This is a genomic window from Neobacillus niacini, assembly GCF_023715415.1.
GTDB classification, from domain to species: Bacteria; Bacillota; Bacilli; order Bacillales; family Cytobacillaceae; genus Neobacillus; species Neobacillus niacini_C.
Map to the genome: position 1 here is coordinate 1 of NZ_JAMBOB010000003.1, position 230,686 is coordinate 230,686.

Here is a 230,686-nt window from a genome sequence, read left to right on the forward strand (position 1 = left end):
TCTTGCATCTTAAACTTCATATTAGGTTCCTCCTTAGGGTTTGAGTTAGAGTGGTGTCTAGACTCATATCTTACTGAGGAGCCTTTTTATTTTCAAAGGTGAAAATTAACCATCTACAGGAATTCTAACGATTAATTATAATATTCTCTCTACTAATTCTCCCAACTGTTCTGCCATAACACGAGGAGGGTGAGGCATTCCTTCCTTCAGCCACCATTCCACTATTTCAACGTAAGCTGCTGCAACAAATTGAAGAATGATATCTTTATGTAATCCTTTATTTTTCCCTTCGGTGACATTGACTTCAGTTTTTAACAACTCAACGGATAATTCAAGGTATTGAGCACGAAAATGTGGCGCACCTCCACCGACCATCATCGTAGAAAAGAATAAATAATTGATCTCGAAATATTCGAAAAATGCCTGTCCCGCAGATATAATGTCCGTTTCTAATAATGATTCAAACATATTTCGTAGATGGATAATATGTTCCTCTATCATTTTATCCAAAAGATCAAATTTATCTAAGTAATGAAGATAAACAGTCCTTCTATTAACATTTGCCCGGTCGGAAATATCCTGTATGGTCATTTTATCAAAACCTTTTTCATTCAGTAGTTCAATAAATGCTTTTTTAATCGCTTCTTGTGATTTAAGAATTCTTCTATCCACTTTTGTCATATGCCTGACCTCCAAAAATTCACAATTTCTTTTAATGTGTGTATTAATGCACGAAACGCATGAAATTGGTTATAGGGTTCATTCTATTTTTATTATATATTATACACAGATGAGTATTAAACCATCAATATGAATTAAATAAATTGGAGGGTTTAACATGCAAAAAGTGATTTTAAACAATAGTGTTGAGATGCCGATACTTGGATTTGGTGTTTTCCAAATTAATGATGCAAAAGAATGTGAACAATGCGTCTACGACGCTCTAATGGAAGGCTATCGCCTGATTGATACAGCTGCTGCTTATCAAAATGAAGAAGCTGTCGGCAGAGCCATTAAACGAAGTGGTGTACCGAGAGAAGAGGTTTTTGTTACGACAAAACTCTGGATTCAGGATTCAGGCTATGAAAGTACCAAGAGGGCATTTGAAAAATCATTGCAAAGACTTCAACTTGATTATTTGGATTTGTATTTAATTCATCAGCCGTATGGTGATGTATATGGTTCCTGGCGTGCGATGGAGGAATTGTATCGAGAGGGAAAAATCAGGGCAATTGGAGTCAGCAACTTCCAAAACGACCGCCTGTTAGATTTAATGGTGCATAATGAAGTTGTTCCTGCTGTAAATCAGGTGGAAGTTCATCCTTTTTTTCAACAAACGGAAAGTGCTGAATTTATGAAAGAGAACAATGTCCAGATAGAATCTTGGGGACCTCTTGCCGAAGGCAAAAATAACATCTTCCAAGACGAAGTATTACTTTCGATTGCCAAAAAATACAACAAATCTGTAGCGCAAGTCATCTTGAGATGGTTGACACAAAGAGGAGTCGTTGCCATTCCAAAGTCTGTACGTAAAGAAAGAATCATCGAAAACTTTAAGATCTTTGATTTTGAATTAAGCCAAGAAGATATGAAGATGGTCGCTTCATTAGAAACGAAAAAAAGCTTATTCCATAAGGTTGGCGATGTTGAACGAGTAAAGATGCTAAACAACATTAAATTTAATATTTAATATGGCGCCAAACCGAGTATATCAATTGGCGCGAAATTTCTGACAACATAAATATTGAATAAGTAAAACGGTTGATTAGGGAAAAATAAATTGTCATGAAGAAAATTAGGAGGAAGAAAAATGACACAAAATAACAAATCATTGGAAGAAAGAATTAACGAATTAGAGAACGTAAGAGCTCTTAGAGAACTTGTCGATAATTTTTCCATACTGGCGGACAAAAAAGAAGTTTGGAAGCAAATAGAACTTTTTACTAAAGATGCCACTGTGGATTCCTATGTAAACGGTGATTTAACTTCAAGTTTCAAAGGGACACAAGAAATAGGAAATGCTTTTGAAGGTTTCTTAGCAAATTTTGAAACGGTTTATCATAGCAATGGTCAACATGTGGTGTCGATAAACGGAAATAAAGCTGAAGGAACTCTCTATTGTCGTGTAGACCTTATTACTAATGAAAATGGAAAAAAGATAAATAATGCATCGGCAGTTTCCTATAAAGATGAGTACGTTTATGAAAACGGAAAATGGTTGATCGCTAAAAGAACATCAAATTTTGTGTGGAATGATAGAAGAGAATTAAATCAGTAATTTTATAATGAAAGGAAATTTGCAATTCTAGATAATTAATGGGGAAGAATGAACCCCAGACAAAAGATGGGTTAGCCATGCCAATGTGTTGACCCATCTTTTCTTTCTAGGTCTAGAGTAGAAAAATCTAAGGGAGATTGAGATGGAAAAAAATAAACAATACAATACGCGTGGAATTATGGCATCTTTGCTCATTTGCGGCTTCGTCGGTATACTCAGCGAAAATGCCCTCAATATTGCACTCAGTAATTTAATGGAGGTTTTCCAAATTTCGGCTGCAACCGCACAGTGGTTGACGACGGGATTTTTGCTCACTCTAGGAATTTTGAGTCCGATAAGCGGTTTGTTACTGCAGAGGTTTACGACTAGACAGTTATTTATCGGCGCACTCTCAAGCTCAATCGTCGGTACATTGATTGCCGCCATTGGGTTGAATTTCGAGATGTTGATGGTGGCAAGAGTTCTACAGGCAATCGGTATAGGGTTGTTGATGCCTCTTATTTTCAATACAGTTCTCGTTGTGTATCCGCAGGAAAAGCGTGGTGCGGCGATGGGGTCAGTCGGACTTGTCTATATGTTCGCTCCAGCACTCGGTCCGACCGTGGCAGGTGTAATCATACAATATTTATCATGGCATTATATCTTCTGGATCTCGCTGCCGTTTTTGATTATCGGGTTGTTGGTAGGTCTGAAGTATGTGGAAAATGTCACCGAAGTTACAAAGATACGTATCGATCCTCTGTCCGTCATGTTTTCAACGATTGGATTCGGAGGAATCGTTTTTGGTTTCAGTCATGCGGGTGAAGGCTCTGTAGGCTGGACAGGTCCAGTTGTGATGTCATCAATTATCGTTGGGTTAGTTGCAATCGTACTATTCATACTACGTCAAATTTTTATGAAACAACCATTGTTGAATCTACGTGTCTTTAAGTATCCAATGTACATTGTTGGGGTCATTTTGGTTGTAATGTGCATGATGATATTTATGTCTACCATGATTATTCTGCCAATGTATTTGCTAAATCAAAACGGTTTGGACCTTTCTACATTGGTCGCTGGGCTCATGTTGTTGCCGGGTAGTGCGTTGAACGGAATCCTATCGCCGCGCATGGGAAGCTGGTATGACAAATATGGTCCGAAGTGGCTTGTGATTCCAGGAATCGTTATCATGGCGGTCATGTTATGGCTTTTCTCCAGTATTTCCACCGCTTCTACATTGACTTTGATCGTAGTGTTGCATGTCGGGCTCATGATTGGCTCAGCCATGGTGCTTATGCCCGCTCAAACCAATGGCTTAAACCAATTGCCGCCTGAGTTATACCCGCACGGTACAGCTGTTATGAGCACTGTGCAGCAGGTGGCGGGTGCAATCGGTACGGCATTCTCAATTAGTATCCTTACGAGCGGTATGAATCATTACTTGCAGGACTCCACTGCGCCGACTCTACCGACCGAATTGGCAAAAGCGATGACGTTCGGGTCACATAACGTGTTCTTGTTCACGATGATTATAGCATTGGGTGGATTGGTCACAGCATTCTTCATACGCCGTGCGGGAGTAAATCAAGTAGAGATGCCTTCTACGAATTGATGTTTAGATGGGATGAATGTATATGAAAAAGGAGGTTGCAAGTACAAATATGATAAAAGATAAACAACAAATCCTAGCAGTTTATGAACGGATTAATGATGCAATTGTTAATAAAGATGCTAGAACATTAGATACCATCTTTGAAGACAATCATAAATTTGTACACATGAGCGGCTATCAACAAAGTAAGCAAGAATGGCTGGAACAAATAGAAAATGAAAAAATGAGATACTTTAAAACCATACCTCAAAAGACAACCATCACGATTAACGGTCATACAGCTATTCTCATATGTGATACAAAAATTGATGCTAGAATTTATGGCACCAGAAACACTTGGAGTATGAGAGTTAAAATGTATTTTGAGAAACGTGGAGACAATTGGTATCCAGTAAATGCTTCGGAATCAAAAAGTAATTAACTGACCGAAAGGTTGTTTTAGAGATGACTAATGTTTTAATTCTTGGAGCAAACGGGTCAATAGCTCGTGAGAGATGACAGTTATTCAAATCTTATAGTTTTGCATGAAGTCGTTCACCATCTCGTACATCCTCACTTTCATTTGTATCTTTTTTTTCGTAAAAAATTAACGCATCAAATCCATAAATTCGATGCGTTTGTTTTTTACAATTATTTAGTTGCATTTTCGTATACTTCGTCTGAAACAGGTTCTAACCATTCTGGTGTACCTGAAGTGATTGCAATATGTTCAAACCAGCTGTCTTTTGCGGCACCATGCCAGTGTTTCACACCATCGTGAGTGACAATAACATCGCCAGCTTTTAAGAATTGAGCAGGTTTTCCTTCTTCTTGGTACCAACCTTCTCCACCAGTTACTAATAAAATTTGAAATCCATCACGATGGATATGCCAGTTATTTCGGCATCCTGGTTCAAAAGTCACATTCCCAACGCCAACACTCACTTTAGGATCAGCAACTAAAGATTTAAGATAACTTTGTCCTACAAAAAATTGTGCATAAGCTTCATTTTTCTCGCCAACTGGGAAAATTACGCCATTTTTTACTTCTTCATGTTTTGTCATTTTAATTCCTCCAATAAACTTTAGTATTAACCAACTTGAACAGTTGGACGAATGATTATCTCATTAATGGCTACATCAGAAGGTTGCTCAATGGCAAATGCGATGGCACGAGCAACGCTGTTTGCATCAATCGCAATTTTATAAAATTCATCTAATCCTGCTTTCAGCGTTGGGTCTGTTGTCGTTTCTAGCAATTCACTGAAGTATATGTAACCCAAGGGATAAATCAAGGATTAAGTAAGGATTTAATTCTTAAATTTTTTGGAGCTGCCATCGTAGAGACAGTAATAGCGTGGATCACTAACGGATTATCAGAACCCTCGAAAGTTGTGGCAGAACAAATAGGGATTTTATTGGATAGGAATTTATAGTTAGAGAATAGTTCTACAAATATGAAAAAGCAAAAATGAAGAAAATGTTAATTAAAGCTGGAATAAGGGATTAGTTTCTTGTACTGGGAAAAAGTGTACTAAAAGGATCGTAAAGGTTTTAAATAATTAAAGAATAAAAAGATCTTTCGGTAGAAAAATACTTCTATTAAATTCTATTTAGGAGTGTACATATGGAACAAAACCTTTATGAAAAAGTTGGTGGAGAAGAAGCTATTACAAAAGTGGTGGACTATTTTTACTCCGAGTTGGTCCTTAAGGATGATACAGTTAATCATTTTTTTAAAGAAACGGATATGGAAAAACAACGAAGTCATCAGTCAAAATTTATTAGTTTTGCATTAGGCGGTCCAAATCAATATTCTGGACAATCTATGGAAAAAGCCCACGAAGGGATGAATCTTCAACCAGTTCATTTTAATGCAATTGAAAAACATCTTCACGACGCACTTGCTCACTTTGGAGTAAATGAAACAGATATAGATACAGCATTAACTAAAGTGGCATCTCTTAGAGACGACATATTGTATAAATAACTCTAGTTCTGCTTAGGAATATTAGAAGAGAAGATCGTGCTGCCAATATGGTGGCATTTTCTTTTGGAATTCTTTCACGCTTTAGTTGTCTGCCTATCGTATATTTTTTGTTTACAATAACTAACTCCGAGTATTGTCACTACTTTACGTTGTAATTTGATCTAACTATACAATCCGCTCAATTAATATCCCGACTTGCTCCGCCATAAATTTAGGTGGATAAGGCATTCCATTTGTGAACCACCATTCCACGATTTCTACATAAGCCCCTGCGATAAATCGAAGAATGAGCTCTTCATTTATTCCGTGATTTTTTCCTTCATTTATATTTACTTCACCTTTTAACCCGTCCATCACAAACTCAAGGAACTGCCTACGGAAAGAAGGAGCTCCTTTACTGGTTAACATAGTTGAAAAGAATAAATAATTATGTTCAAAGTATTCAAACCAAATCAAATTCCCGTCTATAAAATCCATATCAGATGATGATTCGGCCAATTCTCTTAGTAAGTTGATATGTTCTTTAATGAGTTTATCTAGCAAATCAAATTTATCCATGTAATGAAGATAGATGGTTCTTCGGCTAACATTTGCTCGATCGGAAATTTCTTGTAGCGTAATCTGATCAAAATTTTTTTCAGACATCAGTTCAATAACAGCTTTTTTTATCGCTTCTTGTGATTTTAGTATTCTTCTATCCACTTTAGACATTGAGAGAGTCACCAACTTTTTTAATAATAATTACACAATTATTGTTGATTCGTGCACTAATTCACGAATCGAGGATATTTGGAAATTGTAGACTTAATGTTTCTGTTTATAATTATATACAGATGTCACATAATTCATCAGTGCGAATTATTAAAGCATCAATTTAGGAAGATGGGTAAAATAATTTGTTATTTTTATTACTCAAAAACGCCCTATCATTTTGCTTGGGAATTCTCAAAGCAATAAAAAATATGAAGGACAACAAAAGAATGAAAGGAAGTTATTGAATATGACTAATGTATTAATCCTTGGAGCAAGCGGATCACTTGCTCGTGTAGCTTTTGATATGTTCCTTAAAGAAACCGATACACAGTTGACGCTTTATTTGCGAAACTCACGTAGACTAGGAAACCTTGATTCAAATCGTGTCAGAGTAGTCGAAGGCGATGTTATGGATTTTGAAAACTAAAAGAAACTATGATTGGACAGGATGTTGTGTATGCCAATTTTGCTGGTAATCTAGAACAAATGTCAAAGACTATTGTGGAGGCAATGGAGGCTACTGGCCTTAGACGTCTGATTTGGATAAGCTCAATGGGCATTTATGATGAAGTCCCTGGAGAAAGCCATGGTAGTATTTTAAATCCCTACCGAAAATCGGCTGCGGTCATTGAAGCCTCGAACCTTGACTATACGATTTTGAGACCAGGATGGTTTACTAATATAGATGAAGTTGACTATGAAATAACTCATAAAGGTGAACCATTTAAAGGGCTGAAGTATCACGAAAGAGCATTGCAGATTTGATTGTTAAATTGACTGTAACACCGGAATTGGAAGTTCGTCGCAGTTTGGGTGTAAACAAGCCCTAATAAGAAAGGTATAGATAGCGCTTAAGTTAGAAAATGTACTTTTTACAGAGATTCAAAGTTGTCTTCGGGGGCTACAATGTTCTCTCAATTATTCAAACGAAAATAACACTTCGGGATACTTTTGAGGAGGTTGCAAGTGAAAAAATGAGTGAAGATAAACAAAAAGTCCTAGCAGTTTATCAACGAATTGATGATGCAATGGTTAAAAAAGACACTGAAACATTAGAAAACATCCTTGATAACAATTATGTGTTAGTACACATTACTGGTTATCATCAAGGTAAGCAAGAATGGCTTGAACAAATAGAAAATGAAGAAATGAAATACTTCAAAACCATGCCTCAAAAAACAACAATCACAATAGATGAGACAACAGCAATTCTCATTTGTGATACTAGAATTGATGCTAGAATTTATGGTTTTAGAAACACTTGGTGTATGAAGATGGAAATGCATTTTGAGAAACGTGGAGACAATTGGTATCCAGTCAATGCAATAGCAACTAGTAATTAAATACAGAAATAATTAAAACAAAAGTAGTGCTACCTTTCTGGTTATAATAGGAAATGGGTATCAATATTTTGGAAAGTGAGGACAAATCATATGGAATATGTGAAACTTGGAAATACGGGTTTGGATGTATCTCGGCTTTGCCTTGGTTGTATGGGGTTTGGTGTAGCGGAACGATGGGTCCATCCATGGGTGATTGATGAAGAGAGCAGCCGTCCGATTATTAAAAAAGCCCTTGAGTTAGGAATTAATTTTTTTGACACAGCGAATGTATATGCAGACGGAACAAGCGAAGAAATTGTTGGACGAGCTCTGAAGGATTTTGCTAATCGGGATGAAATTGTCCTTGCAACGAAGGTTTATTTCCCTATGCATGAAGGTCCAAATGGTAAAGGGCTTTCCCGAAAGCATATTATGAGTGAAATTGACAAGAGTCTTAAACGACTGGGAACAGAATATGTTGATCTGTACCAAATTCACCGCTGGGATTATAACACTCCTATCGAAGAGACAATGGAAGCATTGCATGATGTTGTGAAGGCTGGAAAGGTAAGATACATTGGTGCGTCTGCTATGTTGGCATGGCAGTTCCTAAAAGCGAACCATGTTGCAGAAAAAAATGGGTGGACACGGTTTGTATCGATGCAAAATCACTTAAACCTTTTGTATCGTGAAGAGGAACGTGAAATGCTGCCGTTATGTAAGGAAGAAAATATTGGTGTGATTCCGTATAGCCCGCTTGCGTCTGGAAGACTAACACGAGATTGGTCGGAAGCAACGTATCGCTCTGAAACTGACCAAGTTCAGAGGTCTAAATATGATGCTACTGCTGATACGGACAGATTGATTGCAAAACAGGTTGCTACTATTGCTGAAAAACGTGGCGTACCTCGCGCCCAAATAGCACTTGCTTGGTTGCTGCAAAAGCAACCGGTAACAGCACCTATTATAGGAGCTACAAAAATATCACATCTTGAAGATGCCGTACCAGCACTTTCAATTAAGTTAACACCTGAAGAAGTTACATCACTAGAGGAACCATACGTACCGCACCCAGTAGTTGGCCCTATAGTTTAAGACAATATGATCTATACAAATAGGTTGTGGAAAGACAAAAAAGGAACCGAGCGAATTAAGGAGTCATTACCTTTCATTTGCTCGGTTCTAATACATACCTTATTATTTTGAGTTATTAATGTATTTTTTAAAATTATCTAAAATGGCCTGCCAGCCGGCTTCTTGCATTTCAATAGGATTGGTGTTTTCAGCGTCAAAAGTTTCAATTACCTTTGTTTCATCTCCTTGAGGAATAAACTTGATTGTAACTGTTCTTCCATCCTCTAAGGTATAAGCAATACCCTCATTTAATCTAACATCATCATAAACCCCACCAAAATCGAATCCAAAACTGCCATCTTTAGCTTCCATTCTTGAAAGAAATTTCCCGCCAACTTGCAAATCATTCTCTGCAATTGGGGTGTGCCAGTCTTCTGAAGCCGAGTTCCATTTTGTAATATGAGTTGGCTCTGTCCAATATTCCCAGACCTTTTCTACTGGTGCTTGAACCGTTGTTTCTACAACTATTTTTTTTGATGTTTCCATTTTACTTCCCGCCTCTCTTAATACCATTAATTTTTAAGCGATTTGTCTACAAAGAAGTCTGATAATATTGTAATTGAATTTAGTTGATTGCGCTATTCTAGTATGTTCAAAATTACTGATTTTTTGCGTTGAATGAGGCAAGAATCTCAAAAAAATTCGTTGGAAATCTTGGGATATACCGAGGATTTTATTGTAAATAATAAGAGGGTTATACAAAACTTGAGGAGGACTAGGATGAAACCGGATCAACAAACTAAACAGAGGTTAGGTTCTATTATGAAACCAGAATTTGCAGGAACTGATCCACAAAAGGTAAAACAAGAAATTCAAAAAGATGTAAGCCTGGGACAAGGTGCAATGACTTCCCGAGAGGCAGGAGCTATGCAAGATTAAAAAATCCACGCTGAGTGGTATACTTTTGCTTTCAAAAAAATTATGACCTAAGAAAAGTTACCCGACTTTTCTTAGGTCGTTTATTATTTATCACAGATTTTTAGAAATTGAGTAATTTTGTGTAGATATCTTGAAAAAGTGTGTAGATATCTCAAATAAGGAAGGCCGCCGCTAAATAGAAAATGATTGAAATGATTCCTCCAATGACGGAAACCTTCAATTTATATCGCGCATACTCAACGATTGGCAAATCCATGATAGATGCGGTCGTAATGGTGGTATCTCCTAATGGTGAGGCCAATGCCCCAAAGGCTCCACTGGCAAATACAGCACCTATGGTTAATGGGATGGACGCACCGGTTGAAACCGCTAAACTTACGCCCAATGGCATAAATAATCCCCATGTTCCCCACGAGGAACCAATAAAATAGCCGACCACAGAACCGAGCAGGAAAATAGTGGCCGGAGTTAACCAGGCTGGTAAGAATGCACCTAAGGTTGAGCTAATAAAGGTAGAAAAACCCAAATCCTCTGCTGAAAGGGTTAATGACCAAATTAGCACGAGCAGGCTTATTGCCTCTATCATCTGATTCCCGCCATCATAGAAATGGTACAGAAGCTCACTAAGATGTTGACGTCTAAGTATATAAAAAATGAACGATAGAATTAGTGTAATAAAGACGGCTAAAAGCATGACAAAGGTAGCATCTGCGATAGAAAAGGCATCAAATACGGTTTTTGCTCCCTTACTCTTGCCATCCTGCCACAATAAAACCAATGATAATCCTAAAAGTAAAAAGACAGGTACAATCAAGTTCCACGGCTGAGCTTTTACCATTGAAAGTTCCTTTTTTATGCCAATCCGGTGAAATTCATGCTCTTCTTCTTCCAGCTGCTCTTGAACACCCATTACATTAGAATCCCTCTTGCTACGATTCCAAAAGGTTTGGATTAATCCAATGATGAGCGTGGTAATGGCAAAAAAGTTAAACAAAATACTTAGTAAAAATACTTCATAGGGCGACATCCCAAAATCCAAATCCCGAATACTGCCTTCCACTAAAGACACCATGAAACCAACAAATGCAGTCGCAACTGGTAAAAGGACGATGACGGATTCAGTAGAGATGTCCATAGTTAGTCCAACTTTTTGTTTGGAGACATTCATTTTTTTCGCCAGGGATTTGACGACAGGTCCAATCATCATGATACGAAACATTGGCATCATAAAGGTAAAAGGGAGGGTAAGCCAGATTAAACCAAGCAGACCTCGTTCATTCTTTATCTTCGTCCCAACCCATTCGGAAAAACCTTTAATCCCTCCAGAAATGTTCATCATTCCCACCAGACCACCAAATAAGTAGAGAAATCCGATAATTTTAATATTCGTTTCATCCGAGAGGGTGGTGACCATATAGGAAACACTTTGAATCGTACCATCTACTATATCCGATGTGAATATTAAAGAACCAACCACAAGTCCAACGACTAGACCGGGTAAGATATTTTTTAACCAAATGGACATGGCAATTACAATAATAAAAGGCAAAAGAGAAAGCCAAGTATGTTCCAAAACATCTTCCTCCTTCTCGATATCGTCATTCTACATATTCATTTATTGTTACCATAAAATAACGAGTCATGTACTTTCTACTTTTTTGTTTGTTTTTGCAAAAAATAACACTATGATTTATAATGTATATAAATCATATACATTATAAATCATAGTTAATTGGAGGCGCACATGGATGTAGTTGATTTTAAAAATATCCTGTGGAATTACACAAGGAAGATTAATGAAAGAACGAATAATTTAATTATCAACTTATGTGAACATCATGGGATAACTACATTGCAAGGTAGAATACTATTAGAAATACAGCAGCACGGTTCTCATACGATTGGAAGCTTAGCCACCCGATTGCATATTGCCGGTACCAATATATCCACAATGTGCAAAAAGCTTGAAGGTAAAGGATTTATTGAGCGGGTAAGAGATGTAGCCGATGAGAGAGTGGTAAAGGTAGCTCTTTCTCAAAAGGGAATAAGGGTAGTAGAAGAGATCAATAAAGAATTAATTGAGAAAATATCGAATGCTATTGAAGGGGAAACAGACCAGTCGCTAAAGGATATTATTAATGGTCTTAAGAAATTGAATCATTTGTTGGGAAAAATGGACTGAGTAGTTTGAATAGTAAAGGGGAAATGAAAAATGTGGGAAGGAATTGTATCAACCTATGCGGCAATGTTAGATTGGCATATGTGGGCGGAAGTGTTAACTTCACCAAAAGCTTGGGGGTTAATCCTTTCTTTAGCCGTACTTGAATGTATATTATCCGCAGATAATGCGTTGGTATTGTCTGCATTTGTTAAGCCACTACCGAAAGAGCAGCAAAAGAAAGCCCTTGTATATGGGCTTTGGGGAGCTTATCTATTCCGTTTTATCTTCATCGGCTTAGGAACCTTTTTAATTAAACTGTGGTGGATCAAATTAATCGGGGCACTTTACTTGTTGTGGCTTGCAGTTAAATTCTTTAAAGACAAGCTACTTCACAAGGAATCAGGAGAAGGCGAAGGACAAGTTCAACCAAAAGGCTGGTTAGTGAAAACATTTGGTTTCTTCTGGGCAACGGTTATCTCAGTAGAGCTTATGGACTTAGCCTTTTCAGTGGATAGTATCTTAACAGCACTCGCTGTATCTGAAGAAGTATGGGTCATCTTGCTTGGCGGGATGATTGGGATACTTCTCATGAGGGGTGTGGCAACATTCTTCATCGCCTTAATGGATAGGGTACCTGAACTTGAAACTACAGCCTACATTTTGATTACCTTTATTGCATTTAAAATGGGTTTAACGCTAGTGGATATTCACATTGCAAACGAAATTTTTATTGGTTTCTTGGTTTTATCATTTGTTGTGACATTCATTATCCACTATATTCGCAAATCGAGAGCAGAAAAATACTCACATTAAAGATAAAGTGTCAACGTAAAAATGCTGAAGCTAATTTTTACGAGAAAAAACATATGAAATGTTCTCTAAGGGTTACTTATAAAGAATTATTGAACGGAGCTTGAGAATTTCAAGCTCTTTTTTTTGCTTCTAAAGAGGGCGTTCGTATTGGTGTGAAAAATCTTTAATAATATTTGTAAAAAGTGACATAAATGTTCCACTGATTCGACTAATTTATGAGTATAAAAAATTGGAGGAAAAATGGAGTTGACCAGCGGATGAATAGCAACATAATTTCGGAGTGGTATTACTTGTACAACAAAGATATATACCATTTTTTAGTTTATTACATCGGGTCAAGTGATGTAGAAGATCTGGTGCAGGAAGTTTTTATCCGAGCTATTAAAAGCTTTGATACTTATCAGCATAGAGCAAGCCCTAAAACCTGGCTTATTTCAATTGCACGTCATGTGGGGATTGATGAAATGAGAAAAAGGAAGCGCATAAGGATGAAACAAATGATTTGGTTCCGGGATGAGCAAAGTGATAAGGAGACACCGGAGAAGATTCTCCAACTCAATGAAAATAACGAAATGCTTTATCAGGCAATACAATCACTAAAAGCAAATTATCGAGATGTGATTATCCTTAGAGGCATTAAAGAACTCTCTGTATCTGAAACAGCCTCCATACTAAATTGGAATGAAAATAAGGTTCGATCTACCTATCATCGTGCGTTAAAGTCACTTCAAAAAAGTACAGGAGGATTTTCTCATGAAAAAGAATGAGAGGTTTTATGATTTAGAGAAAAGAATTCGATCATTTCCAGAACCTGATAACGATAAAAAGTTTACGAAAGAAACCCAAGATATCATCCACGAAAATCTAATGAAATTTGCAAGTTCATACGATAAGAAGAAAAAGAGAATTGTAATATTGAAAAAGATTTCATTAGGTTTATCAGGTATTGCTGCATTGGTGTTATTTGCTATCCTTACGATTCCGATAGTAGGTCTCGATTCAAATCAACAAGGGCAACAAGGTAAAGGAGAAACTACAGTTGATAATAACAATGATAAAGAGGACATAGATCAAAATGAAACGGTAGAAAACCTTTATGAAAATGCAGAATATGGGTTTACCTTTACGTTACCAAAAAGTTGGGAGGGCTATCAGATTGTATTGGATTCCTGGGATGGTATAGCTACAGATCAACAACAAATGGAAAGTGGTCCAATCCTATCAATAAGACATCCTGAATGGAAGGAAGCTAAACCAAGACAAGATATTCCGATTATGATTTTTACTCTTGAACAATGGTCCTCACTTGAAAAGGGGGAATTTCATATTGGTGCTGCACCCGTTGGTCCAACAATGCTCGGTCAAAATAACGAATATGTTTTCGCACTTCCAGCTAGATATAACTTTGCTTTTTTAGAGGGGTATGAAGAAGTAGAAACAATTTTAGAAAACAATCCACTTCAACCGAGGGATGTAGTGAAAGATACATCCAAAAAGGATTAATGAATAAATCAAGGAAATTCAAACAAATAAATGGTAAAAAAGAATTCACCAAACTAAAGTAAAGGGGCGTTCCTACATAAAGCAGGAACGCTCTTTTGATTAAAAGGGGAAATATTGAATTAACAATCCAATTACAGCTTTTATTTATTGTACAAATTATTTATTTAATGGTAAAAAACATACTTATAAAGTTTTACATGAAGATACTTCCTGTTAATGAGTCATTTGTAATAGTAAATTTACAGTAATTGAGAAGTGTATATTCCTGGCTTAAAAAGAATAGTGTGATATAATTACATGTGTTTTTTAGAGAGTGTTTACAAACTACGATGATACAGAAACTAGGTGAAAAAAAGGAATGGAACGTGAAAATACAAAAGGGATTTACTATACTGCAGGAGCGTATATATTTTGGGGCGTTTTACCGATCTATTGGAAATTTATAGACCAAGTTGCGGCGCTTGAAATTTTAGCGCATCGAGTCGTTTGGTCATTTATCTTTGTCCTACTCATAGTAGGCATTATGAAGCGAAAGCTATTAAAAAACTTTTTTCAAGTTCAAATGAAACAGAAAAAAACATGGCTTGGACTTTTCCTTGCTTCTCTATTAATTAGTATTAACTGGTTTGTTTATATATTTGCTGTGAATACGAACCATATAGTGGAGGCAAGTTTAGGCTACTTTATTAATCCTCTTGTCGCCGTACTGTTAGGGGTTTTTGTATTAGGTGAGAAGATGAATAGGTGGCAGGCAGTCTCATTTTTGGTGGCCGGGATCGGTGTAGTCTATATGACGCTATCGCTTGGGACTTTCCCTTGGATTGCGCTGATATTAGCCTTATCCTTTGGTTTTTATGGATTGTCAAAAAAACTAATAAAAGTAGATTCAATTTTAGGATTGCTGCTGGAAACTTTATTTATTGTACCGTTTGCTTTATTGTTTTTAGCCTATTTAGGTGTAAATGGTCAGCATAGCTTTGCAACGGGCTCTCTTAAAAATGATTTATTTTTACTAGGCTCAGGTATCGCCACAGCATTGCCGCTTCTTTGGTTTGGTATAGGGGCACAAAAGATTCCACTTTACCTAGTGGGCTTCTTACAATATATTGCACCAACTATTAGTTTACTGCTTGGAGTACTTATTTACGGAGAGTCGTTTACGAAGGACCATGCTGTTACTTTTTCATTCATCTGGTTCGCTTTAGTAATCTTCAGCATTTCTAATATTCGTCAGATGATAAAGAAAAGAAAAATTTCAGCAGTAGTCACTAATGCAAAGAGCGTTTAGGATACGAAACAGTATAAATGGAAATGTCAAAATTGAACAATCAGAAGTATATATAGCTATTTATAGTTAGTATAAGCGCAAATTTCACAACAGAAAAATGAGTAGGGACATCCGTCCTTACTCATTTTTTTTACTTAAACTCTGTTTGGGTAAATTATTAGGAAAGCTCAGTTTCCGGTGTTACCCAAAGCTGAGACCAGCTTTCTATTTCTCGTAAGATGGGTTCAAGTGAATATCCTTTTTTCGTTAATGAGTACTCAATAATCACTGGTGTTTCAGGTATAACGTCACGTTTAACGACTCCTTGATGTTCTAAATCCTTTAAACGATCGGATAATACTTTACCACTTATGCCAATAGCGGACTGAATTTCAGTAAACCGTTGTGAACCTGATAATAGCTGATAAATAACTAATGCGGTCCACCTTTGACTGAGTAGTGATATGGCTTTTTCAAATTTTGGACATATAGTAGGTTGTTTCATACTACATTACACCTCTCTTATTTTTAGTATACCACAAAATATTATTTGTTAACAAAAGTAAAACTAGTTACTTGACAATATATAATAACATTAATATACTTACTTACATAAAGTAACTATCTATACAATTGAACATAAACATTATTTCTATCCGCCGGAAAGTACCACCACCATTTTGGGCTCAATACATGGAATGGGGTAGGGGCACCAAGACCTTCCATAAATAGTGTAGGTATAGAATCTTTTACACTCATTTTGCCTAATGAAGAAGCCCGAATTCAAATAGTTTCTAATTTGAAAAAGATTGGTGCCGATGTGGTTGACTTAAATATACTTTTATTACTCATGACCCATCTGGAAACAAAGTCGAGTTAGCAGTTTAGATTAGGAGGAATCCCATTGGCTACTAGTAATCATAACGGCATTGAAATAGGAATTTATACACTTGCTGATATCGGTCCCGATCCCTTGACGAACAAAACGATAACCCCCAAACAACGAATGGAGGAAATGATTCAAGCGGCAATGCTTGCGGATGAAGCTGGTTTAGATGTTTTTGGGGTAGGGGAACATCATCGGTTGGATTATGCTTCCTCCTCACCTGCAGTCATTTTAGCTGTTGTTGCACAAGCAACAAAACACATTAAACTAACTAGTACTACGAGTGTGTTAAGTACGCTTGACCCAGTTCGGTTATTCGAGGATTTTGCCACATTGGATTTGCTTTCAGATGGTCGTGCAGAAATCTTGGCTGGCCGAGGAGCATTTATAGAGTCTTTCCCGCTGTTTGGATACAGTACCAACGACTATGATGAGCTTTTTACTGAACATATGGAATTGCTATTGCAACTAAATAAAAATGAAAGAGTCACTTGGTCGGGAAATTTTCGTTCCCCCTTAAGGAATGCAGAAATATCACCACGCCCTATACAAGAGCAAATACCGATTTGGATTGGTGTTGGCGGGACACCTGATAGTGCCGTCCGTGCTGGGAAATTTGGGGTTGGAATGGCGCTTGCCATTTTAGGCGGGGATCCATTGCGTTTCAAACCACTTGTAGATCTTTACCGGAAGGCGGGAATGGAAGCAGGTCATTCAAATGATGTTTTAAAAGTAGGTGTAACAGGCCATGCTTTCATTGCTGAAACTGCGCAGCAAGCCAAAGACGAGTTCTTTCCGTATTATTCAAACTATTGGTCCTATGTCAATCGCCAAAGAGGAATGGGATCAAGGATGTCAAGGGTTGACTTTGAGCATATGGCAAGTCCTAATACTGCCTTGTTCGTAGGAAGTCCCCAGCAAATTGTCGAAAAGATTCTTCACCAGCATGAGCTTTTTGGCCATAATCGTTTTCTAGCGCAAGTGGATATAGGCGGGTTACCTTTTAATAAAGTAGCCAAAAACATTGAATTATTGGCAACTGAGGTTGTTCCATCGATAAAAAAGGCAACAAGCTACTAAATTATTTAATTGGAGGAAATCATTATGAACATCGCAGTTATTGGAGCAAGTGGAAAAGCAGGTAACCTGATATTGAAAGAAGCATTAAATCGGGGATACAACGTTACAGCTATCGTAAGAGATGCATCTAAAATTCAAGATAAAGATGTTGCAGTGATGGAGAAAAATGTATTCGATTTAACATCTGATGATTTAAAAGCATTTGATGTTGTTATTAATGCCTTTGGAGCGCCGCTTGGAGAAGAACAAGCACATGTGGATGCGGGTCACGCTTTAATTGAGGCGTTAAAAGGAACACGTACAAGATTAATGGTTGTCGGTGGAGCAGGAAGTCTTTTTGTCGACGTGAACAAAACAGTAAGAGTAATTGATACTCCTGAATTTCCCGATTTCGTTAAACCAACGGCTAAAGGACAAGGAAGGAACTTGCAAGAATTACAGGATACAACTGACTTAACATGGACATTTGTAAGTCCTTCAGCTATATTTGATGCGGAAGGACTTAGAACAGGATCTTATCAGTCAGGGAAAGATCACCTTCTTGTTAATTCCAAAGGGGTAAGTTATATCAGCTATGCGGATTTTGCCATTGCATTAATCGATGAAGTTGAAAATCCTAAGCATCTTAATGAAAGATTTACAGTTGTTGGTGAATAATAAAGTGATTGGGAATAGAAATTAAATTTACCTATGTATAGAGTCCTAAGACTTTCATGTCTTTGGACTCTTATTTTTTACCTTCATCATCGGGGTCCATTTGATCCCAGCGAGGTTTTCCTTCACGTTCAAGTTGGTCATTCAGCGCTTGCCACGATTTTTCAATTTCTCGTTCAAGTTCTATTCTGGAATAAATTCTGGAATAAATCAAATCAAATATAATAGTAGCTACTAAACTTCCAATAATTGCCCATATATACATCATAGTAGTATTCTCCTAGGAATTAATATCTACTAGATTTTAACATATTTTTAGGCATTAGTCTGATGTTTAATAAATATGGTTGAATTTTACATTCATGCTAAGACTAGCACAATGTACTCCAGATTCTAGTGGTGTTGGCGACGGAGTGTTGTTCAATGATGGAATAGGCTGCATTGGTGATGGCTTGTGCTAATGTTTCACCTTTCGCACGGATGTTATTGAAGCTAACTTCAGATTCTCCAGCTGTTGAAAAAGTAAATCCGAATTCCTCTAGTCTTTTAACAATTAGCATGGCATGTTCAAGGTTTTGCTCAGGTTGAAATTCATAATCATGAATGAAAATGCCCTTTTCATAATCAAACCAGCGATCCCATCTGTTTAATTTCCAACCTAAAATTCTACGTGCGATTGAATCCGTTTTGTTCATTTTCACTACCCCAATCCTCAATGTTATATAACAGTTATTTTATTATTAATTATTATATAACACGATGAATAAAACGACCACAATTTTTTAAAAAATTTTTAGATAATTTTTTCTATGAGTTACCTGCTTTTTACGAAAAATTGTCAAAAGTAACCAATCGCTTGAAATCATTTTTTGGTAAAATTAGTTTAAGGGAAACGTAATATATTTTTTCACTCAATCGTTATTCATGCTTGTGAGGGAGGGGTTTGTTTTTGCCAAGTGTAAGCAGTTATTTTATTAAAAAGGGTATTAAAGCAGGTGCAAAAAAACTAAAATTGGAAGAAAAGAAAATTGAGGAAAGTAGACAGATAATTGATTCGTTTGCACGGAAATTCTCCAAGTTGCCGAAGAATTGTAAAGTTGAAAAAACTCAAATTGAAGGAATTTACGCTGAGTGGATTTTAAATAATCAAACAAAAGAAGATAAGGTGATTCTATATTTGCACGGAGGTGGGTATGGTTATTGCTCAGCTGATACCCATCGAACATTGGCTGCAAGAATCATGATTGAATCAGGTGTAAAAATTCTTCTTCCTGAATATCGACTTGCACCTGAACACCCATTTCCTGCTGCAATTGAAGATACTCTCACTATCTATCGATGGCTTCTAAAGCAAGGGTATGAATCTTCAAATATCATTTTTGCGGGTGATTCAGCAGGAGGGGGCTTATCGGTAGCAACTACTTTGACGCTTAGAAATCAATCTGAAACACTACCTGCAGCCCTAGTATGTCTGTCTCCCTGGGTTGATTTAACAAGTTCGGGTGAAAGCTATAGGAAAAACAGCGATAAAGATCCATATTTAAGGTCTGATCTTGTACGATTAACTGCACAAGCATACGCAGCAGGTGAATCTCTTGATAATACATTGATTTCTCCCGTTTTTGCTGATCTAAGTGGGTTTCCACCAATGTTTATCCAGGTGGGAAGTATTGAAATTTTGTTGAGTGATGCCCAATTGCTAGCGGATAGTGCTCGTCAGGCAGGGGTGGAGGTACACCTAAATGTCTGGGAAGGCATGTGGCATGTATGGCAAATAAGCAACAGATTACCTGAAGCTAAAAAGGCAGTGAAAGAAATAGGTAACTTTGTAAGGCAGTTTTCTCTCTATTAAATCATTTTAAAATTGTTCTCAGAATCTTCGAATTGCCCTATTGTAAGTTACTATTATTCAATGTAAAATACAGGTAAATAGGAATGAATGAGTGTTCATTCATACGGGGAGGAATGATGAAAAAACAACTAGAAAGAGTGAGTTGAAGTAAACAATATAATAACAGAGGTGAGAGTGCATGACCGAAAATAATCCACTTAATTCAATTAAACAAGTAAGTGAAATGTGGGAAAAGGGTTTAAATGGATTACTATTTCAAACCCTTGATAACAACCCATTGATTCAAATAACAAAGGTTGGCATTGAGGCGAATTCTAGATATATAGAGATGTTGAAAAGAAATCGGCATTTAATGGCAAGTTATATGAATCTACCAACCAAAAATGATGTAGCCAATGCAGTCAAACAAACCGTCCAAGCAGAAGAAAAAATTGATATTCTGGAAGAGCAAATCTGGAATTTGCAAGATAGCTTTGCTCAAGCTACTGAGGAACAAAATAAAATGCTAGCTGAAATTATTGAATACACCAAACACCTCCATTTTGAATGGCAAAAAGCAACACAGGAGCTTACAAAATTATCTGAAATGCAGAATGAAATTGAGACAATGAAGAAGCTTTTGCAGATAAAAAAAGAAGAACCTGTTCTATCGGGAAAATAAGGGTGAAGGTGGAGTAAATGATGGCGGTTAAATCACTAGTAAGTATGCCTGTTCTCAATCTTGAAACTGAGAAGCAGCGGTGGAACACTATTTATAAAGTCTTGAGTGAACCAAAGCCTGATATTAAGTCTACATCAAGAAAAGCAGTCTGGAAAAAAAACAAATCCGTTTTGTGGTATCACCCTGCATCAGAGAAAAAGTTTAAAACCCCTTTGTTTTTAGTGTATTCTCTTTTAAATAAAGCGTATATTCTCGATATCTCTGAAGAAGGAAGTGTAGTGGGCAACCTTACAAAAATGGGGTACGATGTCTATTTGCTAGATTGGGGTTCTCCTGGCTTGGAAGACAAGGACCTCACTTTGGATAACTACCTTATTGACTATCTTGAAGTTGCGGTAAAGCGCGCCTTAAGACATTCAGGTGCAAAAGATATATCTTTGGTGGGTTATTGTATTGGTGGAATGCTTTCTGCCATGCTGACATCACTAACAGATTTGCCAATCAAAAATCTCGTTCTAGCAGCAGTTCCAATTGACTACAGCAACGCCATAGTCCCTAATAAATGGGTAAAAGCACTTCAAAACGGAACGCTCAATTTTGATCGGTTTGCAGATGCTTACGAAGTTATCCCATCAGAGTTTTTATATGCAATCTTTATGGCCCTACAAGGATTTAACATCGGACCAACCATTAACCTGGTTACCCGTGCTCACGACCAAAAGTATGTGGATAAGTGGCGAAATATGGATAAATGGATGAAAGATGCCGTTACATTTTCGGGTGCTGCATTTAAGCAAATGATGAATGAATTATATAAAGATAACAAGCTAGTAAAAGGTGAAATGGAGATTGGCGGTCAGAAGGTGGATTTAACCAAAATTAAATGCAGTACGTTGGTGATAACCTCCACAAGGGATGAATTAGTGTTAGAATCACAAAGTCTTCCAATCATGGATCTTATTTCAAGTGAAGATAAAACCTATCAGCATGTAGAGGCAGGGCATGTATCTCTTTGCTTAACCGGCCAGTTTGCCTTTGCGATTGACCCTTGGCTGTCGGCCCGTTCTAGGGAAGTAGATTAAATTAATATGGGGGTAAAGAAACCAAAGCCTGACCATTTATTTGAATGGATTAAGGCTTTGGTTTTGTAAAAGCCTACGAACAGTTAAAGACAATCCAGTTCCAAAGGCATAAAAGCATATTCCCCGTCTCTAATAATCTCACATTTCCGAACTGGAATAGGATGTTTAAAAATCGGTCCATCTAATACCGTGGTGTGAAACTCTCCACCTTCTCCGCAGGGGTCAATCCCGCGAGCTACAAGTTCTTTCACGTATTCATGGGTTAACGTCCGACCTAAATCGTCTTCTATCATACCAAGCGAGAGATTAACAGTAACAAGGATGGTTTCAAATTCTAGATTTATAAACTCTTCGACTGCTTCACGATGATTCATTTCCCATAAGGGCATCCCAAGCTTTAACCCAGCATTCTTCGTAACCTTATCATGCCAGCATCCATGTTCAGGCATATCTAGGTCTCCCGTTACTAGCACTTCGGCTCCTTGATTTTTAGCTTTTTCTAAAAGTTGCATAAATACTTTTTCATAATCTGTCCAGCTGGCTGCTGCAGTATATACAGGTAAACCTATAGAATTAGCCTGGGCTTGTATAAGCTCCGGAGGCATTCCGTGAGATCTGGAACGTTTCCCTTCTTCCTCCAGCATGACAATCAGCCCAACCGCTTCTCCAACCCTCATTGCTTTATATAAAGCTAAGACACTATCTTTCCCCCCGCTAAAAGAAGCTATAAATTTATGTCCATGAGCCCCATCTTTCCAATCCTTTGATTCTGTCATTCCTATCTATCCCCTTTATTTAAATGATTTTTAACAATGAGTTTCAAAGAGTTATTAGTTTAATTCTATCAAGAATGGACCTTACAGAGAAAATAATATTGAATTTAGGTATAGAAAACGACCTGGATTTTTAAATAATATTAAGATAAAACCTAACTGTAATCATCAAATGAGATTATCTTGGATTTTTGAGATAAAACTCACTCCTTATTAAATAAGTTTTATTCGAGTGAGTCATCAGCAAAAGTAAAATAAACGGAGATTTTCCGGTTATATGCAGAATAGAGCTCATTTCGGAGTATTTAAGGGGAGATTTTCCGATTATGCAAAGCAAAATCTCTTATTTTCAAATTTTTCGAGCCAATAGGCGGAATCTCTCCGTTTATTTAGACTTTTTTTAACAATAATTAATAAATAAGCGGAATTTTTCCGTCTAATTATCAGCTCAGGTGCTTAGTCTTTATAGGGAATGCACTTTATCTTGGTCGAAAATAAAAGGACCTCAGTATAACGATAAGATAGTGTTTGAAAATGATAATAATTTATTGCAAAACGATAAATACCATGTTAATATCAAATAGAAAATAAATTAGTGAGGTGCTTTTTATGAAACGAGGGTCAACATTATTTTTAAGGATGGCTGTTTTTCTAATTGGAACTCCAGTTCTTGCTTTGGCTATATTTGGGTTAACGTGGTTACCTAAAAATCCAGCAAATCCAGATTATGCATATATGCTATATCCTATTGTAATCGGTATGTATGTATCAGCAATCCCGTTTTTTGTTGCATTGTATCAGGCTTTTAAACTTTTAAGCCATATAGACAAGAACCAAGCCTTTTCTGAATTGTCTGTTATAGCTCTCAAGAATATCAAAATCTGTGCCATGACAATCAGTGGATTGTATTTGGTAATATTGCCATTTGTTTTTCTAATAGCTGAGCTAGACGATGCACCAGGTCTCGTTATTATCGGAATGGTTCCCGTTTTTGCTTCAATGGTAATCGCCGTCTTTGCAGCTGTCCTTCAAAGACTTTTAAAAGAAGCGATTGATATAAAATCTGAAAATGACTTAACGGTCTGAGGTGATAATTATGGCGATTATAATCAATATTGATGTGATGCTAGCTAAAAGGAAAATGAGCGTAACTGAACTTTCGGAGAGAGTTGGAATAACGATGGCCAACCTATCTATATTGAAAAATGGAAAGGCAAAGGCGATTCGATTATCTACATTAGAGGCGATTTGTAAAGCCTTAGATTGCCAACCTGGAGATATTCTAGAATACCGAAGCGACGAGGACACCCCATAAGCAGGACTTCAAATATTCAAAAAAAACTATGGAGGCAAAAGTCATGAGAGCACTAAAACAATTGTTTCGTTTTGGTTGGGAGCAGGCCCTTTCATGTTTGTTTCCTGTCGTTATTTTTGCCTCTTTGGCATTTACACAAATCGTATCACTTCCTTTCCTGCCACGGTATGATTGGCTTCTTATCATCTGCCTTCTCATGCAGTGGGGGATGGTGCGTTCGGGGCTGGAAACTCGTGATGAACTAAAGGTTATCACCTTGTTCCATTTAATTGGACTCGCGCTTGAAGTTTTCAAGACACACATGGGTTCCTGGTCTTATCCAGAAGAAGGATATTTCAAAATCTTAACTGTGCCTTTGTATAGTGGGTTTATGTATGCAAGTGTAGCCAGTTATCTTTGCCAGGCGTGGAGGAGATTAAAGGTTGAACTGGTAAAGTGGCCGCCGTTTTTGGTGGTGGTGCCTCTTGCGGCTGCGATTTATTTTAATTTTTTTACCCACCATTTTTGGATTGATGTTCGTTGGTGGCTATCTGGCCTGGTATTGATTGTTTTCTGGCAATCATGGGTCACATACGAGGTTAATGGAACTCGTTACCGAATGCCACTCGCATTTTCTTTTGTGCTCATCGGATTTTTTATATGGATAGCAGAAAATATCGCAACCTTCTTTGGCGCTTGGGAATATCCAAACCAAACCGATGTATGGAGTCTCGTCCATCTCGGAAAGGTGAGTTCATGGCTCTTATTAGTAATTGTGAGCTTTCTTATCGTAGCGTCGTTGAAGCAGGTTAAGGGAAATTCCAATAAGGTGGATACTTATCAATTTTTTAAATCGTAAATAAATACTATTCATAAGTCGGATCCTAGAAAAAAGGAATTCGACTTTTTTAGGTTATTGTTCTCTTAACTTCATAATAGAGAAGCAAAAATTGAATGATATTAAGTATCCCTTTCGGCTTAACGAAAAGGGCTTTTTGATGTGGATTTTATTATATAGAAGGAATACGGTTTTATAGATTGGAATATTCATAAAACAGATAGATAAGGTTTTCTATTAAAGGGGGAGTTCTTTTTGAAAAATTATTTATCGATGATAGGAAATTATTTGCTCTATTTGGCTGTTATGATTGTGGTCATCCTTCTATACAATTTTATATTGAACCCTATCTTAGGATGGGGACAGTTCGGAACAGGCGATAACATAGCAATCCAGTTGTTTATAGTTTTGACAGCGACCATTGGTCTATCCGCTCTTGTTTATACAATTAAGTACAGGTTACTGAAACAAAAGACAGTAAGATTTTGGAGGATATTTGCGTTCTCAAAGATAAGTTTAGGCAGTTTGATTTATATGGTTGCAATTGGACTTGCATTTACATTATTAAATGCAGCTGTAATGCAATTGTTGCTCTATCATAACATTTCATCATTAAATGATTTTACCGAAACCTATTTTAACTCTGTATCTTTTACAACTTTAGTTGTTTCTTCAGTGATAACAACTGCACTAGAATTAATTGTATTTATTGGAATTATGTTTAACGAAGCAAGAAAAGGTGTACCGGTTTTTTGGCCAATTTTAGGTATCGCCTTAATCATTGCAGCTGTTCAGTCTCCAGGTGGAATCTGGATGCAGCTTCTAGGAGCTGCTTTAGGTCTTATTTATGGCTTTATATATGTACGTACTTCCTCCATATGGTCAGTTATTTCAATCGGGGTTGTATTTAACGTAAGTCTGTTCAGTATGAAAAAAATTGGATGGCTTGATTCTATGGAAAATATGTCGGAATTCAGCCTAATCGTACTTGCAGTCATAATGGCAGCTTTTCTACTTTTTAGTCTCCTTTGGTATTGGAAAAAACAAAAGTAACCTATTTAAGCTTTAAACATTTAATTTACCATACAATGAAATAGCATTGATTCCCTTTAGAGATGATTACCTAAAGGGTCTTTTTATGATTTTAGCTTTAAGTAAGAGAGGATGGTACCAAAAATACATGAATGCATCGACTATTAGGGAAAATAAATGTAGAATGAGTGTTTGGATAGTGAATTTAACGTATTGACTACGACATGAAGCCATACAAGGGGGAAGAATATGGAGCTTATTCACAATCGACTGCTTGAATTTGGTTTGGACCCAATCCTTACCGATTATCTTGCTGCTATTATTATGATTATTTTTATTGGGGTTCTCTGTATAGCTGCGAATTTTGTTACGAAGAAGATTGTGTTGAGAATCATTACTCATATTATTACGAATAACAAATTCGAGTGGGATAATATCCTTTTAGAAAGGAAAGTATTTCACAGGTTATCTCACATTGTTCCGGCAATTATTATTTACTATTTTTCATCTACCTTTCCTGACTATCAGGATTTAATAGAAAAAGGAGCCATAACCTATATAATTATTGTCGGGCTAATGGTCATTAATAGCTTTTTAAAAGCATTTAATGATATTTATTTAACCTTTGAAATCTCCAAGACTAAGCCAATCAAAGGATATATTCAGGTTGTTCAAATTATTGTTTTCATTCTCGGTGGAATCGTTATTATCGCTAATTTGATGGGGGAGAGTCCTTTTATTCTTCTCAGCGGGATTGGTGCATTATCAGCTGTTCTTCTAATTGTGTTTAAAGATTCGCTATTAGGACTTGTAGCTGGTATTCAATTAGCGGCCAATGATATGGTGCGGGTAGGAGATTGGATTGAAATGCCTAAATATGAAGCGGATGGCGATATCATTGATATCTCTTTGAATACGGTAAAAGTCCAGAACTTTGATAAAACGATTACCACTATTCCAAGCTATGCACTCATTTCCGACTCTTTCAAAAATTGGAGAGGGATGCAGGTTTCTGGGGGACGCCGTATTAAGCGATCTTTATTTATTGACACCAACACTATCGCGTTTTGCACCGATGAAATGATAGAGAAATTTAAAACGATTCAATTTCTTTCTGATTACATAACTATTAAGGAACTTGAAATTGCTGAATACAATGCCAAGAATGAAATTAATCGAAATAATCCAGTCAATGGCCGTGCGCTTACCAATATTGGGGTTTTCAGAGCGTATATTAACCAATATCTTCAACATCACCCAGGAATTAGTCAGGAAATGACATTACTCGTAAGACAACTGGCGCCAACTGAAATGGGGTTGCCACTAGAAATTTATGCATTTACCAATGATATTCGCTGGGATGTATATGAAACCATACAATCCGATATCTTTGATCACCTTTTTGCAGTAGCACCGGAATTTGGACTTCATTTATTCCAGAATCCATCTGGGAATGACTTAAAAAATATGATGGGACAAATTGGAGGGAAGATAAGGAATAGAGAAACAGATTACTCCTCATAGAAAAAACAAGTAATGGAGTAATTTTGCTTATTCAAGATTTGTATTTTAGAAAGGGGTCGACATGACCCTGTTCAATTGGGAGGTAAAAGGATGTTGGTAGACATAGTTATCCGGGAATCTAAAGAGTCTGACATTTTCTGCATACAGGAAATATACAATCAAGGAATTGAGGATAGAATAGCTACATTAGAAGTTGAATTAAAGGATAATTCTTACATGAAGGATTGGTATGAAAAACACAAAGGCCGTTTTAAAGTAATTGTAGCTGAACAAGAGGGGAAAATTGTTGGCTGGGCTTCACTAAACCAATACAGTAAACGAGCTGCCTATGATGGAGTTGCTGATATTTCTGTTTACATTTCTAGGGAGTATAGAGGAAGGGGAATAGGAAAGAAACTACTCGTTCATCTAGTAACCATCGCTAAAGAAAATGCTTTTCATAAAATGGTGCTTTTTACATTTCCTTTTAATCTATTGGGTCAAGCATTGTATAGAAAAATGGGTTTTCGTGAAGTAGGGGTGTTTAAAAACCAAGGTATTTTAGATGGGAATTTTGTCGATGTAATGGCAATGGAGAAATTATTATAGATTCACATATTCGATTGATGACCACTGTTATCAATCTTTTTTTTACATTATCTTTACATTCGGCTACTTGAAATTTATTTATAAGTAAATTATTATATAAGCGGATAGTTATATATCGATTGATAAATGAAGTTAGTTTCGTAAGGGTTAACTTGCATAGAAAGTACATCCTTGCAAAAAATAAATCAAATGCTTCATTCAATCTCTTTATAAGGATATTATTATTTGCTTATGTCGAGGAGGGCCAAAAATGTTAGAGTCGAGCAAAGCAGCAATTGATTTAGATCGTGCTGCCAATGTTCTAAAGTTATTAGGGGATAAAACCCGATTAACCATGATTAAAATTCTGGATAATCATGATGCTTGCGTCTGCGAATTTGTAGAAATATTTAAAACTAGTCAGCCAGCCATAAGTCAACATGTTCGTAAGTTAAAAGATGCTGGGCTGGTGAGGGAAACAAGAAGAGGGCAATGGATAATCTATTCTTTAAATAAAGATAGTGAGTATTTTCCATTGGTTAAAGATTTATTACTTCACCTTCCAAACCAAGATTTTAGGTTAAAGGAATTAGAAGAGCAAGGTTTACGAATTTCATGTGAATAATTGGAGGTTTCAACATTGGTATCCACGATACTCGCATCATTGATTTTTTTAATTACGCTTATTCTGGTTATATGGCAACCAAGAAATTTATCCATTGGTTGGTCCGCTTGTGGGGGTGCAATTCTCGCACTAATCGTTGGAGTGGTTGACTTCCAGGATGTTCTTGAAGTAACCAAAATTGTATGGAATGCGACCTTTTCATTTATTGCTATCATCATTATTTCCTTAATATTAGATGAAATTGGGTTCTTTGAATGGTCAGCACTCCACATGGCAAGAGCAGCTAAAGGCAACGGAATTAAAATGTTTGTTTATGTGAGCATTCTGGGTGCTCTCGTGGCAGCATTCTTCGCTAATGATGGGGCTGCACTTATCCTTACGCCGATTGTCTTAGCAATGGTGCGAAATTTAATGTTTGAAGAAAAAATGGTATTTCCATTCATTATTGCGAGTGGATTTATAGCTGATACAACTTCACTACCACTTGTCGTAAGTAATCTTGTAAATATCGTTTCTGCTGACTTTTTTGGAATAGGATTTGCAGAGTTTGCCTCAAGAATGTTTGTTCCAAATTTATTTTCTCTTGTGGCAAGTATTTTAGTCTTATACATCTACTTCAGAAGGAACATACCTAAGAAATATGATTTAGTTCATTTAAAGAAACCTGTCGAAGCTATTAGAGATCAAAAGATGTTTCGTTTGTCTTGGGTAGTCCTTGCAATTTTATTAGCAGGTTATTTTATTAGTGAATTTCTAAATATTCCTGTATCTATTATTGCAGGTATAGTGGCAATATTCTTCTTATTTATGGGGCGAAGAAGCCATGCAGTCGAAACAAAAAAAGTTATTAAAGGAGCACCATGGGCGATTGTATTTTTTTCAATCGGTATGTATGTAGTGGTTTATGGTTTACGAAACGTGGGATTAACCAATGTGTTAGCTGACCTTATTCAAGTAACAGCTGACCAAGGATTATTTGCAGCAACCATTGGAATGGGTTTTATCGCTGCAATTCTATCATCAATTATGAATAATATGCCAACTGTTATGATTGATGCATTAGCAATTGCAGATACCAATACAACTGGTGTAATTAGAGAAGCTCTTATATACGCTAATGTGATTGGCTCTGATTTAGGTCCTAAAATAACCCCTATCGGTTCTCTTGCCACTTTATTATGGTTACATGTTTTATCGCAAAAAGGAGTTAAGATTTCTTGGGGAACCTATTTTAAAACGGGTATTGTTTTAACTATACCAACTTTGTTCATTACATTGGTTGGTCTCTATATATGGTTATTACTCATTTAAATAAAATTTTAAAGACAAAAAGGAGAATACATCATGACAAAGAAAAAACTTTATTTTTTATGTACAGGTAATTCGTGCCGCAGTCAAATGGCAGAAGGATGGGCAAAACAACACTTAGGTGATGAGTGGGAAGTACGAAGTGCAGGAATTGAAGCACACGGATTGAACCCAAATGCTGTAAAGGCTATGAAAGAAGCTGGAATTGATATTTCAACTCATACTTCTGATATTATCGATCCTGAGTATTTGAACAATGCTGATTTAGTAGTAACTCTTTGTGGAGACGCTGCTGATAAGTGTCCAATCACACCACCAAAGGTAAAGCGAGTTCATTGGGGGTTTGATGATCCAGCTAAAGCTCAAGGAACAGACGAAGAAAAATGGGCATTCTTCCAACGTGTACGTGATGAAATCAGTGGACGCATTAAACGTTTTGCTGACACTGGTGAGTAAGAATGAAATTAATAGCCAAGAGCTTTTTGACTCTGGGCTTAATTAATAATAATGATATAAGCAATTACTTATATCATTTTCAATAGGAAGCAATCAAGGAATAGAAGCACGATTTGTTAAATTTAATGAATTACCTGAAGAAATCAATCCTTTTATCAAAAACAAGTTAGTCGAATTAAATGGGCGATTTTAATGTTAAAAAGGAGCTGCTTTTTTGCAGTTCCTTTTTCATAAATCCTACACAGTGTTTTATTCATGGTTGTTTACCTTAGTCAATTGGTGATAGGCATCCAAAAATCGTTCGTAAGTCTGGTTACCGTAACGTCTTGGGTCATTTTGGAAAAATAAGTTCATGGTTATATCCTTAGCCTGTTGCAAGGAACAATTTCGAGAAATCATTACTAAATTTATATAGGAGAGGAAATACTCTTTTTTCAAGGTACCAGCATGATTAACAGTCAAAATAAAAACCTCCCTAAAAGACAAATTGCTAAAAACAGCACACACAATCACAATTTGTTTTTACGGTAGTTAATTGTCGTTTTGATGTAAATTTTTTAACTACCTTTTGAAATAATGTGTCCCTACAGAAATCTTCCATTTTCAAGGCATTTTGCGCTTTACTTTCAACGTCCTCTTGGCGTAATTTTATCAATTGATATGCTTCATACTCATTAAACATGTTAATTTCCTCCTATTAATCAAATAATATTGATATATTAATCAAAAAAAATTGATTTAAAACCTAAAAAAATTAACAACTAGGTGGCTTAAAGATACAGCAAAGTTCATGGGACAATAAACGATTTAGTTCATTTTGATTTAGTTCATAATAACTCCAGGTGCCTCTTGTCTCTTTTTTGATTATGTTAGCGTCTAATAAAATCTTTAAATGATAAGATAATTTTGATTGAGCCATATCCATCATGGGAGCCAAATCGCACACACACATAGAGCCATTTTGAGTTAAAATATTCATGATTTGAAGTCTCTTTTTATCAGCCATAGCTTTGAATTTTGATTCATATTTTTCAAACTCTTCATCTAAGGATATATCTTGTAATTGAATTTCTTCTTTCACTTTTATCACCTGCTTCTTTAATCAATTAAACTTGATGCATTTATATTATATCCATTATTTTCATGTGTCAACTGTTTTAATCAAAAAAAATTGATTTAAACTTATGTTTTATTATATTTTTGATGAGATAAAATGATACATATAAAAAAATCAATTTTTTTTGATGAAAGGGTTGTAATTAGAAAAAACTGCTAATATACTGTAATTATAAATCAAAAAAAGTTGATTTACGTATTATAAATCAAAAATATTTGATTTATAAAATGGTCATGAGGGAGTTGTTACGAATGAAAATGCATGTTGGAGTGAATGTTACTGATTTAGAAAAATCCATTCAATTTTACAAAAAGGTGTTAAATGCGGAGCCCGTTAAGGTAAAAGCAGACTATGCAAAATTTTTACTTGATGACCCTGCTCTTAATTTTACTTTAAACTTGAAAGACGCAGTTTCAGGGAACCAGGTTGGACATTTTGGTTTTCAAATGGAAAATTTAGAAGAAGTCCTTCAACAAAAAGAGCGTTTAGAAAAATTAGGCTTTTTTGCAAGGGAAGAGATGGATGTTACCTGTTGCTATGCAACTCAAGATAAATTCTGGGTAACAGATCCAGATGGTAACGAGTGGGAGTTCTTCTATACTAAGGGCGATGCAGAAATCATGAAAACTGAATCAACATGCTGTTCAACAGAACCAGTATAAGTTGAATTCAAACCTCTTTACAATTTGCTCCATTTGCACCAAGAATAAAATAATTCAGATGAGTTATTTCGAATATGAAAAAATTAAGGAGCAAATATTCAATTGAATTTTGCTCCTTAATTTTTTTTCTAGGTAAGAGAATTAATAGGGTGTTATAAGCAGAAAAAGAGGAAATGAAAGAAGTATTTGCTTCTAAAGGAAACAATGCATGTATGTTCGTTATCAAGGATATGCAGATATCCATTCAGTAATAAGAAACATAGAAGAGAAGATTAAGATAAAACATGTGAAGAAAGGGTAGGTTGTAAACCTGTAAAATAATTGTATAATTATTACACTGGTATTAAAAAATTATTACTTTACTAAGATAGTGATTTCCTTGATTAGTATAAAGGCAGGACTATCTAGAAATAAAAGATGTTTATTCAGGCGGTGTTAATATGAATCTAAATCAATTTTTGATTTCACTTAATTTAGAAAAGTACATAGAAAAATTTGAAGAAGAAGAGGTAACGTTTGAAGATTTAATTTCATTTAGTGAAGAAGTTTTAGATAGTCTTAAAATTAAGAATGGTCCTAGAATAAGGATCATTAATGCTTTAAAAAATCATAATTTTCAACTTGAAAAGGAATCATCTTCTACTGATTCTAATGGAGATCATTTCTTTCGTAAGTTATGTGACGATGAGCAACTTTGGTTTAATCCAGCATTTCAGAACAGCACTTCCGTTATTGCCCATGAATACGCACGTTTATACAAATTACTTAAGGAAGGTCAATCTTTTGGTGCGATGTTGCAGATTAAGGACCTTATGGAAGTATTGCTTAAATTTCCTGTCTTAATTTGTGTCAGTAATATTTATTCTCTTAGAGAAAGGTCAGATGCTGAAATAAAGGTTCTGGTCGCGATGTTAGAGAAGCCTCTCTCTCTGGGTGATTGGGAGAAAATTGGAGGTAAGTTAATCAAATTACCTTCTACTCATCCTACTCTGAAGCAAGTGTTAAAAAGAACATTAAAATTATTTAGTGAGGAGAAAATCGTAAACTGGCGAAATAATAAATTAGGCCATGGTGCCTTATCATTTGATATCGATGAAGACTTTCGTCAGGATCTCGTGAAAAAACTGAAAGCCCTAAGACTTTATTTTATAGAAACGTTGGAATTAGATAAGCAAATCCACCTTTATCTTAAGCAGCACGGGAATGCACATCGACTCTCTGGTGAAGAGGCCATGTCCCATATTGAAAATGACACTTCTGATATTTCAGTAAGGTTAAATGCGGATCTAACAGTTCCTTTATTCCCTTTTATTTTAAGCAGCGATAACAGCATCTATTTTTTTGATACCTATTATTCTAATAAAGACAAAACAATGGTGCTTGATTATACAAAGGGTAAAAAGAAAACCCATCAGGAAGTCAATGAATTGATAAAAGGAACACGCCGGGATTTAGATTTCATTATCCCCAAAAGGTCAACAGTGGACGATCGAACGTATTCCATGATTGAAGCAGAGATTCTTAATAAAATTGGTGAAGTAAAGGATTTTCAAAGTCCAAGGTATCTCATTGATGACCTTTCCACAGCTATTAATAAACATCCGAAAGGTCTTTTCTTGATTCAAATGGAGCGAGGAACAGGTAAAACAACCTTTACCAGAGCATTAGATGAAATGTCATTAAATAAGTATCAGGAGCAATTAAACTGTTCGGTTCGGGCCTATTACATTAACGATTCGTTCAGTTATAAAATGAATTATTTTTCCGAAAGGGTTCATGATATTTTACGTCAAGATAAGGACGGAAAAAACCGGATTGTTGGAATAGAGGGAGTCCATTCAAATAGTAAGAATAAAAAGGGCGAATTTGCCCGAATGATTAATGAATTTTCAGAGGAACATCGAACACACTTTGAGCATGATAAATTACTTCTTGTTATTGATGGTTTGGATGAGATTCCAGGACAAGTGAAGGAATCGATTTTTGATTTTATACCGGATGAAACCATGTTGGATGATGGGGTGTACATTCTATTAACGAGCAGAATGAATGAAGAACTCACACCTTTTACTCAGTTTAATTTGGATCAGTTCACTTTTACAGAGCAATTTAAGTACAAACGAGATTATGAACAAAACCGTGATGTCTTGGTCTCATATTTAAAGAAGGAGTTATTGTCTAACAGTACAATGACGAAAGAACATGAACAACTGTTTGATGAATTAATCATAAAGGCAGAAAATCGTTTTTTATATTTAAAAGCGATTAAAGAGCTGCATATTACATATAAAGGGAAACTTGATGTAAAGGATCTTCCAAAAGGATCTGAGTTGTTTAGCTTTTATTTAAACAAGCTGCATGACATGTATGGGAATAAATTTTATGAGAATCTTAGACGGATTCTCTTGATTGTTTCAGGAGCTTTTGAAGGCCTTACGTTTAGAGAAATTTCCTATTTATCTGGAGAGGATAAGCCAACCTTTACCTTTTTGGCCTATTTATTAGATTTACGTATTTTCCTTAAAGTGGATCGGTCCTATCGGGGGAACCTCATTACCATATCTCACGACGAATGGAAAAAATTGATTTTTGAAAAATATGAAACAGAATTAGATCAGCTAACCAAAGGTTGGTTAGAGGATATCCTCTATTTAAAAGAAAACCCTCGGCAAATGAATTGGGCGAGTGTGGAATGCGATGGAGAGGTTTATCTTATAACCAACACCTTAAACTATCTAGAATTTATAAATGATGAAAATATAACGAATCAGATCTATAATCAATCGTTCGTGGAATTTAGTCATCAATTGGCAAACTATCTTAAGGAATATTCCGTAGTAGAATACCTGAGAGTACGTCGCATTCAGTTACTGAATCAACAATTAACGATATTAGAGGCCGTGCAAGGTAAGGAAACGGACATTGCTGATCGCTATATGCTGCGTGGTGAGGCCTATTATTTATTAATGAAGTATAAAGAAGCTTTTCAAGATTATAATGAAGCGATTAAAAGGCAAGAAAACTTGTTTAAAAGGCAAATGTTACCTGATCCGGATTCATTACCATTAAGTTATGCGAAACGAGGAGCAGCTTATCGTCGTGCCGGGTATTTTAATCAAGCAGTTGAGGATTTAACGAAATCTATTAATCTGAGAAACAATCTTCTAAATCAAGAAGTACCTGTCGACCTTATCAGTCAGGCGGAACACTTGGAACAAAGAGGATATACCTACAGATGGCAAGGACGGTTCCAGGAGGCTTTAGAAGATATTAACGAGGCTATTAAGCTATTACAATCACTCGAAGAAAATCAAATTGACGTCTCAAGCGAGTTGATTCTTAATATTATTATGAGTAGAGGAACCATTTCGTTGGATTTAGGTGACTACGAATCTGGAATAGAGGAATTTGAAGCTACGACCACTCTTGGAAGAAAGTCACTTATGGAAGGAAAATTAATCGATATTAGTCAATTGGCCAGCACTATCATGATGTTGGGAAATGCTTATAATCTAAATAAGCAATATGATATAGGTTTAAAATATTGTACTGAGGCGATTGACCTTTGCAGAACATTAGATCAGAACGGCCAATTACCAAATAGAGATTATTTTTCATCTGCTTTAAAGTATCGTGGTGAAGGTCGGTGTGCATCGGGCGATGTTAGTGGGGGACTGGATGATTTAGATGAAGCTATTAATAATAGAAGGAATTTGTTAAAAGAGGGCATTTTACCAAAATTCCATACCTTGATTGAGACATTGCATGCAAGGATGAAGGTACACATAAGTCACGGTAATAAACGAGAAGCAATTCAAGACGGCGAAGAAATATTGGATTATATAGATCAATTAAGACAAACAGGAAAATGGGTTGATGAAATCCTAGTAAATACAATTAAGCAAGATTTGGACAAATTGTCAATGAGTTAGCGAACAGAAATAGTAAATATCCACTTTTTAGGGGGAGAAGCATTCGAAGATAAATATCAAATGTTTCTCTTTTTTTAGTTTTCTTCGAAAATAAGTAATGGAAGATAGTGAGATATTTTACGTTTGGACATATTTAATTGTGAATTGGAAATTTTAGTAGTAATGTGTTTCTGAATATGAAAGGGGTGTGGGGATATGACCGGTAGGCAAATAACCGTAATTGGAAGTATTAATATGGATTTAGTGACAAGTACTTTTCAGATACCTAAGGTTGGAGAAACTGTGTTGGGTCAATCTTTTCATACGATTCCGGGTGGGAAGGGTGCAAATCAAGCTGTGGCTGCGGCCCGTCTTGGTGGTGATGTAACGATGATTGGCGCTGTGGGAGACGATTCCTTTGGTAAAACACTCGTTGATCATTTAACTAATCAGGGAATAAATATGAAAAATATTTTAGAAGTTAAGGGTGTTTCTACTGGAATTGCTTCTATTATAGTATCGGAAGCAGACAATAGTATTATTGTTGTTCCCGGAGCAAATAACTATATAACACCGGAGATTATCGAAAAACATGAAGAAAGAATCAAAGCTAGCAGTATTCTTTTATTGCAATTAGAGATTCCCATTGAAAGTGTTATTAGAGCCGCAGAGCTTGCGAAAAAGCATGGAGTTCTGACGATATTAAATCCGGCACCGATTCAAAAGCTTCCACAGGAATTATTAGAGATGGTGGATTATGTAACACCGAATGAACATGAGCAGACACTGCTGTTTGCTTCCATAGACGAAAGTAATCAAATAGTAGGAAAGTTAATGGAAAAGTGTATCGTCACAAAAGGATCTAAAGGGGTTATGGTATATAAAAATGGCGAAAAAATAGAAATTCCAAGTATCAAGGTGGACGCTGTAGATACTACTGGTGCAGGCGATTCATTTAACGGTGCATTAGCCTATGCTTTATGTGAAGGGCTAGAAATTGAAGAGGCTTGTCGATTTGCCAATGTGGTTGGGGCCATTTCCGTTACAAAGCTAGGTGCGCAAACGGGAATGCCAACCAAAAAGGAAGTCGAAGAATTTTTGCAAGTACATAAATAAACATAAATGGAGTGAGGTTTCATGAAGTCAGTCATATTGGATGTCGACACGGGGATTGATGATGCTTTGGCGATTGCCTATGCTTTAAATTCTCCAGAGTTAGAGGTAATTGGTCTTACAACATGCTTTGGAAATGGCCCTATTGAATATACCACCCGCAATACATTAGTGATTTTAGAACAGTTAGGAAAGCGTGTTCCAGTGTATATGGGAGCTGATAAACCACTCTGTAGGCCAGCTAAGAAATTTCCTACACATGTTCATGGCGATGATGGGCTGGGTAACCAGGTTGGAAGAGCTCCTTTCATGGAAGCAGAAAATATAGGTGCAGTGGATTATATCATTAGCGAAGTGAAAAAACGTCCACACGAAATTACAATCATTGCGGTCGGACCACTGACGAATCTAGCACTTGCGGTGAAAAAGAACCCTGAAATCGTCTCTCTTGTAAAAGAGGTAGTCATTATGGGTGGTGCTGTTTTTGTGAAGGGGAACGTCACTCCATATAGTGAAGCAAATGTAATAACCGATCCTGAAGCAGCAGAATGTGTGTTTTCATCAGGGTTACCCGTAACCGTTGTAGGTCTTGATGTCACGATGCAGACACTATTACCAAATTCCACATTAGAAGATTGGCGAGCCTCGGGTACGGATGTGGGGCAATTTTTTGCGGATATGACCAGTTTTTATATGCAGGCATATGAAACGTTTAACCCGGGAATTGGCGGATGTGCCCTTCATGACCCACTTGCAGTAGGAGTTGTGATAGACTCTGGTTTTGTAAAGAAGGAAAAATGGAATGTAAAGGTTGTTTTAGAGGGGGAAGAAACAGGGAGAACGGTAGCACATGCTGAAGGTGAGCCGAAAATTCAGGTTTGTACTCAGGTTGAAGCAGAAACCTTTTTAAACCATTTTCTAGGCAGGCTATTTTAGAAGGTGGGCTAATCTAGGATGTTGCAAAAGTGGTATTCATAAAATGTTCCTACATATCAACACACCCTATTTTGGGTGCTTTTTTGTTTAAAAAGTAGAATTAATTACAGAATTAACCGTTCTACTGTTAATATGAGAGAATGAAACGTATATGGAAGTATGGTGAAAGGAGCTCTTTATGAAATGAAATTGATTGATGAGTATTTCGAAACAGCAATTGAGGCGTGGAATATGATGCAAAAGACTTCCGGTGATGACGGGGCAGAATGGGCAGAAAGATTTGAACGCTACTTTTATGAATTTATCGACGAATTAAAGAAATGGTGGGCAACTCTTGATCCAAAACCAACAAATCTAGATGAAGCTGAGGAGTTACCTGAAATAAAAAAGTGGATGGAGCAAATCCCTGCTCCTGTACAACTAAACTTTCTTACAGAATTAGAGGATATTTTGGATGGAGTTGAAACAGAACGGTTTGATTAAGAAATGGAGCATTGTGGAGTAATAACGAAGAAATAGATTGAAGTTTAGAGGATTGATGGCAATACAATAATAGAGAAATAAAGGAGGAATACCTATGATAAATACAAATCAAAAAATTGTTCCGCATTTATGGTATGACAAGGAGGCAAAAGAAGCAGTTGAGTTTTACACATCCATATTCCCGGAATCAAAAATTACGAATGTAACCACCATCCATGACACACCATCAGGAAACTCTGATATCGTCTCCTTTGAGCTTTGGGGACAAAAGTTTATGGCAATCAGCGCAGGTCCATATTTCAAAATCAATCCATCGGTGTCCTTTATCGTTAATTTTGACCCATCACGAGAAAAAGACGCAAGCGAAAAAATAAATGAGGTATGGAACAAATTATCAGATGGCGGCACAGCGTTAATGCCATTTGATAAGTATCCCTTCAGCGAGAAGTACGGATGGATTCAGGATAAATATGGATTGTCCTGGCAGTTAATGCTTACTAATCCAGCAGGTGAAGAGCGACCTGAAATTGTACCGTCACTTTTGTTTGTAGGAGATCAATGCGGCAACGCAGAAGAAGCGATTAACTTTTATTTATCAGTTTTTAAGAATGGAAAGCAGGGTCATATCGCTCGTTACCCTAATGGCATGGAACCGGATAAAGAAGGAACTATCATGTTCGGTGATTTTAGCTTGGAAAATAGATGGTTTGCCGCAATGGATAGTGCGCACAAGCATAATTTCAATTTCAACGAGGCTATCTCTTTTATGGTGTATTGTGAAACACAAGAAGAGATTGATTACTACTGGGATAGGCTCTCTGCAGTTCCTGAAGCTGAGCAATGCGGCTGGCTGAAGGATAAGTTTGGCGTGTCCTGGCAGATCGTGCCAAGTGAGATGGACGAGATGTTGAGCAAAGGAACGCCTGAGCAACGTGAGCGCCTAACGAAAGCATTTCTTAAAATGAAGAAATTTGATCTTGTGGAATTACAAAATGCATACAAGGGATAATGAGAATTAGTGCCAAGAAAATAAGGATTTATACGGAGTAGAAAAAAAGATAGCCCTTAGAAATCCTGATTTTGGGGCTTCTAAGGGCATTTTATGGTCTTTTGAATCTATAGTATTTATTAAAATTTAAATGTTAATTCCCAGCCCCACGATATTTCTTGACCCCAGCATTCCATAGAACTATCGAAATTCCTAGGAAAAGAATTCCCATAACAGGTGTGAAAAAGGCGTAGCCATACCATTCTTCACGATTTAAAAAATAGGAAGCTGGATACACACCGACGAAGGCGAAAGGTAGAATCCAGGTTAACACAAATTGAATTACCTTGTTGTAAATGTTAATCGGGTAGCGGCCGTAATTACTGATATTATACATCATAGGCATAATATCGGTACGACTGTCTGACCAGAATCCTATCGTTGCAATCGAAATAAAAATCCCCGCATAAATAAAGGTCCCGCCAATTACCATGACAATAAAGAGCAAAACATCGTACCATGCAAACGTTAAGTCTAGGTTCGCCATCGCATAACTCATAACCACTAAGCCTGTAATCGCACCGAATAACGACTCCAGCTCGATTCGTTCTAAGATAATTTGGAAAAGACTGTGTACCGGGCGTGTCAAGATACGGTCCATTTCTCCTTTGACAATATAGCGTTCATTAAAGTCCCATATGTTAAAAAAGGACGAAAATATCGCATAAGGAACAAGGAAAAATCCATAAATAAAAATAATTTCATCGCGGTTCCAGCCGCCTAAAAAGGCTGTATGGCGGAAAACGATTAAGATGAAAATTAAATTGACACCCTGAGATAATAGGTCAGAAAGGATTTCCAGAATCGTATCAACACGATAAGTAAGCCTGGTTTTTAAATATTGAGAGGCGTATTGAAAGAACAATGATAGATAAAACATTGGTCAGCCCCCTTGTACAATTAAATGTTTTTTTGCTAATGACCATAAAAGACGAATTGGAATAAGTAAAATGACCACCCAGAATACTTGTGAAAGCAACGCATTATACATCTCTTGACCAACCAAGCCTTCTGTAAAAATCATACTTGGGATATAGCTTATGGCTTGAAAGGGCAAATAGGACATCACTTCCTGAGCCCATCCGGGATAAAAAGAGATTGGGAGGAGTAATCCTGAAAACAAATCAATCACGACACGTTTTGCTCGAATCAATCCTGTGTTATTAAATAAAAAGAACGTCATCATACCGGTTAATAAGTTGATATACGTATTAACAATAAAACTAAAAACGAGCGAGACAAAGAAAAATAACCATGTGTTCAAACTAGCATTGAAGGTGACTGGAAAAATTAATGCCACGATAATCATACCTGGTACTGAGAAAAACAGTAAGCGAAAGACGCCTTCCCCAAGTGCCTGCATGGTTTTCATCCCTAAATAATTATAGGGGCGGATCATTTCAATTGCGACTTTTCCGTCTTTGATTTCGGCTGCAATTTCACGATCAATGTTGTTATAGTAGAAGGCTCTTGCCATCCAGGCGACTGCCACATAGGTAGTCATTTGAGCAACGGACAATCCCTGAATCTCTTCTTTCCCTCCATAAATCGCTGACCATAAAAAATAGTAGGCACCGATATTAATGCTATAGATTAATATCCCGCTATAATAGTTTGTTCGATAAGCGAGCATCATTAAAAAACGAACCCGAATCATTTCTAAATACATACTCATGTGAGGGCCATACCTTCTTCGTAAATCTTCCGGACAATCTCTTCTGTAGAAACTTCATTGATTCGAACATTTTTAATCGGATTCCTTTGGACGACATCACTAATTAATTGAGAAATCATTTGTTCATCGCCATTAATTAACCCGAGCCAGGTGGTCGCATCCTTTTGTTCCCATTGAATATTTTCGATACGAGGCAGGGAACTGCGAGGGACTTCTGACAAAAATTCAAATTCGATTTGTTTTCCCTCAACTGCATGTTCTTGAAGCTGATTCAGCTTGCCATCATAGATGATTTTCCCTTCATCTAATAACACTACTCGTTCACAAAGTGCTTCAATATCCGTTAAGTCATGTGTTGTCAAGAGAATGGTGGTTTTATATTGCTCGTTAATTTCCTGTAGAAATTTTCGAATTTTTAATTTTACTAGTACATCTAGGCCAATCGTTGGCTCGTCCAAAAAGAGGAGAGGAGGATTGTGTACGAGAGCAGCGGCTAACTCACAGCGCATCCGTTGTCCAAGAGACAGCTTTCGGACCGGTTTATCTAGTAAAGGACCAATGTCTAACGTTTCTATCACATGGCCCATATGATGGTTATAGTCTTCATCCGAAACCCGGTAAACCTTTTTTAATAACCGGAAGGACTCCTGAACTGCGATATCCCACCAAAGCTGTGACCGCTGACCAAATACCACGCCAATGGTTCGCACGAATTCTTCTCGCTGCTTATGGGGATTCATCCCATTTACGATAATCGAACCGGATGTTGGCGTCAAAATGCCGGTTAACATCTTTATGGTTGTTGATTTACCAGCACCGTTCTCTCCAATATACCCAACCATTTCCCCTTGTTTAATGGTTAAGGAGATATTATCAACAGCTGCATGGACTTTATAGTTTCTTGTAAATAAATCTCGAAACGCTCCAGCCAAACCGGGCCGGCTAGTATAGGAATTAAATTCTTTCCGTAAATTTTTGACCTCAATGACATTCATTTCGTTTCCTCCTAGGAGTTTAAAAAGAAAAACATGATGTTCCAAAAGTGTCTTACCAATCTTATATAATAACGTTAGCTAGTTTTTCATGCAAGTAAGGTGCACTTTAATTCAGGTTGTAACACTATTATTCACAAAAATAGAAATTTGTAAAATATAACCAGTAGAATATAAGATAAAAGCTTCCGGCCAGATTTGGACGGAAGCTTTTATCTTTTTAGGGTATATATTAGATGGTAAGTTGTATGGTCTCAGCATCTTTATCTAAGGTAAAGTTTACTTTTTTATCTCCACAAACAAGATCATACTCACCAAGGATTCCTTCAAATGAAACGATACCGTAGCTATCTGTCTTACATTTCACATTTGTAGACCAGTCACTTTTAATCAGTTTCTTTAATACTTCATAAGATAGTTTTGGGCTATTATCTTTTCTGACAAATCCAGCAGGAGCACCGAGCCATGCACCATCATCACTGAAGGACCAGGTGGTAATGGCTTCTACCAGTGGATGTTTAAACAGAATCGAATACATTTCCTCTACTTCTTTTGCCTGACGTTCTTCAAACTCTGGTGTAGATGGCCATTCAGGAATCTGATAATCATTCAGGTCTTCAATGTCAGGCGGCATAAGATGTCCCGACGTCAATGTGTTTTCTGTAAAGTGAATAGGAAGACCAAAGTGTGAGAAACGGTCTAATACTTCTTCTAATTTCTCACGTCCCCAATATCCCTGATGCTGATGTGACTGAATGCCAATCGCATCGATTGAGATACCAGCCTGTAAACATCCATCTATTAAGATTTCGTAGTTAATAGAAGTATTAAAGTCATTTAATAATAGGGTTGCACCTGGATTGAATTCGCGTGTTTTTGCAAACATTTCTTTAATAATCCCAACACGGCCAAGATCTTTAGAGATTCTTGTAATACCATTGTCATACTTATCAAAGATTGGCATGATCACCACTTCGTTGATTACATCCCACATATCGATTAATCCTTTGAAATCTGATACTTCCCGTTCAATTCTAGCAAACTGTGCTTTAAGAATTTCTTCATTGCTCATATCCATAAGCCATGGGGCGGTAACAGTGTGCCAGCAAAGAGGATGTCCTTTTACGGTTACATTTCTTTCTTTTAACCACTGAGCCGCAGTCTTAAGTTCGTTAGTCCGAGGTTTTCCTTTTTCAGGCTCGAATGTTCCCCAATAGAAAGGTAGTGTTGCAGAGTTAAATACATCTAAGAACATCTCTAGTTTGTTTTCCTGAAATGCAAGTCTGTCTGCTGGTACATTTCTGTTGGCCACCTCTATGGCATCGAAAATACCACAGCCAAATAAGAACTTATGGTTTACCAGATTAAGTGCGATTTCCTTTCCTGCAACAGGATATCCTGATTCATCGACAAGTTTGATTGTCTTCCTCGCCATACGGTGTGCAAATTCATTTGTCTGTGCCAATATACTACCTCCATTTTCATACCGTTCCTCACAGTTCTATTAAAGGAAAACGTTTTCTTGATTCAAAAAAATTTTACCAAACTTTGTATATCCAGTAAACCAACTATTATGCTCTTCTATAGTTTTTTAAGTAAGTAGTTTAATAATTATGGTAGTTATAGAGACGATTCGTTACCAATTGGATTGTTAACGAATTAAAGTTGTGAGTGTTTTTTTAATGCTGTTCCGATGGAAGAAATTCCTAATAAGATGATTGCGGTTTTGTTTTGGGATAAAAAAACCATTTTTTACAACAATAGAAATAGTATGTTTTGAAATGGGTGTGTTTTGACCATGAGGAAAATATGGTGGATCTATACTACTGATTGGAAAAATATCTTTAGTGTTCCAACAGTGGCATTATTGGTGGTTGGACTTATGCTGCTTCCTTCCGCATATGCATGGTTTAACATCAAGTCGATGTGGGACCCGTATGGGAATACTTCAGGAATCATCGTTGCAGTTGCCAATGAAGATGAAGGTGCTGTAGTTCGTTTAACACGGCAGAATATTAATGTTGGAGAAGAAACAATAAAATCTCTAAAGAAGAATAAAAAGCTTGGCTGGGTGTTTGTCAACGAGAAAGAAGCTAAACGTGGTGTAAAACATGGAGATTATTATGCTTATCTCATTATTCCAAAAGAATTCTCTAGAAAAATAACAAGTATTCTAGAAGAAAATCCAGAAAAACCGCAAATCATTTTTGGGGTAAATGAAAAAATTAATGCTGTGGCACCTAAAATTGCTGCTACAGGTGCTACAGGTGTAACCGCCCAAATTAGTGAAGCTTTTATTAAAACAGTAGGAGATGCAATTTTCTTTTCTTTTTATAAAGCAGGAGTAGAGCTTGAAAAGGATTTGCCGTCGATTTTTTCTGTAGAAAACCAACTCTTTGAGCTTGAAAAGGCACTCCCTCAAATTGAAGAAATGGGTCGTAAAGCAATTGAACTGGAAGGAAAACTACCTGAAATTCATGAGAAAGGACAACAAATTATTGCCTTGGAACAGAGGATTCCTGAGCTTGACCGGGTGGGAGAGAGTATCCTGAAAGTGGAGGAAAGCCTGCCACTAATCAATGATGCGGGTGAACAAGTGTTATCTATGCTGGAAAGGCTTAATGATATTGCTAGAACCACCGCCATTATTAATGATGTTGTTACTCAAATCACCGAAATAGAAACACAATTAAAACAAGCCATGGATAGAGTCAATGAGGCTAATCAATCAGGTACAAGCACCAATTCGGAGCAGTTAACTCCCTTATACAATGAATTAATGAATATACACGGAATCATCGAAAATAGCCGGACGGATTTACAACAAAAGGTAGACCGGGTTACCGGTGGGATTAATACAGCAGCAGATTTTGTTAAAAATGTAATGCCCACGGTTGAACAAAAAATCCATAAAGCAGCAGATTTTGTACGGAACGACTTACCTAAAGTGGAGTCCGATATTCGCGAAGCCGCAGATCTTATACGGACTAAGCTTCCAGCAGCGGAACAAGCGATTCATAAGGCTGCTAGTTTTGCCAGAAATGATTTGCCTGGATTTGAAGAAAAAGTAAGGAATGCAGCAAGTCGACTGAGACAATTTAAGAGCAGTGTCAACATAAATGATTTGATTGAATACTTAAAGCATGATCCGAATAAGGAAAGCAGTTTTTTAGCAAAACCGATTCTGTTAAAAACAGAACGGATTTTTCCAATTCCGAACTATGGTTCCGCTATGACACCCTTTTATACCATGCTGGCATTATGGGTAGGCGGCACACTTCTAGTGTCTTCGCTACGAGTCGATGTAGAAGATGTGGAAAGTCAATATAAGCACTACCAGATCTATTTTGGAAGACTCCTAACGTTTTTAACCATTAGTATTCTCCAAGCAGTCATTGTATCAATAGGAGATTTGTATGTAATCCATGCATATGTTGCGGACAAACTATGGTTTGTGCTATTAAGTATTTTTATCAGCATTGTATTTACGATTATTATTTATACGCTTTGTTCAGTGTTTGGCAATATTGGGAAGGGGTTATCCATCATATTATTGGTTTTGCAAATATCCAGTTCAGGTGCAACTTTTCCTGTTAGCTTAACGCCTTCCTTTTTTCAAACATTGCACCCGTTCATGCCATTCACTTATGCCGTCAGCATACTGCGTGAATCGGTAGGCGGAATGATAAAGGCAGTAGTGATAAGAGACACCCTTTATCTGCTCATTTTTGTTGGCATCAGCTTCCTTTTGGCACTAGCTCTAAAACGGCCTTTGGGAGGTTGGATACACAGGACAGCAGAAAGGGCTAAATCAACCAAAATTGTCCCATAAACAACACTCATTAAAACACCCCGTAATGTTAGTAAAGTGACTAACATTACGGGGTGTTAAGGAAATAGTACTAACAGCAGGATGGACTTTATCTACACAGTTGATTACCGGTTTATTAATTCTTTTGTCATCAAATAATGGGGAATTCCATCTTCTATAAACACACTTGATGAAGTCTGATAACCTAGTTTTTTATAAAAACCCTCTGCATGTGTTTGACCGTGTAATTTGGCGTGTGTTGCTCCTTTATCTTGTGCAATTTCCTCCAAAGCTGTAATAATTACTTTACCAAGGCCAAATTTTCGATAGGGTTCTAGAATACAAATTCTCTCTAATTTTCCAAACTCATCAACCCATCGTATCCTTCCTGTTCCGACAGGTTGTTCTTCGAAATAGACTAAGATATGTTCACATTGGCCATTGAGATTGTCAAACTCATCAAATTCATCCTCTAAGGGAACGCCTTGTTCCTCAACAAATACCTCTTTCCTAATTTGAAATGCCTTTCTTAAATCTTCTTCAATCGTTATCCTTTTTGCCTTCATTTTTTTCACTCCTTTAATTTATTTATTGTATTTACAACAATATTAGGTTAAATTAAATTTATAGTAAATATGTTGTAATTGCAACAAAAAACTTCGACTAAGGAGAAAATATGAAGGAAATTTTACGCGAAATTGGAATGATTGCTAGAGCATTAGATTCTATAAGTAATATTGAATTTAAAGAATTAGATCTTACTAAGGGTCAGTATTTGTACCTGGTACGAATATGTGAAAACCCTGGAATCATTCAAGAAAAGGTAGCTGAAATGATTAAAGTAGACCGGACAACAGCAGCACGTGCTATAAAAAAACTTGAAATGAATGGCTTTATTGAAAAGAAAGACGATCAACATAACAAAAAAATTAAAAAACTCTTTCCAACAGAGAAAGGGAAAAATGTTTATCCGTTCATAAAAAGAGAAAATGATTATTCAAATACCGTTGCATTAGAGGGATTTACTGAAAGAGAAGTAGACGACACTTTCAACCTGCTTCAAAGGGTAAGAAAAAATATAGAAAAAGACTGGGAACACGTAAAAAAGGGGAACAAGAGAAATTATTGATTTGATAAAGGAGAGACATATACGAATGAATATAAATATAAAACCGTGTACCATTGAAGACTTAAACACGCTTCAAGAAATAAGTTATGAAACTTTTAATGAGACATTTAAGGACCAGAACTCACCCGAAAGCATGAATGATTATTTGGAGAGGGCATTTAACGTAAAACAACTAGAAAAAGAATTATCCAACATCTCTTCGCAATTCTTTTTTGTTTATTTTAATAATGAAGTGGCTGGATATTTAAAGGTGAATACACAGGATGCTCAGTCAGAAAATATGGGTGAGGATTCACTTGAAATCGAGAGGATTTATATAAGGGGCAAATTTCAAAAACTAGGGCTTGGTAAATATCTCATTAATAAGGCGATAGAAATAGCGGTAGAAGAGAAAAAAAGCAAAATTTGGCTTGGTGTTTGGGAAAAAAACGAGAACGCGATTGCTTTTTACAAGAAAAAAGGCTTCGTGCAAGCTGGTACTCACTCCTTTTATATGGGCGATGAAGAACAAATCGACTTTATCATGATCAAATCACTTGTCTTATAAAATTAGTATTAATGGTCTAATCTTTTTTCGAGAACAAATAAATCATTTGAAGAGGGAAATCAAATCGCAATGATTTTGTTTCCCTTTTTTTGTTTTTATTTCCTATTTTTGTATATTATCCTTGACTTCGTGTATGATTTACTTTACATTAAGTATAACAATTTTTACATTTTGTAAAATTAATCATACAAGGAGGTGTAATCATGACGTATCAAGAAAAGAAAAGTATCGTATCGATCATCAGCAGTATTGTTATTTTCATCTCGTATTGTTTGTTCATGTATCCGCGGTACCCAGGAGTGGATGCGGAGTCGAGTGAGGTTTTTCATTATTGGGGTTCCTTTGTCCTTTTCCTGACTTTGTTTTCAATCATTGCCCATATTATCATTAGTATTATTTTTAACATTGTATTTCGAATGACCACTAAGGAAAAAGAACCGGGATTTGCCGATGAATTAGATAAGTTAATTGACTTAAAAGCGAACAGAATTTCATTTTTTGTGTTTATAATTGGTTTTGTTTTTGCAATGGGATCGCTGGTTTTCTATCAACCTTCACATGTAATGTTCATAATTCTGATTGCTTCAGGTTTCATTTCTGATGTGACCGGCTCGGTTACGAAACTTTATCATTATCGGAGAGGAGTGTAAAAATGGGTAAAAATCTTGTCGGCAATCACATTCGAAAATTAAGGTTCAACCATGATGAAATGACGCAGCAGCAGTTGGCTGACAAGGTGGGAGTAACAAGGCAAACCATCGTAGCTCTTGAAAAGGGAAACTACTCCCCATCTCTGGAACTCGCTTTTCGCATAGCACGTGCCTTCAACTTACCGTTGGAAGAAGTCTTCTTTTATGGGGATCTCAAGAACGATTAGTGTGTTACACTCTTTGAATTTATATAAGTGAGGGGATTAATGATGAATTCAAAAAAATCGGCAAGAATTGTAGGTGTACTGTTTATACTCGCAGCTGTTACAGCTGTGATCGGGTTAAATTTATACGATCCTATCTTAAAAGGTCCCGAATATCTTATTACAGGTTCTGAACACGCCAACCAAGTGATAGTAGGGGCATTAATGGAATTATTGCTTGTTGTTTCAGCGGTTGGAACAGCAACTACCCTGTTTCCATTGTTAAGACAGTATAATGAAACAATCGCCCTTTGGCATGTTTGTTTCAGGTTTCTTGAAGCGATTATTATTATCGTTGGTGTCATCAGTGTCTTATCCCTCTTAACTCTAAGCCAGGAATTTGTCGCAGCAGGAGCCCCAGATTCTTCATCCTTTCACTCTTCAGGAATAATCCTTAAAGCAATCCATGACTGGACATTTATGCTTGGTCCACTTTTCATGCTTGGCATCAATACGATGATGTATAGTTATATCTTTTATAAAACCAAGCTTGTGCCTAGGTTTATCTCAATCCTTGGTATAACAGGAGCCTCTTGTGTTTTCATTTGTTCCCTTTTTGTCATGTTTGGTGTATTTTCACAAATTTCTTTTTGGGGCGCCGTTTTGGCTGTGCCCGTAGCAGCGAATGAAATGATTTTAGCAGTGTGGCTCATTGTGAAAGGATTTAATGGTAATGCAATTGCTTCCCTTGCTGCAAAAAGTAAAGGGAAAGTGGTCATTTGAGTCATGATATGCACTAATTAGGATAACCGGATGTTGTTCAACTTCAATGGATAGAAACGCGAATCCCAAAAGATCAGTAAGTCCGAGGGGCAGAAGTCACAGGGGTTTGCAGTTAAATGTATTAGTCAAAAGACTATCAGGAATTCATCTGATAGTTTTTTGACTTCCATGAAAAGCGATATGAAATATAGGTGATTTTTTGTTAATTCTTAATCTCTATTTTTTTGTTTTTATGGATATCTTCCGTTCCGGCATCCAATGCAGTCTTGTAATACAAACATTTATGTTCGATGACTTCCATTGTTTTTCTTAATTCTTCCAACTGTGCTTCTACAATAGCTTTTCGTTCCAAAAACATGTTATATCTCTGTTGTAACGTGGAATCCCCATTAGAACACCAATCAATGAAACTTTTAATTTCCTTAATAGGCATCCCTGTGGATTTCAGACATTCAATTATTTTTAAAGCATCGATATCGGATTCTTTAAACAAGCGTGTTCCGCTGGAGGTTCGTTCTACAAAAGGCAGAATCCCCTCTTTGTCATAGTAGCGCAAGGTGTATACTGTAAGATTTAATTTATTTGCAACTTCGCTGATCGAATATGTTTTCATCCTTAACTCCTTTATTTATGATAAATAGACTTCGGATTCACTCTAAGAATTGAGTGGATTTTATCACGGCATTTGCTGAAATGTCAAAGTCACCAAATAGAATAGTAGAAATCAATTCTGTATAAGTCATGTTCAAATATTTTTATAAAAATATAGTTTCAATTCACTTGACCTAGAGTTAACTCTAAGGTTTAACATTGTTTTTGCAAGTGAAAGAAGCTGGCTAAAATTTCCCCAGTACATACTTGTTTTCTTGAAAATGATAAATTATTGGAGGTTTTTCTATGATAACTGCTAAAGCACGAGCTGTCGACGGTCCAGACAAATCCTTTCGAGCTACTGAAATTAAACGCCGCGATCTTGATTTACATGATGTTCTAATCGAAATTAAATATGCAGGAATATGCCATTCTGATATCCATACTGCACACGGAGAATGGGGTCCAGTAAATTATCCGCTCGTACCTGGCCACGAGATTGCGGGAATTGTCACGGATGTAGGAGCCAAGGTTACAAAGTACAAGGTTGGTGACCGAGTAGGGGTCGGATGTATGGTAGATTCCTGTGGGGAATGTGAGAACTGCCGTAATGGAGAAGAACAATACTGTCTAAAAGGAAATATACCTACCTACGCTGGTGTTGACAAGTATGGAGAGCCTACCCAAGGCGGCTATTCTACTCACATTGTCGTAACAGAGAACTTCGTTGTTAGAATACCTGATAACATTGAACTTGACGTTGCAGCACCATTACTTTGTGCAGGGATTACCACCTATTCTCCATTAAACCATTGGGGAGCTGGACCAGGTAAGAAAGTCGCTGTTGTTGGGCTGGGCGGTCTTGGTCATATGGCTGTAAAGATTGCACACGCCATGGGTGCAGAAGTTACGGTTCTGTCACAAACATTGAGTAAAAAGGAAGATGGCTTGCAATTCGGTGCCGACAACTACTATGCAACAAATAACCCTGAAACATTTAAGAAACTTGCCGGTACATTTGATTTAATCATTAATACAGTAAGTGCAAAAATCGATATTTGTGCGTATCTCTCACTTTTAGCTCTTGATGGAACTCTAGTAAATGTTGGTGCACCTGCAGAGCCATTGTCATTAAATGTGTTCTCTCTCATCGGTCACCGCCGTTCCTTTGCTGGTTCAATGATTGGAGGCATCCGTGAGACTCAGGAAATGTTGAATTTCTGTGCGGAACATAACATTGCTACTACTATTGAAGTAATTTCAGCTGATCAAATTGACGAAGCCTATAAACGAGTGTTAGCTTCAGATGTAAAGTATCGTTTCGTGATTGACATTAGTACAATGTAAGTAACGAATCTAGTAAAGAGGGCTGCAAATAGAATAGGGTACCATTAATTGAGACATGAAAAAACAGACAGAAAATATATTCTGTCTGTTTTCTCTTTTTTTAGCATACATAAAACATAATACATAATAAACTTCTGTTGGTTATTTCAAATCTTTTAAATACCATGCATTCATAGCAGAATGATCAGAACCCGGTAGTGGTCCATTTAAAAGTGTAAAGCCAAATTTTTCATATAATTTACATGCAGTTTTTAAATCAAGCGTTGTTTCTAAGTAGCACTTTGTATAATGTTTAGAGGCAAATGACAAAGCGGTTTCCATTAGTTTTTTTCCAAGTCCTTGGCCTTGTGTTTTTGGACTTAAATAAAGCTTTTGCAATTCGCAAACCTTCTCATGTTCGTTAAACGGCGCTATACCAATTCCTCCAACTACCTCACCTTCCACTTCTACTACCCAATAGTTCGCATGAGTTAAATTAGTATAATAGTGGTGAAGGTCGTTAAGTTGAGGGTCAAAATAAGCGGTTCCAGGAATCGCTAATCCAAGTGATTTTAATGAATTTTGTATTATTCCTTTTACTTTTGTATTGTCTTCTTTTTTAATTTCTCGGATAATCATGTAAATCTCCTTCAATTATATGTTAATAAGATTGCGATAGATTTCATATAGTCTTATATAATAGATTTTACCTAAATTAAATAGTAACATAACTCAATTTGCTGGTGCGTTTCAGTTAGAAAATTATTAAATAATATATTGTCAGAAGGCATTAATACGTTTCTAATCAATAGAGATTATGCTACTATAACAATTAATTAATACATCTACTATTACTATTTTACTGTTTTTTCGGGGGAGTAAAATGAGACATTACAAATTTCTTCTGCCGCTGACTGCGGTGTTCATTCCATATCTAGTTTTTGAAGCCTTTAATCTAGGGTTATTTAAGGATGTATTAATTAATATACCAATTGGCCACTTCTATATTGTTAGCCTTGTTTCCTTTCTAGCAAGTTTAATTTCTATTGCAGTTGGGATAGCAGGGAGAAGAATCCGGAATATTAAAATAAGCTTTCTATCATTATCGTTCGTGTCTCTCGGGTTAATGTTTTCGGTACATGGTCTATCTACTCCTAATTTCTTGCATGGTTTTACCCATTTACCTGGAATTTCTGCACAAATAAGCATGTTATTGGCAACCTTCTGGATTTGGCTGTCATCGTTGGCAACTGATCAACCTATTGTTCAATATTTTTCAAAATTCCAGCGTTTGTTGTTACCTTTATGGACAGTGGTTTTAATCATCTTTTGCCTAATTGGCCTAATCAATCCGAATATAGTGGATATTATTCCATTGAACGTAAAACCTTTGAATATTATAGTGACGACAGTAATCCTTTTGTTAAATGGTATTACGATTTACAACTATTATCAATCCTACCGATATACACAATTTCCATTACAGATAGCTATTGTGTATAGTGCGGGCTGGATTGGTGTCTCTCAGTTGATTATGGTGAGAGGTGTAATTTGGAATTTAAGTTGGTGGATTTATCATTTCCTATTATTAGCTTCGATGATTGTGATGATTATCGGTCTGGTTAGACAGTATGCGGTAAAAGGGACACTAACTGAATCCATCCGTTCCTTGTTTACCGATGATCCCTTTGAACGGATAACGAACAGTATCGCTCCTAGTGTTAAAGCATTGGTTACAGCTACTGAAAAAAAAGATACCTACACTGCCGGACATACCTTCAGAGTTACGATGTATGCTCTAAAACTTGCAGAAGAACTAAGTTTGGAACCCGAACAGCTTCGTGCTATCGTTCATGGAGGACTTGTCCATGATGTAGGGAAAATTCGTGTTCCTGATGAAGTTCTAAATAAGCCAGGAAAACTCCTTCATGACGAAAGAGTCTTAATCGAGCAGCATCCTGTCTTTGGCTATGATATTTGCAGGAATCTTGGATTCATGCAAGAAGAATTGAGTATCATTCGATTCCATCATGAAAAATGGGATGGAAGTGGCTATCCGGATGGACTAAAGGGGAATGACATCCCTTACTTTGCAAGAATAATGGCAGTTGCAGATGTATATGATGCACTGACATCTGAGCGCTCTTACCGAAAAGCATGGACCCATTTAGAAGCGATGAAGTATCTAAAAGAAAACAAGGGAATCCATTTCGATCCTCATTGTGTTGATGCATGGGAGCAGCTTTGTTTAAGGAATCCCTCCGTTTACCAATACCCTTCACAGTCGATTAAGGAAGCAACAACCATACAGAAGCTTTCTCTATTTTAAATGGCACTCAATCAGTCTTATGCGATTTTAAGCTAACCGGCAATTTATCGGTTAGCTTTTTTTACATTGAGTGTATGAATATATGGAAAATCTTAGTTTGTTGATGTTATTTATTTAAAAAAATAATTTCATAAAGTGTTGACATCTTAAATGAATATATGATAAATTTATCTCAGGTTAAAGATAAGTGAATTCGAGATAGTTATCTAAAAGATAATATTGGATTTGAAGATTTCAGCTGGTTTGTTAAAAAGGTAAGAAGGTAAACAATTTTTTTTGGATTTATATCTCGATTTCGAGATAACAACAAAACACATAATGGGGGAATTTTAAAATGGCAAAATGGACAGTAGATCAATCACACTCAAGCATTGGATTTGAAGTAAAACACATGATGGTATCTAAAGTGAAAGGTCAATTTGAATCGTATACAGCAGAAGTAGAAGCAGCAGATTTAACAGATTTAACTTCAGCATCTATTGCATTCAAGATGGATGTTGCAAGTATCAACACACGCAGCGAAGATCGTGATAACCACTTACGATCTGCAGATTTCTTTGATGTAGAAAATAACCCAACGATTGAATTTACATCAACAAGCATTACAAAAGACGGAGATGACTATAGCGTAACTGGTGACTTAACCATTAAAGATGTAACGAAACCAGTAACGTTTTCTGTTGAATTTAATGGTAAGGGTACAAACCCATGGGGCGTAGAAGTTTACGGCTTTGAAGCTGAAGCCAAAATTAACCGTGAAGAATTCGGTCTTACTTGGAACGCAGCACTTGAAACAGGCGGCGTACTTGTAGGGAAAGATATCAAAATTAAAGTAGAATTAGAAGTTAACCCAGCAGCGTAATTTATTCAAAATGGACCGGGCAGAAATAATCTGCCCGGTTTTTCTTATTTAGTTAGACGATACGTGGACTTGTTACACTGACTTCAGTCCAATGGTTGCACCTAAAATGAATGCAATACATGCGATCCTTCTCCAATCTTTTGATTCGCCGTAAACCATAATGCCTAATAATGCACCACCAGCAGAGCCAATTCCTGTCCAAATTGCATAAGCGGTCCCCATAGGTAGTGTTTTCATTGCGTAGGCAAGAAAAAGAAAACTAGCTCCAAATCCAAGAATTAATAGTAATAAGGATTGCAAATTACGACTGTTATTCAATTTATTTATTGTAACAACACCAAATGCTTCACATAATCCTGCTAAAATTAATGATACCCACGCCATTAGGACTCTGCTCCTTCTTGAGTATTGTCTCTAGTTAATAACTTCAATCCAAGAACACCGGTTAGTAAAAGTAAAATCAACATCAATTTTTCTAACTTGATTGGTTCACCGAAAAATATAATTTCAGATATGACTGTTCCTGCTGTCCCCAATCCTACAAAAACGGCATATACCGTACCGACGGGAAGTTTTCGCCCAGCCATTATGATTAAATAAAAACTCACCATAATCGAGATCACTGTTCCAGTCCAAGTCCAAAAGCCATTTGCGTGTTTTAGACCAATCACCCAAAACACTTCAAAGAATGCTCCAACAAACACTTTCATCCAATTCGCATTCATTACCTATTACCCCCATTAATAATTTTTTAAAACAAAAAAAGCCCGAGAGAAAACTGTTAAACAGTATCTCCCAGGCTTTTATCCTTCCGTGACACAGCAGAGCTGTGAGTTTCCTCTCGGTCCAGACCAACTCAATGGTTGCGGAACCCTAGAAAACATTTACGTATACAATTACCATAGATTATATACATATTAAAAATTAATTCAATAGTAAAATATGTAATTTATCAACCTATTTAAGGAAACCATTACAAGAATGTAATCCAAACTATTTTCCAGCTGACTTTTTATCATCATGATAAAAAATCAGCTGGATTTCCATTAGGAGACACGTTCCTGTAAAAATGTTTGAACATGATGTTTGGATTCTTTCCTGTGTAACTTTCGTACAAAAATATTATTAGCCAAAAGTGAAACGATGATTAATACCGTACCAAGGAGATCGAACATGGTGACAGGATTCCCTTGAAAGATTGATATTGTGAGTGTTGTAACCGGAACAAAGTTAATAAACAACAGTCCATTTAATGGTGATAGTATACTCACGCCAATATTCCAACCAACTAGTGCAATGACGCCTGGGAAAATAATCATAAACAATAAATGCGGGCTTACTGCTTTTATGTTACTTTCTGATGGAATTGTTATATATCCAAACAGCGTTGCCCCCACTACAAGAACAATGGCCGTAATCGTTCCTAGTAAACAGCTTAATGTTGAATACCGTAAAACGGACCAACCGCTAAACTCACTACCCCCCATCGTGTAAATGACCCATCCAATAACAGCCATTAATATGAGTATGAAAGGTATAAAGTGATCTGTTGCCCCAAGAAATGCCTGAAAATTACCTTTTGTAATCACGAACATGGCTCCTATAAATGACACGAGCACACATAGTAATGTGAATAAATGTGGGCGTTTTTTGAAGAGTATCCATATAATCACAATGGAAATCATAGGCATAAGAGACTCCATAATGGAGGCCACCATCACTCCTGATTCACCTAATAAATCTTCTCCCCAGAAGATGAATAAATTATAGACTGTAAACGCCATTGTCCCGAAAAACCACAACTTAAGACCTTTACCTTCAAATCGAAAAGCCGTCTTTCCTTCTTTCCATAGTAAAATAGGTAGTAGGATAAGTGTTACAGCTCCATACCGAATGATTGTAAAATAAAAGGGGTCCATATATCTGAAAGCTGAATGTGCCACAGGAAACATAGCCCCCCATGAGGCTGCAGCAATAAAACATAAAATCGCCCCTAACAGTACATTGTTTTTCAATTTTCTTTTTCTCCTCTCTTTCAGCTAAATTAACTGAATTTATCATCTATCTTTTTGATAATCTTGTAAAATGAATGTTTATAATGTTTTCCATCATTTTTTTTGATATCATAAAATGAATATCAATACGGGAAAAGGGTTGGGGAATAGTGGAATTTAAGGACTTAGAGATTTTTCAGATGGTGGCCGAAAAGGGAACGATTACAGAAGTGGCAAAAGAGTTTAAATATGTGCAATCCAATATTACGTCGAGAATTCAAAAACTAGAAACCGAATTGAATACCCCTTTGTTTAACCGACATCGTCGTGGTATGAGTTTGACACCTGAAGGAAAAAAACTCTTAACTTATAGTAAACAAATACTATTGTTAACAGAAGAAATGAAAAAAGCCGTTCAAAGTAAAGAGGAACCGCATGGGAAATTAGAAATTGGAACCATTGAAACAGTCATTCATTTACCCGAAATATTATCAAAGTACATTAAGAAATATAAGAATGTTGATTTATCACTATATACTGGTGTCACTGAAACATTAGAGAAAGATGTATTAAACCATAAGTTGGACGGAGCGTTTGTGACAGAATCAGAATTTCATCCCGATCTCATATCGCATGAAGTGTTTCAAGAGGAGCTTGTCTTAATCTCCGATATGCGCGGCTCCACATTAGAAGAGTTGAATGGACAGCCTATTTTATGTTTTGGAGAAGGTTGTGGATACCGAGCACGTCTTAAAGCGTGGTATAAAGACCAAAATATAACACCTCAAAAAATAATGGAATTCGGTACATTAGAAACGATCTTGCGTAGTGTTGCGATGGGACTTGGTATTACATTTGTTCCAAAGTCAACTGTTATCCAAATGGAAAAAGGCGGACTTATCCAATGTCATTCACTTCCGGATCAATACAGTAAGATTAAAACCGTTTTTATTCGAAGAGCAGATACGTACTTAACTTCAACCATTGAAAAATTCATCGAAACAATTGAAACGAATAAATAAGGATAGATAGTTTTAATTCTTATCAGATTTATCAGGTGTCTTTTATACAATAAGGGCTGAAATTAATAAGCTGAAAATATGCAGGTTTTTATTTCTTGCATATTTTCAGTTTTTTTTATTGGTTTAGTTTCACATATCACGCTAATATGCCTACATATAAATAGTACGATAACGCTTACTTGTTTAAACACGAACGAAATGATTTATTTAACTAATATCATTCGTCTTTTGATGAAAAGATTTGCTTGTAATCATTAAAATTATAGGATATTATAATCAAAAGACAAACGATAGGGGTTGTGTTAGGTGTTTGGTACCCAAACAAAAAAGGTGATGTTACTAGGATCAGGTGAACTTGGAAAAGAGACAATCATTGAGGCTCAGCGTCTTGGGCTGGAGACGATTGCGGTTGATCGTTATGAAAATGCTCCTGCTATGCAGGTGGCCCATCGTTCTTATGTAGCGGACATGCTTGACGGAGAAGCACTTCGCAGAGTGATAGAAAAAGAGAAACCAGATTTGGTCGTTCCCGAAATCGAGGCGATTGCTACAGAAACATTGATGGACCTTGAAAATGAAGGTTTTCGTATCGTACCGACAGCTAAGGCTGTGAACCTAACTATGGATAGGGAAGGTATTCGTCGATTGGCAAGCGAAGAATTAGGGCTGCCAACAGCAAAGTACGAGTTTGCGGATACACTTTATGAACTTAGAAATGCTGTTCTATCAATCGGGACTCCCTGCGTCATTAAACCAATCATGAGTTCTTCTGGAAAAGGGCAAACGGTTTGCCGTTCAATCGAGGATATAGAATGGTCTTGGAATGAGGCAATTGGAGGTGGAAGAGGTAAAAAGGCACGAATGATTGTGGAGGAATATATCCATTTTGATTCTGAAATTACCCTTTTAACTGTCCGCTCCACTTCCGGAACAACTTTTTGTGCTCCTATTGGGCATATACAAAAAGAGGGTGACTATATAGAATCTTGGCAGCCGCATAACATGTCGGAGGAACAAATTCTTGAGGCGCAGGCAATTGCGAAAAAAATCACCGATGCACTTGGCGGGTACGGAGTTTTTGGAGTGGAATTATTTCTTTCTTCACAAGGTGTCTATTTTAGTGAAGTGTCACCACGGCCACATGATACAGGGATGGTTACCATGGTTACCCAGGATTTATCCGAATTTGCCTTACATGTAAGGGCAATACTAGGCTATCCAATTCCGGATGTTCAGCTTTTGAAATCAGGTGCAAGTCATACGATTAAGGCAACAAAAGAAAGTAAGAATTTCCAAATATCTGGTGTAGCTGAAAGTTTATCCGTTCCTCAAACACAGGTTAGAGTATTTGGAAAACCAGAAACAAAAGTGGGAAGACGAATGGCGGTAGTGTTAAGTAACGGGGAATCTGTAAATGGGGCTAGGGAACGAGCGGAATTAGCAGCTTCTAAAATGATGGTAACGTATGAGGAATAACTCTTTGGAATCAACAAGACCATACTATGTGGAAAGAGGGATGGATGGATGCATACAAAAAATCGTTGGTTAATCGCTTTGTCTGCGGTTGGAATACATATTTCGATTGGTTCGGTTTACGCATGGAGTGTTTTCACAAAACCACTTCAACAAGAAATGGGCTGGGGATTGAAGCAGATATCCTTTACATTTAGCTTAGCTATACTTTTCTTAGGATTATCAGCAGCCTTTTTAGGGCATTTTGTAGAGAAATTTGGTCCGAGAGCAGCTGGAACACTAAGCGCTGCGTTTTTTGGAGTTGGAGTGGCAGGGGCAGGTTTTGCCATTCAAGTAGAATCATTGCTATTACTCTATCTATTTTATGGAATGATCGCTGGAATTGGGTTGGGAGTTGGATATATTACACCGGTTTCGACGCTGGTAAAGTGGTTCCCTGACAGAAGAGGTCTTGCTACAGGGCTTGCGATTATGGGATTTGGATTTGCTGCCTTAATCAGCAGTCCAATTATGAATTATTTAATCGTAAACTATGGGATATCCAACACCTTCTATCTACTAGGAGCGGCCTATTTTATAATCATATTTTGTTCTGCTCAATATCTTGCTCCGCCAAAAGCGGGCTGGGTACCTAAAGGTATTGAGGAAGCTGGCCATAAATTAGGCGGTATAAAAATAAAACAGGACCTTCGTCAGTTAACCGCAAATGAAGCAGTCAAAACAAGACAGTTTTGGGCTTTGTGGCTGATGTTATTTATCAATGTTACCTGTGGAATTGCGATTCTTTCTGTCGCATCGCCAATGGCGCAAGAGTTAGTAGGAATGTCAGCAGCTGGGGCAGCAACAATGGTTGGAATCATGGGGTTATTTAACGGAGGTGGAAGGATTGTCTGGGCAACTATCTCTGATTACATCGGAAGACCAAACGTGTACACACTATTCTTTGCTTTTCAAATTGTTGCCTTTTTTATGCTTCCAAATATAACAGTGGGAATACTATTTTCTATAATCGTTTATATGATTATGACTTGTTACGGGGGAGGTTTTTCCTCCATACCTGCTTATATCGGAGATTTGTTTGGAACGAAGCAGCTTGGAGCTATTCATGGATATATTTTGACTGCATGGGCAGCAGCAGGTCTAGCGGGACCAATCTTTGTATCCTGGGTCAGAGAAACAACTGGAAGCTATCAGGGGACATTAGTTATCTTTTCAGGAATATTTATAGTAGCTCTAACGGTTTCACTCATCATTCGTCTTGATATCAAGAAAATAAGGACCATGAGTGAAAATCAAATAATGAAAAATGCGGGAAATTTTTAGATTTTGAAATATGTTCTAAAGCATAAATCATCGAAAAGCTGCCAATTTGGCGGCTTTTTCTGTAGAAATAGAAAAACGAATCAACCAGACTCCGAATCAAATTGCGTGTAAAATACAAGCTTAACTCTTATACTATTTGAGAATAATGAAATGGAGGGACAGGTATGCATATTGAAATGTGGACTGACTTTGCTTGACCATTTTGCTATATTGGCAAAAGGCGTCTGGAGGACGCCATTAAACAAATCGACCATTCCATTGAAGTGACATATCGATGCTACGAATTGGATCCGACAATGGGTCGTGATAGTAAAGAAAACATGCATGAAGCATTAGCCAGGAAATACGGCATGAGTATCGCTCAAGCCAAAGCAAACACGGAAAGAGTTGTACAAATGGCAAAGGAAGTTGGATTGGATTATCAAATGAATACTTTAATCTTAACCAACACCTTCGATGCGCATCGTTTAACCATGTATGCTAAACATAAGGGGCTAATGAAAGAGATGACGGAAAGGATACTACAAGCGTATTTTACCGAATCCAAACATATTGGAGACCATGAAACCTTAACGGAGCTTGCGGTTGAGGTGGGATTGAACAGGGAAAGTGTGGCCAAAATGCTCGCAAGTGATGAAATGACGGACGTTGTTCGTGCTGATGAGCAAACAGCCAAACAATATGGGGTTACAGGTGTTCCATTCTTCCTTATTAATAAAAAATATGCTCTTACAGGTGCCCAGCCTACTGATACGTTTGTTCAGGCATTGAAAAAAGTGATTGCAGAGAATGAAATCACCGTTTTGAAGAGTGAAGATGGTCTAAATTGTGATGATGATGGCTGTGAAATCCCTAATAAGTAACAAAGTCAATAAGTGAATTTGGAAAGGTGTTGTATTTGATTACAGCACCTTTCTATTTTTTGTGCATTTTCTATACTAATTTTAATTTTCCTTTATTATGATGATTTTTAATTAATAATTACAAAATCACCTGCTCTGATTTGTTTCTTTTCAAACCATCCAAGATTTACTTCGAGAGCATAATGATAAGAAATCTCCGGATCATAGGTTGGACATATATCCTCTTTACATGGCGCCATATCAAGTATTTTTAGAATTTTTCCATCAGCATTAAGAAATGCAATAGATAAAGGAATTAACGTGTTTTTCATCCAGAAACCGCCATATGTTTCCGCGGAAAACACAAACAGCATCCCCTCGTTTTCGGGTAATCTATTTACAAACATTAAACCTTTGTCTCTTATTTTTGGAGTATCTGCAACTTGAACGATTAATTTGATTATCCTTTTTCCACTGATCACTTTAATCATTTTTGTTTTAATATTTGTTTGTTTTTTGGGACGAAAAAGTAACCTAATTAATTTTATTCTATTTTTCAACATTTGCACTCACCTTGTCATATCACATTCATTACCTATGATATGGTTTTAATGTTAACTTTGATATGGAATACAACGTGTACTTACGTCTTGATTTTCCCCCCGCCTAATTTCATGATATCCTAATGAAGTATAAAGATAGCAGGAGGTAGAAGAATGGCGATTGTAGATATTACAGTTATTCCAGTTGGGACAGGCACACCTAGTGTTAGTGAGTATGTAGCGGAAATCCAAAAAGTACTCCAACAGTATGAAGGAAGAGTGAAGTATCAGTTAACCCCAATGAGTACGCTAATTGAAGGTGATTTAAAATTATTGCTTGAAATTGTTCAAGAACTACATGAGGTACCGTTTCAGAAAGGCTTGCAAAGAGTATGTACGAATGTTCGAATTGATGATCGGCGCGACAAAGAAAATACAATGGAACGTAAGTTACAATCGGTTCAGGAAAAATTATAGCCTAACGAAGGGTTTATTAAATTTAACAATATAAAATACATAATAATATTATGTCAACTAGATATATTTTTATTTTTTCCCATCAAATAGATGATGAAATGGGGGGAGTGTAAGAAATGGATTTTGAAACGGTAATGCAGGAACTGGAAGCTCTTAGCAATGAAAGATTGAAAAAGATGTACATAGGCAATGGCGCACAGGAACCGCTTTTTGGTGTAGCTACAGGCAAAATGAAGCCGATTTCAAAAAAAATTAAGATAAATCAACCATTGGCTGAGAAGCTTTACGCCACTGGGAACTACGATGCCATGTATTTTGCCGGCATCATTGCGGACCCAATGGCAATGACGGAAGCTGATTTTGATCGATGGATTAATGGTGCGTATTTTTATATGCTGTCCGATTATGTAGTCGCCGTCACTTTGGCAGAAGCGGGTATTGCACAAGTTATTGCCGATAAATGGATCGCAAGTGGTGAAGAACTTAGAATGTCGGCAGGCTGGAGCTGTTACTGTTGGCTTTTGGGTAATCGTCCAGATAGTGAATTTAGTACAAGCAAGCTTTCCAGTATGCTTGACCAGGTGGAAAAAACGATTCACGATTCACCTGATCGAACGAAATCTGCTATGAATAATTTTATTTACACAGTGGCAATTTCCTATCTGCCGCTCCATGAAAAGGCAATTGAAACCGCAAAGGCAGTAGGCCCAGTTGAGATGAATCGGGGTAAGAAAAAAAACAGCATCCTGCAAGTTTCCGAAAATATTCAAAAGGAACTAGATCGAGGGAAGCTTGGTTTCAAACGCAAATATGTAAGGTGTTAGGGGTGTTTGTAGTTTTTTGGCAGTAAGTTAGTGTTAATAGTGTAATCCTATTGATTTTTTTGATATTGTGAGGTAATATTTAACTTGGTAAAAGTAAACATAATAATTAAATATTCCCATTTGGAAGATGATAAAGACAATATTTTTATTGAGCTCAAACATAAGCCAAAATAGATACACCCTGCGAGGGGGTACTCTATTTTGGCTTTTTTTATTTTCAAATGTGGAACTGGGAAATGGGTGCAGGAAAAAATAGCTACAAGGATACATAAAACTGGTAATCCATCATTACAACAGAATCAATTCAAATTAACAAAAAAAGGAGAATTAGTAATATGATAAAAATCGGAATAATTGATGATAATGTACAATTCACAGAAATACTTATAGATTTTCTCTCGACATTCAATGACATGGAGGTGATTGGAGTTGCGCATGATGGAATGAAGGGGATGGAGTTAATAAAGAATCAGAAACCAGACTTAATCATATTAGATTTGATAATGCCCTTTTCCGATGGTCTTTCTTTATTAAAAAACATATATGAAGAAAACATAACCATAAAGGTGATAATACTTACCTCTTTAGGGACAGAGGATACCATAATACGAGCAAAGGAGTTAGGTGCATCCTATTTTTTGATGAAACCTATTGATCTAAGTCATTTACCAAAAATGATCATGTCTATTTGTTCAGAAAGTGTTTCAATGAAGAAAACATTAAAAAAGGAAAAAGAAAACACAAATGATGATGGAAAATTAGAATTAATAATAACCGAAATTTTACGTTCTATAGGTATTCCAGCCAATCTAAAAGGATATCATTTTATAAGAGATGCTATTCAAATAATAAATAATGGCTGTGAAACTAGTTTTTCAAAAGTAATATATCCGGCAATTGCATCCAAATACCATACCACTCCAAGCCGTGTAGAAAGAGCCATAAGACATGCCATTGAAGTTGGGTGGAACCGAGGAAGTCTTGAGCAGTTAGATTTTGTATTTGGAAACACAGTAAGTCCATTAAAAGGGAGACCAACTAACGGTGAATTCATTGCTTTAATTGCTGAGCATTTAAGGCTGCAAAAAGAGATGAAAATCGAAAGTTCCTCCTCTGTATAATACATATTTAACTTCTCCTTCTAATAAAACAAGGCACCATTTAATGAAAAATTCTCTCAGGGGTAAGCTGAGGGGATTTTTTTTTGGTTTTATTGAAGGTGTCAGAGAAACTTTCATTAATCATTCGATATTTTCAACTTTCAAAAAATTAATTCACAAAAAATTCTAGAATCATTGAAACCTTTTAAATCAAATTCCGTCTAAATCACCGCAAACGAAGAGAAAGAGAATTTCATTCTAATGGAATGCAGCACATTTCTCGTATCGGATTGGGATTGCGCGTTCTTTAGCGCTTAATCCTAAATTCATCGTATGTGATGAACCGATTTCTGCATTGGATGTCTCGATTCAAGGCAAGTTGTCAACTTACTAAAACAGCTGCAGCAGGAACTAGGCCTTACATATTTATTCATTGCCCATGATTTATCGATGGTTAAATATATATCGGACCGAATTCTTGTGATGTATTTAGGAAACATGATGGAACTCGCTGACAGTGAATCCCTATCAAGAGAGCCATTACATCCGTATACACAAGCTCTTATGTCAGCTGTTTTAATTCCAGACCCCGCAATAAAAAGGGAACGAATCGTTTTAGAGGGAGAAGTCCCGAGTCCGCTAAATCCACCAAGTGGCTGTGTCTTTCGAACACGATGCATCCATGCGATGGATATCTGTTCGAATCAAGTCCCAACCTGGAAAGAGGTTAAAATCGGCCATTTTACTGCGTGTCATTTATATAGTTAATTGACCGAAAGCCGAAATCCCATCTGATTTCGGCTGTTATTTTTATTGTTTAATAAACTTATGTTCTTGAATAATCGAGTTCACAATGTGCACAGATTCCCATTCGCCTTTAGAAAGAAAAGTAATGGGATATTTTTTTGGAAAAAGAGTTTTGCTAATTTGATTAGACGACAAACCATCTTTGTGGAGTTTAATAATTTTACCTTGGAGTTCTAACAAATAATCTAGTTTTCTCTGTAAAGTAGCACGCCCATCCTTTAAATAGCCTGCATGGCAGCAAAATAGCTCCCCAAAATCAAAGGTTAATACTCTCTGTAAGGAATCAATAATGGTTGGAATGCTTTCTTCACGTAAAATAACCTTTGTCTTTTCCTGGCAATACAAATCCCCCGTAAATAGTTGACCAGTTCCCCGATTTAAAAAAGCTAAATGATCGATTGCATGACCAGGTGTATCAATTACGTCCCATATAGCATTGCGGGATGAAAAAGTTTTACTAATAGTGTGTGCCTGAAATGGTTGGCGTTTGCCCCAGAAAACCTTACGATATAATGGATAATCTGGCTTCTTTTTACAGTACTCTATCATCATGTCATTCATATAAATAGGTAGATTCAGTTCCTTTTGTAAAAAAGCAGCACAGCCTGTATGGTCTTCGTGAAAATGTGTGATGACCACTTGGTCGATATCTAGTTGTTTGAAAAATGGTTGAAACTCCTTTTCTAATGAAGCTGATCCTGTATCAATGAGAACACCGTCTACGGCGAAGCTATGAACATTTAATTTTACCCCTTGAAATGCTACCGTACCGTTTCCAGCTTGAACACCATTTATCGTCTGCTGGCTAAAATTCTTCTTTAACAACATTTAATCAAACCTCCCCAAACCTTCCCTTTGTAAAATTTTAACACAAAATGAATAACTACTCATTAAAAGAATTATCAAACTATTTGCTTTTAGAGGTACAAACATATTATTAACACATTTTAGGCATTTTTCATTCAAAAGGAGGGGGTACAATTCCTCACGCTTCTGTACGACTGTCCGAATAAATTGATTATGAAGTCAGAAGTATGGAGGAGAAAAATGAAAACAGGTAAAATGTTTTGGGTCATATTGCTAAGTTCTTTCCTCGTTCTCTCAATACTCCTTGTTTTTTTAAATCAAAACAGCATGCCAACAACTACAGAACCGATGAAAGAGACTCAAACTGTTACAGAGGCCAGTAAAAAAGGCGAGTCGCCTGATAATCCACCTCAGACAGAACCAGAACCTGAACAAGAACCTCAGTCTGCGCCTCCACCACAAGAGCCGCCCCAAATTTTATGGGGAGTCGATACCGCTAGTCCGCTAGATCAAGCTTTTTTACAGTGTGTTGTGGATAATTATGGGAAGCCTTTAGTCTTTGGAAGGTACCTTGAGACGAAAGAAGGGGTATCGGCTGGTCTTACACCAGAAGAGGTGGAGCTTCTTCATAATCAAGGAATTAAAATTATCCCCATTTACAACCACTTTACAGACGCAACAACCTATGAAAATGGCGCTCAAGAGGCACAAGCGGCGATTGCCTATGCGCAACAAATAGGAATTCCGGAGGGAAAAGCGATTTTCGCAGATATTGAACCGACTTACCCAGTGGATGAAAACTTTATCCGTGGTTGGGTCGAGACCTTACTTGGCTCGCCTTTTATGCCTGGTATCTACGGAGTTTTTACCAACGATAGTGCACTAACTGCTGCATACGAAGCAGCAATTGCATCCAATCAGAATGTTCAATCCCAAACGATTATCTGGAGTAGTAATCCGGATCCTGGTGTAACTCCCCAGGCCAATGCACCAGAATTCCAGCCAGGCTCACCTGAAAATGTACCCGTTTCGATTTGGCAATATGGAATTGATGGAGAAAACTGTAACATTGATACGAATCTAATACAATCAAATATTTTAGATTTTTTATGGTAGTGATAGGTTGAAAAAGAGAGTCTATTTTAAGGCTCTCTTTAATCTATTAAAATAGTTTGAATTTTACGGAGAATCTAGTAGTATAATGTTAAAATCTAGTAAAATAAAAAAGAGTTATTTAAGGAAAAAATAAGAGGAGGTTTTAGAATGAACACGAAAGACAAATGGAATCTGAAACATATGGATCGATTAACTCAGCTAAAGGAACCTCAACCCAACCCACGATTAAAGAAGCTTGCTTCCTATTTTAAGGAAGGCGGTACGGCTTTGGATATCGCTTGTGGTCTTGGTGGAAACAGTTTGTTCCTTGCAGGAATGAATAATAAAGTCGAAGCAATTGATATTTCAGACGTAGCTATCAATTATGTCCAAGAACAGGCAGCCAAAGATAATCTAAGTGTGCAGCCTCGAGTAACCGATTTAACAGATTTGGATACTTTGAATTGGCCGAATAACCCCTTTGACTTTATCGTGATGTCCTATTACTTAGATCGCTCACTGTTTCCAATTGTAAAGAACGTTTTAAAAGATGGAGGTTATTTCTTTATGGAAACCTACTATCAGTCACCATACATAAAGGAACAAGGAGTATCCGACCAATATAAACTAAATTCAAATGAGCTGTTAGCAGAATTTGGGGATTGGAAGGTTCTATATTTTGAAGAGAACGAACAAGAGGGTTGGCAATCAATCTTTTGTCAGAAACGATAAAAATTGATATTCAAATGGTTATTCTAAAATTGTAAAAGAAGATGACGTGGATTCTAGCCGTCATTTTCTTTATTTCATGGGCAAATACACAAACTGCCAATCATTTTCATATTTTAATATATAAATTTTGATGGACAGAGGGGATGGACCAATGTGAAAACCTCACTTCGGGAGCGAATCTTAAAAAAAGAAGGTATAACTTTTCCTTCTAAAACCTATTCATCCATGGTACTTGAACCATCCTATGATGAGGCGAAGCAACAGTTTATTGACTCAATGGTGGAAATTCATTATGCCCATTTAATCATGCTTCTAGAACAAGGACTTGTTGGAAAAGAAGAAGCAGAAAAAATTGCGAAAGCAGTTTCTAACTTAAATATGGAAGATATTAAAAGAAGAAGCTATACAGGTGAGTTTGAGGATTTATTTTTTGAAGTGGAGCATTCTTTAATCGAAGATGCAGGCGATATTGCAGGTAACCTCCATATAGCAAGAAGCCGAAATGATATGGGGATTGCGATTTACCGCATGACACTACGGAAGAAGATTTTACTTTTGATAGAAAAGGCGTTAGAACTTCGAGAGGCTCTGATTGAATTGACCGACGAGCATAAAGAAACGGTGATGATTGGATATACTCACACCCAGCAGGCGCAGCCAACAACATTGAGCCATTATCTAAATGCAATGACCGATATGCTTACCCGTGATATCTATCGATTCCAAGCAGCCTATAAAACGGTAAATCGCAGCAGTATGGGAGCAGCCGCCTTAACAACGTCGGGATTTCCGATTAACCGGGAACGAATGAAAGAACTTCTTGGTTTCGAGGAGATGATTGATAATGCTTGGGATGCGGTTGCAGGTGCAGATTATATAGCCGAGACAGCGAATGCTGTTCAGTTGGCCGCACTAAATTTAGGAAGGTCTATGCAAGACTTCTTACTATGGGGTACACAGGAGTATGGAGCATTTCTTCTTTCAGCACCCTACGTGCAAATTAGTTCCATCATGCCGCAAAAACGAAACCCTGTTTCCATTGAGCATATGAGGTCCCTTTTATCTAGTGTTGCCGGAGATTGCCAAACCGTCTTACTAATGGTCCATAATACACCTTTTGGAGATATTGTTGATACGGAAGATGATCTGCAGCCGTATATCTGGAATGCCATTGAAAGACTGGGCGGCATTTATGATTTGTTAACAGCTGTTTTACTCACAATGGAAGTCAATAAAGAAACCCTTCTGAAAAGAGCAAAAGAAAGCTTTGCGAACGTGACTGAATTAGCGGATACCATTGTCCGAAAAGATGGTCTATCCTTCCGACAGGCCCACCATGTTGTAAGTTCAACAGTTAAAGAATTAATGAAAAATGGAAAAACATCATTAGGATCCTTAACATTAGAACTCTTGAATGAGCAATTTTACAAGGTTGTAGGAAAGAAATCTGTTCTAACAGAAGAAGAATTAAATCAATGCTTAAGCCCTGAATACTTTATTCAAATCCGTGATTTACAAGGTGGACCTAGCCCAAGCAGAATGGAAAAAACAATCCAAGTGCGAGTAAAGGAACAGGAAGAATTAACAAGATGGTTAAATGAAAGACAAGATTACCTAACGACATCAACTTTAAAGGTTAAGGAGATCATTACAAAATGGACTGGAGCACATAAATAAGGACACTTCAGACTACTTTCGGTCAATGGTGGGGGTAAGAAATCATTCACTGTCCTTGTTCATTGGTTTGGTATGTGGAAAAAGCATATTTACACTAGCTATGAAAAATGAGTGCTTCATCGGTGTCAAGAAAACCGTGAAACACTCTTTTTTTATTCTAAGGTCGAACATTAGAAAATCGCTGAGATTTATTATCCCTGCACTTCCAATATTGCTTATTTTTCCCTCGTCATTTTTACAAGTGTAATAATATCTTGTGAAACAGTATCATATGGAACGGAGTCAGCCTTTAAGTTGTTTTTAATCTTTTCAATAAGCACCACTGCTTCCGGATTTGTTACGGTAAGTGTCTGGACATTGCCATTGAAGACCTTGTTCATATAACTTTTTGCTTTCTCAAGGTTATCATCTACATCTTGTGCAGCTGTATTGTTCGTATTAGCAGGGTCTTTTTTGTTTTGGTCTTTTCTAGACATTCCATCGACGCCCTTTAGGACATGTTCCTGCATGGAATCGTATTGATTGGAAGTCACTTCAGGGGTTGCGCGCGCAAGGATGACCGTGTCGTCTAATACAAACACCTTTATACCATTGATCCCTTCACCGCCTAACCTTGATTCAAGATGAGAAGAAATCCCGCCATCATTTAAACCTGAGCTCCCAATCAAGCTGTAAACATTTGTTCCCGCTCCATGGGAGGTCCCCCCATGTTCATCTGTTGTTTGTCTTTTTTCCCCGTTTTCACTAGGAATAATTAATCCATCATTCATATTTCTTGCTGAAATACTTTTATCATAGACGCTTGTTTGGTGTGCCCCATGATTGTCATGCTGGCTTTCTTCGGCTTTAACGGAATCATCAAGTACATTTTGTTGACCTGAGCAAGCTGTGAGGAATAAGGATGCACTTAAAATAGCCGCATTTTTCCAAATAATTTTCATTTTTTACCACCTCAAAAAATTAGATTTAAGGTTATCATGCCCAAATTATTTTTACGTATGAATGGATTTTTTTGGGGTAATCTATCCTTAAAATGTAGGAGGTGGATTTTATGGCAGAAAACTCCAAGCAACAAGAAAAGAATGAATCACTTTCTCGTCGAAAATTCCTCAAGAGTTCTGGTATTGCTGTAGGTGGTTTGGCTGTTGGCGGTGCATTAGGCCGTTTACTTCCATTTAAGGACAAAACGAATACAGATAAACTAGATGTTAAAAACCCACGTGTGGCTGAAACCTATACTCAGGCATTAATGTATTTTTCTCAACAGCAATTTAAAATGGTGGAGGCCGCAACGGAGCGTATTTTTCCGGCTGATGATAATGGACCAGGTGCGAAGGATTTAGGTGTTGCCTATTTTATTGATCACCAATTAAGCGGGGACTGGGGCTTTAATTCAAGGGAATACATGCAGCCGCCATTCTTCAAAGGAGAAAAAGTCCAAGGGTATCAAGGTCGGCTTAACCGACGTGAAATTTTCGATATCGGTTTAAGAGAATTGCAAAATCACAGTTTAACGAAGTATAAAAAGAATTTTGTAGAACTAAGCGAAGAGGAACAAAACGATATCTTAACAGATTTTGCAGAGAACAAGGTCAACATTACAACGATTTCTCCAAGTGGTTTTTTTAACATGCTAAGGAGCAGTACTTTAGAAGGGGCTTATAGCGATCCATTGTACAGCGGGAATCGAAATATGGATGGATGGAAAATGAGAAATTATCCAGGTAGTCAAATGACCTATACCCAAGTCATTGATAAAGAATTTACTGTTATTCCACCCAAAAGTCTTAAGGACCACCTTGGCCAATAATAGAATTAAGTATTTGCACTAATTGACTACAAATGAGGTGTTAGAAGTGGCAAAGAAATTACCCAAAGTGGATGTTGTTATAGTCGGCGTTGGCTGGGCAGGCGGGATTATCGCTGCTGAGCTAACGAAACAAGGCTTGAATTGTGTCGGTTTGGAAAGAGGAAAGGAACGAAAAACAGAGGATTATTTTATGGTACACGATGAACTTCGCTATGCTCTTAGGTACGATCTGATGCAGAATCTTTCAAAAGAGACAATTACCTTCAGAGGAAATGAAAAACTTCGAGCTCTGCCCATGCGGCAATACGGTTCGTTTATTTTAGGGGATGGCCTAGGGGGCTCGGGTGTTCATTGGAACGGACAAACCTACCGCTTCCTCCCTTACGATTTTGAAATTCGCAGCAAAACCATTGAAAGATACGGTGAAAAAAAGATTCCAGCGGATATGACCATTCAAGATTGGGGTATTACATATGATGAATTGGAGCCCTATTTCGATAAATTTGAAAAAATGGCTGGGATTTCAGGGGAAGAAAACCCTCTGGCTGGGAAAAGGTCCAGTCCATATCCAACCCCACCGATGAAAACAACACCAGCACTTGAAAAATTTAAGAAGGCGGCTATCAACCTAAAGCTACATCCCTATAATCGCCCTTCCGCAAACCTTTCAGAGGCGTACACAAATCCAGATGGGGTAGCGCGTGCAGCTTGTCAATATTGTGCTTATTGTGAAAGGTTCGGCTGTGAATATGGGGCAAAAGCAGACCCTGTTGTTACCGTTATTCCAGTCGCAAAAAAGACTGGGAAATTTGAGATTCGCACGCATTCCAATGTTAGACGCGTGTTGAAATCCGGCAATAAAGCAACCGGAGTCATGTATGTGGATACAACAACGGGGGAAGAAATTGAGCAGCCTGCAGATATTGTGGTGTTAACAAGCTATGTTTTTAATAATGTACGGTTATTATTACAATCGGGTATTGGGCGTCCATATGACCCGACAACGGGAGCGGGCGTGATAGGGAAAAATTACGCCTACCAAGTTCAAAAAGGAAATGCAACCGGCTTCTTTGAAAAGGAAGAATTTAATACTTTTGCTGGTGCAGGTGCACTTGGAATGACGGTGGATGATTTTAATGGTGATAACTTTGATCACTCCAATCTTAATTTTATTCATGGTGGCTCAATTGCCATTTCCCAAACCGGTCTTCGGCCAATTTCAAATAACAAGGTCCCAAAAGGTACTCCGACATGGGGTAAAGAATTTAAAGCCAATTCGGTTAAATATGCTAATCGGGTTTTATCCGTTGGCGGTCAAGGAGCCAGCATGCCATTTAAGCATCATTATCTTGACCTTGATCCGACTTACAAGGATGAATTTGGCGATCCGTTAATTCGAATTACCTATGATTTTGAAGAGCAAGACCGCCAACTAGCCAAGTATTTATCGGACCGATGCAAAGAAATCATGAAAGAAATGGGTGCGGATCATATCGATACGATGGAGGAACTGGGGCCTTATGATATTACCACCTATCAATCCACTCATAACACTGGCGGTATCATCATGGGGGCAGACCCAAATACATCTGCCGTAAATAATTATTCGCAAATGTGGGAAGCTGAAAATGTGTTTGTAGTTGGTGCCTCAGCATTTGCACATAATAGCGGCTATAATCCAACCGGAACTGTCGGGGCACTTTCTTACCGGGCAGCAGAAGGGATTTTATCCTATAAACAAAAAGGTGGAATTTTAGCTTAAATCCTGAAATGAGGAGGAAACAATGTTATCGAATATAGGCATCCCAGGATTAATTCTCATATTAATCATTGCTTTAATTATTTTTGGGCCTAAAAAGCTTCCTGAGATCGGGTCAGCGATTGGAAAGACATTATCCGAATTTAGACGAACAGCCACTTCGATCATCGATGAAGAAGAGGAAATACTCGAAAATAGTAAAAATCAGCAGCCATAACGATAGGGAGACCAAAGACTTGACCATTGCAAAAACTTGGTTTAGGCTTTGGTTTTTTTGTGTTCTTAGAACTTGTTGAGAACTTCTTACTTTTTATAAGCTTTTAAATAATTTATAATTATCATATAATAGTATATAATTAATTAATAAATAATATATTAGACTTTGATATGGTAATAATAAATACAAAATAGGTGTGTGACTTGGTAACGCTTAACCAGGTGTCCGCCTACATCTTTTTTCAAATTTTTAATAGAAAAGGTTGGTAAAAATGAGCAACGGAGAAACGAATACAGACGTCATATTAATTGGCGCCGGAATCATGAGTGCCACTTTAGGGACCATCTTAAAAGAATTAGTACCAGAATGGGAAATAAAAGTGTTTGAAAAGCTTGACAATGCGGGAGAAGAAAGCTCAAACGAATGGAATAATGCGGGTACCGGACATGCGGCGCTGTGTGAGCTTAACTATACGACCGAAAAACCGGACGGATCTATAGATATTGGTAAAGCGATTAGTATTAATGAGCAGTTCCAGGTCTCTATGCAGTTTTGGTCTTATCTTGTTAACAGCGGGCTTGTACAGAATCCGCAGGAATTCATCAGACAATTGCCACATATGAGTTTGGTACAGGGTGAACAAAACGTAAGTTTTTTGAAGAAACGTTTTGAAGCGCTCACAAAAAATCCACTTTTCCAAGGAATGGAGTTTTCGGAGGATCCGGAAAAACTGATGGACTGGGTTCCGCTTATTATGGAAGGCCGAAAATGGAATGAGCCAATTGCTGCAACTAAAATTGACACTGGAACGGACGTCAACTTTGGTGCTTTAACGCGTATGTTGTTTACTCATTTAGAAAATAAAAATGTCGATATTAAGTACAATCATAGTGTTACGGATCTTAAACGAACCAGCGATGGATTATGGGAGCTGAAAGTACAAAATCAGTTTAGCGGTACTATCAAACGCCATACTGCAAAATTCGTCTTTATCGGAGGCGGAGGGGGAAGTCTGCATTTACTGCAAAAGTCCGGCATTCCTGAAGGGAAAAATATTGGCGGATTCCCAGTAAGCGGAATATTTATGGTATGTAATAATCCTGAGATTGTAGAGCAGCATCATGCAAAAGTATACGGAAAAGCGAAGGTTGGCGCTCCACCAATGTCTGTTCCACATCTTGACACAAGATTTATCGACAATAAGAAATCATTGTTATTTGGACCATTTGCCGGCTTCTCACCAAAATTCCTAAAAACAGGATCCATGCTCGATTTAGTAACCTCTGTAAAGCCGAATAATGTTTTAACGATGTTAGCTGCAGGCGCAAAAGAAATACCATTGACCAAATACTTGATTCAGCAAGTAATGTTATCAAAGGAACAGCGTATGGAGGAGTTACGTGAATTTATCCCGAGCGCTAACAGTGAGGATTGGGATTTAGTGGTAGCGGGCCAGCGTGTACAGGTAATTAAAGATACTGAGGCAGGAAAAGGAACGCTTCAATTTGGTACGGAAGTCATTACTGATTCTGATGGCTCTATCGCAGCATTACTAGGTGCTTCTCCGGGTGCTTCTACTGCGGTTCAGGTAATGCTTGAAGTAATCAAAAAATGCTTTCCGCAACATATCAATGAGTGGGAACCCAAAATCAAAGAAATGATTCCTTCTTATGGCGTGTCACTAATGAAAAACCCAGATTTGCTACGTAAAGTTCATTCATCGACTGAGCAGTCGCTCGGTCTGACAGAAAAAGAACTAGCATACAGTTAGTTCATTAACTTCTGATAACAATATGCAAAATAATAAAAGAGCAGAAAATTTGCAAGTATTTATTAAAAATTTGTAAATTTTCTGCTCTTTTATTTCCATACGAAATCTCGTCAAACTGTTGTTCTAATAAGAAGTAGATATTTATATTGTATCAATTCAATAAAATTAAAGAGTTTAGTTATTCGAATTTCCGTTGCGAAGGAGGAATTTCATTTGAAACCAACAGATAAATTCAGTGGGAAGGCAGATGTGTATTCGAAATCTCGACCTAGTTACCCAACTGAGTATATCGATTATGTACTAGCAGCCAATAACCTGAATGAGACGAGCAGGGTTGCAGATATAGGTTCAGGCACGGGCATTCTAACCTGGCAGCTACTGGAGAGAGGAATCAACGTTGTAGCAGTGGAACCAAATGATGATATGAGACTAAAAGCAGAACAAAACCTACAACAGTTTGAACACTTTACTTCTAATAAAGGTTCAGCTGAGGAAACATCTTTACCTGACAATAGTTTGAATCTGGTGATAGCAGCTCAAGCATTTCATTGGTTTGATCAAGAAAGCTTCAAATTAGAATGTAAACGGATTTTGAAGCAGAACGCAAAGGTAGCACTGGTTTGGAATAGTAGAGATTTCAAAAGTCCGCTAATTAAGGAAAATGCTGAAATCTTTAAAAAATATTGCCCGAATTTTTATGGGTTTAGTGGTGGAATCGGGGAGCGGGAGGAAGTATTTAATCAATTTTTTCGGAATGGAGAATTTGAATTTAAAAGGTTTCCCAATGAATTAGTCTTGGATTTTGAAGGGTTCTTGGGCAGGAACCTCTCAGCTTCCTATGCACTAAAAGAGTCTGACAAAAAATACGAATTCTTTGTGGAAGCCATTACAAATCTATTTGAAAAATACAGACATAATGGAAAAATCGTAATGCCGAATTACACCCGAAGTTATTTAGGTAACGTGTAGGGACCCAATTATCACCCATAACCATATAGAGGCAGAGTAATTCATATCTGAATTCGCTCTGCTTTTTTATTGAATGCAGGATATTGTTGAAAATAGGATAAAGATTCTTTTTTAATCAAACCTTCAAGTAAAGACAGATTTTCCCTTATACAAGTTTGTTTAGTTTATAATGTTATTAACAGCTAGATAGAGTGGAAAATACAAACGAAAGAGGACACTAAAAATGAACAAACAGGAAAGTAGTTATAGATGGGACGTTTTTAGTACCGTCTTATTGGCTTACTTTATCATAATAAGCCAGAGAACTGCTCCAGGACTTATAACGGATCAGTTAATGAAGGATTTTCATGTTTCAGCTGCCGTCATCGGTCTAATGAGCAGTCTTCAATTTTTTGCATATGCGGGACTTCAAATACCGATAGGTTTATTATCGGATAGGTATGGTCCCAATCGATTTCTTATTTTAGGTACCATTCTTACGGGAATAGGGTGCCTTATTTATAGTTTTTCACCGAATGAATATGTTTTAATTTTCTCTCGTTTTATTGTTGGAACGGGAGATTCGATGATTTTTCTTAACTTGGTCATTATATTAAGCCAATGGTTCAAGGCGCAGGAATTTGTAAAATTGCTGGGTGTGATTTCACTGGTTTCGAGCATTGGTTCATTAACATCTATGCTTCCTTTTTCGATGTGGATTTCATTCTCAGGGTGGCGAACACCATTTTTTATTATAGGTATCATTTTAGCGTTATTCTCTTATCTTCTATATACTGTGTTAGTTTTGAAACCTAACAAAATCGTTAAAGATGATTTCAATCTGAAAAAGGTTAAGAACAAAAATCGAGAAAGTATTTGGAGAATTTTCCGCCGGACCATCACCGCACGTCAAGCTTGGGCAACTTTTCTATGTCATTTTGGATTAGTTGGTGCGTATGTGGGATTTATCGGTTCATGGGGAGTACCGTATGGAATCCAAGTAATGGATTTATCTCGTTCAGAAGCTAGTCAGTTATTGATGTATGGACTTTTCGGTGCCATGCTAGGAGGACCACTAATTAGCTGGATTACAAGCAGACTAGAATCTATGAAAAGAGTCTATACATACGTACACATCATTGCCTTTTTAAGTTGGGGAGGGTTATTTTTATCAGGTGTTAATCCTTCATTTATACTTGTAGTTGTTTTGTTTTTTCTGATAGGTTTTGGAACTGGTGCAAGTACATTGACGTTCGCGGTAGTACGGAAATCTTTCCCTATAGAAGAAGTAGGGGTGGTTACAGGATTCTCGAATATGGGTGGCTTTATAAGTGCTGTTTTATTACCGATTATTTTCGGAAAGGTTCTAGATTTATTTCCTCTAGAAACAATCAATGTTGGTTATCATTATGGTTTTATCATTCCTGTTCTGTTTTCTTTGTTGGGATTGGTAGGGGTCATCATGATCAAAGAAGAAAAAACGAAGGAAAAAATGGTGTTAAATGCTTTATAATGAATGACAGTATTCTTTACTTTTTACAAAGCAAGAGGGGTACTAGGGGGGGATGATGATGATGATGATGAAAATTGTTGAACTTCAAAAAGGGAATGAATTTTTGGAGGAAGGTATTGAGGTATTTTGGAACGTTTGGGGGACAGAAGATAATTTGAAATTTTACGAGGATTGTATTCTTCATTCCGCTGAAACATCAGATGGCCTTCCAAGATTCTATGTCGCAGTAGATAATAGAAAGATTATAGGTACATATGCCATATTGAGGAATGATATTAATAGTCGCCAGGATTTATGTCCGTGGCTTGCGTGCTTATTTGTCGATAAAGAATATCGGGGTCAAGAAATTGGTGCAAAGCTTTTAGAGTATGGATTGAGTGAGGCTGCTAAGGTAGGGTATAAAAAGCTATATTTGACTACAGAACTTGAAAATTATTATGAAAAATACGGATGGGACCATAACGGGATTGCTTATGGACCAAGTGGTGGACATTTGAAAATTTATGAAAAAAGCACAGGTATATAAAATGATTAAAGGAGGGTTCATCGGTGCCAGGCACCAGTGAACCTCTCCTTTTTTATTATTTTATTAAATCGAATCCCATTGGGAGTGTAAATCCTAGAGCAAAGAGGATAACAAGGACGATTGAGAAGGCAATCCAGATTATGTCTGTTTTCTTTCCTTTTTGTTTCCGGACAATCACCATTTCAAATAGACCAATCATGATGATACCGAGTATTGCCTTCAAATAATAGGATAACGGAATAGAATAGGCTGCAAAAAAGAGCATTCCACCCGTTACGATTATAAGAATGTATGTAGCTCGCAAAACCATATGCCATATTTTAATATTTTTACCTTTGTTTTGAAGAACCGCAATGATGATTAGAAAAATCAGCGACAAGATTAGTGTTGTTAAGTGTGCATGTGTCATTTAATATTACTCCTTTTATTATGTAATGATTTGTTCTACAAACACTAGTCTAATAGGGAAATATAAAAGGAATCTAAACTAAGTATTAAATTTTTCTTAAATTGATAAGCGCAAACAAGGATTTTGATAAATTCAAAAAGTTGAACAATAGGTCTTGGAAATTATCAGAATTTAGTATAGAATAGAGAAAATATAAAATTCCAATGATGAAAACACATTGATTGGGAGTATTAAGGAATATTTATTGCTAAGAGAGCTGTCGGTAGGTGAAAGACAGTCAATAAATTCCCCAACTCGCCCAGGAGTGGTAAGGCTGATATGTAGGTCTTAACGGTTGACCACCGTCATTAAGTCTTAAAGTGGGTTCGTTTGTTTCTGAGCGAACCAAAAAGAGTGGTACCACGAAGGCAAAGCCTATCGTCTCTTATGAGATGATAGGCTTTTTTATGTTTATAAAATTATCTGAAAAGGTGGTTGTTTTGAATGAGAAATATTAATAAGTACTCTAGAGGATATTTTATGCCCCCAGTCAAAAGTTTGAAATGGACAGAGAAGGAATACATAACGGAGGCTCCTACTTGGTGCAGTGTCGATTTGCGAGATGGAAATCAAGCTTTAGTGGTACCGATGAGCTTAGAGGAAAAATTAGAATACTTTCAGTTGCTGTTGGAAGTAGGTTTCAAAGAAATCGAAGTTGGCTTTCCCGCTTCATCGGAAACAGAATTTCAGTTTTTACGTACGTTAATTGAACAAAATTTGATTCCAGATGATGTTACGGTCCAAGTGTTAACACAGTCTAGAGAAGGTATTATTAAAAAGACTTTTGAGGCACTTGAAGGTGTGAACAAAGCGGTGGTGCACCTATATAATTCTACATCAGTAGCACAACGTGAGCAGGTGTTTAAAAAGTCTAATGAAGAAATTATCGATATTGCGGTAAGCGGTGCTAAAATGCTTAAAAAATATGCGGCTGAGACAGAAGGTAACTTCCAGTTCCAGTATTCACCGGAAAGCTTTACAGGTACAGAGATTGAATTTGCGCTTGATATTTGTAACTCGGTACTTGAAATTTGGCAGCCGACTGCTGAGAAAAAGGTGATTATTAATCTGCCAGCTACAGTATCTATGTCAATGCCTCACGTTTACGCAAGCCAAATTGAGTTTATGGGAGATCATCTACATTACCGTGACAATGTCATCCTTTCACTCCATCCACATAATGACAGAGGAACAGGAGTTGCTGATGCGGAGCTAGGAATGCTTGCAGGAGCGCAGAGAGTCGAAGGTACACTTTTTGGAAATGGTGAAAGAACAGGTAATGTTGATATCGTTACACTTGCATTGAACTTGTTTTCACATGGAGTGAACCCACACCTTAATTTTGAGAATATCCGTGAAATCAGAGAAAAGTATGAAGAACTGACAAAAATGAGCGTTCATGAAAGACATCCATATGGCGGAGACCTCGTCTTTACTGCCTTCTCAGGCTCCCATCAGGATGCGATTGCTAAGGGAATGAAATGGCGTGAGGAAGAAGAACGTCAGTACTGGACAGTACCTTATCTATTAATTGATCCAATGGATATTGGCAGAGAGTATGAAGGAGATATCATCCGAATTAACAGCCAATCAGGTAAAGGGGGTATTGGCTATATCCTTGAACAACATTATGGGCTAGATATGCCTGCAAAAATGCGTGAAAACTTCGGGTATAAGGTGAAAGATGAATCTGACCGGATGCACAAGGAAATTAAGCCAGATGAAATTTATGAAATTTTTACTCAAGAATATGTGAATATTAGTGCTCCGTTCACGTTTATCAATTACCGCCCTACCCAAGGCAATCATTACGAAACGATTCTATCTATCAGTATAGATAACGAAGTGCATGAATTTACTGGTGACGGGAATGGAAGACTAGACGCAATCAGCAACATTCTTCAAACTCAACTCGATATCCAATACAAAGATTTAGTTTATAAGGAGCATGCGCTAGAAATTGGGTCACGATCTAATGCTGTTTCTTATGTGGGTATTACTTCTATGAATGGTGTTGAATATTGGGGCTGTGGGATTGACGCTGATATTATGACTTCTTCTATAAAAGCTTTGTTTAGTGCTGTTAACAACATGGTAACTAATCTCAATGCACCAATTGGAATCGGATTTTCTCTTAATAAGAGGAGTTAAAATCCCAATGATAAAAAAACCAACAGCAAGAAATAGCACGCTGTTGGTTTTTTTAGTGCAGTTTATTTGTATAAGAAGAAACATTAGTCCTGCAGCTGAATACCATGTAGGCAAAAGGGATTGCCCATGTTGTTCATTTAGAGAAACTGGAATTGAGTGCAGTCCGTCATAATGTACATGATAGATTGGAGGTATGTTGATGCAGCTATTTTACACAGTCCGTCCCGGGGATACACTTTACCAGATTGCGAAACGCTGGGAGCTACCGGTAGAGTCGCTAATTGCAGCGAATAATATTACCTCGCCAAACTCAATTTTTGTGGGGCAGCAGCTTTCCGTCCCGCCTGGTGTAGATGTCATTCGTGTGAAACCAGGAGATACAATCTATCAAATTTCTCAAAACTTTGGGGTCCCAGCTTCGGTAATAATTCAAGCCAACGAGGTTCAACCGCCTTACGTAATTCAAGCAGGTCAGTTGTTGAAAGTACCACCTGGTGTTCCGTATTATGTGGTTCAGCAAGGAGATAATTTATTCCAAATTGCAAGCAGATTTAACGTACTTACAGGAGGCCGCAGTAATTTCGAGTTAATCATGAAGGTAAATAATCTGTCATCTACCGTTATTTCACCAGGTATGCAGCTCATGATTCCATACGCTCCTCCAGGTGTTAGAGGTTTACTCGCTTATACCTCCAATCGAAGTGGAAGCTATGATATTTGGGTCTATAATCCCAACAATGGACTGAACCAACAACTCACGAATGGATTAGCAGAATCTTATTCGATACCATTTTGGTCACCTGATAGCACAAAAATCGCCTTTGTTGGAAAAAATGGAATCCTCTACATCATTAGTTTAATTGATGGCAGTATTGCGCAAATTGATCAGTTTGCAGATGGACTAGGGGTTTTCCTAGATTGGTCTCCGAGAAGCCAAGAGATTGTTTATACAAAACCAAATGGGTTGGTCTTTTACAATGTGAATACTCATCGAGCCCGAATCCTAAATGCACCTGGTGCAACAGACGCACAATGGTTTCCAAACGGGACGGAACTCCTTTTTCAACAAGCAAATATCAAGGGAGTAAGTCAGCTTTTTCGCATCAAAATGAATGGAACGGGGAAGGTCCAAGTCACTAGAAATACAGGGGGACGACTTAATCATGTTCGACTATCTCCTGACGGAACCTATGCTTTATATACGACCCCAGGTGCTAGTATCTCGATTATTTACAGTGTAAATCTTGCAACTGGAAATGTAATAGAAGCTAAAGGAGGTCCATTAGCGAAAAATTACTTCCCAACCTGGTCACCTGATTCTTCAAGCATCGCCTATAGTGCAACTGCATTCGAAAACATTGGATATTTCTCATTGATAAGAACAGCGGGGAGACAAGGAATGAACGAAGTAACGAGAGCGATATCCGATTGCTTTGCCACCCCTGTGACCTGGTCGCCGGATAGCAGGAAAATTGCCTATCTTTCTGGATGTAAGCAACAAAGCAGTTCCAGTGAAATCTGGTTGTTGGATTTAACTCATCCCGTTCCAATACAACTAGTAGAAGGTGGGGCAATTACAGCCTTGCAATGGTCACCTTTACCAATTACTTCTCTCAAAAAAACATTCTCCAATTCAATCTATAAAGTTCGGTTCCAATATCCTTCCCATTGGCAGCGAGTGAACGATGAAAGATATGAGGGAGGAGATGGTTTCTTTCAAATCGCAGCGATAGCCTCTGACCAATCAATTGACGTTGTCTGTCAAAATGAAGCCTTCCACCAACTCAACCCATACGGCACCCAACCAAGTATCCAACACACACAAATCCAATATCATCCAGCCTGCTTCATTTATCCGTCACAAGACCAGCCAGTCGAAATGAAAAATCAAGCAGCCCTTATTATTAAGTATCCATCACCGGTTTTAATTAATGGAACAGAGTATAATTACTTTATTCTCTGGGCAGATCAGAACCATATAAGGGAAATGAGTACATCACTTACATTTCTGTAAAAGGTATCGAATTACAACTGGAGTTGCTCTTTCTTTTGAGCAACTTTTTTAAAAAAATAGTCCCCTTGTCTTAAGACAGGAGGACTATTTTTTTATGTAATATTTTGCTTAGCCTTCATATAAACCTCTTCAAATGGCTGGATGACAACAAAACCGTCGCCCTCGAATTTCATTTGAATCGATTCTCCACTGCCTCTTCCTAAAAATGTTTTTAATGTAATATCCGTTTGGAAGCTTGGCATGAGATTACCAGACCATGCTACGGTTGCATTTGGATCAGTAATCACTGGGTTTCCCGGAGTGACCCGTAATGTGATTGGCTCATAATGCGCAGTAAAGGCAATCATTCCAGTTCCTTCGCAGCGAACATTAAATAATCCGCCAGCAAGCATCCCGGCAATTCGCTTCATTAATTTAATTTCCCATTTAATACTAGGTTCAAAGGCTAATAGGTCATTCCCGTTTATGAAGATGGAATCGTTTTGTAAGTTAAGGATAATAATTTTCTTTCCACTATCAGCAAGATATAATTTCCCTCTTCCGTTCGCTTTCATCAAAGAGGCGCCTTCACCTGTAAATGCCTTTTTTAATGCAGTTCTGAGTCCATGCTCTAATATTCCTTCACGGACAAACTTCATTTCTCCATGATAAGCAACCATGGACCCCGCTTTTGCCCAAACCTGCCCGTCTAAGTTGACCTCCAACATCCGAGGTGTCTCTAATTCAAAAAAACCTTCGCCTTTATCCTTTTGCTCAGTCTGTTTGATAAATTCTTCAATTGAGTATCTGCTCAATGCTCCCACATCCTTCCATACTATTTACTACGAGTACCAAGTGTTTATGTTTCAATATTTTAAAAAAAGAATCCACTGCGATAGTGGGCTCTAATAAAGGTTAATTTCTGCTGCTAAACTTTTACAATTGGGTCATGCATAATAAATGTTTTGAATAGGATAGGAGTAAATATTCAAAAAGGGTTACTTTACCTAGTGCGCTCGTTAGTGAAAGGAGTTCAAAGAATGATAGGTAAGTATAAACTTCTTGTTATCATGCAAACTCTTTTAATTTTTTCCATTTGCATTTTCGCTTCAGCTGCGGAAGCGAAAAGTGATTCTAATATTCCTAAAAATAAAATAGTCGCTCTTGTGTATGATGATTCAGGCAGTATGTGGGAACAGTCTGGAAATGTTCCTATTGATAATTGGAAATATGCAAATTACGCTCTACAAAGCTTTGTTGCCCTCTTAGAAAAACAGGACCATTTAAAGGTTGTTTCGATGAGCGCACCAACTGTACCGGAGCCGATTGAATTGGAAGAAAGACTCCGGCAGCATGAAATTAATCAGATTCGAGCATGGACGGGGAAAAGAAGTACTCCACTAGAATCCTTACATACAGCGATAAATGAATTAAAAAAAGCGGTTGATAGCAATAAAAACTCTGATTTCTGGTTAATCGTTCTGACGGATGGAATTTTTAATGAACTGAACCATCATGAACAAAAACTTACAATGGGACAAATTGAAGAGAACAAGAGTGGCCTTTTTAAAAGCTTGAGAGAGTTAAAAGAGAAAATGGATCAAACAGGTGCTAGTTTTAACAGCACCTTGATTCCCATTGAGTCCTATTTGAGCAGTGATGAGTTAGAAATTATGGCTGATTTTAAAAGACAATGGACAGAAAGTTCAGCAGGGAATGTGTTAGTGAGCAATGGTGAGCAAGATATCATCCAACGCATTAATGAGGTCGCAGCTCTTATGACCAATCGAGATCCAAGTGAACAGGAAAAGTTTGATCTACATCCTGTTTGGGACGGGAGCCAGCTAGTCTTAGAGTCTCCATTCCCGTTAAGGAGAATAACTCTCATTGAACAGTCGGCTGTTGAGAATGCTTCCTTTAAGGAATTCTATATGAACAACCAACGAATTGAACAAGGAATGGAGGGTCCATACAAAGTTATTACCCCCGATGACCCAGCAAAACTACATCCACCCATACAAGGAACATTCACGCATTTCAAAAACGTGATTGGTGACGGCGTTATCGAAAGAGGCACATACAAAATCATTTTTGATAAACCACTACTAGAAGAGCAGCAAAAATCAATCAAGATCTTAGCAGAACCCGCAATTGATTTTAAAGTGGACTTTAAAAAGAAAAATGGGGATGGGAAACTGACGAGTGATCCTGAAGTTTTCTTTGCAGGCAGTAAGATGAGGCTAGAAGCGACTCTATTAAAAAGTGAGAGTAATGATGAAGAAATCGATTTACGCGATATTGATGTGAAAAGTTTGTTTGAAGTAGAAGCTGAAATTGATGAGGTAAAACTCCGCCTTAAATATGATTCTAAGGTTAATAAATTCATCGGGGATTTCACGTCACCACAAAAGCAAGAAATTCCAATAAACGTAAAAGTTAATATTAAAGGATTCTATCAAAAAGTAAAGGAATCGAGCCTTCAAGTAAACCCCACTCGAAAGCTTAGCCTTGTGGCCAATACCGATACTTGGAGTACACCGTTAGATGAATTAAATGAAGCAGATCCCTTTGTGATTACACCGATGGTGAATGGAGAGGAAATGACTTCGGAAGAACTCAAAAAGGTTTTCAATAAACTAAAAATAGAAACCTCCAGTTATATAAAAATTGAAAAAGAACAAAAAGGTAACCAAATTTACATCTATCCTAAGAGTTTAACGCCGATTTTCCGAACATCGGTAGGTGACATTCCCCTTCATGTTACCCTTCCCGGCCAGTATCCTAATGAAATCGCCAAAGAGTCATTTACTCTGAAGATTGTAGATATCTCCTTTCTGGATAAATATGGGGTATACGTCCTAAAAGCATTACTCTGGCTGGCTCTGCTTGTATATATCATTGGAATTATCATAAAACCAAGGTTTGACAAAAACCGCATTTCAATTGAATTCAAGCAAAGTAGGAAAAGGGAGAGGCTCCGAGATGCTCGCGGGATGACAGAAGACTTCCATACCAATTGGGTTAATAGATGGCTAGTTCCCTATTTGGCGGAGAAAAAGTCGATTGGCGATTTAACATTTAAGGCAGATCGAAAAAAGGACCGTGTTTTACTGGTGAAAGAATCTCAGGACTCAAACCTCGTTGTGAGACATGAAAAGCTGGAAGGAAGAAGTAAAAAGGCAGATATACCAATCTATCATAACGATGAGATTCAAATCGAGAGAAGTAACGACCATTCAATTTATATATTTAAATCCCATTAAAAGTACTTTAAGAGGTGGTAACCAAATGAGCTTTAATGTCCCAACAATATTAATTGGTTTAGGTGGAATAGGGAGTAATATTGCCAATATGGTCTATGGCCGTGTTCCCCCCGAGCAGCGGGGAAGAGTTGCTATTCATGCGTTTGATACGGATGCCAATAGCATTTCAAAATTAGAGCACTTAAGAAATAGTGCTACCCAAACAAGCACAAGCCATTCTGTTAATGAATATCTTCAAGCGAATAAAGAGGTACTAAAATGGTTTCCGAATAATCCCCAGATCAAACGGAAAACGATGACAGATGGAGCCGGCCAAGTTCGGGCGGTATCAAGACTTGCTTTTCGTTCAGCGATGTCACAAGGGAAATTAAATGCCATGTGGGATGGGATTGAACGAATTTTCCCTGTCGACAGCTATGCGCAATCCTATAATGTCCGAGTCATTATTATTAGTTCTTTAGTGGGCGGTACCGGGTCAGGGATTTTTCTTCAAATCGCTCTCTATCTGCGGGAAATGCTGGAGCGTAAGTTAAACTCGGAAAGTGTACTCATTCGCGGCGTTTTTTTACTTCCTGATATTTTGGTAAGAAGTAATACGGTGGACCAAACGGAGTGGGAAGCTGTCCAAGGTAACGGATACGCAAGCCTAAAAGAGCTGAATGCCATTACACTAAGCGCCTCGGGAAATCACAAACAAAATGTGACGATTGAACTCGAATATAGACCGAATCAAATAGATTTAGAAGGTAGAACCGCACATGCGATTACAGATAAACATCTTCCGTATGATTTTTGTTTTCTTTTTGATTACGAAAATACAAAAGGACAGCATTTAACAAATGTCTCGGAGTATATGGACCAGGTTGCACGTTCTGTGTATCTCCAGCTCTTTAGCCCGATTTCAGCAAGAAGCTTTTCACAAGAGGATAACCAAATAAGAAGTTTGGTCGAATCAAACGGTCAAGCACGGTACTGTGGTGCGGGTGTTGCTTCCTTAACCTATCCTTATGAAGAGATTGTTGACTATTGTGGTTTAAAATGGTCAGTTAGTGGATTAGATGATTCTTGGCTTCGATTAGATAAGTTATTTAATGATGAAAAGAAGCGGCATGACGATGACTTAAGAAATGGAATTAATAATGATAAACCAAAAATAAGAGAGCTTTATGTTAAGTACTTTGAGCAGATTGTGAATGACCGAGAAAAACCGAACCCGTTTTTCCGTCAGCTTGATTTCCAGGTTCATGAAATTGAGGATAAAGGTAAAAAAGGGGCTTCGAAAGCCGATATTTTCTTGGATGAGGTAGAGGAATATGCAAAAAAAGTGCTGAAAGATGATGTGGAATTAAAAGAAGATTATGAAGATCATTGTGTGCTTGATGAAGGAAAACTTAAAATAAAGGATCGGGCAAAACAAGAAATTAATCGAATGGAATCCGCCCTAGAAGACTATGCCAAAGAAATTAATAAAAAAATCAATGAATATAGTCATTTTATTGTCTACCAGACTATTGACTCAGATTATCATGCGCCAAATGGCGGGAATGGAAGCAGGTACCAACTGAATACATGGATTCTAAAAAAAGATTCACCGATACATCCGGTCGGGGTCCGATATCTTCTCTACAGTATTCACAATAAACTTATCAAGAAGATTTCTCAATTAAAAGAGGAGAATCGCAGATTTAAAGAACAGATTGACCGCTATCAATATATTTATGATTTAGACCGCAATGATGGTGACGTAGATGATGCGGTTCGACGTGTGGATAAAGCGTTAAAACAGGGCTTTATTTCCAGTGTATTTCGAAATCAATTTAAAGATTTTATTGATGAGTATACGGAAAAGGCGACTCATCAACTAAGTACCCTTAATCGCTATAAATATTCCATGTTGTTAGAACTAGTATTCTCAGCTCTCAATCAATCTATAAAGGAAATGATAGAGGATTGGCAAAGATTTTTTGATCATTTAGTTGAAACAAGAGAAACGCTACTAATGGAAATAAATCAATTAGCAAGGAAGTTTGATGGTGTGAGCGATCCAACAAAAATGTATGTGCTAGCAAGTAAGGAAATGCTTGAGCAAACGTGGGAGCGGATTCGGCAGTCAGTTGATCATGGATTTTTGCCAGACAGTATCTCTCAGAAAATTTATCAGAGTCTCTACAACCGTTTTATTGAACGGAAAACCAATCGAGGGGCTGAGGAGTTTTATAAAGAACCAAAGGTGGAAGTATTTTTTAAAGAGAATGTTTTAATTTTTTGCCGAAATGAATTAGCAAGTAAACACCATGATAAATTAGATTTAACCATCACACAGGCACTCAAAATTGAGGCTTGTCGATTAGGGCTGGACCCAGATGAGTATCTTTATAAAAGAATGAAGGCAATAGAGGAACTTGCACAACCTTATATTCCGATTACAAATGATTATCGAAGTTTGAAATATTGGGGACTTCATACGGAAAGTTTTAACCTGTTCTCGGAGCAGCTGCAAAATGAGTTATTTAACGAAAAGCAAATTGTTGATGATGCCTTTAAGCGGAATGAAATTGTGTGTTATCGTGCCCATTATGGCTTATCTGTCAGTGACTTTACCAAATTTTCTGCCGGAAAAAATGGAAAACCTCCAGGTGTTTATTATGAGGCTTATCACCGTTTAGTGAGTAAGTTGAATGAGGATGAAAATCGAACAATTACGCCTCATTTGGACCGAAATTGGCATCTTCCTGCCTATATGCCAGACTTAAATCCGGAACGCGCTGAGCTTGAAACCAATCGTACGGACCGTGCTTTGTTACTAGGGGTGATCTATGGCTGGCTCCAGTTAGTCAATTCTGACGGGAAAAGAGTCTATCAATATAGTGGAAATCAAGGCACAAAATTATTATTGAAATTTGGAGAAAAGGTAGAAGAAGATACCTACTTACTTCATGAAGCATTACCACATAATCCGGTTATCTATGATGAAATCCTAGAAAGATTCCAAGAAACACAAGAAACTCAGATCAGAAATAACCGAAACATCGAGGAACACTTGTTTTTTAGGGGAGCAATAGAAATTTCGAAAGTAAGAAAAGATGGAATAGGTAATATCCTAGATTTAGTGTTGGCGTATGACCAAGAATTTATCTCCAATCCTTCCTTAATGGAGCGAGCCGACCGCCTGCGACAATGTCTGTTAACGGAAATCTGTGAGTACTTCAAAAGGGTTAAGAGAACAGAGTCTGCCAAACGGGGCGCTGCGAATTTGATTTACCAGCTATGGAAGGAATCCCAGGTCAGACAAAGAACGCCGCAGGATTCAGAAGAATATCAAAAGTGGTTAAATGATATTAATAATAAACTAAACGCACTAAATCAAGAACGTGTTTTAGTATAGCCTTTTTAAAAAGGAGTGATATTTGATGCACTCAATTGTTGTACATTTTGGGAAAAAATATGAGGACTGGCATTTAGTAGAGCCATTCTTTTATAAGTTGCAGAATAGTGAAGTATTAACCTTTTACTGGGAGGAGGAGGCACCAGCCTCTAATCCTCTTTTTTTATCGTTAGTTGATCGATTGATTGAACATTTGGATCGGCATCGAATTAAGGATTGGCAGTTGATTATTCTATTAAACTTAGATGATGAGTTAAATAGGGTGTTACGACTGACCACGCATCTATCGAAAATAAGGAAAGACCTGCTTGAACCTTTAAAGGACAAGGGATTCTATCCGACTCAAAGCATTTTACATTTGATTGACATGATCAAGCGAACTTCTAATTATGCACCAATAGAGGAAAGTTTAAAACGCTATTGGGAACTTGACCATTATGGCTATCTGCTAAAAAGCACTGAGTGGCCAATAGTGGGAAACGCCTTTTGCGAGGAGGAAATTAATCAGCTCGATGAAGAATGGGGGGAATCCATTCAACTTCAAGATATTATCTTAGATCAGCCTGGTGCAGAATTCATGGAGGCTTTAGAGCTTAAATGTGAGCGGGTCACGACCTGCCTAGCTAAAAAGATAGACAAAAAGAAAGATCTTTTGTTGTTACGCCGCGAGAAGATGAGTAATGATGAATGGATGACCAAATATCAGCTCGATATCATCATGGAAGATTTTGAGAAAAAGATTAAGCAAATACTCACGCTGCCATTGACTCCTTCTTTAACGTATTTTACTCCTTCAAAAGAACTTTCAAGCAGTTTGAAGTTTCATGTGGGTATCCAAAGTGAAATCGGTGATATTCGTTTGGTTCGTCAGGAAATCGTTCAAAGTTCTCATCGGGAAAGAATGAAAGGTTATATGGAACTGGTCTATTTTCTTCTTACAATCAGCCACCATCCGAAACTAATTGAACGGTTGGATAAGGGAAGTACAAGTGTGATTCAGATTGCATTGAAAAATGAGAGGCTGGAAACGTTACTTAATCATTATTTTTTGAGTTTGTTAAAAGCAAAGAGGCAATTAGAGGATCAATTAATACTTCAAAACCTATTTCATACCAATCGATTTCGAGATGATGATTTTTCCCCAAATACAGCAGCAAGTATTGAAAAGAGAAGAGATGCACCTCAACCACTGTCAAAGAGTTCAAAAATTACCTATCAATTCTATGATCAATGGGAGAATCAGCTTTATAAAGCTGAGACTATTCTCATTAACCGTGAAAATGAGCTGCTAGAAAATTCAAGAGAAGCTATAAGAAAAATGAATGTGTTAAAAAGAAGGAATAACTTTCAGGAAGAGGAAGAATTAATCGAAATCAATGACTATAAAAAGGACATCCTCCAAAAAATTGGTGTCGTGCAAAGAGATGTCCTCCATTCAAATCCTGGCATATCTGAAGCTCTTTCGAAATGGAATAGTTTTGTGACACAAGCGAAAAACCAAATGCATTTTCTCCTGCAGTTACTACCAAATCAGCGTCAGTTCCTGATGATGAGTATCCTGATTTTTATCATCCTATTCATTCCTTTCCTGCATATGTTGGGGTCAATTGAATCTCCTGTGGTACCAGCCTATTTTTACGGTACTGGTTTTGTTGTCACGCTTCTTGTTACTTATTGCGGGTATTTTTTTACTCAACGAAAATCCTATTTTCACATATACAAGTTTCAAGAAAAAACCTATGAATATACAGAAAACATTTATCAAATGCAAGTCGATGCTCAGCACAAATATAATGACTACTTAAACCATTTATTCAAGCTTTTTTCGTTACGAAAAAAGCTTGAAAAACTATCACTAATCGGTGAAGAAAAGAAGATACAGAATCTACTTTACCGCTACCACCTTATTAAATTGGACGAATTCGTTCAGATGACGAATCGATTGCTTCATATCCTGCAAATGAATAAAGAACCGTTTTCTACGAATCAAAGAGTACCTGCTATTAAATTTGAAAAAAGTATCATCGAGAATCCTATCTATACTCCTTTTCAACAGCAAGGAGTACAGGGGTTAAATGGACATGGGATTGATGTGTATCTCGGCAGTGCCATCGAACAATATCAATCAACCTATTTTCATGAACTTGACCAAATTCGAATCCAAGAAGATAAGGTGTATAAACTATGAACTTATACCTTGAAGTGTTAGGAAGTTTTCTGGTTTTTTGTCTAAGTTTCACACTTCTCTATAAGGCCAATTTTTCTCAGGAGCATCGCTATAAACAACTTGTCTTTCCGCTTGTAGCTTTATTTATTTGTTTATCCTGGCTTTTATTGGATAAGTGGCTTACGGGTATATACGAAGCATTTCTTAAGGAAAAAATGCCTTTTCTATTAACGAATATCCAACTGTTGATAAATTTAACGATTTTGTTCTCGGTCTTGAGTGTTAAATGGTGTTGGAAAATTGCCGGAAGTTTGCCGTATACGACTCTTGGAAATATGCGCATATTGAACCACTTTGTGAAATTAGTGAAAAAGGCTGGATCTATTTTTTATCCGCATGAACTTGTTGACAGGTCGAAAACGAAGCGATTGGAGCAGGGCTCCGTTTCGCTTGTTTATTTTAAAAGCCGGGGAAAGATCTATTTAAAAAAGGAGTGGACCTATCTATCTGCCTTTTTCAAGTTTGCAGCCATTTTCCCACTACTTCTTATGTTGCTTCTTATTATTGCCAATGTATATGAGCTTTCAATGATTCATTATTTACCTGCCTACCCGATTATCTCCTTTGTTCTATTAATGGAGATTGCTTGGTTTTTAAATGGTCAAAAGGTTCCTTATAGTGAAGGGTCCATTGCTGGTAATGATGCCGTCTCCAGAAGACTTACAACCTTTGAGGAATTATATCATCAATACAAGGAATTATGGGAAGACCGATTGCTGTCTGCTGGGATAATAAGAGAAAATGAACATTTCCATCATCGGAAAAATCATTTCGCCTATGAAATTATCTCGCTGGACCTGGAACATCAGTTAATTATTCATTCTATTTGTGAAGGATTAAAGAAAAAGAACATCCTTATCGATGAAAGCTATACGACGATGATGTCAGAAATCATTCAAGAACATGATGTGATGATTGAGGATGTCAATTACAACGATTTCTCTTCCTATTTCTTTCCGGCTTTGTATCATTTGCTGGCCAAAAACAAGAAGATATTGATTATTACCCACAGCCAAGGTGCTGCAGAGGAAGCGGTAGAATGGGTGTCAAAGGGAATGAGAGAAGTGTCAGGGGTGGACCAGTTATGGAAGGTCGGCACCTACTTAAATGCCCTCGAACAAAACATGAATTCCGATGTATTAATTGTTTCACCTGATACCTTAAAGGAGAAACGATTCTTGCACTACCTACGCCAGTTAGAATCAACAAAAACATTAGAAGGCGTATTGTTGTTACAGGCAGAAAAACTGCTTCCAAACTATTCCACCATCATTCATGCTTTTAACCTAAATGTTAGGAACATCATTGGAAAAAAACCACAATATATCATTTTAACAGAGTGGTATGAAGGATTAGAACATACTGTCCGATCACTCCTGCAATGTGAGCCTAGAGGTATCGTTGCTTCGTCCAGCACAAGTCAATACTTACACTATATGGTATGGAAAAATGAAGGTGAAAAATGGTTTCAGCATAAGATCCTGCCAAAAATTTCGCATCGTAAATTAGAAGCGGAAGTAGTCTTATCCATGCCTGCTTTAAAGGCAAACATTGAACCAATACACTTCATTAATCAACAAAACACCAATGTTTATGAAAGTATTCAAGAAATCATGGATATGAAGCAGCTGTTATTTGATCTTGGTTTTGACTTGGAAACGTTGGATCAAATGGTAAAAATGATTCAGATTCAGGATAGTAACCTTTCGATTCCCATTGGTGATTTTACACTTCTTCTCATTCGAGATGATTACTACAATTTAGTGAGGCTTTTAAATTTGTGGAAAGGAACCGGTAAAGTGTCTTCCTTCGTTCACATCATCAGTCCTCCTTATTTAATTCGGGATTACCTTGCAGATCAGTTGGATTTCTTTATGAGTACTAATCGGACCATTGCTCCCTTAGCTCCTCGCTTATCTCAATCACGTTGGAGCATTGCTTATTCTCTTTTGGAGCGATTATGTCATTTTTATATCATGGAAGAGGAAGTTGAGAGCTACTTAAGAAGAGCGAAAATTGATTCTTACCGCTCGATTGTCGAAGGTGTTCACGAGTTGTTCTCAAACGCTTTTGGTCCTAAATTAGTATACCGATTTACGATTGAATCTGAGGAACTAATAACCTTTAATCGATCCGAAAAGGATTTTGTAAAGAAGAAACGATATAGGATCCCCTATTCAGCTAAGGAAAAGATTTTACCAAAAGGGTTTCGGTTCATTCAGATTAAGCAACACAACAAGTGTCTTTCTGAGATTTTTGAAGGACATATCTATCAACAATACCTGCCTGGCCAATACCATTCCTTTAATGGCGAACATTATAAAATTCAAAATGTGGATGTCGAGCATGGAGTTGTTGAAGTCACCTTTGAACACATTTTTGAGAAGAAATATTACCGTCCTATAACGGAGTATAAAATAAGTCAGATGTCAGAAGAACACAATTTTGAGAGTAAAAATATTTCATTTGAACAGTTTGACGTCTTTATTGGAGCGCTGAAGGCGGATGTAAGGATTAACACAAGCGGCTATGTAGAATTTAGTGAAATGGTAAACTTAAAATCGATGAAGGTCCATTCGTATCATCAAGATGAACAGGTAAAAAGACATTATGAGAACGGTCATATTTTATGTATGGAGATACGTTCAAACCTGGGGGGAATTGAAAATTCTGCAAAAATTGAATTTACATTAGCGCTATTACTTAATGAGTTGTTTTTATCCTTATTCCCAGAAACACACCATTTTGTGAAGGCATGTGCCCGTTTGGATGAATCATTCTTTGACCAGACAGATTCCCAGTCCAAGAAATTACAGTTGATATCACCTTCCTTGCAAGTCGATGATGACCCTGAGGAAGAGGGGAAAATCAGACTATACATTATTGAAGATTCTCCTATACATCTGGGTATTTTAGAAGCAATTTCTCATAATTGGGAAAAAATCTTTGATATTTTAAATGACTATTTGTTTTGGTTAGTAAATGAAAGTAACGGGAATAGCGATTATCTCTATTTTGGTTACGACCAATATCCTAAGGAACTTGCCTTATACGAAACGTTTTCGATAGTAGATACGTTGTTAACGAGGAAAAAAATGAGAGAAGTTCGAATAGAATATCTAGGACGAATGGTAGATGGAGATATCGTAAAAATCACCAGCAAAGAAACACAATGTGTGTTTTGTGGCAGGACAGTTTCTGCGGCCCAAATCCATCAGCTCAGTGATGGCAGACAAAGGTGCTTTACTTGTAACGAGTCTGCAATCGATCATGTATTACGTGTTGAGCCACTTTATAGAGAAGTTCGTCAATTTTTTAAAGATGTATATTTAGTAAACTTACCTGAAGATATAGCACTATCCGTGATAAGTGCAGCGGATATTCACAAGAGTAGCGGTTTGCCATTTATTCCGAAAGCAGGTAATCCTCGTTTAACTGGTAAAGCCAGCATGGATGGTGATGGAAAACTCAGGGTTTTAGTTGAAAACGGGTCACCGAGGATCCATACACTTTCCACCTTAGCGCATGAATTAACCCATATTTGGCAATATGAGAATTTACAAGTGAATCAGCTGGAAATTGAGGAGCTTGAGGGATTTGCCTCATGGGTAGAAGTCCACATGATGACCCAAATGGGAGAAGTTCCGTATGCCAACATGCTCAAAGAACAACTCGAAAATAGACAAGACCCATATGGCAGAGGCTACCGACTCATAGAAGAGAAATTATCCATACTCCCATACAACGCGACTCCATTTGACTTCTATGTACCTGATGAAGTTGGGATGTAATCTTAGACAATCACCAAATAGCGTAGTGTAAGAGAGTTCACACTACGCTATTTTTTTTATTGGAAAAAATTATTTTGTTAAGATGCCTTAAGTTTGAAGGTTCCAATATGAAATATTGTTCTAATGACTGCATTTCATGTAAAATAGGTAATTGAGACGTTAAGGAATTGTAAATAAACAAAGCATGGGGGACATAAAGTGTCGTATCAATTACAAAAAGGTTTTAAATTGTTTGCACTAAATTCAAACCAAAGCTTGGCGAAGGAAATGGCCGAGCATTTAGGCTGTGAGGTTGGGAAGAGCTCGGTCACCCAATTTAGTGATGGAGAAATTCAAGTGAATATAGAAGAAAGCGTGCGTGGCTGTGACGTTTATGTTGTACAATCTACTTCACACCCGAATAATGACCATATCATGGAGCTGCTCATTATGATTGATGCTTTAAAAAGAGCTTCAGCGAAAATGATCAATGTTGTTATTCCTTACTATAGCTACGCACGCCAGGATCGAAAAGCTAGATCCCGCGAGCCGATTACAGCTAAATTAATTGCGAACCTACTTGAAAAATCAGGTGCTACCAGGGTACTGACAATGGATTTTCATTCACCGCAGGTCCAGGGCTTTTTTGATATTCCAGTGGATCAATTAGTTGGAATTCCGATTCTATCACAGTATTTTGAGAAAAAGGGACTTGAGGATGTGGTTGTTGTTGCACCACATAATGGTGCTGTTGGGAGAGCAAGGAAAATGGCCAATATTTTAAATGCCCCAATTGCCCTCATTGATCGACGACGTCCTGAACCCAATGTTTCCGAAATATTTGAGATTATTGGGAATGTTGAAGGGAAAAATACAATCATTGTTGATGATTTAATTAATACTGCTACAACGCAGACTTTAGCTGCCAATGCCTTAGTAGAGCATGGGGCAAAAGCAGTTTACGCTTGTTGTACACATGCTGTTCTCTCACAATCTGCTGTTGAAAAAATTGAATCATCGGCGATTCAAGAATTAGTGATCACGAACACGATTGAGCAGAGCGAAGAAAAGTTAATTAATAAAATTACGATGTTGTCTGTAGCTCCATTACTAGCAGACGCTATTGACCGAATTCATAATGAGAGAGCAGTAAGTCCTTTATTTGAATAAATGAAAGGAAAGAGAGCCGTGATACCCACGGCTCTCTTTTTTGTGAAGATTTATAATCCAATCTTTTTGTCAAAGATTCCAGTCTTTTTAGCCCCTTCAATGACAGTGTATTCATTCTTTTTGTAAGCAAACCAATACGCCATACCGATGAACAGTGCTCCGCCAACGGCATTTCCTAAGAAGACAGGAATGAAATTATTTAGATAATCCATCCACGTAAGGTGACCGGCGAATATTGCTGCTGGGATGACAAACATATTGGCAACGACGTGTTGAAATCCAATTGCGACAAATGCCATAGTCGGAAACCAAATGCCTGCAATTTTTCCAATCATATCTTCACTCCCATAGGATAACCACACAGCAGCAGCTACAAGCCAGTTACAGCCGATACCTGAGACAAAAGCCTGTAGAAAGGTTGCATTTACTTTGTGTTCAGCAATATGAATGGTACTTTCCAAATAGACACCTGTTTCAGTTAAACCTACAATATGTCCAAAAAAGTAGGCCACGAATATGGCGCCTAGAAAATTGCTGACCGTGATTAGAAACCAATTTTGCAGAACCTGTTTCGTATTAATTTTATTTGAAAATCTCGCCAGTGGAACCACCATCATATTCCCAGTAAGCAGCTCTCCGCCTGCAATTAACGTAAGGATTAGTCCGATTGGGAAAACGGAGGCACCTAAAATGGCGCTAAGCCCTGATAAACCCTCGGATAGCGGTGCTGTCACACGTATATATAGCAGGAATCCTAATGAAATAAATGCACCTGCTTGGAATCCTAATAGTAAGGTAGTTAATAAGGGGTAACTGGTCTTTTTAACCCCATTTTTTATGGATATTTCTAGTATTTGATCGGGTTTGTATAGTGACATGATCGTATTTCCTTTCTAACTGCGTATATTGTGAAGTTTATCACATATTTATTTATCTTTATTTTAACGCAATAGTGCACAATATGCTGTGAACATTTCTTTAACATTATTACAATCAGTGCTAAGTTATTTTTTCAGCAGGGGTTATTCACTGGTGAGATTTTTATTGAGTTAACAAGTTTCCTTTTTTGGTATAAAATTAGATTATTATTGTTACTGCTTTTTGGAGGAATGGGTAATGGCTGTTGTTAAATCGGTAAAAATTGATGGGGAGAATATACATATCTTTAATAGTGCGATTTATATCTTTGAATCACATTCGGGCTACACCCTTGAATTGGATTTGGTTGTAAGTGAAGTGACAGAAAGAAAATATAAAAAAGAGCAAAATCTAATTATTGAGATAGAACTAGAAAACGGTAGATTGATTGATTCCATCATGCATGTAAAAACCTTATCTGGAGGATTACCTCAGCTTAATTTATTCTGTGATCTTGAGGAAATTGACGAGTTCGATGACCTTGATCGGGTGAGTGAGAGTAGTTCATGGTTTCCCAATGTAGAAGAGGGAATAACCTTAGCAGAAATTAGAAAAGTAGAAATGCCTAATGAAAACATTAGTCTAAAATTAAATCTACCCATCGACCAGGTCGAATGGTTAAAAAAGCAAAAAAAGGCAAGTTTAAATGAAATGCTGCAAGAGTTTATTTCTGAATATTTGAAAAAACAGGAATGAAGTGAGTGTTTTTTTTTAAAGAGGAGGGAACTAAGATGGCTGTTTCGCCAAAACCTGCTTCAACCGTTGTATTGATGGACGAATCATCAAGGATTTATTTAACAAAACGGCCAGCCACGATGAGGTTTATGGGGGGATTTCACGTTTTTCCCGGAGGAGCCGTAGAAAAACATGATGCTTTTGTTGCAAAAGATACCGTGAATAGTGATGAGACGCAGCTTTCTATTAGTCTCTCACATTATATTGCTGCGGCAAGAGAATTATTTGAAGAAGTCGGGATTTTGTTGGGTTACAAGAGAGACGGTTCACTCGTTCAATTGCCAGAGGGAAAGGTAGAAAAATACCGAAAAGGTCTTCTAGAAGGAGAAATACCTTTTAATACAGTGTTAGAACAAGAAAATCTTTATTTTGATCCTCAATGTTTAAGATATTTCGGCCAAATTATCACACCCGAGGAAAGTCCGATTCGTTTTGATACCCGTTTTTTTCTAGCAAAGCTCCCAGAAGGTCAAATCCCTGAGCCAGATCAAAACGAAATTGATGAAGCGGTCTGGATTAAGCCAGAAGAAGCATTAGCTGCATTTCAAAATAAAGAAATTAAACTCGCACCACCAACGATACTTACACTTCAAGCAATCATTGACTTTCAAGAAAGCGGTATCTTAAAGATGTCCGTATCAAAAGACGATTTGATGCGTTTAATTCATTTGATAAAAAATCTATAGAGTATTATTTATTCTTCATGTAGAAGGGGAACTGGTTCATGCAAATTACATTTGAAAATATCTTTATTCATAGTCATGTAGTGGCTGAAAATCATCTATACAAACATTTTCATTTTCCAGAAATGTTATCTAGATATGATAGTAATTATATTGAGTTTAAAGCATTTACTTCATTGGATGAGTTTAAGCAAGCAGAAAGTTATTTACGTGAATACCATCAACGAAATGGTCAAAAACACGTGAAGTTCAAATTTCCTGTAGATGAAAATATCCCAGCTGAGTTAGTGAATTACTTAAATCAAGAAAATTATGATATTGGTTTTCTCGAACTTTATGCGATTGAACCAAGTCAATTTCCAAAGGTGAAAAATCACCCCGAAATTGAGGTTCAAATCGTAACTGAAAAAAACCTGAGGGATTTTCTTTCCTTACAATATCAGCAGGATATTGTCTTTGGCAGTAATTTTGCTAATCAAAAGGTTGAATTAAATAAACGTATTTTTCAAGACCCTACTATCATGCAGCTGCTAGCTTTCTATAAAGGTACACCTGCTGGAGCAGTGGATGTAATTATTTCGAAGGATACAGCTGAAATTGATAATCTAGGTGTCGATGAAGCCTTTCAAAAGAAAGGAATCGGAAGCAGAATACAAAAATTTGTGATGGATACCTTTCAAGATAAAACCGTCATCCTCGTCGCGGATGGTCAGGACACCCCAAAAGAAATGTATAAGAGGCAAAACTATCAATATCTTGGATATCAATATTACACCCAAAAAGTTGAGGAATAATAAAGAAAAGGATTGTTACCTTAACTGGTTCCGTTTCGTATCACAAGACATTAATTCACAGCAAGAAATGTAAACTAAAATGCATATCAAAATGCACCGCTATGCGGTGTTTTTTGATGTGTTTTTAATAATAGCTTAGTTGGATTTGATAAGAACCAAGAAGGCTCTTCTCTGTATTTATTTTCTGCCTCTAAATCTAACTGTGTTCCCGTTCGATGATATTTAATGCGAAATCATTTTTAAGGACACGTCCCGGTGCTCATAATCCAGGGAGAATAAGACTACAAATTTATAAAGATTAAAGGTAAAACTTAAATATAGAATTTTCAGATTTTTTATTGACAAAATTTTTTTTGTAATATAAAATTAATTTCAAGTTCATATATAGTTTCCAGTATTAACCGGAACTTTGTAAAGTGGGTAAAGAAAGCGCTTTCCTAATATGTATTCATGATAGATTTTTACATTATTTAGGTTGCTTCTTTACTAATAAGTAACGATATAAAAACGTAAAAACGGGGAGGAAAAATTCTATTTAAAAATTCTCAATCTTATAAGGATGGTTATTAAATGCAATATATATAATAGCCTAAAACGGGTTACTCTTTTTTGCTAATTTTTTATCTGAATGGAGGGATACCATGAAATTAGTAAACATTATTTTAGATAAAATTGATTATGTTTGTACTTATGTAGCAGGAATAACAATGTTAGTGCTTACAGTATGGATTTTTATGGACTCTATTTTAAGAACCACGCTTAATAGTCCAATTGTTGGGACAATTGAGGTTACCGGTGAGTATTTACTGGTCTTGATTGTATACCTATCAATAAGTTATACATTTAAACACGATGGACATGTTAGTGTGGACTTCTTAGAAAGCAAGTTCTCAAAACCAATGAAAAAATATGTGCGAGTATTGAATAATTTGATAGCCTTTTTTGCGTTCCTAGTTTTAGGTATATATAATTTTCTAAAAGGGATAGAGTATTTCGAAAAAAATATAAGATCAGCCGGTATGCTGGACTATCCGTTGGCACCAGCTATGATGGTCATTTCCTTTGGAATATTTTTATTATCTGTTCGATTATTAGTCGATACTATTAATATACTAAGAGGTACAAAAGAGGTATAGGACTTTATTCCTTTAATGCCTTCTCGTAAATTCGATAAGAAGGGGGATTCATATGGTTGCATTAACAATTGTTTTATTACTTGTTCTGTTATTTATCGGGATGCCGATTGGTTTTGTACTACTCGTAGTTGGATCTATCGGATTATACTTAACTGCAGGATTTGATAGTTTACAAGGTATTTTGGCTACCACAGCTTATAGAGGTGTAAATAATTATACGTATAGTGCTATCCCATTATTTATATTAATGGCCCATTTACTATCAAAAAGTAAAATAGCAGATGATTTATTTGAATCTGTATTGAAATGGATGGGTCATTTGCCTGGGGGAGCAGGTGTGGCAACAGTTATCGGAAGTGCTGGTTTCGGAGCTCTATCTGGTTCGAGCACCGCAGCAACTTCTGTAATGTCACAAATTGCTATTCCTCAAATGGTAAAAGCAAAATCTTCTCCTGCATTTGCTGCAGGATTAGTTGCAACAACTACAGGAACTCTTGCAGCGCTGATTCCTCCAAGTATCCCATTAATTTTATATGGTATTCAAACTGAGACCTCGGTTGGTCAATTATTCATAGCAGGAATTTTGCCAGGAATATTGCTTACGGTACTGTTAGTCATTACTGTTGTTATCGTAGGTATAAAACAGAAAAGTATATCCGAGAAATTTTCTTGGAATGAAAGATTAAAATCTTTAAAGTCCATTTGGCCAGCGGTACTTTTAATATTAATCGTTATTTCTGTAGTATATTTTGGTGTTGCCACTCCCACTGAAGCAGCCGCATTTGGTGTTATTGGGGCATTAGTTATTGGTTTGTCTTTGAAAAGATTAAAATATAAACAAATTGTGGATTCGTTATTTTCTACGGTGAAGTCTACAGCTATGATTTTCGTTATAATTGTTGGTGCGAATGTTTTTGCTTACTATATTACTTTAACCAGAGTAGGGTTTAAAATTATCAGTTCAATAGAAGCTTCCGGTTTTTCCCCATGGATGATTTTCTTCTTGATTGTTATTATGTATTTAATTCTTGGAATGTTTATGGATATGTTTGGTTCCATGTTGTTAACATTACCACTTGTGTATCCTTTGATGGTGTCTCTGGGATTTGACACCATTTGGTTTGGCATCATATTAGTACTGCTTCTTGAAATTGGTTTGGTCACTCCACCTGTAGGCATAAACTTATATATAACGAGTGACAATTCGGGTGTTCCAGTTAAGGATGTATTAAAAGGATCTTTACCATTTATAGGTGTCTTATTACTTACTATACTAATTTTAGTATTTTTCCCACAAATTGCATTATTCTTACCATCAAAAATGTAAGATTAATAGAGTTTAAAGTATAATAATCTTCCGAAATAAAAAATTGTGTACCATATAAGTCAGGGCTAAAGAATGAATTTCTTAAAGTTTACTTTGTCATGCTTGATTCCTGCCCTTTTATATCATTTAATTATAATAAAGCTACAGTAAAATTACGATAAATGGAGGACAAGTTAAGTATGGCAAATGAGGATAAGTCTTTAAATAAAGAAAAAAGAAAATACCATGTTCCAGCAGTTGAAATCGCTTTTAGAATTTTAAAATTATTAAGTAGAACTAAGAATAGTAAAAGTAATCTAACAGAAATTGCTACTTCATTATCGCTAACACCAACTACCTGTTATCGTATATTACAGCAATTACAAGAGCTAGCAGCAGTCAGATATGATTCAAAATCAAAGCGTTACAGTCTTGGCCCTTATTTGTTAGTTCTTGGGGAAAGAGCGAAAGAAAACTTATTTGATATTTCCTTAATAATCCCCTATTTAGAAACTCTAGCAGAAAAAACGGGTCTTACCAGTGCACTTATAACTAGAATTGGAAGGGATCGTTCCGTAGTAGTTGCGAAGGCAGAGGGTACTGGATTTTCAATTAATGTAACTGTGGGTAAACACTTCCACGTAGTAGATGGTGTTTATGGGAAGTGTTTTCTAGCCTATATGGATGAAGAAGATGTTGATGAACTGTTAACTACTGATAAAGGGTTGAGAAAATTCACAGAAAAAGAAATAATTGAATTAAAAGAAGAATTAATTGAAATAAGAGATAAAGGATATGCAACAACTTTTGGAGAGTATTCGAAAGGTATGTATGGTGTCGCATCCCCCATTTTTAACCATGATAAGAGAGTGGAGATGGCAGTATGTATATTTGGTTTAACTGCCCAAGCCAACAAAGAAGATATGATAAGTTTAGGGGAAATAGTAAGAGGCATAGGTGATGAAATAACCACAAAACTAATTGGAAATGAATGATAAATGAAAAAGGGGGAAATGGGATGAAATCTACAATAAATGTTGAGGAACGAGTATCAAGAGTGGCGCCAGACATTTATCAGATTATTTTACCTACCCCTTTTCCCATTGGAGATATAAATGTATATCTAATAGAAGGAAGTAGTTTAACTTTAGTGGATACTGGTGCCAAAACAGATGAAGCATGGGAAGTACTTGTTAATGCAATAAAAAAATGTGGTTATAGAATGAATGATATAGACCAGGTAGTGCTTACTCATCAGCATCCTGATCATTGTGGATTGGTGGAAAGAATTAGAGAGGTATCTAATGCTAGAGTTCTAGGGCATCCGCTTATTGCTCCTTTCATTAAACAGGATCAGGAGTTTTTTAACTATTATCTAGATTTCTATAAATCATTTTATAGGAACAACGGTGTTCCTTCAGAACTTATTCAGACTCTTGTTGAGAACAGTGAAAGAAATTATGGCAGATACACAGAACAAAGTGAAGTTCATACATTTCTATTTCATAAGCAGATGGTACCTAATCTAAATGATTGGCAAGTACTATACACACCTGGTCACGCTCAAGGCCATCTTTCATTGTTACGGAAAAGTGACGGAATTATGATAGGAGGTGACCTTATTTTTACTCATATAGCAACAAACCCCCTTATTGAACCACCATATCCCAGCTCAGGTAAAAGACCTATGACTCTGATACAATATCAAAATAGTTTACAAATGTGTTGTAAAGAGAAAATCAGAATCGTTTTTTCAGGACATGGAAAAGCTGTTGTGAATTTCAAGGAACTGGCTCAATTCCGTCTGAATAGAAACTGGATAAAAGCTGAAAGAATTCGCAAACTTTTAAATAAAGAAAGAAAAACTGCGTTTCAACTGGTAAAACTATTATTTCCAAATCGTGACAACAAGGAGCTTCTATCTACCTTATCTGATACATTAGGGCATCTTGATTTGTTAGTAATGCTTCATCAAGTTAAGGCAGCACCTATATGTGGTGTCACCTATTATTATTTGGACACCTGAAATCTTCATATTTACTTGTAGTAGTATGGATGGAAATCTGTACTACTTTATTTATTTCCTCAATATTAAGGACCCTACAAACTAAAGTTTTTAACTTTATTGATTATTCAGAATTTTATTTGACAAAAACTTTTTTGTTATATAAAATAATAATCAAGCAATAAAGTTTTTTAATTGAATAAATGTAGTAGTAAATTACTAGTCTTTTTGTTTAATACTTCTTATTTAATAGTATATAAGAGTAATTATTATGGTGAAACATTAAACAAAATTTGGGGGTAAGATGATGGAACTTACAGGTCGTATTGCATTAGTTACAGGTGCTGCTAAAGGTATTGGTGCTGAAATCACAAACGGATTATTAAAAAAAGGTGCAAAGGTAATCCTTACGGATATAAATATGGAGAATCTAATAAGTAAGACAAATGAGTTCCGAGAAGAAGGTTATGATGTTGATTCAAAACTATTAGATGTTAGGGAAGAACAACAAGTCATAGAGGCCTTTAAATGGATAGATGAAAAGTATGGTCGCCTTGATATTCTTGTGAATAATGCAGGATTATCACCGAAAGTAAATGGTATCCGTAGAAATACTCATGATATACCAACATCAGAATGGGATACGGTTTTAGATATTAATTTAAAGGGTACATTTCTATGTACTAGAGAGGCACTTCCATTAATGCAAAAGGGTAAATGGGGAAGGGTAATAAGTATTGCTTCTCAAGCTGGAAGAACTGGAAGCCGTGTTTCTGGCACACATTATTCTGCTTCTAAGGCTGGAATCATTGGCTTCATGAGAACTCTTGCAACTGAATATGGGACATTTGGGATCACCGCTAACAGTATTGCACCAGGGCCAATTGAGACAGATTTGCTTTATATTAACGATTCCGGAAAAATAGATACATATATTAAAAATATTCCTGTAGGGCGTCTTGGTAAAGCACAAGAAGTTGCCTCGGCTGTTACATATCTTTGTTCAGTTGATGCTGGATTCATCAATGGGGCGACAATTGATGTTAATGGTGGTTTATTTATGTTATAACCTTTAAATTTTTTGTTTGAGGTTAATTGAAAATTAGGGAAATACTCCGAATACTAAAAGGAGCTGAAAAAAATATGGGTATTCTTGATGGGAAACAGGTACTTGTTACAGGAGGAGCAAGGGGGATAGGATTTGAAATTGCTAAAAAGATGGCTGGTGAGGGTGCAAAAGTTTTCGTAAACGATGTTAAAGATGAAATTTTAGACATTGCTGTGACGGAACTATTAAAAGCAGGGTTTAACGCAGAAGGGTATAAAGCAGATATCACTGATGAAGAAGCTGTTGCGAAAATGTTCCATATCATTGAAAAAAAAGGTGGATTAGATGTACTCGTCAATAATGCTGGACTTAGTATAAGAGGTGTGCATGCTCTTCGGACCGGAACAGTCGAACATGATGTAAAGAAAGTAACGGAAATAGGATTAATGGATTGGAATGGTGTACTAAATATTAATTTAACAGGCACCTTTTTATGTACACGCGCTGCAGTTCCTTTATTAAAAAAGTCAAACAACGGCCGGATTATTAATATGTCTTCAAGGGCAGGGAGAGCTGGAGGAAGCGTATCTGATATAGCCTATGTTACTACCAAGGCCGGTATAATTGGTTTCACTAAACAATGTGCAATTGAACTTGGGGCATATGGAATAACAGCTAATGCAATTGCTCCTGGTGTTATTATGTCTGAATGGCTAAAAGATCATTGGGAAAATTTGAGCAATGAACGTCAAGAAACTCTATTGAACAGCATTCCATTAAAACGAACAGGCGAACCACAGGAAATTGCCAATATTTGTGTATTCTTGGCATCAGATTCCAGTTCTTATATAACAGGTACAACACTTGATGCAAATGGTGGATCATATCTATCGTAACAATACTTCTAGATTCTTCTTTTCTACTAAAATTTTATTCCTCCATTTTTTTACACTATAAAAGTATTTTTGAAACCGCTTACCGGTTTTTAATAAGTCTGCTAAAGGACGGATTTAATTCGTTTATTTTTTAGCAGAATAATTGGGAATACCAACATAAACAAGGAGGTATAGAATGTCATTAACAACGAAATTGGCGGAATATGTAAGCTTTCTAGAATATGAACACCTACCAGAAGAAGTAATAGAGTTTACAAAGTTATGTATTCTCGATTGGTATGGTTCGGCAATCGCTGGAAAAGATGAAGCCCCGATACAATCCATAAAGGAATTGGCAGATGAATGGGGTGGTCGTGAACAGGCTAGCCTTATTACCGGTGGCATGTCGTCAATTGGAAATGCTTGTTTAGTAAATGCAGCAGCAAGTCATATCGTTGAATTAGATGACATCCATAAGGGCTCGATTATTCATGCAGGAACAGTCGTTATCCCTGCAGCTGTAGCAGTAGCAGAGGCGTATAATTTAAGCGGAAAAGAACTAATTACTTCTATTGTAGCGGGATATGAAGTTTGTTATCGAATTGGAGAAGCTGTTTCACCGTCTCATTATTATTTTTGGCATAATACTGCCACCTGTGGAACTTTTGGTTCAGCAGCAGCTGTAGCGAAACTGCTTAACTTGAATGTAGAACAAATCACTCATACATTGGGCAGTGCAGGAACCCAGGCTGCAGGCTTATGGGAATTTATCGAAAATGGTGCCAACTCGAAACAGCTTCATACTGCAAAAGCTGCTTTTAACGGAACATTTGCCGCACAGCTTGCAAAAAAGAACTTTACTTCTGCCAGAAAAATTCTTGAAGGGAAAAGAGGATTTTTTAATGCAATGTCTGACCAATATGATACCGAGAAAATAACGAATAACTTAGGGAAGATATTCAAAATTCTTGAGAACAGCTTTAAAATCCATGCTTCTTGTCGGCATACTCACCCCGCCATTGATTGTGTCATTGAAATTATGAAGGAGAACTCCATTTCTAGTCAGGAAATTAACAAAATATCAATAAAAACATACAAAACAGCATTAGAAATTACAGACAATCCTACACCAGAATCCCTTTATGCTGCAAAATTCAGCAGTCAATATTGCGCTGCTTTAGCTGCAATAAATGGATCAGCCTCTCTTCTTGATTTTAGCGAAGAAAACTTAAAATCCACAGAAATTAGAAAGTTAATGAAAAGTATTTCAATTGAAGTAGATCCATCTTATGAAAATGCCTATCCGGAAAAGTGGGGGGCAAGCGTAGAGATAGAACTGAAAAATTGCAATACGTTCCATAAATTTACTGATTATCCCAAAGGTGATCCTGAACGGGCAGCAAATAAGGAAGAACTTATTCAAAAGTTCAAACAAATGACTGCAAATAAATTAGCGAATCCAGATGAAAAGGTACAAGCAATTCTCCAAATTGAAAAAATTAAAATCAAGTCATGGCTACCCATACTAGAAGGTTTGCCCAACTTTAGGGGATGATTCTTTTCATTATCAAATATCGGTTTATCCATTTATGATAAATAATTTAATGCATAGGAGGTACATACAATGACTTCAATTAATTCAGTAACTGGGGTAATCGATAGTTCAGAGCTTGGGTTAACACTCATCCATGAACATTTAGTAATCCGCTCCGAATCAGTCTATGTTCAGTTCCCACACCTTTATAATGAAGAGATAGAATTACAGAGGGCAATTGAAAAAGTGAATCAAGCGAAAAGCCTTGGAGTGAAAACGATTTGTGACCCAACCATTATGGAATTAGGCAGAGATATTCGATTAATGGAGAAAGTCTCACTTGAAACTGGTGTACAGGTTATTGCTGGTACTGGTATTTATACGTATCATTATCTACCACCACATTTTAAAAATAGAAGTATCGATTATATGGCTGATTTATTTGTAAGGGATATCGAGGTGGGTATCCAAAATACTTCAATTAAAGCTGGTTTTCTTAAATGTGCGACGGATGAACAAGGAATTACACCAGATGTAGAAAAAGTCATCCGTGCAGTAGCGAGAGCACATCTTAAGACAGGAGCACCTATCATGACTCATTCCCATTCAGCAAGTGGTACAGGTTTAATGCAGCTTGATATTTTAGAAGAAGAAGGAGTAAATCCTAGTAGCATTCTCATTGGTCATGTAGGAGATACAGATAGTCTTAATTATATCTTTAAGGTATTAGATAGAGGGGCTTTTATTGGGATGGATCGTTATGGCATCACAAGGTTAATTGGGCCGGAACGTAGAAATGCAACGGTCATTGACCTTGTTAAAAGAGGTTTTGCAAATCGAATGTTCCTCTCACAAGATTCCTGCTGTACATTTGATTGGTATGAACCTGATTTTATTGAAAAAGTATATCCAAAATGGAATATGACATATATTCTCGAAGAAATTATACCTGAACTCAAAAAAGCAGGTGTAACAGAGGATCATATTCAGACAATGATGGTGAATAACGCAAGAAGCTGGTTTGAAGGTTCTACCAAATAAATACCAAATTAATTTAATAGGGGGATTTATCGTGAGAAATTACAAGAATTCAATGTTAGTAGCATGTTTTATGATTTTTGTTCTAATTTTGGTGGGCTGTAGTTCTAATACAAAGGAAGTAGATTCATCAAGTGAAGGTGAAAAATCAGGTGAGGAGTCAAAGGAAAAAATTGTTCTAAAGTTTGCAACCGCTTTACCAAAAACTCATCCATTCTCAGTAGCTGGTGAACAACCATTCATGGAAAGAGTAACAGAATTAACAGATGGTCAAGTAGAGTGGGATTGGTATCCAGCTGAGCAATTAGGAAAAACTGCTGATGCGTTAAGTCTGACAAAGGATGGCGTAACAGATCTTGCTTATTATTCCCCAAATTACACACCAAGTGAAATGCCAATAGCTTCAGCATTAATGGGTATGCCAGCATTGTTTGAAACAGCAGATGAAGGCTCATTTGCTTACTATAATGTTAGTCAAAAAAGTCCTATGTTAGAAACTGATTATCTTAATAATGGAGTAAGACCGGTCTTTAATATGGCTACGCCTACTTATGACATCTTAACTAATGGTAAAGAAGTTAAAGTACCAGGTGATTTAAAAGGATTTACTATCAGGTCTTCGGGTGGAGTAATTAGTGAAGCTTTAAAGTTTGCTGGTGCAAATCCAGTTCAATTGACAACACCAGATATTTTTGGTGCATTTGATAAAGGAATGATTGATGGAGTCCACCTATATCCAACAGTTATTAATGCGTTTGGAATGAAAGATTTAATTACCTATACCACTAGAGGATTAAACTTTACGGGAGGGGTAGTAGGATTTATTATTAATGAAGAAAAATTCCAAAGCTTACCAAAAAATGTACAGGATGCAATTATCCAAGCTGGGAAAGAAGTTTCAATAAGTGCTGGTTTGGCGGATGAGCGTGTCAATAATGAATTCTTTGAAGAATGGGCAAAAGAAGGGAAAATTAAAATTTATGAATTAAATGAAGATGAGAAATCACAATGGGAGAAGGTTTATAAAGAATTTAATGAATCTTGGTTGAAAAAGCAAAACGATGACTTTAAAAAGTCATATGAACAAGTCATTGAGGAAGTTGAAAGTTATAGGAAATCAAACTAGTTTTTTATGGAATTAATTATCAAAAAATTCATGGTATTCAGTCTTTCGTTTATGTAGAGAGGCTGAATATCATTTGTTTTAAAAATAGTAATTAATAGATTGAGTTTAAGAAGGGTAGTGATGATTAGTGAAGGAATATTCATCAGAGTGGTTCTCGAAGGGTATCTCTCTTATTAATGAAGATGAAAATGCACTTAAGTATTTTCAACATATTAATAGTATTTTTCAGTTTAAAGTGGATGGAAGTACTTTTACATTTTATGGGTTTGATCATAAGGTTCAAAACGTCACTGACAAAAAAGTCTACCATAATGTAGATTTTACCCTCGAAGGAAGTAAAGAAGCATGGCAAAAGCTGCTTAAAGGTGAAATAGGAATTACACAAGGGTTAAGCCCTCTTTATCAAAAATTATCTCTAACGGGGAGTCCGATATTATTTCAAGCTAATTTATACTTTGTCATTCACTTAATAAAACTATTAAACCAGAAGTTATCCTAAAAGGAGGGATCTGAATGAGTATTATCGGCAAATATATTTATGTGAACAACGTTAAAACTTATTATGAAGAATTAGGTGATAAGCAAAAACAAGCTATAGTTTGTATACATACTGCAGGTCGCGATAATAGGCAATGGCATGATTTAATGGAAAAGCTGGCAGGTAAATACTATCTAGTAGCACTTGACATGCCAGGTCATTCAAAGTCATGGCCATTACCAGATAACACATGCATTGATAACGCAGATGATTTTAGTCATTTTATATGGTCCTTTATAGAAAGGTTGGAAATTAATAATCCTATCATTATTGGCTGTTCTATGGGTGGTAATATTACCTTCCAACTTGCAGCTGATTATCCAGATCAAATAAAGTCCATCATTGCCTTGCAGGGTGCTGATTACACTCCCACTATTTCTCAACAATCATTGGATATGATTACGCATCCTTACGTCAATTATCCTTTCAGTAATATTGATTTCAGTGAAACATTAATCGGGAGCAATTGTACTAAAAAAAATAAAGATTTTCTCATGTATACAGTTTTTCAATTTCAACCATTTGCGAACAAAGGTGATTTAACCGCCTACACAAATTATGACGTGCGTGAAAAAATGAAAAACATTACATGCCCAGTTTTAATGGTAAGAGGAAAAGATGATTGGATCGTACCCTCAAAAACTGTAAATGAAACATTTAGTAGATTGGTAAACAGTAGAAAGAAAAAGTTAATGGAAGTAGAAGGACTTGGGCATTTTCCGCATGTGGAAGATCCAGAGTTAGTAGCGGAATTGATCAATGGTTTTTTCGAAGAGTTTAATCTTTAATAATAGAAAATTACTAGGAGGCAAGAGTATGATTCAGCATATCGTTTTGTTTAAGTTAAAAGAAAATTTATCTAATGATGTGGTAGAAAATACGATTCAAAAGTTAAGAGACCTTGAACATATTGTAAGTGGGATTCGAAATTTTAGTGTAGGCATTGATTATACTGGGAAATCCAAAGGCTACACGATTGGGTTATCCGGTATCTATGAGAGTAAGGAACATCTTCAGGAGTATTATGTGCACCCTCAGCATTTACAGTTAGTAAAGGAATTAAAGGATGGAATTGCAGAAGACTGGATTGCTAACGACTATGAACTCTAATTGAAACATAAGTATTAAGCGTCGTAAGACTCTATAAAAATAGTAAGGGGATGTGGTTTTATGGCGAAAAATTATACAGTAGAAAAAGGGGAAAAGTGGAAGATAGGAGATATAACGATTGAATCGATTTTAGAACAGGAAGTAATTTACACGGATGAAGTTAGAAAGAAAGTTTTTCCTAATGCAATACTTCGCCGAGAAGAACTTGCATGGATGATTCCTGACTTTGCTACTGAAGAGTTAAACTTAAAATTTGTAGTCCAGTCTTACTTAATAAAATGTAATGGAAAAAACATACTTATTGATACCGGAAAAAATGTCCCCGGTCCTTTTGAGGATAATTTACGTGCTGCCGGATGTGGAGTAGAAGATATCGATTATGTATTATTTACTCACCTACACCTTGATCATGTTGCTAGAAACACGAAAATGAGTATTAATGGAACATTAGTACCTACTTTTCCAAATGCAAGGTACTTGTTTGGAAGAGAGCAGTATCAACATTATAAGGAACTTTATGAGAATCCTGGAAAGAGATCGATTGATCCAATAGCCGACCAACAGATTTGGCCATATTTGCTTCATATGTTGTCTCTTGTCGAAATGGATAAAGTTGATTTTATAGATGATGATTACAGGCTTTTTGATCAAATAAGTGTCTACCCCGTACCAGGGCACAGTGTTGGCCAATATGCAATAGTAATAGAATCAAAAGGTGATTCGGCGTTTATCGGTGGAGATGTAGCACATGGACCACTTCAAATGGTGCACACAGAGGTAGCAGCTTCCTTTGATATTGATCCTGTTCTTTCCTCTAAAACAAGAGAACATGTTTTCAGTAAATTAGCAGGAACAGACACATTATATCTAGGAATGCACTTTGCAGGTGATCATGGTGGATTTATTGTAAAGGCGGACCAGGGGTATAAGCTAGTACAAGAATTTATCGATTAATAAATGTCAAAAGAAAATCTCCTAGGATAATTCTAGTAGGAGGAAATATGAAAAAAATCGAACCGGATAAGTTATCTATGGTAGAAAATTATAAAATGTTAATTGGTTCAATTTTGCCCCGACCGATTGCGTTGGTTTCAACATTTGGTTCTGCAGGGAGTAATGTTGCACCTTTTAGTTTCTTTACATCAGTCTCTATTATTCCCCCGATTTGGCAGAATGAGCGGCGATAACTATATAAAAGGCGATAAATTATTTGCATTAAAAAGGAAGAAATTTGAAATTTGAAAAAGGAGAAGAATTTCATTTAGCTAATTGCCTCATTTTACTCTAAATGAAACTCTCCTTCCCTAAGGAGTGATATATATGACGACAAGACCGTGGCATTTTTATTATGAAAATGGAGTACCTCACGAGTTAGACTTGCCCCTCTTATCCCTTTACGATTTACTAGAAACTGCAACAAATGCTTATCCTTCTAATATCGCATTAGTAGATAAAGATAAACAACTAACTTATGAAGAATTAAAGAATTCCGTTGATTTCTTTGCTGGGGCATTACATTACCGTTCGTTTAACAAAGGTGATCGTGTCGCTTTAATGCTCCCAAATTGCATTGAATATATTATAGCTTTTTATGCTGTACAACGTTTGGGTGGAATAGTAGTTCAAGTTAATCCACAGTATAAATCCTTTGAACTTGAACATATTTTAGCTGACGCAAATCCTAAATGGTTTATTCATAATAAGGATCAAAAGGAAAAGCTAGATAAAATAAACGGTACTGAACGGTTAAACCTTATTGTTGTTGATGATGAACGTGAGAATAGTATGCAAACTTACATAAATGAGAGAAGAGGTGAACTGCCAGCACTTTCGATTAATCCAATGAAAGATATAGCAATCCTACAATACACAGGTGGTACAACGGGTAAATCTAAAGGGGTAATGCTTTCTCATTTTAACATTGTGGGAAATATACACCAATCTTTAGCCTTTTTTTCAGACAATATTAAAAAGTCGGAAGAATGTTTTCTAGGTATTGCTCCCATGACACATGCATTAGCGGTTGTAAACATGAATTTCAGTATTTTATTGGCTGCTAAACATGTGATTTTGGAGAAGTTTGATAAAACGAAAGTACTAGAAGCTATCAGGTTATACAGACCAACAATGTTCTTTGGTACTCCAACAATGTATATTGGTATTCTTCATCATCCTGACTTGAAAGAGGGAGACCTCAGCAGTCTTAAAATTTGTGCAAGTGGATCTGCCCCAATGCCAGTAGAAGTGATAAAAGAGCTTGAGATAAAAGCCGGTGCTAAAATTACAGAAGGATATGGTTTATCAGAAGCAACGAATGCTACACACCGGACACCAGTTGGGGGACTTAGAAAAGTTGGTAGTATTGGTGTTCCAATTCCAAATACAGATGCTAAAATTGTTGATTTGGCGACAGGTAACACAGAGATGCCTGTTGGGCAGCCGGGCGAGTTGATTATTAACGGACCACAGGTAATGCAGGGATATTTGAACAATTCAGAAGAGACACATAATGTATTACGGAATGGCTGGTTATACACTGGTGATATTGCTGTACAAGATGAGGACGGATATTTCTATATTGTTGGTCGCAAAAAAGATATGATTGTATCCGGTGGATTTAATATTTATCCATCAGAAGTTGAAGAGGTTCTTTATCAGCATCCTGCCGTAATGGAGGCAGTCGTTTTTGGTGTTCCTGATTCTTATTTAGGAGAAAAGGTTAAAGCGGTTGTAGTACTAAATAACCTAAGTCGTAAAACAACTGTTGAGGAGCTATTAGAATTTTGCAATGACAAATTGGCAAGATATAAAGTTCCTAGGTTAATGGAATTTAGAGAGTCTCTTCCCAAGACTTATGTTGGAAAAATACTTAGACGTACCTTAAAAGAAGAATATATGAAAGAGGTACAACAAGAAAATCGCTAAATATTTCCAGAAAGTTTTTGCTGTCTAGATTTCCCCTTCGATGAAAAAATAGAATATTTTGAGCCACTGTGTGGCGGGTATTAAAGTCTGAGTGCAACTTGTGTTCCTGTCTTATTTATCCGCTTTCAGCGACTCTTTTTTTTGTTGAAATGAACTTTAACTTAACTCTTTTCATTCCGTAAATACACCTGCCTATTAGTTAATATTTGTAAAATCAAACTTATTTGTGGTTAACATGTTTTACTTTTACACAGTAGACATTTAAAAATTCTAAATATTCTTTTTTTAATTGACAAAAAACTTTTTTATATATAAAATTATTATAATGAAACAAATTGATAATGTACCTTTATAGGGAAGTGGTTGGTTTGTATGAACATAGAAAATAGAGTAGCTATCATTACTGGTTCAGGAAGTGGGATTGGAAAAGGGATTGCAGAAAAGCTTGCAGAGAATCGAGCAATAGTAATAATCAATGATATTGATAAGGAAAAGGCTGAAATGGCTGCAAATGAATTACAGGCTAAAGGCTATAAAGCTTATCCGGAGGTTGCCGATATAACGAGTTCAGAACAAATTAATAGAATGATTGCAAACGTAGTGAATAAATTTGGCAGGATAGATGTCCTTGTTAATAATTCTGGCATTGTTAAAAACAATCTAATATTAAAAATGCCTGAAGAAGATTTTGATGAGGTTATCAATGTTAATTTAAAAGGAGCTTGGCTTATTTCAAAGGCCGTTCTAAAACACATGAGGGAGAAAATGTTTGGCCGAATCGTAAATATTTCTTCTCGTGCGTGGCTTGGTGAGGTTGCGGTGAGCAATTATGCAGCTTCTAAAGGTGGATTAGTAAGTTTAACACGAGCTTTGGCCATAGAGTTTGCTAGATATGGTGTAACAGTGAATTGTATTGCTCCGGGGTTAATCAATACTCCTCTTATACAAAAACAAAGTGAAGAAGTGAAAAAGCATCTCCTAAATGGGCAGTTAACTCCAAGAATTGGAACCCCAGAGGATATTGGTAATACCGTTCTCTTTTTTGCATCAGAAGAATCTAGTTACATAACTGGACAGGTATTGCATGTTGATGGAGGAAAGAGTCTGGGAGCCAGAAATATTTAAAAACTTAATATTACAAAGAATGCAGGAGGGGAAAATATGAGATACGTAGATTACCATAATGCTGATAGACCGTTCTTTACGGATGACCATTTAATATTTCGTGAAACACTACAAAAGTTTCTAGAAAAAGATGCAGTACCTAATTATGAGAAGTGGGAAGAAGAACAAAGTATTCCCCGAAGTTTTTGGAGGAAAATGGGTGAGTACGGCTTTCTTTGCTCTTATGTAGAGGAAAAGTATGGGGGCATTAACGGTGACTTTGGTTTTTCAATCGTTCTCCATGAAGAATTGGCTCGAGTGGGTGCAGGATTATTTGGGATTGGTACTCATTGTAATGTTATTGTACCGTATATACACAAAATAGCTTCAGAGCAGCAAAAAAGTGAATATTTGCCTAAATGTGTATCAGGAGAAATTATCACAGCGATTGCTATGACCGAACCAGGTGCAGGTTCAGATTTAGCAAGTATAAAAACGACTGCCGTTCGAGATGGCGATGATTATATTATTAATGGACAAAAAACCTTTATTTCTAATGGTATTTATGCGGACTTAATTATTGTAGCTTGTAAAACAGATACGGAGGTCAGGCCAGGTCATAAAGGAATTAGTTTATTCTTTGTTGAAAGCGCTACCGAGGGATTCTCTAGGGGTAGGAAATTAAAAAAAATAGGGATTCATAGCCAAGATACGGCTGAAATGTATTTTGATAATGTAAGGGTGCCAGCAAAGAATATGTTGGGCGAGGAAGGAAAAGGTTTCTACTATTTAATGGAAAAGCTCCAACAAGAAAGGCTATTATGTTCTGTTGGTGCGCAAGTCGCTGCAGAGGATATGCTGAAATTAACAATTGATTATGTTAAGGAAAGGGAAGTTTTTGGTAAGCCAGTTAGCAAATTCCAAAATACACAGTTTAAAATTGCAGAGATGGCAACCCAAATTCAAATAGGGCGTCAATATTTAGATAATTTAATCATTAAACATATTCAAGAACAAGATATTGTCACTGAAGTATCGATGGGTAAATGGTGGATTACAGATATGGCGAAAAGGGTAGCTTCCGAATGCATTCAACTTCACGGTGGTTATGGGTATATGGAAGAATATAAAATTGCTCGTCGTTATCGAGATATTCCCGTGTTTTCCATTTTTGCAGGAACCAATGAAATTATGAAAGTAATTATCGCAAAGAATCTTGGCCTATAGTCCTTTCAGACAGTTTAAAAAACATAATAAGATAAATTTAGGTGATGTAAATTTAATAGAATAAAGGAGGTTCATCATAAATTGAATTTTGAGACGATTTTATATAAAAAAGAAGATGGAATTGCCACTGTAACAATGAATAGACCGAATAAGAGGAATGCTCAAAACGGTAGAATGATAGAGGAAATGGATATTGCTTTTGTGGATGCGGAGAGAGATAAAACAGTCAAAGTAGTGATCTTAGCAGCCGCTGGATCAACCTTTTCATCTGGGCATGATCTAAACTTATATCCAGTAGAAGAAGGAGCTTTATATAGAGCCCCTGACGTGGAAGGTAAGTGGGAATACGAAAGAGACTACTTTTTCGATAAAATATTTAGGACTTGGAACATGAAAAAACCTGTTATTGCACAGGTACAAGGTCATTGTGTTGCAGCTGGTTTTATGGTGGCAAACATGTGTGATTTAATTGTTGCTGCCGATAATGCACTATTTGGAGATCCTGTTGTAAGAATGGGTGCAGCATCCACGGAAGTCTTTTGTCATCCGTGGGTAGTGCCAGCAAGGATTGCAAAAGAAATGTTAATTACAGGAAATACGATTGATGCTGAAAGAGCTTATCAATTTGGAATGGTAAATAAAGTTGTACCGTTAGAAAAGCTTGAAGAAGAAACATTGGCATTAGCACAGCATATTGCTAAAATGCCGGCCTTCACGGTAAGCATGATTAAGAGGTCAGTTAATCGTACGTTGGATAGGATGGGTTTTACAGATTCTATCAACTCTCATTTTGAAACACATGTACTTTCACATTGGACGAATGAAGCCAAAACGTTGTTAGATGATAGTCGTAAGCAGAGCAGTAATATTAAAGAATTTATTAGTAATAGAGATGGAAAATTTTAACTTGTTCATTTCCTAGCATAATGAATTGTGAGGAGGTGTATACACTTTTGGAGTAAAACTGGCTATGAGGAAGGGATTTATAGCATCATTCCCTAGACCATCCGATTACTCGAGAAGTAATGGATACATTACACCTCCTGATATTTATTAACTAGGTATAGAGACAATGGGAGGCTTTAATTTATGCCTAATAGAGGGAGAATTTTATTTGGTTTGTCCATCACTACTATCTTAGCCCCATTGACGCAAACTATTTATACTCCAAGTCTTCTTCAAATCGGTGAATTTTTTAAAATTAATGTTATTCTGGTAAATTCAAGTATTTCAATTTTTTCATTGTTTTTAGCAATTGGGCAGCTTTTCGTGGGTCCAATAAGTGATACACGCGGGCGTAAAGCTGTGCTTTTACCAGGTTTAATATTATTTATCATAGGTTCAGGTATATGTTTTTTTACTGCTAATATTTATTTTTTTCTTATCGGTAGAACTATTCAGGCAATTGGAATTAGTACTGGATCAGTAATCGCAGCTGCTGTAATTGGTGATATTTATCCTGAAAAGGAAAGAGGATCTGCGCTAAGTATTTACCAAACCATGGTTTTTCTAGGTCCAGTATTTGGTCCAGTGATTGGCAGCGCTATTACAGGTTTAATTGGTTGGAAATGGGTATTTATGTTTGTTATTTTAGTTGGTGCCTTCAGTCTTTTTTATAACAAAATAACCTTATATGAAACACTGCCAAAAGAAATTGTCCCTAGAAAATTTTGTGTAAATACATATAAAAAATTTATTATTCAACCATCTTCATTTGCTATTATGTTATATGGTTTTATGCAATTTTATAGTTTTTATGTTTTTATCGTTTTTATCCCATCCCTGTTAGATCGACTATTTTCCCTCTCAATAGAAATTAAGGGGTTATTTTTTTTACCATTAACAATTGGTATTGTAATGGGTGTGTTTTTTGGTGGAAGAATGGAAAAGTATTTTTCAAGAAGGCAATTACTCATTACCAGTTCGTATAGTAGTAGTTTTATTGTTTTCCTATTTCTGATTTCTTTACAATTAAACATAATAAATGAATGGGTAATTATTATTCTCTTATTATTATATGGAGTTCTACATGGTTTAAGTCTGCCTTCACAATCAGCCGCTATTTTAAAACTATTTCCAGAAGAAAAAGGAACATCCATCGGCTTTTTTAATTTCATCCGTTTTACTGGAAGTGCAGTAGGACCCTTGTTAGGAGCAGTTATTTATAAACTTGGCGGTGAATTCCCTTTATATCTCACATTAAGTACTCTCTTATTGATAACTGCGATAGTCATTCATAAAAATATGTTCGAAGAATCAATTACTATAAAGACTGATACTGTTTCCAAGGCCAAGTAATAACAATCATTATTTTTTAGGAGGAGGGCTTATGCTAAAAGGTGTTCGAATCATTGATTTTTCTCAATATTTACCTGGTCCTTATGCAACTTTACGTTTGGCAGATAAGGGGGCTGAGGTGATTAAAGTAGAATCGCCTAGTGGTGATCCTGCACGTTTTCCACAAGAAGCAGATGGTAAAGATAGATATATTTTCCGTGCAAATAATAGAAATAAAAAAAGTATTATCTTAAATTTAAAGGATCCTTCTGATCAAGAAGTTGCAAGATTATTAATTAAGAAGTCAGATGTTGTTATGGAAAGCTTTCGTCCTGGGGTAGTAAAACGATTAGGAATTTCATATGATGAGATTGTAAGAGAAAAACCTGACATTATCTATTGTTCCTTATCTGGGTATGGTCAAACGGGTCCACTGTCACACCTTGGTAGCCATGATTTAAATTACTTGGCTCTAAGTGGAGTACTTGCTCAATTAAAGGATAAAGCTGGAACACCAATACACCCAAGCATTACACTAGCAGATTTAATAGGTGGAATGGCAGCAAGCGAAGCTATATCTGCGGCACTTTTCCAAAAAGAGAGGACTGGAAAGGGACAATATATAGACCTTGCCCTTGCGGATGTCATGCTCACGCTTATGACAAATCATGAAATCATTGAATCTGCTACAGGTGACCGACATGGAATTTCTAGGTTAAATAAATCTTTAATTTGTTATTATTTATATGAAACAAAAGATGGCCGTTTTATAAGTCTAGGTGCGTTGGAAGTGAAGTTTTGGGAAAATTTTTGTCGTGCTGTTGATCGGAAAGATTGGATACTTGCCCATCTGAGTTCACCAGATGAAAATAATCGAATATTTACAGAGGTAAAGAAATTGTTCATTAGTCGTACTTTTGAGGAATGGACTGAATTTGCTGAAACTGTTGATTGTTGTATGGCTCCGGTCTTAGAAGTAGGGGAAGTTCATCAACATTCATACCATAAGGGAAGAATGCTAATTGAGGATAGAGAAGGGCTTCGGTATGTTTCTACTCTATTTAAGAATGGATTAGTCAATTTTTCACCTTCACCAAGACAGGGAGAACACACTGATGAATTGTTAGAAAATTCACAAGGTGTATAATTCTATTGTGGAGTTTGTTAATCTTTGAGACAATTACTGGAAGAGGTGAAAAACGCCAAACCTTTGCTATAGGATTGGCGTTCTTGTTTAGCGAGATAGTATGGTTTGGTGGTTGTTTTGGTTTGGCGGTACCATTGGATAGACGTTTTCTTCTTCGATAATATTGAACTCCATTAGTACAGGTCCAGTACGCTGAAAGCTCAGCGCAATTATATCCCTAGCTTCCTCCGCCGTCTTGGCTTTAAAACCTTCTATACCATAGGCATCCGCAAGTTGGGCGAATTCTGGAGAAATCATTTTGACCTCTGAATATCGTCCCTGATAAAACAGTTCCTGCCATTGGCGCACCATGCCAAGATAGCCATTATTTAATATGGCAATTTTAATTGGTAGCTGATACTTCACTATCGTAATTAATTCCTGTAGGTTCATTTGGAAGCTTCCATCTCCAGAGACACAAATAATGGATTTATCAGGATGCGCAGCAACTGCTCCAATGGCTGCCGGCAATCCATAGCCCATCGTTCCTAATCCGCCGGATGTAATGAGAGTTCTAGGCTGTGTAAATGCATAATGATGAGCGGTCCATATTTGATGCTGACCCACATCCGTAACTACTACGGTATCTTTATTGGAATACTTACTTAAAAGTTGGATTACCGTCTGTGGTTTAAGCAGACTTTTCGATTTATCAAAACGAGGGACTGTACGTTTCCATTCCACCACTTCGTTTGTCCAGATTTCAGTATTTCTATTAATTTGTTGATAATTTAAATGTCTTTTTATGGTTTGAAGAAACTCTTTTGCGTCGCTGACAACCGGTAAATCTACAGAAATGATCTTATTGATTTCAGCGGGATCGATATCGACATGAATCTTCTTCGACTTTGGGGAGAAACCGCTGATTCTTCCTGTCACACGGTCACTGAAACGTACTCCGATACAAATTAAAAGGTCGGCATGATGTACAGCTTTATTGGCAGCGAATGTCCCATGCATCCCTAACATCCCTAAGAATAATGGGTTTCCTGCTTCCAATGACCCTATTCCCAGAAGGGAACTTACAACAGGGATTCGAGACTGCTCTACAAACTTTCTTAGGTCATGAGCCGCTCCCGAAGCAATGACACCCCCACCGATAAAGAGAACGGGTTTTCTAGCATTTTCAATTAAGTCTTTAGCGGCTTTTATTGATTTTTCTAGAATGGTCTTGTTGACTTTTGCCGGAGCCTGACGTTGAGTTGGAATATCCTTTACTGTTTGATCTGTGGTGAGTTCAATTAAAACAGGACCTGGTCTGCCATCGGCTGCTATTTTTATTGCTTTTTTAAGAACATTGATAAGTCCATTCAAGGGGTTAATTGTAAAGGCGTGCTTGGTAATGGCCATTGTGAGTCCTGGTATATTTAATTCTTGAAATGCTTCTTTTTTCATTAAATCATGCCCAAGGTGACCTGCTATAATGATTAACGGTACGGAGTCACTAAAGGCAGTTGCAATCCCTGTAACTCCGTTGGTGATTCCGGAAGCAGATGTAAGTAGGACTACTCCAGGTCTGCCAGTTGCTCGTGCGTAACCATCAGCAGCATGAACGGCAGCTTGCTCATGCATCATCTGAAAGTATCGGACACTGGTATCTTTCGAGACCATAATTTCTTGGGCATCACTGCCAAAGAAACAGTCCACCCCAAGGTTACTAAAAGAGTTTACTATTATATCCACATCAGAATATTCTTTTACTAATGACATTCCTTCACCTGATTTCTATTTTTAAAGAATATTCTAAATTATTAACAATAAGTTGTATGTGAAATAAATCATGGTTTCAAAGTTTTTTGAGTATTTCTACGTTTTCATATGAAATGAATTGTGTAAAGGTTCAGATTGGTCATTATTTTCATAGCATTCCTTTGCTGTTCTTCCATAAAAGGCCTATTCGCCTTTTTTCATTTCCTCATCTGTCTGCCCAGGGCTTTCGTCATGAGGGAATCGACTGTCCTCAAGGTTTTTATAATCATTATTACTCTCATTTACATTTGGTTTAGGGTCGTAGCGTACAGGACGAAAATTCACATTATTATCCTGATTTAATGCATCTCGCTTTTCTGCAGCGTTGCATCCTGCTAAAAGACCGATTGAAAGGAAAGTTAGAATCGTGATTTTCCATATCGTTTTCATATGGTAACTCCTCGCATCATTTTATTGGGAATGTTTTTACTATGCACGTATGTGACGTTTTTAATCGGAAAACTAATTGTGTAAATATTTACAAGTAAATAACCATTTGCCTTCCAAAAAATAAAGAAAGCAAATGGTTTAATTGGAGAGAATATTAAACATTAGATAAAAATGAAACCACCCGCTACTTTACAATAGTGGGTGGTTGATAAATCTAATAAAAGAATGAATTAGAAGATATTTAGGATTTTTAAGATTACGTATGGAATCAACGTTAAAAAAGCTAAAAAAGAAAAGTTATATAAGCTAAACTTTAGTAAATATTTTTTACCTTCGGATGGATTGGATTGAATATACAATTTATAGGAAATTACACTTGCCATCGAAGCAATAATGGTACCTAATCCCCCGATATTTACTCCCAATAATAATGGTTTCCAATGAGGTGTGAATTCTGCCAAAAGAATGGAGGCAGGGACATTACTAATAAATTGGCTTAAAAGGATAGAATTGAAATAAACCGATGCAGAATCTTTCAAACTAGCATTTGCCAATATATGGACGGCGTTAGTATTGGATATATTTCCTACAAAAATAAAAAAGCAGATAAAGGTTAATAGTAGCAAATAATCAATTTTATACAAAAGCTGACGATTCAAAATCACCGCAGTCATTAATGTAAAAATAAATGCAGCTTCGTAAGGGACTACACCAAAAATGGAGGTGATGATGATCGTTAATATCACCGTCCAAGCTAACGTTTTCTTTGGATCACTCATCTGAACCTGTGCCATTTCTACCTTCAATTCTACTTTTTTAAGTCTTCGTATGAAGAAAAATAAAGAGATAAAACCTAGAATCGCTACTGAAAGAACTGTCATGAAAAAGGGCACTGGCTTAATTCCATAAAAAGTATAAATAAACAAATTTTGCGGATTTCCCATTGGCGTTAGACTGCTGCCGATATTTGCAGCAATGGTTTGAAGGATAACGGTTTCTAACATGGGCATTTTCGTTTTCCTGCTAATAACAAGGGTCAGTGGTACAAATGTTAATAACGCCACATCATTTGTGACAAGCATGGAGCTGAAAAAACATAAAAAGATAAGAATGGCTGATAAATATTTACTATTATTGCATTTATTTATTATTGAAATAGCAAATTTGTCTAATACTCTTAATTCTTCGAAAGCCTTAATTGCCAGCATGAGGTTAAACAAACTAATTAAAACGGGGAAATTTAGATAATTAATTTTAGGAGGGTGAAACAAACAGCTTCCTATTGCTAATACAAGTGAAACGGTAAAAACTATGTCTTTTTTCAGAAAACTTACGTTTAGCTTGATTCTCTTTTTATTTTGAATTAATACTGACTCTTTCACAGGACACCACCGTTAAATCTATGTTTGATTTATTTGTCGAACATTCACAACGTTATGATTCTATCACGGGGTTTTGTTTTTGGAAATCAATAGTATTGATTGCAGGGGAACTTTGTATTAAAGGATGATGTGGTATATTATGGTACTGTGTTCAAAAACAAAATCGTAATGGAGGAACTCCGAATGTATACTTCAATCTCACATTTTATCAATGAATGGAATCAAGAAGCAGCTTCAACTCAAAAGGTGTTAGATGCCTTAACAGATGAGTCACTACAACAAAAAGTTTCAGCAGACGACCGCACATTAGGTGCAATTGCTTGGCATATAGTTTCAAGTACACCAGGAATGCTTATTGAGTTTGGTGTAACGGTAGAATCGGTTCAAAATGAAAACAGTATTCCAACCTCCGCAAGAGAAATCGCTGAGACTTTTAGAAATGTTAGTGCAAACACAAGTAAAGCAATCGGCGAACAATGGACAGATCAGACCTTATCCGAAATGAAAAATGTATTTGGCATGGAATTGCCAAGGGCTGCAATGCTTAATATGCTTATCAAGCACATCGTTCACCATCGCGGTCAAATGACAGTCCTAATGCGTCAAGCGGGTTTACAGGTTCCTGGAATTTATGGTCCTTCAAGAGAAGAATGGAGCCTGATGGGAATGGAAGCACCGTCAATCTAAGAATTACATAGTCCTAATTCATTTAAGCGCCCAGTTTGGGTGCTTTTTTTTTGTCCTATCTGCTTGCAAAATAAATAAATCAAATGAATTCCTTATTCTCCTCTTTTTGACAATTGACTCAGACTTTTGATGTATTTTGTAGAATAAAATCGAAATTTATTTATTTTGGATGTATAATAGACTCTTGTGTTGTTCTATTAAAAACAAGGAGGTAATATTTTGATGGAATGGACTTTATTTGGATTGTTTCTGCTTTCTGCACTATTGCTGGGATTTTCATTATTTAAGTCATATCGTGACGCAAAAGTAGAAAAAAAGCAAATTGATTTAGTACATGTATCAATAATGAAAGAAATCAATAGCATTCAAGACTCAATCCGAGATATCGAGCTTGATATAGAAGTGGTCATTAAAGAAGCTGGAATTCAGCTTTCTGCAGAAGAAAAGCTTTTTATGCGAGAAGTCATAGACTTATATAGACGTAATTACTCAATTGAAAGCATCGCTGAGAAAAAAGAAGTACCAGAAACGAAAATCGAGCAGCTGCTAGCCCCTTATCTAAAAATTAAAGATGAAGGGGGACTTGTTGCTAATGCGAATTAACTTATTGAGCAGCTTTGCAGCAGGAATTCTTATTGCGACAACAATCTGTGGTGTCGTTTACTTCACCGATGATACGACCTCACAAAAAGTATCAGCGAAATCTTCTGAAAAAGTGCAGCTAACAGCAGTACAGATGAAGGATAAACTTGAATCTGAAGGTTATGTTGTACAAACAAAGGAAGAACTTGAAAAGACTTTGCAAGCTGCAAAGAGTAGTGAAATACAACCGGATGATTCAAAAGAAGAGGAAAAAGCTGTCACCCAAGTGGTAGTTAATGTTGCGGATGGGATGACTAGTATCGATGTTGCGAACGTGCTTCTTCAGGCACAATTAATTCCAGATGCTTTTAAATTCACGCAGGATATAGAAGCTAGGGGACTGCAAAACGCATTACGACCAGGTTCATTTACCGTCAACAGCAACATGTCCTACGACGAAATCATTGCTACCATTTTCACAAATTAATAACACCAATATTAAGCCGCTCACTAGTTGAGGCGGCTTTTCTTTATAGATATATCTACTAATATATTCCAAGGATACTTTGATATGATAAAATAAAATTATTAATTCAACGAAGGAGCAAGCTTATGGAACAACAATCCTATTTCTATCAATTTATTGAGCCTATTTCCAAGGAACTAGCTCTAGTTGCAAGAGAATTAGAAAATAGTATTTTTTCGAGCCCCAGAACCATGCTGACGCATGCACGGGTTTTTGTGGAGAATATTTTGCAGCAGGTCATTCATATAGAACAGCTGCCCACTGATCCTCGTGCTAATTTAAAAGATCAACTTGATATGCTAAGCGATAAAGGTTATTTAATGAGAGAAGTACAAGATGCACTCCATTTAATTCGGCAAAGTGGAAATCAAGCCGCCCATAACTCGAGAATGTTCCGTTTTTCTGAAGCGCTTCTATCGTGGGAGGCATTGTACAAAATCGTTAAATGGTATGTGGAGGTGTATGGTCCAGTAGATATTATCGTTCCTGATTATCAAGATCCATCACCGATTTTAGAAAAAAGATATGATATGTCTGAGCTCGAAATTAGACTTAAATCACTTGAAGAGCTTCTTTCTCATTCCGTTCAAAAACTCACCACTGAGACTGCACTTGCGGAAACAGCGGTTAGTGTTGAGGCGCCTCCCGAAATACGCGAAGAGGTCAACCCAGGATTCACCCCTATTCGAACGCTTTCGTTTAATGGCAGACAGCTAGAGATTCCATACTTTCTTAGGGATGCTTTCTTACTTCCGCAAAGATTTGAAAAATCCGAAACTTTCCTCATTAGACTAGGTGCAGAGCAGCAAGCACGGATTATGAGCGAGCTGCCAAGTAATCTGGCTGGTCTTCATAAACATGTGAAACGGTACAGTGAAAAAAATGATGAAATACTCTTTGAGGAGTTAAAGACCTTTATTGAGGAAGAAAAAATCAGAAGGTTGCTTTCACTCGAACGTTCAGGGGAACTGTTTTTCTTTTACCGTGCTGACCATATTGTTGTTACGGAGGAACTTTCAAAGGTGCTGCTTACCTCAGCAGAATTCACTGGCATTCCAAGCTTATTAAGACAATTAAATGAAGACCAAATTGAATGTGTTGGGCAGCTTCCAAAGGAACTTGTGATTCTTGCAAAATACGAAAATGTTGGAATTGGAACCGTTGAAAAGCTTTTTGAGCAGCTTAAGAAAAAGGTAAATGAAAAAAATATAACACTAGAAGTTGAAGAGTCAAATCAGAAAAGTAATAAGAAATGGGAATCCTTGTATATCAATGTAAAGCTTGGAAAAGGAAATACAGTAATTCGTGGTGAAAGTGTACCTGCACTTTGGAAAGAAGGATTAAATTGGATTGAAGATCACCATCTTCCCCTTCATCAACTAGTAGAAGAAGGTGTTGTCCTTGGCGCAACGGATAATGGTAAACGCTATGCCGTAGCGCTTAAACCCATTCATAAAGATCAGAGACCCTTTACACAAATGCATATCTATCAATCTAAACTAACTGAGACTACCTATTACCTTGAAACCAAAATCAATCCTAAATCCGGATTAGAAACCCTTGCGAAACTTCTTACACGTTTAGGTGTCGAGGTAAAAATTCCATTATTAGAAAATAACAATTGATAATTAAGTAAACACCGGCATTCTACGAATGAATGTTGGTGTTTTTTTATTTTTCTAAAAATTTACGTATACGCTTGAAATCAGAAGAGGTATAATTAGTTGGTATAAATTTAGAGTATCGAAATAAATTTGGAAAGAAATTCTAACTAGAAGGTGGAAAGAATGAGTAAAACAAAAGAAGAGTTGAGTATGAAATCTTTGTTCATCTTCTTTATTCCCTTAGGATTATCTGCTAGTCTTATGACCCTATCCCATATTATCATCAATAGTACATTGGTTAGGGCCGATAATTCTGAATTTATTTTGGCAAGTTATGCGATTGCAATGAGTTTATTTGGAATTACTGAACGGCTGGGAAACTTGCTTCGGCAAACTTGTTCTTCGCTTGTCAGGGATAAAAATTCGTATAAATTAATGTCTCACTTTTCCTTTTACCTAATAGTTGGATTAATGTTGGTTGCCATTTCTGTTGCTTATACTCCGGCGGGAGATTTTATTTTTGCGAAAATTTTCGGAGCTAAAGCTAATATGGTGGAGGATATTAAGGGGATCTACCAAGTTCTTATTTTTGTTACGATTTTTTCGGCATCACGTTGTTTAGCCCAGGGAGTTATTATTTATAACCGGCAAACGAAATGGTTAACGATTGGCATGGTGATAAGGCTTGCTGCCATGTATTTGATGTCCTTATATTTCATACATACTGATAACATCACGGGAGTATCAGGTGCGATTATTTTCTTAATTGGTATGATGATTGAGTTTTTAATTAGTTTCATTGAAGCGAAGAGCTTAGTTCGTAAAATGCCCGAAAAGCACGAACTGCAAATAGAGTCTAAGAAAAGTATCTTAAAGTTTTATAGTCCGCTTATGTTATCTTCTGTGATTGTCGTTATGATTGGTCCTGCTATCAATGTCTATTTAGGTAAAACAGCTGATATTGAACTCGCTATTGCGAGTTACGCCATAGCCATGAGTGTGACTCAATTGATATTAAGTTTTTTCCTATTTTTCCATCAAATTGTTATTAACTTTTATGGTGAGCATAACGCCATTTTGAAAAAGTTTTTATTTTTAATTGGTTTTACCCCATTTATTTTGGTCGGGATATTATCCTATACACCGCTTGGAGGACTATTTTTAGAGCATGTGATCGGTGTAAACGGCAGATTATTGGATGCCAGCGTCCAGGTGCTAAAAGTTACGATGTTAATGGCACTTGTTTTTCCATTTGTAGATTACTTTAACGGATTATTGATGTTCTATAAACGAACAAAAATAACAATCTATTCTCAATCCGCTAATTTTGTAGTTACATTAATTGCTTTAATCATCGGCGTGAAGTATGCAGCTCAATGGAACGGGGCGATTGGAGCGATAGGGCTTTCGCTCGGATTATTAGCTGAGTTAATTGTAGTAAGCTTCTTCGTTCATGCCATAGAAGCTAAAGAAGATAAATTAAATAGGTTTCGAATTAAAGGATTATTTAGAGCAGGGAAAAATCGGTAGTTCTTCTGCCTATCTAAAAAAGTAAATCACCTAATCAGCACTTGGTGGTTTCTTTTTTTTTAGTGTGGGTTTGTCCAATACATTGAGCTGTAATTTACATAGTATAGTAGCAATTAATGATTGGTGGTGAACACACATGCTTACGATATACCAACCTGAAAAAGTTAACATCAATGGAAATGTGCGCTTGCAGGCAAAGTTTGAGATTGCCGGGGTTGAGGATGTACTTTGGTATGAGACGAATGAGAAGTTTGGACGTTATATGACTACAGAACGGGTGGATGCTTTTTTAGTTGGCCTGCTTTGGCTTGGTATTAGGAAAGGGGAAAATATTAAGGTAAAGGGTCCTTTATCTGCAAAATTGTTTTATGGATTAAATTATCATTTACTCCCATTAATTTCACAAATATATAAGTACAAGCCGATTCAGGTTCAATGTGACCAACTTGTTTCATCAGCTTTGCCAAATGAGGGAGCAGTTGGCACTGGGCTTTCCTGCGGTATTGATTCATTGAGTACGGCCATTGAGCATCAAGGCAAGGATATTCCTGAAAATTACCAAATTACCCATTTTACCTTTTTTAATAATGGCTCTAGCAATTTTTGGGGGACGAGGCAGAGGCAGGACAAGCTTTTTCATGCTAGGGTAGCATGGGCGAAAGCGTGCGCTGAAGAACTAGGGAAAGAACTGATAGTGGTAGATAGTAATATTAATGATGTATTAAAGATGAGTTTTGTAAGAACACATACCATGCGGAATGTATCGACGTTGTTAGTTTTTCAGAAGCTGTTTCGTATATATTACTATTCTTCTACCTTCCAAACCTTGTATACAAAATTCAACAATGATTCTGCTTCCTATGAAGTCATAAGTCTCCCGTTGTTGTCTACAGAAAACGTGACCTTTTACTCGTCTGGCAATAACTACACCCGTGTGCAAAAAACCCAAATGGTTTCTAATTTTGAACTCTCCTATAAATATTTAAATGTTTGTCTTACTAGAATTCACAACTGCGGACGGTGTCTGAAATGTAAAAGAACCTTACTGACCATGGACATTCAAGGATCTATTGAAAATTATAAAAATATTTTTAACCTGGTGGCTTTTAATAAAGTAAAGGACGATTATATAAAAGAGGTCATAGCGTCTAGAAAAAGAGATCCGTGGTTTAGAGAAATCTATGAAGAAATGGTGAGAAAAAACTATCTTAAGAAACGGGATGGATCATAAAGCTAAGTCTTCATTGAGGTCAATTTTTTACGTTAGGATACGAATGGGGACCTCATGAACAATTCATGAGGTGTATTTTTATATTCATATATTGTTGTATCTGTCATTGGATATTATTCAGATATAGAATCTACTATTTCCTTAATGTAGTGAGAGGGAATTGCGATACCTACAATTTCTTTTGTTTCTAATTCAGGGTTTTGCAGCGTAGCAAAGATAACACCAACGACTTCACCATTTTGATTCAGTACTGGGCTGCCACTGTTTCCTTTATAAATAGGGGCTTCAATCATCATAACCGGTACTTCCCAGTCGGTTAAGTGAGCTTTTCCTATGATTTTACCTTGATTGGCGATTTGGGTAAAAGCTAACGGATTTCCAATAAAGATGATTTCCTCGCCAATCCATTTTTCCCAATACTGGTTGAAAGCTAGTGGAAGAAAAGGGAGGTTTTCTCCGTCAATTTTTACAATTGCAACATCTATTTCTGGATGTTTGGCGACGACCTTACCAATATATGCATCTCCAGATTTGAAATGGACATTTACTCTATTTGTACGGTCGACAACGTGTTCATTGGTAACAATTAATCCATCAGCTGTGACTGTAAAACCCGTTCCTTTTGTTCCATCCCATTCAATCGTCACAACGGACTTTTTGTATTCTTTCACTTCTGGCTGCTTTGATAATTGATTTGACACTTTAACAAAGTTAATGGCAGGGAGGTTGAATATATTAATCCACACCTCTAAACCACTTATCAAAAGCGCTAGGACGAGCAGGGAACTAACGATTTTAACCATAAACCTTTTCCGCTTCTTCTTTTGAAGTTTTTCTTTTTCCCATTCCTTCTTATCTTCCGGATTAAAAAAAGCCTCCCAGTCGATTTCGTCATCTGTAAGTTGTTTTGGTTCGTTATTTTCGTTATCCAAGTTTTATCCCTCATTACGGATTTTATATATCCCTATTATATCGATATTAATGGAAAAACGAATTATTATTATCCCTACAATTTTCATGATAAAATTAAAAAAAGCGGAGGGGACTTATAAGATGGAAATTAATAAAGTATCGATTATTGGATTAGGAGCATTAGGAATATTAATTGGAAGTCATTTAGCCAAGAGAATGCCAAAGGAAGATGTAAGAATTATTGCCGACCGTAAGCGTATTGATAAATATAAAAATGAACATGTTTATTGTAATGGTGAACGTTGTGACTTCCACTACGTAGCACCTGAAGAACCCTGTGAACCAGCAGATTTACTTATTTTTACAGTGAAATACCAAGGCTTCCATGATGCCATCCAAGCTGTTAAACATCATGTAGGAAAGGACACAATCATTTTATCCGCCTTAAATGGCATTACCAGTGAGGGAATTATTGGTCAAGTTTATGGTATGGATAAGATTCTTTATAGCGTGGCCCAAGGGATGGACGCGGTAAAAGAAGGAAACAAACTTACATATGAGCATATGGGAATGCTTTGCTTTGGAGATCAGAAGCCTGGAATGATTTCTGACAAGGCTAAGAGTGTTGCGGCTTTTTTTGATAACATTGATTTTCCTTATGAGGTAGACACCAATATGAATAAGCGCCTATGGGGAAAATTTATGCTAAATGTTGGAGTCAATCAAACCGTTGCGGTTTATAAAAGTAATTACGGTGAAGTTCAACAGGAAGGTGTAGCGAGGGAATCCATGATTGCAGCGATGAGAGAGGTAATTACCTTATCTGAATACGAGGGGGTCAACCTTACTGAGGATGACCTGAACTATTGGTTAAGCGTGTTAGATACTTTAAGCCCAGAGGGGAAACCTTCCATGGCGCAGGATTTGGAAGCTCGGCGTTATAGCGAAGTGGCTTTGTTTGCGGGAGCAGTATTGGAGAAGGGTGAAAAACATCAAGTACCAACCCCTGTTAACCAAAAACTATATAACACCATAAAATCCATTGAAAGTACATATTGAAGAAGAACCAACATTATCTGCGGAGCACCAAATAGTTAAATTCAATTTTCAAAAAAGCTGTCCTCTAAATTGGAGGACTGCTTTTTTATTCATTGGTTTTTAAGATTTACGAAATTTTGAAAAAGTAAATTTCAATACACTTTTAATGATACTTGGCTTCATTAAAGATGTTATGGGTCGAACTAGATTCATTACTTTGATAAACGAGTCGTAAACCCCTTGATTTTGCGAGGATAAAAGAAAAATGTTTTTTGCATACCATTGCTGAACAGAAAGACCAAATGGCTTTTTTCCTTTAGTGGCAGGATATCGGAAATCTTCTGTAATGACCATATTCCAAATAGGGGAAATAATTTTCGCTGCTCTTTTGTGAAATGCCATCGGAACTTTATGTAGATCTCCCTTATGTTTCTTCAATAGCTTTTGTAGTTCAAGTGCCTCTAAAACAGCAATACTCATTCCTTGTCCAAATACAGGATCGATTCTGCAGAACGTGTCACCAATCAGCAATAGGCCTTTTGGCAAATTTACCTTATCAAACCGTTTCCAAATAATTTGAGGAATACGGTATATGAACGTCTTGGATAAAGGAGTCGCATTTTTTATTTCCTGATAGATATCTTGTTTTGGAAGTGTTTTAGCTAATTCTAAGAAACTCTCATCACTTTTTAGTACTTCTTTATCATTAATAGCATTATGATATCCCATCAGTGTGACAATGTAACGATTATCCTCAACTTTTGAAAGAGTCCCGCCCACTTTTTCATGTGGCGGGTTAGGATACACCAACTTAATTTTCCAGTCTCTATCTATATTTTCGGACAGCTGAAATTGTTTACTAATATAACTTAGATTGATTTCCACTTTTTCATTTGGTACTAAGATCTCTCGTTTGTTCAGCCAACTTGACGTTAGACTACTAAATCCACTGGCATCGACCACAAGATCTGCTAAGATTGATTCATCTTTTAGTTGAACACCAATAATTTGATTTAGTTTCTCATTATAGATAAATTCCTGGACTACTTTATTGTAATAAAATACAACATTAGGAATTCTTTTAATATACTTGTCAATATGCCATTCTAAATGTGGGCGCGTCTGTAGGGTGGTACTATATCCACCATCATAACGAACCTTCCACGCACCATGGTGATACCAAGCGAGATCATTGGTAGAGTTGATTTTAACTGCACCACTTTGATAAAAATCCTCTGTTATTCCAGGAAATAATTCTTCTAGACCATACTCACCAGCATGAAGAAGGGCATGTAAATGCTCTCCCTGAGGGGCACCTTTTCTGGGTGAAGGTCCTGCTGGTTCTTGATCTCTCTCAAGTATGAACACTTCTTTATAATGATCTGATAATACACGTGCAGCTAATTTTCCTGAAATACCCCCGCCAATAATAATTGCAGTATTTTTTGAAGACATAAAATTTACCACCTGCCGTAATAATTAATAAAAAAAGACAATAGAAAAAGCAACCCCAAGGAGTTACTTAAGTTAGGCACCAAGTTTTTTTGATGTGTATAACGAGTTAGTTTCATCCCAGTGAAATATACCTTCTTGGAGTTGTATAGTTGTATCAAAAGGACGAGGTATCGGTAAATCTCCCAGCTGCTCCATCAACTGTTCTCTTAATTGAAGGAGTTCATTTCTCGAAGCAATCCGAATAACTTGTTTTATGGAGAGCTCATTTAAGTTGATACTTTTACTGGTACAGATGCTATCCTGAAAAGGCTTGTTAAACTGGATCATCATTTGTAAATCATTGAGGCAGGCAACTCCAAAAACATCTTTAATAATGTCATCATATTTAAGTTGGTAGCCAGTTGCAAATTTAATAATACTCTTTTCAGGATTTTCTAAAATATAAATTGTATCAATTTGATTTTTCATTTATAAGCACCCTTTTGTTCTAAACAGTAGTCTCATTACTTACACCACTGCGTTAGTTAATTAAAACATTATTATTTTATTATAGCACAGATTTGAGTTTTTGGGGTAAGGGACAATCTGTATGTGACATTTGTCATACTCTGCACATGACACCTGGTACTTACTGTAATGATTTTATTTCCCTATAATAGATTTAACGACACAAACCGAAGGGAATTAAAAATATGTCAGTACAAGAAAATACTAAAAATTTACGAAAACAAGTTGCTCCTTATGAAAAATCAACAACTAAAGAAAGTGTATGGCAAATCATAAACACGGTCGGACCGTTTATCTTATTATGGTTCCTTGCTTATCAAAGTTTAGCTGTTTCTTATTGGTTAGCATTGGTTCCAATAATTGCTGCAGCAGGGTTTTTAGTACGAATTTTTATCATCTTTCATGATTGTACCCATCATTCGTTTTTTAAGAACAGAAAGGCGAATCGTGCAGTTGGTACAGCAATGGGAGTTTTAACATTGTTCCCGTTTGATCAATGGGGTCACGAACACTCTGTTCATCACGCAACTAGTGGTAACTTAGATAAGCGTGGTACAGGAGATATTTGGACACTAACAGTGGATGAATATTTGGCAGCACCGCTTAAACTTCGTTTAGCTTACCGTTTTTATCGTAATCCTATCGTTATGTTTGGCTTAGGACCAATCTATGTTTTCATGCTGAAAAATCGTTTTAACCGAAAAGATGCACGTAAAAAAGAGCGTATGAACACCTATTTAACGAATGTCATTCTAGTGGCTTTGATAACATTGCTTTGCATGACAATCGGATGGCAGTCATTTCTGCTCGTACAAGGTACAATTTTCATGATTTCAGGTTCAGCAGGTATTTGGTTGTTTTATGTGCAGCATACCTTTGAGGATTCATATTTTGAAGAAGATAAAGACTGGGAATATGTAAAAGCCGCGGTTGAAGGAAGCTCTTTTTATAAGCTTCCAAAACTTCTGCAATTTTTAACTGGTAATATTGGTTTCCACCATGTTCACCACTTAAGCCCAAGGGTTCCTAATTATAAACTAGAAGAGGCTCATAATGAGACGACTCCATTACAAAACGTACCAACGATTTCACTTGCAACAAGCTTAAAGTCGCTTCGTTTCCGTTTATGGGATGAAAAGGCGAAGAACTTTGTTGCTTTCAAGGACGTCAAAGCCCTAGCTAAAAAACGTATTTCTGTTCAAGCAAAACCAGAATTGTAATGTCACCCAACTTGGCAGACTCTCCTTATGGGGAGTCTCTGCATATATTGCAGCAGCAGCCTGATAAGGAGAGATAGGAAAATGATTCGAATTGTTATCGCAGAGGATCAGGAACTGCTGTTAGAGGCCATGGGAAATCTGCTGAATCTTGAAGATGATATCGAAGTTGTTGGAACTGCAGTGAACGGGGAAGAGGCCATCTTGCTTGTGAACCAATTACAGCCGGATGTTTGTATTATGGATATAGAAATGCCTGAAAAGAGTGGACTAGAGGCTGCAGAGTCTTTACTGCTCGATAGCTGCAAGGTGATTATTCTAACTACCTTTGCGAGAACAGGATATTTTCAACGAGCATTGAAAGCAGATGTGAGAGGATATTTACTTAAAGACAATCCAAGTGAGGAGTTAGCTTCTTCTATTCGGAGCATTATGGATGGAAGGCGGATTTATTCGAAGGAACTCATGGACGAGGATATCAGTGAAACTGACTCGCTTTCGCCGAGCGCTACTCCTACTATCAATAAAGGATCTGTTAAAAATTATCTTTCCTCTATTATGGATAAAATAAAGTTGCCGACAGGCTAAAAAAGCATCCAATTCCATGGATGCTTTTTATGCTTACGAGGGGTAAATTAATAAACATCGAACCACATTGGCTCATCATCCTCAGGGTCCCCATTGTAATTGATTAGAATTTCATCACCATTTTTTATATTCTTATAAGCAAAAATGTCGATGGTCTGATTTTTTAAATTGAGTTTATATAAAGCATTCGGGGTGAAGGAATGGTTAAACAGCGAACCATAACCTAACGCTAACGCACATTCTTCATAATCCTCGCCCCACCAGAACACATATTCAATCATGATGGTTTTTTTCAAATACTTATACTCATCCTTAGGAGATATAATCACTGGTGCTTCGTGAATTAGTTCACCCTTCTTAATATTACGGGTTGCAAATATCCCTCTGCCATACTTTGATTTCTTCACTTCAAACATAAAGTTGTCACCACCATTTTTGAATCAATCATTTTAGTATCAATCTATGACAGAATGGGTAAATTTGATTTAGATATTCTTTTTTTGATGGATTTTTGAGGAGGTAACGAAATGAATGAAACACCAAAGGTCAATCATAAAACCTACTGTGCAAATGAGTATGATTTATTAAGGCGAGTGATTCTTTGTGCGCCACAATATATGACCATTCGAGAAGTCATCAATGAAACACAGAAGGAATTTGAAGATGAAGGCATACATATAAAAACAGCACTAAAACAACATCGGGAATTCGTAAGAATCTTAGAAGAACAAGGGATTGAGGTTATTTTATTACCCTATCATAAAAAATACCCGGAACAGGTGTTTACCAGAGATATTGGCTTTACGTTAGGACAGACTATTTTCGTCGCTAAGATGGCACATGATGTTCGTATTGGTGAAGAAGATGTATTAAAACGATGGTTAGAGGATGAGGAAATGTCTTATTACAGTTTGGCTGAGGACAGGATTGAAGGTGGAGATGTAGTTATCGATGGTAAGACCATATACGTTGGCTTAAGTAACCGGACCCATCAGCAAGCAGTAGACCATTTACAGGGTCTCCTTAATCAATTTGAAGTGAAAGCCATTCCGTTTAAGGAAAAATATCTCCATTTAGATTGTGTTTTTAATGTCATATCTCCGGAGGTTGCCCTGATTTATCCGCCAGCTTTGACTAAGGAAGATATCGACCTTTTTTCATCGCGCTATGATTTGATAGATGTATCAGAGGAAGAACAATTTACATTAGGAACCAATGTATTAAATATCGGTAACAAGAAAATTTTAAGTTTACCCGTTAATAAACAGGTAAATGAAAAGCTGCGTGATCGAGGATTTGAAGTGATTGAAGTGGATATTACAGAAATCATTAAATCCGGTGGTTCCTTCCGTTGCTGTACGCTTCCTATCTTGAGAGGATAAGAAAAAAGGCTGTCCGAGTATCTCGGGCAGCCTTTTTATAGAAATCAATCGGTTATTGGCCTTGTTGATTTCGTAATGATTGTTCAGCGTAGGCAACAAGCCGTTTGGTCATTTCGCCTCCGACTGAACCGTTTGCTCGTGCGGTAGTATCAGCACCAAGTTGAACTCCAAACTCGCTGGCGATTTCTTCTTTCATTTGATTCAGCACGTTTTCTGAACCAGGAACCACTAGTTTGTTTCTAGCCATGATACATCACTCCCGACGAAGTTATTTGAGCAATTAGAAATTGCTCGTGATTATTTTACCCTAATTCATTTGTATTAATTAGCATAATAATTTTGCGTGTAATAAGGCTGTGATTTTTCATTAAAAGCGACCCCAACGCCTAGGTATTCGTAATCTTGGCGTAGAATATTTTCCCGATGTCCCAATGAATTCATTAAACCTTCATGGGCAAAAATACTGCTCAATTGACCATAAGCTAAATTTTCTCCTGCTGTATGAAAAGCAACTGCATCCTCTTTCATACGATCAAAAGGAGTTTGTCCCTCAAGATTCTTATGATCGAAATAATCATTTTCTGCCATATCTGCACTATGTTCTCGAGCCGTTTCCCTGACATGGTCGTCCCAAGTTAAGATAGGGAGCTGATGATTGACACGTGTAGCATTGGTTAAGTCGAACATTTGGAATTCAAAGCCTTCTTTTAAGGTCTGAGTGGCTTCCGTATAAAAATCTTTTTTGTTTTCTTCTATGGCTTTGCTTACTATTTGAATGGCTGTTACAGTATTATTCTCATGTTTATCATAAAAAATGGTTACATAAGAATCCTCCGATAAAAATAAATCATTGTCACTATCCTCTTGAAGCTGGTAAATGACCATTCCCTTTTGAATTTTCGTAATCGGTTCACCGAGAATGCTGCGAACACTTTCTTTTGACGAACTGCCGATTTTGATTCCATTCGTGGAAGCTACTAAATCTTGATTCGTATATAGACCAGCTGCTTTGTTTTTCTCATCATACATCACCATGAAGAAATCATGATAGTTCTCATGGTAAGCATGCCAATTTGCTCCGTATTCATTAACTGAGACCCGTTTTGCTATGCCCAAATTATGCTCAATGTCAGCTTTTTCATTTCCAAGCTCGACATTATGAACAGAAAAGGTTTGTTCCGATGGAGAAGTTAACTCAAGTTTTTCTTGTGGAGCTTCCTTCGATTTTTCTTGAACCTGCTGTATTTCATCTAGTTGAAAGCCAAGCTGTTTTAATATCTGCTGGATATCCTCATAGAAGACACTAATGGTTTCTGGCACTACAAGAGTTTCTTTTAATGAAGAGACGAAATCGGCTTGAGTATCTGAATTATCCAGCTGTTTTGCAATAAATGGCCAAGAAATATATATCAAAAATAAAATAGCGATTAATCTAAAAAAACGAAACATAATATTCCTCCAATTCTATTAGGAGTATAGCCAATTTCGCTTAACTGTAAAATAAATTAGCACTGAAATCAAGATTAATTTTCGTTATTCTGATTATATTTGCGTTAATTAAATTATATCTGCGATAAACAGAATATATCTGCGTAAAATCAAATATATCAGCGATGCTAAAAATTGAAATGTCAGGCACAAAACAAAGTGCCTGACATTTGCATACCTCGCTAATTATATCTCAAGGATAATCGGAAGAATCATCGGTTTTCTCTTCGTATGCTTGAATAAGTATTGACCAACTGACTTTTTAATATTTTGCTTCATCACATTCCACTGGCGAATATTGTCTGCTTCTAATTCAAGAATCACTTTCTTAACAAGTCGGTTTATTTCTCTAATCAAATCCTCAGATTCCTTTACATAGACGAATCCACGTGTGATCGTATCAGGACCCTGAATAATTTTTCGATCGGATTTACTGATGGTTAAGACAACAACGAGCATCCCATCCTCAGAGAGTTGTCTGCGGTCACGTAAAACAATTTCCCCGACATCACCCACGCTAATTCCATCAACATATGTGTCTCCTGCCGGAATACTTCGAGTCTGACGGGCAACAGAATTTTCAATATCCACCACATCACCATTTTTTATGATAAACGTATTCCCTTTTTCAACACCAACTGATTCCGCTAACTGCCGGTGATGGTGGAGCATTCGATATTCACCATGAATCGGAATGAAATAGGTTGGCTTCATTAATGTAAGCATGAGTTTTAAGTCTTCCTGATAGCCATGACCCGAAACATGCATACCGGTAGAACTTCCTGAACCATAAATGACTTTAGCTCCCAGTTGGAATAAGTTGTCGATAATTCGAGAAACACCCTTTTCATTACCAGGAATAGGTGATGCAGCTAAGATAACGGTATCCCCAGGGTAAATCGTTGCATCCCGGTAATTTCCTGTTGAAAGTCTGGCAAGTGCTGCATTGGGTTCGCCCTGACTTCCCGTGCACAAAATTACAACCTTATCGGGAGGAAACTGTTCAATTTCATTTGCACTTATCAGCATTCCATCCGGAACATTTAAATACCCACGTTCTAGGGCAACATCCACTACGTTCACCATACTGCGTCCAAGAAGTGCTAGCTTACGATTTGTTTTTATTGCTGCCTCAACGACTTGTTGAACACGGTTAACATTTGATGCAAAAGTGGAGAGGATGATCTTTCCCTCTGCCTTCATAAAAGCCTCCACTAAATGTTCAGCGACCATTTTCTCGGAAGGGGATAAACCTTTCCGCTCGGCATTGGTACTTTCGGATATTAAAGCAATAACACCTTGTTGGCCAATCTGAGCCATTTTATGAATATCACTATACTGGTCATTTGACGGTGTTAAATCGAATTTAAAGTCACCGGTATGAACGACATTTCCTTCTGGAGTATGAAATACAATTCCAAGACAATCAGGAATACTATGACTCACTTTGAAAAAGGAACAAGTGATTTCCCCAAACTCAAGTGTGGACTCCGAATGGATAGTGACAAGCTCACTATCCCGAAGTAGGCGATGCTCTTCTAACTTTAATTCAATTAGTCCTAAGGTAAAACGAGTAGCATAAATCGGTACATTTAATTTCTTCAAGAAGAAAGGAATACCGCCAATATGATCTTCATGACCATGTGTCACTATCATCGCTCGAATTTTATGCTGATTTTCCTCTAAATAAGTCATATCAGGGATAATCAAGTCAATACCCATTAAACTCTCGTCTGGAAATTTACCCCCGCAATCAATCACCAAAATATCGTCGCCATATTCGATTACATACATGTTCTTACCAATTTCATTGATTCCGCCTAAGGCGAAAATGGATAATGTATTCTGATTGGTTTTCAAATCTGAATCCTCCCAGTGCTTATTAGATAGAATTAGTATTCCCTTTTGAAGTCCTTTATATCGAAAAAGAGCATTTTGAGAGAAGGTAGTAATAAATTGGAAATATAATCATTTATGGTTTACCATTTGAATATGTACAAAATAAAAACCAGGTAAAAATGAAAGGGAGGTACCCCTAGTGAAATATAATTTTGATGAGATCGTAAATCGGAGAGGGACTTATTCCATAAAATGGGATGGAGGTAAGATTCTTAAAGCCATGGGTTTTACGGAAAGATATGATGAAGATACGATTCCCTTATTTACAGCTGATATGGATTTACCTGTTCCCCAACCCTTAATTGACGCACTACATAAAACCGTGGATCATCGAATTTTTGGTTATTCTGTATTTCCAGATGAGTATTTTGAAGCAGTGCAGCACTGGTTCAAAAAGAGACATAATTGGGAGTTCGAAAAGGAAGAAATTGTGTATAGTCCGGGTACGGTTCATGCATTAAATGTTGCAGTTCGGGCGCTTACACAACCGGAAGACGGAGTGATTATCCAGCGACCTGTATATCCTCCGTTTACCTCTTCTATTAATGCGAATGGAAGAACCCTGTTAAATAATGCACTCATCGCGGATGACGAAGGCTATTATTCGATTGATTTTGATGATTTTGAAGCGAAGGCAAAAGATGAAAAGACGAAAATGTTTATTCTATGTAATCCGCACAATCCAACAGGAAGAGTGTTTACCGAAGATGAACTCAGAAAACTTGCTGCTATCTGTGTGGAAAATAATGTCCTAATTATAGCGGATGAAATTCACGGAGATATCATTCGACGTAATCAAACATTTACGCCAATTGCAAAAGTAGTTCCAGAATATAAAGATTATATTATTACGTTTACAGCGATTAACAAAACCTTTAATTTGGCTGGCCTTCACTGTACGAATGTCATTATTACGAACCCAGAATTGAGAAATACATATTTTGGCGTAATGGGCATGCATTTACCATCACCCTTTACCGTTTCAGCACTTCTTTCGGTATACCATGATGGAGAGGATTGGCTCGAACAGCTGAAAGAATATATCGACGGCACGATGGAATGGGCAGTGGAGTTTTTAGCGGAAAAGATGCCAAAAGTGAAGGTGAGAATTCCAGAGGGAACCTACATCATGTGGATGGACTTTAGTGCTTATGGTATTTCGCCTGACGAGGTTCATGACCGGATCTATAACAAAGCAAATGTCTTATTAGAAGATGGGAAAATGTTCGGCGATGAAGGACTACAATATCAAAGAATCTGTATTCCTTCACCGAGACCGATGATAAAAGAAGCCTTCGAGAGAATCGCAAGAGAATTTGAAGACTTAAAATAGGTAAATAGGTTTTTCTGGCGGAAGAAGAGAAATACTGGCGGATGGCAGAAAATACTGGCGGAAAACATGAAATACTGCCGTATAGCACTATGCTAGCAAGATGATAGCGCACGCTACACAGGTTGATATACTTAAAAAAGCACCAAGTTTCATAGGAGTGTTGATATGGCGAACAGCATGCTTCAAACCTGCACGAACTTAATAAAAAATGCCCAGAACATTGTCGTTCTATCGGGTGCTGGAATTAGTACCGAATCAGGAATCAAGGATTTTCGTTCACAAACAGGAATTTATCAGATGGCACCAGAATATATCCTTTCTCTCGATAATTTTTATCACAACCCAAAGGGATTTTATCAGTTTGCGATTGAAAACCTTTACCACCCTGATGCACTCCCTAATCAGGGACATGAAATTCTCGCACAATGGGAAAACGAAGGAAAAGTTAGCAGCATTATCACGCAAAATATTGATGGGCTCCATCAAAAGGCGGGGTCCAAACTGGTAATTGAATTTCATGGGACCATGAAAACAGCTTCCTGTCAAAATTGCCAACATGCCTATTCAACCGAAGAAATGATCAACAGATTAACTACCATGGATGACTTTTATATTTGTAACCATTGTCGTACACGTACTGAAAAAGAAAGATATATCAAGCCCGATGTGGTCCTATTTGGAGATTCCGGTAAATGGTTTTCCATTGATGGTTTCAATGAAATCTTAAACATCATCAATCAAGCGGATTGTCTCTTGGTGTTAGGAACAAGTTTGAAGGTGACTCCATTCTCCACTTTTCCACAATACAAGAGTGAAGGTACTCCTTTGATTATTATCAATAAAGGTGACTCGCCATATGACCTGAGCAAGGATTCGTATGTCATTCACGACTCGATAGGAGAAACATTGTCTCGGATTAAAGAGAATTGTTGAAAATGTTTTTTAGTGCCCCCTTAATTAAAGGGGGCATATATATGTTTGTTTAAATTTTCTAAATAGATTGACAATTTTGTTGAGGGAAAATAAAATTAAAGGGGATTAGAGAAGATTTTATCAAAATAAAATAGAAACGCTGTTTGTTATTACGAAACAATGGAGGTAAAGGAATTGATAATTGACGAAGGTCTGTCTGAAATAAAAGCTTATTTTAAAGAATTACAGCTAATAGAAGAGGACCAACATCATCCACTGGGGAATTCCGGAAGAGTAAGAGTTTCTCCCAAAACCGAAGAAGAAATTTCTTCATTTTTATCGTATGCAAATACGAAAGGACATTCTCTCTTCATAATGGGAAATGGCACAAAAAGAGGATATGGCGGGTTGTTAGAAAAAGCAGACATTCTCTTGTCATTAGCTCAATATACTGGAATCGTTGAGCATAATCCTGGTGATATGACATTGACGGTGAAAGCGGGGACATCGTTCCAAGAAATTCAAAACTATTTAGCACCATACAATCAAAAAATCCCACTGGATCCTTTTTATCCGAATCATGCAACAATTGGAGGAATCATTTCTGCCAATGATAGTGGACCAAAAAGATTGGGGTACGGTTCAGCAAGGGACAATGTTATTGGTCTCAGAATGGTCTACCCTGATGGAACACTTATCACTTCTGGTGGCAAAGTGGTGAAAAACGTTGCTGGCTACGATATGAATAAGTTATTTATCGGTGCAATGGGAACGCTCGGTGTCGTGTCACAGGTGACATTGAAACTGCGGCCGATTCCAAAATATGAATCTATTCTTTTCGTAGCCTTTCCCGAAAATAATCTAGAAGAGATTCAATCCTTTGCAGTCAAGGTGCTTGATTCAATGATTGAACCCATCAGCCTCGAGATTTTAACCCCCACCTTAGCTGGGAGATTGACGAACAATAATCAATATACATTGCTTATTTCGTTTGAAGATGTAAAAAGCTCCGTACACTACCAAGAAGAAGTTATCAGGAGTATTACACCTGAAAAAACTACACTAACATCCCTATCACAAAATGAAGCAACAATCTTCTGGGATAGATTCTATCACCAACAACCTAATGGAATAACAAATTCTTCATCAACAGTGGCAGTTCTCAAAATCGGTGTGACCAATTTAGATGTGATTAAGATAGTAAAAGAAACAGAATTAATCGGTGATTCTTGTCATGTTTCCATAGAAGCACATGGAAGTTTAGGAACAGGATTATGTCAAATGACTATTCGTGGAGCAAGTGATGATGTCGTTTTTGCTATCAAAAAGATTAGAGAAATAGCTGTACATCGTGGAGGATATGCGATAGTAAAGCATCTACCATTCTCTCTTCGCAAGATCGTAAACGTTTGGGGAGATAAATCTCCATATCATTTCCTTTTTGAGGGAATTAAACAAAAAATTGATCACAACCAAATCTTGAACCCAAGTCGTTTTGTCGGGGGGATTTAACGTGAATGTAAAAGAAAAACAAGACCTGCAATGCTATTCAACTCTCGGAAACTATTTGTGGCGTGACCCTCCGCAGGAAAGTAAGTGGGCTGATTGTGTTCATTGTGGTATGTGCTTGGAATCATGTCCTACATATGAACAAACAGGTGAAGAGCAGCATTCCCCGCGTGGCCGTGTTTATCTAATTAAAGCAGTGGCCGAGGGCAAGCTGGATGTGGATGAACATTTTGCGTCGCCCGTTTTTTCTTGTTTAGATTGCCGTGCCTGTACAACTGCATGTCCTGTTGATATAGATGTTGGCGGTCTCATAGAAGAAGCAAGAGGTCAAATTAGGCAAGCGATACCTCTTAAGGGGTGGAAAGGGGCAGTGAATAAGTTCTTCCTCCATGGTGTGTTCCCTCATCATAATCGCTTGAGGTCGCTTGGCGGTTTGTTACGATTTTATCAAAAAAGCGGCATGCAAAAAGTGGTCAGAAAAACAAAGCTCATTAATATTATGCCGCAGCATTTAACAGAAATGGAATCTATCATGCCAGAAGTGAAAGGGTCTATACGGAAAAAATTCACTTCGGAAATAAAAGCAAAAAGTGAAACAAAGCATAAAGTGGCGATGCTGACTGGCTGTGTGATGGACGTTTTTTTTAGTGATATCAATGAGTCCACAATCAATGTGCTCACTCGAAATGGAAATGATGTTAGTATTCCGAAAAACCAAACTTGCTGTGGGGCTTTGCATGTTCATGCCGGTGACAGAGAGATGGGGAGAAAGCTGGCGAAGCAGAATATTGAAGCATTTGAGAACGAGGAAAAGGTGATTGTCAATGCAGCTGGCTGCGGGTGCATGATGAAGGAATATTCAGAGTTATTTCGTGATGAACCAGAATGGAAAGAACGTGCTGAACAATTCGAAGAGAAGGTAGTGGATGTTTCCAAATACTTGCATGACACTGGATATGAAAAGCCAAAAGCAAAAATGAATATGCGCATCACTTACCATGACGCTTGTCATTTAGCACATGGCCAAGGAGTAAGAAAGGAACCCCGAGAGATACTTCTCGACATTCCTGGGGTAGAAATGGTCCAAATGCCTAATGCAGATCGGTGCTGTGGTAGTGCCGGAATCTATAATATTACCAACCCTGAAATGGCTGATGCCGTGCTCAAAAGTAAAATGGAAAATGTTCCAGATGACGTTGAAATGATTTCAATGGGGAATCCCGGCTGCATGATGCAGATGGCTTTAGGTGTCCAGAAATATGGAAGAAATCAGAAGATTGTCCACACCGTACAGCTGCTCGATTGGGCTTATCAAAAAGAAGAAGGGGATTTGAATGATGTCAGTTATTAGAATTGATACCACTGACAAGCATATTATTAATCTCGCATCAATTGTGAGCGGCGCCCGTTCCATTTTGTATAAAAAGGTAGACTTGCTTGCATATGATTGCGATGGGTTTACAATTCATAAGCATTTGCCAAAGGCAGTTGTCTTTCCGAAAAACACAGCTGAAGTATCCCAAATCGTTAAATATTGCTCTGAAAATAAACTCCCTTTTCTTGCCCGTGGTGCGGGAACTGGGTTAAGCGGCGGGGCAATTCCGATAAATGGTGAAGTGATCATCAGCATGGTTCGCATGAAAAAACTAATCAGTGTAGACCTTGAAAATAGGCAAGCAGTGGTTGAACCGGGCTTCGTCAATTTGAAACTAACAAACTCCATATCTGATAAGGGTTATTATTATGCCCCCGATCCTTCTAGTCAATATTGCTGCACCATTGGAGGGAATGTCGCAGAAAATGCTGGCGGGGCACACTGCCTTAAATATGGGGTAACAACCAACCATATACTTGGACTTGAAGTCGTACTTCCGAATGGAGAGATTATTGAGATTGGTAAAAATGGAGTGTTAGATGAGCCTGGATACGACTTACTCGGGCTTTTGACAGGTTCAGAAGGGACGCTGGGAATTGTCACGAAAATTACCGTTCGAATTCTCAAAAATCCAGAAGGAAAACAGACCGTTTTAGCTTATTTTGATAGAGTTGAAGATGGAAGCCAGGCTGTATCAGATATTATTTCAGCGGGTATTGTTCCGGCGGCACTGGAAATGATGGACAAAACAGCGATTGAAGCAGTGGAAGCTGCTGCATTCCCTGTCGGACATCCAAAGGATATTGAAGCGGTTTTACTAATAGAAGTAGACGGAATTGCTGCGGGAATAGATGAACAAATCAACCAAATCGTCAAGGTTTGTAAAAAAAGAAATGTTCGTGAGGTTCGAGCCGCTAAAGATGAGGAAGAAAGAGGACGATGGTGGGCCAATCGAAAAACTGGCTTTGGGGCAATGGGAGCCATTTCTCCTGATTATTTAGTACAGGATGGTGTCATTCCTAGGAGCAAACTGCCAGAAGTCCTGCGGAAAATTGCTCAAATCAGTGGGGAATCTGGTTTGCGAATTGCCAATATTTTTCATGCCGGAGATGGCAATCTCCATCCACTTGTTCTATTTGATGCTCGTAAACCTGGAGAAATCGAAAAAGCACTAGAAGCAGGAAGCCAATGTTTAAAAGCATGTGCAGATGTTGGTGGCACGATAACAGGTGAGCACGGAGTAGGAATTGAGAAGCGGGAAGAAATGCGCTTTGTTTTTAAAGAAGAGGAAATCCTTGCACAAACCAATATACGTGAAGTCTTTAACCCTGATAATTTGTTGAATGCCGGAAAACTTTTTCCGACTCCAGGGCGCTGTGTGGAAATAAAAAAAGAAATGAAAGCCTAATGTTTTTCATAGAAACACTGTTTTGTAATAAGAAATTTGAAGGAGGAACAGTAAATGGTTAACTATGTAAAAGTGGGAGATATACAGGTAGCGAGTGAACTCTATGAGTTTATAAATTCAGAAGCATTGCCAGGCAGTCAAGTGAATCAGGAGACATTTTGGACAGGTTTTGAAAAAATCATCACCAAGTTGACTCCGAAAAATAAGGAATTACTCGCAAAAAGAGATGAGCTTCAAAGGAAAATTAACACCTGGCACCGGGAAAATAAAGAATTCGATTTTAATAGATACAAAACTTTTTTAGAGAAAATCGGCTATCTGCTGCCAGAACCGGACGATTATAGCATTTCTACTGAAGGGGCAGATGATGAAATTGCTCGTAAAGCTGGACCTCAATTAGTCGTACCTGTTGATAATGCCCGCTATGCGATTAATGCAGCCAATGCTCGGTGGGGTAGTCTGTATGACGCCTTATATGGCACGGATGTCATTAGTGATGAGAGTGGTGCCAAGGCACAAGGTGGATATAATCCTGTACGCGGGGAGAAGGTCATTGCCTTTGCTAGAGAATTCCTTGACCAGAGTGTTCCTTTGCAGGCTGGTTCGCATAAAGAGGCTAAAAGCTATACTATTGACCAAGGAAATTTAGTAGTAACCTTAAGTAATGGGGATCAAGCTCATTTGAAAAATGAAGATCAATTTGCTGGATATCAAGGAAATCCAACACAGCCATCAGCTGTCCTATTGAAAAATAATGATAACTATTTTGAAATCCAATTTGACCACGGCCACCCAATTGGAAGAAGTGATGCTGCAGGTGTAAAAGATATTCTCCTAGAATCAGCACTCACCTCGATTATGGATTGTGAGGACTCTGTGGCTGCGGTGGATGCACAGGATAAGGTACTCGTTTACCGGAATTGGCTGGGTTTAAATAGAGGTACTCTTTCTGCCACTTTTACAAAGGGAAATAAAAAAGTAACACGAACACTTAATCCTGACCGCAGTTACGTGTCACCTAGTGGCAGTGAATTCACTTTGCCAGGTCGTGCATTAATGCTCGTTCGAAATGTCGGCCATTTGATGACCAATAATGCAATTCTAGATGGGGAAGGGGATGAAGTTCAAGAGGGAATCATCGATGCTGTTGTTACTTCTCTATGTGCCAAGCATTCTATCAATGGAAACACCACCTTCAAAAATTCTGAAACAGGTTCCATTTATATAGTAAAGCCAAAAATGCATGGTCCAGAAGAAGCAGCATTCGCAAATGATCTATTTAATCAAACAGAAGATTTACTGGGATTAGCCAGAAATACATTAAAAATTGGGGTAATGGATGAGGAACGCCGGACATCGTTAAATCTAAAAGCCTGTATCTATGAAGTTCAGGAGCGTGTTGTTTTCATCAACACCGGATTCCTTGACCGGACGGGGGACGAAATGCACACGTCCATGGAGGCAGGTGCGATGATTCGTAAAAATGAAATGAAAACAACAGTCTGGCTGCAAAGCTATGAAAAATCAAATGTTAATAATGGTCTGTCAACCGGATTTCAAGGAAAAGCTCAAATCGGTAAAGGTATGTGGGCAATGCCTGATTTAATGAAGAGTATGCTGGAGCAAAAAATCGGACATTTATTGGCTGGAGGGAACACAGCTTGGGTCCCATCTCCAACCGCCGCAACACTTCACGCCTTGCATTACCATCAAGTAAATGTGAAGGGTGTACAAAATAATCTATTAAGAAGCATTTCTGATTTGCGAGATGATATTTTGCAAATTCCTGTTGCAGGAAATAAAAATTGGAGTCAAGAAGAAATTCAAGCAGAGCTTGATAATAATGCTCAGGGGATACTAGGGTATGTGGTCAGATGGGTTGAGCAGGGAATAGGCTGCTCAAAGGTACCAGATATTAATAATATTGCACTAATGGAAGACCGAGCTACTCTTCGTATTTCCAGCCAGCACGTAGCGAACTGGCTGCATCATGGAATTTGTACGAAAGAACAAGTGGTTGAAACAATGGAACGCATGGCAAAGGTAGTGGATGAACAAAATGCTGGCGATTCTGCGTACACACCTATGGCACCTGATTTCGATCAATCTGTTGCTTTCCAAGCTGCATGTGATCTTGTGTTTAAGGGCTATGACCAGCCAAGTGGATATACTGAACCCATCTTGCATAGCCGCCGACTTGAAGCGAAAGCTAAATTTTCTGTCAGATCCTAATTAATGTTGAGATCAGGGCGTTTTATTGATAAAATGCCCTGACTAAGTTCTGCTTAACGAGGTGAGCAAGTTTGCAAAGAGATAATGTGGTGAAGTCTGTAAGCAGGGCACTGGATATTATTGCACTAGTGGGAATGAAAAAAGGCGGACTTGGTGTAACAGAGATTGCGAATCAAATTGATATCAATAAAAGCTCTGTGTTTAGAACCCTCTCCACACTTGTTCAATATGGGTATATCGAGCAGGACCGTGAAACAGGTAAATACAAGCTTGGCTATAAGTTTCTGGATATTAGTTCGAAGCTGTTGGATTCCATCGATATAAGGGCAGAAGCGAAACCCTTTCTGGAGGAACTAGAAAATAAAACGAATGAAGTCATTCATCTCGTTGTCTACGACCAGGGGGAAGTCGTTTACATTGAGAAATTAGAAGGAACGGAAACCTTAAGAACTCATTCAAAGGTTGGAAAAAGAGCTCCCATGCATTGTACATCCGTTGGGAAGGCGATTCTAGCCCATTTACCTGAAAATGATGTCTTTTCAATCCTGAACCGAAAAGGAATGCCCTATCATACAGACCATACCATTACTTCAATCGAGGCAATCCTTCAAGAGTTAAAACAAATACGACAAAGAGGTTATGCTTTAGATTTGGAAGAAAATGAATACGGGATAACCTGTATCGCAGCCCCCGTTTTTGATCATTTAGGAAAAGTGGTTGCGGCCGTGAGTATATCTGGACCAACCACAAGGATGACCAAGGAAAGAATAACCCAGCTTGGACCGATTATGATCCAAACCAGCCAGCAGCTATCTGCGAGACTAGGGCATCTTAGCTAAAAAAGCCGCAAACCAGTTTCTGGATTTTGCGGCTTTTTCCTTTAGATTTTTACAATAAAACGACCTCTTGCCTGCCCTTGTAAAATGATAGGTAGTGTCTGTGGAAGCTCTTCTAGTCTTATTTCTTTGGAAATGGAATCTAATACTTCCGGTTTGAAATCGGTTGCCATTCGCTCCCATAATGGTTTGCGTACTTCCATTGGACAATAGACAGAGTCAATTCCGAGGAGATTAATACCTCGAAGGATGAATGGAAACACAGTTGTAGGAACGTTGCCGCCGCCTGTTAATCCACTGACAGCAACGGAACCATTGTAATGGATTTTACTTAAAATAGCCGCTAGAGATTCTCCGCCAACTGGGTCGACAGCAGCTGCCCAAAGTTGTTTATCTAGAGCTCTTACTTTCCCGTTGTATACTTCATCCCTAGAAATAACCTCTTTTGCGCCGAGTTTATGTAAATATTCATGTTCACTTGATTTTCCTGTACTTGCGGCAACCTCGTAGCCTCGTTTCGCTAAAATGGCAACCGCAATACTTCCTACGCCACCAGTAGCACCCGTAACTAACACTTTACCCTTTTCAGGAGTTAGCCCATTTTCTTCAAGTCTTTGAATAGAAAGGGCTGCGGTTAACCCACCGGTTCCGTAAATCATCGCTTCTTTTAACGTAAGGTTTTCTGGTAACGGTACAATCCAATCAGCCGGAATTCGTGCATATTCACTATAACCACCATAATGAGAGACACCAATTTCATAACTAGTAGCAATAACTTGATCTCCTGCTGAATAACGAGGATCTTCAGAGGAGACTACAACTCCTGCCAAATCAATCCCAGGAACAAAAGGATAAGACCTTACGATTTTCCCTTCAGGAATACTAGCTAAACCATCTTTGTAATTAATACTTGAATAGGCAACTTTAATCAATACCTCGCCAGCTGGTAAATCATTAAGGGTAAGGTTTTTAACCCCCACACTGAAATCAGTTTCTGTTTTATCAACCACTAATGCTTTGAAACTCTCCTTCAAAACGATAACCTCCTTTATTAATAAATTTCCATTTTCATCATACTACATTATAGTTAGACTTTAGAACTCTTTAAGTAAACTGGGGTGGTATTATCTTTGTAGCAGCGTAAAAGGAATCATTGAAGGGGTAAAAAAGCTTTTAAATGAGATTTAAGTTGTGTAATATATTCATAACTCTGAACTAAAATAAATACTGGTAATAAAATTTGGAGTTGATTTATTTAGCTGAAACCTATTTGCCTATTTATTCGTCTCTTAGGTTGAAGCAACTTAGAAATTTGGTAAGGAGAGAAAATATGAAACGTTTTTATAAGGTGGCGGCATTTGCTATCATTCTTGCTTTATTATTTTCAGTAAGTAGTACAAGCATGGTGTTCGCCGATACGAATGGTAATAATGAAGAGAGTATCAACGAAAAGTTTGGGCTGCCAATTGTGGTTTACGGAGCAGCATTATCTGAAGCACAAAAGGATGAGGTTAGAAAGCTATTAAAGGTAAGTGATAAAAGCAAGGTAAAAGAGATTACTGTAACAGGAGAAGATCTGGTTACTTATATTAAAGGCGATGCACACTCCAATATGTATTCCTCTGCTAAAATCACCAGAAAGGATTCTGGTGAAGGACTCGTCATTAATCAGGTGACTCCCGAAAACATTACCGAGGTTACTGATGAAATGTATGCCAATGCTTTATTGACGGCTGGAATTCAGGATGCCGTTGTGGATGTGGCTTCTCCGGTGAAAGTTAGCGGACATTCTGCGTTAGTAGGAATCTATAAAGCCTATGATGCGGGAGAAGGTGCAGGACTAAATAAAGAACGGACAGAGGTTGCGAATGAAGAGTTGAATTTAGCAACGGATTTGGCTAAAAAGGAAGGGTTAGATCAGGATAAAGTGAGTGAGCTATTGACTGAAATAAAAAAGGAAATAGCAGAGCAGAATCCAGCAACCAAGGAAGAACTGGCTGCCATTATTGATGAAAAATTAAAGACATTAGAAATTAATTTAAGTGCTGAGGACAGGCAGCTTTTACTAGACTTATTTGAAAAAATGAGAGACCTTAACATTAATTTCGATAATGTTAAATCACAGCTCGAGAATCTTACAAAAGATATTCAGCAACGAATAGAAGAAGCAGTAGGCGACAAGAATTTTCTGCAAAAAGTAGCAGATTTCTTTAGAGAATTAATCGAAAGTATTAAAAGTATATTCTCATAATTCCTTGGCTCAGTCTTTGAACTGGGCCTTTCGTATGTTTGTAATATAATTTTAATGATAAAATAAAAAGGAGTTTCATTAGGACTATATAAAAATCCCCAGTTTTTTGTTAAAATAGAATCTAAGAATAAAGTTTCGACAAAATTCACAAAAATATGCTTTAGGTAGATTATAATGAATACGAGTGTAATAAATCTTCTATAAAGCTTTAATTTTAAAAATACTCATTTGAATTTTTCGAATTTTGAATATGAGACATAAGAATTATGCGGGAGCAGGAGGAAATCTATCGTGTGGGATTTTGAAATGGACATAGATCAAGTTGCAAGAATTAAAGTAATCGGTGTCGGCGGCGGCGGTAATAACGCCGTAAACCGAATGATAGAAGACGGGGTTCAAGGCGTAGAATTTATTGCAGTTAATACAGATGCGCAAGCTCTTAAACTATCAAAAGCAGAAATTAAAATGCAAATTGGTGCAACTTTAACAAGAGGCTTAGGTGCCGGTGCCAATCCTGAAGTTGGCAGAAATGCAGTTGAGGAAAGCAGAAAGCAAATCCAAGAAGTTTTAAAAGGAGCAGATATGGTCTTTGTTACCGCTGGTATGGGCGGAGGAACTGGGACTGGAGCTGCACCGGCTATTGCTCAAATCTCCCGTGAGCTAGGTGCTTTAACCATTGGTGTTGTGACACGTCCATTTGGATTTGAGGGACGTAAACGCTCTACCAATGCAGCAGCCGGGATTGATTTGATGCGAGAAGCAGTAGATACTCTGATTATTGTACCGAATGATCGCTTGCTGCAAATCGTAGATAAGAAGACTCCTATGATTCAAGCTTTCCGTGAAGCGGATAACGTACTGAGACAGGGTGTGCAAGGGATTTCTGATTTAATTGCGGTTCCTGGATTAATTAACCTTGATTTTGCAGATGTCAAAACCATTATGTCCAATCAAGGGACAGCATTAATGGGTATTGGTTTAGCTAAAGGTAAAGACCGTGCAGTCGAAGCAGCGAAGAAAGCCATTTCTAGTCCATTACTAGAAACTTCGATTGATGGTGCACAGGGTGTGCTAATGAACATCACAGGGGGCAGTAATTTAAGTCTTTATGAGGTTCAAGAAGCGGCAGATATCGTTTCCTCTGCTGCAGACAAGGAATTAAATATGATTTTCGGTTCAATTATCAATGAAGACTTTAAAGATGAGATTATGATAACGGTCATCGCTACTGGTTTTTCTGAAACAGAACTTTCATCTAGAAAAAGTGCTGCTGTTCCTACAAGGGATACTAATTCTAGACCACAGTCACAAGGCTTTTCACGACGTGAGCAAAGTGTTCAAGAAGAGCCAGCACAAAGTCATGAAAGACCAAGACAACAATCAGACGATGCGTTAGATATCCCAACTTTTCTGCGTAATCGAAATAGAAGATAAAAGCTTACAATGAAGGCCGCTTGAGAATAACCTCGGCGGTCTTTTTTTGATTAGAATAAAGCGCATACATTTTTTTAAAAAATTTAAGGTCAATTTAAAACACTTATGCTAAAATAATATTGAAATAACAACAGCAAGGAGAAAACGCTATGTTGAAAGATATTTTTATAGGCTTATCTCAAAATCAATTTCTAAATAGTGCAGCTAAAAAGTATGGCTTAAAACTGGGTGCACAAAGTGTTGTTGCAGGTACCAATATTGATGAAGTAATAAAAAGTATTAAAGAGTTAAATGCACACGGTATCTCTTGTACAGTAGATAACCTAGGTGAATTCGTCTTTAAAGAAGAAGAAGCGACAGAAGCAAAGGAACAAATTCTTAACGTGATTGAAGCGATTCATGAGCATAAAGTGGATGCGCATATTTCTTTAAAACCTACTCAAATTGGTTTGGATATTGAGTACAATTTCTGCTTAAGTAATCTAAGAGAAATCGTTGATAGAGCAAACAACTATGGTATTTTTGTTAATATTGACATGGAAGATACCAGCCATCTTCAGCCTACTTTTGATGTATTGGATGAATTGTCCAAGGAATATGATAACGTAGGAACGGTTATACAAGCTTATTTGCTTCGTGCTGATGAATACCTAGAAAAGTATCAAAACTACCGTCTGCGTATTGTAAAAGGGGCATATAAGGAGCCCGCTGAATACGCTTACCAAGATAAAAAAGATATCGATGCAAACTTTATTAAATTAATCGAGTGGCATTTATTAAACGGTAAATTCACTTCGATTGCAACCCATGATCATCACATTATTAACCATGTGAAGGAATTTGTTAAGAAAAACAACATCCCAAATGAGCAATTTGAGATTCAAATGCTTTATGGTTTTAGAAAGGAACTTCAACTTCAATTAGCAAGTGAAGGATATAATTTCTGTACGTATGTTCCATTTGGAAATGACTGGTATGGGTATTTCATGAGGAGGCTTGCAGAAAGACCTCAAAACTTAAATCTAGTAGCTAAGCAAGTTTTTAACAAAAAAACAAACACGATTATCGGCGTAGCTACTGGGGCATTTTTATTAGGAAGAATGACGAAAAATGCTAAGAAAAAACGTAAATAAGTAAATTGTAAACCCTTTCTATTGAGAGGGTTTTTCTTTTTATCAACAATATAGGTCTAAAGAACTATTATTGTCAAAATTGACAAGTTTGTACCTTATCATTAATAAGTATTGATTGATGGACTGCATTTTATAAAAAGGGGGAAATTTGTATGAAAAAGAAAAGGTTTTATCTGTCGATGGTCTTTCTCTTAACACTCTCTATGATTCTTGCAGCATGTGGAAACAAGGAGGAGGGTGGGGAGAAGCCGGCAAATGATGCGGAAGAAAAGCCGCAATTCATTAGTATTTTAACAGGTGGTACAGGCGGAACTTACTACCCATTAGGCGGTTCCTTTGCTGAGATTATTAAAGATGAAACAGGAATTGATACGAATGCTGAAACTAGCGGTGCTTCTGCTGAGAACATGACCACCCTTAAGAATGGCGATGCAGAAATTGCTTTTTCCCAAACAGATATTGCTTCGTATGCTGTGGACGGAAAATTAATGTTTGAAAACAATAAGGTTGACAACGTAAAGGCGATTGCTACATTATACCCTGAAACCATTCAAATTGTTACGACCAAGGAGTCCGGAATTACTTCCGTTGAAGATTTAAAAGGTAAAAAGGTATCCGTTGGTGCACCTGGCTCTGGTACAGTAGCAAATGCCGAGCAAATTCTTGAAGTACATGGAATGACATTTGCGGATATTGAAAAACAAGATTTATCCTTTGATGAGTCTACACAAGGGATTCAAGATGGAACGATTGATGCGGCCTTCGTAACAGCCGGAACACCTACAGGAGCAGTTGAAAGCCTTGGGGCAACAGAAGATGTAGTCATTGTTCCTATTGAACAAGACAAAATTGATAGTCTTATTGAAAAGTATCCATTTTATGTAAAGGAAGAAATCCCATCAGGAACATATGGTTTAGAGTCTGCGGTAACAACCGTTGCAGTTCAAGCGATGTTAGTAGCCAGTGCTGAACTTTCAGAGAACGTTGTTTATGAAATAACGAAAGCCATTTTTGAAAATCTTGATAAAGTGACACATGCAAAAGGAAAATTAATTAAGGTTGAAAATGCTTTAAATGGTGTGGGGATTGATGTTCATCCTGGTGCACAGAAATACTTTGATGAAAAAGGCGTCAAAGCAGAGTAAATGATTCCCTTTTTCTAACATTATCTGGCCGGCTGAACAGCAGCTGGCCTCCTTTTCTACTGAATTGGAGGAGGAAATGCGAAAACTTCAAATAATCCTATATCTATTAGTATTCATTATTATCCTAATTGTCTTAGCATTCATACCATTTCAGAGAGCAATTGTCTTCCAGCCAAATCACAGCCAAGCAGTACTTGCTTACATTCCTATCAAAGAAGAAACACATTTTCAAATCAAATACACGCATTCCATTCATTTATCCGATGTCATCGAAAGCTTTAAAATTACTCCCAACCACCTGATTCAACTATATGAGCTGATGTATGAGGATTTTGCTATCGGCATGCCATCAAATGCTGAGGAAGGAGAAACATTTGAGGAAAAGGATGGAGCTTACTACATCAAAAATATGAAACGAGTATTTCCTTTTTTTCATTTACGAATCGGACAGGTTCGTGCTAATCATACTGTGATTTATAAAAATAGGGAATATCCATTATCTCGTTCGATAAAACCTGGCACTTCAGTAAAAGTAGAAATCCGAAAATTGAACTTTTTGAAGCTATGGAAAGGAGTGAATATCCTTGAGTCAATATGATACCGCCTTGTCGGAAGAGAAACAGCAGGAGCTTTTGGAGAAATATGATCCGGAGGCAGGAACCAGGAAGTTAAAAGGGGCTGCAGGCTGGATTGCCTTTGCTGGATTACTTGCCTTTTCATTATTCCATTTATATACAGGTGTATTTGGTATGTTAACAGCTCAACTTCAACGCTCTATTCATTTGGGCTTCGCACTTGCACTTATATTCATATTATTTCCAGCACGAAAGAAAAATAGGGGAAAAGAATATAAGGTGGCTTGGTATGATATCATCTTAGCCATTATTTCTGTCATTGTTGGCGCCTATTGGCCTGTCTTGATTGATGATTTAGTCTTAAGGACGGGAAATATCACTCAGATTGATTTTTTTGTTGGTCTTTCGGCAATTTTACTAGTATTAGAGGCTACTCGTAGGACAGTTGGTTTGCCGATTACCATTATTGCAATTGTTTTTATGGGTTATGCAGTTTTTGGACCTTATATGCCGAGTGTCATTGCACATCGAGGTCTAGAATTGGATCGACTGGTGCAAACGATGTTTTTTACAACTGAGGGTATTCTAGGTACCCCGATTGGCGTATCCTCCACTTTTATCTTTCTATTCTTACTGTTTGGCTCTTTCTTAATTAAGACTGGGGTTGGGGAGTATTTTAACGACCTTTCCATCGCTATTGCCGGGAGGAGTGTAGGTGGTCCTGCTAAAGTGGCTATTTTTTCAAGTGCTTTGCAAGGAACAATTAGCGGCAGTTCCGTTGCAAATGTGGTGACATCCGGTGCCTTTACGATACCGATGATGAAAAATCTTGGTTATAAAAAGGAATTTGCAGGAGCAGTTGAAGCCTCTTCCTCTACAGGAGGACAGTTAATGCCGCCAATTATGGGAGCAGCAGCGTTCTTAATGGTTGAATTCATCGGAGGTATTAGTTACTGGGAGATAGCAAAGGCGGCTGCCATCCCAGCGGTGCTTTATTTTGCAGGTATTTGGATTATGACCCATTTCGAAGCAAAGCGAATTGGTCTTCGTGGGTTAACAAAGGAAGAAATGCCAAGCAGGAAAGAGGTACTTGGAAAACTCTATTTATTACTTCCCATTATCACCATTGTTCTTTTGTTAAGTTCAGGAATGAGTGTTATCCGGGCTGCACTATGGTCGATTGTTATAACGGTTGTGGTCAGTGCGTTAAAGAAAAATACGAGAATTGGATTTAAAGGAATCATTGATGCTTTAGTAGATGGAGCAAGATCAGCGTTAGGTGTTGCTGCAGCCTGTGCCGCAGCGGGGATTATAGTTGGAGTAGTCACCAAAACGGGATTAGGACTAAAAATGGCAAATGGCTTGCTAGATTTTGCAGGAGGGGCACTATTGCCGACCTTGTTTTTAACAATGATTGCTTCCTTGATATTAGGGATGGGTTCTCCAACGACAGCTAATTATGTCATTACCTCTACCATTGCAGCACCAGCAATTATTTTATTAGGAGTTCCAGATTTATCTGCTCACTTGTTTGTGTTTTATTTTGGAATTGTCGCCGATATCACTCCTCCAGTCGCTCTAGCTGCTTTTGCGGCAGCGGCAATCTCTGGTGGAGAGCCATTTCGAACGGGTGTGGAATCAACAAAGCTTGCCATATCAGCGTTTATCATCCCCTATATGTTTGTTTTGTCACCAGAATTGCTCATGATTGATACCACTTGGACTTATTTAATTTGGGTTGTGTTTACGGCCTTTATTGGAATGATTGCCATAAGTGCGGGGGTTATTGGTTTTTGGATGAGAAAAATGAACTGGACTGAACGGATTGTTTCCTTAGGTACAGGATTATGCTTAATTTACCCGGAAAAAATCTCCGATATCGTCGGGCTAGTTTTGTTTGCTGCTTTGCTTGCTTTGCAATATTTTTATAAACGGGATCAAATTCCTAAAGCACAAAATTAAAAAAATGTACAAACTCGTAGCCGATTTTGGGGTTACGAGTTTCTTGTTTTTCAGAGGTAGTAGAACTTGTCAAATTCTGTATATAAATTACATTGAAATAAAAGTATTGGTAGTTTATGATTGATTTTATGGTCCAAAGTGGAAAGAATGTAAGAAGAATTCAACAGGGGGACACATACGAATGGAACAATCCATAAATAAGATTGACAAGCCGCCCTATGGTATTATCGCTGTATTAATGATTGGTGCCTTTATTGCATTTTTAAATAATACTTTGTTAAATGTGGCATTGCCTTCGATAATGAAGGATTTAGATGTTGATACAGCTACGGTGCAGTGGCTGACGACAGGATTTATGCTCGTCAATGGGATAATGATTCCCACGACCGCCTTTCTAATCCAAAAATACACGGTTCGGCGATTATTCTTAGTCGCAATGGGGCTATTTACAGCTGGGACCATTATCGCTGGCATCGCTCATCACTTTCCTCTGTTATTAACAGCTCGGATGGTTCAGGCATCAGGTTCTGCCATTATGATGCCGCTTTTAATGAACGTTATGTTAGTCAGTTTTCCGATTGAAAAAAGAGGAACGGCTATGGGGGTTTTCGGACTTATTCTTATGTTTGCACCAGCTATTGGACCAACATTGTCTGGCTGGATTATTGAACATTATGATTGGAGAATGTTATTCCATTTTGTTACACCAATTGCAGCGATTATACTATTCATAGGATTTTTGAAACTGAAGGATAAAAAAGAGAAAGTGGATATTAAGCTTGATTTCTTTTCGTTATTGCTGTCAAGTATCGGTTTCGGTGGTTTGCTCTATGGATTTAGTTCAGCGGGCAGTAAAGGCTGGGACAGCCCGCAGGTGTATTTAACCATCATCATCGGGGTTGTTTCGTTGGTTTGGTTTATCTTACGCCAATTGAAGCAAGAGCGGCCAATGCTGAATTTCAGGGTTTTTAAATATAACATGTTTGCACTTTCATCGGCTATTTCGATGATTGTGAATATTGCCATGTTTTCAGGGTTTCTGCTTCTCCCTATTTATGTTCAAACAATCCGCGGGATTTCTCCATTGGATGCAGGATTAATGTTATTGCCGGGAGCCCTTGTGAATGCTTTCATGTCACCTGTTACCGGAAGATTATTTGACAAATTTGGCGGTCGTATCTTAGCCATTACAGGTTTGTTCATTACCACGGTTACTACCTATTTATTCAGCATGCTATCGTTTGAAACGACCTATATGTATATGGTTTTTTTACATGCGATTCGTATGTTTGGAATGTCAATGGTGTTTATGCCTGTGTCAACCAATGGATTGAATCAGTTGCCGCCGCGTTTTTATCCCCATGGTACGGCAATGAACAATACCATGCAACAGGTATCTGCTGCCATTGGTACAGGATTATTGATTACTCTTATGTCTAATCGTTCTGCTTCTTATGGAAAAGAACTAACTGAATCTGCTATGCAAAATTTGACACAGCAGCCAACAGAAGCAGCCCTAGCCCAAATGCAACAACAAATTGCTTTGGAAGCCATGTTAGAAGGTATTAATTATACTTTCTTGATTTCAGCTATTATTATTGGTGTTGCCCTAATTCTTGCGTTTTATATAAAACGAGCCAAACCTGATGAGGAGAACTTAGAAGAAAATCAACCTAAAAACAGTGAAAATATGATAAAGAAATTAGCAGAAAATTAATCTTACAATAAAGTAGTTCTGCCTATAGAAAACAACAGCCCTTTTTTTGAAGGGCTGTTTGCGTTTTTTTGTTTCTCTTCATTATTCTTCCATTATTCGACAATTAGAATGCTTTTCATATAGTAAAATAGACTGGGAAGGAACGGGAGTATCCTATTTACTGGGGGAGTAATATTTCGATGAATAGACAATATGATTTAGATTGGATAAGAGTATTAGCTACACTTGCCGTGTTCATTTACCATTGCTTCATGTTTTTTAATCCTTGGGCATGGCATGTAAAGAATAACGAAACAGACCCGACCTACATAACAGCACTTTCATTATTTATGAGTACTTGGCTGATGCCAATCTTTTTTGCGGTATCTGGAATCAATTCGTACTATGCACTTCAAAAGAGATCAGGTAGACAATATATGAAGGAAAGATTCGTGCGGCTGGGAATACCACTTGTATTTGGTGTCATGATTCTTACTCCTCCGCAAATCTATATGGAGCGAGTAAGTCACGGGCAATTTTCTGGTTCGTTTTTTAGCTGGTATCCAAACTACTTTGATGGAGTGTATCTTGATATCGGAGGTTCAGGGAATTTTGCTTTTGTAGGTTTGCATCTATGGTATCTATTGGTTCTTTTAATCTTTAGTCTCATTACATTGCCATTCTTTCTAAAAAAGAGACCTGATATTTATAAAGAACTAAAATCTTTACATCTATTTGTATTATCAATTCCTTTGATAATCCTGTCCATCGTAGTAGATGTTGTGAATCTAGGGGGCTGGGATATAAGCTTTTACCTAGTTATTTTTCTATATGGTTATTTTTTCTTTACTAAGACTACCTTCAAGTCTGTTGTTCAAAGGCTGCTGCCCATGACAATGACAATATCCATACTCACTACTGTATTTTTTGTAGTTGGATTCATGACAGGAATGCCATCAGGTAATAGTGGGGCGTCTATTATCCTAGCTTCTGTCAAAGCATTAAGCTGTTGGAGCTGCCTGCTTGTTATTTTTGCATTGTCCGACATAAAGTTATCTATCTCCAATAAATGGTTGGACTATGGAAATAAAGCCTCCATGCCGTTTTATGTTATTCATCAGCCGGTAATTGTTACCTTAGGATTTCTTATTGCAGATTTGGAATGGTCCATTACAGTAAAACTTGTATTTCTACTAGTATCTGGGTTTGTTATCATTAGTATATTTTATCATTTCATTATTTCAAGATGTTCATTTATTCGGCTTCTATTCGGAATGAAAGGGAGTACAAGAAAAATACGTGGTATCAAGCGGAATATACAAAAAAATTTGTATGAATGAAAAAGTAAACTCAGGCTTTACGGTTAGTCTTGAGTTTACTTTTTCATAGGGATTTGTTATTTTTCAGAGAATGTTTATTTAAAAAGAATGGATGTAACAAACATTCTTTCTTAGTAAGATGAATTTTAGTAGGGTGGCTGTTAGGTACCCTATCTTTCACCAACTTTTGGTATAATGAATGAATAATAGATAGAATTTTTCTACTTTAAATGTAAAGGACAGATTATAATGAAGTTTTTGTTAGCGCCTGATTCATTTAAGGAGAGTATGTCTGCAAAAAAAGCTGCTCTGGCAATGGAAAAAGGTATTCGTGCCGTTTTTCCAGATGCAGAATGTGTAATTGTTCCAATGGCAGACGGTGGTGAGGGGACGGTTGAATCACTCGTTAGTATGACGAATGGTGAAATGGTCAAAGTTGAAGCCATTGGTCCGCTAGGTGAGAAGGTTATAGCAGAATATGGTCTTTTAGGTGAAGGTCAAACAGCTGTGATTGAGATGGCAAGTGCAAGTGGGTTAGAATTAATCAAATTAGAAGACCGAAATCCATTAGTGACAACCACATATGGAACCGGTGAACTCATTAAGGATGCTCTTGATAAGGGTGTAAGCCGTATTTTAATTGGAATTGGCGGTAGTGCTACCAATGACGGAGGAGCAGGAATGCTACAGGCTCTTGGTGTTTCTTTTAAGGATAAGAATGGCAAAGAACTTACTTTCGGCGGTGGTGCTTTAAACCAATTAACTTCAATTGATGTAAGTGGGTTAGATAAGAGGATTGAAAATGTACACATTGATGTAGCCTGCGATGTAACCAACCCTTTGACTGGAGAAAATGGCGCATCTGCCATATTTGGTCCGCAAAAAGGTGCAACTCCTGAATTGGTAAAACTTTTGGATGAAAACTTAGCACATTATGCTGAGGTGATTAAGCAAGAATTGGGTAAGGACATTGCACATACAGAAGGTGCTGGTGCTGCTGGTGGTCTTGGCACAGGATTAATGGCATTTTTAAATGCTCATCTTAAAAAAGGCATAGATTTAGTCATAGAATATACGGGTCTTGAGGATAGAATGATAGGGGCAGATTATGTTTTTACTGGGGAAGGCAGCATTGATGGGCAAACATTGTTTGGCAAAACACCTTTTGGCGTAGCTTCGATTGCAATGAAATACTCCATTCCCGTGATTGCATTTGCAGGAAGAATCGGTAAGGGTGTTGAACCGCTTTATGAACACGGAATTACATCTATCGTTGGTATATTAAAAGGTGTTTCTTCTTTGGATGAGGCATTGAAATCTGGCGAAGCAAATTTAGAATTTGCAGCGGAAAATATCTGCCGTGTTTTAAAATCATAGGTTATTAAAACAGTCATCATACGATGGCTGTTTTTTTGTAAAATGTTGATTATTATGGTGGGAAAAGTTAAGTTTGTTTAATATGAGTAAATATGGAGGTAATTATGAAATGAAAAGATGCGGTTGGGTGAATCAGGATCCTCTTTATATTGATTATCATGATCATGAATGGGGAGTGCCTGTGTATGATAATCGATTACTATTTGAATATTTGAACTTAGAGGGTGCTCAAGCAGGATTAAGCTGGTACACAATTTTAAAAAAGAGAGAAAATTACCGTAAAGCGTTTGACCATTTTGAACCAAGTATAATTATTAATTATGATGAAAAGAAAATAGGAGAACTTTTACAAAATGAAGGAATCGTTAGAAATAAACTCAAAATAAATGCTGTCATTACCAATGCAAAGGCATTCTTGAAGGTTAAAGAAGAGTTTGGTTCTTTCAGTGAGTATATTTGGTCTTTTGTAGATGGTAAGCCGATAATAAATCATTTTAAAGATTTATCAGAAGTTCCCGCTACCACGGACATTAGCGATAGATTAAGTAAGGATTTGAAAAAACGAGGCTTTAAATTTGTCGGATCAACCATTTGTTATGCCTTTATGCAAGCGACGGGGATGGTAAATGATCATATCGAATCATGTATTTGCTACGATAAATCCCAGTAAATTATCTATAACTCTCATTTGTTCATAATCTTGTGAAAACTTTTCAAAAATTCTTGAAACCAATTGTGATGAAATCCGTCTAATAAGTGTATCCAATTTAAGGAATTTGTCACAGGGAGTTAGCAGGAATTTTGTGTCTGAAAGTGGAATAGATTAGGGAATGAGAGCGAAATTCTTTTTCTGAATATTCGGAAGTGTTTCGTTGGGGATGACGCGATTTTGGGAAAAGAGGAGAAGCGGTTTATGTCTATACGGACCTGGGTGATTTCAGTCATACTAATTGGTAGTTTAATAGGATTAGCAGGCTGTGCGGAGAAAACAAACGGTAAGGAAGCTGAGCTTGAGAACAAAGTGACAGAACTAGAAAAAAAGCTTGAAGAGCAAAAAGCTGCAGAAGAAGCGGCAAGAAAAGCAGCTGAAGATGCGGAAGCAAAAAGAATTGCCGAGGAAGAAGCGAAAAAGCCGAAGGTTGTAAATGTCATTGACCCTAGTACAAAAGCCGTCTTAAAAAGCCTCATTCCAGTGGATATGGGTTTTGGAAGTGACGATGAAAAATATAAGCAGGAGCTTGAGCAATGGGCTAAAGAGTTAGCAAGGGGAACAGATACGACTCCTGGATATGACTCAAGGATGGTACTTGATAAAATTGATGCAAACGGTCAGGTTATTAAAGGGAAACCAAGAGTGGTGCTTGAAGAAGCAGAACTAGTGACGAAAGTAATCGAGGCTTCCGTCACTGGTGGCGATGTTTTCCTGCCAATCTATGTTACGGAAAGCGGATATAAGCCTGAAGATGCAGCCCACTTATCTGAAGTGGTGGTTGCAACTTATACAACGAAATTTAATCCCAGTGTAACAGGGAGAAACAAAAACATCGAACTGTCTGCAGTGGCTATAGACAATATTATTGTTGGAACAGGGGATATTTTCTCCTTTAATCATACAGTGGGACCGAGTGATGAAGCACATGGATACCAGCCTGCGCAGGAAATTGTGAATAAACAATTGGTTATGGGAATTGGCGGAGGTATCTGTCAAACATCTTCAACCTTATTTAATGCAGTTGATCAATTAGCAATCGAATATGTAGAATGGCACCATCATTCTTTGACAGTGGGGTATGTACCTTCAGGGAGGGATGCAACTGTTTCATATGGTGGAAAAGATTTTCAATTTAAAAACACAGCGGGTGTCCCGTTCCTGATTAAGGCGATTTACAATGGAAATGGTACCCTCACCGTTGAAGTTAGAACATCAGCAGCCTATCAAAGCTTACTGCAAAAGCGATAAGATTTTATTAAAAGGATTTGTGGAGATTAAAGGCACTGTCATTTTTTGATGGTGCCTTTTTGTGTGTTGACATACTTAAATTGGGTCTATCCTTTCTAGCTTTGCCGCAAATGTTTGTGTTTGAATCGATCTCTTCAGACGGCAGGGCACTAAGCTGTGGTGAAACAGTCATCCTGTTTCTATGCGTATTTATTATTTGATTCTTTTTATTATGTATTGGATTAAGTCTATATTGTTATCGATAAAGTTTAATCTATCATGGGAAACAATGGACCATTCAGAGCTTTGATTCATTGCTGAGGTAATATGCTTTATACTAAAAGTGTATCTCGAATAAAGTTCAGAAATCACAAAGCTTAATCTAATTTGTCCATTTTTTTTATTTAAAATATTTCTTATGTCGTCCATTAACCAATCAGGTGAGTTTTCAATTGCATTGTTGACTAAAATATCGAATTCATATGTCATATTTATTCTCCTTAGCAAGGGTATTATTACCAAACTATTTCAATTATACCAATTTCTAAAGGAAATATCATTAATTAGTTTGGTAAACAAATTAAATATTTTTTTATTCTAATCATGAAAAAACACGATGAAGTTCTTAGCCTTTTCATCGTGTTTTATTTTGAATTATTCTAATCCTTCGATTACAATTTCTTTTGCAGGAAGGAAGTTCTCATCCGTATCCAAGTAGGTGACATTTACTATGTCTCCTTCTTTTAAGTAAATGACCAATGGTTCTTTTTCAGAGGATAGGATATAACTTTTCTTGTTGTCTAGAAGGAATGAAACAACGGTGAAATCACCTGATTTTTCCTTATATACACGGAGAACGGTACCAGAAATCTTCTTTTCATCTGCTTTTGAGCTGCCATCAACCGAACCACTGCCTCTTTGCAACGCTGTTTTATATTGCCTTAGAGCTTCGTTTGGTGTGACCCCGAAAACGGATATCTCTGGATTAGCGGCTGAAACGATAAAGTAATTCTGCAAGAAACCATTAGAATCTAGTACAGGTGTCAACCAGCTTGCTTCACCATAGAAATTATAGATAACAGGCATTTCTCCATGCCATTTTTTTTCGATAAATTTCTTTTCAATAATTTGTAGGGCACCTTGCGAATCCATATAGGATTCTTCAGGATTCCCGGTATAATAGGTTGCTTCACCTGTACGCGAATTTGTCAGTGAGTAGCCGAGCATCGAATCGACGCCTTCTTTAGGACTTGTAAAGTCAGTGAAGTAATACATTACACCTTTCTCATCAAAAATAGGGCTTACATTCGCCTCTGTACCTTCATCAGAAGGAAGTTTTACATCCGATTTACCGAATAGACTATTCCAAAATCCATGAATATAGTTTCCGAAGTAACTATTTTGCAAGCTGACAATTTCAGGTGAAACAGCACCATCAATAAATTCTGGAACTTCTGAAATTGAATACGCCTTTGTATCGCCAGTTCTGGAATCCACTACCACAACACCTTTAACATCAAACCCATTTCGAGCAGAAATAAATTCTCCGTAAGAACGGATATAATACGGTTTCCCATCATCATCAATTTCTAATTGAACATCCCCATAGAATATATGTTTAGGGAATTGCATGCGAATGTGACGCTCAATAGATTTACTAAAATAGGATGATGGTGTATAGATCATATCAGACTGAATAAATTTAGTATTAGCAGAAGAATCGGTCGCACTTAAAGTAAAGTACCCAGGTGTTTCTTTCCCTTTCCACCATTTGAAAAATCCAGAGAACTCAACAGGAGCTATATAGACATAATCTCCATTGACCTTTTGAATTTGTAGATTTCCGAGTTCATAATAGCTCGTATTAGGCACTTGACCGAACGCTTTTCTCATTTTATTTCTGGCGAATTCAGGTGGTACACTAGCAGGTGTTTCTTTCTCGTCAAAGGTCTTAATTTCTACTTCTTGCTCCATTTGAGCAATCTCAAATTTTTCATCCGCATTAAAGAGAAAGGCAGTGAGGAAATAAATCCCAAAGATTAGGCTGACTGCAAATAGCCCTGCTTTAACTTTTCTTTCCAATCCAGTGGATACTAATGCACCTAACGCAGTAATGATAATCGCAAACACCCATAAAGAAGAGGGATTCCTATCAAAATTTGTAAAATAATAGTAAGCAAAAACAGAAGGAATCAAAACTACAATAACAGCGATAATTACTCCAGGAAAAAGCCCTCTATCACCATTAGAACTCTTTTTATTACTTTTCTTATCAGTGGAATTTCCATCCCTATAAATCGGTATAAGTATAAGAGCAGACACAATAGCAACAATCAGAACAAACAAAAACATATTCCCCATAACCAAATCCCCTTAATATTCAAGATATCTTTTTACTGAGTCTATATATATACGATTGTATAGGTAGAAAGTTTCAACAATAATTTTTGAATAATCTTTGTGGAAAAGCAAAAAATACCAATGCACTTTAAGAAAAAACTAGGAGGCAATTTATGCAATGGTTTTATAAGATACTGGTATCTTTGCTTACTGTCAGTTTAATTGCTTGTGCGGCCAATCAAAATGCAACTGACCGGAACGGGGCGAACAATCAAAATGCAACACAGGTAACCGATCAATCTAACAATAATAATGTAACACCTATGGATGTCTCCCAAAATAATAGAGGAAATGTTGGTACACTTACTCAAAATTCTTTAGGAAATAATCAAGGATTGTCAGAAGAATACCATGGCCACATTGCAAATCGTCCGGAAACAAAACAAAAAAAGGAAAAACCGCCTGCTGCGAACAACCGTTTTATTCAAGTTCAACTTTTGGGGATTAATGATTTACATGGGCAAATCAATGTAACCCGTAATGTTGGAGGAAAACCGGCAGGTAGAGCAGATTATTTAGCAGCTTATTTAAAACAGAGGGAAGCAGAAAATAAGAATACACTTCTTGTACAGGCCGGGGATATGGTAGGCGCAAGTCCTCCTGCTTCAGCACTTTTACAGGATGAGCCGTCAATCGAGATTTTGAACAAACTTGGCTTCGATATCGGAACTGTAGGCAATCATGAATTTGATGAGGGAGTTAAAGAACTACTTCGTCTTATCAATGGTGGGACTCATGAAGAAACAGGAAATTTTGCCGGTGCCAATTTCCCTTGGGTCGCAGCGAATGTCATTAATCAAAAAACTGGAGATACGATCTTACCTCCTTATAAAATTCTTAAAGTAAATGGGATGGAAATCGGATTTATCGGTGTCGTAACAACGGAGACGCCGACTATTGTAGTTCCAAGCGGTGTTGAAGGAATAACTTTTTCGGATGAAGTTGAATCAATTAATCGAAATGTAGCAGAATTAAAAAAGCAAGGAGTTCGATCAATTGTTGTCTTAGCACATAATCCAGGAACATCAGGTATTAACGGGGAAAATCCAACAGGAGTACTGGTTGATATTGCAAATAAAGTAGATGATGAAGTAGATATCATTTTTGGTGGACATAATCATGCTTATATGAATGCAACAATTGACAACAAACTAATAGTTCAATCCTATTCCTATGGAACTGCATTTTCTGATGTAGATATAGAAATTGATCCGAAAACAAAAGATATTGTTACAAAGAGAGCAGAAATCATAACAACGTTTCAAGAAGGTATAAAACCGGATCCAGAAATTGCAAAGATGGTAGCAGATTACGAAGCGACGGTTGAACCAATTGTTAACAGGGTAATAGGCTCGACCTCGGTTAATTTAACAGCGCTCCGCAATGACAATGGCGAATCCGTACTTGGTGATTTAATAGCTGACGCTCAAAGGCAGGCATTGAATACTGAGATTGCTTTCATGAACCCGGGTGGTATTCGAGCCGATATTAATCCAGGAGATATTACATGGGGAGAAATTTACACAGTTCAACCGTTTAATAATGATATGGTTAAAATGACGATGACTGGGCAGCAAATACGTGATGTGCTCAATCAACAGTGGGGATCAAAAACCACTATGCTTCAAATATCTGGATTCACCTACACATGGGATGAAAATGCGCCAACTGGTCAAAAGGTTGTAAATATCCAACTTCCAGATAGTACCCAACTGGACCCAAATAAAACCTATACTGTAGCAGCAAATATCTTCCTTGCTGGGGGGGGAGATGGTTTTACAGTATTTACGAAGGCGCAAAACAAGGAAATAGGACCCGTGGACTTAGATGTACTCGTAGACTTTATTGGTGCGCAGCCAAAACCTTTCACCTATGAGATTGATAACAGGATTCAAAAAATCAGGTATTAAAAAATAAAGAACGATATATTTAATGACAAAAGCTCTCTCTGAATATCATTCTGGCTCGGTTACGCGCTTTGGAAGGGGAACTATGAAGAAGAAGGCTAAAGTAAAGGATAAGTATAAAAGTGAAAGGCACCCTCCAGAGAAAATTGGAGGGTGCCTTTCACTTCTTTTATTCGTATGACTTTTCTAATTCATCTATTAGTAAACCCACATAAGTTACTGCTTTTCGAACTGGGTCAGGTGTCGACATATCTACTCCAGCACGTTTTAACAGTTCAAGCGGTTTCATTGTTCCACCAGCTCTGAGTACTTCGAGCCAGCGGTCAACAGCAGGCTGGCCTTCTTCTTGAATCAATTGTGCCACTGCCGTAGAAGCGGTCAAGCCCGCCGAATAGGTATATGGATACAAGCCCATGTAATAGTGAGGCTGGCGCATCCAAGTTAAGCTTGCACCTTCATCAATTTCTACAGTATCTCCCCAGAACTCAGAAAGTACATTCCTAGTCAATTCAGATAGAGAATTAGCAGTAAGTGCTTTTCCGCTTTCAGCTAATGCATAAACCCTGCGTTGATATTCTGCCTCTAGTAAATGGGTAACAAAATTATGATAATACGTTCCTAGCAGCTGAAGGACTACCCAGCGGTGCATTTGTTTGTCTTCGTTATTTGCTAATAGGTGCTGTCCTAATAAAAGCTCATTCATCGTAGATGGAGCTTCAATAAAATACATGGAAGGACGAACATTCATGATTCTTTGATTTTTGTTTGCCAAGTAAAAATGACCTGCATGCCCAAATTCATGTGCCAGGGTAAAGCAGCCGCGCATATTATCCTGCCACGTCACCAAAATGTAGGGGTGTGATCCATAAGGACTTGAGCAGAAGGCACCAGTGGATTTCCCGATATTGTCCGCAAGATCGACCCATCTCTCTTTGAAACCTTTTTCAATAATTTCACTGTATTCTGGTCCCATTACTTTTAAAGATTCTAAGATTAGTTGACTAGCTTCTACATAGGTTGTTTCTGGGTTAAAATCAGCATCTAAGGGTGCTTTCAAATCACAAAACTTCATGACATCAAGACCTAATGCCTTTTTCTTTAACTGTGCAAAGCGGCGCATATGAGGTGCTAGCTCTTTGAAAATAATGTCAATCTGGTTGTTGTACATATCAAGTGTTACTTGATGTGGTTCTAAGAGCATTTGTTCAACAGACTGATAGTTTCTTAATCGAGAAAGAGTTACTTGCTTTTTGACTTCTGCAGAATAGGCAGCTGCAATAGTGTTTTTATATTGTTTTAGTGTTGAAACGAAGGAGTCATAGGCTTTTCTTCGTGTTTTTGTATCAGAAGAAAACTCGTAGCGGTTTTCAAATAATGCAAAGGATATCGGTAACTCATTTCCCTCACTATCCCGGATAGGGGCAAAGTCCATGTCTGCTAATTTAGCCATGCTATAAACGGAATAAGGGGCACTATGTACCTCACCTAAAGCGGCTAATACTTCCTCCGTATCTGGTGAAAGTCGATGTTTTTTTGTTTCGAGCAGCTCGAGTAAATCTTTTCGGAAAGGATTAAGTTCCGTTTCCTCTTGAAGGTATTTTTCAATACTTCCAGCTTCTAGTGAAAGAATCTCTGAATTAATAAATGACAATGCGGCAACCATTTTTGTCCGTAATGCCGATAATTTCGCTGAGTTTGACTGATTAATAGGATCTGTCCCATCTGAGGATTGCTTCAAGCTTGCATACGTTGCTGCCTTGACCATTTTCATCAATAAATTTTCCTGAGCAGTCAAGCAAGCTAATAACTCTTTTGAACTAGTATGTAATGACCCTTTAAATTCTTCAATCTTTTCAATATCTCTTTCAATTGCTTCAAGTTCTGATTCCCATGCCTGCTCTGAGACAAATAAATCATCAAGATTCCAAGTTAGTTCCACTGGAACACTTGAACGGATTAGCCGTTTTTCTACAGTCTTTTCCATTAAGTTTCGCCACCTATTAATCTTTCGTTTATCTAAGTAATATCATATATTATTTGAAGATTATAGCAACTAAAAAAATGGAGTCATACCGGTTAAGGTTTGACTCCATTTTTCACCATTCTCTAGGTTCATAATTTAAATCGCTAAATAATTGATTCTTTTCTTTTTTCGTTAAATCTCTCCATTGACCAACTGGCAGGTTCCCTAACTGAATATTCATAATCCGAATTCTCTGGAGACGAACAACAGAAAACCCTAGAGCTGCGCACATCCGGCGTATTTGACGATTTAACCCTTGCGTTAGGATTATCTTAAAAACATACTTAGATAATTGCTCCACTTTACATGGAAGAGTTTTCGTATCCAGGATTCTAACTCCTTCAGACATTTTCTTTAAAAACTCCGAAGTAATCGGCTTATCCACCGTAACTATATATTCTTTTTCATGCTTATTCTCTGCACGTAGTATTTCATTGACGATATCTCCGTCATTCGTTAGCAGAATTAACCCATCTGAATCTTTATCTAGTCTTCCAATATTAAAAATTCGAAGGGGATGGTTCACTAAATCAACGATATTACCTTTTATATGTCGTTCAGTTGTGCTTGTAATCCCAACAGGTTTATTTAGGGCGATATAAACATTCGTTTTGGCAACCCGAATGGTTTCACCGTTTACTCGGACAACATCACCAGGCTCAACTTGACTGCCAACCTTGGCCACTTTCCCATTAATTGTGACTCTTCCTTCTTCAATCCATTTATCTGCACCGCGCCTTGATGTTTTTCCAGACTCGGAAATAAATTTATTTAATCGCAGGGTAAACACATCCTTAATTGGTTGAATTATGTTCTTAGAATACTTAACTGCCACCTTAATTTCAAGGTTAAACCTACTTTAATGTTTACCAAACACAACTTTTTTTCATACCTGATATATATTTCGAACAGGGGAAAAAGGTTTCTCTAGACCCACTAGATGTTTTTGTTCAATAATATAGATGAGGAAAAGAAGTGGGTGAGGAAAATGATTGAAGAACAAGGATTTTTGGATTTAAAAAGAGGAGAGCGCGGAGCTATCATAAGTATTATTGCCTATATTTGTTTGTCTGCATTGAAATTAGGAGTTGGATATTTTGCAAATTCCGAGGCATTAAAAGCGGATGGATTAAACAATGTAACGGATATCATTGCATCGGTTGCCGTTCTAATTGGACTGAAATTATCACAAAGGCCAGCAGATGATGACCATCCTTATGGACATTGGAAAGCAGAAACCGTAGCTTCAATGGTCGCATCCTTTATCATGATGGCAGTAGGACTGAAAGTTGCGTATGACGCTATTTTAAGTGTTTTTTACGCACAAAAGGAATCTCCGGACGTAATTTCTGCCTGGACGGGACTATTTTGTGCTTTCGTTATGTACTTTGTTTATCGGTATAATAAAAATCTAGCAACCGAAATAAACAGCCAATCCGTTATGGCCGCCGCAAAGGATAATCTCTCGGATGCATGGGTAAGTGTAGGTACGTTCATTGGTATTATCGGTGCACAGTTTGGCCTGCCCTGGCTGGATCCATTAGCAGCTGTCGTCGTAGGTTTTCTAATATGTAAAACGGCCTGGGATATTTTTAAAGAAGCATCTCTCTATTTAACCGATGGTTTTGATGAAAAGGAAATAGAAATATTTAAACAGACCATCCATCATTGTCATGGCGTTAAAGGTGTGAAAGAAATAAAAGCAAGAAATTACGGTAATAACGTAGTTGTTGATGTAGTCATCCTCGTTAATTCCACATTAGATGTTAAGCATGCTCATGATATAGCCACTAAAGTTGAAGAAGAATTAATCCTAAGGCATAAAGTTTATGACGTACATGTACATGTGGAACCTAAATAAGAACCATTCAAAGGTCAAAAATGGTATGTTATAATTTTCTGAAAAGGGGGAGTTTGGCATGGAAGAAAAGGTACGTAATGCGATTCAAGATGAATATCCGGATGATTTTGCCTGGTGTTATGGCTGTGGCAGGTTGAATAAGGAAGGACACCATTTCCGGACAGGCTGGCAAGGAGAAAATACAGTAACAATTTATACGCCAGAACCCGAGCATATCGCTCTTCCGGGATTTGTTTATGGAGGGATTGTTGCCTCTCTAATTGATTGTCATGGAACAGGTTCAGCGTCCTTAGCTTTACATAAAAAGAATGGCTGTGAGCCAGGGGAGGGAGTTGAGCCTCCTAGATTTGTAACCGCTTCATTGAAGGTCGACTTTGTTAAGCCGACACCACACGGCGTGCCTCTAAAGGCTATTGGAGTCGTTCATGAGATACACCCAAAGAAATTCAGGGTAGAAACAGAGGTATTTGCGAATAATGAGCTTTGTGCTCGCGGTGAGGTTATTGCAGTCGTTATGCCTAGTACTTTTGTAAAACAAGAATAAAGCAAAAAAGGAAGGAGTCTTTAGGACTCCATTCCTTTTTTCGTTCTAGAGTATTTTTCTGCGTATTTTAAATAACATCATATTATTGTCATCCCAGCCTCTAGTGATAATGTAATTGCCACTAATGGTCTCATAGAGTTTTACATTGTCAGGACTTGAGTTATCTAATTTTTCTATCGGGGATTGATCAGTTGAATCTTCATCTAATGTCTTTTTCGGGGATTGATCAGTTGAATCGTCATCTATTGTCTTTATCGGGCTTATATCTATATCTACGCTATGAGAATTTCTGTGCCTTGGTACTTGACCCCAGAACTTGAATGAATCAAATATAGACTTTTTTTCATCACTACTTTGATTCTTGTCAGCTGTTATATCTCCCATTGTTACACCTCCTGCAGTTTTAAAGCAGTAAGTAACTGCTCCTCCTCAAAATAGTAAAACAAATCATTGTTTTTACTAATTTACGTAAAACTACCTAGAAATGCATGGGCAAACGCTCAAGTCTAAAAATTCTACTATTTTTACTCTTCTTCCTCTTGCGCTAATTGTTGAAAGAAAACGGTTATGATTTGATTAAGCTGTTGCAGGTCTTTTTTCCATTTTAAAGCTGGGTTATTTTGTAACGTTTGGATGGTGCTTTCGATTAAGAACTTTCGTGGTGCTCTTGTATGCATGATTTCTTCTTGAATGAAATCTAACAGTTCGTTATACTTTTCCTGGTCATTTTTATCAGGAAAGTGTTTGGTAATGGAATTTCTTATGGGGCCGACAATTTTAAAGAATTGATCAATCAATTCATGATTATTTTTATGTTTTCCAGGAAGCCATTTGTCTAAAAGCTCTGGCTCATGGATTTGCTCCCGAGCCTCGGTCACTTCATCAACCATCCTAACTAAACGGTTAACACTATATCTGACAACATTACTAATTTTCTCATTTGAATCTGTCGCCATCCGATTGTATTGGAGATTATTCTGTAAGAATCCCTGAAACATAATGGCACAATCTAATAAGTAGGGCTTATTCTCTTCACCAAAAATATCAATAAACCTATGAACCATCCACCGAAGGGAACGGAGCCGGCTAATCCGAATGTACTGTTTTAAATCAGCATCATTTGTTGCCATTACTTCCTCATAAAGTGCAATTAATTTATTTTTCCTATTAGATATCATTTGCAATTCAATTTGTTTAATAAAAATCTCGATATCTGAAGGATTTTCTCCAATTAATAAATCATTTCTATCCTTTGCCAGCTTTTTAAAAATTGTTTTATAAATGGCGATTAATAATTCGCTCTTTGATGAGAAGTATTTGTAAAAGGTTCCTTTTGAAATACCGCTAAAATCTAAAATATCTTGAATCGATGTGGCTTGAAATCCTTTTTCTATAAATAATTGATGAGCTTTACTAATAACATGCTGCTTACGTTCGTTCACTTTATCACCTATAATCCGAATTATACTACCTGTATAAAAATATACTACATTATTAAAGTGTTCATTACAAACCCATAATTTTGTAGTATTTTTTGATTGCAAAAAATGAACTGTCGGTATATTATTGATAAAGCATGAAACAACGGTATAGAAAAATGTACAAATGGTCTATAGGGGGTATATATATGGAACACAGTAAAAATGAAACAAAACGTCCCCCATACGGGATTATTGTAATCCTGATGATTGGGGCATTTATTGCTTTTTTAAACAACACCTTACTAAATATTGCACTTCCATCCATAATGGCTGATTTAGAAGTTGATGCTTCAACTGTGCAATGGTTGACAACTGGGTTCATGTTAGTAAATGGAATACTAATACCAACTACAGCATTTTTAATTCAAAAATATTCTGTACGAAAGCTTTTCTTGGTTGCCATGGGCTTATTTACATTAGGAACCATCCTTGCTGGGATGGCACATGTGTTTCCGCTTTTATTAACAGGCAGGATGACGCAGGCAGCGGGTTCAGCGATTATGATGCCACTTTTAATGAATGTCATGTTAGTAAGTTTCCCTATTGAGAAAAGGGGAGCAGCAATGGGGGTATTTGGATTAGTTTTAATGGGGGCACCGGCAATTGGACCAACATTATCTGGTTGGTTAATCGAACACTATGACTGGAGAATGTTGTTCCACTTTGTAACACCAATTGCAGTGATTGTTCTATTAATCGGTTTCTTCTTATTAAAGGATAAGAAAGAAAAAGTTGATATTCGACTGGATTTCTTATCTGTTTTACTTACAAGTGTGGGCTTTGGCGGCTTGCTTTATGGATTCAGTTCTGCCGGAAAGCAAGGCTGGGACAGTCCACAAGTTTATTTGACGATTGCGATTGGAGCTATTTCATTGCTAGTGTCTATCTTACGTCAACTAAAACAAGATCAGCCGATGCTTAATTATAGAATCTTTAGGTACCCAATGTTTGCATTATCATCCGTTATCTCAATGGTGCTTACGATGGCCATGTTTTCGGGGATGCTTTTGCTGCCGATTTATGTTCAAACGATACGGGGTATATCTCCGTTGGATGCAGGGCTACTGATGCTTCCAGGAGCAATCATTATGGCGCTTATGTCACCAGTAACAGGGAAACTGTTCGACAAATTTGGCGGTCGAATTTTAGCTATAACTGGTTTAGTCATCACGGTAGTAACCAGCTATCTTTTCAGCCAATTATCACTTGAAACAACGTATACACAATTATTGCTTTTATATTCAGTTCGAATGTTGGGAATGTCGATGGTGATGATGCCAGTTTCTACAAATGGATTAAATCAATTGCCTGCGCGTTTTTACCCACATGGTACTGCCATGAACAATACACTTCAGCAAGTATCTGGAGCAATCGGAACTGCCCTTTTGGTAACTGTTATGTCAAACCGAGCAGAGTCAAAGGCTAAAGAGTTAGGTGAAGCTGCTATGGCAAACTTGACTGAGCAGCCAACACAAGCAGCTTTAGCTGAAATGAAGCAGCAAATCATGATGAGTGCGACACTAGACGGAATCAATTTTGCCTTTTTCGTGTCCGTCTTTATTGCTGCTGTTGCCCTTATTCTTGCTTTCTTTATGAAACGTGCGAAACAAGCAGAAGATACTATAGAGGATAACCCAGCAGGAAAAAACGTAGTAAATAAACTAGCTGAAAACTAGTATGATACTTCTCGTCTAAACTCCATGTGAGTTTAGACGTTTTTTATATAATGAAAAATTTGCTTTTTTATTTTACATAACTATATAGTTAAAGTGGGATTGCTTTAATAGGGAGGGTATTAAATGGAAAAGAAATTGAACTCAAATTTTACTGATGCTTATATTGAACGCTGCAGCAAGGAAACTGAAACCATGATTGCCAATGAATCATCCAGTTTTTTAAACCAGCCAATTACATACCTGAAAGAACATAAAAATGAATTTATTTATGTAGAGTCTCTTTTGTTTGAACAAATCGGTGTGGAGGGTGTGTCACTTGAGGTTGATGATGTTTTTGGTACATATGATGTCATGCTTGGATTAAAGCTCCAAAAGAAGTTTGAAAAAATGTTAAAAGAACAGCTTAATCATTCTTTACATGGGGATGAAGCAAAATTTGATTTAATGTTTAGCCATGACGATGGTTTATGGGATTTGAATTTCGCATTAAACTACGTGGATGGATTTCAAGAAAATATATCATTAAATGATGCATTTCAAATTATTCACCAGTTCTTAACTCAGCTAGTTGAAACGATTAAAAAACCAACTAGCTAGAGGGGCTTGAAGAGGAAAGTAACGCTTGGAAAGTCCAAGCGTTACTTTGCTTTAAACCTAAGTACTGTTTTTAATTTTGCAGGATCTGTTTTTCTTGGATCACTTATGTAGATTTCACGATGTCTTTTATCGATTCGGGTTAGGTTCTCAGAGAAACAAAAGTCATGCATTTTTGAAAATGTTTCGGGTTCACTGTCGTAATCCCCGATATGCATACATTGGACGCATAAGCCCTCCTCAATTTCTTCAAACTTAGCAGACAATAACAAGTCTTTTGAGACTTTTTTTGCAGATAATTCTTTCGCCATCGAAAATAATTCTTCTGTTACAAAATCAGGCTGGCGAATAATTAGCTTATAAACCAATCTGTCTTTGTCTAACTGTTCTAATTGTCTTCCAACTTCATCCAAGTCCCAAACACCCTCTAAAGGAAAAACAGTATATTCAAAATAACCCTCAGGTGTGATTCCTTTTTTCGGGAGCATACGTATCGCATAGGATAATGCGTATAAAGCCTCAACACTTTCTCTGAAAGCCTCGCTGTTAGGATTTCCTTTTCCCATTAATGTGAAGTATTTCAGCGGTGGTACAGTAATCTTACTTGGTTTGGCAGAAGGCAGGTACAGTTCTTTTTCTTTTTTTCGCCATTCATATTTCATGAAACATCATCCTTTGTTTCTTCATGTATTGTATATGGTGTATTTAACAATTATAGTTCAGATAGGCAGGATAAACAAAGTGAATGTTGAGAGGAGATTATTATGAGTTCAAATAAAAAATCTGCACTTGTTCTTGGAGCAACGGGTCTTATTGGAAAAGAACTAGTTAAGATATTAATTGATTCCAATCAATATGAAAAAATAATGTTGGTTGTTCGCAGACCCATTGATATAGAATCTGAAATTTGTGAAGAGCATATTGTTGATTTCAATCATCTACATACGTATTCTGAATTATTTAAAGTGTCTGATGTTTTCTGCTGCTTAGGTACGACGATTAAAGTAGCAAAGACAAAGGAAGCTTTTCGCAAAGTAGATTACGAATATCCTGTTGAGGCTGCAAAATTAGCAAAGGAAAATGGTGCCCAAAAGTTCCTAATTGTAAGTTCTATGGGGGCAGACCCCAAATCATTATTCTTTTATAGTCGAGTAAAAGGGGATGTAGAAGCAACACTGACTAGCTTAAACCTTCCTTCACTACATATTTTCAGACCTTCATTATTGTTAGGGGAGCGAAGTGAGTTTCGGTTTGGTGAGAAAATCGCAGAAAAGGCTAGTGGTGTTATCAACAAGTTAATGGTTGGTCCACTCCGTCCTTATCGTGGCATACAAGCAACGAAGGTTGCAGCTGCGATGGCCTTAGTGGCGCAGTCAAATAAAAAAGGGAACAATATCTATCTGTCTCATGAAATGGATTCAATGGTTGGGTTTTCAGAATGGGAGAGGCTTTAAGTCAAAAAGGGGATCATTTAAACGAATGGTCCTCTTATTAATCATTCCGTTGGAGGGGGTTTTGTTGTTACATAAATTTTTTTCAAAGCATTCGGCAAATAATTTACGAATGTCGAGAACTTATTTGTGAGAAAACCTGTGCCTGGAAAAAATTCTACTTCACTATTACCCTCACTATTCCTATAAACTCATTGAGTTTACGTTATTTTTAAAAATGAAATTTTCCTAAAATATATTCATAATATGTTCGATGTAATTTTACAAAATTTTTTGTTCATATGTGATAAATTGGTAAAAGGTTAAGAATGGTACAAGAATCTCTTTCCGTTATCTACGGTATTAATCATCGATTTTTCCCTTCAAATCATCATCAAGTACAAATGGTCCGCATAAATGTTAAATAGAATCTAGTTCACATACTGGATAGTAGAATACAAGCAGCTATTTTTCAGATTGTAAGATGGTATGTATTTTGCTGTCTGTAAAACGAAAACCAGATGCAGAATTCTCGGTAAATTCACTTTTGAACGAAGGAGGACTTTTTATTGGAAAAAACACAGCGGATCTCAATTACAAATTTAGAAAAAAACTTTCAAGAAGTGGAACGTGCTCTTACAAATCAAGAAGCGTTGGAAGAATCTAATCGCTGTTTGTATTGCTATGATGCGCCTTGTATTAAGGCTTGTCCGACAGGCATTGATATTCCCACATTTATAAAAAAAATCACGACAGGAAATTTACTCGGTTCTGCCAAAACCATTATGACTTCCAATCCTGTTGGTGCGAGCTGTGCTCGAGTTTGTCCAACAGAGGAGCTGTGTGAAGGGGCATGTGTCTTAAACCATTCCACAAAACCAATTATGATTGGAAATCTGCAAAGATATGCTACAGATTGGGCAATCAAAAATGAACAAACACTTTTTGATCCTGGAACCCCCAATGGTAAATCCGTTGCTGTTGTTGGCGGTGGACCAGCAGGACTTTCAGCAGCAAGAGAATTAGCCAAATTTGGATATGATGTGACGATATTTGAGGCTGCAGAAAAAGCTGGCGGTTTAAATACGTATGGTATTGTCTCATTCAGGCTGCCTCAGGCAATATCCTATTGGGAAGTTGAACAGGTTGAAAAGCTGAATGTAACAATCAAAACCAACACAAAGGTAGGTAAAGATGTATCCGTAAAACATTTGCTTGAAAAATTTGATTGCATTGTGTTAGCAGTGGGGATGGCAAACGTACCGAGCTTAGGTATTGAGGGAGAAGACTTAGAAGGGGTTTATGATGCCATTGAGTTTGTAAAAGAAACAAAAAGTGGAAGATTATCAATGGATTTTGTCGGGAAACGAGCCGTTGTCATCGGTGCGGGAAATACCGCTATTGATGGGGCAACCAGTTCTATACGTTTAGGTGCAGAAAATGTTAAAATCTTATACCGCCGAACACTAGAAGAAATGACTGCCTATGATTTCGAATATGAATTTGCCAAACAAGACGGTGTTGAATTTCGCTGGTTAACAGTACCGAAGAGGATTATTGGTGATGATCATGGAAGAGTCATTGGGATTGAATGTATAAAAATGAATCTTGGTGAGCCAGATGCAGACGGACGCAGGAGACCGATTCCAATTGAAGGATCTGAACATGTTTTACCAGTGGAGGTAATCATCAAAGCAATCGGTCAAACAAGACATTTGGAACTAATCAAGGGTTTTGGATTACAACATGAAAGTGGTGTGGTTCAAGTAAATAAAGAGACCTATCAAACTTCTAATCCAAAAATCTATGCTTGCGGTGATGTGGTTTTTGGCAAGGGAAAAGGGGACGCTATGGTGGTTACCGCTGCTCAACAAGGAAAACAAGCTGCCTATAGTATTCATAAGCAATTTACTGCAGTAGAAACAGCACAGTGAATGACAATAAAGATAGATATAAATATGTAAGCGCTTTCCGTCGTTAAAGCATTTCTACTATAAAGGGGTGAATTCAATATGGCTGATTTGAGTACTAATCTTGCAGGGATAAAATCTCCCAATCCATTTTGGCTAGCATCAGCACCTCCTACCAATTCAGGTTATCAGGTACAGAGAGCCTTTGAAGCGGGGTGGGGCGGGGCTGTATGGAAAACGTTAGGTGACCCAATTTTGAATGTTTCCTCCAGATTTGCTGCGATTAGTTTTAACGGACAACGGGTGGCAGGGTTCAATAATATTGAACTGATCACTGACCGACCATTAGAAGTGAATTTAAAGGAAATCTATGAAACGAAAAAAAGATTTCCTAACCATGCGATTATCGCATCTTTAATGATGGAGCCAAAGCAAGAAAAGTGGCATGAATTAGTTAAGCGGGTAGAGGATGTCGGAGTTGATGGTCTCGAATTAAACTTTGGCTGTCCGCATGGTATGGCTGAACGTGGAATGGGTTCGGCTTCTGGTCAAGTACCTGCACTTGTTGAACGGCAGACCTTTTGGGTAAAAGAGGTGGCCAAAACACCTGTTATCGTAAAATTAACGCCAAACATTACGGATATAACAGCTACCGCTGAAGCAGCGTGTAATGGCGGTGCGGATGCCATCAGTATGATCAACACCATTAATAGTTTAATGGGGGTAGACCTTGATTCATGGAATACCATCCCACATGTTGCTGGAAAAGGGGCACATGGAGGCTATTGTGGTCCTGCTGTAAAACCGATTGCCCTAAATATGGTGGCGGAATGTGCACGTCATGCAAATATAAACGTCCCAATTTCAGGGATTGGCGGAATCTCAAATTGGCAGGACGCTGTTGAATTCATGTTAATGGGTGCTACAGGTGTGCAAATTTGTACCGCTGCCATGCACCACGGATTCCGGATTGTCGAAGACATGATTGAAGGACTTAGTCATTATTTAGATGGTAAGGGTATAAAATCGGTGTCTGAAATCATTGGAAAAACTCTTCCTAGGTATTCAGATTGGGGGAATTTAGATCTTAACTATAATATCGTCGCTAAGATCAATACAGATGTTTGTATTAACTGTAATAAGTGCCATATTGCCTGTGAGGATACATCCCATCAGTGTATTGATAGGGTAACGGACGAGAACGGCAGAAGTTATCTAAAAGTAAGAGAAGAAGATTGTGTTGGTTGTAATTTATGTTCGATTGTCTGCCCAGTAGACGGAGCAATTGATATGGTTGAAATGGCTAATGAATTACCACCGATGACCTGGAATGAGAGACAGTCTGCCATGAGTCTTGCAGCAGAATGTAAGATTGATAGTAACAAATAAGAAGGGAGAAATGGTATGAAAAAACTGATTAAAAATGGAACCATTGTAACGGCAGCAGATACCTTTACAGCAGAAATATTAATAGAAGAAGGAAAAATCTCTCAAATTGGCAACAATCTTTCAGCAAATGGTGCTGAAGTTATCGACGCAAAGGGCTGTCTCATTTTTCCTGGGGGCATTGACCCTCATACCCATTTAGATATGCCTTTTGGAGGAACCGTGACAAAGGATGATTTCGAGACGGGCACCATTGCTGCAGCTTTTGGTGGGACGACAACAATAATCGATTTTTGTTTAACCAGTAAAGGTGACTCGTTAAAAAATGCAATTCAAACCTGGCATGCAAAATCAAAAGAAAAAGCTGTTATAGATTATAGTTTTCATTTAATGATATCGGAAATCAATGAGAATGTATTGAATGAGCTTCCGTATGTGATTAACGAGGAAGGTATCACCTCTTTCAAGGTGTTTATGGCTTACAAAAACGTTCTCCAAGCAGATGATGAAACGCTTTTCCGCACTCTTGTCTCAGCAAAAGAGCATGGAGCACTTGTCATGGTTCACGCAGAAAACGGGGATGTCATTGATTATTTAACGAAAAAGGCAATCGCACAAGGGAATAAAGAACCAATCTATCACGCCTTAACTAGACCACCAGAATTAGAGGGAGAAGCGACTGGTAGAGCGGCAAAACTTACAGGGCTGGCAAACTCACAATTATATGTTGTGCACGTTTCCTGTGCGGATGCGGTTGAAAAAATTTCCGAGGCACGAAGTAAGGGCTTTGATGTTTGGGGAGAAACCTGCCCACAATATTTAGTTTTAGATCAAAGTTATTTAGAAAGACCAAATTTTGAGGGGGCAAAATATGTTTGGTCACCTCCACTACGAGAAAGATGGAACCAAGAGGTACTTTGGAATGCATTAAAGAGCGGTCAGCTGCAAACTCTCGGATCTGATCAATGTTCGTTTGATTTTAAGGGGCAGAAGGAACTTGGAAAAGATGATTTTACCAAAATACCTAATGGCGGCCCAATCATTGAAGATCGTCTTTCCATCCTATTCTCTGAGGGGGTGAGGAAGGGACGAATAAGCCTAAACCAATTTGTTGATCTTACATCCACAAGAGCCGCAAAATTATTTGGTTTATATCCGAAAAAAGGCAGTATTGCTGTTGGAGCAGACGCAGATATTGTCATTTTTGATCCACAGGCAGAGCGGGTTATTTCTGCAGAAACGCATCATATGGCTGTTGATTACAATGCCTTTGAAGGGATGAAGGTAACTGGAGAACCTGTATCCGTATTATCACGAGGTGAGTTTGTCGTACGTGATAAGCAGTTTGTTGGTAAACCGGGTTCTGGACAATATTTAAAGAGAGCCAAATACAATGGAAATACACAAGTAATCCAAAAAAATGAAACACTATCTATTTAGCAGCATTGTTTAGATCACTATTTACTCCTTTCATTGTTGAACGACTCCTGCAATTGCTTGCATGACGCAGGCAATTGCACGTTAATACCTCTATTGGAAAGTTGGTATTTGAATTTAAATGGTTAAATTCTTTTATCTTAAGCCGAATAAGGAGTGTTCATATGAAGAAAAGCCACTTAAAGTCTTCAGACTTATTACCCATTCAACAAAAAGATAGGAAAATCACAAAGCTAGGTTACTCGTTTATGTGGGTAGGGATGGTCGTTGTCCTCGCCACCTTTGCCATTGGCGGTGCAGGTGTACAAAGTTTATCATTGCCACTTGTTATTCTAGCAACCATTATTGGATCTCTTGCCATTGGATTCTTTATATCCTTAATCGCAGATATTGGTATTGAGCATGGCTTGTCATTTCCTGTGTATATGAGAGCGCCATTTGGAACAATTGGAACCCATATTCCTTCCATCACCAGGGGGGTAACAGCATCTGCTTGGTTTGGGATCAATACCTATTTCGGTGCGACAGCTATGAATGGCATTTTAAATATATTATTTGGTTTTGATAATTGGTTTGTTTGCTTCATTATTTTTGCAATTGTTCAGTTGATTAATACCGCTTTAGGGATTAAATCAATTGAACGGTTTGCGGATTTAGCAGCTCCAATCATTATCTTAATCTCTATTTGGATGTATACCTCCTTATCTGACCAAGCTCAAGCTGCTGGCAGAGATGTTTGGAGCTGGGTAGAGTCACCAGTTACTGGTGGTGCCGCGTTTACTGCCTTTTTGGTTGTTATTTTTAGTAACATGGGCTTTTGGGCAACTTTGAGTGCCGATATTCCTTCAATTTCACGCTTTATGAAAGCCCCAGTTAACGAAAAGAACTGGTTTAAGAGAAATAAAAATTCATTAATTGGTAATCTCGTCGCTATGCCATTAACACAAACGTTTATGATAATCATCGGTGCTGTTTCATACATTGCTGTATTAAATGCAGACCCTGTGGTTGCCCTTCAAGAGTCAGCCGGCGGGATTGTCCTTGCTGTTTTATTGTTAATGATTGTATTGGCTCAGTGGTCAACAAATACTGCTGCAAACGTAGTACCAGCAGCAACCATTTTCTCCAATGTAGGCGGACCGAAATTTCCATTTTGGGCGGGTGTTATTACAGCTGGTATTGTAGGAACAATTGTTCAACCATGGGAGTTATTTGGAGTTATCATTCCCTTTCTTCTCATTATTGGCGGCATACTGTCTGCCATCGTTGGAATTCTCTTTGCTGATTATTATTTAATCCGTAAAAGACGGGTGAATGTTCCAGAGTTATATGAAGACCATGGTCAATTTAGATATTGGGGCGGAGTGAATCTTGCAGGTTTTATTGCCTGGATTATTGGCGGGTATATCTCCTATTTATTCCCAGCATATGGTTTTTTGGTAGGGTTCGTACTTGGAGCAGCTATCTATTATGTGCTGGCAAAATACTGGTGGTTTAAGAAGTATCAACAGGCTGAAATTGAGAATCCGAGTGATGCTAAGTATCTAGGAATCTCAGTTGGCCGTGATTGGGTCATTGAAGAAGAATATGAGTCTATCGTTGAAGAAGCACCTGCTAATTTAGAATTCGATTAATGAAATTTCTTATTTGTAGGAGGGTACAATGTCGGATTATCAACAATATCTTAATGAAAGAGATAAGCTTGATTTCTTAATCCAGAAGGGTTTTCGAATTAATGCTGTCCATGAGCATTTAGATGGGGCGTCAGTTGAGTTTTACCATCCAACAAGTAAGGAAATAGAAACATTGCTTATTGGAACCGCAAATGCACGAAAGTATTTTTCGAGTGTACTCATTAAACAGAATTTGGGGATTAAGTGATTGATCCTAAGTAGCAATGGAGGAGAACAAATGAGTGTGACAAAAAAAGATACAACTGTCCTACAGAATTTTATTAATGGTGCCTGGGTAAGTTCTAGCAGTGATCAGACCCTTAATGTACCAAATCCAGCAACAAATGAATTACTTGCAAAAGTTCCTGTTTCTACGAGAGAAGATGTGAACTTGGCAGTAGCAGCTGCAAAAGTAGCGTTTAACAAGTGGAAGAAGGTTCCCGTTCCTAAACGTGCACGGATACTCTTTAAATATCACAGTCTATTAACTGATAACCATGAAGCGCTAGCAAAAATAATCGTTCAAGAAAATGGTAAGGCATACAAAGAGGCTTACGGAGAAGTTCAGCGTGGAATTGAGTGTGTAGAATTTGCTTGTGGAGCACCTACTCTGATGATGGGTGAGACCTTATCTGGGATTGCAGAGGAAATCGATTCTGAAATGTTCCGCTTTCCAATAGGGGTTGTCGGAGGAATCACTCCTTTTAATTTTCCAATGATGGTTCCACTTTGGATGTACCCATTAGCGATTGCTTGCGGGAATACCTTTGTATTAAAGCCATCTGAGCGTACGCCGATACTGGCTAATAGACTAGCAGAGTTATTTACTGAGGCTGGAGCACCCCCTGGAGTGCTGAATGTGGTCCATGGTGCACATGACGTTGTAAATGGATTGCTTGACCATGAAGATATAGCTGCAATCTCGTTTGTTGGTTCCCAGCCGGTTGCGAAGTATGTATATGAACGGGCTGCATCCAAAGGAAAAAGAGTTCAAGCCCTTTCCGGAGCGAAAAATCATCATATCGTTATGCCTGATGCCGAAATGGATAAGGCAGTCCAGCATATTATCTCTTCAACATTTGGAAGTGCTGGGCAACGCTGTATGGCATGCAGTGCGGTGGTGGTTGTCGGTGACAATGAACCATTTGTTAAGGCTTTAACGAAAAAAGCAGATGAGTTAATTATCGGAAATGGGATGGATGATGAGGTGTTATTAACGCCCGTAATTAGAAAGGAGCATCGTGATAAAGTACTTGGATATATTGAAAAAGGGGTGCTTGAGGGTGCTGATTTAATTCGTGATGGACGAAGAGAAATGAGCGAACATCCGGCAGGGAATTTCTTAGGCCCTACCATTTTCGATCATGTTACTCCAGAAATGACCATTGCAAAGGAAGAAATATTTGCCCCTGTTTTAAGTCTGCTGCGGGCTAGTGATTTAGACGAGGGTTTGGAGTATATACGTAAATCGAGATATGGAAATGGAGCGACGATTTACACGAATAATGCAAAAGCAATCCGGCAATTCCGTGAAGAAGCGGATGCGGGTATGTTAGGGATTAACGTAGGTGTTCCTGCGACAATGGCATTCTTTCCTTTTTCAGGCTGGAAGGATTCCTTTTATGGTGATCTCCATGTGAATGGGAAAGACGGCTTAAACTTTTATACACGTAAAAAAATGATTACATCACGGTTTGATGGATAGGAAGGAGTGATTTCCAATGGTTCAAACAGGTCGTCCACATGAAGAATTACTCGCACAAGATGATAAATATTTATGGCATTCTATGAAGCCTTATAATCCGAATGCAACCATCGTGGCTACAAAGGCTGAGGGGTCTTGGGTAAGTGATGCGGAAGGAAAGCGATATTTAGATGCAATGGCTGGATTATGGTGCGTGAATGTAGGCTATGGAAGAACGGAGCTCGCAGAGGCAGCATATGAACAACTTAAGGAGATGGCTTATTTTCCACTTACTCAAAGCCATCTCCCAGCTATTAAGCTTGCTGAAAAGTTAAATGAAATGCTTGGTGATGAATATGTCATCTTTTTCTCAAACAGCGGCTCTGAAGCCAATGAAACAGCCTTTAAAATCGTCCGTCAATATCATCAGCAAAAAGGGGAATTTAACCGTTACAAAATACTTTCGCGCTACCGTGCCTATCACGGAAATTCGATGGGGGCTTTAGCTGCAACAGGTCAGGCGCAAAGGAAGTATAAATACGAGCCGTTAGCTCCTGGTTTCATTCATGTTGCGCCACCGGATTCTTATCGGGATGATACAAATGTTAAAGATCCGATGGAACTTTCATCGGTAAAAGAAATCGACCGGACGATGACGTGGGAACTGAGTGAAACGATAGCGGCAATGATAATGGAACCCATTATTACCGGTGGTGGAATCTTAGTTCCACCTGAGGGCTACATGAAGGCAGCCAAACAGGTTTGTGAAAAACACGGTGCTCTCTTAATTGTGGATGAAGTTATCTGTGGGTTTGGTCGAACCGGAAAGCCATTCGGCTTTATGAACTATGATGTGAAGCCAGACATCATCACAATGGCAAAAGGTATTACCAGTGGGTATTTACCGCTTTCAGCTACAGCTGTTCGGAAAGAAATTTACGAGGCCTTTAAGGGGACTGAAGAATATGATTACTTCCGTCACGTTAATACATTTGGGGGTAATCCAGCAGCTTGTGCGTTAGCATTAAAGAACATAGAGATTATGGAAAAAGAAAACTTATTTGACCGTTCTCGTGACCTTGGGAAACAGGTAGTAAATGAGTTAACCAATCTTCTTCAAAATCATCCATTTGTTGGTGATGTTCGCGGTAAAGGTCTATTAATTGGAATTGAATTAGTTAAGGACAAGAAAACAAAGGAACCTTTAGATGTTGCACTAGTTAATCAGGTGATTTCTTTATGTAAGCAGGAAGGATTATTAATTGGTAAAAACGGTGCTACAGTGGCAGGCTACAATAATGTTTTATCACTATCACCACCGTTAAATATCGAACTGAAAGATATTCAATTTATTGTCAAAACGGTTAGTGATTCTATTAATAAAATCAAATGAGAATAAAGAAGTCCTAAGTGTAGAAAAACACCTAGGACTTTTTGTATTATTTTATTACAATTGGAATTCTTCCATTTAGTAGGAACGCATCGCTTAAATGGTGTCTATATTCTATCTGACCGAAGGAGCTTAGCGATCTACTGGATCTTATCAGCACATCCATTCGTTGAGCGGTAGACATTTCAATCGGCTTTCCAGCAGGTATTGTGTATGGTTTATTGTAGCGGCCAAATGGGGGAACACCCAGAGACCGTCCATCCACCGCAATGACGACAACATCAACAGGGAAGGTAACTTTGACCTTAGTATATGCAGCACATAATAATCGGACAAGGATGGTCTGATTTCTTCTAGCATTTACAGAAATCTGCATTCCCGCCACACCACTATTTAATGAAGCAGGGATGGTTAATCCAGGTCGAATAGAAACTGTACTGCCAAGACGTCCTGGGAAATTCACCCCGGTGACAACAAAGTAATCTGGGTTGAAGTCATGAAAGGCAAAGAATTCTTGTTTTCCTCGGTCATTTGTGTGAAATTCGTCGTTTACTCCAGGAATATCACCATGTTCCGGAAAGGTTTGGTGGGCATGCTCAGCCTGATCCCGCCATACGGAGTCAATATCGTCAATAACCCAGAGGGCCTCAACGTCATATGGAACGGTCATGGCATGGGGATTACCGCTCTCAAGGTTACCGCCGATAAACCCAGGAAACATAGGGTATTGGCTTAGGTTGGCTGCGGTTCTGCGTGGATAGCCGCCAACATTTTTACCATCGCTAGAATCATAGGCATCAGGTGGTTCAATGATTAAAAATCCGTATAGACCAAAATCGAAGTGCTGAATGGTGTTCCGGTGACAGTGATAAAAATAACTTCCGATGTGATTCGGCTGCCATTGATAGGTATAATCACCTATCTCCATAGAACTGTGTCCGACACCATCATTTATTGCAGTCGGTTCAATACCATGCCAATGAATTGTATGTGGAGCCTGACCATGTCCTTCTACTTGCGCATGGAAGACTACCCCACGTGGTACTCTGATTGTTGGACCAGGAAAGGTTCCGTCGAATGCATCAGGGGTATCATTATCCCCTATGAGAAAGAAATTAAGCTCACGTCCATCCCACATCTTAAGTTCAGTGCCGTGCATTAAGTGCGGTCGTATTGTATAGGGAGTTAAATTTGTTACACCAGGCACGGTTGCAGCAACAAATGCTGGAACCGGATTCGTTGGTTCCAAAAGTTCTGGTGTAGGTGGACTTTCTTTTGGCGGATTAAATATTTTTACCCATGTGCCTTCATGACCCTCTATCGACCTTCTGGGAATATGGTGTCCTGGTTTTGAAAATGACATATCATTTCTCCTTTGTTTCAAAAAAATTTAAAGAATCCAATGTTAATGTCCTTCATGGTACACATCTGGTCCAGCTGCTGGTCCTGTTACCTCTGGACCATGAATGGTTGAAGCATTAGGGAAGGTTGAAACTCCTCCCGGTGTATTCCTGTCTCCGATGAAGTGAATTCCACTCATCATCCCTAATCCGTAATTCCCACCTTGTGCACCTTGGCTTGACTCCGAATGGTCGTGCATCGGGTAACAAATGGGTGATAATTGAACAGAGATATCGATATCTCCTGCCTTATCCCCGCGTTTTGGCATAAATGTTCCCAACTCTTCTGTTGGCGGCCAGACGGGATGGGGAGTTGAGCCTGATATACGCGGATTAGAAATTGAAATTAATGGCTTATCCGGAAGCCCAATCCCCCGTTCATTTGGTACATCAGGTGGTCTTGTAAACGGGACAACCCATTCGATCACGTCAAGTGGTTTGACGGTTAAGGTGTCCATCCAAATCGGATTTTCTTCCACTACTCCATTTTTTCCTGTTGCATAGACATGATTTGCATGAATATGCAAAGAATGCAAGGATAACCCTGCGTTGAGTATTCTGACGACAGCTGGTTCTCCTACCCTATGATGTGGGGTAATGGTTGGATTATGAGCTGCAAACCAACCAGAATGACCATTTATGGTAAAATAATCAGGTTTTTTATTTAGTCCGTCTGATCGGAATCGATCCCTTTGATAGGCACTAATAAATTGTGCTGCTGGATAATCTCTTCCTGGTGGATAGTTTCCTACCTCAGCAAACAAACGGGAGCTGGCAGCATGGAGTAACCATACATATTGTCTAAATGCAGGTGTATATGTTGTTGGGTCTCCTTGTTCCCAAGCTAACCCAGGAAAGTGAGTGGTTGTTCCAAAATCATCAAATAATTGTTGCACGGCAGTTGTCGGATTCGAATATGGAGTAAACTTATGTCCTGGAACAGCATTGTTCGGCATTACAATTAAGGCTCCATGAAGTCCCATTACCCGGTTCACTGGTGCGTTAAGATTGTCGTAATATAAATAAGTCCCTGCTTTTGAAGCAACAAATTGAATCTGTTTTGTTGCTCCTGGTGCAATAGGACCACTATTCACCATCCCTGGTATGAAAAAAGCATGTGGTTCATCTAATCCATTAGTTATCGATACCTTAATGAGACTTCCCTCAGTGGTAAAAATATGTGGTCCAGGAATTTCTGCTGGGAAGTTTTGTTCTTTGTACAACCAGAAATAGCATTGTGCTTTGTTTATGGAGTTATGTGTAATCATATCTTTTACTGCATCGGTAATTGTAAAGTTAAGTTCTTGAACTTGTTTAACTGCAAGAAGGGAAGTATTAGAAACCCAAGTAGGCAACACACTGCCTACAACCAATGCAGCAAGACCGCCTCCAGCATACTTAACAAAATCTCTTCGTTTCATTTTTACCTCCTTATACAGTCTAGAGAAAAGGTTTTACCAAGCAAATGGCCTATGTATACCCGCTGTCAATTTGAGTCTAACTCCAGGGATAACCAGTCCAAAGTCACAAACCGTTCTCGAAAAAAGACTTTATTTAAACCAGTTTTTAGCATTCAACCCAGTCATGCTGGTACTAAATAACTATTCAGCCTTTACATTGATAATGCCTTTCTTTCCCAATTGGTTATAGCTATATATTTATCGGGGATATTTTTCTAAATCTGACAAAATACTTTCTTAATCGATTCCATTTATAGGTAAAAAGACTTAATAAAAAACATTATGGAATTGTTTTTCGTTTTATAACGAAGATATTTTGGAGAAGAGTAAAATTCATGTCGGAATTTTTTTTGAAAAAGGAATAAAGTTTTATTTTTACATCGCAAACATGCTATAGTAGATTCACTATTTAAGGTTGTATTTTAGAAATAAGCTTGAAAATTAGAAGGATGAGAAAATGACGAAGACCGTTCCGATTATAAAAGAGTGGCAGCAGGCGTTGCTAAATGAAATGATCTACTTAAAAAAATATGGCAGTAACAAATACCGAGTAAGCAGTGGCAGATTATTATCGAATGATGGTACATTTACTTATTATTTCGACACTGCTTTTTCCTTAAAAATTCCCGTTGGTTCTTCCATCACACTTGTCTGGGGAGGAATAAAACAAGGTGGACGAGTCCTTTCATCCGAGGGGAAGGGAATCATTGTTCAATTAGAGCAATCGCTGGGTGATTTAATCCCGGAAGCATATATTTATCATGATCCTTGGGAGCTGCTTGAACAGCTCATTGAACGGTTAGATGAAATTAACAAAAGCAAGCAAAAGCGAGTAAGAGTCAATCGATTAATGAACCCGTCGATGCCCGCAAAGCATCCCGAAGAAAAGATAAAAAGCAATGTTCATGAATTGGTCTTACGTTCAAAATACAATCCCGTCACTTTTGTTTGGGGACCCCCTGGGACCGGTAAAACCTATACATTAGCACGAGTTGCAGCAAATAAATATTTCCAAGATAAAACCGTCCTTATCCTTTCCCACAGTAACCAGGCAGTAGACGTATTAATAAGTGAAATTTCAAGATTTATAAAAAAGAAAGACCGCTTCAGAGAAGGCGATGTCCTTCGTTACGGTTATAATACGGGTGTTGCAGATGACAGCGAGGAAGCACTTACGACTAGTCAGCTTCTCAAGAAGCAAGAACACAGTCTTGTTGAAGATAAAGATGCTTTAGTGGAAGAACGGAAGAATTTAAAACAGGATTTAGCCCGTTCCTTTAGTAAACGGGACTCCAATCAGCTATTGGAGCTTGAGAAAAAGCTTGCAAGAGTACTAGAAAAAATCCGCCAAAAGGAAGTAGAGTTTGTTAAGGATGCATTGGTGGTGGGCTCCACCCTGGCTAAAGCAGCGAGTGATCCCGCAATTTATGGCAGGGAATTTGATGTTGTCATACTTGATGAAGCGAGTATGGCCTACGTACCACAGGCCGCTTTTGCTGCTGCGCTTGGTAAAAGAGTCATCATTTGTGGAGATTTTAAACAATTACCACCCATTGCTTCTTCACGGGACTCACTTGTAACAAAATGGTTAAAAGAGGATGTTTTTCATCGAGCGGGAGTGGTGGATTGGGTTGAGGCTGGTAAACTTCATCCACACTTATTTCTATTAAAAGAACAGCGAAGAATGCACCCAGATATCTCAGCTTTTACAAATCAATACATATATCATTCTCTTGTTGGTGACCATGAAAGTGTTCATAGCAGTAGAAATCAGATAGTAGAAAAATGTCCTTTTCCAGGACGTGCGTCAATCCTCTTAGACACAAGCTATATGGGTGCATTTTGTTTAACTGAAAAGAGCTCTCATTCTAGAGCAAATATCTGGCAAGCACTGATTTCATTTCAATTAATTCATGAGTCCTACTTAGGCGGTGCAAGGTCAATTGGATATGTAACGCCCTACAGAGCTCAAGCGAATTTAATGGACCTCCTTCTACAGGATTTATATCAAACAGAAGTGTTATCTGCAGATATTGTTTCTGCAACTGTTCATCGCTTTCAAGGAAGTGAGAGAGATGTTATGATTTTCGATACAGTCGATTCTAACCCACAGGAACGTGCGGGGATGCTATTAACCGGAATAGACAGTGAAAGACTTATCAATGTGGCCATTACGAGAACAAAGGGAAAATTTATTCATGTTGGTAATATCGCTTTTATCCGTAAGCATGTCTATAATAGGAAAACAATTAGACAGCTTGTTGAACATCAAGAAAAACATCAACAAAGTGTAAGGACAAAGGATATTGGCACTTGGATAAGAAATCAGCTTCCTACATTGCAGTGGATACATGCACTAAAACTAGAAAAAGTCCTTAAGGACATACAAAATGCCCGGTCATCAATCATTATTTCCTTGCCAGTTACTATTGATTTACCCGAGGCATGGGTAAATGTTTTAGTTAAACGCCATCCGTCCGTAACGCTAACTGTTATTTCTGAAAAATCCTGGCCAGAATTACAGCCAAACTCTTGGCAAGAGGAAGGATATACCTTCCCGTTTATCCTCATGGACAATCATATTCTCTGGCTCGGATTTCCGTTAGGAAGAGGAAAAGGTCTACAGCCTCCCTATATCGCAGCTAGAGTAAATTCAGAAAAGATATGTGATTATTTAATTGGGCAGTTGGTAACCAATGAGTTTTAGACCAAAGTAGAAAAGACCTAAAATGAAATTTTAATTTTCAAAAAATACCCTTGACTTTTCTGTCTTTTCTATAGATAATAAGTAAAATTACAAATTGTTAATGGTATGGGATTAGTAAACTTTGGACCGTGTAAGAGAATGAAACCCAATGGCTGTAAGGTTTCTCACGGAAAAAAGGTTGAACCTGCCCTGTTCACACCGCTTATGTAAACATAAGCCGTTTTCCCTCGTTACGGAGTCAAGTGGATGCTAAAGCATCAATGAAGGTGGTACCGCGGAAACGACTCTTCCGTCCTTTTTATAGGGACAGAAGAGTCGTTTTTTTTATTTTTTATAAGAGGGGTAAGAGTAGGATGAAGAAACAACTCGTGGTTGTAAAAATAGGAAGCAGCTCGCTAACAACAGCATCAGGAACAATATCTGAAGAAAAAATCCGTGATCACATTGAAGCACTTACTTATATAAAAGAACAAGGGCACGATGTCATTCTCATCTCATCCGGAGCAATAGCAGCAGGTTTTGGAGCGCTTGGGTATCCAGCTAGGCCAAAAAGTGTAGCAGGAAAACAGGCAGCTGCTGCAGTTGGACAGGGACTATTAATGCAGCATTATATTTTACAATTTAAAGAATTTGGTATTGTACCCGCTCAGATTCTACTAACGAGAGAGGATTTTTATAGCCTGGAGCGGTTTCACAATCTATACAGCACAATATCTGAACTCCTGCAAAGGGGCGTTTTACCAATTATTAACGAAAACGACTCAGTCTCGATTGAGGAATTGACCTTCGGTGACAATGATATGCTTTCAGCGCTCGTAAGCGGGTTTTTACATGCAAATGCACTAATCATCTTAACGGATGTAAATGGGCTATATAATGGGAATCCAAAAGTCGTAAAGGACGCTAAGAAGTATGATTTTATCCCAAGGGTTTATGAAGAACTCCTTGAAGAGGCAGGAGAAAGTGGTACTTCGCTTGGAACAGGTGGAATGAAATCGAAACTGTTGGCAGCGAAAAAGGCACTTTCCTTCGGTGTCAGTGTTTTTGTTGGGAAGGGTCAGGGAAAAGAAAAACTCTCGAATATCTTAGAGGGTAAAGGAGACGGAACTTATATTGGCGGCTCCTTCGAAACCCAAATGCAAATGAAAAAGCAATGGATTGCGTTTCATTCTCAAGCCGCTGGCATTGTTGAAATTGATGAAGGGGCAGAAGCAGCCATTGTTACAAATGGAAAAAGTCTGCTGCCCGTAGGTATTACGAATGTTATTGGTGAATTTAATGCAATGGATGTTGTCGAAGTACACAATCAGAAAGGTGAATTAATAGGTAAAGGTCAAATCTATTATTCTGCAAAGAATTTACAAATGGTAAAAGGCCTGCCTGGTAATAAAACGAAAAACTTTTCAATCAATAAACGTGCAGAAGCGATACATCGTAATAACTGGGTGAGTCTGCAAAGGAGCGAGGTATAAGTATGAGTGAATTAGTAGAAAAAGCTAAGAAGTTAAAATCAGCCTCTAAGGTACTTTCTATTCTTTCGACAGAAGAAAAGAATGAAGCTTTAGCGAAGATGGCAGACCGATTATTGAGTGAAAAGGAATGGATCGTAACAGAGAATGCGAAGGATATTCGAGCGGGAGAGGAAAAAGGATTTACCTCTTCCTTATTAGATCGCCTGTTGCTTACAGAAGAGCGAATACAACAGATTGTGGAAGGAATCCATCAGTTGATTAAACTCGAAGATCCAATTGGTGAAACTATTGAGGCTTGGGAGCGCCCAAATGGTTTACAAATCCAAACCGTTCGTGTTCCGCTTGGTGTCATTGGAATGGTGTATGAAGCTCGTCCGAATGTAACGGTAGATGCAGGAAGCCTTTGTTTAAAGGCAGGAAATGCTGTTCTTCTAAGGGGAAGTACCTCTGCTCTTCATTCGAATAAGGCCCTAGTAAAGGTTATGCGAGAGGCTCTTGCTGAAAGTAAAATCCCCGCTGATGCTGTCCAGCTGCTCGAGGATACAAGCAGAGAAACGGCAGCGCGAATGTTTAAACTAAATCAATATCTTGATGTATTGATTCCACGTGGAGGTGCAGGTTTAATTCAATCGGTGATTGAAAATGCAACGGTCCCTGTACTTGAAACAGGTGTTGGGAATTGTCATGTATTCATTGATGAAACCGCAAAAAAGCAAATGGCCATTGATATAACGTTTAATGCAAAAATGCACCGCGTTTCTGTTTGTAATGCAGCTGAAACCCTGCTTATTCATGAAAACTGGCCGGATGTTTCCGAAATACTACATTTCCTAAACGAAAAGGGAGTAGAGCTTCGTGGTGACGAAGATCTGACAGCACACTATCCATTTGTAAAAACTGCAAGTGAAGAGGATTGGAAAACAGAATTTTTAGCACCAATTTTAGCAGTGAAATTGGTTGAAAATGTAAGGGAAGCCATCCAACATATTGACGAGTATGGTACAAAGCACTCTGAAGTCATCATCAGTGAACAGGATGAAAATGTAAGGTTATTCTTACAGGCAGTTGATGCGGCTGTTGTCTATCACAATGCCTCTACTCGTTTCACGGATGGGGAACAATTCGGTTATGGAGCGGAAATTGGCATCAGCACACAAAAACTGCATGCACGAGGACCAATGGGACTTAGGGCCATTACGACCTCAAAGGCAATTGTTCAAGGATCAGGACAAATTCGTTCGTAATCATTAGTAGAGAACAAGTTCATTCTTGTTCTCTCTTTTTTTTATGAAAGGGGCATTCTGATAAAGTTGTTTCGTCGTCGCGGAGGAAATATTGTTTCCATTCATAGTTATCGTTTTTTCCATACGTATTTAATGCCGGGTGAATGGAAATGGAATCATAATCAGCTAACCGTTCTCGTATTTTTGTTTTAACTTTTTCAGCATGTTGGGGAGAAGCTGTAAATTTTTCTAATACCCACCTAGGTGTTATGGCCAGCATGAAATAGGGGAAATAACGGCTGTTTCGATTGATGTGCGAAGGAGTTGCACAGTACATAAAGTATTGTTCTCCATGAAAACAATATTCCCACATAGGCAGATTTGGGTTGATTGGAATATGACATGGCCATTCCATTTCATCCAATTTGCTGAGTTGATAAAGTTGTTCCCAGAAAATTTGTTCATATTTTTCTACAGTGAAATTTTCATCGTATCCTGGAGAAGGTTCATAAAAGATAATCAGCGACGTATAAGTACCGATTGATTTGTAAATGATTGAGTATTCCTTTAGCAAGAGTGCTAATTCTTTGGAAGCTCTAGAATGTTGGGGATTTGATATAAATCCGAAGCAAAACCTATTCAATTGATATCCCATTGTAGCCGGAATACAAGGGAAGTGCTTTTCTTTGTCCATCATCCTCTCATCGAATCTATTTATTGCATCTTTTTTCCATGCTTCAAGCTCCATTTGGTGTATGTTTTCCTTTGTAACTAGATACATAATTTTATTACTCCTCTCGACATTAGATTATGTGAGAGTAGATTTTTGAGTGAGTGTCCAAATATGTTTGGGAATCTGTTATAATCAATAGGCAAACATATATTCTTATTTTGGGTCAGGTGATATTCTTGTCAAATACCATTCAAATAGCGGTTAGAACGCTTGTTGAACATGTTTATAGCAGTGGAAGTATTGATTCCAGGTTCAGGTCACAGTCCACGATGTTAGAGGGAACGAGAATTCACCAAAAAATCCAGCTTACATATCAAGAATCTGATCAAAAGGAGGTTTATCTTCGAGCAGACTTTCCCGTCAAGGACCTTGTTTTTTCAATTGATGGAAGATGCGATGGATTATTGTTTCGGGATGGGGAGGTAATTATCGATGAAATTAAATCTACCTCGCAGCACTTAGAAAATCTTTTAGATGATGGAGTTCCTGTCCATTGGGCACAGGCTAAAATGTATGCGTATATCTATGCAAAGGAACAACAGGTACAAGAAATATCTGTACAGCTTACCTATGTACAGGCTGAAAATGATGAAAAGAAGATTTTGAAAAAATGCTTTGTCATAGCTGAACTAGAGAGTTTTGTTCAAGACGTAGTAGAGACCTATTATCCCTACGCAAAATTACTTCATGATCATCGGATAAAGCGAAATGAGAGCAGCAAACAATTGGTTTTTCCATTTGATACATACCGTTCTGGACAAAGGAAATTAGCTGGTGGTGTCTATAAAACTATTTCTGAAGCTAAAAGTTTGTTTGTAAAAGCACCTACTGGAATTGGGAAGACGATATCCACCTTGTTCCCAGCGGTCAAAGCTATTGGAGAAGGGAACTTAAACCGAATATTTTATCTTACCGCTAAAACCATAACTCGAACTACTGCGGAAGAGGCGGTAGGACGAATGCGTTCCTGCGGACTTTGTTTAAAATATGTTACGATTACAGCCAAAGACAAGGTTTGTTTTAAGGAAGAAACAAAATGTCAAAAGGATTATTGTGAGTTTGCTGATGGCTATTATGATCGAATAAATGAAGCCATTTTAGATATCGCAGCCAATGAAAACTGTATGAATCGTGAGGTAATTGGAAACTATGCACGAAAACATACCGTTTGTCCTTTTGAATTCTCTTTAGATCTTGCTTATGTAGCTGATACTGTCATTTGTGATTACAATTATATTTTTGATCCACGGGTATCATTAAAGCGTCTGTCCGAAGAGCAAAAGAAATCTACCCTTTTATTAATAGATGAAGCACATAATCTCGTTGACCGTGGAAGAGAAATGTTCTCTGCTTCCTTAAACAAAGAGTTATTTCTTCAATTAAAAAAGGAGTTCAAAACTGTCAATTTTGGAATTTATGAGAGTGCTTCAAAAATCAATGCTTGGTTTATTTCTTTAAAAAAGAATGGCAGCGAGTTGAATGAATTTACCTTAGATCAGTTAGACGAAGAATTGGTACTGCTACTGAACCAGTTTAAAGAAGAGGCCGAAATTCTGTTAGTAAAAGAAACTTTCCCGAACCTTTTGGAGCTGTACTTCCAGGTAAATTCATTCTTGAAAATAGTTGATTTACTCGATGAGCACTATGTCATCTATGGAGAAAAAAACAAAAATGATGTAACACTTAAACTATTTTGTATTGACCCATCAAAATTGCTTCAGAAAATGGGAAAAGGCTATCGCTCAAAGGTGTTTTTTTCAGCTACTCTTTCACCCCTTCCTTATTATCAGGATATTCTTGGCGGTCAAGATGAGGATTATTTACTTTCGATTCCTTCACCATTTAAAGAGGAACAGACTGATATTTTTATAAAGCCTTTGTCAACTAGATACCGTGACCGAGAGAGAACGAAGCCGGCTATTGTAACCATGATTCATTCTTTGGTTCAAAATCGGCCAGGAAATTATTTAATCTTTTTCCCCTCCTATCAATATTTGCTTACTGTATATGATGAGTTTATAAAAGAATTTCCAGGGACGAATACCCTCTTGCAAGGTGCAGGAATGTCGGAGGAGGAAAGGGAAGAATTTTTGAATAAGTTCAAGCCTAATCAATCTGAGACATTGATTGGATTTGCAGTTCTAGGCGGGGTTTTTTCAGAGGGAGTGGATTTAAAGGGTGATCGATTAAATGGTGTGGTGGTTATAGGTGTTGGCCTTCCTCAGCTATGTTTTGAAAGAAATCTTATCAGAGATCATTTTAATAAGAGTGAAAGAAACGGTTATGACTATGCCTATGTTTTTCCTGGCATGAATAAAGTATTACAGGCTGGCGGGAGATTAATTCGATCGGAAGAAGACCATGGGACCATTGTTTTAGTTGATGATCGATTTCTAAAAAGACAATATCAGGACCTTATCCCCCAAGAATGGAGAAGTTTTGTTGTCATTTAATGAAAGGTGTAGGCTATTTCATCTAATTAGGAAAAAGTTTGACTATTTACTCGAACTTTTATAAAATTAGACTATATTATCTAATTTAGATGAAGGAGTATATCATGAACTATCCTATCTCAATCTTTATTCTCGATGTGAGCAACTCTTCTTCTGGTGACATGGGAGATGAATTGACGAATTACTTAGATGAATTGGTAAACTGGGTTACTATTTGGTCTGAGAAAATCGGTCATTTTAAAGTAAAGCACAGGGCGGGTGATGAGATTATTTTTGCGGGTTATGGATATTCGACAGCCTATATTTTAGCTTTTTTTATCAGCAGAATTTGGAAGTACCCTGATCATCCTCCTTATTTTGGCTTGTCCTTTGGTGATAGTGACAAAGAGTTAGAGGAAGTAGATATAGAGAAGTGGATTCATCCCTTAATCAAACAGGCTAGGTATGCGAATGATTTATTGAAGGAGGAACAACTAAGACCGTTATTTAAGTTTGAACTTGATCAATTTTATCAAAACCAATTCTTTCAGTATAATCAGTTTCGGTCAGAGTTTGAAACTTTAATAAACTCATTATTAAGTGTCCAGCTCATCATGATGAAGGGTCAAACACAGATTCAAGAGCAGGTTAGTACATATTACCTTATTTTAGAGCAGCAAAAAGCTGTAGCAAAATTGCTCGGTAAAACAGCTCCAACAATCTCAAGCCATTATAAAAAAGGGAAGAGTGAAGAAATACTAAGTGTTTTTTATATACTGATTGCCACCCTTGACTCTCTCCAGGAAAAATCATATGTAGATCACCCAGTAAAACCACAAGCTCTAAGTGAATCACTAATGAAATCCATTCGAACTCATTTAAAGATAAATTTGATTAAGTAATACCCGTAAGAGAGGAGTTTACATGTTACTATTATGCCTGATTCTCGCCCATCTCATTGCAGATTTTTACCTGCAAAGTGATGAAATGGTAAAGGATAAAATAAAAAATAGTAAGAAGCATATCGGACACCATTTTCTACTGACAGGACTAGTGCTGGTTGTTTTTTCCCTAACTAACCACAAAGAAATTTATAGCAATCTGATTTTCCCGTTACTATTTATTTGTATTAGCCATTATTTCATTGATTTTCTAAAAATTAAGTTCCAGGATTCCATCAAAATTAGTAACGAAGAAAACATAAATCGGGTAAGTTTCTTTATGATTGATCAACTGCTGCATTTTGTATGTATTTTGTTTGCTGGAAAGTTGTTTCTTGGGTTAGATTTTGCTGTTATTTATGAGTTGATTCTGAGTGGAGAGAAAATGAGTATCGTAAACCGTGTTTTATTTACCGCTATCGTGATTATTTTCGCAACGACTGTAAGTGGCCACCTGATTAAGATCCTTTTAGGTTCTTTGCCAAATCAGCTTTTAACCTTTGAAGGTAAGTATACTTTTAAGAATGAAAGACAAGAAGCTCTATATTCAAAAAATCATAATGGGAATAGATCGTTGTCAGAAGAATACAACTATACGATTTTTGGGAAGCATGATCTTTCACGCGGAAAATTAATTGGCTATCTTGAGAGATTGCTAGTTTTAGTATTAACCTTTTATAGTGCTTATCCAGCGATTGGATTTATTGTAGCGGCCAAGTCTATTGCGCGGTTTAAACAAATGGATGACCGGAACTGGGCAGAGTATTTTCTATTGGGTACACTTACATCGATGTTCATTGGAATAACGCTCGGAATAATCTTAAGGGAAGTTTTGACTTGAAGATAGTATATAAATTAGCTGCCTATTATCAGGCAGCTATTTTTTTTTTGAAAACTTTGACACAAGACTGCTTTTTTATCATATAATTAAGAAAAAGTTGCACGAAGGAAAAACTTTAACAAAGGGGAAAGATATATGAGTATACCAAAAATAATAAAACTCGTGAATGGCGAAAAGGGAAATTTAATTCGCATCACTTCTTTAAATTTGGAAGGTGTGATGAGAAGAAGATTATTAGACTTAGGATTTGTGGCCGGGGCGATTGTCGAAGTAATTAGAAAAAGTCCTTTAGGCGACCCGATTGCTTTTCGGGTTAGTCAAACAACGATTGCCTTAAGAAAAGAGGAAAGTTCACAAATAGAAGGGGTGTTGATGACAAATGGGGAGTAGTTATCGAATTGCCTTAGCTGGTAACCCGAATACAGGAAAAAGCACCTTATTTAATGCCCTGACCGGATTAAGGCAGCATACGGGAAACTGGGCAGGAAAGACGGTATCGCTCGCACAGGGCAATGTTCAGTATAAGGGAAAGACGTTTCATTTAATTGACCTTCCAGGGACCTATTCGCTTTTTTCCAATTCAAGTGATGAAGAGGTTGCAAGGAACTATATTGTATTTGAAAAACCTGATGTTACAGTAGTTGTACTGGATGCAACCTCCTTAGAGCGGAACTTTAATTTAGCCCTACAGGTTTTAGAAATGACCAAAAATGTGATCATTTGTATTAACTTAATTGATGTGGCGGAAAAACAAGGGATTACTATTAATGAACGAATTCTAACAAACCGTTTAGGTGTGCCCGTCATTAAAATATCGGCACGAAACAAAAAAGGTTTCCCGATGCTGCTTGATACGATTGATCGGATTGTGACGGGGGCAATTGAATGTCAACCTGTTCCAATGGCTTATCCAGATGAGATTGAAGAAAAAATAAAGAAAATAGAGCCCAAAGTATTTGAGCTTGTTGGAAATCAGCTTTCTGCCCGTTGGGTTTCGTTAAGATTGCTGGATGGAGATGAAAAATTATTGAATGAGATTAATCAGCGATTTGGACAGAAGGAGGTGGTAGAATGAGTATTCAACAGCTATACATGGAGGCACAGCAACTTTCAAGTGCTAAACTGAGAGATGATATTGTTCAGCAGCTCTATGAAAAAAGCCATCGCCTTTGCAGTGAAGGGATTAAGTATACAAAGTCGAAGAGGGACACAAGAACTGAAAAGTTAGATGCCATTTTCACTTCACCGATTTTTGGATTTCCGATTATGCTCACGATGTTAGGAGTTTTATTTTATCTAACCATTGCGGGTGCCAATATTCCATCATCCATGCTTGCAGAGTTTTTTGGTTCGCTGGAAAAATATTTAACAGCATTTTTTAGTTTTCTAAATACACCTGAATGGGTTCACGGAGTCCTTGTTCTTGGATTATATCGAGGTACAACTTGGGTGATTAGCGTGATGCTTCCCCCCATGGCAATCTTTTTTCCAACGTTTGCTCTTTTAGAAAACTATGGGTACCTGCCTCGAGTAGCTTTTAATATGGATCGTTTGTTTAAAAGAGTGGGTGCGCATGGAAAGCAGTCGTTAACGATGGCGATGGGCTTTGGCTGTAATGCGGCAGCTGTCATTTCTACTAGAATAATCGAATCACCTCGAGAGCGAATGCTTGCGATTTTGACCAACAATTTTGTTCCTTGTAATGGTCGCTGGGGAACGTTAATTGTATTAGCCTCGTTATTTATGGCTGCGAATTTTACTGGTGGACTTAAATCACTTGTTACGACTGGTGTGATTGTCGGGATTGTTATGTTTGGTATAATCGTTACTTTTTTTGTCTCGTGGGTGCTCTCGAAAACTGCACTCAAAGGGATCCCGACACACTATACGTTAGAACTGCCGCCATACAGGAAACCGAAGATTTTTGATACAGTGGTACGCTCTTCGTTAACAAGATCTTGGTCTGTATTGATGCGGGCGGTGAAAGTTGCAGCACCAGCAGCAATCCTAACATGGGTGTTTGCGAACATTTTTATTGGTGATACAAGTATCTTGATGTATGCTGTTGAGTTTTTAGATCCATTTGGAAAACTACTCGGTCTTGATGGCTATATCATGATGGCATTTATTTTAGGCTTACCAGCAAATGAAATTGTCCTTCCTATCCTGTTGATGGGGTATTTATCGACTGGTTCCTTAACAGAGGTGGATAGCTTGGTGGATCTAAAGCAAATCTTTCTCGACCACGGCTGGACATGGTTGACAGCGCTAAACATGATGTTATTTTCTCTGCTGCATTACCCATGCGGAACAACGCTCATAAATATTTACAAGGAAACAAAAAGTAAAAAATGGACTTTCTTAGCCTTCCTCATTCCAACTGTTATTGCCATTCTTGTTCCACTAATCATTACCCAAACAGTTAGATTCTTTGGCTGGATGTAAATACTCTAGACACCACTGATAAGTAGAAAAAGTGGTGTCTTTTGTTGGTTTGGAATTTCTATGTCATAATAACAGGAAGGAGGAGGGAAGTATTATGCGATTAGAAGGTAAGAAAGTTGTAAGTCTAGTTCATCATGATTTTGAAGATCTTGAGCTTTGGTATCCAATACTCAGATTAAGAGAAGAGGGCGCTGTCGTTCACTTAGCAGGTGAGAAGGCCGAGGAAGAATACATAGGTAAATATGGTGTGCCGGCTAAATCAGATTTCTCCTATAGTGATATTAACGAGAAGGATTACGATGCCATTTTGGTGCCAGGAGGCTGGGCGCCAGATAAGATTCGCCGCTTTCCTGAAGTTCTTACACTGCTTCAACATTTCGAAGAAAACAAAAAGCCAATTGGACAAATCTGTCATGCTGGCTGGGTGTTAGTTTCTGCAAAAATTTTGCAGGGTAAAAAGGTGACCAGTACGCCGGGAATTAAGGATGATATGGAAAATGCAGGTGCGACCTGGTACGATGAACCGGTTGTGGTCGACGGACACCTCGTCTCGAGTAGACGTCCTCCAGATTTACCGGATTATTTACGTGAGTTTATAAAGGTAATCGAGCAAAAATAAGTTATTTTTAAGCATTATTTTCGGATTTTTTAGAGATACTGATTGAATGAAATGTCTATTCTTAAAATGAGAGGGTGAATATAACGTGGCTACTATTGAAGTAGGAGAAGTGTTTACCATTAGTGATGAAACCGATCAGGAGCAGGAAGTAGAAGTACTAGCTTCCATCAATATAGAAGGTACCAATTATGTAGCTGTAGGATTTGTCGAAGATATTAAAGAGGAAACGGAAGACGATATTGATATTTTCTTCTTAAGGGTTGACGAAGATGGAGACTTAACCGCAATTGAAAGCGACGAGGAATTTGATAAAGTTTCTGCCGCTTTTGATGAAATTATGGATGAGGAAGAATAAATAAAAAAGGTGTAAAAGCTATGGCTTTACACCTTTTTTAGATTAAACATTATTATTCAGGCTCAGGATCAGTTACTGTTATAAAATTACCATTAATAAAAGCTGCTACTTTTAATACTCCTTCTGGATCAATAAAAGGAACGGTTATGCCAATAGGTTGACCAGGAAATATTCTATATTCCACAACATCGATATCTTTTGCACCAGTATACTTATAGCCATCTTTTAATAATTCCAATTTTTTTGCTTTGAATTGATCACTACTTAATAAATCTGCCACAAGCTTGTTCTTTTCTGCACCATAAAGGTGAAAAATACCATGCTCTTCACAACCGCAGTCGTGCCCGCCAGGTTTTGCTGCTTTAACTGAATCATCAGGACCTACAATCATTAATAAAACAATTAAACTAGTACAAAGTAAGGTTAATATCTTCTTCATTTATTCTCCTCCTTTTTATGGTCTACTTATATATTCCTTTATAAATCGACAATTTCCTGCAAATATTTTGAATAATTTCCGACACTTTTAGAAAATCTTGTTAATCTTGCTTTATTTTTAGTTTTTTCATCCGATATTGTAGGCTTTGACGACTTAATCCTAGTACACCTGCAGTTTTTGAAATGTTGTAATTATTATTTTTCCAGACATGTTCAATATAGGACTTTTCAAAGTATTCCATTTGATCCTTCAGTAAAGCTGTCGTATCTGTCCGTTCTTTCAAAAACATATCCACGGAGATAGAAGGAGTGTTCCTTTCTTTTACATGCAATTTGTTGCGATATTGAAAGGGGAGATGCGAGTATTCAATGATTTCTTCATCCTCCATAATAATATTCATCGCCGCTTCAATAATATGTTCAAGCTCTCGAACATTCCCGTGCCAATCATACTCCAAAAATGATTGTTTCACTTCATCTGATAAGCCCTTTACATTCATTTGAAAACGCTCATTGTATTTCTTAATAAAATGTTGGACGAGGGGTGGTATATCTTCTTTACGCTCTCTTAAAGGCGGAATGAAGACAGTAACAACTCCAAGACGATAATATAAGTCTTTACGCAAATGATTATTGGTTATTGCATCAATTGGGTCCTCATTGGTATTTGCAATCACCCGAACATCAATCGGGGTGTCCTTAGTATCCCCAACCCGGCGTATGGTTTTTTCTTGAAGTGCACGAAGCAATTTAGCCTGAAGATTTAGATTAAGTGAATTAATCTCATCAAGTAACAATGTACCGCCATTTGCCTGTTCGAATAATCCTGGCTGGTCAATGGACCCAGTAAAGGCACCACGCTTTGTTCCGAATAGAAGACTTTCTATTAAATTATCAGGCAATGCTGCACAGTTTTGAGATATGAAGGGACCTGAAAACCGGTTACTCGCATTATGAATGCTTTGCGCAAAGAGCTCTTTCCCAGTTCCGGTTTCTCCCACAATTAAGACATAAGAAGAGGTTCGTGCAGCCCGCTTCGCACCTTCAATGACTTCCTTAATAGCTGTACTGTTTCCTGTAATACTATCAAAAGTGTATCTAGTGGTTCCTTTACGCGTGATATTTCCTTTTATTAATCGTTCCAGCTTTGTCACGTCATTGGCGATTTCAACCGCACCCACAAGTCGTTCGTTTTTATAAATAGGAATAGTATTGTTATTGGTTGTAATCTCTCGACCTTTATTATTGAAATAGGTTTGTTTTACATTCTTTGTTTCCTTACCTTCTTGCAGCGCAGTTACAAGTGTACTAGATTGATCTTCTTTAAACATAAAAACATCTAATAGATTTTTATCAATAACATCTTGTATTTCCATAGATTCGATTTGGGCCATTTTTTTATTATAGATAATCGTATTCCCTGTATCATCAACTGCATGGACCCCAACATCCACTTCATCCAAAATCCTTTTATACATCGAGTTAAGATACTGCAAATATTGAACTTTTGTATTTTCCATGAGAATATGCCCCTTATTGTTTATGTTCCTATTAAAACAAAAAACATAGAAAAGTGCAAAAATATTTTGCATTAAGAAAAAAGAAATAATTTTGCGCAAAATTTTTTTGCGGTAATTAATATAAATCCCTTATTAATAAGTATTTTATATTTGGCACGATACTTGCATTATTATATTTTGAACAAACACCAAGGGGGAAAAATGAATGAAACCGTATACGCATGAACCATTTACTAATTTTACAGATGAAACAAATAAACTAGCATTTCAACAAGCATTATCCTATGTTCAATCTCAGCTAGGAAATGAATATCCAGTTGTAATTGGCGGAGAATCTATTACGACTGATAAAAAAATTCAGTCAATAAATCCAGCAAATAAAGAAGAAGTCATCGGAAGTGTTTCTATGGCAGACCAAGAACTTGCAGAAAAGGCAATGCAAACGGCATTAACTGCATTTGAATCTTGGAAAAAGTGGAAGCCTGAGCACCGTGCAAACATCCTATTCCGTGCCGCAGCTATGTTACGTCGCCGTAAACATGAATTTTCTGCTTATCTAGTAAAAGAAGCTGGAAAACCATGGAGGGAAGCGGATGCGGATACAGCTGAAGCAATTGATTTTATCGAATATTACGGCCGCCAAATGCTTCGTTTTAAAGAAGGATATCCCGTTCAGAGCCGTGATGGGGAATTCAATCAATATCACTACATTCCACTAGGTGTAGGGATAATTATTTCACCATTTAACTTCCCATTGGCAATCATGGCTGGAACAACGGTTGCAGCAATTGTCTCTGGAAACACGGTGCTTCTCAAGCCTGCAAACTCAACACCAATTGTAGCTGCAAAATTTGTAGAACTTATGCACGAAGCAGGACTGCCAAATGGAGTATTAAACTTTGTACCAGGCAGCGGAGCTCAAATTGGTGATTATCTAGTTGATCATCCAAAAACTCGTTTCGTATCCTTCACTGGTTCCCGGGAAGTAGGCTGCCGAATTAATGAACGAGCTGCAAAAGTTAACCCAGGGCAAATTTGGATCAAACGAGTTATCGCTGAAATGGGCGGTAAGGATACGGTTGTTGTCGATAATGATGCTGATTTAGATTTAGCTGCTGCAAGCATTGTTTACTCTGCTTTTGGATATTCAGGTCAAAAATGTTCAGCAGGCTCTCGTGCCGTTGTTCACCAAGATGTTTATGACGAAGTCCTTGAAAAAGCTGTTGCGTTAACAAAAACACTAACACTTGGTAACCCAGAAGATCTATCTAATTATATGGGTCCAGTGATTGATGAAAAATCATTTAAGAAAATCATGAATTATATTGAAGTGGGTAAACGAGAAGGCAGACTCATGACTGGCGGAGAAGGCGATGATTCTAAAGGGTATTTTATTCAGCCAACTATTATTGCTGATCTAGATGAAAATGCTAGACTTATGCAAGAGGAGATTTTTGGACCAGTTGTTGGTTTCTCTAAAGCTCGTGATTTTGACCATATGATGAAAATCGCTAACAACACAGACTATGGTCTAACTGGTGCCTTAATTTCTAATAACCGCGAGCATATTGAACGTGCACGTGAAGAATTCCATGTAGGAAATCTTTATTTTAATCGTACATGTACAGGAGCTATTGTTGGTTACCAGCCATTTGGCGGATTCAACATGTCAGGAACCGATTCAAAAGCAGGCGGCCCTGATTATTTACTACTTCATATGCAAGCGAAAACAACATCAGAAACACTATAGGAGGACAAGAAATGAATACTACAATAAATAAAACAACAGAAATTATTGAACAAACACAAAAATTTGGTGCTAATAACTATCATCCACTACCAATCGTAGTTTCTAAGGCAGAGGGAGTTTGGGTTGAAAGTCCGGAAGGAAACCGCTATATGGATATGCTAAGTGCCTATTCAGCGGTAAACCAAGGACACCGTCATCCAAAAATCATTCAAGCATTAAAAGACCAAGCGGATAAGGTAACATTAACGTCACGCGCATTCCATAATGACCAGCTTGGTCCTTGGTATGAGAAGATTTGTAAATTAACGAACAAAGAAATGGCCCTTCCAATGAACACTGGTGCGGAAGCTGTTGAAACAGCGATTAAAGCTGCACGCCGCTGGGGCTATGATGTAAAAGGAATAGCTGAGAATCAAGCTGAAATTATTGCTTGTACTGGTAACTTCCATGGACGGACAATGGGTGCTGTTTCATTATCTTCTGATCCTGAATATAAGCGCGGTTTTGGTCCGATGCTTCCAGGAATTAATCTAATTCCTTATGGAAATCTTGAAGCATTAAAAGAAGCTATCACACCTAATACGGCAGCATTCTTAATTGAACCGATTCAAGGTGAAGCAGGAATCATTTTACCTCCGGATGGATTCTTAAAAGCAGCGTCTGACTTATGTAAAGAAAACAATGTATTATTTATTGCAGATGAAATCCAAGTTGGCTTAGCGCGTACAGGAAAAATGTTTGCAACAGAATGGGAAGAAGTTAACCCTGACATGTTAATTTTAGGAAAAGCGCTTGGTGGCGGAGTATTCCCAATTTCATGTGTTGTTGCCAATTCCGATGTATTGGGAGTATTTAATCCAGGTTCACATGGTTCTACTTTTGGAGGAAATCCACTCGCTTGTGCCGTATCACTTGCAGCTTTAGAAGTGATTGAGGAAGAAAAACTTGCAGAACGTTCACTTGAATTAGGTACGTATTTCCTAGAAAAATTAAAAACAATCGATAATCCTTTGATTAAAGAAATTAGAGGCAGAGGTTTATTTATAGGTGTAGAACTAACAGAAGAAGCAAGACCATTCTGTGAGCAATTAAAAGAAGAGGGCTTATTATGTAAAGAAACACATGATACCGTTATTCGCTTCGCACCTCCGCTAATCATTACGAAGAAAGAAATTGATTGGGCAGTTGAGAAAATCACAAAAGTTTTAGCTTAAGAACTTTATTTCCATTTTCTAAACTAAGAGGTTTCAGGCATGTCTGTTAAGATGTGATGAATGAAATGATTGAAATAGCGATTACCCTATACACAAGAGCGGAACAGGAGATTTCTGGAATTCCAAATATCGGACAGCTGACACCTGGATATCAAGCTGACTTTATCGTTCTAGATCAAGATATTCTTGAAATTAATCCAGAAAAGATTGATGAAATATCAGTGCTAGAAACCTACATTGGTGGTGAATTAGTCTATCAGCATGAGGGAGTATTAAATTAATAATGTCGTGTAAAAAGCCTTGCAGGAATCAACCTGCAAGGCTTTTACACGACATTATTTAATAAAGCGTTTGATTTGTTTTAGTGCGTCTTTACGATTTGGATATCGAAATGGTAAATCAAAGGTAGTGGTTTGTTTTAAGATACTCTTTTGGTGGGAGAATACATCGAAGCTGCCTCTGCCATGGTAGGCGCCAATTCCACTTTCACCGACACCGCCAAAAGGAAGGTATGGAGAACTAAGATGCATGACGGTATCGTTTATACAGCCGCCACCAAATGAAATAGAATCTAAAATAGTTCCTTGGAACTCTTTGCTTTCAGAGAAAATATAAAGAGCTAATGGTTTAGGATGTTGATTAATACTATGAATCAACGTTGCTTCATTATCGAACTCAAGGATAGGGAGGACAGGTCCAAAGATTTCCTCTTGCATAACCGGATCATCCCAGGTGACACCACCAAGGATTGTTGGCTCAATTGTAAGGGTATCAATCGAGTAATTGCCGCCATGGAGAATTTCTCCGTTCGAAAGGAAGCTAGTTACTCTTTTAAAATGATGTTCACTGACAATTCTAGTAAATTCCCCATTTTTAACAATATCTTCATATAGCTCATTAATACTTTGTTTAAAGGTTTTAATAAATTCATCCTTACTATCTTTGTGGACATATAAATAATCAGGTGCAACACACGTTTGACCAGCGTTGATAAATTTGCCCCAGGCTATTCGTTTTGCTGCTAATTTAAGATTCGCATCATGATGAACGATACACGGACTTTTTCCTCCTAGTTCAAGCGTAACAGGAGTTAAGTGTTTTGCTGCGGCTTCCATAATGACTCTTCCGACAGAAACACTTCCAGTAAAGAAGATATAATCGAATTTTTCTTTTAATAATGTCTGAGTAGTTTCTGCGTCACCTTGGATGACTGCAACATACTCTTCAGGAAAAGTTTTATTGATAAGTTCAGCCAAAAGCTTTGACGTTTCTGGTGTTAGTTCGGATGGTTTTAGGACAGCACAATTCCCAGCTGCAATCGCACCAATAAGTGGAGCTATGGATAATTGTAAAGGATAATTCCAAGGAGATATTATCAATGCCACTCCATAAGGTTCAGAATATATATAGCCCTTAGATCCCATTTGAGTTAGGGCTGTTTTTACTCTTTTAGGCTGAGTCCATTCTTTAATATGTTTGAGGGTAAAGCGAATTTCCTCGAGCAAAATACCCATTTCGCTAATATAAGAGTCAAAGTCACTCTTATTCAAATCCTTTTTAAGTGCTGCCATTATTTGCGTTTCATGAGAGCGAATCATGTTGCCTAAGGATGTTAATGCATCCATTCTGAATGAAACATCTTTTGTTTTTCCAGATTGAAAGAAATCCCGCTGTGCTTTCAATAAATGACCAAAACCTTCCATACTCACACCTCCTTAGATAATGATATTCTATCATATCTTTTTTTTATAACCAGATTTGAATGAAGCTAAATGGAATATTTTTGTATGAATAGAAATTTACGGAGAATACTATGACTAAATAACAGTGAAGGAGATAGCCAATGTCTATTGAAACAGGAATGAAATATCATATATCTCAAAATATTAAGGGGAATTTTAATTCTGCAGAATCGTTGACAGTCACCACTAACAATGGGATTACCGTTCAGTTTACATTAGAAGATGGAAAAGGTTATGGGTCAATGCCACTTGAGCATTTAAACTATTTATTAAAGCGATCCAACCTAACCCCAATTACTTCGAATAAAAGAGTATTATTAAATTCAGAAAATGAAGAAAAAATAGGTTAAGCGAGTAAACCCTCCATGTGCCATGGGGGGAGTTTGGAGTGACCAATGAGCATGTAGAAAAAGCATTTGGGTCAATGCAGGCAGGCTGGAGTGACCAATGAGCATGTAGAAAAAGCATTTGGGTCAATGCAGGCAGGCTGGAGTGACCAATGAGCATCTAGAAAAAGCATTTGGGTCAATGCAGATAGGCTGGAGTGACCTAAATTGAAAATGAACGCATTTTCAGTCACTCCAGCAAATTCACATCAAAAATTTTACCCTTTAACTACCATTAACATTTTTAATAAGTAGGAAGCATAGGCTTCTGAGATTTCTTCTGCGCTTTGAGGGCCATTTTGGTCATACCATTCTTGAATCCAGTTGAGAGCACCCAAGATTATTAATCGTACCATCTTTACATCCACAGGACAAAATACCTGTTTATCTATACCTTCATGAATAATTCTATCAAAATAGTGTGAATATCTTTTCCTCAGCTCGAGAACCTCTTGTAGCTGCTTTTCTGAAAAACTATGATTAGGCTTTGATAGAGCCATGAACATTGATTTTTCACTAGTAGCTAGTAGGATATGTTCTTTAATTGCGCTTCTCAGCTTTTCGACTGGAGTCAGATTACTATCGATAACCTCCTCAATTCCATCCAGACAAATCTCCATTATCATTAAATGACACTGATACAGAAGGTCATCCTTATTTTTAAAATAATAATACATCGATCCTTTTGTCATCAGAAGTTTGGCAGCAATTTCTTCCATCGTCGTTCCTTGGTATCCTTTTTCAACAAGAACCGCCGCAGCAGAGCGAAGGATTTCCTGCTTTTTTTTTGCCATTTTCTGAGCTCTAAAAGAAGACATGATTTAACCTCCTAACTTATCAAACTTGTAATCTGTATATATTTTCAACGATTCCATATTTTTTACCCTTTGTTTAAAATATAGGTCAGCAAACCTGAAAAATCAACGAAATTTAAACACAAGTTCAAAAAATAAATCAATTGTAAAATTTTAAGAAAATTGTTATTATTTAAAATAAAGATGTAAGCGGTGCCACTTAAAGTACTTTTATATTTAAGGAGATGATAGTTTGTTGCCTCTAGAAGGTATACGAGTACTAGACCTCACAAGGCTTCTTCCTGGACCCTATTGCTCTTTATTACTTGCAGATTACGGAGCAGATGTAATCAAGGTGGAAGACCCTAAAAGCGGTGACTATGCCCGTTGGTACGAAGCCTGTATCTCCCCAGTACTAACTCCAGAAGAACTCACAGATCATCCACAAATTATACATCGTCAAATGATTGAAGATATCACACATCCAGAAGTGGGAGTAATCAAACAAATAGGAAATCCTATTAAACTTTCAAATTCAACTGTTCGCACAAGAATGCATGCACCGGGTCTTGGGGAACATACAAAGGAGATTTTGAAGGAACTAGGTTATTAGAATGAGAAAGGGGATAGGTATATGAGAATACAAGATTCTATTGCTTTGGTAACGGGAGGTGCTTCGGGACTTGGAGAAGCAACAGTCCGTAATATTGTGAAGAACGGCGGAAAAGCAGCTATTTTGGACCTCTCTGAAGAAAGAGGCGTGAGGTTAGCAGAAGAATTAGGGGAGAATGCTGTTTTCTACAAAACGAATGTAACGAGCGAAGAAGATGTTCAAAATGCCATCAATTCTGCTATCGCTCAATTTGGCAGCATTAATACGGTGGTGAATTGTGCGGGTATTGCCATTGCTGAAAAAACAGTGGGCAGAAATCAAGCACATAGTTTTGATAATTTTAAAAAGGTAATTGAAATTAATTTAATTGGCACGTTTAACGTGATTCGCCTTGCTGCTGCCCAAATGGTGAATAATTCACCAAATCAAGAAGGAGAAAGAGGAGTAATCATCAATACCGCTTCTGTTGCAGCATTTGACGGTCAAATTGGTCAGGCTGCTTACAGTGCCTCAAAAGGCGGTGTTGTAGGTATGACATTGCCAATTGCACGTGACTTAGCAAAATCAGGAATTAGAGTCATGACCATCGCACCTGGATTAATTGAAACACCACTTTTTGGTTCATTGTCTGAACAGGCTAAAGCCGCCCTGGAATCGCAGGTTCCATTTCCATCAAGACTTGGCCGTCCTTCTGAATATGCTCAATTAGCTCAGTCTATCATCGAAAATGCCATGCTTAATGGTGAAACCATTCGCTTGGATGGGGCTATCCGCATGGGACCTAGATAAATTGGTCTAATTAATAAATTATTTGTTTAGTAGGAGGATTTCAGATGCGTGAAGTAGTTATAGTTGAGGGTGTTCGGACACCTATTGGAAAGCGTAAAGGCATTTTAAGTACGGTTCGTCCAGATGATTTAGCAGCAAAAGTACTAAAAGAATTGGTAAAACGTGCTGGAATTAACCCGGGACTTGTCCAAGATGTAATACTTGGCTGTGTATCGCAGACAGAAGAACAAGGCTTTAATATTGCACGTACTGCACTTTTGATGTCTGATTTCCCTATTCATGTCCCTGGAATAACCATAGACCGACAATGTGGCTCTAGCCAACAGGCAGTTCATTTTGCAACTCAAGCAATAATGTGCGGAGATATGGATATTGTCATAGCAGGTGGAGTGGAAAGTATGTCTTATGTGCCATTAGGGGCAACGCGACAAAAGTCAGATTGGAGTCAAGAACTCACTTCCCGTCACGAAATAATACATCAAGGAGTGGCAGCTGAGCGGATAGCGGAACTTTGGGGGATTTCTCGTAGACAATTAGATGAATTTTCATTAGAAAGTCATAAACGTGCCTTAAACGCTATAGATAAAGGAAGCTTTGAACAAGAAATCATGCCAATCGAAGTTTCTATGCAAGATGGAACTACTGTAATCGTAAAACAGGATGAGGGTCCCCGGAGAGGAACATCATTGGAAAAGTTAGGTTCACTTAAACCTGTTTTTTTAGAAGGTGGAAAAATTCATGCAGGTAATTCGAGTCAAATGAGTGATGGGGCTGCTGCAATACTATTGATGTCTAGAGAAAAAGCTGTAGATTTAGGGCTTAATCCAAGATTCCGTATCGTTGCTCGCTCGGTAGTAGGGTCAGATCCAACGTTATTACTGACTGGTCCAATTGAAGCCACAAAGCAGGTACTAGCAAAATCCGGGCTTACAATTGAGGAAATCGATACTTATGAAGTAAATGAAGCATTTGCACCAGTCCCAATGGTTTGGTTAAAAGAAATGAAGGCTAATCCAAAGAAACTAAACCCAAATGGTGGGGCTATAGCTTTAGGTCATCCGTTAGGCGCAACAGGGGCTCGTGTTATGATTTCAATGATGCATGAACTAGAAAGGACTGGTGGCCGCTATGGTCTTCAAACTATTTGTGAAGGCGGCGGAATGGCGAACGGAACAATTATTGAAAGACTATAAATATTTTAAACATTTTCTGTTGGAAGGAGACTATTAATTGCTAAGTGAATTAGGTGTTAAACATGTAACAATCCCATTACCCTTTCGGTTAAATCATGTAAATTGTTTCTTGGCTGAGAGTGACAGAGGATGGATAATCATGGATGCAGGCTTAAATTCCGAAGTGACGAGGGCTATTTGGAAGCCAATACTTGAAAAACATGAAGTAAGGGATATTATAATAACCCATTATCATCCTGATCATTTCGGGTATGCAGGGGAATTACAACAATTAACAAATGCGGAAGTTTGGATGACTAAAATAGAGGAAGAGAGCGGTCTTTCCTTCTGGGAACCCGAATCACTTGAGTCGGTACATAAGAATTATCAGACATACGGGCTCCCGGATGAATTATCCCAAATATTAACTATGGATGAAGAAAGTTTTATTACACAAGTGAAACCGTATCCTACGGTGGAGCACCATCTAAGTGAGGGAATGGAGATTTCATTTGGAAAATATAGTTATGAGGTAATATTTACTCCTGGACATTCTGATGGATTAATAACCCTATACAACAAGGAGAAGAGCATCCTTTTTTCAACTGATCATATTTTACCTGGAATTTCACCGAATATTTCTTATTGGTTTAGAGGCAGCCGGAACCCATTAGAATCTTTCATTAATAGTTTAGAAACTATCAAATCGTTAGATGTTAATTATGTTATTCCCTCACATGGAATGCCCTTTTATAACGCAAATAAGAGAATTACGGAATTATTGGAACACCATCAAAAACGTTTAGAGCAAGTGTTTGGATTAATAAAACAACCATCTACTATTTATGAAGTAAGCAAGCTCCTATTTAAAGTATTATCAATCCATGAAACTCGTTTCGCAATTGGTGAAACACTTGCCCACTTAGAGTATCTGTATTTAAATAATCAATGTGAAAAAAGTCTTCACGATGGAACATGGTATTATGAGGCAACTTAATAGAAAGGTACTATGAAAATTAAAAATAGATACTAAAAACTAGGGGTCTACAAATTTATCCCTAGTCTTTTTTGTCAATAAAGGAAAATAAAAGACGAAAAATATATTTTATAATATTCAGAAAAGTGTTGAAATTAGAAATTGGATACAGTATCCTATTGACAGGTAGTAAATTTCCGAAAGATACTGGAGGATATAAATGCTATGAATAAAGATAGCAATATAAAAATTTATGAAGTAGGTTTAAGGGATGGCCTGCAGTTGGAGTCGAAAATCTTAACAGTGGATGAAAAAATGGAATTGTTTCTTATTCTGCAAAAGGCGAACGTAGATGATATGGAATTTGGATCCTTTGTTCACCCTAAACTGGTCCCGCAGATGGCCAATACAGCTGAATTTTATAGACAAATACAAAACTATAAGAATCAGGAAAATCTTACAGCCCTTGTTCCAAATTTAAAAGGATTGGAAATGGCAAAAGAAGTTGGTGTTACGTCTGTTAATTATGTTTTCTCCGCTAGTGATACTCATAACCAGCAAAATGTTCGAAAAACAACTAAAGAGTCAATAGAAAGTCTCGAATACTTATCTCAATTCGCTTCTGACCACAATATCAAGTTAAACGTCACAATCGCTACCTCTTTTGGATGTCCATTTGAAGGTAATATACCTCAAGAACGGATTATGAATATCCTAGAAAATCTACTATCCTACAATTTAAACAAAATTACCCTCGCAGATACAACAGGTATGGCAAATCCGAAACAAGTTTATCAATTAACCAAGGAAGTCATTACAGAATGGAAAAATTTCAATCTTGGCTGCCACTTCCATAATACAAGAGGAATGGGCTTAGCCAATATTTTAGCAAGCCTCGAGTCAGGAATTACCACCATTGATGCTTCTTTAGGCGGTATTGGCGGCTGTCCCTTCGCCCCAGGAGCAACAGGCAATGTTTGTACAGAAGATGTAGTACATATGCTGGAGGAAATGGGGGTTAATACATCTATTAATCTAGATAGGCTGATTCAGGCTTCGCATAAACTAGCGGAACTTCTTGGGCACGAGCTGCCAGGCCAAGTTGCAAAAGCAGGTAAAAGCTCTAAGTTGTATCCAATTCCAAAATCAACATTGATTTGAGAAATGAGGATGAAAAATGATAGTGAAAACTTTCGAAACAATTAAATTAGAAAAAGGAGTTCAACATGAGGGGATTTTTATCCTGACTTTAAACCGGCCAGATTCAATGAACGCCATGAACACAAGAATGGCAATTGAATTAATTGATGTGCTCGAGGAGTTAAAATATGACGAGCAAGTCCGAATCCTGATTCTAACGGGCTCCGGTACAAAAAGCTTTTGTGTAGGCGCAGATTTAAAAGAAAGAAATGGCATGTCACAAAAAGACTGGAAAAAACAGCATGATGCTTTTGAAAAAGTAACAGAGAGTCTGCGTGAGTTTCCATATCCTGTAATTTGTGCGCTGAATGGATATGCTCTAGGGGGAGGACTGGAAATTGCGCTTAGCTGTGATATTCGTACTGCGTCCGAAAGTGCCACTTTTGGACTGCCGGAGGCAAAGCTGGGAATAATTCCAGGTATAGGCGGAACTCAATTATTATCACGTATATTACCAATTGGGATAGCAAAGGAAATGCTATATTCTGGTAAACGAATTACCTCAAATGAGGGTCTTCAATGGGGTCTTGTCAATCATGTTTATTCAAATGAATCTATTTTAGATGAGACGATTAAACTTGCAGAAACTATCGCTAAAAATGCTCCGCTTTCTTTAATTGCATTAAAAAAGGCAATTAATAAAGGGACAGAGACAGATTTAACCACCGGGCTGATCTTAGAATTAGAAGCCTACTACAAGTGTGTCAACTCTGAAGACAGACTGGAAGGAATATACGCATTTAACGAAAAGCGCAATCCGCAATGGAAAGGGAAATAGATAAAGAACTATCGTAAAAATTATTATTGGAGGAGAGAGAAGTTATGGTAAATACTTATGAAGTTGAAAGCTCAGAGCAGGAAATGATTCGTAAAAGTGTCCGTTCTTTATGTGAACGCTTTCCTGAAGACTATTGGAGAGAATTAGATGAAAGAGATGCATATCCTACAGCATTCGTCCAGGCATTAACGGAAGAAGGGTGGTTATCGGTGCTAATTCCTGAGGAGTATGGCGGTGCAGGGCTTGGTATGAAAGAAGCAGGAATCATTCTAGAAGAAATCAACCGATCTGGTGGTAATTCAGGGGCATGTCATGCGCAAATGTATACAATGGGTGCCGTGCTTCGACATGGTAATGAAGAACAGAAACAGCGCTTCTTACCGAAAATTGCAAGCGGAGAACTTCGGTTACAAGCTTTTGGTATTACCGAGCCAACTGCAGGAAGTGACACAACAAGTATTGAGACATTCGCAGAGAAAAAAGGGGACAAATATGTTGTCAATGGACAGAAAATTTGGACTTCCCGCGCAGAGCATTCTGATTTAATGCTTTTATTAGCTAGAACAACTCCTAGAGATCAAGTGAAAAAGAAAACGGATGGATTGAGTTTATTCCTGCTTGACATGAAAGATCAGGCCGATAGAATTGATATTCGTCCGATTGATGCGATGATCAATCATGCAACTACAGAAGTATTTTTTGATAATGCAGAAATCCCTGTCGAAAACCTGATTGGGGAAGAAGGAAAAGGATTCCGTTATGTGTTAAGCGGCATGAATGCAGAACGAATTCTCATTGCTTCTGAATCAGTTGGTGATGGTTTATATTTCGTGGATAGATCTGTTCAATATGCAAATGAACGAGTAGTTTTTAATCGTCAAATTGGTCAAAACCAAGGGGTTCAATTCCCAATTTCAAAAGCATATATGGACATACAGGCAGCAAAATTAATGAGAGATAATGCAGCAGAAATGTTTGATGCAGGCATTAATTGTGGTGCCGAAGCTAATATGGCTAAATATTTGGCGTCAGAAGCAACATGGCGTGCGGCAAACGCTGCTATGGATACCTATGGTGGATATGGTTTTGCAAAGGAATATAATATTGAACGGAAATTTAGAGAGGCCCGCCTATTTATTGTTGCTCCGATTTCTAACAATCTAGTTGTTAGTTTTGTTGGTCAACATGTTCTTGGATTACCACGGTCTTATTAATTGAAACAATAAGTCTTTAATATGAAGTAGGAGGTGCAAGGATGCCAGGACCATTGAGCGGGGTAACCGTTATCGATGTTACAACAAATATTTCTGGACCTACTTTAACCATGATTTTAGCAGATTTAGGTGCAGATATAATAAAGATTGAAAGACCAGATATCGGTGATGACTCAAGAGGAATGGGCCCATTTTGGGAAGGGGAAGGCGTTTATTTTCTTCAAATTAACCGAAATAAACAATCAATTGTCATCGATTTAAAGCAAGAAAGTGGAAGACAGATAGTTTATGATATGGTAAAAACAGCAGATGTATTTGTAGAAAATTTTCGTTATCAAAAAGCGGAGAAAATGGGATTAGGATATGAACAATTAAAAAAAATCAATTCTGCTTTAATTTATTGTTCACTTTCAGCCTACGGACAAGAAGGTCCTCTTCGTGATAGACCAGGATATGATGCGATTGCTCAAGCTGATGCAGGCATTATAGGTATAAACGGAACAGAAGGTTCAGAGCTTGCACGCGTACCGGTATCTGTACTAGATCAAGGGAGCGCAATGTGGGGTGCGATTGGAATCATTTCAGCATTATTTCATAAGGAAAAAACAGGTGAAGGACAATTAGTCACAACTTCTCTTTATGAAACAGGTGTCTTTTGGGTTGGTTACCACATGCTTTCATGGCTGGCAACGGGAAAAGAACCAGTGAAAAATGGTTCAGGGCATACGGCATTTTCCCCATACGGTGCGTTTCTCGCTAGTGATACTCATATTATGATAGGGATTTCGAACAATTCGCTATTTGCAAAGCTATGTAAAGTCCTTAAAAAAGAGGATTGGGTGAATGATCCGCGCTATATCAGTAATCCAAAACGGGTTGAGAATAAAGAAGAATTGAAAAGTGAAATGGAAAAAATCCTTAATACTAAACCTGCGAATGAGTGGATTGAACTGTTCGTACGAGCAGGTATACCAAGTTCAAAAGTAAAGACAGTTTCTGAAGTGGTTCAAGATGAACAAACACAATTAAATAATATGTGGCAGGAGCTTCCTCATTCAAGAATACAAAACTTTAAGCTCCCACGACTTCCATTTGAATTAAGTTCCTCGCCTGCTGAGGTTAAACAAGCACCGCCTGCGCTTGGAGAACACACAAGTAATATTCTGAAAAAGCTGGGCTATCCACCAGAAAAGATTGAGGAGTTGGTGAACAGTAACACCATTCAATTCGACACAATTAAAATGAAGTAACATTCATTGAAGGTATATTTACTAATAAGGAGGTTTTATTATATGGGAAAACGCGGCCTAATCATTGGAGCTCAGGAAATATTCACAGAAAAGGAATTTCCAGTTTACAATAAATATTCTGGAGAAGTTGTATCTACTGTTTCGATTGCGGAAAGATTACATGTGGACCAGGCTATTAGTACGGCATTTGAAGCGTATAAACAGGACAAATTAACACCTTATCAACGGTATGAAATTTTAAATAAAACGGCACAGATTATGAAAGACAGAAGAGAAGAATTTGCAAGAACCATCAGTTTAGAAGTTGGTAAGACGATTAAAGAGGCAAGAGTGGAAGTGGATCGTTCCATTCAGGTTATGATTCTATCTTCTGAAGAGGCTAAAAGAATTGCAGGAGAAATCGTACCGATTGAATCCGGTCCTGGAAATGAAAATAAAATGGGCTATTATATTCGCTGTCCAATTGGAGTTATTTGTGCGATTACTCCATTTAATCTTCCATTAAGTTTATCATGCCATAAAGTTGGTCCTGCCATTGCAGCTGGAAATACCGTAGTATGGAAACCTGCATCGGATACGCCACTATCAGCGTATTTATTGATTCAAGCATTATCTGATGCAGGTCTTCCTGCAGGATATGTAAACCTAGTATGCGGTTCAGGATCAACAGTTGGCGAATGGTTATTAGAAGACCATCGGATTGGGAAATACACATTTACCGGCAGCTCTGGTGTTGGGAAACGTATAAAGGAAAAAAGTGGTTTAAGAAGTGTATCACTTGAATTAGGAAACAATTCTCCTAATATTGTACATCATGATGCTGACCTGGATTTAGCAGCAAAAATGTGCACACTGCGCGGGTTCATTAATGCTGGCCAAACGTGTGTAAGTGTTCAAAGAATCTATGTACACCAATCTGTTAAGGAAGAATTTATTGAAAAATTAACTAAATATACATCACAGCTAAAGGTAGGCGACCCATTAGATGATACAACTGATGTTGGACCGCTGATTAGTTTAAAAGAAGCAAACCGTGTAAAAGAGTGGATTGATGAAGCGGTGGAGCAGGGAGCTAAGGTTGTATATGGAGGAGAGCAAAAAGGAGAAATTGTTGTCCCAACAATCTTAGATCATGTTACCAATGAAATGAAAGTTGCTTGCCAAGAGGTATTTGGTCCAGTTGTAACTGTAATACCGTATGAAGACCTTGATGACGCAATTGAACAATCCAATAATTCGGACTATGGTCTACAATCTGCAATTTTTACTACTAACATTAATACAGCAATGCATGCAGTTAAAAAACTTGATACTGGCGGAGTGGTTATTAATGATGCTTCCACCTTCAGAGCCGATTTAATGCCATATGGCGGAATAAAAGACAGCGGTATCGGCAGAGAGGGTCCTAAATATGCTATCGAACAAATGACAAACCTAAAAATGGTCGTTATTAATCTATAAAAAACTATAAAATGATTTTGCCATTATGTTGATTGGATTGAAAATCAACATAATGGCAGTTTTTTAAACAGCCAATCAATAAAGTTATGAGGTGCTCTTATGAATGAAAACACCTTTTTACGATTAAGTAATCGGGATATGTTAGCCACCAAGGTGGTGAATATTCTCAGAAATCAAATCTTGAATGGTGAATATAAGCCAAATGAAAGACTGGTCCAAGCTTCTATTGCAGAACAATTAGGTGTCAGCAGGATGCCGATTAGAGAAGCTCTCAAACAACTAGAGGCAGAAGGCTTAGTTTCAATTGAACCGCATCGTGGTGCCGTCGTAAACTCAGTAAGTATCGAAGATATAAAAGAAATTTATGCTCTTCGTTCTGAACTTGAAAAGATGGCTGCTTCCCTCAGTGTTTCCAGACTGACTGAATTGGATATTAAAGAATTGCAGCATAAATTCAAAGAGATGGAAGAAGCAGATAATGTTGATGATTTTGTTGCTGCGAATATTGAATTCCACCGATTAATAATCAAACGATGTCCATGGAAGCGGCTTCTTTCTTTTATTGACACATTGTGGAATGGTTTTCCGCAGCATACACCACACCTGCTTCCGCAGCAAATGGAGAAATCCAATGAGGAGCATAAAGAAATATTAAATGCCATTACGAAGAAGGATAGTGAAAAAGCATCTATTTTACTAGCAATGCATATAGAGAGAACCGGTGATAGTCTTTTGAAAAAATTACTAGAGAACGCATAATGAGGAGGGCGTTACATGTCATTGTTTCGAACCTGGATGTTTGTTCCGGGTAACCAGCAGCGAAGAATTGACAAAGTTAGCGAACTTGATGCGGATATATTTATATTTGATCTTGAGGATTCTGTGCCATTACAAGAAAAGATGGCTGCTAGAGTACTTGTATCAAAATCAATAGAAAACAATCAGCACCTGCAAAATTACGTGAGAATAAATGATGTCACAACTCCTGATTTTTTGGAAGATTTATCATTTGTTTTTGTAAAGGGGCTAAAAGGGATAGTCATTCCGAAAGCAAATGATCCAAGTGACATAAGAAGAGTTGAAAAAGAGGTTGATGACTTAGAAGAAAGAAATCATCTCCCAAAAGGTTCAATCAAACTTGTTCCATTAATAGAGACAGCACTGGGAATACACCATGCCTATAATATTGCCGTAAGTTCAAAGCGAATTCATCAAATGGCATTTGGAGCAATTGATTACTGCTTAGATATTAACGCCGAACTCACTAATTCCGGAATGGAGCTATTATACGCAAGGTCACAGCTAGTTGTTGCTTCCAGGGCTGCAGGAATTGAAGCCCCTGTTGATACTGTATTTTTAAATATACTAGATTCTGAAGGTTTTAGAAAAGAATCAGAATTTGTGAAGCAGCTGGGCTTTCAGGGTAAGTTAGTTATTCATCCGAACCAAATTCCAATCGTAAATTCCATTTTTATACCAACTCAAGAGGAAATTAAAGAAGCAAAGGAAATTGTTTCTGCATTTAAAAAAGCAGCTGAAAAAGGAATTGCATCACTTCAAATTAATGGGAAAATGGTTGATTATCCCGTAGTAAATAAAGCAATAAAAGTGTGTGAAAAAGCGAAACTTCTGGGTTTATAGAGGAGTTTTTACTTATTAAAAGGTGGGAAATTAATGGGAGTGGCAGGACCAGCATTACAGAAACCATCAACTAAGCATTTTTTGTTGTCACGGTTACATTCACTTTCTGGCATTATACCATTAGGTTTTTTTTTATTGGAACATTTCTTCTCCAATGCAACAGCTATTCTTGGGGAAGCGGCATATAACAAACAGATTAACCTATTACAAAAGATACCTTTTCTACCATTGATTGAAATTGCATTTATTGCCATACCGTTACTATTTCATGCCATATATGGAATCTATTTATCGCTCATTTCGAAGAACAAGAGTTTTGTTTATCCATACAAACGAAACTTGATGTTCTTTTTTCAACGGGTTACAGGTATTCTAACCTTGATATTTATAGTCTACCATGTATGGTCTTTTCGGTTAAAATCTATTTTTTTTGGAACGGAAATTAATTATCAAACTGTTTCAACTGATTTACTGAATCCATGGATATTCATCATTTATGTCCTTGGTGTAGTCTCTACTTCTTATCATTTTTGTAATGGTATGCACCCAACAGGGAGGAATTTAAAAGAAGAACGTATGGAGGTAGTTATTAGTGACGCTGGGATTGCCAATTGTGGTAACTCTCAAAATTGTGTCCAGGTTTGTCCAAAGGAAATCCCCTTAACAACAGCATTAAGCGAATTAAACTTAGATGCAAATATGCATGCGTTTAAAAAATGGTTTAGAAAATGATTCAAAATTGTGAAATTGTAATGAATAAAATTCAACATATGAGGGCGTGATTTAATGAGGAAAATCTCCTATCAAATCATAGTTGATAAAGTCTCTGAATTATGTATAAACGCAAATTATGAATTAGGACAAGATGTAGTTAATGCATTTAAAGAAGCAGTAAAAATAGAACGTTCCGAAATTGGCAGGGATGTCCTTAATCAACTTATTGCGAATGCAGAAATTGCAGCAAGTGAACGAGTTCCAATGTGTCAGGATACAGGTGTCGCTGTTTTTATAGTTGAAGTTGGCCAAGATATTCATATAGAAGGCGGTACACTTAATGATGCAATCAATGAAGGAGTTAAGAAGGGATATCTAGAAGGATACTTAAGAAATTCAATCGTCAGCCATCCGTTAGAACGAAAAAATACAGGGGATAACACACCTGCCATCATTCACATCGAGTTTGTCCCTGGTAATCAATTAAAGATTATGATGACGGCTAAAGGCGGTGGTGCAGAAAACATGAGCAGAATGAAAATGCTAAAACCATCGGATGGAATAGAAGGCGTAAAAGACTTTATTATTGAAACTGTCCGAAATGCAGGACCGAATGCATGCCCGCCATTGGTGGTAGGGGTAGGAATAGGCGGCAACTTTGAATATTGTTCATACCTAGCAAAGAAAGCATTATTTAGAGAAGTAGGCAAACGCAGTAAGCCGCCGGAAATCTCAGCGTTAGAAGTGGAATTGTTAGAAGAAATGAATCAATTGGGAATTGGACCACAAGGCTATGGAGGAAGTACCACCGCCCTTGATGTGAAAATTGAAATTGCGGCCTGCCATATTGCAGCTCTTCCGGTGGCTGTGAACTTAAATTGTCATGCAAGTCGTCATAAAGAAGCGGTATTATAGGGGATTGAAAATATGTCGATAAAAAAAATAAAGCTCCCATTTGAAGATGGGATAATTGAAACATTAAAAGCAGGTGACCGGCTACTGCTTACCGGAACGGTTTTTACTGCGAGAGATGCTGCTCATAAACGAATGTTTGATACACTCGAACACGGAAAGACTTTGCCGATTAATGTTGAAGGACAGGTTATTTACTATGTTGGTCCTACACCTGCAATGCCGGGAAAAGTCATCGGTTCTGCAGGACCAACCACTAGTGGAAGAATGGATAAATATACGCCAAGACTTCTTGATTTGGGTTTAAAAGGAATGATAGGAAAAGGTTACCGAAGCGAAGCTGTCATTCAATCCATCATTAAGAACAAGGCTGTATATCTTGGTGCCATTGGTGGTTCAGCAGCACTTCTATCGAAAACAATTAAAAGTGTAGAGGTTGTTGCTTATGAAGATTTAGGTACAGAGGCAATTCGTAAAATGGAGATTGTAGATTTTCCCGTTATCGTCATTAATGATTCTGATGGAAATGATTTATATAAACAAGGAAATGAATTTACAAATAAAACATGAAAAAAATAGAATTTTTCTATTAAATTTTGTGAAAACTTGTAAAGGGTTATTTATGCAATGCAATTCTTCAACATAATTGTAATTTTGCAACAATGCTCAATCTCTTGTATTTCAACAATATTAATAGATTTTCATTAAATTTGTTGCAAAATTGCAATTTCTCCGTTTACCAATCCTCTTCAAAGATACTATAGTTATACATATATAAGGTTGGCATGCTTCTTGCATATTAATATTATGTGAACTACTAAAATTTATTTAATAATACTACATCCCTCCTGCGACTGTTTACCTAAAGATTAGAAAATTATAGTGGAATGGGGAAGGTTTTTGAAAATACCAACATTTAAGTTGAATGGTAAAGTAGCACTGGTTACAGGCGGAAGCAAAGGAATTGGTTATGGAATGGCAGCGGCCCTTGGGAAATTTGGAGCTAAGATAGTGATAGCCAGCCGCAACTTAATTGATATTAGAAAAGCAGAAGAAAATTTGACGGAACTTGGGATTAATGTAACGGGCTATCCCGTTGATGTAACAGAAAAAAATCAAGTGGAAGAGTTAATTCATACAATTGTTGATAAATATGGGAGTCTGGATATTCTAGTAAATAATGCGGGCATGAACATCCGTAAGCCGCTGGTAGAGGTTGAGGAAGACGATTGGGACACTGTATTATCTACGAATTTAAAAGGGATATTCCTTACAGGGCAGGCGGCAGCAAAACAAATGATAAAACAACAATCAGGTCGAATAATTAATATTTCATCTATATTTGGATCAACCGGCATGTCGATGCAAACGAGTTACGCAGCAAGTAAAGGTGGAATCAATCAATTGACTAAGGTCTGGGCTGATGAACTTGCCCCTTATGGAATAACTGTTAATGCAATTGCACCAGCTTATATAAGAACACCGATGACTGAGGAGTGGTTAAATAATGAAGCTCGCTATAATCAGATTATCGAAAATACCATGTTAAAACGAGTTGGGAATCTGGAAGACTTAGCCGGTCCAATCGTATTTTTGGCAAGTGAAGCTTCTGCCTATGTAACTGGTCAAATCTTGCATGTAGATGGAGGCTGGACTTCTAAATAAAATACAGCAGAGGAGGACCAATGAATGATAGAAACAAAAACTGTATTTGGCCATGAAGTTAAAGTATATCGTGAACGTCCTCATTCGGTCTTTGAAATGTTAGAGAAGACGGCAGCCTCTTATCCTCACAAAGAAGCGATTGTGGATGGTGAAGTTCGGTTAACCTATCGTGAATTACATAAAAAAGTAGAAAATGTTTCGGCAAATTTTCAAAAACGCTTTCAAATTCAAAAAGGTGATCGAGTGGCCATTCTCTTAAACAATTGCGTAGAATTTGTCCTTTCAGTTTTTGCCGGAGCCAAATTAGGAGCGATTTTGGTACCGCTTAATACGAAGCTGAAGGAAAGTGAACTTGCCTTTATGATTAACCATTCTGGTGCAAAGGCATTGATTACAGACAATGAATCACTTCCAAAAATAGATAAACTTATATCAGAAAATCAATTAAATAAGGTGGAACAAATATTTTTAAAAAACGGGAGCAGTCAAGGGCTTTTAAGTAAACGCTTCCTTTCCTTTGAAGTCTTAGAGGAACCTGCGGATTGTGATGAATTAGCTTCAATTAAGGAAGAAGACCCGCTATTTATTATGTATACTTCTGGAACTACTGGGGTACCAAAGGGTGCAATTGGCAGTCATATCGGGGTCATTCACAGCGCATTGAGTTTCGAGAAAGTATTCCAAACTAATACAGAAACAAAGACCTTAATTGCGGTACCATTATTTCATGTAACAGGACTAATTGGACAGCTGCTGCATGTGACAAGGATAGGCGGAACATCTGTATTAATGTCTCGGTATCAAACAGATAAGTATATTAATATTCTAGCAAATGAAAAGATTAGCTTTTTATTTAATGTACCGACCATTTATGTCATGATTCTATCAAGAAAAATATTTCACCAATTTCAGTACCCCTTTGTTCAAAAGATTGCCTATGGCGGTGCACCTATGCCGAATGATACAATCTATCAGCTTCGCAAGTATTTTCCGAATGCTGAGCTGCACAACGCTTATGGTGCGACCGAGACATCATCACCTACAACAATCATGCCGAGGCATTTTCCTGATTCAAAGATTAATTCTGTCGGTCGGCCTGTACCAGTTGCCGAAATTAAAGTGGTGAATGAACAAATGAAAGAATGTTCCTTTGATGAGGTTGGGGAGCTTTTAATAAAAGGACCAATGGTAATAAAAGGTTATTGGGATAACCCAAAGGCAAACCAAAGTTCTTTCATTGATGGCTATTGGGCATCAGGAGATTTAGTTAAAGTCGATAAGCATGGATACGTTTATATTATGGATCGAAAAAAGGATATGATAAATCGCGGCGGTGAAAAAATATTCTCTGTTGAAATCGAAAATATCTTATATAACCATCCTTCCATTTTAGAAGCAGCGGTAGTTGGTGTTACGGATCCTATCTTTGGAGAAAAAGTAAAGGCCTTCATTGTCAAAAAAGATGGTGTGCAAATGCTTACTGGTGATGAAATAAAATCATTTATTGCAGCTAGAATTGCAGATTTCAAGGTTCCAAATGAGGTTGTGTTTGTTGATCAATTGCCACGTAATCCTGGCGGGAAAATATTGAAAAGCCATCTTGCAAAACTATAGCCAGAAAGATGTCCGAGAGGGGTTTTCATCCAATGTTTGATTTAAAAGGTAAAAAAGCGATAGTAACTGGTGCGGGCGGCGGCCTTGGAAAAGCAATCGCACAGGGTATTTATCAGGCAGGTGCAGAAGTGGTGTTACTTGATATATCAAAACAAATTCATGAAACAAAAGAAGAAATTGGAACTAAGGACACTAAGGTTTTTGCAGTCCAAGGTGATTTATCTAACCGTGAAGATCGAAGACAATCATTTCAAAAATCCGTAGAGCTTTTAGGCGGAAGATTAGATATATTGGTGAATGCTGCCGGGATTATCGATAAGCATCCGGCAGAGAATTATTCGATTGAGTCATGGGATAAAGTCTTAGAGGTAAATTTAAGTGCGGTATTTGAATTGTCACAGCTTGCAGGGGAAAGGATGATTAAGCAAAAGGCCGGAAAAATCATCAACATCGCTTCTATGTTGAGCTTCTTTGGCGGATATCATGTTGTTTCCTATTCTGCCAGTAAAGGCGGCGTCGCTCAATTAACAAAATCCTTGTCTAATGAATGGGCAAAACATGGGATTCAAGTAAATGCCATTGCGCCAGGTTACATGGATACAAAGTTGAACAATCATATAAAAGATGACCCAGTTCGTTTTGACCAAATAACAGCAAGAATTCCAGCTGGCAGATGGGGTTCTCCGGAAGATTTAAAAGGCATTGCAGTATTCCTTGCTTCCAGTGCTTCAAACTATATAAGTGGTACGATTATTCCAGTAGATGGCGGTTATATGTCGAGATAATAATGAAAAGCCGTTACGTACGAGTAAAATTATCTGAATATAAAAAATAATTAGTTTTTAGGTAATTTAAGGAGGAGTTTTGTGGCAAAACAAGTGACTTTAATACCGGGTGGGAAGGCAGCGAACCTGCCGCTGGAAGATCTGCTGTTAGATTATAAAAGGTATATATTTCAAATGTCAGAGGCTGCAGGGTCTGGGTATATTGCCCAAGGGTTATGTTCGGCTGAGGTGATGGCTGGATTATTTTTCCGAACGCTGCGGCTTGATCCACAAAATTTTGAGAACCCAGACCGGGACCGATTCTTACTTTCCGTAGGTCATTATGCGATTAGTGTTTATGCTGCGATGGTGAAACTAGGGTGTTATTCAAAAGACTTGTTAGACACATACAGTTTTGATGATAGTATTTTTGAAATGATTGCGACTGAAACCACTCCTGGTATTGAAATTAGCGGCGGAGCATTAGGTCAGGGACTTTCGCGTGGTGTAGGTGTAGCTTTAGCAGGTAAGTTAAAAAATGCCTCCTGGAAAACCTATGTATACATGAGTGATGGTGAAATGCAGGAAGGGCAGGTTTGGGAAGCCGCTATGGTAGCGGGAAATCATAAGCTGGATAACCTAATTACAATTGTCGATGTAAATGGAATGCAAGTAGATGGCCGAATTGAAGATGTATCTAATATAGAACCACTTGCGGATAAATGGAAAAGTTTCGGCTGGAATGTAGTGGTGATTAACGGAAATAACCTGAACGAGGTGCTTACCTCATTGGAAATGGTTCAACAACCTAATGGTAAACCATCCATCATTATTGCGAACACTGTAATGGGAAATGGAATTTCTTTTTTACACGGGAAGACGGACGTTCATTATGTGAAATGGAATAAAGAGTTATCAGATAAAGCCTTGAGTGAACTTACGCCTGCAGGGGGTAAAAAAGCATGAAGGAAATCATGAACGCAGTCATGTACAACGGAACCAATGAATTAGAGAAAAAGATGAAGTCTTATGGGAATTCCTTAGCATCACTAGGGGAAAAGCATGAAGATGTTGTCTGTTTAACAGCAGACTTGACATCGATTTTAGAGGTTGATATTTTCCGTGACCATTTCCCAAATCGCTTTTTCCCTATGGGAATGGCAGAACAGAATATGATTGGGACTGCAGCTGGGTTAGCTCAAGAAAATCAAGTTCCTTTCGCCAGTACCTTTGCCTGTTTTTTGACAAGAAGGGGTTATGATCAAATTGTGAATTCCATAGCTTATCCCCAATTGAATGTAAAGCTTACAGGACTGATGCCAGGGATATCCAGTGTTGGAGGAGCTTCCCATCAGGCCATTGATGATATTGCGATTATGAGGGCTGTACCTAATATGAAGATTATTGACCTGGCGGATGCTACTGAAAGTGCCATTGCACCTCAATTAGCCTATGAAACACAAGGGCCGGTCTACATCAGATTAAGAAGAGGATTATTACCAGTTTTATTTGATCCAAAACAATATAAATTGGAATGGGGTCAAAGCTATTTGTTAAGAAAAGGGACAGATGTTTGTATTGTGACATCTGGTTTAATGACAGAAAATGCCTTAGCTGCAGCAATGATATTGGAGAGAAATGGTGTATCTGCGAGTGTCCTGCATGTACCAAGTATTAAGCCGATTGATGAAGAGGGTATTGTGGAAGCTGCTGCTAGCTGCCGGGCCGTATTAACACTAGATAACCATAGT

General features: G+C 37.5%; 221 protein-coding genes, 4 pseudogenes, 1 riboswitch and 1 other annotated feature (1 of these 227 cut by a window edge). Of the genes and pseudogenes, 170 read left to right on the top strand and 55 right to left on the bottom strand.

What is annotated here, in order from left to right:
- Positions 1–135: 135 nt before the first annotated feature.
- Positions 136–681 (bottom strand): TetR/AcrR family transcriptional regulator, encoded by a 546-nt coding sequence (locus tag M3189_RS06580; protein ID WP_251633013.1) that lies wholly within the window; start codon positions 679–681, stop codon positions 136–138.
- 157 nt (positions 682–838) lie between these two features.
- Between M3189_RS06580 and M3189_RS06585 the strand changes: the two genes are divergently transcribed.
- The 4 genes from M3189_RS06585 (at position 839) to M3189_RS06600 (ending at position 4,290) form a co-directional block, all read left to right on the top strand.
- Positions 839–1,690, top strand: coding sequence for an aldo/keto reductase (locus M3189_RS06585; protein ID WP_251633015.1), 852 nt, complete (start codon positions 839–841; stop codon positions 1,688–1,690).
- Between the two features lie 120 nt (positions 1,691–1,810).
- Positions 1,811–2,278 (top strand): nuclear transport factor 2 family protein, encoded by a 468-nt coding sequence (locus M3189_RS06590; RefSeq protein WP_251633016.1) that lies wholly within the window; start codon positions 1,811–1,813, stop codon positions 2,276–2,278.
- Positions 2,279–2,420: 142 nt separating this feature from the next.
- The gene (locus M3189_RS06595) at positions 2,421–3,869 is read left to right on the top strand and encodes an MDR family MFS transporter (RefSeq protein ID WP_251633017.1); all 1,449 of its coding nucleotides are present in this window, start codon (positions 2,421–2,423) and stop codon (positions 3,867–3,869) included.
- A gap of 22 nt (positions 3,870–3,891) precedes the next feature.
- Positions 3,892–4,290: a nuclear transport factor 2 family protein gene (locus M3189_RS06600; RefSeq protein WP_251633018.1), complete on the top strand. Its 399-nt coding sequence runs from the start codon at positions 3,892–3,894 to the stop codon at positions 4,288–4,290.
- A gap of 91 nt (positions 4,291–4,381) precedes the next feature.
- Here the strand turns inward: M3189_RS06600 and M3189_RS26885 are convergent, their stop codons facing one another.
- The 3 genes from M3189_RS26885 to M3189_RS06610 are packed head-to-tail and all read right to left on the bottom strand — an operon-like array spanning position 4,382 to position 5,107.
- On the bottom strand, positions 4,382–4,513 hold the full coding sequence (locus tag M3189_RS26885) for a hypothetical protein (RefSeq protein ID WP_285889445.1): 132 nt from the start codon (positions 4,511–4,513) through the stop codon (positions 4,382–4,384).
- A complete protein-coding gene (locus M3189_RS06605; protein WP_251633020.1) occupies positions 4,500–4,913 on the bottom strand; it encodes a cupin domain-containing protein in 414 nt (137 codons plus the stop codon). Before M3189_RS06605 ends, M3189_RS26885 begins: the two co-directional genes overlap by 14 nt.
- Positions 4,914–4,939: 26 nt before the next feature.
- Positions 4,940–5,107 carry a hypothetical protein gene (locus tag M3189_RS06610; RefSeq protein ID WP_251633022.1) on the bottom strand — a complete coding sequence of 56 codons (168 nt, stop codon included), beginning with the start codon at positions 5,105–5,107 and terminating at the stop codon, positions 4,940–4,942.
- 27 nt (positions 5,108–5,134) lie between these two features.
- On the opposite strand from M3189_RS06610, the gene M3189_RS06615 reads away from it, so the two are divergent.
- The gene (locus tag M3189_RS06615) at positions 5,135–5,284 is read left to right on the top strand and encodes a TetR-like C-terminal domain-containing protein (RefSeq protein ID WP_353057406.1); all 150 of its coding nucleotides are present in this window, start codon (positions 5,135–5,137) and stop codon (positions 5,282–5,284) included.
- 191 nt (positions 5,285–5,475) lie between these two features.
- Positions 5,476–5,838 (top strand): group I truncated hemoglobin, encoded by a 363-nt coding sequence (locus M3189_RS06620; protein ID WP_251633024.1) that lies wholly within the window; start codon positions 5,476–5,478, stop codon positions 5,836–5,838.
- 165 nt (positions 5,839–6,003) lie between these two features.
- Here the strand turns inward: M3189_RS06620 and M3189_RS06625 are convergent, their stop codons facing one another.
- A complete protein-coding gene (locus M3189_RS06625) occupies positions 6,004–6,549 on the bottom strand; it encodes a TetR/AcrR family transcriptional regulator (RefSeq protein WP_251633025.1) in 546 nt (181 codons plus the stop codon).
- 289 nt (positions 6,550–6,838) lie between these two features.
- Here M3189_RS06625 and M3189_RS27295 point away from each other — a divergent pair, with 289 nt between their 5' ends.
- The 4 genes from M3189_RS27295 to M3189_RS06645 all read left to right on the top strand — a co-directional run bounded on the left by M3189_RS27295 (position 6,839) and on the right by M3189_RS06645 (position 9,008).
- Complete coding sequence (locus tag M3189_RS27295; RefSeq protein ID WP_251633028.1) at positions 6,839–7,018, top strand: NAD(P)H-binding protein; 180 nt, start codon at positions 6,839–6,841, stop codon at positions 7,016–7,018.
- 8 nt (positions 7,019–7,026) lie between these two features.
- Positions 7,027–7,356, top strand: coding sequence for an NAD(P)H-binding protein (locus tag M3189_RS27300; protein ID WP_251633029.1), 330 nt, complete (start codon positions 7,027–7,029; stop codon positions 7,354–7,356).
- A gap of 98 nt (positions 7,357–7,454) precedes the next feature.
- Entirely contained in the window at positions 7,455–7,934 is a 480-nt protein-coding gene (locus M3189_RS06640) for a nuclear transport factor 2 family protein (protein WP_251633031.1), read from the top strand.
- Between the two features lie 90 nt (positions 7,935–8,024).
- Positions 8,025–9,008, top strand: a complete 984-nt coding sequence (locus tag M3189_RS06645; protein WP_251633033.1) for an aldo/keto reductase — start codon at positions 8,025–8,027, stop codon at positions 9,006–9,008.
- A 102-nt stretch (positions 9,009–9,110) separates the two neighbouring features.
- Here the strand turns inward: M3189_RS06645 and M3189_RS06650 are convergent, their stop codons facing one another.
- Positions 9,111–9,533, bottom strand: coding sequence for an SRPBCC family protein (locus M3189_RS06650; RefSeq protein ID WP_251633035.1), 423 nt, complete (start codon positions 9,531–9,533; stop codon positions 9,111–9,113).
- Between the two features lie 234 nt (positions 9,534–9,767).
- Between M3189_RS06650 and M3189_RS06655 the strand changes: the two genes are divergently transcribed.
- Positions 9,768–9,926, top strand: a complete 159-nt coding sequence (locus M3189_RS06655; RefSeq protein WP_251633037.1) for a hypothetical protein — start codon at positions 9,768–9,770, stop codon at positions 9,924–9,926.
- A gap of 151 nt (positions 9,927–10,077) precedes the next feature.
- Here M3189_RS06655 and M3189_RS06660 read toward each other — a convergent pair whose 3' ends face one another.
- The gene (locus M3189_RS06660) at positions 10,078–11,499 is read right to left on the bottom strand and encodes a Na+/H+ antiporter NhaC family protein (RefSeq protein WP_251633039.1); all 1,422 of its coding nucleotides are present in this window, start codon (positions 11,497–11,499) and stop codon (positions 10,078–10,080) included.
- Between the two features lie 171 nt (positions 11,500–11,670).
- Between M3189_RS06660 and M3189_RS06665 the strand changes: the two genes are divergently transcribed.
- The 5 genes from M3189_RS06665 to rarD all read left to right on the top strand — a co-directional run bounded on the left by M3189_RS06665 (position 11,671) and on the right by rarD (position 15,691).
- Positions 11,671–12,108 carry a MarR family winged helix-turn-helix transcriptional regulator gene (locus tag M3189_RS06665; protein WP_251633045.1) on the top strand — a complete coding sequence of 146 codons (438 nt, stop codon included), beginning with the start codon at positions 11,671–11,673 and terminating at the stop codon, positions 12,106–12,108.
- A gap of 30 nt (positions 12,109–12,138) precedes the next feature.
- Positions 12,139–12,900 carry a TerC family protein gene (locus M3189_RS06670; RefSeq protein ID WP_251633046.1) on the top strand — a complete coding sequence of 254 codons (762 nt, stop codon included), beginning with the start codon at positions 12,139–12,141 and terminating at the stop codon, positions 12,898–12,900.
- A gap of 257 nt (positions 12,901–13,157) precedes the next feature.
- Positions 13,158–13,667 carry an RNA polymerase sigma factor gene (locus M3189_RS06675; RefSeq protein WP_251633047.1) on the top strand — a complete coding sequence of 170 codons (510 nt, stop codon included), beginning with the start codon at positions 13,158–13,160 and terminating at the stop codon, positions 13,665–13,667.
- Positions 13,654–14,403, top strand: a complete 750-nt coding sequence (locus M3189_RS06680) for a hypothetical protein (protein ID WP_251633048.1) — start codon at positions 13,654–13,656, stop codon at positions 14,401–14,403. The genes M3189_RS06675 and M3189_RS06680 overlap by 14 nt, the downstream gene beginning before the upstream one ends.
- A gap of 358 nt (positions 14,404–14,761) precedes the next feature.
- On the top strand, positions 14,762–15,691 hold the full coding sequence (gene rarD / locus M3189_RS06685; protein ID WP_251633049.1) for an EamA family transporter RarD: 930 nt from the start codon (positions 14,762–14,764) through the stop codon (positions 15,689–15,691).
- A gap of 157 nt (positions 15,692–15,848) precedes the next feature.
- Here rarD and M3189_RS06690 read toward each other — a convergent pair whose 3' ends face one another.
- Entirely contained in the window at positions 15,849–16,175 is a 327-nt protein-coding gene (locus M3189_RS06690) for a winged helix-turn-helix transcriptional regulator (protein WP_251633050.1), read from the bottom strand.
- A 399-nt stretch (positions 16,176–16,574) separates the two neighbouring features.
- Between M3189_RS06690 and M3189_RS06700 the strand changes: the two genes are divergently transcribed.
- Together M3189_RS06700 and M3189_RS06705 are read left to right on the top strand one after the other, a co-directional pair.
- On the top strand, positions 16,575–17,636 hold the full coding sequence (locus M3189_RS06700; RefSeq protein ID WP_251633051.1) for an LLM class flavin-dependent oxidoreductase: 1,062 nt from the start codon (positions 16,575–16,577) through the stop codon (positions 17,634–17,636).
- 24 nt (positions 17,637–17,660) lie between these two features.
- Complete coding sequence (locus tag M3189_RS06705; protein WP_251633052.1) at positions 17,661–18,293, top strand: NAD(P)-dependent oxidoreductase; 633 nt, start codon at positions 17,661–17,663, stop codon at positions 18,291–18,293.
- Between the two features lie 70 nt (positions 18,294–18,363).
- Here the strand turns inward: M3189_RS06705 and M3189_RS06710 are convergent, their stop codons facing one another.
- Both M3189_RS06710 and M3189_RS06715 read right to left on the bottom strand, forming a co-directional pair.
- Positions 18,364–18,558 carry a hypothetical protein gene (locus M3189_RS06710; RefSeq protein ID WP_251633053.1) on the bottom strand — a complete coding sequence of 65 codons (195 nt, stop codon included), beginning with the start codon at positions 18,556–18,558 and terminating at the stop codon, positions 18,364–18,366.
- 103 nt (positions 18,559–18,661) lie between these two features.
- Complete coding sequence (locus M3189_RS06715; RefSeq protein ID WP_251633054.1) at positions 18,662–18,985, bottom strand: BC1872 family protein; 324 nt, start codon at positions 18,983–18,985, stop codon at positions 18,662–18,664.
- Positions 18,986–19,239: 254 nt separating this feature from the next.
- On the opposite strand from M3189_RS06715, the gene M3189_RS06720 reads away from it, so the two are divergent.
- The 3 genes from M3189_RS06720 to M3189_RS06730 all read left to right on the top strand — a co-directional run bounded on the left by M3189_RS06720 (position 19,240) and on the right by M3189_RS06730 (position 21,885).
- Positions 19,240–20,142, top strand: coding sequence for an alpha/beta hydrolase (locus M3189_RS06720; RefSeq protein ID WP_251633055.1), 903 nt, complete (start codon positions 19,240–19,242; stop codon positions 20,140–20,142).
- 178 nt (positions 20,143–20,320) lie between these two features.
- Positions 20,321–20,803: a polyhydroxyalkanoate biosynthesis repressor PhaR gene (locus M3189_RS06725; RefSeq protein WP_251633056.1), complete on the top strand. Its 483-nt coding sequence runs from the start codon at positions 20,321–20,323 to the stop codon at positions 20,801–20,803.
- A 20-nt stretch (positions 20,804–20,823) separates the two neighbouring features.
- A complete protein-coding gene (locus M3189_RS06730; protein ID WP_251633057.1) occupies positions 20,824–21,885 on the top strand; it encodes an alpha/beta fold hydrolase in 1,062 nt (353 codons plus the stop codon).
- Positions 21,886–21,968: 83 nt separating this feature from the next.
- Here M3189_RS06730 and M3189_RS06735 read toward each other — a convergent pair whose 3' ends face one another.
- A complete protein-coding gene (locus M3189_RS06735) occupies positions 21,969–22,661 on the bottom strand; it encodes a diphthine--ammonia ligase (RefSeq protein ID WP_251633058.1) in 693 nt (230 codons plus the stop codon).
- Between the two features lie 606 nt (positions 22,662–23,267).
- On the opposite strand from M3189_RS06735, the gene M3189_RS06740 reads away from it, so the two are divergent.
- The 9 genes from M3189_RS06740 (at position 23,268) to arsC (ending at position 30,302) form a co-directional block, all read left to right on the top strand.
- Positions 23,268–23,744: a DUF2975 domain-containing protein gene (locus M3189_RS06740; protein WP_251633059.1), complete on the top strand. Its 477-nt coding sequence runs from the start codon at positions 23,268–23,270 to the stop codon at positions 23,742–23,744.
- A gap of 10 nt (positions 23,745–23,754) precedes the next feature.
- Positions 23,755–23,973 (top strand): helix-turn-helix domain-containing protein, encoded by a 219-nt coding sequence (locus M3189_RS06745; RefSeq protein ID WP_133367729.1) that lies wholly within the window; start codon positions 23,755–23,757, stop codon positions 23,971–23,973.
- Positions 23,974–24,016: 43 nt separating this feature from the next.
- Positions 24,017–24,811, top strand: a complete 795-nt coding sequence (locus tag M3189_RS06750) for a DUF817 domain-containing protein (protein ID WP_251633060.1) — start codon at positions 24,017–24,019, stop codon at positions 24,809–24,811.
- Positions 24,812–25,045: 234 nt separating this feature from the next.
- The gene (locus tag M3189_RS06755) at positions 25,046–25,843 is read left to right on the top strand and encodes a CPBP family intramembrane glutamic endopeptidase (protein WP_251633061.1); all 798 of its coding nucleotides are present in this window, start codon (positions 25,046–25,048) and stop codon (positions 25,841–25,843) included.
- A 228-nt stretch (positions 25,844–26,071) separates the two neighbouring features.
- Positions 26,072–27,346: a mechanosensitive ion channel family protein gene (locus tag M3189_RS06760; RefSeq protein ID WP_251633062.1), complete on the top strand. Its 1,275-nt coding sequence runs from the start codon at positions 26,072–26,074 to the stop codon at positions 27,344–27,346.
- Positions 27,347–27,439: 93 nt separating this feature from the next.
- Positions 27,440–27,934: an arsinothricin resistance N-acetyltransferase ArsN1 family A gene (locus M3189_RS06765; protein ID WP_251633569.1), complete on the top strand. Its 495-nt coding sequence runs from the start codon at positions 27,440–27,442 to the stop codon at positions 27,932–27,934.
- A 250-nt stretch (positions 27,935–28,184) separates the two neighbouring features.
- Positions 28,185–28,538, top strand: a complete 354-nt coding sequence (locus tag M3189_RS06770; RefSeq protein WP_251633063.1) for an ArsR/SmtB family transcription factor — start codon at positions 28,185–28,187, stop codon at positions 28,536–28,538.
- Between the two features lie 15 nt (positions 28,539–28,553).
- Positions 28,554–29,849, top strand: coding sequence for an arsenic transporter (locus tag M3189_RS06775; protein WP_251633064.1), 1,296 nt, complete (start codon positions 28,554–28,556; stop codon positions 29,847–29,849).
- 33 nt (positions 29,850–29,882) lie between these two features.
- Entirely contained in the window at positions 29,883–30,302 is a 420-nt protein-coding gene (arsC, locus tag M3189_RS06780) for an arsenate reductase (thioredoxin) (RefSeq protein ID WP_251633065.1), read from the top strand.
- 249 nt (positions 30,303–30,551) lie between these two features.
- Here arsC and M3189_RS06785 read toward each other — a convergent pair whose 3' ends face one another.
- The 3 genes from M3189_RS06785 to M3189_RS06795 form a co-directional block, all read right to left on the bottom strand.
- Positions 30,552–30,764 (bottom strand): hypothetical protein, encoded by a 213-nt coding sequence (locus tag M3189_RS06785; protein WP_251633066.1) that lies wholly within the window; start codon positions 30,762–30,764, stop codon positions 30,552–30,554.
- 28 nt (positions 30,765–30,792) lie between these two features.
- On the bottom strand, positions 30,793–30,984 hold the full coding sequence (locus tag M3189_RS06790) for a hypothetical protein (protein ID WP_251633067.1): 192 nt from the start codon (positions 30,982–30,984) through the stop codon (positions 30,793–30,795).
- Between the two features lie 72 nt (positions 30,985–31,056).
- The gene (locus M3189_RS06795; protein ID WP_353057401.1) at positions 31,057–31,383 is read right to left on the bottom strand and encodes an ArsR/SmtB family transcription factor; all 327 of its coding nucleotides are present in this window, start codon (positions 31,381–31,383) and stop codon (positions 31,057–31,059) included.
- Positions 31,384–31,670: 287 nt separating this feature from the next.
- Between M3189_RS06795 and M3189_RS06800 the strand changes: the two genes are divergently transcribed.
- The 6 genes from M3189_RS06800 to M3189_RS06825 all read left to right on the top strand — a co-directional run bounded on the left by M3189_RS06800 (position 31,671) and on the right by M3189_RS06825 (position 39,533).
- Positions 31,671–32,081 (top strand): ArsI/CadI family heavy metal resistance metalloenzyme, encoded by a 411-nt coding sequence (locus M3189_RS06800; RefSeq protein ID WP_251633068.1) that lies wholly within the window; start codon positions 31,671–31,673, stop codon positions 32,079–32,081.
- A 440-nt stretch (positions 32,082–32,521) separates the two neighbouring features.
- A complete protein-coding gene (locus tag M3189_RS06805) occupies positions 32,522–36,013 on the top strand; it encodes a hypothetical protein (protein WP_251633069.1) in 3,492 nt (1,163 codons plus the stop codon).
- Between the two features lie 195 nt (positions 36,014–36,208).
- Positions 36,209–37,108 (top strand): ribokinase, encoded by a 900-nt coding sequence (gene rbsK / locus M3189_RS06810; RefSeq protein WP_251633070.1) that lies wholly within the window; start codon positions 36,209–36,211, stop codon positions 37,106–37,108.
- Between the two features lie 21 nt (positions 37,109–37,129).
- Positions 37,130–38,041 (top strand): nucleoside hydrolase, encoded by a 912-nt coding sequence (locus M3189_RS06815; RefSeq protein WP_251633071.1) that lies wholly within the window; start codon positions 37,130–37,132, stop codon positions 38,039–38,041.
- A gap of 159 nt (positions 38,042–38,200) precedes the next feature.
- Complete coding sequence (locus tag M3189_RS06820; protein WP_251633072.1) at positions 38,201–38,524, top strand: hypothetical protein; 324 nt, start codon at positions 38,201–38,203, stop codon at positions 38,522–38,524.
- A gap of 94 nt (positions 38,525–38,618) precedes the next feature.
- Positions 38,619–39,533, top strand: a complete 915-nt coding sequence (locus M3189_RS06825; RefSeq protein WP_251633073.1) for a VOC family protein — start codon at positions 38,619–38,621, stop codon at positions 39,531–39,533.
- Between the two features lie 133 nt (positions 39,534–39,666).
- Here M3189_RS06825 and M3189_RS06830 read toward each other — a convergent pair whose 3' ends face one another.
- The 4 genes from M3189_RS06830 to M3189_RS06845 all read right to left on the bottom strand — a co-directional run bounded on the left by M3189_RS06830 (position 39,667) and on the right by M3189_RS06845 (position 43,704).
- Positions 39,667–40,452 (bottom strand): ABC transporter permease, encoded by a 786-nt coding sequence (locus M3189_RS06830; RefSeq protein WP_251633074.1) that lies wholly within the window; start codon positions 40,450–40,452, stop codon positions 39,667–39,669.
- Between the two features lie 3 nt (positions 40,453–40,455).
- A complete protein-coding gene (locus tag M3189_RS06835; RefSeq protein WP_251633075.1) occupies positions 40,456–41,247 on the bottom strand; it encodes an ABC transporter permease in 792 nt (263 codons plus the stop codon).
- Complete coding sequence (locus M3189_RS06840) at positions 41,244–42,242, bottom strand: ABC transporter ATP-binding protein (protein WP_251633076.1); 999 nt, start codon at positions 42,240–42,242, stop codon at positions 41,244–41,246. Before M3189_RS06840 ends, M3189_RS06835 begins: the two co-directional genes overlap by 4 nt.
- Before the next feature lie 229 nt (positions 42,243–42,471).
- Positions 42,472–43,704, bottom strand: a complete 1,233-nt coding sequence (locus M3189_RS06845; RefSeq protein ID WP_251633077.1) for an endo-1,4-beta-xylanase — start codon at positions 43,702–43,704, stop codon at positions 42,472–42,474.
- A 333-nt stretch (positions 43,705–44,037) separates the two neighbouring features.
- On the opposite strand from M3189_RS06845, the gene M3189_RS06850 reads away from it, so the two are divergent.
- Positions 44,038–46,071 carry a YhgE/Pip domain-containing protein gene (locus tag M3189_RS06850; RefSeq protein ID WP_251633078.1) on the top strand — a complete coding sequence of 678 codons (2,034 nt, stop codon included), beginning with the start codon at positions 44,038–44,040 and terminating at the stop codon, positions 46,069–46,071.
- Positions 46,072–46,175: 104 nt separating this feature from the next.
- Here M3189_RS06850 and M3189_RS06855 read toward each other — a convergent pair whose 3' ends face one another.
- Positions 46,176–46,616, bottom strand: coding sequence for a GNAT family N-acetyltransferase (locus tag M3189_RS06855; protein WP_251633079.1), 441 nt, complete (start codon positions 46,614–46,616; stop codon positions 46,176–46,178).
- A gap of 110 nt (positions 46,617–46,726) precedes the next feature.
- On the opposite strand from M3189_RS06855, the gene M3189_RS06860 reads away from it, so the two are divergent.
- The 5 genes from M3189_RS06860 to M3189_RS06880 all read left to right on the top strand — a co-directional run bounded on the left by M3189_RS06860 (position 46,727) and on the right by M3189_RS06880 (position 49,362).
- Positions 46,727–47,179, top strand: a complete 453-nt coding sequence (locus M3189_RS06860) for a MarR family winged helix-turn-helix transcriptional regulator (RefSeq protein ID WP_251633080.1) — start codon at positions 46,727–46,729, stop codon at positions 47,177–47,179.
- A 25-nt stretch (positions 47,180–47,204) separates the two neighbouring features.
- Positions 47,205–47,726: a GNAT family N-acetyltransferase gene (locus tag M3189_RS06865; RefSeq protein ID WP_251633081.1), complete on the top strand. Its 522-nt coding sequence runs from the start codon at positions 47,205–47,207 to the stop codon at positions 47,724–47,726.
- Between the two features lie 203 nt (positions 47,727–47,929).
- Positions 47,930–48,376, top strand: a complete 447-nt coding sequence (locus M3189_RS06870; RefSeq protein ID WP_251633082.1) for a hypothetical protein — start codon at positions 47,930–47,932, stop codon at positions 48,374–48,376.
- Between the two features lie 2 nt (positions 48,377–48,378).
- A complete protein-coding gene (locus M3189_RS06875; RefSeq protein WP_251633083.1) occupies positions 48,379–48,603 on the top strand; it encodes a helix-turn-helix transcriptional regulator in 225 nt (74 codons plus the stop codon).
- 42 nt (positions 48,604–48,645) lie between these two features.
- On the top strand, positions 48,646–49,362 hold the full coding sequence (locus tag M3189_RS06880) for a DUF4386 domain-containing protein (RefSeq protein ID WP_251633084.1): 717 nt from the start codon (positions 48,646–48,648) through the stop codon (positions 49,360–49,362).
- A 202-nt stretch (positions 49,363–49,564) separates the two neighbouring features.
- On the opposite strand, the gene M3189_RS06885 is transcribed toward M3189_RS06880, so the two are convergent.
- Complete coding sequence (locus M3189_RS06885) at positions 49,565–49,975, bottom strand: MerR family transcriptional regulator (RefSeq protein ID WP_251633085.1); 411 nt, start codon at positions 49,973–49,975, stop codon at positions 49,565–49,567.
- A gap of 284 nt (positions 49,976–50,259) precedes the next feature.
- On the opposite strand from M3189_RS06885, the gene M3189_RS06890 reads away from it, so the two are divergent.
- A complete protein-coding gene (locus M3189_RS06890; protein ID WP_251633086.1) occupies positions 50,260–51,300 on the top strand; it encodes an NAD(P)-dependent alcohol dehydrogenase in 1,041 nt (346 codons plus the stop codon).
- Between the two features lie 141 nt (positions 51,301–51,441).
- On the opposite strand, the gene M3189_RS06895 is transcribed toward M3189_RS06890, so the two are convergent.
- Positions 51,442–51,918, bottom strand: a complete 477-nt coding sequence (locus tag M3189_RS06895) for a GNAT family N-acetyltransferase (RefSeq protein WP_251633087.1) — start codon at positions 51,916–51,918, stop codon at positions 51,442–51,444.
- Positions 51,919–52,162: 244 nt separating this feature from the next.
- Here M3189_RS06895 and M3189_RS06900 point away from each other — a divergent pair, with 244 nt between their 5' ends.
- Together M3189_RS06900 and M3189_RS06905 are read left to right on the top strand one after the other, a co-directional pair.
- On the top strand, positions 52,163–53,608 hold the full coding sequence (locus M3189_RS06900) for an HD-GYP domain-containing protein (RefSeq protein WP_251633088.1): 1,446 nt from the start codon (positions 52,163–52,165) through the stop codon (positions 53,606–53,608).
- A gap of 334 nt (positions 53,609–53,942) precedes the next feature.
- Positions 53,943–54,470 carry a YceI family protein gene (locus M3189_RS06905; protein ID WP_251633089.1) on the top strand — a complete coding sequence of 176 codons (528 nt, stop codon included), beginning with the start codon at positions 53,943–53,945 and terminating at the stop codon, positions 54,468–54,470.
- Positions 54,471–54,542: 72 nt separating this feature from the next.
- Here the strand turns inward: M3189_RS06905 and M3189_RS06910 are convergent, their stop codons facing one another.
- From M3189_RS06910 to M3189_RS06920, 3 genes are all read right to left on the bottom strand, one after another.
- Positions 54,543–54,854: a DMT family transporter gene (locus tag M3189_RS06910; RefSeq protein ID WP_251633090.1), complete on the bottom strand. Its 312-nt coding sequence runs from the start codon at positions 54,852–54,854 to the stop codon at positions 54,543–54,545.
- Positions 54,854–55,195 carry a DMT family transporter gene (locus tag M3189_RS06915; protein ID WP_251633091.1) on the bottom strand — a complete coding sequence of 114 codons (342 nt, stop codon included), beginning with the start codon at positions 55,193–55,195 and terminating at the stop codon, positions 54,854–54,856. Before M3189_RS06915 ends, M3189_RS06910 begins: the two co-directional genes overlap by 1 nt.
- A gap of 65 nt (positions 55,196–55,260) precedes the next feature.
- Positions 55,261–55,358, bottom strand: a riboswitch (guanidine-I (ykkC/yxkD leader).
- Between the two features lie 158 nt (positions 55,359–55,516).
- A complete protein-coding gene (locus M3189_RS06920) occupies positions 55,517–56,485 on the bottom strand; it encodes a DMT family transporter (RefSeq protein ID WP_251633092.1) in 969 nt (322 codons plus the stop codon).
- 149 nt (positions 56,486–56,634) lie between these two features.
- Between M3189_RS06920 and M3189_RS06925 the strand changes: the two genes are divergently transcribed.
- From M3189_RS06925 to M3189_RS06940, 4 genes are all read left to right on the top strand, one after another.
- Positions 56,635–57,486: a LysR family transcriptional regulator gene (locus tag M3189_RS06925; RefSeq protein WP_251633093.1), complete on the top strand. Its 852-nt coding sequence runs from the start codon at positions 56,635–56,637 to the stop codon at positions 57,484–57,486.
- A gap of 306 nt (positions 57,487–57,792) precedes the next feature.
- On the top strand, positions 57,793–58,962 hold the full coding sequence (purT, locus tag M3189_RS06930) for a formate-dependent phosphoribosylglycinamide formyltransferase (RefSeq protein WP_353057402.1): 1,170 nt from the start codon (positions 57,793–57,795) through the stop codon (positions 58,960–58,962).
- Between the two features lie 48 nt (positions 58,963–59,010).
- Positions 59,011–60,282, top strand: a complete 1,272-nt coding sequence (locus M3189_RS06935; protein WP_251633094.1) for an L-lactate MFS transporter — start codon at positions 59,011–59,013, stop codon at positions 60,280–60,282.
- 209 nt (positions 60,283–60,491) lie between these two features.
- A complete protein-coding gene (locus M3189_RS06940) occupies positions 60,492–61,145 on the top strand; it encodes a DsbA family oxidoreductase (RefSeq protein WP_353057407.1) in 654 nt (217 codons plus the stop codon).
- A gap of 107 nt (positions 61,146–61,252) precedes the next feature.
- On the opposite strand, the gene M3189_RS06945 is transcribed toward M3189_RS06940, so the two are convergent.
- A complete protein-coding gene (locus tag M3189_RS06945; RefSeq protein WP_251633095.1) occupies positions 61,253–61,687 on the bottom strand; it encodes a DUF192 domain-containing protein in 435 nt (144 codons plus the stop codon).
- A gap of 153 nt (positions 61,688–61,840) precedes the next feature.
- On the opposite strand from M3189_RS06945, the gene M3189_RS06950 reads away from it, so the two are divergent.
- From M3189_RS06950 to M3189_RS06965, 4 genes and pseudogenes are all read left to right on the top strand, one after another.
- Complete coding sequence (locus tag M3189_RS06950) at positions 61,841–62,143, top strand: MTH1187 family thiamine-binding protein (RefSeq protein ID WP_251633096.1); 303 nt, start codon at positions 61,841–61,843, stop codon at positions 62,141–62,143.
- 116 nt (positions 62,144–62,259) lie between these two features.
- Complete coding sequence (locus M3189_RS06955; protein ID WP_251633097.1) at positions 62,260–62,967, top strand: DNA alkylation repair protein; 708 nt, start codon at positions 62,260–62,262, stop codon at positions 62,965–62,967.
- A 335-nt stretch (positions 62,968–63,302) separates the two neighbouring features.
- On the top strand, positions 63,303–64,088 hold the full coding sequence (spo0A, locus tag M3189_RS06960; RefSeq protein ID WP_251633098.1) for a sporulation transcription factor Spo0A: 786 nt from the start codon (positions 63,303–63,305) through the stop codon (positions 64,086–64,088).
- A gap of 265 nt (positions 64,089–64,353) precedes the next feature.
- Positions 64,354–64,835: pseudogene (locus M3189_RS06965) on the top strand (oligopeptide/dipeptide ABC transporter ATP-binding protein); the annotation flags it as partial.
- Between the two features lie 42 nt (positions 64,836–64,877).
- Here M3189_RS06965 and M3189_RS06970 read toward each other — a convergent pair.
- Positions 64,878–65,702, bottom strand: a complete 825-nt coding sequence (locus tag M3189_RS06970) for an MBL fold metallo-hydrolase (RefSeq protein WP_251633099.1) — start codon at positions 65,700–65,702, stop codon at positions 64,878–64,880.
- 219 nt (positions 65,703–65,921) lie between these two features.
- Here M3189_RS06970 and M3189_RS06975 point away from each other — a divergent pair, with 219 nt between their 5' ends.
- The 3 genes from M3189_RS06975 (at position 65,922) to argH (ending at position 69,185) form a co-directional block, all read left to right on the top strand.
- Positions 65,922–66,797: a glycoside hydrolase domain-containing protein gene (locus tag M3189_RS06975; protein WP_251633100.1), complete on the top strand. Its 876-nt coding sequence runs from the start codon at positions 65,922–65,924 to the stop codon at positions 66,795–66,797.
- Between the two features lie 147 nt (positions 66,798–66,944).
- On the top strand, positions 66,945–67,508 hold the full coding sequence (locus M3189_RS06980) for a class I SAM-dependent methyltransferase (RefSeq protein ID WP_251633101.1): 564 nt from the start codon (positions 66,945–66,947) through the stop codon (positions 67,506–67,508).
- Positions 67,509–67,661: 153 nt separating this feature from the next.
- Positions 67,662–69,185: an argininosuccinate lyase gene (gene argH, locus M3189_RS06985; RefSeq protein ID WP_251633102.1), complete on the top strand. Its 1,524-nt coding sequence runs from the start codon at positions 67,662–67,664 to the stop codon at positions 69,183–69,185.
- Positions 69,186–69,400: 215 nt separating this feature from the next.
- Here the strand turns inward: argH and M3189_RS06990 are convergent, their stop codons facing one another.
- The gene (locus M3189_RS06990) at positions 69,401–70,126 is read right to left on the bottom strand and encodes a hypothetical protein (protein ID WP_251633103.1); all 726 of its coding nucleotides are present in this window, start codon (positions 70,124–70,126) and stop codon (positions 69,401–69,403) included.
- Between the two features lie 110 nt (positions 70,127–70,236).
- Between M3189_RS06990 and M3189_RS06995 the strand changes: the two genes are divergently transcribed.
- The 7 genes from M3189_RS06995 (at position 70,237) to M3189_RS07025 (ending at position 77,729) form a co-directional block, all read left to right on the top strand.
- Positions 70,237–70,995 carry a gluconate 2-dehydrogenase subunit 3 family protein gene (locus M3189_RS06995; RefSeq protein WP_251633104.1) on the top strand — a complete coding sequence of 253 codons (759 nt, stop codon included), beginning with the start codon at positions 70,237–70,239 and terminating at the stop codon, positions 70,993–70,995.
- A 46-nt stretch (positions 70,996–71,041) separates the two neighbouring features.
- Positions 71,042–72,757, top strand: a complete 1,716-nt coding sequence (locus tag M3189_RS07000; RefSeq protein WP_251633105.1) for a GMC family oxidoreductase — start codon at positions 71,042–71,044, stop codon at positions 72,755–72,757.
- A gap of 22 nt (positions 72,758–72,779) precedes the next feature.
- Entirely contained in the window at positions 72,780–72,971 is a 192-nt protein-coding gene (tatA, locus tag M3189_RS07005; RefSeq protein WP_251633106.1) for a twin-arginine translocase TatA/TatE family subunit, read from the top strand.
- Between the two features lie 271 nt (positions 72,972–73,242).
- Positions 73,243–74,742, top strand: a complete 1,500-nt coding sequence (locus M3189_RS07010) for a malate:quinone oxidoreductase (protein WP_251633107.1) — start codon at positions 73,243–73,245, stop codon at positions 74,740–74,742.
- Between the two features lie 213 nt (positions 74,743–74,955).
- On the top strand, positions 74,956–75,711 hold the full coding sequence (locus M3189_RS07015; RefSeq protein WP_251633108.1) for a class I SAM-dependent methyltransferase: 756 nt from the start codon (positions 74,956–74,958) through the stop codon (positions 75,709–75,711).
- 223 nt (positions 75,712–75,934) lie between these two features.
- Positions 75,935–77,203, top strand: a complete 1,269-nt coding sequence (locus M3189_RS07020; RefSeq protein ID WP_251633109.1) for an MFS transporter — start codon at positions 75,935–75,937, stop codon at positions 77,201–77,203.
- Positions 77,204–77,261: 58 nt separating this feature from the next.
- The gene (locus tag M3189_RS07025; RefSeq protein ID WP_251633110.1) at positions 77,262–77,729 is read left to right on the top strand and encodes a GNAT family N-acetyltransferase; all 468 of its coding nucleotides are present in this window, start codon (positions 77,262–77,264) and stop codon (positions 77,727–77,729) included.
- A 55-nt stretch (positions 77,730–77,784) separates the two neighbouring features.
- Here the strand turns inward: M3189_RS07025 and M3189_RS07030 are convergent, their stop codons facing one another.
- Complete coding sequence (locus M3189_RS07030) at positions 77,785–78,138, bottom strand: DUF1516 family protein (protein ID WP_251633111.1); 354 nt, start codon at positions 78,136–78,138, stop codon at positions 77,785–77,787.
- A gap of 208 nt (positions 78,139–78,346) precedes the next feature.
- Positions 78,347–78,566, top strand: a binding site (T-box leader).
- Between the two features lie 55 nt (positions 78,567–78,621).
- Here M3189_RS07030 and M3189_RS07035 point away from each other — a divergent pair.
- Both M3189_RS07035 and M3189_RS07040 read left to right on the top strand, forming a co-directional pair.
- Positions 78,622–80,328 (top strand): 2-isopropylmalate synthase, encoded by a 1,707-nt coding sequence (locus M3189_RS07035; RefSeq protein WP_251633112.1) that lies wholly within the window; start codon positions 78,622–78,624, stop codon positions 80,326–80,328.
- Between the two features lie 199 nt (positions 80,329–80,527).
- Positions 80,528–82,342: a LysM peptidoglycan-binding domain-containing protein gene (locus M3189_RS07040; protein WP_251633113.1), complete on the top strand. Its 1,815-nt coding sequence runs from the start codon at positions 80,528–80,530 to the stop codon at positions 82,340–82,342.
- A 92-nt stretch (positions 82,343–82,434) separates the two neighbouring features.
- Here M3189_RS07040 and M3189_RS07045 read toward each other — a convergent pair whose 3' ends face one another.
- Entirely contained in the window at positions 82,435–83,136 is a 702-nt protein-coding gene (locus tag M3189_RS07045; protein WP_251633114.1) for an AIM24 family protein, read from the bottom strand.
- A gap of 225 nt (positions 83,137–83,361) precedes the next feature.
- On the opposite strand from M3189_RS07045, the gene M3189_RS07050 reads away from it, so the two are divergent.
- The 5 genes from M3189_RS07050 to M3189_RS07070 all read left to right on the top strand — a co-directional run bounded on the left by M3189_RS07050 (position 83,362) and on the right by M3189_RS07070 (position 96,136).
- A complete protein-coding gene (locus tag M3189_RS07050; protein ID WP_251633115.1) occupies positions 83,362–85,584 on the top strand; it encodes a vWA domain-containing protein in 2,223 nt (740 codons plus the stop codon).
- Between the two features lie 25 nt (positions 85,585–85,609).
- Positions 85,610–88,969 (top strand): tubulin-like doman-containing protein, encoded by a 3,360-nt coding sequence (locus M3189_RS07055; protein ID WP_251633116.1) that lies wholly within the window; start codon positions 85,610–85,612, stop codon positions 88,967–88,969.
- 25 nt (positions 88,970–88,994) lie between these two features.
- Positions 88,995–91,157 (top strand): hypothetical protein, encoded by a 2,163-nt coding sequence (locus M3189_RS07060; RefSeq protein WP_251633117.1) that lies wholly within the window; start codon positions 88,995–88,997, stop codon positions 91,155–91,157.
- The gene (locus tag M3189_RS07065) at positions 91,154–94,987 is read left to right on the top strand and encodes a hypothetical protein (protein WP_251633118.1); all 3,834 of its coding nucleotides are present in this window, start codon (positions 91,154–91,156) and stop codon (positions 94,985–94,987) included. Before M3189_RS07060 ends, M3189_RS07065 begins: the two co-directional genes overlap by 4 nt.
- Before the next feature lie 198 nt (positions 94,988–95,185).
- Complete coding sequence (locus tag M3189_RS07070; protein WP_353057403.1) at positions 95,186–96,136, top strand: ribose-phosphate diphosphokinase; 951 nt, start codon at positions 95,186–95,188, stop codon at positions 96,134–96,136.
- A gap of 50 nt (positions 96,137–96,186) precedes the next feature.
- On the opposite strand, the gene M3189_RS07075 is transcribed toward M3189_RS07070, so the two are convergent.
- Positions 96,187–97,014, bottom strand: coding sequence for a formate/nitrite transporter family protein (locus M3189_RS07075; protein ID WP_251633119.1), 828 nt, complete (start codon positions 97,012–97,014; stop codon positions 96,187–96,189).
- Between the two features lie 238 nt (positions 97,015–97,252).
- Here M3189_RS07075 and M3189_RS07080 point away from each other — a divergent pair, with 238 nt between their 5' ends.
- From M3189_RS07080 to M3189_RS07190, 23 genes are all read left to right on the top strand, one after another.
- Positions 97,253–97,750, top strand: coding sequence for a hypothetical protein (locus M3189_RS07080; protein WP_251633120.1), 498 nt, complete (start codon positions 97,253–97,255; stop codon positions 97,748–97,750).
- Positions 97,751–97,785: 35 nt separating this feature from the next.
- On the top strand, positions 97,786–98,475 hold the full coding sequence (locus tag M3189_RS07085; RefSeq protein ID WP_251633121.1) for an NUDIX hydrolase: 690 nt from the start codon (positions 97,786–97,788) through the stop codon (positions 98,473–98,475).
- A 38-nt stretch (positions 98,476–98,513) separates the two neighbouring features.
- Positions 98,514–99,266, top strand: a complete 753-nt coding sequence (locus M3189_RS07090) for a GNAT family N-acetyltransferase (RefSeq protein WP_251633122.1) — start codon at positions 98,514–98,516, stop codon at positions 99,264–99,266.
- A 641-nt stretch (positions 99,267–99,907) separates the two neighbouring features.
- Positions 99,908–100,402, top strand: coding sequence for a TRAP transporter small permease (locus M3189_RS07095; protein ID WP_251633123.1), 495 nt, complete (start codon positions 99,908–99,910; stop codon positions 100,400–100,402).
- Between the two features lie 52 nt (positions 100,403–100,454).
- On the top strand, positions 100,455–101,729 hold the full coding sequence (locus tag M3189_RS07100) for a TRAP transporter large permease (protein WP_251633124.1): 1,275 nt from the start codon (positions 100,455–100,457) through the stop codon (positions 101,727–101,729).
- Positions 101,730–101,908: 179 nt separating this feature from the next.
- Positions 101,909–102,703: an IclR family transcriptional regulator gene (locus M3189_RS07105; RefSeq protein WP_251633125.1), complete on the top strand. Its 795-nt coding sequence runs from the start codon at positions 101,909–101,911 to the stop codon at positions 102,701–102,703.
- A 23-nt stretch (positions 102,704–102,726) separates the two neighbouring features.
- The gene (locus M3189_RS07110) at positions 102,727–103,734 is read left to right on the top strand and encodes an MBL fold metallo-hydrolase (protein WP_251633126.1); all 1,008 of its coding nucleotides are present in this window, start codon (positions 102,727–102,729) and stop codon (positions 103,732–103,734) included.
- Positions 103,735–104,020: 286 nt separating this feature from the next.
- Positions 104,021–104,782: an SDR family NAD(P)-dependent oxidoreductase gene (locus M3189_RS07115; protein WP_251633127.1), complete on the top strand. Its 762-nt coding sequence runs from the start codon at positions 104,021–104,023 to the stop codon at positions 104,780–104,782.
- Positions 104,783–104,856: 74 nt separating this feature from the next.
- Positions 104,857–105,657: an SDR family NAD(P)-dependent oxidoreductase gene (locus M3189_RS07120; protein WP_251633128.1), complete on the top strand. Its 801-nt coding sequence runs from the start codon at positions 104,857–104,859 to the stop codon at positions 105,655–105,657.
- Positions 105,658–105,832: 175 nt separating this feature from the next.
- A complete protein-coding gene (locus M3189_RS07125) occupies positions 105,833–107,191 on the top strand; it encodes an MmgE/PrpD family protein (protein WP_251633129.1) in 1,359 nt (452 codons plus the stop codon).
- Between the two features lie 69 nt (positions 107,192–107,260).
- Positions 107,261–108,211 carry a phosphotriesterase family protein gene (locus M3189_RS07130; RefSeq protein WP_251633130.1) on the top strand — a complete coding sequence of 317 codons (951 nt, stop codon included), beginning with the start codon at positions 107,261–107,263 and terminating at the stop codon, positions 108,209–108,211.
- Between the two features lie 31 nt (positions 108,212–108,242).
- Positions 108,243–109,334 (top strand): TRAP transporter substrate-binding protein DctP, encoded by a 1,092-nt coding sequence (gene dctP / locus M3189_RS07135; protein ID WP_251633131.1) that lies wholly within the window; start codon positions 108,243–108,245, stop codon positions 109,332–109,334.
- Positions 109,335–109,461: 127 nt separating this feature from the next.
- Complete coding sequence (locus M3189_RS07140; RefSeq protein ID WP_251633132.1) at positions 109,462–109,833, top strand: SCP2 sterol-binding domain-containing protein; 372 nt, start codon at positions 109,462–109,464, stop codon at positions 109,831–109,833.
- Between the two features lie 14 nt (positions 109,834–109,847).
- Positions 109,848–110,660 carry an alpha/beta fold hydrolase gene (locus tag M3189_RS07145; RefSeq protein WP_251633133.1) on the top strand — a complete coding sequence of 271 codons (813 nt, stop codon included), beginning with the start codon at positions 109,848–109,850 and terminating at the stop codon, positions 110,658–110,660.
- A 28-nt stretch (positions 110,661–110,688) separates the two neighbouring features.
- A complete protein-coding gene (locus tag M3189_RS07150) occupies positions 110,689–110,982 on the top strand; it encodes a Dabb family protein (RefSeq protein WP_251633134.1) in 294 nt (97 codons plus the stop codon).
- A gap of 60 nt (positions 110,983–111,042) precedes the next feature.
- The gene (locus M3189_RS07155; protein ID WP_251633135.1) at positions 111,043–111,936 is read left to right on the top strand and encodes an MBL fold metallo-hydrolase; all 894 of its coding nucleotides are present in this window, start codon (positions 111,043–111,045) and stop codon (positions 111,934–111,936) included.
- Positions 111,937–111,983: 47 nt separating this feature from the next.
- Complete coding sequence (locus tag M3189_RS07160; RefSeq protein WP_251633136.1) at positions 111,984–112,169, top strand: hypothetical protein; 186 nt, start codon at positions 111,984–111,986, stop codon at positions 112,167–112,169.
- Positions 112,170–112,302: 133 nt separating this feature from the next.
- Positions 112,303–113,907 carry a long-chain-fatty-acid--CoA ligase gene (locus M3189_RS07165; protein ID WP_251633137.1) on the top strand — a complete coding sequence of 535 codons (1,605 nt, stop codon included), beginning with the start codon at positions 112,303–112,305 and terminating at the stop codon, positions 113,905–113,907.
- Positions 113,908–114,279: 372 nt separating this feature from the next.
- A complete protein-coding gene (locus tag M3189_RS07170) occupies positions 114,280–115,032 on the top strand; it encodes an SDR family NAD(P)-dependent oxidoreductase (protein WP_251633138.1) in 753 nt (250 codons plus the stop codon).
- A gap of 36 nt (positions 115,033–115,068) precedes the next feature.
- Positions 115,069–116,238, top strand: a complete 1,170-nt coding sequence (locus M3189_RS07175) for an acyl-CoA dehydrogenase family protein (protein ID WP_251633139.1) — start codon at positions 115,069–115,071, stop codon at positions 116,236–116,238.
- Positions 116,239–116,319: 81 nt separating this feature from the next.
- On the top strand, positions 116,320–117,144 hold the full coding sequence (locus tag M3189_RS07180; protein ID WP_251633140.1) for an enoyl-CoA hydratase: 825 nt from the start codon (positions 116,320–116,322) through the stop codon (positions 117,142–117,144).
- A 183-nt stretch (positions 117,145–117,327) separates the two neighbouring features.
- Complete coding sequence (locus M3189_RS07185) at positions 117,328–118,536, top strand: MFS transporter (protein WP_251633141.1); 1,209 nt, start codon at positions 117,328–117,330, stop codon at positions 118,534–118,536.
- 31 nt (positions 118,537–118,567) lie between these two features.
- On the top strand, positions 118,568–119,662 hold the full coding sequence (locus tag M3189_RS07190) for a CaiB/BaiF CoA transferase family protein (RefSeq protein WP_251633142.1): 1,095 nt from the start codon (positions 118,568–118,570) through the stop codon (positions 119,660–119,662).
- Between the two features lie 87 nt (positions 119,663–119,749).
- Here M3189_RS07190 and ilvB read toward each other — a convergent pair whose 3' ends face one another.
- From ilvB to M3189_RS07205, 3 genes are all read right to left on the bottom strand, one after another.
- Positions 119,750–121,411: a biosynthetic-type acetolactate synthase large subunit gene (gene ilvB / locus M3189_RS07195; RefSeq protein ID WP_251633143.1), complete on the bottom strand. Its 1,662-nt coding sequence runs from the start codon at positions 121,409–121,411 to the stop codon at positions 119,750–119,752.
- A gap of 183 nt (positions 121,412–121,594) precedes the next feature.
- Positions 121,595–121,840 carry a hypothetical protein gene (locus M3189_RS07200; RefSeq protein WP_251633144.1) on the bottom strand — a complete coding sequence of 82 codons (246 nt, stop codon included), beginning with the start codon at positions 121,838–121,840 and terminating at the stop codon, positions 121,595–121,597.
- Positions 121,841–122,070: 230 nt separating this feature from the next.
- Complete coding sequence (locus M3189_RS07205; RefSeq protein WP_251633145.1) at positions 122,071–123,222, bottom strand: SLC13 family permease; 1,152 nt, start codon at positions 123,220–123,222, stop codon at positions 122,071–122,073.
- Between the two features lie 183 nt (positions 123,223–123,405).
- Between M3189_RS07205 and M3189_RS07210 the strand changes: the two genes are divergently transcribed.
- The 6 genes from M3189_RS07210 (at position 123,406) to M3189_RS07235 (ending at position 129,382) form a co-directional block, all read left to right on the top strand.
- Positions 123,406–123,909, top strand: a complete 504-nt coding sequence (locus tag M3189_RS07210; protein ID WP_251633146.1) for a DinB family protein — start codon at positions 123,406–123,408, stop codon at positions 123,907–123,909.
- Positions 123,910–124,131: 222 nt separating this feature from the next.
- A complete protein-coding gene (locus M3189_RS07215) occupies positions 124,132–124,512 on the top strand; it encodes a hypothetical protein (RefSeq protein ID WP_251633574.1) in 381 nt (126 codons plus the stop codon).
- Entirely contained in the window at positions 124,502–124,978 is a 477-nt protein-coding gene (locus M3189_RS07220) for an endolytic transglycosylase MltG (RefSeq protein ID WP_251633147.1), read from the top strand. The genes M3189_RS07215 and M3189_RS07220 overlap by 11 nt, the downstream gene beginning before the upstream one ends.
- 125 nt (positions 124,979–125,103) lie before the next feature.
- Positions 125,104–126,642 (top strand): DUF4145 domain-containing protein, encoded by a 1,539-nt coding sequence (locus tag M3189_RS07225; protein ID WP_251633148.1) that lies wholly within the window; start codon positions 125,104–125,106, stop codon positions 126,640–126,642.
- 162 nt (positions 126,643–126,804) lie between these two features.
- On the top strand, positions 126,805–128,151 hold the full coding sequence (locus M3189_RS07230; protein ID WP_251633149.1) for a multi antimicrobial extrusion protein MatE: 1,347 nt from the start codon (positions 126,805–126,807) through the stop codon (positions 128,149–128,151).
- Positions 128,152–128,287: 136 nt separating this feature from the next.
- Positions 128,288–129,382 carry a hypothetical protein gene (locus M3189_RS07235; RefSeq protein WP_251633150.1) on the top strand — a complete coding sequence of 365 codons (1,095 nt, stop codon included), beginning with the start codon at positions 128,288–128,290 and terminating at the stop codon, positions 129,380–129,382.
- Positions 129,383–129,495: 113 nt separating this feature from the next.
- Here M3189_RS07235 and M3189_RS07240 read toward each other — a convergent pair whose 3' ends face one another.
- Positions 129,496–130,314 (bottom strand): S1C family serine protease, encoded by an 819-nt coding sequence (locus tag M3189_RS07240; RefSeq protein WP_251633151.1) that lies wholly within the window; start codon positions 130,312–130,314, stop codon positions 129,496–129,498.
- A gap of 121 nt (positions 130,315–130,435) precedes the next feature.
- Between M3189_RS07240 and M3189_RS07245 the strand changes: the two genes are divergently transcribed.
- Positions 130,436–131,353 carry a ketopantoate reductase family protein gene (locus M3189_RS07245; RefSeq protein WP_251633152.1) on the top strand — a complete coding sequence of 306 codons (918 nt, stop codon included), beginning with the start codon at positions 130,436–130,438 and terminating at the stop codon, positions 131,351–131,353.
- A gap of 99 nt (positions 131,354–131,452) precedes the next feature.
- On the opposite strand, the gene M3189_RS07250 is transcribed toward M3189_RS07245, so the two are convergent.
- Both M3189_RS07250 and M3189_RS07255 read right to left on the bottom strand, forming a co-directional pair.
- On the bottom strand, positions 131,453–132,787 hold the full coding sequence (locus tag M3189_RS07250) for an NAD(P)/FAD-dependent oxidoreductase (protein WP_251633153.1): 1,335 nt from the start codon (positions 132,785–132,787) through the stop codon (positions 131,453–131,455).
- Positions 132,788–132,859: 72 nt separating this feature from the next.
- Positions 132,860–133,255 (bottom strand): hypothetical protein, encoded by a 396-nt coding sequence (locus tag M3189_RS07255; protein WP_251633154.1) that lies wholly within the window; start codon positions 133,253–133,255, stop codon positions 132,860–132,862.
- A gap of 224 nt (positions 133,256–133,479) precedes the next feature.
- On the opposite strand from M3189_RS07255, the gene M3189_RS07260 reads away from it, so the two are divergent.
- Both M3189_RS07260 and M3189_RS07265 read left to right on the top strand, forming a co-directional pair.
- Entirely contained in the window at positions 133,480–134,514 is a 1,035-nt protein-coding gene (locus M3189_RS07260; protein ID WP_251633155.1) for a fatty acid desaturase, read from the top strand.
- 81 nt (positions 134,515–134,595) lie between these two features.
- Positions 134,596–135,099, top strand: a complete 504-nt coding sequence (locus M3189_RS07265; RefSeq protein ID WP_251633156.1) for a response regulator — start codon at positions 134,596–134,598, stop codon at positions 135,097–135,099.
- Between the two features lie 47 nt (positions 135,100–135,146).
- Here M3189_RS07265 and M3189_RS07270 read toward each other — a convergent pair whose 3' ends face one another.
- Positions 135,147–135,515 carry an SET domain-containing protein gene (locus M3189_RS07270; protein WP_251633157.1) on the bottom strand — a complete coding sequence of 123 codons (369 nt, stop codon included), beginning with the start codon at positions 135,513–135,515 and terminating at the stop codon, positions 135,147–135,149.
- Between the two features lie 111 nt (positions 135,516–135,626).
- Between M3189_RS07270 and M3189_RS07275 the strand changes: the two genes are divergently transcribed.
- Positions 135,627–136,481 carry a dimethylarginine dimethylaminohydrolase family protein gene (locus tag M3189_RS07275; protein WP_251633158.1) on the top strand — a complete coding sequence of 285 codons (855 nt, stop codon included), beginning with the start codon at positions 135,627–135,629 and terminating at the stop codon, positions 136,479–136,481.
- A 52-nt stretch (positions 136,482–136,533) separates the two neighbouring features.
- On the opposite strand, the gene M3189_RS07280 is transcribed toward M3189_RS07275, so the two are convergent.
- From M3189_RS07280 to M3189_RS07290, 3 genes are all read right to left on the bottom strand, one after another.
- Positions 136,534–136,728: an alpha/beta-type small acid-soluble spore protein gene (locus M3189_RS07280; protein WP_251633159.1), complete on the bottom strand. Its 195-nt coding sequence runs from the start codon at positions 136,726–136,728 to the stop codon at positions 136,534–136,536.
- A 74-nt stretch (positions 136,729–136,802) separates the two neighbouring features.
- Complete coding sequence (locus M3189_RS07285; protein WP_251633160.1) at positions 136,803–137,930, bottom strand: CAP-associated domain-containing protein; 1,128 nt, start codon at positions 137,928–137,930, stop codon at positions 136,803–136,805.
- A gap of 225 nt (positions 137,931–138,155) precedes the next feature.
- Entirely contained in the window at positions 138,156–139,763 is a 1,608-nt protein-coding gene (locus tag M3189_RS07290) for a ribonuclease J (RefSeq protein WP_435368070.1), read from the bottom strand.
- A gap of 244 nt (positions 139,764–140,007) precedes the next feature.
- Between M3189_RS07290 and M3189_RS07295 the strand changes: the two genes are divergently transcribed.
- From M3189_RS07295 to M3189_RS07325, 7 genes are all read left to right on the top strand, one after another.
- Positions 140,008–141,201, top strand: a complete 1,194-nt coding sequence (locus M3189_RS07295) for a MalY/PatB family protein (protein WP_251633162.1) — start codon at positions 140,008–140,010, stop codon at positions 141,199–141,201.
- 165 nt (positions 141,202–141,366) lie between these two features.
- Positions 141,367–142,134 carry an NAD-dependent protein deacylase gene (locus tag M3189_RS07300; protein WP_251633163.1) on the top strand — a complete coding sequence of 256 codons (768 nt, stop codon included), beginning with the start codon at positions 141,367–141,369 and terminating at the stop codon, positions 142,132–142,134.
- 174 nt (positions 142,135–142,308) lie between these two features.
- On the top strand, positions 142,309–143,625 hold the full coding sequence (locus tag M3189_RS07305) for an FAD-binding oxidoreductase (RefSeq protein WP_251633164.1): 1,317 nt from the start codon (positions 142,309–142,311) through the stop codon (positions 143,623–143,625).
- Between the two features lies 1 nt (position 143,626).
- Positions 143,627–144,973, top strand: a complete 1,347-nt coding sequence (locus M3189_RS07310) for a (Fe-S)-binding protein (RefSeq protein WP_251633165.1) — start codon at positions 143,627–143,629, stop codon at positions 144,971–144,973.
- On the top strand, positions 144,960–146,405 hold the full coding sequence (locus M3189_RS07315) for an FAD-linked oxidase C-terminal domain-containing protein (RefSeq protein ID WP_435368065.1): 1,446 nt from the start codon (positions 144,960–144,962) through the stop codon (positions 146,403–146,405). Before M3189_RS07310 ends, M3189_RS07315 begins: the two co-directional genes overlap by 14 nt.
- Positions 146,406–146,459: 54 nt before the next feature.
- Entirely contained in the window at positions 146,460–148,637 is a 2,178-nt protein-coding gene (locus tag M3189_RS07320; RefSeq protein ID WP_251633167.1) for a malate synthase G, read from the top strand.
- A gap of 71 nt (positions 148,638–148,708) precedes the next feature.
- Positions 148,709–149,476, top strand: a complete 768-nt coding sequence (locus M3189_RS07325) for an IclR family transcriptional regulator (RefSeq protein ID WP_251633168.1) — start codon at positions 148,709–148,711, stop codon at positions 149,474–149,476.
- Positions 149,477–149,517: 41 nt separating this feature from the next.
- Here the strand turns inward: M3189_RS07325 and M3189_RS07330 are convergent, their stop codons facing one another.
- The gene (locus M3189_RS07330) at positions 149,518–150,507 is read right to left on the bottom strand and encodes an NADPH:quinone oxidoreductase family protein (protein ID WP_251633169.1); all 990 of its coding nucleotides are present in this window, start codon (positions 150,505–150,507) and stop codon (positions 149,518–149,520) included.
- A 296-nt stretch (positions 150,508–150,803) separates the two neighbouring features.
- On the opposite strand from M3189_RS07330, the gene M3189_RS07335 reads away from it, so the two are divergent.
- From M3189_RS07335 to M3189_RS27305, 12 genes and pseudogenes are all read left to right on the top strand, one after another.
- Complete coding sequence (locus M3189_RS07335; protein ID WP_251633170.1) at positions 150,804–151,724, top strand: DUF1002 domain-containing protein; 921 nt, start codon at positions 150,804–150,806, stop codon at positions 151,722–151,724.
- Positions 151,725–152,030: 306 nt separating this feature from the next.
- Positions 152,031–153,158: a cell division protein FtsZ gene (gene ftsZ, locus M3189_RS07340; RefSeq protein ID WP_285889451.1), complete on the top strand. Its 1,128-nt coding sequence runs from the start codon at positions 152,031–152,033 to the stop codon at positions 153,156–153,158.
- A gap of 149 nt (positions 153,159–153,307) precedes the next feature.
- Complete coding sequence (locus M3189_RS07345; RefSeq protein WP_251633172.1) at positions 153,308–154,291, top strand: proline dehydrogenase family protein; 984 nt, start codon at positions 153,308–153,310, stop codon at positions 154,289–154,291.
- Between the two features lie 152 nt (positions 154,292–154,443).
- The gene (locus tag M3189_RS07350) at positions 154,444–155,436 is read left to right on the top strand and encodes a TAXI family TRAP transporter solute-binding subunit (RefSeq protein WP_251633173.1); all 993 of its coding nucleotides are present in this window, start codon (positions 154,444–154,446) and stop codon (positions 155,434–155,436) included.
- Positions 155,437–155,512: 76 nt separating this feature from the next.
- Positions 155,513–156,034 carry a DUF1850 domain-containing protein gene (locus tag M3189_RS07355; protein ID WP_251633174.1) on the top strand — a complete coding sequence of 174 codons (522 nt, stop codon included), beginning with the start codon at positions 155,513–155,515 and terminating at the stop codon, positions 156,032–156,034.
- Positions 156,021–157,973, top strand: coding sequence for a TRAP transporter permease (locus M3189_RS07360; protein ID WP_285889454.1), 1,953 nt, complete (start codon positions 156,021–156,023; stop codon positions 157,971–157,973). The genes M3189_RS07355 and M3189_RS07360 overlap by 14 nt, the downstream gene beginning before the upstream one ends.
- Before the next feature lie 181 nt (positions 157,974–158,154).
- The gene (locus M3189_RS07365; protein WP_251633175.1) at positions 158,155–159,690 is read left to right on the top strand and encodes a DHA2 family efflux MFS transporter permease subunit; all 1,536 of its coding nucleotides are present in this window, start codon (positions 158,155–158,157) and stop codon (positions 159,688–159,690) included.
- A gap of 179 nt (positions 159,691–159,869) precedes the next feature.
- On the top strand, positions 159,870–161,009 hold the full coding sequence (locus M3189_RS07370) for an acyltransferase family protein (protein WP_251633176.1): 1,140 nt from the start codon (positions 159,870–159,872) through the stop codon (positions 161,007–161,009).
- Between the two features lie 228 nt (positions 161,010–161,237).
- Positions 161,238–162,365 carry a glycerate kinase gene (locus M3189_RS07375; RefSeq protein WP_251633177.1) on the top strand — a complete coding sequence of 376 codons (1,128 nt, stop codon included), beginning with the start codon at positions 161,238–161,240 and terminating at the stop codon, positions 162,363–162,365.
- A gap of 109 nt (positions 162,366–162,474) precedes the next feature.
- Positions 162,475–163,035: a DNA-3-methyladenine glycosylase I gene (locus M3189_RS07380; protein WP_251633178.1), complete on the top strand. Its 561-nt coding sequence runs from the start codon at positions 162,475–162,477 to the stop codon at positions 163,033–163,035.
- A gap of 243 nt (positions 163,036–163,278) precedes the next feature.
- The gene (locus M3189_RS07385) at positions 163,279–164,325 is read left to right on the top strand and encodes a VanW family protein (protein WP_251633179.1); all 1,047 of its coding nucleotides are present in this window, start codon (positions 163,279–163,281) and stop codon (positions 164,323–164,325) included.
- 83 nt (positions 164,326–164,408) lie between these two features.
- Positions 164,409–164,501 (top strand): annotated as a pseudogene (locus M3189_RS27305) (DUF1259 domain-containing protein); the annotation flags it as partial.
- Between the two features lie 16 nt (positions 164,502–164,517).
- Here M3189_RS27305 and M3189_RS07390 read toward each other — a convergent pair.
- Both M3189_RS07390 and M3189_RS07395 read right to left on the bottom strand, forming a co-directional pair.
- Positions 164,518–164,793 carry a hypothetical protein gene (locus tag M3189_RS07390; protein WP_251633180.1) on the bottom strand — a complete coding sequence of 92 codons (276 nt, stop codon included), beginning with the start codon at positions 164,791–164,793 and terminating at the stop codon, positions 164,518–164,520.
- Between the two features lie 165 nt (positions 164,794–164,958).
- Positions 164,959–166,665 carry a hypothetical protein gene (locus tag M3189_RS07395; RefSeq protein WP_251633181.1) on the bottom strand — a complete coding sequence of 569 codons (1,707 nt, stop codon included), beginning with the start codon at positions 166,663–166,665 and terminating at the stop codon, positions 164,959–164,961.
- A gap of 152 nt (positions 166,666–166,817) precedes the next feature.
- On the opposite strand from M3189_RS07395, the gene M3189_RS07400 reads away from it, so the two are divergent.
- Positions 166,818–168,614 carry a bifunctional metallophosphatase/5'-nucleotidase gene (locus M3189_RS07400; RefSeq protein WP_251633182.1) on the top strand — a complete coding sequence of 599 codons (1,797 nt, stop codon included), beginning with the start codon at positions 166,818–166,820 and terminating at the stop codon, positions 168,612–168,614.
- Positions 168,615–168,780: 166 nt separating this feature from the next.
- On the opposite strand, the gene pepF is transcribed toward M3189_RS07400, so the two are convergent.
- Together pepF and rluF are read right to left on the bottom strand one after the other, a co-directional pair.
- Complete coding sequence (gene pepF, locus M3189_RS07405; protein WP_251633183.1) at positions 168,781–170,595, bottom strand: oligoendopeptidase F; 1,815 nt, start codon at positions 170,593–170,595, stop codon at positions 168,781–168,783.
- A 112-nt stretch (positions 170,596–170,707) separates the two neighbouring features.
- Complete coding sequence (gene rluF, locus M3189_RS07410; RefSeq protein ID WP_251633576.1) at positions 170,708–171,424, bottom strand: 23S rRNA pseudouridine(2604) synthase RluF; 717 nt, start codon at positions 171,422–171,424, stop codon at positions 170,708–170,710.
- Between the two features lie 201 nt (positions 171,425–171,625).
- Here rluF and M3189_RS07415 point away from each other — a divergent pair, with 201 nt between their 5' ends.
- Positions 171,626–172,495 carry a cation diffusion facilitator family transporter gene (locus M3189_RS07415; RefSeq protein WP_353057408.1) on the top strand — a complete coding sequence of 290 codons (870 nt, stop codon included), beginning with the start codon at positions 171,626–171,628 and terminating at the stop codon, positions 172,493–172,495.
- Between the two features lie 58 nt (positions 172,496–172,553).
- Positions 172,554–173,039 (top strand): PaaI family thioesterase, encoded by a 486-nt coding sequence (locus M3189_RS07420; RefSeq protein WP_251633184.1) that lies wholly within the window; start codon positions 172,554–172,556, stop codon positions 173,037–173,039.
- A gap of 45 nt (positions 173,040–173,084) precedes the next feature.
- Here M3189_RS07420 and M3189_RS07425 read toward each other — a convergent pair whose 3' ends face one another.
- Together M3189_RS07425 and M3189_RS07430 are read right to left on the bottom strand one after the other, a co-directional pair.
- Positions 173,085–173,423, bottom strand: a complete 339-nt coding sequence (locus M3189_RS07425) for a hypothetical protein (protein ID WP_251633185.1) — start codon at positions 173,421–173,423, stop codon at positions 173,085–173,087.
- 140 nt (positions 173,424–173,563) lie between these two features.
- The gene (locus M3189_RS07430; protein ID WP_251633186.1) at positions 173,564–174,481 is read right to left on the bottom strand and encodes a TetR/AcrR family transcriptional regulator; all 918 of its coding nucleotides are present in this window, start codon (positions 174,479–174,481) and stop codon (positions 173,564–173,566) included.
- A 185-nt stretch (positions 174,482–174,666) separates the two neighbouring features.
- Here M3189_RS07430 and M3189_RS07435 point away from each other — a divergent pair, with 185 nt between their 5' ends.
- Entirely contained in the window at positions 174,667–176,196 is a 1,530-nt protein-coding gene (locus M3189_RS07435) for a DHA2 family efflux MFS transporter permease subunit (RefSeq protein WP_251633187.1), read from the top strand.
- Between the two features lie 123 nt (positions 176,197–176,319).
- Positions 176,320–176,793 (top strand): branched-chain amino acid aminotransferase, encoded by a 474-nt coding sequence (locus M3189_RS07440; protein ID WP_251633188.1) that lies wholly within the window; start codon positions 176,320–176,322, stop codon positions 176,791–176,793.
- Positions 176,794–176,834: 41 nt separating this feature from the next.
- Here M3189_RS07440 and M3189_RS07445 read toward each other — a convergent pair whose 3' ends face one another.
- A complete protein-coding gene (locus M3189_RS07445; protein ID WP_251633189.1) occupies positions 176,835–177,452 on the bottom strand; it encodes a GyrI-like domain-containing protein in 618 nt (205 codons plus the stop codon).
- A gap of 102 nt (positions 177,453–177,554) precedes the next feature.
- On the opposite strand from M3189_RS07445, the gene M3189_RS07450 reads away from it, so the two are divergent.
- The 8 genes from M3189_RS07450 to M3189_RS07485 all read left to right on the top strand — a co-directional run bounded on the left by M3189_RS07450 (position 177,555) and on the right by M3189_RS07485 (position 187,703).
- A complete protein-coding gene (locus M3189_RS07450; protein WP_251633190.1) occupies positions 177,555–178,244 on the top strand; it encodes an oxidoreductase in 690 nt (229 codons plus the stop codon).
- Between the two features lie 545 nt (positions 178,245–178,789).
- A complete protein-coding gene (locus tag M3189_RS07455; protein WP_251633191.1) occupies positions 178,790–180,154 on the top strand; it encodes an NAD(P)-dependent oxidoreductase in 1,365 nt (454 codons plus the stop codon).
- 78 nt (positions 180,155–180,232) lie between these two features.
- The gene (preA, locus tag M3189_RS07460; protein WP_251633192.1) at positions 180,233–181,519 is read left to right on the top strand and encodes an NAD-dependent dihydropyrimidine dehydrogenase subunit PreA; all 1,287 of its coding nucleotides are present in this window, start codon (positions 180,233–180,235) and stop codon (positions 181,517–181,519) included.
- A gap of 15 nt (positions 181,520–181,534) precedes the next feature.
- Positions 181,535–182,956 (top strand): dihydropyrimidinase, encoded by a 1,422-nt coding sequence (hydA, locus tag M3189_RS07465; protein WP_251633193.1) that lies wholly within the window; start codon positions 181,535–181,537, stop codon positions 182,954–182,956.
- A 161-nt stretch (positions 182,957–183,117) separates the two neighbouring features.
- Entirely contained in the window at positions 183,118–184,587 is a 1,470-nt protein-coding gene (locus M3189_RS07470; RefSeq protein WP_251633194.1) for an NCS1 family transporter, read from the top strand.
- Between the two features lie 28 nt (positions 184,588–184,615).
- The gene (locus tag M3189_RS07475) at positions 184,616–184,834 is read left to right on the top strand and encodes a hypothetical protein (protein ID WP_251633195.1); all 219 of its coding nucleotides are present in this window, start codon (positions 184,616–184,618) and stop codon (positions 184,832–184,834) included.
- Positions 184,835–184,864: 30 nt separating this feature from the next.
- A complete protein-coding gene (locus tag M3189_RS07480; RefSeq protein WP_251633196.1) occupies positions 184,865–186,331 on the top strand; it encodes a CoA-acylating methylmalonate-semialdehyde dehydrogenase in 1,467 nt (488 codons plus the stop codon).
- Positions 186,332–186,347: 16 nt separating this feature from the next.
- A complete protein-coding gene (locus tag M3189_RS07485; RefSeq protein ID WP_251633197.1) occupies positions 186,348–187,703 on the top strand; it encodes an aspartate aminotransferase family protein in 1,356 nt (451 codons plus the stop codon).
- 46 nt (positions 187,704–187,749) lie between these two features.
- Here M3189_RS07485 and M3189_RS07490 read toward each other — a convergent pair whose 3' ends face one another.
- Both M3189_RS07490 and M3189_RS07495 read right to left on the bottom strand, forming a co-directional pair.
- The gene (locus M3189_RS07490) at positions 187,750–189,063 is read right to left on the bottom strand and encodes a multicopper oxidase domain-containing protein (protein ID WP_251633198.1); all 1,314 of its coding nucleotides are present in this window, start codon (positions 189,061–189,063) and stop codon (positions 187,750–187,752) included.
- A gap of 42 nt (positions 189,064–189,105) precedes the next feature.
- On the bottom strand, positions 189,106–190,521 hold the full coding sequence (locus tag M3189_RS07495; protein ID WP_251633199.1) for a multicopper oxidase domain-containing protein: 1,416 nt from the start codon (positions 190,519–190,521) through the stop codon (positions 189,106–189,108).
- A gap of 496 nt (positions 190,522–191,017) precedes the next feature.
- Here M3189_RS07495 and M3189_RS07500 point away from each other — a divergent pair, with 496 nt between their 5' ends.
- The 3 genes from M3189_RS07500 to M3189_RS07510 all read left to right on the top strand — a co-directional run bounded on the left by M3189_RS07500 (position 191,018) and on the right by M3189_RS07510 (position 195,983).
- Positions 191,018–193,267, top strand: coding sequence for an AAA domain-containing protein (locus M3189_RS07500; RefSeq protein WP_251633200.1), 2,250 nt, complete (start codon positions 191,018–191,020; stop codon positions 193,265–193,267).
- Between the two features lie 353 nt (positions 193,268–193,620).
- Positions 193,621–194,739 (top strand): glutamate 5-kinase, encoded by a 1,119-nt coding sequence (gene proB / locus M3189_RS07505; protein WP_251633201.1) that lies wholly within the window; start codon positions 193,621–193,623, stop codon positions 194,737–194,739.
- Positions 194,740–194,741: 2 nt separating this feature from the next.
- Positions 194,742–195,983, top strand: coding sequence for a glutamate-5-semialdehyde dehydrogenase (locus tag M3189_RS07510; protein WP_251633202.1), 1,242 nt, complete (start codon positions 194,742–194,744; stop codon positions 195,981–195,983).
- 19 nt (positions 195,984–196,002) lie between these two features.
- On the opposite strand, the gene M3189_RS07515 is transcribed toward M3189_RS07510, so the two are convergent.
- Entirely contained in the window at positions 196,003–196,743 is a 741-nt protein-coding gene (locus tag M3189_RS07515; RefSeq protein WP_251633203.1) for a YqcI/YcgG family protein, read from the bottom strand.
- A gap of 128 nt (positions 196,744–196,871) precedes the next feature.
- Here M3189_RS07515 and M3189_RS07520 point away from each other — a divergent pair, with 128 nt between their 5' ends.
- The 8 genes from M3189_RS07520 to M3189_RS07555 all read left to right on the top strand — a co-directional run bounded on the left by M3189_RS07520 (position 196,872) and on the right by M3189_RS07555 (position 204,328).
- The gene (locus M3189_RS07520; protein ID WP_251633204.1) at positions 196,872–199,148 is read left to right on the top strand and encodes an ATP-dependent DNA helicase; all 2,277 of its coding nucleotides are present in this window, start codon (positions 196,872–196,874) and stop codon (positions 199,146–199,148) included.
- 104 nt (positions 199,149–199,252) lie between these two features.
- The gene (locus tag M3189_RS07525) at positions 199,253–200,029 is read left to right on the top strand and encodes a hypothetical protein (RefSeq protein WP_251633205.1); all 777 of its coding nucleotides are present in this window, start codon (positions 199,253–199,255) and stop codon (positions 200,027–200,029) included.
- A 22-nt stretch (positions 200,030–200,051) separates the two neighbouring features.
- Positions 200,052–200,909 carry a DUF3307 domain-containing protein gene (locus M3189_RS07530; protein WP_251633206.1) on the top strand — a complete coding sequence of 286 codons (858 nt, stop codon included), beginning with the start codon at positions 200,052–200,054 and terminating at the stop codon, positions 200,907–200,909.
- A 135-nt stretch (positions 200,910–201,044) separates the two neighbouring features.
- Positions 201,045–201,299 carry a FeoA family protein gene (locus M3189_RS07535; protein WP_251633207.1) on the top strand — a complete coding sequence of 85 codons (255 nt, stop codon included), beginning with the start codon at positions 201,045–201,047 and terminating at the stop codon, positions 201,297–201,299.
- Positions 201,289–201,984, top strand: coding sequence for a FeoB small GTPase domain-containing protein (locus M3189_RS07540; protein WP_251633208.1), 696 nt, complete (start codon positions 201,289–201,291; stop codon positions 201,982–201,984). The genes M3189_RS07535 and M3189_RS07540 overlap by 11 nt, the downstream gene beginning before the upstream one ends.
- Entirely contained in the window at positions 201,981–203,354 is a 1,374-nt protein-coding gene (locus M3189_RS07545) for a nucleoside recognition domain-containing protein (RefSeq protein ID WP_251633209.1), read from the top strand. Before M3189_RS07540 ends, M3189_RS07545 begins: the two co-directional genes overlap by 4 nt.
- A 94-nt stretch (positions 203,355–203,448) precedes the next feature.
- The gene (locus M3189_RS07550; RefSeq protein WP_251633210.1) at positions 203,449–203,973 is read left to right on the top strand and encodes a type 1 glutamine amidotransferase domain-containing protein; all 525 of its coding nucleotides are present in this window, start codon (positions 203,449–203,451) and stop codon (positions 203,971–203,973) included.
- An 85-nt stretch (positions 203,974–204,058) separates the two neighbouring features.
- Positions 204,059–204,328: a DUF1292 domain-containing protein gene (locus M3189_RS07555; protein ID WP_251633211.1), complete on the top strand. Its 270-nt coding sequence runs from the start codon at positions 204,059–204,061 to the stop codon at positions 204,326–204,328.
- Positions 204,329–204,380: 52 nt separating this feature from the next.
- Here the strand turns inward: M3189_RS07555 and M3189_RS07560 are convergent, their stop codons facing one another.
- Together M3189_RS07560 and M3189_RS07565 are read right to left on the bottom strand one after the other, a co-directional pair.
- Entirely contained in the window at positions 204,381–204,767 is a 387-nt protein-coding gene (locus M3189_RS07560; protein ID WP_251633212.1) for a hypothetical protein, read from the bottom strand.
- 100 nt (positions 204,768–204,867) lie between these two features.
- A complete protein-coding gene (locus M3189_RS07565) occupies positions 204,868–206,286 on the bottom strand; it encodes a sigma-54 interaction domain-containing protein (RefSeq protein WP_251633213.1) in 1,419 nt (472 codons plus the stop codon).
- A 205-nt stretch (positions 206,287–206,491) separates the two neighbouring features.
- Here M3189_RS07565 and pruA point away from each other — a divergent pair, with 205 nt between their 5' ends.
- From pruA to M3189_RS07580, 3 genes are read left to right on the top strand one after another with little or no spacing between them, the layout of a single operon-like run.
- Complete coding sequence (gene pruA / locus M3189_RS07570; RefSeq protein WP_251633214.1) at positions 206,492–208,036, top strand: L-glutamate gamma-semialdehyde dehydrogenase; 1,545 nt, start codon at positions 206,492–206,494, stop codon at positions 208,034–208,036.
- Between the two features lie 11 nt (positions 208,037–208,047).
- Positions 208,048–209,250, top strand: a complete 1,203-nt coding sequence (locus tag M3189_RS07575) for an ornithine--oxo-acid transaminase (protein ID WP_251633215.1) — start codon at positions 208,048–208,050, stop codon at positions 209,248–209,250.
- Positions 209,251–209,306: 56 nt separating this feature from the next.
- Positions 209,307–209,531 (top strand): amidohydrolase family protein, encoded by a 225-nt coding sequence (locus M3189_RS07580; protein ID WP_251633216.1) that lies wholly within the window; start codon positions 209,307–209,309, stop codon positions 209,529–209,531.
- 54 nt (positions 209,532–209,585) lie between these two features.
- Here M3189_RS07580 and M3189_RS07585 read toward each other — a convergent pair whose 3' ends face one another.
- Entirely contained in the window at positions 209,586–210,953 is a 1,368-nt protein-coding gene (locus M3189_RS07585; RefSeq protein WP_251633217.1) for an aldehyde dehydrogenase, read from the bottom strand.
- 140 nt (positions 210,954–211,093) lie between these two features.
- Between M3189_RS07585 and M3189_RS07590 the strand changes: the two genes are divergently transcribed.
- Positions 211,094–211,342: a hypothetical protein gene (locus M3189_RS07590; protein ID WP_251633218.1), complete on the top strand. Its 249-nt coding sequence runs from the start codon at positions 211,094–211,096 to the stop codon at positions 211,340–211,342.
- Between the two features lie 254 nt (positions 211,343–211,596).
- On the opposite strand, the gene M3189_RS07595 is transcribed toward M3189_RS07590, so the two are convergent.
- Positions 211,597–212,196 (bottom strand): TetR/AcrR family transcriptional regulator, encoded by a 600-nt coding sequence (locus M3189_RS07595; protein ID WP_251633219.1) that lies wholly within the window; start codon positions 212,194–212,196, stop codon positions 211,597–211,599.
- Positions 212,197–212,428: 232 nt separating this feature from the next.
- Between M3189_RS07595 and M3189_RS27310 the strand changes: the two are divergent.
- The 20 genes and pseudogenes from M3189_RS27310 to M3189_RS07695 all read left to right on the top strand — a co-directional run.
- Positions 212,429–212,569: pseudogene (locus M3189_RS27310) on the top strand (CoA transferase); the annotation flags it as partial.
- Between the two features lie 9 nt (positions 212,570–212,578).
- A pseudogene (locus M3189_RS27315) lies at positions 212,579–212,785 on the top strand (CoA transferase); the annotation flags it as partial.
- A 21-nt stretch (positions 212,786–212,806) separates the two neighbouring features.
- Positions 212,807–213,574: a 3-hydroxyacyl-CoA dehydrogenase gene (locus M3189_RS07610; protein WP_251633220.1), complete on the top strand. Its 768-nt coding sequence runs from the start codon at positions 212,807–212,809 to the stop codon at positions 213,572–213,574.
- 44 nt (positions 213,575–213,618) lie between these two features.
- Entirely contained in the window at positions 213,619–214,767 is a 1,149-nt protein-coding gene (locus M3189_RS07615) for a thiolase family protein (RefSeq protein ID WP_251633221.1), read from the top strand.
- 37 nt (positions 214,768–214,804) lie between these two features.
- A complete protein-coding gene (locus tag M3189_RS07620) occupies positions 214,805–215,743 on the top strand; it encodes an MBL fold metallo-hydrolase (RefSeq protein WP_251633222.1) in 939 nt (312 codons plus the stop codon).
- Positions 215,744–215,947: 204 nt separating this feature from the next.
- The gene (locus tag M3189_RS07625; RefSeq protein WP_251633223.1) at positions 215,948–216,883 is read left to right on the top strand and encodes a hydroxymethylglutaryl-CoA lyase; all 936 of its coding nucleotides are present in this window, start codon (positions 215,948–215,950) and stop codon (positions 216,881–216,883) included.
- Between the two features lie 16 nt (positions 216,884–216,899).
- A complete protein-coding gene (locus tag M3189_RS07630; RefSeq protein WP_251633224.1) occupies positions 216,900–217,700 on the top strand; it encodes an enoyl-CoA hydratase/isomerase family protein in 801 nt (266 codons plus the stop codon).
- A 44-nt stretch (positions 217,701–217,744) separates the two neighbouring features.
- Complete coding sequence (locus tag M3189_RS07635; protein WP_251633226.1) at positions 217,745–218,914, top strand: acyl-CoA dehydrogenase family protein; 1,170 nt, start codon at positions 217,745–217,747, stop codon at positions 218,912–218,914.
- A 41-nt stretch (positions 218,915–218,955) separates the two neighbouring features.
- Entirely contained in the window at positions 218,956–220,164 is a 1,209-nt protein-coding gene (locus M3189_RS07640; protein ID WP_251633227.1) for a CaiB/BaiF CoA transferase family protein, read from the top strand.
- A gap of 42 nt (positions 220,165–220,206) precedes the next feature.
- The gene (locus tag M3189_RS07645; RefSeq protein ID WP_251633228.1) at positions 220,207–221,625 is read left to right on the top strand and encodes an aldehyde dehydrogenase family protein; all 1,419 of its coding nucleotides are present in this window, start codon (positions 220,207–220,209) and stop codon (positions 221,623–221,625) included.
- 99 nt (positions 221,626–221,724) lie between these two features.
- A complete protein-coding gene (locus M3189_RS07650; RefSeq protein WP_251633229.1) occupies positions 221,725–222,384 on the top strand; it encodes a GntR family transcriptional regulator in 660 nt (219 codons plus the stop codon).
- A gap of 15 nt (positions 222,385–222,399) precedes the next feature.
- A complete protein-coding gene (locus M3189_RS07655) occupies positions 222,400–223,266 on the top strand; it encodes an HpcH/HpaI aldolase/citrate lyase family protein (protein WP_251633230.1) in 867 nt (288 codons plus the stop codon).
- Between the two features lie 33 nt (positions 223,267–223,299).
- Positions 223,300–223,998 carry a hypothetical protein gene (locus M3189_RS07660; RefSeq protein WP_251633231.1) on the top strand — a complete coding sequence of 233 codons (699 nt, stop codon included), beginning with the start codon at positions 223,300–223,302 and terminating at the stop codon, positions 223,996–223,998.
- Between the two features lie 54 nt (positions 223,999–224,052).
- Positions 224,053–224,895, top strand: a complete 843-nt coding sequence (locus M3189_RS07665) for a fumarate hydratase (protein WP_251633232.1) — start codon at positions 224,053–224,055, stop codon at positions 224,893–224,895.
- A 12-nt stretch (positions 224,896–224,907) separates the two neighbouring features.
- Positions 224,908–225,462, top strand: a complete 555-nt coding sequence (locus tag M3189_RS07670) for a Fe-S-containing hydro-lyase (protein ID WP_251633234.1) — start codon at positions 224,908–224,910, stop codon at positions 225,460–225,462.
- 330 nt (positions 225,463–225,792) lie between these two features.
- Positions 225,793–226,557 (top strand): SDR family NAD(P)-dependent oxidoreductase, encoded by a 765-nt coding sequence (locus tag M3189_RS07675; protein WP_251633235.1) that lies wholly within the window; start codon positions 225,793–225,795, stop codon positions 226,555–226,557.
- Between the two features lie 24 nt (positions 226,558–226,581).
- Positions 226,582–228,171 carry a class I adenylate-forming enzyme family protein gene (locus M3189_RS07680; protein WP_251633236.1) on the top strand — a complete coding sequence of 530 codons (1,590 nt, stop codon included), beginning with the start codon at positions 226,582–226,584 and terminating at the stop codon, positions 228,169–228,171.
- A gap of 32 nt (positions 228,172–228,203) precedes the next feature.
- Positions 228,204–228,956 carry an SDR family oxidoreductase gene (locus tag M3189_RS07685; RefSeq protein ID WP_251633238.1) on the top strand — a complete coding sequence of 251 codons (753 nt, stop codon included), beginning with the start codon at positions 228,204–228,206 and terminating at the stop codon, positions 228,954–228,956.
- An 81-nt stretch (positions 228,957–229,037) separates the two neighbouring features.
- Positions 229,038–229,901 carry a transketolase gene (locus M3189_RS07690; protein ID WP_251633239.1) on the top strand — a complete coding sequence of 288 codons (864 nt, stop codon included), beginning with the start codon at positions 229,038–229,040 and terminating at the stop codon, positions 229,899–229,901.
- A protein-coding gene (locus M3189_RS07695) for a transketolase family protein (RefSeq protein WP_251633240.1) crosses the window boundary here: on the top strand, positions 229,898–230,686 show its 5' portion. Its footprint extends 264 nt past the window's final position; only the first 789 of its 1,053 coding nucleotides appear in the window; the start codon lies at positions 229,898–229,900; its stop codon lies beyond the right edge, outside the window. The genes M3189_RS07690 and M3189_RS07695 overlap by 4 nt, the downstream gene beginning before the upstream one ends.

Bases quoted from the DNA above. Each gene is read 5' to 3' on its own strand.
- M3189_RS07255 (WP_251633154.1), bottom strand. From the start codon at position 133,255: ATGAAAAATCAAATTGATACAATTTATATTTTAGAAAATCCTGAAAAG.
- M3189_RS07285 (WP_251633160.1), bottom strand. From the start codon at position 137,930: ATGTTTCGTTTTTTTAGATTAATCGCTATTTTATTTTTGATATATATT.
- M3189_RS06855 (WP_251633079.1), bottom strand. From the start codon at position 46,616: ATGAAGGCAAAAAGGATAACGATTGAAGAAGATTTAAGAAAGGCATTT.
- M3189_RS06830 (WP_251633074.1), bottom strand. From the start codon at position 40,452: ATGTTTTATCTATCATTGTTCTTTCAATACGCCTCTCAATATTTAAAA.
- preA (WP_251633192.1), top strand. From the start codon at position 180,233: ATGGCTGATTTGAGTACTAATCTTGCAGGGATAAAATCTCCCAATCCA.
- M3189_RS07390 (WP_251633180.1), bottom strand. From the start codon at position 164,793: ATGACATATGAATTCGATATTTTAGTCAACAATGCAATTGAAAACTCA.
- M3189_RS07335 (WP_251633170.1), top strand. From the start codon at position 150,804: ATGAAACGTTTTTATAAGGTGGCGGCATTTGCTATCATTCTTGCTTTA.
- M3189_RS07275 (WP_251633158.1), top strand. From the start codon at position 135,627: ATGAATGAAACACCAAAGGTCAATCATAAAACCTACTGTGCAAATGAG.
- M3189_RS07365 (WP_251633175.1), top strand. From the start codon at position 158,155: ATGGAACAATCCATAAATAAGATTGACAAGCCGCCCTATGGTATTATC.
- M3189_RS07110 (WP_251633126.1), top strand. From the start codon at position 102,727: ATGAAATCTACAATAAATGTTGAGGAACGAGTATCAAGAGTGGCGCCA.
- M3189_RS06950 (WP_251633096.1), top strand. From the start codon at position 61,841: ATGGCGATTGTAGATATTACAGTTATTCCAGTTGGGACAGGCACACCT.
- M3189_RS07235 (WP_251633150.1), top strand. From the start codon at position 128,288: ATGCTTACGATATACCAACCTGAAAAAGTTAACATCAATGGAAATGTG.
- pruA (WP_251633214.1), top strand. From the start codon at position 206,492: ATGAAACCGTATACGCATGAACCATTTACTAATTTTACAGATGAAACA.
- M3189_RS06770 (WP_251633063.1), top strand. From the start codon at position 28,185: ATGTTAGAGTCGAGCAAAGCAGCAATTGATTTAGATCGTGCTGCCAAT.
- M3189_RS06730 (WP_251633057.1), top strand. From the start codon at position 20,824: ATGGCGGTTAAATCACTAGTAAGTATGCCTGTTCTCAATCTTGAAACT.
- M3189_RS07085 (WP_251633121.1), top strand. From the start codon at position 97,786: ATGGCTGTTTCGCCAAAACCTGCTTCAACCGTTGTATTGATGGACGAA.
- M3189_RS07260 (WP_251633155.1), top strand. From the start codon at position 133,480: ATGTCAGTACAAGAAAATACTAAAAATTTACGAAAACAAGTTGCTCCT.
- M3189_RS07595 (WP_251633219.1), bottom strand. From the start codon at position 212,196: ATGTCTTCTTTTAGAGCTCAGAAAATGGCAAAAAAAAAGCAGGAAATC.
- ilvB (WP_251633143.1), bottom strand. From the start codon at position 121,411: ATGTCATTAGTAAAAGAATATTCTGATGTGGATATAATAGTAAACTCT.
- M3189_RS07510 (WP_251633202.1), top strand. From the start codon at position 194,742: ATGAGTGAATTAGTAGAAAAAGCTAAGAAGTTAAAATCAGCCTCTAAG.
- M3189_RS07010 (WP_251633107.1), top strand. From the start codon at position 73,243: ATGAGCAACGGAGAAACGAATACAGACGTCATATTAATTGGCGCCGGA.
- M3189_RS06625 (WP_251633025.1), bottom strand. From the start codon at position 6,549: ATGTCTAAAGTGGATAGAAGAATACTAAAATCACAAGAAGCGATAAAA.
- M3189_RS06970 (WP_251633099.1), bottom strand. From the start codon at position 65,702: ATGTTGTTAAAGAAGAATTTTAGCCAGCAGACGATAAATGGTGTTCAA.
- M3189_RS06690 (WP_251633050.1), bottom strand. From the start codon at position 16,175: ATGAAACAACCTACTATATGTCCAAAATTTGAAAAAGCCATATCACTA.
- M3189_RS07250 (WP_251633153.1), bottom strand. From the start codon at position 132,787: ATGTCTTCAAAAAATACTGCAATTATTATTGGCGGGGGTATTTCAGGA.
- M3189_RS06820 (WP_251633072.1), top strand. From the start codon at position 38,201: ATGGTGAAAGGAGCTCTTTATGAAATGAAATTGATTGATGAGTATTTC.
- M3189_RS06585 (WP_251633015.1), top strand. From the start codon at position 839: ATGCAAAAAGTGATTTTAAACAATAGTGTTGAGATGCCGATACTTGGA.
- M3189_RS07125 (WP_251633129.1), top strand. From the start codon at position 105,833: ATGTCATTAACAACGAAATTGGCGGAATATGTAAGCTTTCTAGAATAT.
- M3189_RS06710 (WP_251633053.1), bottom strand. From the start codon at position 18,558: ATGATGTATATATGGGCAATTATTGGAAGTTTAGTAGCTACTATTATA.
- M3189_RS07105 (WP_251633125.1), top strand. From the start codon at position 101,909: ATGGCAAATGAGGATAAGTCTTTAAATAAAGAAAAAAGAAAATACCAT.
- M3189_RS06595 (WP_251633017.1), top strand. From the start codon at position 2,421: ATGGAAAAAAATAAACAATACAATACGCGTGGAATTATGGCATCTTTG.
- M3189_RS07590 (WP_251633218.1), top strand. From the start codon at position 211,094: ATGTCTATTGAAACAGGAATGAAATATCATATATCTCAAAATATTAAG.
- M3189_RS07665 (WP_251633232.1), top strand. From the start codon at position 224,053: ATGAGGAAAATCTCCTATCAAATCATAGTTGATAAAGTCTCTGAATTA.
- tatA (WP_251633106.1), top strand. From the start codon at position 72,780: ATGTTATCGAATATAGGCATCCCAGGATTAATTCTCATATTAATCATT.
- M3189_RS07350 (WP_251633173.1), top strand. From the start codon at position 154,444: ATGAAAAAGAAAAGGTTTTATCTGTCGATGGTCTTTCTCTTAACACTC.
- M3189_RS06645 (WP_251633033.1), top strand. From the start codon at position 8,025: ATGGAATATGTGAAACTTGGAAATACGGGTTTGGATGTATCTCGGCTT.
- M3189_RS07380 (WP_251633178.1), top strand. From the start codon at position 162,475: ATGAAAAGATGCGGTTGGGTGAATCAGGATCCTCTTTATATTGATTAT.
- M3189_RS06735 (WP_251633058.1), bottom strand. From the start codon at position 22,661: ATGACAGAATCAAAGGATTGGAAAGATGGGGCTCATGGACATAAATTT.
- M3189_RS06675 (WP_251633047.1), top strand. From the start codon at position 13,158: ATGAATAGCAACATAATTTCGGAGTGGTATTACTTGTACAACAAAGAT.
- M3189_RS06665 (WP_251633045.1), top strand. From the start codon at position 11,671: ATGGATGTAGTTGATTTTAAAAATATCCTGTGGAATTACACAAGGAAG.
- M3189_RS06885 (WP_251633085.1), bottom strand. From the start codon at position 49,975: ATGAAAACATATTCGATCAGCGAAGTTGCAAATAAATTAAATCTTACA.
- M3189_RS06745 (WP_133367729.1), top strand. From the start codon at position 23,755: ATGGCGATTATAATCAATATTGATGTGATGCTAGCTAAAAGGAAAATG.
- M3189_RS07100 (WP_251633124.1), top strand. From the start codon at position 100,455: ATGGTTGCATTAACAATTGTTTTATTACTTGTTCTGTTATTTATCGGG.
- M3189_RS07060 (WP_251633117.1), top strand. From the start codon at position 88,995: ATGCACTCAATTGTTGTACATTTTGGGAAAAAATATGAGGACTGGCAT.
- spo0A (WP_251633098.1), top strand. From the start codon at position 63,303: ATGATAAAAATCGGAATAATTGATGATAATGTACAATTCACAGAAATA.
- M3189_RS06655 (WP_251633037.1), top strand. From the start codon at position 9,768: ATGAAACCGGATCAACAAACTAAACAGAGGTTAGGTTCTATTATGAAA.
- M3189_RS07265 (WP_251633156.1), top strand. From the start codon at position 134,596: ATGATTCGAATTGTTATCGCAGAGGATCAGGAACTGCTGTTAGAGGCC.
- M3189_RS07645 (WP_251633228.1), top strand. From the start codon at position 220,207: ATGGGAAAACGCGGCCTAATCATTGGAGCTCAGGAAATATTCACAGAA.
- M3189_RS06900 (WP_251633088.1), top strand. From the start codon at position 52,163: ATGAGACATTACAAATTTCTTCTGCCGCTGACTGCGGTGTTCATTCCA.
- M3189_RS07080 (WP_251633120.1), top strand. From the start codon at position 97,253: ATGGCTGTTGTTAAATCGGTAAAAATTGATGGGGAGAATATACATATC.
- M3189_RS06990 (WP_251633103.1), bottom strand. From the start codon at position 70,126: ATGAAAATTATTTGGAAAAATGCGGCTATTTTAAGTGCATCCTTATTC.
- M3189_RS07635 (WP_251633226.1), top strand. From the start codon at position 217,745: ATGGTAAATACTTATGAAGTTGAAAGCTCAGAGCAGGAAATGATTCGT.
- M3189_RS07385 (WP_251633179.1), top strand. From the start codon at position 163,279: ATGTCTATACGGACCTGGGTGATTTCAGTCATACTAATTGGTAGTTTA.
- M3189_RS07170 (WP_251633138.1), top strand. From the start codon at position 114,280: ATGAACATAGAAAATAGAGTAGCTATCATTACTGGTTCAGGAAGTGGG.
- M3189_RS06715 (WP_251633054.1), bottom strand. From the start codon at position 18,985: ATGAACAAAACGGATTCAATCGCACGTAGAATTTTAGGTTGGAAATTA.
- M3189_RS07655 (WP_251633230.1), top strand. From the start codon at position 222,400: ATGTCATTGTTTCGAACCTGGATGTTTGTTCCGGGTAACCAGCAGCGA.
- M3189_RS07320 (WP_251633167.1), top strand. From the start codon at position 146,460: ATGGTTAACTATGTAAAAGTGGGAGATATACAGGTAGCGAGTGAACTC.
- M3189_RS07290 (WP_435368070.1), bottom strand. From the start codon at position 139,763: ATGTATGTAATCGAATATGGCGACGATATTTTGGTGATTGATTGCGGG.
- M3189_RS07315 (WP_435368065.1), top strand. From the start codon at position 144,960: ATGTCAGTTATTAGAATTGATACCACTGACAAGCATATTATTAATCTC.
- rbsK (WP_251633070.1), top strand. From the start codon at position 36,209: ATGACCGGTAGGCAAATAACCGTAATTGGAAGTATTAATATGGATTTA.
- M3189_RS06680 (WP_251633048.1), top strand. From the start codon at position 13,654: ATGAAAAAGAATGAGAGGTTTTATGATTTAGAGAAAAGAATTCGATCA.
- M3189_RS06800 (WP_251633068.1), top strand. From the start codon at position 31,671: ATGAAAATGCATGTTGGAGTGAATGTTACTGATTTAGAAAAATCCATT.
- M3189_RS06915 (WP_251633091.1), bottom strand. From the start codon at position 55,195: ATGAATGCGAATTGGATGAAAGTGTTTGTTGGAGCATTCTTTGAAGTG.
- pepF (WP_251633183.1), bottom strand. From the start codon at position 170,595: ATGGAAAAGACTGTAGAAAAACGGCTAATCCGTTCAAGTGTTCCAGTG.
- M3189_RS07220 (WP_251633147.1), top strand. From the start codon at position 124,502: ATGCGAATTAACTTATTGAGCAGCTTTGCAGCAGGAATTCTTATTGCG.
- M3189_RS06905 (WP_251633089.1), top strand. From the start codon at position 53,943: ATGGCAAAATGGACAGTAGATCAATCACACTCAAGCATTGGATTTGAA.
- M3189_RS07490 (WP_251633198.1), bottom strand. From the start codon at position 189,063: ATGTCATTTTCAAAACCAGGACACCATATTCCCAGAAGGTCGATAGAG.
- M3189_RS06620 (WP_251633024.1), top strand. From the start codon at position 5,476: ATGGAACAAAACCTTTATGAAAAAGTTGGTGGAGAAGAAGCTATTACA.
- M3189_RS07420 (WP_251633184.1), top strand. From the start codon at position 172,554: ATGGAAGAAAAGGTACGTAATGCGATTCAAGATGAATATCCGGATGAT.
- M3189_RS07090 (WP_251633122.1), top strand. From the start codon at position 98,514: ATGCAAATTACATTTGAAAATATCTTTATTCATAGTCATGTAGTGGCT.
- M3189_RS06725 (WP_251633056.1), top strand. From the start codon at position 20,321: ATGACCGAAAATAATCCACTTAATTCAATTAAACAAGTAAGTGAAATG.
- M3189_RS07115 (WP_251633127.1), top strand. From the start codon at position 104,021: ATGGAACTTACAGGTCGTATTGCATTAGTTACAGGTGCTGCTAAAGGT.
- M3189_RS07445 (WP_251633189.1), bottom strand. From the start codon at position 177,452: ATGAAATATGAATGGCGAAAAAAAGAAAAAGAACTGTACCTGCCTTCT.
- M3189_RS07160 (WP_251633136.1), top strand. From the start codon at position 111,984: ATGAAAAAAATCGAACCGGATAAGTTATCTATGGTAGAAAATTATAAA.
- arsC (WP_251633065.1), top strand. From the start codon at position 29,883: ATGACAAAGAAAAAACTTTATTTTTTATGTACAGGTAATTCGTGCCGC.
- M3189_RS06875 (WP_251633083.1), top strand. From the start codon at position 48,379: ATGGGTAAAAATCTTGTCGGCAATCACATTCGAAAATTAAGGTTCAAC.
- M3189_RS07130 (WP_251633130.1), top strand. From the start codon at position 107,261: ATGACTTCAATTAATTCAGTAACTGGGGTAATCGATAGTTCAGAGCTT.
- M3189_RS07500 (WP_251633200.1), top strand. From the start codon at position 191,018: ATGACGAAGACCGTTCCGATTATAAAAGAGTGGCAGCAGGCGTTGCTA.
- M3189_RS06890 (WP_251633086.1), top strand. From the start codon at position 50,260: ATGATAACTGCTAAAGCACGAGCTGTCGACGGTCCAGACAAATCCTTT.
- M3189_RS07150 (WP_251633134.1), top strand. From the start codon at position 110,689: ATGATTCAGCATATCGTTTTGTTTAAGTTAAAAGAAAATTTATCTAAT.
- M3189_RS06600 (WP_251633018.1), top strand. From the start codon at position 3,892: ATGAAAAAGGAGGTTGCAAGTACAAATATGATAAAAGATAAACAACAA.
- M3189_RS06670 (WP_251633046.1), top strand. From the start codon at position 12,139: ATGTGGGAAGGAATTGTATCAACCTATGCGGCAATGTTAGATTGGCAT.
- M3189_RS07575 (WP_251633215.1), top strand. From the start codon at position 208,048: ATGAATACTACAATAAATAAAACAACAGAAATTATTGAACAAACACAA.
- M3189_RS07030 (WP_251633111.1), bottom strand. From the start codon at position 78,138: ATGACACATGCACACTTAACAACACTAATCTTGTCGCTGATTTTTCTA.
- M3189_RS07630 (WP_251633224.1), top strand. From the start codon at position 216,900: ATGATAGTGAAAACTTTCGAAACAATTAAATTAGAAAAAGGAGTTCAA.
- M3189_RS07025 (WP_251633110.1), top strand. From the start codon at position 77,262: ATGATGATGATGAAAATTGTTGAACTTCAAAAAGGGAATGAATTTTTG.
- M3189_RS06790 (WP_251633067.1), bottom strand. From the start codon at position 30,984: ATGTTTAATGAGTATGAAGCATATCAATTGATAAAATTACGCCAAGAG.
- M3189_RS07095 (WP_251633123.1), top strand. From the start codon at position 99,908: ATGAAATTAGTAAACATTATTTTAGATAAAATTGATTATGTTTGTACT.
- M3189_RS07300 (WP_251633163.1), top strand. From the start codon at position 141,367: ATGGCGAACAGCATGCTTCAAACCTGCACGAACTTAATAAAAAATGCC.
- M3189_RS06870 (WP_251633082.1), top strand. From the start codon at position 47,930: ATGACGTATCAAGAAAAGAAAAGTATCGTATCGATCATCAGCAGTATT.
- M3189_RS07475 (WP_251633195.1), top strand. From the start codon at position 184,616: ATGTCGGATTATCAACAATATCTTAATGAAAGAGATAAGCTTGATTTC.
- M3189_RS07545 (WP_251633209.1), top strand. From the start codon at position 201,981: ATGAGTATTCAACAGCTATACATGGAGGCACAGCAACTTTCAAGTGCT.
- M3189_RS06880 (WP_251633084.1), top strand. From the start codon at position 48,646: ATGAATTCAAAAAAATCGGCAAGAATTGTAGGTGTACTGTTTATACTC.
- M3189_RS07280 (WP_251633159.1), bottom strand. From the start codon at position 136,728: ATGGCTAGAAACAAACTAGTGGTTCCTGGTTCAGAAAACGTGCTGAAT.
- M3189_RS07395 (WP_251633181.1), bottom strand. From the start codon at position 166,665: ATGGGGAATATGTTTTTGTTTGTTCTGATTGTTGCTATTGTGTCTGCT.
- M3189_RS07480 (WP_251633196.1), top strand. From the start codon at position 184,865: ATGAGTGTGACAAAAAAAGATACAACTGTCCTACAGAATTTTATTAAT.
- M3189_RS26885 (WP_285889445.1), bottom strand. From the start codon at position 4,513: ATGCAACTAAATAATTGTAAAAAACAAACGCATCGAATTTATGGATTT.
- hydA (WP_251633193.1), top strand. From the start codon at position 181,535: ATGAAAAAACTGATTAAAAATGGAACCATTGTAACGGCAGCAGATACC.
- M3189_RS06580 (WP_251633013.1), bottom strand. From the start codon at position 681: ATGACAAAAGTGGATAGAAGAATTCTTAAATCACAAGAAGCGATTAAA.
- M3189_RS06740 (WP_251633059.1), top strand. From the start codon at position 23,268: ATGAAACGAGGGTCAACATTATTTTTAAGGATGGCTGTTTTTCTAATT.
- M3189_RS06850 (WP_251633078.1), top strand. From the start codon at position 44,038: ATGAGGAAAATATGGTGGATCTATACTACTGATTGGAAAAATATCTTT.
- M3189_RS07020 (WP_251633109.1), top strand. From the start codon at position 75,935: ATGAACAAACAGGAAAGTAGTTATAGATGGGACGTTTTTAGTACCGTC.
- M3189_RS07370 (WP_251633176.1), top strand. From the start codon at position 159,870: ATGAATAGACAATATGATTTAGATTGGATAAGAGTATTAGCTACACTT.
- M3189_RS07525 (WP_251633205.1), top strand. From the start codon at position 199,253: ATGAACTATCCTATCTCAATCTTTATTCTCGATGTGAGCAACTCTTCT.
- M3189_RS07065 (WP_251633118.1), top strand. From the start codon at position 91,154: ATGAACTTATACCTTGAAGTGTTAGGAAGTTTTCTGGTTTTTTGTCTA.
- M3189_RS07035 (WP_251633112.1), top strand. From the start codon at position 78,622: ATGAGAAATATTAATAAGTACTCTAGAGGATATTTTATGCCCCCAGTC.
- M3189_RS06860 (WP_251633080.1), top strand. From the start codon at position 46,727: ATGAAGGAAATTTTACGCGAAATTGGAATGATTGCTAGAGCATTAGAT.
- M3189_RS06750 (WP_251633060.1), top strand. From the start codon at position 24,017: ATGAGAGCACTAAAACAATTGTTTCGTTTTGGTTGGGAGCAGGCCCTT.
- M3189_RS07495 (WP_251633199.1), bottom strand. From the start codon at position 190,521: ATGAAACGAAGAGATTTTGTTAAGTATGCTGGAGGCGGTCTTGCTGCA.
- M3189_RS07040 (WP_251633113.1), top strand. From the start codon at position 80,528: ATGCAGCTATTTTACACAGTCCGTCCCGGGGATACACTTTACCAGATT.
- M3189_RS07615 (WP_251633221.1), top strand. From the start codon at position 213,619: ATGCGTGAAGTAGTTATAGTTGAGGGTGTTCGGACACCTATTGGAAAG.
- M3189_RS07270 (WP_251633157.1), bottom strand. From the start codon at position 135,515: ATGTTTGAAGTGAAGAAATCAAAGTATGGCAGAGGGATATTTGCAACC.
- M3189_RS07515 (WP_251633203.1), bottom strand. From the start codon at position 196,743: ATGTATCTAGTTACAAAGGAAAACATACACCAAATGGAGCTTGAAGCA.
- M3189_RS06805 (WP_251633069.1), top strand. From the start codon at position 32,522: ATGAATCTAAATCAATTTTTGATTTCACTTAATTTAGAAAAGTACATA.
- M3189_RS07660 (WP_251633231.1), top strand. From the start codon at position 223,300: ATGGGAGTGGCAGGACCAGCATTACAGAAACCATCAACTAAGCATTTT.
- M3189_RS07580 (WP_251633216.1), top strand. From the start codon at position 209,307: ATGAATGAAATGATTGAAATAGCGATTACCCTATACACAAGAGCGGAA.
- M3189_RS07485 (WP_251633197.1), top strand. From the start codon at position 186,348: ATGGTTCAAACAGGTCGTCCACATGAAGAATTACTCGCACAAGATGAT.
- M3189_RS07155 (WP_251633135.1), top strand. From the start codon at position 111,043: ATGGCGAAAAATTATACAGTAGAAAAAGGGGAAAAGTGGAAGATAGGA.
- M3189_RS07200 (WP_251633144.1), bottom strand. From the start codon at position 121,840: ATGAAAACGATATGGAAAATCACGATTCTAACTTTCCTTTCAATCGGT.
- M3189_RS06955 (WP_251633097.1), top strand. From the start codon at position 62,260: ATGGATTTTGAAACGGTAATGCAGGAACTGGAAGCTCTTAGCAATGAA.
- M3189_RS07120 (WP_251633128.1), top strand. From the start codon at position 104,857: ATGGGTATTCTTGATGGGAAACAGGTACTTGTTACAGGAGGAGCAAGG.
- M3189_RS07535 (WP_251633207.1), top strand. From the start codon at position 201,045: ATGAGTATACCAAAAATAATAAAACTCGTGAATGGCGAAAAGGGAAAT.
- M3189_RS06760 (WP_251633062.1), top strand. From the start codon at position 26,072: ATGGAGCTTATTCACAATCGACTGCTTGAATTTGGTTTGGACCCAATC.
- ftsZ (WP_285889451.1), top strand. From the start codon at position 152,031: ATGGACATAGATCAAGTTGCAAGAATTAAAGTAATCGGTGTCGGCGGC.
- M3189_RS06995 (WP_251633104.1), top strand. From the start codon at position 70,237: ATGGCAGAAAACTCCAAGCAACAAGAAAAGAATGAATCACTTTCTCGT.
- M3189_RS06980 (WP_251633101.1), top strand. From the start codon at position 66,945: ATGAACACGAAAGACAAATGGAATCTGAAACATATGGATCGATTAACT.
- M3189_RS07540 (WP_251633208.1), top strand. From the start codon at position 201,289: ATGGGGAGTAGTTATCGAATTGCCTTAGCTGGTAACCCGAATACAGGA.
- M3189_RS06835 (WP_251633075.1), bottom strand. From the start codon at position 41,247: ATGAGTATGTATTTAGAAATGATTCGGGTTCGTTTTTTAATGATGCTC.
- M3189_RS07345 (WP_251633172.1), top strand. From the start codon at position 153,308: ATGTTGAAAGATATTTTTATAGGCTTATCTCAAAATCAATTTCTAAAT.
- M3189_RS07400 (WP_251633182.1), top strand. From the start codon at position 166,818: ATGCAATGGTTTTATAAGATACTGGTATCTTTGCTTACTGTCAGTTTA.
- M3189_RS07050 (WP_251633115.1), top strand. From the start codon at position 83,362: ATGATAGGTAAGTATAAACTTCTTGTTATCATGCAAACTCTTTTAATT.
- M3189_RS06945 (WP_251633095.1), bottom strand. From the start codon at position 61,687: ATGTTGAAAAATAGAATAAAATTAATTAGGTTACTTTTTCGTCCCAAA.
- M3189_RS06705 (WP_251633052.1), top strand. From the start codon at position 17,661: ATGAACATCGCAGTTATTGGAGCAAGTGGAAAAGCAGGTAACCTGATA.
- M3189_RS07225 (WP_251633148.1), top strand. From the start codon at position 125,104: ATGGAACAACAATCCTATTTCTATCAATTTATTGAGCCTATTTCCAAG.
- M3189_RS06825 (WP_251633073.1), top strand. From the start codon at position 38,619: ATGATAAATACAAATCAAAAAATTGTTCCGCATTTATGGTATGACAAG.
- M3189_RS07055 (WP_251633116.1), top strand. From the start codon at position 85,610: ATGAGCTTTAATGTCCCAACAATATTAATTGGTTTAGGTGGAATAGGG.
- M3189_RS07145 (WP_251633133.1), top strand. From the start codon at position 109,848: ATGAGTATTATCGGCAAATATATTTATGTGAACAACGTTAAAACTTAT.
- M3189_RS07670 (WP_251633234.1), top strand. From the start codon at position 224,908: ATGTCGATAAAAAAAATAAAGCTCCCATTTGAAGATGGGATAATTGAA.
- M3189_RS07440 (WP_251633188.1), top strand. From the start codon at position 176,320: ATGGAAAAGAAATTGAACTCAAATTTTACTGATGCTTATATTGAACGC.
- M3189_RS06640 (WP_251633031.1), top strand. From the start codon at position 7,455: ATGTACTTTTTACAGAGATTCAAAGTTGTCTTCGGGGGCTACAATGTT.
- M3189_RS07175 (WP_251633139.1), top strand. From the start codon at position 115,069: ATGAGATACGTAGATTACCATAATGCTGATAGACCGTTCTTTACGGAT.
- M3189_RS07435 (WP_251633187.1), top strand. From the start codon at position 174,667: ATGGAACACAGTAAAAATGAAACAAAACGTCCCCCATACGGGATTATT.
- M3189_RS06910 (WP_251633090.1), bottom strand. From the start codon at position 54,854: ATGGCGTGGGTATCATTAATTTTAGCAGGATTATGTGAAGCATTTGGT.
- M3189_RS07530 (WP_251633206.1), top strand. From the start codon at position 200,052: ATGTTACTATTATGCCTGATTCTCGCCCATCTCATTGCAGATTTTTAC.
- M3189_RS27295 (WP_251633028.1), top strand. From the start codon at position 6,839: ATGACTAATGTATTAATCCTTGGAGCAAGCGGATCACTTGCTCGTGTA.
- proB (WP_251633201.1), top strand. From the start codon at position 193,621: ATGAAGAAACAACTCGTGGTTGTAAAAATAGGAAGCAGCTCGCTAACA.
- M3189_RS07185 (WP_251633141.1), top strand. From the start codon at position 117,328: ATGCCTAATAGAGGGAGAATTTTATTTGGTTTGTCCATCACTACTATC.
- M3189_RS07585 (WP_251633217.1), bottom strand. From the start codon at position 210,953: ATGGAAGGTTTTGGTCATTTATTGAAAGCACAGCGGGATTTCTTTCAA.
- M3189_RS06935 (WP_251633094.1), top strand. From the start codon at position 59,011: ATGCATACAAAAAATCGTTGGTTAATCGCTTTGTCTGCGGTTGGAATA.
- M3189_RS07685 (WP_251633238.1), top strand. From the start codon at position 228,204: ATGTTTGATTTAAAAGGTAAAAAAGCGATAGTAACTGGTGCGGGCGGC.
- M3189_RS06815 (WP_251633071.1), top strand. From the start codon at position 37,130: ATGAAGTCAGTCATATTGGATGTCGACACGGGGATTGATGATGCTTTG.
- M3189_RS07650 (WP_251633229.1), top strand. From the start codon at position 221,725: ATGAATGAAAACACCTTTTTACGATTAAGTAATCGGGATATGTTAGCC.
- M3189_RS06605 (WP_251633020.1), bottom strand. From the start codon at position 4,913: ATGACAAAACATGAAGAAGTAAAAAATGGCGTAATTTTCCCAGTTGGC.
- rarD (WP_251633049.1), top strand. From the start codon at position 14,762: ATGGAACGTGAAAATACAAAAGGGATTTACTATACTGCAGGAGCGTAT.
- M3189_RS07355 (WP_251633174.1), top strand. From the start codon at position 155,513: ATGCGAAAACTTCAAATAATCCTATATCTATTAGTATTCATTATTATC.
- M3189_RS27300 (WP_251633029.1), top strand. From the start codon at position 7,027: ATGATTGGACAGGATGTTGTGTATGCCAATTTTGCTGGTAATCTAGAA.
- M3189_RS06975 (WP_251633100.1), top strand. From the start codon at position 65,922: ATGAAAACAGGTAAAATGTTTTGGGTCATATTGCTAAGTTCTTTCCTC.
- M3189_RS07640 (WP_251633227.1), top strand. From the start codon at position 218,956: ATGCCAGGACCATTGAGCGGGGTAACCGTTATCGATGTTACAACAAAT.
- M3189_RS07565 (WP_251633213.1), bottom strand. From the start codon at position 206,286: ATGGAAAATACAAAAGTTCAATATTTGCAGTATCTTAACTCGATGTAT.
- M3189_RS06840 (WP_251633076.1), bottom strand. From the start codon at position 42,242: ATGAATGTCATTGAGGTCAAAAATTTACGGAAAGAATTTAATTCCTAT.
- M3189_RS07210 (WP_251633146.1), top strand. From the start codon at position 123,406: ATGTATACTTCAATCTCACATTTTATCAATGAATGGAATCAAGAAGCA.
- M3189_RS06650 (WP_251633035.1), bottom strand. From the start codon at position 9,533: ATGGAAACATCAAAAAAAATAGTTGTAGAAACAACGGTTCAAGCACCA.
- M3189_RS07625 (WP_251633223.1), top strand. From the start codon at position 215,948: ATGAATAAAGATAGCAATATAAAAATTTATGAAGTAGGTTTAAGGGAT.
- M3189_RS07075 (WP_251633119.1), bottom strand. From the start codon at position 97,014: ATGTCACTATACAAACCCGATCAAATACTAGAAATATCCATAAAAAAT.
- M3189_RS07375 (WP_251633177.1), top strand. From the start codon at position 161,238: ATGAAGTTTTTGTTAGCGCCTGATTCATTTAAGGAGAGTATGTCTGCA.
- M3189_RS06590 (WP_251633016.1), top strand. From the start codon at position 1,811: ATGACACAAAATAACAAATCATTGGAAGAAAGAATTAACGAATTAGAG.
- M3189_RS07230 (WP_251633149.1), top strand. From the start codon at position 126,805: ATGAGTAAAACAAAAGAAGAGTTGAGTATGAAATCTTTGTTCATCTTC.
- M3189_RS07470 (WP_251633194.1), top strand. From the start codon at position 183,118: ATGAAGAAAAGCCACTTAAAGTCTTCAGACTTATTACCCATTCAACAA.
- M3189_RS07165 (WP_251633137.1), top strand. From the start codon at position 112,303: ATGACGACAAGACCGTGGCATTTTTATTATGAAAATGGAGTACCTCAC.
- M3189_RS06865 (WP_251633081.1), top strand. From the start codon at position 47,205: ATGAATATAAATATAAAACCGTGTACCATTGAAGACTTAAACACGCTT.
- M3189_RS07550 (WP_251633210.1), top strand. From the start codon at position 203,449: ATGCGATTAGAAGGTAAGAAAGTTGTAAGTCTAGTTCATCATGATTTT.
- M3189_RS07425 (WP_251633185.1), bottom strand. From the start codon at position 173,423: ATGGGAGATATAACAGCTGACAAGAATCAAAGTAGTGATGAAAAAAAG.
- M3189_RS07450 (WP_251633190.1), top strand. From the start codon at position 177,555: ATGAGTTCAAATAAAAAATCTGCACTTGTTCTTGGAGCAACGGGTCTT.
- M3189_RS07190 (WP_251633142.1), top strand. From the start codon at position 118,568: ATGCTAAAAGGTGTTCGAATCATTGATTTTTCTCAATATTTACCTGGT.
- M3189_RS07215 (WP_251633574.1), top strand. From the start codon at position 124,132: ATGGAATGGACTTTATTTGGATTGTTTCTGCTTTCTGCACTATTGCTG.
- M3189_RS07680 (WP_251633236.1), top strand. From the start codon at position 226,582: ATGATAGAAACAAAAACTGTATTTGGCCATGAAGTTAAAGTATATCGT.
- M3189_RS07245 (WP_251633152.1), top strand. From the start codon at position 130,436: ATGGAAATTAATAAAGTATCGATTATTGGATTAGGAGCATTAGGAATA.
- M3189_RS06895 (WP_251633087.1), bottom strand. From the start codon at position 51,918: ATGATTATCCGAGAAATTAAAAAAGAAGACAATACAAAAGTAAAAGGA.
- M3189_RS07610 (WP_251633220.1), top strand. From the start codon at position 212,807: ATGAGAATACAAGATTCTATTGCTTTGGTAACGGGAGGTGCTTCGGGA.
- M3189_RS07560 (WP_251633212.1), bottom strand. From the start codon at position 204,767: ATGAAGAAGATATTAACCTTACTTTGTACTAGTTTAATTGTTTTATTA.